Origin of the sequence: Rhizobium phaseoli (assembly GCF_001664385.1) — a bacterium.
In the GTDB taxonomy this organism is placed as follows: domain Bacteria; phylum Pseudomonadota; class Alphaproteobacteria; order Rhizobiales; family Rhizobiaceae; genus Rhizobium; species Rhizobium phaseoli.
This window is the reverse complement of the sequence record NZ_CP013536.1, coordinates 284,463-515,148: the sequence shown is the minus strand read 5'-3', so window position 1 is coordinate 515,148 and position 230,686 is coordinate 284,463. Positions and strand designations below refer to the sequence as shown.

General features: G+C 61.8%; 207 protein-coding genes and 6 pseudogenes (2 of these 213 only partly in view). 96 read left to right on the top strand and 117 right to left on the bottom strand.

The window, feature by feature from the left end:
- The 9 genes and pseudogenes from AMC88_RS29560 to AMC88_RS29520 form a co-directional block, all read right to left on the bottom strand.
- On the bottom strand, window positions 1–489 hold the 5' portion of the coding sequence (locus tag AMC88_RS29560) for an amino acid ABC transporter permease (protein ID WP_064830209.1). The gene continues 183 nt to the left of window position 1, outside the view; only the first 489 of its 672 coding nucleotides appear in the window; the start codon lies at window positions 487–489; its stop codon lies off the left edge, out of view.
- Between the two features lie 75 nt (window positions 490–564).
- Window positions 565–1,350, bottom strand: coding sequence for a transporter substrate-binding domain-containing protein (locus tag AMC88_RS29555; protein ID WP_064830208.1), 786 nt, complete (start codon window positions 1,348–1,350; stop codon window positions 565–567).
- A 4-nt stretch (window positions 1,351–1,354) separates the two neighbouring features.
- Window positions 1,355–2,104: a GntR family transcriptional regulator gene (locus AMC88_RS34635; protein ID WP_064830207.1), complete on the bottom strand. Its 750-nt coding sequence runs from the start codon at window positions 2,102–2,104 to the stop codon at window positions 1,355–1,357.
- Between the two features lie 211 nt (window positions 2,105–2,315).
- A complete protein-coding gene (locus tag AMC88_RS29545; RefSeq protein ID WP_010025547.1) occupies window positions 2,316–3,086 on the bottom strand; it encodes an amino acid ABC transporter ATP-binding protein in 771 nt (256 codons plus the stop codon).
- A gap of 12 nt (window positions 3,087–3,098) precedes the next feature.
- Entirely contained in the window at window positions 3,099–3,758 is a 660-nt protein-coding gene (locus AMC88_RS29540; RefSeq protein ID WP_037145879.1) for an amino acid ABC transporter permease, read from the bottom strand.
- A gap of 5 nt (window positions 3,759–3,763) precedes the next feature.
- On the bottom strand, window positions 3,764–4,426 hold the full coding sequence (locus AMC88_RS29535; protein ID WP_016735724.1) for an amino acid ABC transporter permease: 663 nt from the start codon (window positions 4,424–4,426) through the stop codon (window positions 3,764–3,766).
- 163 nt (window positions 4,427–4,589) lie between these two features.
- Window positions 4,590–5,429, bottom strand: a complete 840-nt coding sequence (locus AMC88_RS29530; RefSeq protein ID WP_010024938.1) for a transporter substrate-binding domain-containing protein — start codon at window positions 5,427–5,429, stop codon at window positions 4,590–4,592.
- Window positions 5,430–5,804: 375 nt separating this feature from the next.
- Window positions 5,805–6,306 (bottom strand): annotated as a pseudogene (locus AMC88_RS29525) (DUF1217 domain-containing protein); the annotation flags it as partial.
- A gap of 26 nt (window positions 6,307–6,332) precedes the next feature.
- The gene (locus AMC88_RS29520; protein ID WP_010024936.1) at window positions 6,333–6,980 is read right to left on the bottom strand and encodes a TetR/AcrR family transcriptional regulator; all 648 of its coding nucleotides are present in this window, start codon (window positions 6,978–6,980) and stop codon (window positions 6,333–6,335) included.
- Between the two features lie 399 nt (window positions 6,981–7,379).
- Between AMC88_RS29520 and AMC88_RS34375 the strand changes: the two genes are divergently transcribed.
- The 3 genes and pseudogenes from AMC88_RS34375 to AMC88_RS32825 all read left to right on the top strand — a co-directional run.
- Complete coding sequence (locus tag AMC88_RS34375) at window positions 7,380–7,595, top strand: EF-hand domain-containing protein (protein WP_225880666.1); 216 nt, start codon at window positions 7,380–7,382, stop codon at window positions 7,593–7,595.
- Window positions 7,596–7,611: 16 nt separating this feature from the next.
- The gene (locus tag AMC88_RS34370) at window positions 7,612–7,773 is read left to right on the top strand and encodes an EF-hand domain-containing protein (RefSeq protein ID WP_225880153.1); all 162 of its coding nucleotides are present in this window, start codon (window positions 7,612–7,614) and stop codon (window positions 7,771–7,773) included.
- A 208-nt stretch (window positions 7,774–7,981) separates the two neighbouring features.
- A pseudogene (locus AMC88_RS32825) lies at window positions 7,982–8,200 on the top strand (flagellar basal body protein); the annotation flags it as partial.
- On the opposite strand, the pseudogene AMC88_RS29510 reads toward AMC88_RS32825, so the two are convergent.
- Both AMC88_RS29510 and AMC88_RS29505 read right to left on the bottom strand, forming a co-directional pair.
- Window positions 8,185–8,540, bottom strand: a pseudogene (locus AMC88_RS29510) (PIN domain-containing protein). The pseudogenes AMC88_RS32825 and AMC88_RS29510 overlap by 16 nt on opposite strands.
- The gene (locus AMC88_RS29505; protein WP_010023905.1) at window positions 8,537–8,785 is read right to left on the bottom strand and encodes a type II toxin-antitoxin system VapB family antitoxin; all 249 of its coding nucleotides are present in this window, start codon (window positions 8,783–8,785) and stop codon (window positions 8,537–8,539) included. The pseudogene AMC88_RS29510 and the gene AMC88_RS29505 overlap by 4 nt, the downstream one beginning before the upstream one ends.
- Window positions 8,786–9,028: 243 nt before the next feature.
- Here AMC88_RS29505 and AMC88_RS29500 point away from each other — a divergent pair, with 243 nt between their 5' ends.
- The gene (locus AMC88_RS29500) at window positions 9,029–10,846 is read left to right on the top strand and encodes a methyl-accepting chemotaxis protein (protein WP_037146277.1); all 1,818 of its coding nucleotides are present in this window, start codon (window positions 9,029–9,031) and stop codon (window positions 10,844–10,846) included.
- 45 nt (window positions 10,847–10,891) lie between these two features.
- Here the strand turns inward: AMC88_RS29500 and doeB are convergent, their stop codons facing one another.
- The 10 genes from doeB to ehuR all read right to left on the bottom strand — a co-directional run bounded on the left by doeB (window position 10,892) and on the right by ehuR (window position 20,492).
- A complete protein-coding gene (gene doeB, locus AMC88_RS29495) occupies window positions 10,892–11,899 on the bottom strand; it encodes a N(2)-acetyl-L-2,4-diaminobutanoate deacetylase DoeB (protein WP_037145875.1) in 1,008 nt (335 codons plus the stop codon).
- A 7-nt stretch (window positions 11,900–11,906) separates the two neighbouring features.
- Window positions 11,907–13,088 carry an ectoine hydrolase DoeA gene (doeA, locus tag AMC88_RS29490; protein ID WP_064830206.1) on the bottom strand — a complete coding sequence of 394 codons (1,182 nt, stop codon included), beginning with the start codon at window positions 13,086–13,088 and terminating at the stop codon, window positions 11,907–11,909.
- 32 nt (window positions 13,089–13,120) lie between these two features.
- Window positions 13,121–14,113: an ectoine utilization protein EutC gene (gene eutC, locus AMC88_RS29485; RefSeq protein WP_037145872.1), complete on the bottom strand. Its 993-nt coding sequence runs from the start codon at window positions 14,111–14,113 to the stop codon at window positions 13,121–13,123.
- A complete protein-coding gene (eutB, locus tag AMC88_RS29480; RefSeq protein WP_064830322.1) occupies window positions 14,110–15,111 on the bottom strand; it encodes a hydroxyectoine utilization dehydratase EutB in 1,002 nt (333 codons plus the stop codon). The genes eutC and eutB overlap by 4 nt, the downstream gene beginning before the upstream one ends.
- A 4-nt stretch (window positions 15,112–15,115) precedes the next feature.
- On the bottom strand, window positions 15,116–15,895 hold the full coding sequence (eutA, locus tag AMC88_RS29475) for an ectoine utilization protein EutA (protein ID WP_064830205.1): 780 nt from the start codon (window positions 15,893–15,895) through the stop codon (window positions 15,116–15,118).
- A 1-nt stretch (window position 15,896) separates the two neighbouring features.
- Window positions 15,897–16,556 carry an ectoine/hydroxyectoine ABC transporter permease subunit EhuD gene (ehuD, locus tag AMC88_RS29470; protein ID WP_016735737.1) on the bottom strand — a complete coding sequence of 220 codons (660 nt, stop codon included), beginning with the start codon at window positions 16,554–16,556 and terminating at the stop codon, window positions 15,897–15,899.
- Between the two features lie 4 nt (window positions 16,557–16,560).
- On the bottom strand, window positions 16,561–17,220 hold the full coding sequence (ehuC, locus tag AMC88_RS29465; protein ID WP_037146273.1) for an ectoine/hydroxyectoine ABC transporter permease subunit EhuC: 660 nt from the start codon (window positions 17,218–17,220) through the stop codon (window positions 16,561–16,563).
- A gap of 75 nt (window positions 17,221–17,295) precedes the next feature.
- Window positions 17,296–18,144, bottom strand: coding sequence for an ectoine/hydroxyectoine ABC transporter substrate-binding protein EhuB (gene ehuB, locus AMC88_RS29460; RefSeq protein WP_012489906.1), 849 nt, complete (start codon window positions 18,142–18,144; stop codon window positions 17,296–17,298).
- A gap of 59 nt (window positions 18,145–18,203) precedes the next feature.
- On the bottom strand, window positions 18,204–18,989 hold the full coding sequence (gene ehuA / locus AMC88_RS29455; protein ID WP_004673709.1) for an ectoine/hydroxyectoine ABC transporter ATP-binding protein EhuA: 786 nt from the start codon (window positions 18,987–18,989) through the stop codon (window positions 18,204–18,206).
- A 117-nt stretch (window positions 18,990–19,106) separates the two neighbouring features.
- Complete coding sequence (gene ehuR, locus AMC88_RS29450) at window positions 19,107–20,492, bottom strand: MocR-like ectoine utilization transcription factor EhuR (protein WP_037145862.1); 1,386 nt, start codon at window positions 20,490–20,492, stop codon at window positions 19,107–19,109.
- Window positions 20,493–20,592: 100 nt separating this feature from the next.
- On the opposite strand from ehuR, the gene AMC88_RS29445 reads away from it, so the two are divergent.
- Complete coding sequence (locus tag AMC88_RS29445; RefSeq protein ID WP_004672121.1) at window positions 20,593–21,090, top strand: Lrp/AsnC family transcriptional regulator; 498 nt, start codon at window positions 20,593–20,595, stop codon at window positions 21,088–21,090.
- Between the two features lie 165 nt (window positions 21,091–21,255).
- Here the strand turns inward: AMC88_RS29445 and AMC88_RS29440 are convergent, their stop codons facing one another.
- From AMC88_RS29440 to AMC88_RS29400, 9 genes are all read right to left on the bottom strand, one after another.
- Entirely contained in the window at window positions 21,256–21,999 is a 744-nt protein-coding gene (locus AMC88_RS29440; RefSeq protein ID WP_064830204.1) for an amino acid ABC transporter ATP-binding protein, read from the bottom strand.
- Window positions 21,996–22,970, bottom strand: coding sequence for an amino acid ABC transporter permease (locus AMC88_RS29435; protein WP_037145859.1), 975 nt, complete (start codon window positions 22,968–22,970; stop codon window positions 21,996–21,998). The genes AMC88_RS29440 and AMC88_RS29435 overlap by 4 nt, the downstream gene beginning before the upstream one ends.
- A gap of 61 nt (window positions 22,971–23,031) precedes the next feature.
- Window positions 23,032–23,865, bottom strand: coding sequence for a transporter substrate-binding domain-containing protein (locus tag AMC88_RS29430; protein WP_037145857.1), 834 nt, complete (start codon window positions 23,863–23,865; stop codon window positions 23,032–23,034).
- Between the two features lie 143 nt (window positions 23,866–24,008).
- A complete protein-coding gene (locus tag AMC88_RS29425) occupies window positions 24,009–24,398 on the bottom strand; it encodes a carboxymuconolactone decarboxylase family protein (protein WP_010024318.1) in 390 nt (129 codons plus the stop codon).
- Window positions 24,391–25,200 carry an alpha/beta fold hydrolase gene (locus AMC88_RS29420; protein ID WP_037145855.1) on the bottom strand — a complete coding sequence of 270 codons (810 nt, stop codon included), beginning with the start codon at window positions 25,198–25,200 and terminating at the stop codon, window positions 24,391–24,393. The genes AMC88_RS29425 and AMC88_RS29420 overlap by 8 nt, the downstream gene beginning before the upstream one ends.
- A 2-nt stretch (window positions 25,201–25,202) precedes the next feature.
- Window positions 25,203–26,285, bottom strand: coding sequence for an LLM class flavin-dependent oxidoreductase (locus AMC88_RS29415; RefSeq protein ID WP_037145853.1), 1,083 nt, complete (start codon window positions 26,283–26,285; stop codon window positions 25,203–25,205).
- Window positions 26,286–26,321: 36 nt separating this feature from the next.
- A complete protein-coding gene (locus AMC88_RS29410; RefSeq protein WP_064830203.1) occupies window positions 26,322–27,836 on the bottom strand; it encodes an aldehyde dehydrogenase in 1,515 nt (504 codons plus the stop codon).
- A 1-nt stretch (window position 27,837) separates the two neighbouring features.
- Window positions 27,838–28,830, bottom strand: coding sequence for a flavin reductase (locus AMC88_RS29405; protein WP_010025269.1), 993 nt, complete (start codon window positions 28,828–28,830; stop codon window positions 27,838–27,840).
- 163 nt (window positions 28,831–28,993) lie between these two features.
- The gene (locus AMC88_RS29400) at window positions 28,994–30,796 is read right to left on the bottom strand and encodes a helix-turn-helix domain-containing protein (protein ID WP_012489912.1); all 1,803 of its coding nucleotides are present in this window, start codon (window positions 30,794–30,796) and stop codon (window positions 28,994–28,996) included.
- A gap of 337 nt (window positions 30,797–31,133) precedes the next feature.
- Here AMC88_RS29400 and AMC88_RS29395 point away from each other — a divergent pair, with 337 nt between their 5' ends.
- The 6 genes from AMC88_RS29395 (at window position 31,134) to AMC88_RS29370 (ending at window position 36,924) form a co-directional block, all read left to right on the top strand.
- Window positions 31,134–31,736 (top strand): amino acid synthesis family protein, encoded by a 603-nt coding sequence (locus AMC88_RS29395; protein ID WP_004672120.1) that lies wholly within the window; start codon window positions 31,134–31,136, stop codon window positions 31,734–31,736.
- A gap of 33 nt (window positions 31,737–31,769) precedes the next feature.
- Entirely contained in the window at window positions 31,770–32,252 is a 483-nt protein-coding gene (locus AMC88_RS29390; protein ID WP_004673713.1) for an Lrp/AsnC family transcriptional regulator, read from the top strand.
- A 230-nt stretch (window positions 32,253–32,482) separates the two neighbouring features.
- Window positions 32,483–33,979 (top strand): NAD-dependent succinate-semialdehyde dehydrogenase, encoded by a 1,497-nt coding sequence (locus AMC88_RS29385; RefSeq protein ID WP_064830202.1) that lies wholly within the window; start codon window positions 32,483–32,485, stop codon window positions 33,977–33,979.
- Between the two features lie 26 nt (window positions 33,980–34,005).
- Window positions 34,006–35,385, top strand: coding sequence for an aspartate aminotransferase family protein (locus AMC88_RS29380; protein ID WP_064830201.1), 1,380 nt, complete (start codon window positions 34,006–34,008; stop codon window positions 35,383–35,385).
- Window positions 35,386–35,399: 14 nt separating this feature from the next.
- The gene (locus AMC88_RS29375) at window positions 35,400–36,473 is read left to right on the top strand and encodes an alcohol dehydrogenase family protein (protein WP_041684086.1); all 1,074 of its coding nucleotides are present in this window, start codon (window positions 35,400–35,402) and stop codon (window positions 36,471–36,473) included.
- Window positions 36,474–36,531: 58 nt separating this feature from the next.
- Window positions 36,532–36,924, top strand: coding sequence for a DUF4112 domain-containing protein (locus tag AMC88_RS29370; protein ID WP_012489916.1), 393 nt, complete (start codon window positions 36,532–36,534; stop codon window positions 36,922–36,924).
- A gap of 67 nt (window positions 36,925–36,991) precedes the next feature.
- On the opposite strand, the gene AMC88_RS29365 is transcribed toward AMC88_RS29370, so the two are convergent.
- The 6 genes from AMC88_RS29365 to AMC88_RS29340 all read right to left on the bottom strand — a co-directional run bounded on the left by AMC88_RS29365 (window position 36,992) and on the right by AMC88_RS29340 (window position 43,161).
- Window positions 36,992–38,029, bottom strand: coding sequence for a Gfo/Idh/MocA family protein (locus AMC88_RS29365; protein ID WP_012489917.1), 1,038 nt, complete (start codon window positions 38,027–38,029; stop codon window positions 36,992–36,994).
- A gap of 99 nt (window positions 38,030–38,128) precedes the next feature.
- A complete protein-coding gene (locus AMC88_RS29360) occupies window positions 38,129–38,914 on the bottom strand; it encodes a ThuA domain-containing protein (RefSeq protein ID WP_012489918.1) in 786 nt (261 codons plus the stop codon).
- 62 nt (window positions 38,915–38,976) lie between these two features.
- Complete coding sequence (locus AMC88_RS29355) at window positions 38,977–40,002, bottom strand: ABC transporter ATP-binding protein (RefSeq protein WP_004679076.1); 1,026 nt, start codon at window positions 40,000–40,002, stop codon at window positions 38,977–38,979.
- Between the two features lie 11 nt (window positions 40,003–40,013).
- Complete coding sequence (locus tag AMC88_RS29350) at window positions 40,014–40,844, bottom strand: carbohydrate ABC transporter permease (RefSeq protein WP_012489920.1); 831 nt, start codon at window positions 40,842–40,844, stop codon at window positions 40,014–40,016.
- On the bottom strand, window positions 40,844–41,830 hold the full coding sequence (locus tag AMC88_RS29345) for a carbohydrate ABC transporter permease (RefSeq protein ID WP_064830200.1): 987 nt from the start codon (window positions 41,828–41,830) through the stop codon (window positions 40,844–40,846). Before AMC88_RS29345 ends, AMC88_RS29350 begins: the two co-directional genes overlap by 1 nt.
- A 65-nt stretch (window positions 41,831–41,895) precedes the next feature.
- On the bottom strand, window positions 41,896–43,161 hold the full coding sequence (locus tag AMC88_RS29340; protein WP_064830199.1) for an ABC transporter substrate-binding protein: 1,266 nt from the start codon (window positions 43,159–43,161) through the stop codon (window positions 41,896–41,898).
- A 238-nt stretch (window positions 43,162–43,399) separates the two neighbouring features.
- On the opposite strand from AMC88_RS29340, the gene AMC88_RS29335 reads away from it, so the two are divergent.
- Entirely contained in the window at window positions 43,400–44,413 is a 1,014-nt protein-coding gene (locus AMC88_RS29335) for a substrate-binding domain-containing protein (RefSeq protein WP_010006458.1), read from the top strand.
- A 108-nt stretch (window positions 44,414–44,521) separates the two neighbouring features.
- Here AMC88_RS29335 and repC read toward each other — a convergent pair whose 3' ends face one another.
- The 6 genes and pseudogenes from repC to AMC88_RS29310 all read right to left on the bottom strand — a co-directional run bounded on the left by repC (window position 44,522) and on the right by AMC88_RS29310 (window position 50,906).
- Window positions 44,522–45,826, bottom strand: coding sequence for a plasmid replication protein RepC (gene repC, locus AMC88_RS29330; RefSeq protein WP_037145832.1), 1,305 nt, complete (start codon window positions 45,824–45,826; stop codon window positions 44,522–44,524).
- A gap of 153 nt (window positions 45,827–45,979) precedes the next feature.
- Window positions 45,980–46,981 carry a plasmid partitioning protein RepB gene (gene repB / locus AMC88_RS29325; RefSeq protein ID WP_064830198.1) on the bottom strand — a complete coding sequence of 334 codons (1,002 nt, stop codon included), beginning with the start codon at window positions 46,979–46,981 and terminating at the stop codon, window positions 45,980–45,982.
- A 4-nt stretch (window positions 46,982–46,985) separates the two neighbouring features.
- Entirely contained in the window at window positions 46,986–48,179 is a 1,194-nt protein-coding gene (repA, locus tag AMC88_RS29320) for a plasmid partitioning protein RepA (RefSeq protein ID WP_037145828.1), read from the bottom strand.
- A 275-nt stretch (window positions 48,180–48,454) separates the two neighbouring features.
- Window positions 48,455–49,768 (bottom strand): hypothetical protein, encoded by a 1,314-nt coding sequence (locus AMC88_RS29315; RefSeq protein WP_064830197.1) that lies wholly within the window; start codon window positions 49,766–49,768, stop codon window positions 48,455–48,457.
- 98 nt (window positions 49,769–49,866) lie between these two features.
- Window positions 49,867–50,087, bottom strand: a pseudogene (locus tag AMC88_RS32820) (AbrB/MazE/SpoVT family DNA-binding domain-containing protein).
- A gap of 66 nt (window positions 50,088–50,153) precedes the next feature.
- Entirely contained in the window at window positions 50,154–50,906 is a 753-nt protein-coding gene (locus AMC88_RS29310) for an SDR family oxidoreductase (protein WP_004679097.1), read from the bottom strand.
- A 334-nt stretch (window positions 50,907–51,240) separates the two neighbouring features.
- On the opposite strand from AMC88_RS29310, the gene AMC88_RS29305 reads away from it, so the two are divergent.
- The 7 genes from AMC88_RS29305 (at window position 51,241) to AMC88_RS29275 (ending at window position 58,577) form a co-directional block, all read left to right on the top strand.
- A complete protein-coding gene (locus AMC88_RS29305) occupies window positions 51,241–54,876 on the top strand; it encodes a PAS domain-containing protein (RefSeq protein WP_064830196.1) in 3,636 nt (1,211 codons plus the stop codon).
- Window positions 54,873–55,514 (top strand): response regulator transcription factor, encoded by a 642-nt coding sequence (locus AMC88_RS29300; protein ID WP_012489926.1) that lies wholly within the window; start codon window positions 54,873–54,875, stop codon window positions 55,512–55,514. Before AMC88_RS29305 ends, AMC88_RS29300 begins: the two co-directional genes overlap by 4 nt.
- Before the next feature lie 2 nt (window positions 55,515–55,516).
- Window positions 55,517–55,894 (top strand): response regulator, encoded by a 378-nt coding sequence (locus AMC88_RS29295; protein WP_004679103.1) that lies wholly within the window; start codon window positions 55,517–55,519, stop codon window positions 55,892–55,894.
- 1 nt (window position 55,895) lies between these two features.
- Window positions 55,896–56,588 carry a response regulator transcription factor gene (locus tag AMC88_RS29290; protein ID WP_004679105.1) on the top strand — a complete coding sequence of 231 codons (693 nt, stop codon included), beginning with the start codon at window positions 55,896–55,898 and terminating at the stop codon, window positions 56,586–56,588.
- A gap of 146 nt (window positions 56,589–56,734) precedes the next feature.
- Window positions 56,735–57,127 carry an ArsR/SmtB family transcription factor gene (locus AMC88_RS29285; protein ID WP_010020497.1) on the top strand — a complete coding sequence of 131 codons (393 nt, stop codon included), beginning with the start codon at window positions 56,735–56,737 and terminating at the stop codon, window positions 57,125–57,127.
- 129 nt (window positions 57,128–57,256) lie between these two features.
- A complete protein-coding gene (locus tag AMC88_RS29280) occupies window positions 57,257–57,922 on the top strand; it encodes a nitroreductase (RefSeq protein WP_004679108.1) in 666 nt (221 codons plus the stop codon).
- An 82-nt stretch (window positions 57,923–58,004) separates the two neighbouring features.
- Complete coding sequence (locus AMC88_RS29275) at window positions 58,005–58,577, top strand: NADPH-dependent FMN reductase (protein ID WP_004679109.1); 573 nt, start codon at window positions 58,005–58,007, stop codon at window positions 58,575–58,577.
- A 126-nt stretch (window positions 58,578–58,703) separates the two neighbouring features.
- On the opposite strand, the gene AMC88_RS29270 is transcribed toward AMC88_RS29275, so the two are convergent.
- The 6 genes from AMC88_RS29270 to AMC88_RS29245 form a co-directional block, all read right to left on the bottom strand.
- A complete protein-coding gene (locus tag AMC88_RS29270) occupies window positions 58,704–59,891 on the bottom strand; it encodes a galactarate dehydratase (protein ID WP_004679111.1) in 1,188 nt (395 codons plus the stop codon).
- A 12-nt stretch (window positions 59,892–59,903) separates the two neighbouring features.
- The gene (locus tag AMC88_RS29265; RefSeq protein WP_064820274.1) at window positions 59,904–61,115 is read right to left on the bottom strand and encodes a mandelate racemase/muconate lactonizing enzyme family protein; all 1,212 of its coding nucleotides are present in this window, start codon (window positions 61,113–61,115) and stop codon (window positions 59,904–59,906) included.
- Window positions 61,112–62,833: an ABC transporter ATP-binding protein gene (locus tag AMC88_RS29260; protein WP_064820275.1), complete on the bottom strand. Its 1,722-nt coding sequence runs from the start codon at window positions 62,831–62,833 to the stop codon at window positions 61,112–61,114. The genes AMC88_RS29265 and AMC88_RS29260 overlap by 4 nt, the downstream gene beginning before the upstream one ends.
- A 7-nt stretch (window positions 62,834–62,840) precedes the next feature.
- Complete coding sequence (locus AMC88_RS29255) at window positions 62,841–63,962, bottom strand: ABC transporter permease (RefSeq protein ID WP_004679118.1); 1,122 nt, start codon at window positions 63,960–63,962, stop codon at window positions 62,841–62,843.
- A gap of 9 nt (window positions 63,963–63,971) precedes the next feature.
- Window positions 63,972–64,958, bottom strand: a complete 987-nt coding sequence (locus tag AMC88_RS29250; RefSeq protein ID WP_004679120.1) for an ABC transporter permease — start codon at window positions 64,956–64,958, stop codon at window positions 63,972–63,974.
- A 118-nt stretch (window positions 64,959–65,076) separates the two neighbouring features.
- Window positions 65,077–67,017: an ABC transporter substrate-binding protein gene (locus tag AMC88_RS29245; RefSeq protein ID WP_064830195.1), complete on the bottom strand. Its 1,941-nt coding sequence runs from the start codon at window positions 67,015–67,017 to the stop codon at window positions 65,077–65,079.
- Between the two features lie 339 nt (window positions 67,018–67,356).
- Here AMC88_RS29245 and AMC88_RS29240 point away from each other — a divergent pair, with 339 nt between their 5' ends.
- From AMC88_RS29240 to AMC88_RS29190, 11 genes are all read left to right on the top strand, one after another.
- A complete protein-coding gene (locus AMC88_RS29240) occupies window positions 67,357–68,070 on the top strand; it encodes a FadR/GntR family transcriptional regulator (protein WP_012489932.1) in 714 nt (237 codons plus the stop codon).
- Between the two features lie 20 nt (window positions 68,071–68,090).
- On the top strand, window positions 68,091–68,921 hold the full coding sequence (locus AMC88_RS29235; RefSeq protein ID WP_064820277.1) for an NAD-dependent epimerase/dehydratase family protein: 831 nt from the start codon (window positions 68,091–68,093) through the stop codon (window positions 68,919–68,921).
- Window positions 68,918–69,805, top strand: coding sequence for an SMP-30/gluconolactonase/LRE family protein (locus AMC88_RS29230; RefSeq protein ID WP_064820278.1), 888 nt, complete (start codon window positions 68,918–68,920; stop codon window positions 69,803–69,805). Before AMC88_RS29235 ends, AMC88_RS29230 begins: the two co-directional genes overlap by 4 nt.
- Before the next feature lie 23 nt (window positions 69,806–69,828).
- On the top strand, window positions 69,829–70,779 hold the full coding sequence (locus AMC88_RS29225) for a dihydrodipicolinate synthase family protein (protein ID WP_064820279.1): 951 nt from the start codon (window positions 69,829–69,831) through the stop codon (window positions 70,777–70,779).
- Window positions 70,780–70,843: 64 nt separating this feature from the next.
- Complete coding sequence (locus AMC88_RS29220; RefSeq protein ID WP_064830194.1) at window positions 70,844–72,430, top strand: ABC transporter substrate-binding protein; 1,587 nt, start codon at window positions 70,844–70,846, stop codon at window positions 72,428–72,430.
- Window positions 72,431–72,435: 5 nt separating this feature from the next.
- Complete coding sequence (locus AMC88_RS29215) at window positions 72,436–73,530, top strand: ABC transporter permease (RefSeq protein ID WP_064830193.1); 1,095 nt, start codon at window positions 72,436–72,438, stop codon at window positions 73,528–73,530.
- Window positions 73,531–73,534: 4 nt separating this feature from the next.
- On the top strand, window positions 73,535–74,470 hold the full coding sequence (locus AMC88_RS29210; RefSeq protein WP_012489938.1) for an ABC transporter permease: 936 nt from the start codon (window positions 73,535–73,537) through the stop codon (window positions 74,468–74,470).
- Window positions 74,467–75,324, top strand: a complete 858-nt coding sequence (locus AMC88_RS29205; protein WP_064830192.1) for an ABC transporter ATP-binding protein — start codon at window positions 74,467–74,469, stop codon at window positions 75,322–75,324. The genes AMC88_RS29210 and AMC88_RS29205 overlap by 4 nt, the downstream gene beginning before the upstream one ends.
- Window positions 75,321–76,064: an ABC transporter ATP-binding protein gene (locus AMC88_RS29200; RefSeq protein ID WP_012489940.1), complete on the top strand. Its 744-nt coding sequence runs from the start codon at window positions 75,321–75,323 to the stop codon at window positions 76,062–76,064. The genes AMC88_RS29205 and AMC88_RS29200 overlap by 4 nt, the downstream gene beginning before the upstream one ends.
- A gap of 243 nt (window positions 76,065–76,307) precedes the next feature.
- Window positions 76,308–77,402, top strand: a complete 1,095-nt coding sequence (locus AMC88_RS29195) for a hypothetical protein (RefSeq protein ID WP_064820282.1) — start codon at window positions 76,308–76,310, stop codon at window positions 77,400–77,402.
- 158 nt (window positions 77,403–77,560) lie between these two features.
- Window positions 77,561–78,478, top strand: coding sequence for a DMT family transporter (locus tag AMC88_RS29190; protein ID WP_064820283.1), 918 nt, complete (start codon window positions 77,561–77,563; stop codon window positions 78,476–78,478).
- On the opposite strand, the gene AMC88_RS29185 is transcribed toward AMC88_RS29190, so the two are convergent.
- Window positions 78,472–79,731 (bottom strand): DUF763 domain-containing protein, encoded by a 1,260-nt coding sequence (locus AMC88_RS29185; RefSeq protein WP_064830191.1) that lies wholly within the window; start codon window positions 79,729–79,731, stop codon window positions 78,472–78,474. The two genes, AMC88_RS29190 and AMC88_RS29185, sit on opposite strands and share 7 nt — an antisense overlap.
- A gap of 90 nt (window positions 79,732–79,821) precedes the next feature.
- Between AMC88_RS29185 and AMC88_RS29180 the strand changes: the two genes are divergently transcribed.
- Complete coding sequence (locus AMC88_RS29180) at window positions 79,822–81,333, top strand: phospholipase D-like domain-containing protein (protein WP_064830190.1); 1,512 nt, start codon at window positions 79,822–79,824, stop codon at window positions 81,331–81,333.
- Here AMC88_RS29180 and AMC88_RS29175 read toward each other — a convergent pair.
- On the bottom strand, window positions 81,280–82,242 hold the full coding sequence (locus tag AMC88_RS29175) for a lysylphosphatidylglycerol synthase domain-containing protein (RefSeq protein WP_037145785.1): 963 nt from the start codon (window positions 82,240–82,242) through the stop codon (window positions 81,280–81,282). The two genes, AMC88_RS29180 and AMC88_RS29175, sit on opposite strands and share 54 nt — an antisense overlap.
- 123 nt (window positions 82,243–82,365) lie before the next feature.
- Here AMC88_RS29175 and AMC88_RS29170 point away from each other — a divergent pair, with 123 nt between their 5' ends.
- Window positions 82,366–83,094 (top strand): endonuclease/exonuclease/phosphatase family protein, encoded by a 729-nt coding sequence (locus AMC88_RS29170; protein WP_012489946.1) that lies wholly within the window; start codon window positions 82,366–82,368, stop codon window positions 83,092–83,094.
- Window positions 83,095–83,271: 177 nt separating this feature from the next.
- Here the strand turns inward: AMC88_RS29170 and AMC88_RS29165 are convergent, their stop codons facing one another.
- The 5 genes from AMC88_RS29165 to AMC88_RS29145 all read right to left on the bottom strand — a co-directional run bounded on the left by AMC88_RS29165 (window position 83,272) and on the right by AMC88_RS29145 (window position 87,810).
- Window positions 83,272–83,523: a hypothetical protein gene (locus AMC88_RS29165; RefSeq protein ID WP_004678156.1), complete on the bottom strand. Its 252-nt coding sequence runs from the start codon at window positions 83,521–83,523 to the stop codon at window positions 83,272–83,274.
- A 79-nt stretch (window positions 83,524–83,602) separates the two neighbouring features.
- Window positions 83,603–84,103, bottom strand: a complete 501-nt coding sequence (locus AMC88_RS29160; RefSeq protein ID WP_010020595.1) for a hypothetical protein — start codon at window positions 84,101–84,103, stop codon at window positions 83,603–83,605.
- A gap of 94 nt (window positions 84,104–84,197) precedes the next feature.
- Window positions 84,198–85,334 carry an NAD(P)/FAD-dependent oxidoreductase gene (locus tag AMC88_RS29155; protein WP_064820567.1) on the bottom strand — a complete coding sequence of 379 codons (1,137 nt, stop codon included), beginning with the start codon at window positions 85,332–85,334 and terminating at the stop codon, window positions 84,198–84,200.
- 53 nt (window positions 85,335–85,387) lie between these two features.
- Complete coding sequence (locus tag AMC88_RS34575; RefSeq protein ID WP_064830321.1) at window positions 85,388–86,905, bottom strand: amino acid ABC transporter permease/ATP-binding protein; 1,518 nt, start codon at window positions 86,903–86,905, stop codon at window positions 85,388–85,390.
- 77 nt (window positions 86,906–86,982) lie between these two features.
- Window positions 86,983–87,810 carry an ABC transporter substrate-binding protein gene (locus AMC88_RS29145; RefSeq protein ID WP_064830189.1) on the bottom strand — a complete coding sequence of 276 codons (828 nt, stop codon included), beginning with the start codon at window positions 87,808–87,810 and terminating at the stop codon, window positions 86,983–86,985.
- Window positions 87,811–87,990: 180 nt separating this feature from the next.
- On the opposite strand from AMC88_RS29145, the gene AMC88_RS29140 reads away from it, so the two are divergent.
- Window positions 87,991–89,061 (top strand): LacI family DNA-binding transcriptional regulator, encoded by a 1,071-nt coding sequence (locus AMC88_RS29140; protein WP_064830188.1) that lies wholly within the window; start codon window positions 87,991–87,993, stop codon window positions 89,059–89,061.
- 87 nt (window positions 89,062–89,148) lie between these two features.
- Here AMC88_RS29140 and AMC88_RS29135 read toward each other — a convergent pair whose 3' ends face one another.
- From AMC88_RS29135 to AMC88_RS29075, 14 genes are all read right to left on the bottom strand, one after another.
- The gene (locus AMC88_RS29135; protein ID WP_010020355.1) at window positions 89,149–89,412 is read right to left on the bottom strand and encodes a hypothetical protein; all 264 of its coding nucleotides are present in this window, start codon (window positions 89,410–89,412) and stop codon (window positions 89,149–89,151) included.
- 101 nt (window positions 89,413–89,513) lie between these two features.
- Window positions 89,514–89,744 (bottom strand): hypothetical protein, encoded by a 231-nt coding sequence (locus AMC88_RS29130; RefSeq protein WP_012489954.1) that lies wholly within the window; start codon window positions 89,742–89,744, stop codon window positions 89,514–89,516.
- Between the two features lie 210 nt (window positions 89,745–89,954).
- Complete coding sequence (locus AMC88_RS29125; protein WP_016735799.1) at window positions 89,955–90,203, bottom strand: hypothetical protein; 249 nt, start codon at window positions 90,201–90,203, stop codon at window positions 89,955–89,957.
- 66 nt (window positions 90,204–90,269) lie between these two features.
- Window positions 90,270–90,677 carry a hypothetical protein gene (locus AMC88_RS29120; protein ID WP_064830187.1) on the bottom strand — a complete coding sequence of 136 codons (408 nt, stop codon included), beginning with the start codon at window positions 90,675–90,677 and terminating at the stop codon, window positions 90,270–90,272.
- A 13-nt stretch (window positions 90,678–90,690) separates the two neighbouring features.
- A complete protein-coding gene (locus AMC88_RS29115; RefSeq protein WP_064820288.1) occupies window positions 90,691–90,981 on the bottom strand; it encodes a hypothetical protein in 291 nt (96 codons plus the stop codon).
- A 216-nt stretch (window positions 90,982–91,197) separates the two neighbouring features.
- The gene (locus tag AMC88_RS33830; RefSeq protein WP_016735802.1) at window positions 91,198–91,359 is read right to left on the bottom strand and encodes a hypothetical protein; all 162 of its coding nucleotides are present in this window, start codon (window positions 91,357–91,359) and stop codon (window positions 91,198–91,200) included.
- Between the two features lie 82 nt (window positions 91,360–91,441).
- Entirely contained in the window at window positions 91,442–91,630 is a 189-nt protein-coding gene (locus tag AMC88_RS29110; RefSeq protein ID WP_004678167.1) for a hypothetical protein, read from the bottom strand.
- A gap of 9 nt (window positions 91,631–91,639) precedes the next feature.
- Window positions 91,640–91,822 carry a hypothetical protein gene (locus tag AMC88_RS29105; RefSeq protein WP_064830186.1) on the bottom strand — a complete coding sequence of 61 codons (183 nt, stop codon included), beginning with the start codon at window positions 91,820–91,822 and terminating at the stop codon, window positions 91,640–91,642.
- A gap of 11 nt (window positions 91,823–91,833) precedes the next feature.
- Window positions 91,834–92,049, bottom strand: coding sequence for a hypothetical protein (locus AMC88_RS29100; RefSeq protein WP_064830185.1), 216 nt, complete (start codon window positions 92,047–92,049; stop codon window positions 91,834–91,836).
- A gap of 94 nt (window positions 92,050–92,143) precedes the next feature.
- Window positions 92,144–92,344 carry a hypothetical protein gene (locus tag AMC88_RS29095; RefSeq protein ID WP_064830184.1) on the bottom strand — a complete coding sequence of 67 codons (201 nt, stop codon included), beginning with the start codon at window positions 92,342–92,344 and terminating at the stop codon, window positions 92,144–92,146.
- A 17-nt stretch (window positions 92,345–92,361) separates the two neighbouring features.
- Window positions 92,362–94,269 carry a 4-alpha-glucanotransferase gene (malQ, locus tag AMC88_RS29090; RefSeq protein ID WP_064830183.1) on the bottom strand — a complete coding sequence of 636 codons (1,908 nt, stop codon included), beginning with the start codon at window positions 94,267–94,269 and terminating at the stop codon, window positions 92,362–92,364.
- Between the two features lie 27 nt (window positions 94,270–94,296).
- On the bottom strand, window positions 94,297–96,054 hold the full coding sequence (treZ, locus tag AMC88_RS29085) for a malto-oligosyltrehalose trehalohydrolase (protein WP_237353208.1): 1,758 nt from the start codon (window positions 96,052–96,054) through the stop codon (window positions 94,297–94,299).
- A 200-nt stretch (window positions 96,055–96,254) separates the two neighbouring features.
- Entirely contained in the window at window positions 96,255–97,928 is a 1,674-nt protein-coding gene (locus tag AMC88_RS29080; RefSeq protein WP_064830181.1) for a response regulator, read from the bottom strand.
- Between the two features lie 10 nt (window positions 97,929–97,938).
- Complete coding sequence (locus AMC88_RS29075; protein ID WP_064830180.1) at window positions 97,939–104,241, bottom strand: HAMP domain-containing protein; 6,303 nt, start codon at window positions 104,239–104,241, stop codon at window positions 97,939–97,941.
- A 214-nt stretch (window positions 104,242–104,455) separates the two neighbouring features.
- Between AMC88_RS29075 and AMC88_RS29070 the strand changes: the two genes are divergently transcribed.
- The 6 genes from AMC88_RS29070 (at window position 104,456) to AMC88_RS29045 (ending at window position 109,054) form a co-directional block, all read left to right on the top strand.
- Window positions 104,456–104,908 carry a hypothetical protein gene (locus AMC88_RS29070; protein WP_064830179.1) on the top strand — a complete coding sequence of 151 codons (453 nt, stop codon included), beginning with the start codon at window positions 104,456–104,458 and terminating at the stop codon, window positions 104,906–104,908.
- A gap of 27 nt (window positions 104,909–104,935) precedes the next feature.
- Window positions 104,936–105,217, top strand: coding sequence for a hypothetical protein (locus tag AMC88_RS29065; RefSeq protein WP_012489966.1), 282 nt, complete (start codon window positions 104,936–104,938; stop codon window positions 105,215–105,217).
- 2 nt (window positions 105,218–105,219) lie between these two features.
- On the top strand, window positions 105,220–106,089 hold the full coding sequence (locus AMC88_RS29060) for an alpha/beta fold hydrolase (RefSeq protein ID WP_064830178.1): 870 nt from the start codon (window positions 105,220–105,222) through the stop codon (window positions 106,087–106,089).
- A 144-nt stretch (window positions 106,090–106,233) separates the two neighbouring features.
- Window positions 106,234–107,259, top strand: a complete 1,026-nt coding sequence (locus tag AMC88_RS29055) for an ABC transporter substrate-binding protein (RefSeq protein ID WP_064830177.1) — start codon at window positions 106,234–106,236, stop codon at window positions 107,257–107,259.
- The gene (locus tag AMC88_RS29050) at window positions 107,256–108,296 is read left to right on the top strand and encodes a FecCD family ABC transporter permease (RefSeq protein ID WP_064830176.1); all 1,041 of its coding nucleotides are present in this window, start codon (window positions 107,256–107,258) and stop codon (window positions 108,294–108,296) included. Before AMC88_RS29055 ends, AMC88_RS29050 begins: the two co-directional genes overlap by 4 nt.
- Window positions 108,293–109,054 (top strand): ABC transporter ATP-binding protein, encoded by a 762-nt coding sequence (locus tag AMC88_RS29045; RefSeq protein ID WP_010024952.1) that lies wholly within the window; start codon window positions 108,293–108,295, stop codon window positions 109,052–109,054. The genes AMC88_RS29050 and AMC88_RS29045 overlap by 4 nt, the downstream gene beginning before the upstream one ends.
- A gap of 24 nt (window positions 109,055–109,078) precedes the next feature.
- Here AMC88_RS29045 and AMC88_RS29040 read toward each other — a convergent pair whose 3' ends face one another.
- Entirely contained in the window at window positions 109,079–109,546 is a 468-nt protein-coding gene (locus AMC88_RS29040; protein WP_064830175.1) for an Lrp/AsnC family transcriptional regulator, read from the bottom strand.
- 151 nt (window positions 109,547–109,697) lie between these two features.
- On the opposite strand from AMC88_RS29040, the gene AMC88_RS29035 reads away from it, so the two are divergent.
- Together AMC88_RS29035 and AMC88_RS29030 are read left to right on the top strand one after the other, a co-directional pair.
- Window positions 109,698–110,876 (top strand): amino acid aminotransferase, encoded by a 1,179-nt coding sequence (locus AMC88_RS29035; protein ID WP_064830174.1) that lies wholly within the window; start codon window positions 109,698–109,700, stop codon window positions 110,874–110,876.
- Window positions 110,877–110,910: 34 nt separating this feature from the next.
- Window positions 110,911–112,539 carry a thiamine pyrophosphate-dependent enzyme gene (locus tag AMC88_RS29030; protein WP_064830173.1) on the top strand — a complete coding sequence of 543 codons (1,629 nt, stop codon included), beginning with the start codon at window positions 110,911–110,913 and terminating at the stop codon, window positions 112,537–112,539.
- Between the two features lie 7 nt (window positions 112,540–112,546).
- On the opposite strand, the gene glgB is transcribed toward AMC88_RS29030, so the two are convergent.
- Genes glgB through AMC88_RS29015 form a run of 3 tightly spaced genes read right to left on the bottom strand, consistent with a single transcriptional unit; the run spans window position 112,547 to window position 121,260 of the window.
- Window positions 112,547–114,757 (bottom strand): 1,4-alpha-glucan branching protein GlgB, encoded by a 2,211-nt coding sequence (glgB, locus tag AMC88_RS29025; RefSeq protein WP_064830172.1) that lies wholly within the window; start codon window positions 114,755–114,757, stop codon window positions 112,547–112,549.
- Window positions 114,754–118,035 (bottom strand): maltose alpha-D-glucosyltransferase, encoded by a 3,282-nt coding sequence (gene treS, locus AMC88_RS29020; RefSeq protein WP_064830171.1) that lies wholly within the window; start codon window positions 118,033–118,035, stop codon window positions 114,754–114,756. The genes glgB and treS overlap by 4 nt, the downstream gene beginning before the upstream one ends.
- Window positions 118,036–121,260 (bottom strand): alpha-1,4-glucan--maltose-1-phosphate maltosyltransferase, encoded by a 3,225-nt coding sequence (locus tag AMC88_RS29015; protein WP_064830170.1) that lies wholly within the window; start codon window positions 121,258–121,260, stop codon window positions 118,036–118,038.
- Window positions 121,261–121,533: 273 nt separating this feature from the next.
- Between AMC88_RS29015 and AMC88_RS29010 the strand changes: the two genes are divergently transcribed.
- From AMC88_RS29010 to AMC88_RS28990, 5 genes are all read left to right on the top strand, one after another.
- A complete protein-coding gene (locus AMC88_RS29010) occupies window positions 121,534–121,890 on the top strand; it encodes a hypothetical protein (protein WP_012489975.1) in 357 nt (118 codons plus the stop codon).
- A gap of 69 nt (window positions 121,891–121,959) precedes the next feature.
- On the top strand, window positions 121,960–122,214 hold the full coding sequence (locus tag AMC88_RS29005; protein ID WP_010009143.1) for a hypothetical protein: 255 nt from the start codon (window positions 121,960–121,962) through the stop codon (window positions 122,212–122,214).
- The gene (locus tag AMC88_RS29000; RefSeq protein ID WP_064830169.1) at window positions 122,211–122,654 is read left to right on the top strand and encodes a hypothetical protein; all 444 of its coding nucleotides are present in this window, start codon (window positions 122,211–122,213) and stop codon (window positions 122,652–122,654) included. Before AMC88_RS29005 ends, AMC88_RS29000 begins: the two co-directional genes overlap by 4 nt.
- A gap of 27 nt (window positions 122,655–122,681) precedes the next feature.
- Window positions 122,682–123,563, top strand: coding sequence for an MBL fold metallo-hydrolase (locus AMC88_RS28995; RefSeq protein ID WP_064830168.1), 882 nt, complete (start codon window positions 122,682–122,684; stop codon window positions 123,561–123,563).
- Window positions 123,564–123,580: 17 nt separating this feature from the next.
- A complete protein-coding gene (locus AMC88_RS28990) occupies window positions 123,581–124,354 on the top strand; it encodes a phosphotransferase enzyme family protein (RefSeq protein WP_064830320.1) in 774 nt (257 codons plus the stop codon).
- A 3-nt stretch (window positions 124,355–124,357) separates the two neighbouring features.
- Here AMC88_RS28990 and AMC88_RS28985 read toward each other — a convergent pair whose 3' ends face one another.
- Both AMC88_RS28985 and AMC88_RS28980 read right to left on the bottom strand, forming a co-directional pair.
- A complete protein-coding gene (locus tag AMC88_RS28985) occupies window positions 124,358–125,401 on the bottom strand; it encodes a magnesium and cobalt transport protein CorA (RefSeq protein ID WP_012489980.1) in 1,044 nt (347 codons plus the stop codon).
- A gap of 134 nt (window positions 125,402–125,535) precedes the next feature.
- Window positions 125,536–126,246: a DUF4272 domain-containing protein gene (locus AMC88_RS28980; RefSeq protein ID WP_064830167.1), complete on the bottom strand. Its 711-nt coding sequence runs from the start codon at window positions 126,244–126,246 to the stop codon at window positions 125,536–125,538.
- A gap of 200 nt (window positions 126,247–126,446) precedes the next feature.
- On the opposite strand from AMC88_RS28980, the gene AMC88_RS28975 reads away from it, so the two are divergent.
- Complete coding sequence (locus AMC88_RS28975) at window positions 126,447–128,330, top strand: methyl-accepting chemotaxis protein (protein WP_064830166.1); 1,884 nt, start codon at window positions 126,447–126,449, stop codon at window positions 128,328–128,330.
- Between the two features lie 64 nt (window positions 128,331–128,394).
- Here AMC88_RS28975 and AMC88_RS28970 read toward each other — a convergent pair whose 3' ends face one another.
- The 5 genes from AMC88_RS28970 to AMC88_RS28950 all read right to left on the bottom strand — a co-directional run bounded on the left by AMC88_RS28970 (window position 128,395) and on the right by AMC88_RS28950 (window position 136,462).
- Window positions 128,395–129,846: an NCS1 family nucleobase:cation symporter-1 gene (locus tag AMC88_RS28970; protein WP_064830165.1), complete on the bottom strand. Its 1,452-nt coding sequence runs from the start codon at window positions 129,844–129,846 to the stop codon at window positions 128,395–128,397.
- A 158-nt stretch (window positions 129,847–130,004) separates the two neighbouring features.
- Window positions 130,005–131,159: an alpha/beta hydrolase gene (locus AMC88_RS28965; protein ID WP_064830164.1), complete on the bottom strand. Its 1,155-nt coding sequence runs from the start codon at window positions 131,157–131,159 to the stop codon at window positions 130,005–130,007.
- 76 nt (window positions 131,160–131,235) lie between these two features.
- Window positions 131,236–134,307: an efflux RND transporter permease subunit gene (locus AMC88_RS28960; RefSeq protein WP_064830163.1), complete on the bottom strand. Its 3,072-nt coding sequence runs from the start codon at window positions 134,305–134,307 to the stop codon at window positions 131,236–131,238.
- On the bottom strand, window positions 134,304–135,392 hold the full coding sequence (locus AMC88_RS28955) for an efflux RND transporter periplasmic adaptor subunit (protein ID WP_064830162.1): 1,089 nt from the start codon (window positions 135,390–135,392) through the stop codon (window positions 134,304–134,306). The genes AMC88_RS28960 and AMC88_RS28955 overlap by 4 nt, the downstream gene beginning before the upstream one ends.
- Complete coding sequence (locus tag AMC88_RS28950; RefSeq protein ID WP_064830161.1) at window positions 135,389–136,462, bottom strand: efflux RND transporter periplasmic adaptor subunit; 1,074 nt, start codon at window positions 136,460–136,462, stop codon at window positions 135,389–135,391. Before AMC88_RS28950 ends, AMC88_RS28955 begins: the two co-directional genes overlap by 4 nt.
- A 112-nt stretch (window positions 136,463–136,574) precedes the next feature.
- Between AMC88_RS28950 and AMC88_RS28945 the strand changes: the two genes are divergently transcribed.
- Window positions 136,575–137,207: a TetR/AcrR family transcriptional regulator gene (locus AMC88_RS28945; RefSeq protein WP_012489988.1), complete on the top strand. Its 633-nt coding sequence runs from the start codon at window positions 136,575–136,577 to the stop codon at window positions 137,205–137,207.
- 176 nt (window positions 137,208–137,383) lie between these two features.
- Window positions 137,384–138,421 (top strand): LacI family DNA-binding transcriptional regulator, encoded by a 1,038-nt coding sequence (locus AMC88_RS28940; RefSeq protein WP_029531791.1) that lies wholly within the window; start codon window positions 137,384–137,386, stop codon window positions 138,419–138,421.
- A 118-nt stretch (window positions 138,422–138,539) separates the two neighbouring features.
- Here the strand turns inward: AMC88_RS28940 and AMC88_RS28935 are convergent, their stop codons facing one another.
- The gene (locus AMC88_RS28935; protein ID WP_472505051.1) at window positions 138,540–139,562 is read right to left on the bottom strand and encodes a helix-turn-helix domain-containing protein; all 1,023 of its coding nucleotides are present in this window, start codon (window positions 139,560–139,562) and stop codon (window positions 138,540–138,542) included.
- 167 nt (window positions 139,563–139,729) lie between these two features.
- On the opposite strand from AMC88_RS28935, the gene AMC88_RS28930 reads away from it, so the two are divergent.
- A complete protein-coding gene (locus tag AMC88_RS28930; protein ID WP_012489991.1) occupies window positions 139,730–140,881 on the top strand; it encodes an ROK family transcriptional regulator in 1,152 nt (383 codons plus the stop codon).
- Between the two features lie 141 nt (window positions 140,882–141,022).
- Here AMC88_RS28930 and AMC88_RS28925 read toward each other — a convergent pair whose 3' ends face one another.
- From AMC88_RS28925 to AMC88_RS28900, 6 genes are read right to left on the bottom strand one after another with little or no spacing between them, the layout of a single operon-like run.
- The gene (locus tag AMC88_RS28925) at window positions 141,023–142,069 is read right to left on the bottom strand and encodes a carbohydrate ABC transporter permease (protein ID WP_012489992.1); all 1,047 of its coding nucleotides are present in this window, start codon (window positions 142,067–142,069) and stop codon (window positions 141,023–141,025) included.
- A 13-nt stretch (window positions 142,070–142,082) separates the two neighbouring features.
- Entirely contained in the window at window positions 142,083–143,069 is a 987-nt protein-coding gene (locus tag AMC88_RS28920; protein WP_012489993.1) for a carbohydrate ABC transporter permease, read from the bottom strand.
- Window positions 143,070–143,071: 2 nt separating this feature from the next.
- Window positions 143,072–144,178, bottom strand: coding sequence for an ABC transporter ATP-binding protein (locus tag AMC88_RS28915; protein WP_012489994.1), 1,107 nt, complete (start codon window positions 144,176–144,178; stop codon window positions 143,072–143,074).
- Window positions 144,166–145,530: a polygalacturonase PglB gene (pglB, locus tag AMC88_RS28910; RefSeq protein WP_064830160.1), complete on the bottom strand. Its 1,365-nt coding sequence runs from the start codon at window positions 145,528–145,530 to the stop codon at window positions 144,166–144,168. The genes AMC88_RS28915 and pglB overlap by 13 nt, the downstream gene beginning before the upstream one ends.
- The gene (gene bglB / locus AMC88_RS28905) at window positions 145,527–146,621 is read right to left on the bottom strand and encodes a beta-galactosidase BglB (RefSeq protein ID WP_012489996.1); all 1,095 of its coding nucleotides are present in this window, start codon (window positions 146,619–146,621) and stop codon (window positions 145,527–145,529) included. The genes pglB and bglB overlap by 4 nt, the downstream gene beginning before the upstream one ends.
- Before the next feature lie 17 nt (window positions 146,622–146,638).
- Window positions 146,639–149,161 (bottom strand): hypothetical protein, encoded by a 2,523-nt coding sequence (locus tag AMC88_RS28900; protein ID WP_064829586.1) that lies wholly within the window; start codon window positions 149,159–149,161, stop codon window positions 146,639–146,641.
- Between the two features lie 192 nt (window positions 149,162–149,353).
- Here AMC88_RS28900 and AMC88_RS28895 point away from each other — a divergent pair, with 192 nt between their 5' ends.
- Window positions 149,354–150,640, top strand: coding sequence for an ABC transporter substrate-binding protein (locus tag AMC88_RS28895; RefSeq protein WP_064829587.1), 1,287 nt, complete (start codon window positions 149,354–149,356; stop codon window positions 150,638–150,640).
- Window positions 150,641–150,969: 329 nt separating this feature from the next.
- Entirely contained in the window at window positions 150,970–152,232 is a 1,263-nt protein-coding gene (locus AMC88_RS28890; protein WP_064820309.1) for a DUF3422 domain-containing protein, read from the top strand.
- 55 nt (window positions 152,233–152,287) lie between these two features.
- On the opposite strand, the gene AMC88_RS28885 is transcribed toward AMC88_RS28890, so the two are convergent.
- From AMC88_RS28885 to AMC88_RS28860, 6 genes are all read right to left on the bottom strand, one after another.
- Window positions 152,288–154,432 carry a methyl-accepting chemotaxis protein gene (locus AMC88_RS28885; RefSeq protein ID WP_064830319.1) on the bottom strand — a complete coding sequence of 715 codons (2,145 nt, stop codon included), beginning with the start codon at window positions 154,430–154,432 and terminating at the stop codon, window positions 152,288–152,290.
- 16 nt (window positions 154,433–154,448) lie between these two features.
- Complete coding sequence (locus tag AMC88_RS28880; protein WP_016735846.1) at window positions 154,449–155,378, bottom strand: substrate-binding domain-containing protein; 930 nt, start codon at window positions 155,376–155,378, stop codon at window positions 154,449–154,451.
- A gap of 199 nt (window positions 155,379–155,577) precedes the next feature.
- A complete protein-coding gene (locus AMC88_RS28875) occupies window positions 155,578–156,462 on the bottom strand; it encodes a carbohydrate ABC transporter permease (RefSeq protein WP_064829588.1) in 885 nt (294 codons plus the stop codon).
- Window positions 156,452–157,378: a carbohydrate ABC transporter permease gene (locus tag AMC88_RS28870; RefSeq protein WP_029531794.1), complete on the bottom strand. Its 927-nt coding sequence runs from the start codon at window positions 157,376–157,378 to the stop codon at window positions 156,452–156,454. The genes AMC88_RS28875 and AMC88_RS28870 overlap by 11 nt, the downstream gene beginning before the upstream one ends.
- Before the next feature lie 67 nt (window positions 157,379–157,445).
- Window positions 157,446–158,666: an ABC transporter substrate-binding protein gene (locus AMC88_RS28865; protein WP_037145720.1), complete on the bottom strand. Its 1,221-nt coding sequence runs from the start codon at window positions 158,664–158,666 to the stop codon at window positions 157,446–157,448.
- Between the two features lie 49 nt (window positions 158,667–158,715).
- Window positions 158,716–160,038, bottom strand: a complete 1,323-nt coding sequence (locus AMC88_RS28860) for an alpha-L-fucosidase (protein WP_064826428.1) — start codon at window positions 160,036–160,038, stop codon at window positions 158,716–158,718.
- A gap of 208 nt (window positions 160,039–160,246) precedes the next feature.
- On the opposite strand from AMC88_RS28860, the gene AMC88_RS28855 reads away from it, so the two are divergent.
- Window positions 160,247–161,254 (top strand): LacI family DNA-binding transcriptional regulator, encoded by a 1,008-nt coding sequence (locus AMC88_RS28855; protein WP_004677397.1) that lies wholly within the window; start codon window positions 160,247–160,249, stop codon window positions 161,252–161,254.
- Window positions 161,255–161,260: 6 nt separating this feature from the next.
- Here AMC88_RS28855 and AMC88_RS28850 read toward each other — a convergent pair whose 3' ends face one another.
- Both AMC88_RS28850 and AMC88_RS28845 read right to left on the bottom strand, forming a co-directional pair.
- On the bottom strand, window positions 161,261–161,536 hold the full coding sequence (locus AMC88_RS28850; protein WP_012490004.1) for a type II toxin-antitoxin system RelE/ParE family toxin: 276 nt from the start codon (window positions 161,534–161,536) through the stop codon (window positions 161,261–161,263).
- A complete protein-coding gene (locus AMC88_RS28845) occupies window positions 161,536–161,796 on the bottom strand; it encodes a CopG family ribbon-helix-helix protein (RefSeq protein WP_004677393.1) in 261 nt (86 codons plus the stop codon). The genes AMC88_RS28850 and AMC88_RS28845 overlap by 1 nt, the downstream gene beginning before the upstream one ends.
- A 299-nt stretch (window positions 161,797–162,095) precedes the next feature.
- Between AMC88_RS28845 and AMC88_RS28840 the strand changes: the two genes are divergently transcribed.
- The 4 genes from AMC88_RS28840 (at window position 162,096) to AMC88_RS28825 (ending at window position 165,935) form a co-directional block, all read left to right on the top strand.
- Entirely contained in the window at window positions 162,096–162,824 is a 729-nt protein-coding gene (locus tag AMC88_RS28840; RefSeq protein WP_004677391.1) for a FadR/GntR family transcriptional regulator, read from the top strand.
- 290 nt (window positions 162,825–163,114) lie between these two features.
- Complete coding sequence (locus tag AMC88_RS28835) at window positions 163,115–164,128, top strand: ABC transporter substrate-binding protein (RefSeq protein ID WP_016735851.1); 1,014 nt, start codon at window positions 163,115–163,117, stop codon at window positions 164,126–164,128.
- Between the two features lie 50 nt (window positions 164,129–164,178).
- Window positions 164,179–165,042, top strand: coding sequence for an ABC transporter ATP-binding protein (locus tag AMC88_RS28830; protein ID WP_012490007.1), 864 nt, complete (start codon window positions 164,179–164,181; stop codon window positions 165,040–165,042).
- A gap of 11 nt (window positions 165,043–165,053) precedes the next feature.
- A complete protein-coding gene (locus AMC88_RS28825) occupies window positions 165,054–165,935 on the top strand; it encodes an ABC transporter permease (protein ID WP_012490008.1) in 882 nt (293 codons plus the stop codon).
- Between the two features lie 83 nt (window positions 165,936–166,018).
- Here the strand turns inward: AMC88_RS28825 and AMC88_RS28820 are convergent, their stop codons facing one another.
- The 4 genes from AMC88_RS28820 to AMC88_RS28805 all read right to left on the bottom strand — a co-directional run bounded on the left by AMC88_RS28820 (window position 166,019) and on the right by AMC88_RS28805 (window position 170,868).
- The gene (locus tag AMC88_RS28820) at window positions 166,019–167,419 is read right to left on the bottom strand and encodes a sensor histidine kinase (protein WP_064829591.1); all 1,401 of its coding nucleotides are present in this window, start codon (window positions 167,417–167,419) and stop codon (window positions 166,019–166,021) included.
- Window positions 167,409–168,077, bottom strand: a complete 669-nt coding sequence (locus tag AMC88_RS28815; protein WP_004678873.1) for a response regulator — start codon at window positions 168,075–168,077, stop codon at window positions 167,409–167,411. Before AMC88_RS28815 ends, AMC88_RS28820 begins: the two co-directional genes overlap by 11 nt.
- 92 nt (window positions 168,078–168,169) lie before the next feature.
- The gene (locus AMC88_RS28810) at window positions 168,170–169,009 is read right to left on the bottom strand and encodes a carbohydrate-binding protein (protein ID WP_037117817.1); all 840 of its coding nucleotides are present in this window, start codon (window positions 169,007–169,009) and stop codon (window positions 168,170–168,172) included.
- Between the two features lie 65 nt (window positions 169,010–169,074).
- Window positions 169,075–170,868: a heparinase II/III domain-containing protein gene (locus AMC88_RS28805; protein ID WP_064829592.1), complete on the bottom strand. Its 1,794-nt coding sequence runs from the start codon at window positions 170,866–170,868 to the stop codon at window positions 169,075–169,077.
- Between the two features lie 213 nt (window positions 170,869–171,081).
- Here AMC88_RS28805 and AMC88_RS28800 point away from each other — a divergent pair, with 213 nt between their 5' ends.
- From AMC88_RS28800 to AMC88_RS28770, 7 genes are all read left to right on the top strand, one after another.
- Window positions 171,082–172,038 carry a carbohydrate ABC transporter permease gene (locus AMC88_RS28800; protein ID WP_064830159.1) on the top strand — a complete coding sequence of 319 codons (957 nt, stop codon included), beginning with the start codon at window positions 171,082–171,084 and terminating at the stop codon, window positions 172,036–172,038.
- Complete coding sequence (locus AMC88_RS28795; protein WP_064826433.1) at window positions 172,035–172,871, top strand: carbohydrate ABC transporter permease; 837 nt, start codon at window positions 172,035–172,037, stop codon at window positions 172,869–172,871. The genes AMC88_RS28800 and AMC88_RS28795 overlap by 4 nt, the downstream gene beginning before the upstream one ends.
- A gap of 4 nt (window positions 172,872–172,875) precedes the next feature.
- Window positions 172,876–174,048 (top strand): glycoside hydrolase family 88 protein, encoded by a 1,173-nt coding sequence (locus AMC88_RS28790; protein ID WP_064829593.1) that lies wholly within the window; start codon window positions 172,876–172,878, stop codon window positions 174,046–174,048.
- Window positions 174,049–174,063: 15 nt separating this feature from the next.
- Window positions 174,064–175,173, top strand: coding sequence for an ABC transporter ATP-binding protein (locus tag AMC88_RS28785; protein ID WP_064829594.1), 1,110 nt, complete (start codon window positions 174,064–174,066; stop codon window positions 175,171–175,173).
- A 20-nt stretch (window positions 175,174–175,193) separates the two neighbouring features.
- A complete protein-coding gene (locus tag AMC88_RS28780; RefSeq protein WP_064829595.1) occupies window positions 175,194–175,910 on the top strand; it encodes a DUF624 domain-containing protein in 717 nt (238 codons plus the stop codon).
- A 31-nt stretch (window positions 175,911–175,941) separates the two neighbouring features.
- On the top strand, window positions 175,942–177,216 hold the full coding sequence (locus tag AMC88_RS28775; RefSeq protein WP_064829596.1) for an ABC transporter substrate-binding protein: 1,275 nt from the start codon (window positions 175,942–175,944) through the stop codon (window positions 177,214–177,216).
- A gap of 72 nt (window positions 177,217–177,288) precedes the next feature.
- Window positions 177,289–179,139 carry a DUF2264 domain-containing protein gene (locus tag AMC88_RS28770; RefSeq protein ID WP_064829597.1) on the top strand — a complete coding sequence of 617 codons (1,851 nt, stop codon included), beginning with the start codon at window positions 177,289–177,291 and terminating at the stop codon, window positions 179,137–179,139.
- Window positions 179,140–179,220: 81 nt separating this feature from the next.
- On the opposite strand, the gene AMC88_RS28765 is transcribed toward AMC88_RS28770, so the two are convergent.
- Window positions 179,221–179,796, bottom strand: coding sequence for a histidine phosphatase family protein (locus AMC88_RS28765; protein WP_064829598.1), 576 nt, complete (start codon window positions 179,794–179,796; stop codon window positions 179,221–179,223).
- A 62-nt stretch (window positions 179,797–179,858) separates the two neighbouring features.
- A complete protein-coding gene (locus AMC88_RS32805) occupies window positions 179,859–182,231 on the bottom strand; it encodes a PAS-domain containing protein (protein ID WP_404817474.1) in 2,373 nt (790 codons plus the stop codon).
- A 247-nt stretch (window positions 182,232–182,478) separates the two neighbouring features.
- Between AMC88_RS32805 and AMC88_RS28755 the strand changes: the two genes are divergently transcribed.
- Window positions 182,479–183,582, top strand: coding sequence for a flavodoxin family protein (locus tag AMC88_RS28755; RefSeq protein ID WP_064830158.1), 1,104 nt, complete (start codon window positions 182,479–182,481; stop codon window positions 183,580–183,582).
- Window positions 183,583–183,637: 55 nt separating this feature from the next.
- Here the strand turns inward: AMC88_RS28755 and AMC88_RS28750 are convergent, their stop codons facing one another.
- From AMC88_RS28750 to AMC88_RS28730, 5 genes are all read right to left on the bottom strand, one after another.
- The gene (locus AMC88_RS28750; RefSeq protein WP_064829600.1) at window positions 183,638–184,057 is read right to left on the bottom strand and encodes an HD domain-containing protein; all 420 of its coding nucleotides are present in this window, start codon (window positions 184,055–184,057) and stop codon (window positions 183,638–183,640) included.
- Window positions 184,058–184,062: 5 nt separating this feature from the next.
- Complete coding sequence (locus tag AMC88_RS28745; protein ID WP_064829601.1) at window positions 184,063–184,389, bottom strand: DUF2934 domain-containing protein; 327 nt, start codon at window positions 184,387–184,389, stop codon at window positions 184,063–184,065.
- Between the two features lie 42 nt (window positions 184,390–184,431).
- Window positions 184,432–184,764: a four-helix bundle copper-binding protein gene (locus AMC88_RS28740; protein ID WP_064829602.1), complete on the bottom strand. Its 333-nt coding sequence runs from the start codon at window positions 184,762–184,764 to the stop codon at window positions 184,432–184,434.
- A 48-nt stretch (window positions 184,765–184,812) separates the two neighbouring features.
- Window positions 184,813–185,169, bottom strand: coding sequence for a hypothetical protein (locus AMC88_RS28735; protein WP_064829603.1), 357 nt, complete (start codon window positions 185,167–185,169; stop codon window positions 184,813–184,815).
- An 83-nt stretch (window positions 185,170–185,252) separates the two neighbouring features.
- Entirely contained in the window at window positions 185,253–185,543 is a 291-nt protein-coding gene (locus AMC88_RS28730) for a hypothetical protein (protein ID WP_037117840.1), read from the bottom strand.
- A 355-nt stretch (window positions 185,544–185,898) separates the two neighbouring features.
- Here AMC88_RS28730 and groES point away from each other — a divergent pair, with 355 nt between their 5' ends.
- The 4 genes from groES to ydiJ all read left to right on the top strand — a co-directional run bounded on the left by groES (window position 185,899) and on the right by ydiJ (window position 191,399).
- Entirely contained in the window at window positions 185,899–186,213 is a 315-nt protein-coding gene (groES, locus tag AMC88_RS28725; RefSeq protein WP_037145687.1) for a co-chaperone GroES, read from the top strand.
- 48 nt (window positions 186,214–186,261) lie between these two features.
- Window positions 186,262–187,890 (top strand): chaperonin GroEL, encoded by a 1,629-nt coding sequence (gene groL / locus AMC88_RS28720; protein ID WP_064826435.1) that lies wholly within the window; start codon window positions 186,262–186,264, stop codon window positions 187,888–187,890.
- 57 nt (window positions 187,891–187,947) lie between these two features.
- Window positions 187,948–188,214, top strand: a complete 267-nt coding sequence (locus AMC88_RS28715; RefSeq protein ID WP_004678907.1) for a hypothetical protein — start codon at window positions 187,948–187,950, stop codon at window positions 188,212–188,214.
- Window positions 188,215–188,333: 119 nt separating this feature from the next.
- Window positions 188,334–191,399, top strand: coding sequence for a D-2-hydroxyglutarate dehydrogenase YdiJ (gene ydiJ, locus AMC88_RS28710; RefSeq protein ID WP_037145681.1), 3,066 nt, complete (start codon window positions 188,334–188,336; stop codon window positions 191,397–191,399).
- A 37-nt stretch (window positions 191,400–191,436) separates the two neighbouring features.
- Here the strand turns inward: ydiJ and AMC88_RS28705 are convergent, their stop codons facing one another.
- Together AMC88_RS28705 and AMC88_RS28700 are read right to left on the bottom strand one after the other, a co-directional pair.
- Entirely contained in the window at window positions 191,437–192,567 is a 1,131-nt protein-coding gene (locus AMC88_RS28705) for an HPP family protein (RefSeq protein WP_037145679.1), read from the bottom strand.
- 56 nt (window positions 192,568–192,623) lie between these two features.
- The gene (locus tag AMC88_RS28700) at window positions 192,624–193,529 is read right to left on the bottom strand and encodes a LysR substrate-binding domain-containing protein (protein ID WP_037146258.1); all 906 of its coding nucleotides are present in this window, start codon (window positions 193,527–193,529) and stop codon (window positions 192,624–192,626) included.
- A gap of 258 nt (window positions 193,530–193,787) precedes the next feature.
- On the opposite strand from AMC88_RS28700, the gene AMC88_RS28695 reads away from it, so the two are divergent.
- On the top strand, window positions 193,788–194,099 hold the full coding sequence (locus tag AMC88_RS28695) for a hypothetical protein (protein WP_037145676.1): 312 nt from the start codon (window positions 193,788–193,790) through the stop codon (window positions 194,097–194,099).
- On the opposite strand, the gene AMC88_RS32800 is transcribed toward AMC88_RS28695, so the two are convergent.
- The gene (locus AMC88_RS32800) at window positions 194,092–194,349 is read right to left on the bottom strand and encodes a hypothetical protein (protein ID WP_080574769.1); all 258 of its coding nucleotides are present in this window, start codon (window positions 194,347–194,349) and stop codon (window positions 194,092–194,094) included. The genes AMC88_RS28695 and AMC88_RS32800 overlap by 8 nt on opposite strands.
- A 308-nt stretch (window positions 194,350–194,657) precedes the next feature.
- Between AMC88_RS32800 and AMC88_RS34355 the strand changes: the two are divergent.
- A pseudogene (locus tag AMC88_RS34355) lies at window positions 194,658–194,856 on the top strand (hypothetical protein).
- A gap of 1 nt (window position 194,857) precedes the next feature.
- On the opposite strand, the gene AMC88_RS28690 reads toward AMC88_RS34355, so the two are convergent.
- Window positions 194,858–195,760: a GNAT family N-acetyltransferase gene (locus AMC88_RS28690; protein WP_037145672.1), complete on the bottom strand. Its 903-nt coding sequence runs from the start codon at window positions 195,758–195,760 to the stop codon at window positions 194,858–194,860.
- A gap of 263 nt (window positions 195,761–196,023) precedes the next feature.
- Between AMC88_RS28690 and argE the strand changes: the two genes are divergently transcribed.
- The 6 genes from argE to AMC88_RS28660 all read left to right on the top strand — a co-directional run bounded on the left by argE (window position 196,024) and on the right by AMC88_RS28660 (window position 202,731).
- Complete coding sequence (gene argE / locus AMC88_RS28685; RefSeq protein WP_037145670.1) at window positions 196,024–197,148, top strand: acetylornithine deacetylase; 1,125 nt, start codon at window positions 196,024–196,026, stop codon at window positions 197,146–197,148.
- 23 nt (window positions 197,149–197,171) lie between these two features.
- Window positions 197,172–198,095: a 2-hydroxyacid dehydrogenase gene (locus AMC88_RS28680; protein WP_037145668.1), complete on the top strand. Its 924-nt coding sequence runs from the start codon at window positions 197,172–197,174 to the stop codon at window positions 198,093–198,095.
- 40 nt (window positions 198,096–198,135) lie between these two features.
- A complete protein-coding gene (locus tag AMC88_RS28675) occupies window positions 198,136–198,489 on the top strand; it encodes a cupin domain-containing protein (RefSeq protein ID WP_037145666.1) in 354 nt (117 codons plus the stop codon).
- Between the two features lie 204 nt (window positions 198,490–198,693).
- Window positions 198,694–200,157 (top strand): aldehyde dehydrogenase family protein, encoded by a 1,464-nt coding sequence (locus tag AMC88_RS28670; RefSeq protein WP_037145664.1) that lies wholly within the window; start codon window positions 198,694–198,696, stop codon window positions 200,155–200,157.
- Window positions 200,158–200,167: 10 nt separating this feature from the next.
- Window positions 200,168–201,211, top strand: coding sequence for a tartrate dehydrogenase (locus AMC88_RS28665; RefSeq protein WP_037145662.1), 1,044 nt, complete (start codon window positions 200,168–200,170; stop codon window positions 201,209–201,211).
- Window positions 201,212–201,273: 62 nt separating this feature from the next.
- The gene (locus AMC88_RS28660; protein ID WP_037145660.1) at window positions 201,274–202,731 is read left to right on the top strand and encodes an NAD-dependent succinate-semialdehyde dehydrogenase; all 1,458 of its coding nucleotides are present in this window, start codon (window positions 201,274–201,276) and stop codon (window positions 202,729–202,731) included.
- Window positions 202,732–202,814: 83 nt separating this feature from the next.
- On the opposite strand, the gene AMC88_RS28655 is transcribed toward AMC88_RS28660, so the two are convergent.
- The 4 genes from AMC88_RS28655 to AMC88_RS28640 all read right to left on the bottom strand — a co-directional run bounded on the left by AMC88_RS28655 (window position 202,815) and on the right by AMC88_RS28640 (window position 206,647).
- Window positions 202,815–204,089 (bottom strand): NAD(P)/FAD-dependent oxidoreductase, encoded by a 1,275-nt coding sequence (locus tag AMC88_RS28655; RefSeq protein ID WP_012490041.1) that lies wholly within the window; start codon window positions 204,087–204,089, stop codon window positions 202,815–202,817.
- A 13-nt stretch (window positions 204,090–204,102) separates the two neighbouring features.
- Window positions 204,103–204,771, bottom strand: a complete 669-nt coding sequence (locus AMC88_RS28650; protein ID WP_012490042.1) for a haloacid dehalogenase type II — start codon at window positions 204,769–204,771, stop codon at window positions 204,103–204,105.
- A gap of 193 nt (window positions 204,772–204,964) precedes the next feature.
- Window positions 204,965–205,633 carry a 3-oxo-tetronate 4-phosphate decarboxylase gene (gene otnC / locus AMC88_RS28645; protein ID WP_012490043.1) on the bottom strand — a complete coding sequence of 223 codons (669 nt, stop codon included), beginning with the start codon at window positions 205,631–205,633 and terminating at the stop codon, window positions 204,965–204,967.
- 15 nt (window positions 205,634–205,648) lie between these two features.
- Window positions 205,649–206,647, bottom strand: coding sequence for a LacI family DNA-binding transcriptional regulator (locus tag AMC88_RS28640; RefSeq protein ID WP_016735888.1), 999 nt, complete (start codon window positions 206,645–206,647; stop codon window positions 205,649–205,651).
- 243 nt (window positions 206,648–206,890) lie between these two features.
- Here AMC88_RS28640 and AMC88_RS28635 point away from each other — a divergent pair, with 243 nt between their 5' ends.
- The 11 genes from AMC88_RS28635 to AMC88_RS28585 all read left to right on the top strand — a co-directional run bounded on the left by AMC88_RS28635 (window position 206,891) and on the right by AMC88_RS28585 (window position 219,439).
- Window positions 206,891–208,207: an MFS transporter gene (locus tag AMC88_RS28635; protein ID WP_037117856.1), complete on the top strand. Its 1,317-nt coding sequence runs from the start codon at window positions 206,891–206,893 to the stop codon at window positions 208,205–208,207.
- 67 nt (window positions 208,208–208,274) lie between these two features.
- Window positions 208,275–209,219 carry an L-threonate dehydrogenase gene (gene ltnD / locus AMC88_RS28630; protein WP_037145658.1) on the top strand — a complete coding sequence of 315 codons (945 nt, stop codon included), beginning with the start codon at window positions 208,275–208,277 and terminating at the stop codon, window positions 209,217–209,219.
- Window positions 209,220–209,230: 11 nt separating this feature from the next.
- Window positions 209,231–210,007, top strand: a complete 777-nt coding sequence (gene otnI, locus AMC88_RS28625; RefSeq protein WP_004678967.1) for a 2-oxo-tetronate isomerase — start codon at window positions 209,231–209,233, stop codon at window positions 210,005–210,007.
- A gap of 3 nt (window positions 210,008–210,010) precedes the next feature.
- Window positions 210,011–211,291 (top strand): 3-oxo-tetronate kinase, encoded by a 1,281-nt coding sequence (otnK, locus tag AMC88_RS28620; RefSeq protein ID WP_037145654.1) that lies wholly within the window; start codon window positions 210,011–210,013, stop codon window positions 211,289–211,291.
- Between the two features lie 147 nt (window positions 211,292–211,438).
- A complete protein-coding gene (locus AMC88_RS28615; RefSeq protein ID WP_037145652.1) occupies window positions 211,439–212,275 on the top strand; it encodes a GNAT family N-acetyltransferase in 837 nt (278 codons plus the stop codon).
- An 11-nt stretch (window positions 212,276–212,286) separates the two neighbouring features.
- Window positions 212,287–213,663 (top strand): aspartate aminotransferase family protein, encoded by a 1,377-nt coding sequence (locus AMC88_RS28610; RefSeq protein ID WP_037145650.1) that lies wholly within the window; start codon window positions 212,287–212,289, stop codon window positions 213,661–213,663.
- 217 nt (window positions 213,664–213,880) lie between these two features.
- Window positions 213,881–214,234: a hypothetical protein gene (locus AMC88_RS28605; RefSeq protein WP_225884108.1), complete on the top strand. Its 354-nt coding sequence runs from the start codon at window positions 213,881–213,883 to the stop codon at window positions 214,232–214,234.
- A gap of 53 nt (window positions 214,235–214,287) precedes the next feature.
- Complete coding sequence (locus AMC88_RS28600; RefSeq protein WP_004678982.1) at window positions 214,288–215,901, top strand: ABC transporter substrate-binding protein; 1,614 nt, start codon at window positions 214,288–214,290, stop codon at window positions 215,899–215,901.
- A gap of 81 nt (window positions 215,902–215,982) precedes the next feature.
- Window positions 215,983–216,933 carry an ABC transporter permease gene (locus tag AMC88_RS28595; RefSeq protein ID WP_037145646.1) on the top strand — a complete coding sequence of 317 codons (951 nt, stop codon included), beginning with the start codon at window positions 215,983–215,985 and terminating at the stop codon, window positions 216,931–216,933.
- On the top strand, window positions 216,930–217,784 hold the full coding sequence (locus tag AMC88_RS28590; RefSeq protein WP_064830157.1) for an ABC transporter permease: 855 nt from the start codon (window positions 216,930–216,932) through the stop codon (window positions 217,782–217,784). The genes AMC88_RS28595 and AMC88_RS28590 overlap by 4 nt, the downstream gene beginning before the upstream one ends.
- The gene (locus AMC88_RS28585; protein WP_037117866.1) at window positions 217,784–219,439 is read left to right on the top strand and encodes an ABC transporter ATP-binding protein; all 1,656 of its coding nucleotides are present in this window, start codon (window positions 217,784–217,786) and stop codon (window positions 219,437–219,439) included. The genes AMC88_RS28590 and AMC88_RS28585 overlap by 1 nt, the downstream gene beginning before the upstream one ends.
- 255 nt (window positions 219,440–219,694) lie before the next feature.
- Here AMC88_RS28585 and AMC88_RS34350 read toward each other — a convergent pair whose 3' ends face one another.
- Window positions 219,695–220,396, bottom strand: a complete 702-nt coding sequence (locus tag AMC88_RS34350; RefSeq protein ID WP_037117868.1) for an aspartate/glutamate racemase family protein — start codon at window positions 220,394–220,396, stop codon at window positions 219,695–219,697.
- A 501-nt stretch (window positions 220,397–220,897) separates the two neighbouring features.
- On the opposite strand from AMC88_RS34350, the gene AMC88_RS28575 reads away from it, so the two are divergent.
- The 7 genes and pseudogenes from AMC88_RS28575 (at window position 220,898) to AMC88_RS28545 (ending at window position 228,900) form a co-directional block, all read left to right on the top strand.
- Complete coding sequence (locus tag AMC88_RS28575; protein WP_037145642.1) at window positions 220,898–222,220, top strand: NAD(P)/FAD-dependent oxidoreductase; 1,323 nt, start codon at window positions 220,898–220,900, stop codon at window positions 222,218–222,220.
- Window positions 222,221–222,277: 57 nt separating this feature from the next.
- A complete protein-coding gene (locus AMC88_RS28570) occupies window positions 222,278–223,405 on the top strand; it encodes an NAD(P)/FAD-dependent oxidoreductase (protein ID WP_064830156.1) in 1,128 nt (375 codons plus the stop codon).
- Window positions 223,386–223,688 (top strand): (2Fe-2S)-binding protein, encoded by a 303-nt coding sequence (locus tag AMC88_RS28565; protein ID WP_037145640.1) that lies wholly within the window; start codon window positions 223,386–223,388, stop codon window positions 223,686–223,688. Before AMC88_RS28570 ends, AMC88_RS28565 begins: the two co-directional genes overlap by 20 nt.
- Complete coding sequence (locus tag AMC88_RS28560; RefSeq protein WP_037145638.1) at window positions 223,685–225,166, top strand: NAD(P)/FAD-dependent oxidoreductase; 1,482 nt, start codon at window positions 223,685–223,687, stop codon at window positions 225,164–225,166. Before AMC88_RS28565 ends, AMC88_RS28560 begins: the two co-directional genes overlap by 4 nt.
- A gap of 198 nt (window positions 225,167–225,364) precedes the next feature.
- Window positions 225,365–226,360: pseudogene (locus AMC88_RS28555) on the top strand (ornithine cyclodeaminase family protein).
- Window positions 226,357–227,325: a threonine/serine dehydratase gene (locus AMC88_RS28550; protein WP_004679008.1), complete on the top strand. Its 969-nt coding sequence runs from the start codon at window positions 226,357–226,359 to the stop codon at window positions 227,323–227,325. The pseudogene AMC88_RS28555 and the gene AMC88_RS28550 overlap by 4 nt, the downstream one beginning before the upstream one ends.
- A 147-nt stretch (window positions 227,326–227,472) precedes the next feature.
- Entirely contained in the window at window positions 227,473–228,900 is a 1,428-nt protein-coding gene (locus AMC88_RS28545) for an aldehyde dehydrogenase family protein (protein ID WP_037145636.1), read from the top strand.
- A 138-nt stretch (window positions 228,901–229,038) separates the two neighbouring features.
- Here the strand turns inward: AMC88_RS28545 and AMC88_RS28540 are convergent, their stop codons facing one another.
- Entirely contained in the window at window positions 229,039–229,395 is a 357-nt protein-coding gene (locus tag AMC88_RS28540; protein WP_037145634.1) for a cupin domain-containing protein, read from the bottom strand.
- A gap of 301 nt (window positions 229,396–229,696) precedes the next feature.
- Complete coding sequence (locus AMC88_RS28535) at window positions 229,697–230,173, bottom strand: Lrp/AsnC family transcriptional regulator (protein WP_004679019.1); 477 nt, start codon at window positions 230,171–230,173, stop codon at window positions 229,697–229,699.
- 230 nt (window positions 230,174–230,403) lie between these two features.
- Here AMC88_RS28535 and AMC88_RS28530 point away from each other — a divergent pair, with 230 nt between their 5' ends.
- Window positions 230,404–230,686 carry the start of an NAD(P)/FAD-dependent oxidoreductase gene (locus AMC88_RS28530; RefSeq protein ID WP_037145632.1) on the top strand. It continues 1,043 nt past the right edge of the window, so only the first 283 of its 1,326 coding nucleotides appear in the window; it begins with the start codon at window positions 230,404–230,406; the stop codon falls past the right edge of the window.

Sequence of the window (230,686 nt, the reverse complement as noted above, 5' to 3'; positions counted from 1 at the left end):
CGACGAGCCGAGCATGACGATGACGACTTGCGACGACAGCGCCGGCCAGATTCGCTGCAGCGAAGGCACGAGAACCACATGCCGGAAGGTCTCGAAGCGGGTCATGGCGAGGCTCTCGCCCGCCTCGAACTGGCCCTTCGGCGTTGCCTGGATACCGGCACGGACAATCTCGCAGCCATAGGCGCCGAGATTGACGACCATTGCAAGGTTGGCCGCCGTCAGTTCGGAAAGATGGAGGCCGATCGACGGCAGACCGAAAAAGATGAAAAAGAGCTGGATCAGGAAGGGCGTATTGCGGATCAGCTCGACATAGGCCGCAACGACCGGCTTCAGCCAGGCCGGGCCGAGTGCCCGCACCCAGGCGCAGAAAATGCCGAGCGAAATGCCAAGCACCCCGCCGACCGCGATAAGCTCCAAGGTGATCAGGATGCCCTTGATGATGTCAGGGTAATATTGAAGCAGCCAGCCGAATTCGAAATGGTAGCTCAAGGAATGTCCCCTCTTGCGGTGACGGAGTGCATGTCTCCCGCGGCCGCAGGAGACATGCGCAAGAACCAGGTTTGCTTACAGATCGGACGGCAGATCGGCGCCGAGCCACTTCCGCGATATCGCGTTCAGCGTGCCGTCGGTTTTGGCGGCGGCGATAATGCCGTTCACCTTCTCCAGCAGGGCGGACTGTTCCTTGTTGAGGCCGATGTAGCAGGGGGAGTTCTTGATGAGGAACTTCAGCTCCGGGCGCTTGGGAGGATTCTTGGCGAGGATCGCCGCCGCCACGACATTGCCGGTGGCAATGATATCGACCTGGCCGGACAGGAACGCCGAGATCGTGCCGTTATTGTCCTCGTAACGCTTGATCGTCGCGCCGGTTGGCGCGATTTTCGTCAGCTCGAGATCCTCCACTGCGCCGCGCGTGACACCGATGCTCTTGCCTGCGAGATCTTCCGTCTTGGCGACAGCAAGATCGGCCGGTCCGAACACGCCGTTGAAGAAGGGCGCGTAGGCGACCGAGAAGTCGATCACCTTTTCGCGGTCCGGATTCTTGCCAAGGCTTGATATGACAAGATCGACCTTGTTCGTCTGCAGATAGGGGACGCGGTTGGCGCTCGTGACCGGCACGAGCTCGGCTTTGACGCCGAGCTTTTCGGCAATGAGATTGGCCATGTCGATATCATAGCCCATGGGCGCCATGTCGGTGCCGACGCTGCCGAAAGGCGGGAAATCCTGCGGGACAGCGACGCGCAGCGTCCCGCGCGCCGTAATGTCGGCGAGAGCATCGGCGTGAGACGGCGCGTTGAAGCCGAAGGTCGCGGCCAGGGTCGCGATTGCGAAGAAGACTCGTCTTGTCAGCATGGGTTCATTGCTCCTTTGAGGTTGTGGCTTTCAAGTCTGGCTGTTGGGAGACGGCGGACGCGGTCTTGGGCGGCAGCGACAGGGAATTGCGCAGATCCGAAAGCGGATCCGGGCGTGCCGTGAGATCGAGGCCCATTTCGACTTCATCAAGATGTTCGACGGAGAGCGCCGCAGCTTTGACAAAGTCGCCCGCCTGCATGGCCTCGAAAATGCGGCAATGCCCCTCGTGGGACTGCGCCGCGTGAAATTCGGACTGATAGAGCATCGAGATGAGGATGGTCCTTGCGGTCAGGTCACGCAGGATATCGACGATGATGGCGTTCCCGCTCAGTTCCGCGATGCGGATATGAAAATCGCCCATCAGATAGGTCAGGCGCTGGCGGTCGCCCGCCGCCATTGCATTCCGCTCCTCGTTCAGATGCGCGTCGAGAGCTTTGCGGCCCTCCTCCGCCAGCACGCGCATGCTGCGCAGCAAACCGGCCTCGACGATACGCCGCGCCTCATAAACCGCGATCGCATCTTCGGCGGACGGCTCGACGACAAACCAGCCTCGCCGAGGGCTGACATGCACGATACCGCGGGTCTCCAGGCGCATCATGGCTTCACGGACGCGGGTTCGGGATACGCCGAAGAGCGTTGCCAGCTGATTTTCGCCAAGCCGCGTACCGGGCCGAATCCTGGCAGACAGGATGCCGGAGACGATCGTCGCCTCGATGGACTTCTGCGTGGTCTCGGATGTGTGGCTCTCTTGCATACAAGAGAGAAAGCAAAGCGCATGCCAAAATCATGCGGCCAGGATTTTCAAGAGGGCTCGGATGCGTTGCGGGAAATTTGCCTGCAGGGAATGCAGCCTGCGCGGAATTTATGCGGGCGCCGGCCCCCTCCCCGCACCGATCTCCTGATCGTCAACCGACCGGGCAGCGGCACCGGCGCCGGAGGCGCCGAACTGCCTCGCTTGGCGTTTTTTAGTTGAAGCTCGAGGTTTTGAGGAATTCGGCCAACCGTTCGGTCTTCGGACGCACGAACATTTCCTTCGGATCGCCCTCCTCGCAGATGACGCCCTGGTTCATGAAGATGACGCGGGACGAAACCTCGTAGGCAAAACGCATCTCGTGGGTGACGAGCAGCATGGTCATGCCGTCGGCGGCAAGCCCCTTGATCACCTGCAGCACCTCGCCCACCAGTTCCGGGTCGAGCGCCGAGGTTACCTCATCGAACAGCATCAGCCGCGGCGACATGGCGATGGCGCGAGCAATTGCAACGCGCTGCTGCTGGCCGCCGGAGAGCTGACCGGGATAATGGTTGGTGCGGGCGGCGAGGCCGACGCGGTCGAGCCATTTTTCGGCGATGATGCGGGCCTCCGGCTTGGTCATCTTCTTCACTTTGATGAGGCCGAGCATGACGTTTTCGGCGGCGCTCATATGCGGGAAGAGATTGAACTGCTGGAAGGCCATGCCGGTCAGCGCGCGCTGGCGGGCAATCTCCTTTTCGCTCTTGCGCCGCCGCGTCGCACCATCGACGCGATAGCCGATCTCTTCGCCGTCGAGGCGGATCGTGCCGCCCTGGAATTCCTCAAGCATGTTGACGCAGCGCAGCAAGGTGGTCTTGCCGGAACCGGACGAACCGATGATCGAGATGACCTCGCCTTCCTGCACAGCGCAATCGACGCCTTTGAGAACCTCGTGGATGCCGTAAGTCTTGCGCAGACCCTTGATGTCGAGAATGGTCTTGGCCATCGGGAAGTCTCCTCAGGACGGCAGGGCGGTCTTGCGCTCGACATATTTGCCGAAGTGCTCGATGCCGTAGTTGACGATGAAATAGAGACCACCGGCCAGAAAATAGAACTGGAGGCTCATGAAATTGCGGGAAATGATCTCCTGCGTGCGCAGCAGAAGCTCCGCGACGCCGATGACCGAGAGCAGCGTCGACGCCTTCACCATTTCGGCCGCCGTATTCACCCATGCCGGCAGGCACTGGCGCATGGCCTGCGGCCACAGCACCGAGGTAAAGGTCTGGGTAAAGGTCAGGCCGATCGCCTTGGCGGCTTCCGTCTGCCCCTTCGGGATCGCCTGAAGCGCTCCGCGCACGATCTCGCCGACATGGGAAGAGCAGAAGATGGCAAGGGCGAGCACCCCGGCGGAAAACGGCCCGAGATCGAGACCGACCGCAGCGGAGACGTAATAGCTTGCCAGCACGAGAACGAGCACCGGCGTGCCGCGGATGATATCCGTATAGGCGCGCACGATGAGGCGTAAAATCATGCCGCCATAGACGAGCGCCAGGCCGACGAAAACGCCGATGACGGAGCCGGCGAGAATGGCCAGCAGCGAGATCGACACCGTCATGGCGATGCCGTTCATGATGACGTAGCGGGCGATCCAGAGTTGTTCGAGAAAAGTGTGGGACATCGGGACTATCTCGGCAGGGCCAGACGGCGCTCGACGAGGCGCATCAGGGCGGCGATGAGGAAACAGGTCGCGACATAGAGAGCTGATGTGACCATCCAGGTCTCTATGACACGGAAGCTCTCGACATTGATCTTGCGGGCGGCAAAGGTCAGTTCGGGCACGGCGATGGCGGCGGCGAGCGACGTGTCCTTGAAGAGCGAGATGATCGTCGACGAAAGCGATGGCAGCACGTTGCGCAGCATCAGCGGCGCAATGATGGAACTGCGGATCTGCATCCCGGTCAGGCCGATGGCGAGTCCCGCTTCGGTCAGTCCTCTCGGAATCGACAGCAGGCCGGCACGGAATACTTCGGCCAGATAGGCGCCGGAATAGAGGGAGAGAACCAGCACGAAGCTTTTCATCTTGTCGAGGCGCAAGCCCATCTGCGGCAGCGCGAAAAAGGCGAAAAGCACGAGGACGAGAATCGGCAGGTTGCGAATGACAGTGACATAAATGCGCGCCGGCACGAGCGCGAAGCGCCTCCTGGATGTCAGCGCGAAAGCGACGACAAGACCGATTGCGGCCCCGATCAGGATCGAGATCACGGCAAGGCCGAGGCTGAGCGCAAGTCCGCTTAGCAGAAAGTCGAAATTGCGCCAGACGACCGCGAAATTCAGCGTGTAACCCATGCAGGCCCTTTCAGACCGGAGCTGATGTCGAACGCGCGAGCGGTTCGGACGACATCATGCTCCAACTCCTCGATTTAGAACCGGATACCAATCTTAGGCCGACCCCGGCCTAAGATCATCCTGTTCCTGCGGAGCGGGTTTGAGATCCCGCCTCGCATGACCGTCACTTGAATTCGACGGGGAAGCCGATCTGCGGCGGCGTCAGGTCTTTGCCGAACCAGGTCTTGAAGGACTTGGCGTAGAAGTCGAATTCGACGCCGGTCATGGCTTCGTGAAGAGCAGTGTTGACGAAGTTCAGCCAGTCCTGGTCACCGCGTTTGACGGCGCAGGCATAGGTCTGCGGGTTCCAGCCGTAGCCGGCATCCTTGTAGCGGCCTGGGTTCTGCGTCATGTACCAGGCGAGCGACGACTGGTCCGTGGCGACGGCATCCGCACGCCCCGACTCCAGCGCCTGGTAGATCAGGTCGACGGATTCGTACTGGTCGACGGTCGCCTCGGGCAATGCCGCATGCACCATCGTCTCCGCATAGACGTTCTGCAGAACCGAGATGGTGGCCGAGGAACCCGCCGCCTTCAGAGCGGCATAATCGGCATACTTTCCGTCCGCCTTGAGCATCAGGCCGACGCCCTCGCGATAATAGGGAATGGTAAAGGCCACCTGCTGGGCGCGTTCCCCCGTAACGGTCATGAACTGGCAGGTAATATCGACCTTGTCGGTGGTGATGTTCGGAATGCGGGCGTCCGAGGACTGATTGACATATTCGATCTTCTCCGGATCGCCGAACAGGGCCTTGGCGATGATGTGGCCCATGTCGACATCGAAGCCCTGAAGCTTGTCGTCCGCGCTCTTGAAGTGCCAGGGTGCATTGGTGCTGCCCGTGCCGAGAACGAGATGGCCGCGGGCCAGCACTTCATCGAGCTTGCTGCCCTCGGCGAGCACAGGCGTGGACAACAAAGCGGCGGCGACCAGCGATATCACACCGGTGCGAAAGGAAATGGTCATGGCGTTCCCCTTATGGATGGTTCCCATTGTTCCAGTATAATGGACGCGTGTCTGTTTTACTGGAATAATGTATCAAGTGCCATCAAGGATGAATTGTCAATGGGTCATGCCGAAAAAACGCGCAGCAGTGCGCGTGGTGATATTTTTGGCAGTGCAGCATTTTTTTCGACCGCTTTCCGAGCGGACCACTTGCTGCGTTCTGACCGCTTGGGGTTGCCAAGATGGTCGAAGCAAAATGTGCGGCGATTATGTGGACTCCAAAGAGGTCGCCCAAGCGACTTCTGGAGAGTTCTCCCACAAGAAGTGTTCCCGATCGGTCTCGGAGTGGCGGCCGCCGAACGACGTTGGGCGGTGGTAACGGAGTAGGATCACTTTGGAAGCAATCGTCGCAGAGGCCACTGCATAAGCACTTGTCACCAGTGAAATCTGGTCTTCCGACAGGAGACCGCCGTCGACGGAGCCGTCCTCGTTGAAGTTGAAGGCCTTTGCGAGGCTGACATAGACGTCGTCGTCGAGCTGGTTGACGAAACTGTCGGCGTCGTCGAGATCGCTCGTAAGGACATCTTTCCGAAAGCTGCTCGATGTGTATTCGGTGCTGAGGCCGAACGCCGTCAGCACATAGTTCTTCAGCCGCGAACTCGACAGGAAATCGTCGACCGACGTAATCGACGCGATGTTCTCCTCGAAATAAATCGGTCTCGTCGTCGATGGTGTCCGCCTCGGTCTCGAAGGACGCCTCATAGGCGTCCAGCAGGTAGTCCCGCTGCACGTCCGACTGTGCTGTCTTGGTCTCTCCGGAAAATTTGAAGGCAGCGGCGAACTCGGCATAACGGCTGTCACTCAAGCTGTTGGCTAAGCTCGATGAATCGCTGAGGTCCAAGAGTCAGAAATGCTCTCGTTCGCTCAGGCGGCGCCGATGCCGGCGGCAAAGATCGCAATTGAGCGGCGAAGATGGGCAAGCAGCGCTGCCCGCTCGGGCCAGGCCTGAGCACGGCCCTCCGGCGGTCCCATGCCTCCGAAGATCATGTCCATCAGCATCCGGGCTCCGCTCAGCGGATCGTCCAGGGTAAGCCGGCCCTCGGCCCGGCGATCGCTCAGCCAGTCGGCCAGCTCCTGTCGGCTGGCGAGCATGCCTTCCCGTTGCAGGATGTCGACGAGCTCAGGAAATTGTGCTGCTTCACGGAAGACGAGTTGCAGGAAACCGGCGCGGTCCGCATCTCTGTCCTCGTCCATGTCGAGCATGAAGATCCGTTCAAGGCTTTCGGCGATCGAACAGTCTTCGGCGGGCCGTGGCAGATCAAGCATCAGGCGCCGATACGCCGCGACGACGGCGGCGAACAGCTCTTCTTTGCTCTCAAACAGGCGATAGAGCGTCTGTTTGGAAACGCCCGCTTCGGAGGCGACGACCGCGGTCGTGCTTCCGGCATATCCGTATTTCACAAAAACCCGGCGGGCCACTTCGACGATCTGCACGCGCTTGTCTTCGTCGGTGGAGACTTTCGGCCGGCCTCGTCTGCGCGGCTCCTCCGCGGGCTCATCGATAGCTTTCATGACCGTCTAACCCGCCCTGCCGAAGCGCACGCCGACGACCTGAGAAAGCGCACTACGATTTCTGAGGGATTTCTTCGGTTGTAGCATTAGCGATTTCGATTTAGAGAACTAATACGTTCTGTAACGCGTTGCATCCCACCTTAGCGATGGAGCGCTTATGACGACCATTTCTGCTGCAAACATCAATCTCTTCCTATTCTTATAGCAGGAGCTCGACGTCCGCATCCGAGGACATCCTTTCGTGTAATACGGTTTCAGCAAAAAAATCAACAACCACCCAGCTGTCCGACGAAGACTCGAGCAGCAGCACCGACAAGCTCTTGTCGCAGCTGATGGCCATGTCGATGAACCTTCTCCGATCAATCCGGCCCCGGCGGGGAACAGGATGGCGGTGAAGGCATGGATGTCTCACAATTGGATACCGATGGCGACGGCTATGTCAACAAGGCCGAATTCGCCGCGGCCCGGCCCTCCGATGTGATGGAGGACCAGGCTGGAACGCTGTTTGACAGTTTCGACAGCGAGGGCACCGGCTCGCTCTCGCTCGATGCGCTCGCCGAAGCCATGTCCGCCCGACAATCGGAATGTGCCGACGGACCGCCACCGCCGCGATGATGGCGAGCTGTCGTCAATGCTCTCCGATCTCGAGACGGACGGCGACGGGCTGGTGTCGTTGGAAGAGTTCATGGCCGGCAAGCCTGATGACGTCACCGAAAGCCAGGCGAGCCAGCTCTTTGCGCTGCTCGATAGCTCAGGCACCGGTTCGTTGTCCGTCCAGTCCGCCGCGAGCTGACGATCCATACGGGCTCGTCGCGTTGCAGTTCGTTTCTTCACGCATGGTGCGCCGTAACGGGCGCACGACGCCCGCGCACGGATGAGCCGCAGCGCCTATCGCCATCACGAGGCAATCCAGACACGCAAATCATCGACCGGCGCCGGCCTTCGTCCGGGTGCGCGCGATGACGCGCGCCCGCAATCCGGCCCTGGAAGCCTTTCGTCACATGGCATGTTCCCAAACCTTGAAGGTCGAGCCATGCGCATTTTTTGGAAGCATGAAAACCGCCGTCTCGGGCATGAGCGCGCAGGCAAACCGGCTGAGCACGGTTTCCGACAATATCGCCGATGCGAACACCGTCGGCTACAAGGCCGCTTCCACCTCGTCAGCAAGATCGACTTCGGTCGGCAAACAGTCTGATGAAGGACGTCAGAATTCCCAAGGGGAAATCAACTCAAGGCCTGTCCCGGCAAAGTCGCTCAGATTTCGCGTTGCCAGTCGACCGCCATTGACCCGCGCAATTGCGGCGATCATGCCGTCCGGCGCCGACATTCCGCGCCCTTGACGCGCGGCGGCCCCCATGATGTCGCCATAAGCAAGAGCAGCCTCTTCAGTCAGACCAAAAATTCGGTCCGCGAAGCGGCGCCGCCAGTCGGAGAGTGCCTTCTCGAGGCGTTCGGCTCGCTGATCTGGCCGGATCTTCTGGATACCAGCCAGGCGATGACGGCTTCGCTCGGAGATTTTCTCAAAGTTTCCGAAACGACCTTGGCATCGAGAAAAATCAAAGCTCAATGCCCTTGTGAACCTGCCTGCCTTCCCTGATGACAGCTTCAAGGTCGATGTCCGTCCCGCATTGTTGCGAAAGCCTGTTATAGAAGGACACAGCCGGCTCGCGCCCGGCTTCGCGTATTTCATAGGATTCAAGAGCCCGCTCGACAATGTCGGCTATCGAGCGATTTTCACGGCGGGCAAGCCGATGTGCAAGATCCCGCGCCTTTGCGCTCCGTACAGAAAGTTGCGGTTCAGCCATGAGATCTCCTTCACAGTCAATATAAACCCTGCCGTCTCAGCCATCAAGATGGCAGACGATGGCTTGACACCACGTCAAGGGAAAAACGACCCAATTTTGGACACTTGACAGGCCCTTAAATAGGTCGCCGGAGCAACTGAGATCTAAAAGAATTAACTATATTGCAGCGTTCTTGCGAAATAATGATCCACGTACATCAGGCATCTCGAAGAAGAGACGCCGCAAAGTTATTTGGAGACGATCTTGGCATTTACTATTGCCCGCAGTTTGGTGGCCTTCGGCGTTGCTGTTTCGACAGGTCTTTTCATGTCGATCGGGTTGCAGCAATCGGCGCTCGAGCGGCTGAAGGTCAATGGCCCGGTTTACGAGCAGGTGGTCTACGGCAAGGATCTCATTGCCGATATTCTGCCGCCGCCGCTCTTCGTTGTGGAATCCTACATGCTGTCTTTCGAGGCAAGCAAATTTCCCGAACTGGCCGAGACCAATCTTGCCAAGATCGCAAATCTTAAGGCCGCTTACGACGACCGCCGCGCCTACTGGAAATCCACCCGGCTGCCGCAATCCTTGAAGGACGAGCTTGAAAACGATGTCCTCGCCAAGGGCGATCTGTTCTGGCAGGTGATGAACCGTGAAATCATCCCAGCCCTGAACGCCAAGGACGAAAACAAGGCGCATGGAGCCATCGAGCAATTGCGCGTCGCCTTCCACGCACATCAGGATGCAGTCGAAAAGCTTGTCGCAAATTCCGACGCCTTCCTGAAGGGCGAAGAAAGCAATGCCGCCTCGGAGATTGTCACCTGGACGATCTACGCGGGCGCCGCCGGCTTCGGCTCCTTCGCCCTGCTGCTGGTTGGGCTCTATCTTCTGCGCCGCCGGGCTATCGTGCCGCTGGATGGCATGAAAGCCTATATGGGCAACCTCGCCGAAGGCGATTTCTCGACCGAAGTCCCCTACGCCAACCGCTCCGACGAAATCGGCGCCATGTCCAAGGCGGTGGCGGTGTTCCGCCGCAACGCGCTGGAGCGGCAGGACGCACAGAAGCGCGAAACGGCGCTTCGCGATCAGGAATTCCAGCGCGAGCGCAGCCAGATGGCCGAAAAAGCTGCCGAGGAGCAGCGACGGGAAACGGTGATCGAGGAGTTGACCTACGGCTTGGACCAACTCTCGCTCGGCAATCTCGATTGCCGGATCACCACAGGCTTCGCCCCGGCCTACGAAATGTTGCGGGCCAAGTTCAACAACAGTATGGATGCGCTCTGCGCCTCGATGGCGGAGATCTCCCGGACATCCAGAGAGGTCGGCAGCTCTTCCGCCGGCATCACGGACGCGGCCGACAGCCTGGCATCCCGCACCGAACAGCAGGCCGCAATGCTCGAAGAGGCGACCGCCGCGCTCGGCGAAATGAACGCCAAGGCCAAGGACGCTTCGAACCATGCCGGCAAGGCCACCGGCATGATGGCCGAGACTCGCAGCAGCGCCGAACATTCGGCCGCCGTCGTGCGCGAAGCGATTGCCGCCATGCAAAAGATCGAAGGCTCGTCCGCCCAGATCGGCGAGATCGTCAACGTCATCGACGAAATTGCCTTCCAGACCAACCTCCTGGCGCTCAATGCCGGTGTCGAGGCCGCCCGCGCCGGCGAAGCCGGCAAGGGTTTCGCCGTCGTGGCGCAGGAAGTGCGTGAGCTCGCCCTCCGCTCGGCCAACGCCGCCAAAGAGATCAGATCTCTGATTTCCACGTCGTCGTCGCAGGTTTCCACCGGCGTCGAGCTCGTCAACCGCACCGGCAAGGCGCTGATGGAAATCGAAGGCCAAGTCGAACAGGTCGCCGGCCTGATCGCCCGCATCGTTTCGGTCTCTTCCGAGCAGGCCGTGGCGATCGGGGAAATCAACGCCTCGGTCAATGCGCTCGATGAAGTCACGCAGCGTAACGCCGCCATGGCGGTGGAAACCGTCTCGGCCTGCCGCGCGCTCGGCGGCCAGACGCAGACGCTGGAAGGCGTTGTCAGCCGCTTTCAGATCGATGCGGCAACTGCCGGGTCGCGATCGCCGAAAGCGGCCTGACGCGATCGGCGATCGAAACCATCCCGGCGCGGCATGCCCGTGATATCAGCTCGTCACGATCGCCATCACCGCAACGCAGTCGCCCGATTTGACCAGCCCCGGAAAGTGCCGGGCGCAGAGAATGCCGTCCATGGCGGCGCGGATCTCGCGCGGCGCCCTACCGGTCCGCCCGGTCGGATGGATGCGAGCGATGACCGCTCCCTCTTTGACGACGTCACCGAGGTCGATGGCGGGTTCGATCAATCCACCGTCCTCCGCGAAGGAGAAGCAGCGGCCATCCGGCATGTCGAGCCAAATCGTCTGACCGCTATCGACGGCGCCGGCGACGATCCCCGCATGTCGCAGCACGTTCATCACGCCGCGTTTGGCAATCGCCGCACTCCTGGCGGTCGCGGTACCGCCGCCGCCGAGTTCGGTCGTGATGAAGATCTTGCCCATTTCCTCGGCCGCCGTGTCGTACATGCCGACCGCATCAATCTCCAGCATCTGCATCGAATAGGGTGCGGCAAACGCCGTGACGAATTCGAACGCTTTTTCCTGTTGCTGTTTGTTGGGCAGGATATGCGCCGCACAGAAGGGCAGAAAATCGAGCGTCTTGCCGCCGGAATGGAAGTCGAGGACGAGATCCGCCATCGGCAGAAGCACTCGCTGGAAATAGTCGGCGATCTTCTCGGTCACCGTCCCGTCCGGCCGACCGGGGAAACTGCGGTTCATATTGCCTCTGTCGACCGGCGACGTCCTCGTGCCGGCCAGAAACGCCGGAAAATTCATGGCCGGTACGATGATAACGGCGCCGCTTACCTCTTCAGGCTTCAGCGAACGGGCGAGATCGAACAGCGCGATCGGCCCCTCATATTCGTCGCCGTGATTGCCGCCGGTCAGTAGCGCCGTCGGTCCCTTGCCGTTCCTGGCAACCGTTATCGGGATCATCACCGATCCCCAGGCGGAGTCGTCGCGGCTGTAAGGCAGCCTGAGGAAACCGTGCTGGACGCCCTCGGCGGTGAAATCGACCGTCGCGCTGATCGGCGACGGCCGCAAACGGGTCTCTGTCATGACAGCCTCAATCCTTGACCATCAGCTTGCGCGGCACGTTGGCGAGGCACTCGACGCCGCTTTCGGTGATGAGGATGCTCTCCGTCGTCTCGAACCCCATGTCGTCGAGCCACAGGCCGGTCATGAAATGAAATGTCATGCCGGGCTTTAACTCCGTCCGGTCGCCGGGCCGCAGGCTCATGGTGCGCTCGCCCCAATCCGGCGGGTAGGAAAGGCCGATCGGATAGCCCGTGCGGTTGTCCTTGACGATGCCGTATTTCTTCAGGACCGCGAAGAAGGCGTTGGCGATATCCTCGCAGGTGTTGCCGGGCTTGGCGACGGCAAGACCGGCCTCCATGCCCTCCAGCGTCGCTTTTTCGGCATCGAGAAACGCCTGCGTCGGTTTGCCGAGGAAGACGGTGCGCGACAACGGCAGATGATAGCGGTTATAGCAGCCGGCGATTTCGAAGAAGGTGCCCTCGCCCTTCTTCAACGGCCGGTCGTCCCAGGTCAGATGCGGCGCGGATGCTTCGACACCGGACGGCAGCAGCGGCACGATCGCCGGATAATCGCCGCCGATGCCATCGACGCCGCGGGTGCCGGCATCATAGATTTCGGCGACGAGATCGCACTTGCGCATGCCGACTTCGATCTTGTCGAAGATGCGGGCATGCATCGCCTCGACGATGCGGGCGGCATTGCGCATGTATTGGATTTCGGTCTCGCTCTTGACCGCGCGCTGCCAGTTCACCAGCGCGGTCGCGTCAACGAAGCGGGCGTTCGGCAGGTGCTTCTGCAGCGCCGCGAAGGCGGCCGCCGAAAACCAGTAATTGTCCATCTCGACACCGATCGTCAGCTTGCCGAAACCGCGCTCGGTCAGAATGCCGGAGAGATAGTCCATCGGGTGGCGCTCGGTCGACTGCACGTAGTGATCGGGATAGCCGACGATGTTGTCGTGGTTCAGATAGGCGGTGAGTTTGGCGCCGTTGGCATCCTGGCCGCGGCCGAACCAGATTGGCTCGCCCTCCGGCGGCACGATCACCGCCTGATGCACGTAAAAGGACCAGCCGTCATAGCCGGTCAGCCAAGCCATATTCGACGGGTCGCTGACAATAAGCAGGTCGACACCCTTCGCTTCCATGGCGCGCCGTGTCTTTTCCAGCCGCGCGGCATATTCGCCGAGCGAAAACTTCAGATGGGGCTGGGTCATATCTCTTCCCTTCTTCTCCGGCGCCGCGCCGGTCAGCTTTCGAATGTGGTGCCGGCCTTCGCCGCGTCGGCGCGGGCAAAGGCGAGCGTGGCAATGGCGGTGTCCTGAATGCCGGTTCCCGTGAGGTCGGCGATGGTGATCTGGTCGCTGCTCATTCTGCCCGGCATTCGCCCGGCGATGATCCCGCCGAGTTCGGCGAAATCGGCATCGCCTGCGACGAGGCCCGCTTCGATCGCATGGTGCAGCTCGCCGAGCCGGCGCGTCTGCTTCAGGCTGTCGGCGACATAGAGGCCGGCGCCGGCGATGGCCGCAGGATCGATCTCGTTCTTGTGCTCGGCATCCGATCCCATGGCCGTCAGATGCTGCCCGGGTTCGAGCCAGCCGGCGTCGATGATCGGTTTTTCCGCGGGCGTGGTGGTCACGACGATATCGGCACCGGACATTGCTTGCCGCGGGTCGGATATCGCGTTGACGGGAAAGCCGAGCCTTGCCGCCAGTTCCGCAGCCACGCCCTTAGCCCTGGCCGCATCCCGCGCCCATATCCTGGCGTCACGGATCGGCCGCACCAGCCTCAGCGCTTCCAGCTGCAGCTGCGCCTGCATGCCGGCGCCGAAGATCGCCGCCACGCTGGAATTTTGCCGCGACAGATGTTTTGCCGCGACGGCGCCGGCCGCGGCGGTGCGCACGTCGGTGAGATAGCCGTTGTCGAGGAGCAGCGCCTGCACCAGGCCGGTCCGGCTCGACAGCAGCACCATCATGCCATTGGTGCTCGGCAGGCCGATCCTGGGATTGTCGAAGAAGCCGGGGCTGATCTTGATCGCGAAGCTTTCTATCCCCGGCACATAGGCGGTCTTCACATCGACTTCGCCTCGACGCTCGGGAATGTCGAGCCGCAGGATCGGCGGCATGGCGACGGCCTTGGTCGCGAGCGCTGCGAAAGCCTCTTCGACGCAGGCGACCGCATCGCGGTCGAGCACGACAATCTCTCGCAATTCCGCCTCCGTCAGAATGATCATCCGGCTCATGGGCCATCCTCCGCGCAGATTGCAGTCTCGCCGTCCATCACCCGACGATGCTCTTCCATGTCGACATTGCAGCCGGAAAGGACCGCAACGATGGGGCCGGCCGGCCTGATTTTCCCCGCCAGCAAGGCTGCGATGCCGACTGCGCCCGCCCCCTCGATAATCTCGCCCTCACAGGCATAGGCATGTCGCATGCCGGCGGCGATCTCCGCCTCCGTCAGCAGGACCACGTCATCGAGAAGGTCGCGGCACATGGCAAAGGTCACGCGGTTGTCGAGGCCGATGCCGCCGCCGAGCGAGTCGGCAAGGCTGCTCACTTCCTGGACCTGCACCGGCCGGCCGGCATCGAGGCTTGCCTTCATCGCGGCCCCCCGTTCCATCGTCAGGCCGATCACCTTCGTGTTGGGATTGACGCCCTTGACCGCGGCTGCGACGCCCGCCGCAAGGCCGCCGCCCGACAGAGGCACCAGCACCATCGCCGCTTCCGGCAAGGCGTCGATGATCTCGAGCCCCAGCGTCCCCTGCCCGGCGACGACATCGGGATGGTCGAAGGGCGGGACCATCACCAGCCCGTCCTCGCGCACCAGCCGGTCCACCTCCTGCTGCGCCTCGTCCTGCGATCGCCCGACGATACGCACCTCGGCGCCGAGACGGCGGATTTCCGAAACCTTGTTTTCCGGCACTAGCCGCGACATGCAGATCGTCGCGACCATGCCCTGCGCCTTCGCGGCATGGGCAAGTGCCCGGCCGTGATTTCCGGTCGAGGCGGCAATGACGCCGCGCGCCCTTTCCGCCGGCGACAATGACAACACTGCATTTGTCGCCCCGCGCAGCTTGAAGCTGCCCGTCGTCTGGTGATGTTCGAGCTTCAGCCAGACCGGAACACCGGCGATCGCGCCGAGCGGCGCCGACAGCACGATCGGTGTTTTCACGACATGGCTTCCGATCCGCTGCGCTGCCGCACGGATATCCTCTAGCGAAACCGGCAAGGCGCTCGCCATCATCTCAGCCTTCCCCATAGGGCCTGGCCATCAGCTGGCCGAATTCGGGCCGCGCCCGATCATCGCCGCACAGCCTCAGACAGGCCCAGGCGGTTGCGAGGTTGCTGGTCACCACCGGCTTGCCGGTCTCGGCTTCGATGCGGGCGGCGACTTGTGCGGCGCGCAGAGCAGTGCAGGAAATGAACAGCGCATCCGACTGCGGCGCCAGCGCCTCCCGCGCGAAGGCGGCGATCTCATCCGGGGCGATGCGGGCCATCTCCCGGTCGTCGCTGAGGCCAAGGCAGGTGAAACGATCGATCATGAAACCGAGATCGGCAAAATAATCCGCCATCGGCCGGCTGGTTTCGATCGTATATGGCGTCAGCACCGAAATCCGGCGAGCGCCGAAGGTCTGCAGGCCCTTCACGGCCGCCGCCGTCGGCGTCACTACGGGAACGCCGGGTTTGGACAGATGGATTGCCGTTTCGATACTGCGATCGCCGATAACGACCGAGGCGGAGGTGCAGGAATACATGACCACATCCAGCGTCTCATCCGGCAGGATCAGCCCGGCGCCCTCCGTTAACGACGGCTGCATTTTCCGAAGATTTTCCGGCGTCACCGGATTGGCATAGTGGATGCGGCTGACATAGACGCCGATACGGTCGCTGGCGACCATGCGCCGGAAGTCGACTTCGCTCGTGTGATCGGTCGCCAGGATGACAAGGCCGATGCGCTTTTCGAGCGGCCGGTCGTCCAGCCGTGGCCGCCGGTCGGCGGCAATGATTTCGATTGCTGCGGTCATCTTAGTCATCCATCCTGGCGTAGCGCTCCTCGAGCCAGCGCAAGCCCACGACCGAGACCAGGCTGATGACGAGGAAGAAGACGCCGACGAGCGTCATCGGTTCGATGTAGCGATAGTTGCTGTTGGCGATGCTCTTGGCCTGGTTCATCAGCTCGAGCACGGTGATCGCCGAAAGCAGCGGCGTCTCCTTGAACATGGCGATGAAGTAGTTGGCGAGCGCCGGGATCATCGGCGGGATGGCCTGCGGCAGGACCACGTGGATCCAGGCTTGGCGTGTCGTCAGATTGGTGGCCCTGGCCGCCTCCCATTGCCCGCGTGGCACATTCTCGATGCCGGCGCGATAGACCTCGGCGGTATAGGTCGCATAGTGAATGCCCATGCCGATGACGCCGGCGGTGAGCGGCGACAGCCGGATGCCGATATCCGGCAGCACGTAAAAGATGAAGTAGAGCTGCACCAGCAGCGGTGTACCGCGGATGAATTCCGAGACGAAGCCGACCGTCCTGGAAATGGCGGCGACCGGGGACCGTCGCGCAATCGCCAGACCGAGGCCAACGACCATGGCGACCGCAGCGCCGAGGACGGTGGCGAGAATGGTGATCTTGAACCCTTCGAGAAGGGTCGGCATGATCTGCCAGACGAAATCCCAATCCCATTCCATCCGATCAGGTCCTTATGCCGTCGACGCCGCGCGCCATCCGCCGCTCCAGCCGGCGCATCGCCGCCGAAATCGCCAGGGCCATGAGGAAGTAGAGGATGAGGATGGTCGCGAAGGGCACCAGCGTATTGCCGGTCTGCGCCCGCACCACCTGTGCCTGGAAGGTCATATCCGTCAGCGAGATCAGCGAAACGACGGCCGTGCCCTTCAGGAGCTCGATCGCATTGTTGCAGAAGGTCGGCAGCATCAGCGGCAGCGCCTGCGGCAGGATGACGTGGCGCATACGCTGATATCGTGACAGGTTGAGCGCAACACAAGCTTCCGATTGTTCGCGCCCGACGGCCTTGACGGCGCCGCGCACCACCTCCGCGCCATAGGCGCCGACATTCAGGCCGAGCGCTAGCACTCCGGCCTGCAGCGGCGTCAGGGTCAAGCCGGCAAAAGGCAGCACGAAATAGACCCAGAAGAGCTGCACGAAGATCGAGGTGCCGCGGAAGAATTCGATATAGGCCGTCGCCAGAGCCCGCACGGCAAAGAAGCGTGAAAGGCGGCCGAGGCCCGCCAGGAAGGCCATGACCAGCGCCAGCGCGGACCCCATGACCGTCAGCTGGAGCGTCACCAGGGCGCCCTCAAGGATCAGTGTCAGATAGCCGGACCATACCGACATCGGCAACTCACTTCTTTGGAGATTGTTTCGCGACAAGCCGGCCACGCCCATGGCATGGCCGGCTGCTCGCCTCGATTATTTCGCCGCGGCGCAGAGCTTGTCGCGGCTCGTCGACATGGCGGCCTTGGCCGAGAAGCCGTAGGGCTCGATGATCTTGGCGAATTCGCCCGATTCCTTCAGCTTCTTCAGCTCGACGTCGAAGGCATCGCGCAGCGCCACGTCCTGCTTGCGGAAGGCGGCGCCGTCGCAATAGACCGGCGCGTTGACGACGGGGGCGACGGTTTCGAGGTTCGGATCCTGCGCCTTGTCCATCAGATCGTGGATCGACAGGACCGGCAGCGAATAGACGTCGATGCGGCCGTCCTGCAGCATCTTGATACCGCTTTGCCCATCCGGAACGACGATGACGCGGTCACGCGGCACGCCGGCTTCCAGCGCCAGCTTTTCCTCAGTCCCGCCGCCCGGCGCGCCGATCTTGGCGTTCGGATTGTCGGCGATATCCTTGTAGCTCGTCAGCTTCAGCGGGTTGCCCTTCTTGAGAGCAAAGGCTTCGGCATCGCACAGGATCGGTTCGGAATAGGCAACGGCGTTGCAGCGTTCGGGTTTCATGAAAAGGCCCGCCGTAATTGCGTCGTGTCGGCCGGCCTGCAGGCCGGGGATCATCGCGCCGTATTCCGAGATCGAGGCGACCACTTCCTTGACGCCGAGTTTTTCGAAGATCACACGCGCCACATCGGGGGCGGCGCCCGACACCTTGCCGTCGGCGCCGACGGCGGTGAATGGCGGCTCATTGGCGATGGCGATGCGGGCAAAGCCCTGCTCCTTCAGCTGTTCGAGCTTGTCATCGGCGGCGGATGCCGGGGCGGCCGCCGTAACCAGAAGCACCGACAGGCTGACGGCGCTCAAAACATATCCTGCTTTCATCGTTCCCAACTCCTCTGGCTTTCTCTTTGAGTTTTGTTGTTCGCGGGCAATGTCTGAGGTCAGACGCGGTGCCCTGCCGCGATGATCTTGCGCAGGAAGGTCTGCGTCCGTTCCTGCGTCGGATTGCGGAAGATGTCGCCGGGCTTGCCTTCCTCGACGATCCTGCCGCGATCGAAAAACAGCACGCGGTCGGCAAAGTCGTGGGCGAAACCCATTTCGTGGGTGACGAGAAGCATCGTCATATCGGTCTCGGAGGCGAGCTTCCGCATGACATTCAGCACCTCCTCGACGAGTTCCGGGTCAAGTGCCGAGGTCACCTCGTCGAACAGCATTATCTTCGGCGACAACGCTAAGGCCCGGGCGATGGCGACACGCTGCTTCTGCCCGCCGGAAAGCTGCGCCGGGACGCTTCTCGCCTTGTCGGCAAGGCCGACCATCTCGAGAAGCTCCATCGCCCGCTTCTCGGCTTGCGGCCGCTTGATACCCTTGGTCAACATGGGTGCCAGCGTCACGTTGTCGAGGACGCATTTGTGCGGAAACAGATTGAAGTGCTGGAAGACCATGCCGATCTTTTCGCGCATACGATGCAAGTGGCGCTCATCGGCCGGCACAAGTCCGCCGCCGTTCGGCATATGATAGAGCTGTTCGCCATCGACCTCGATATGGCCGCCGCTGATCGTCTCCAGCGTCATCAGGATGCGCAGGATCGTCGTCTTGCCGGAGCCGGACGGCCCGATCAGCGCCAGCTTCTCGCCCGGCATGACATTCATCGACAGCCCGTCGAGCACGGTCAGCGGGCCGTATCTCTTGACGATGTTGTCGATGCGGATGATGGGCGCGGGCATTCATGTCTCTCCTTGTTGAGACAAGCAATGTCCTAACGATGACGGCCCAGCGAAATCATGTCAATTCGCAAAATAATATCATGACAATTATTCTGCAGAGCCCAAAGGGCAATGGCGTCAAATCGCCAGTAGCAGCTCCTCCGGATTTCCCTGCGCCAATGCGGCAACGATCCCAAGACCGGTCCGCAATTCACTTTCCGTCGTCGAGCCGAGCGATATGCGCACGGCCGGCGTCGAGCCCTGATCGGCGGTGCGGAACGATTTGCCGGGCGCGATCGCCACCCCGCGCAGCCTTGCCTGGGCGACAAACCCGTCCTCCGCATGGTGGCCGGAAAGCGGCAGCCATACATGCAGGCTTTGCGGATGCGCCCGGTAGCTGAGCCCAGCCAGCATCTCCGCCGCGATCGCGTGACGGCCGGCAAGGGCGCGGCGCTGCCAGTTGACGAGTTCCATCGCCGTGCCTTCACTGACCCAGCGGCTGGCGATCTCGGCCATGGCGGGCGTCGCCATCCAGCTGGAGACGAGATGCCGGTTGGCGACAGCGGCGACATAGCGGTCGGGGGCGACGAGATAACCGATCCGGAGGCCGGGAACCGTGATCTTGGTGAAGCTGGTGACGTAGAGCGTCCGCTCCGGCGCGAAGGCCGCCATCGGCGGCGGCCTGTTCTCGACCAGCGGACCGAGAATATCGTTCTCGATGATCGCAATGTCATGCTTGGCGGCGACAGCGGCGAGCGCCTGCCGTCGCTCGCCGCTCATCACCGCCGCCATCGGATTGATCACCGAGGGCTGCAGGAAGATCGCCCGGATCGGCCCTGTCCGGCAGGCTTCATCCAGCGCTTCCGGGATCATGCCTTGCTCGTCGATTGGCAGCCCTTCGAGGTGCAGGCCGAGATAACCGCAGAGCGGCACGAGCGTATGGTGGCTGATCGCCTCGGTCGCAATCGTCGAGCCGGGCGGCGCGACGCTCATCAGCGCCACCGTCATGCCCGAGGTCGCGCCATTCGTCAGGCTGATGTTCAGCGGCGATACCTCCAGCCCGCAACGCGCCAGCCATTCGGTGGCGACAGCGCGGTGGCGTGGAAAGACCATGTTCGGTCGGAACGACAGGGCCGAGCTGGAGGGCAGGTTTTCCGAAAGCCAGCCGAAGGCCTGGCGCAGCCTTTCCAGATGGATCTGCTCGCAGACCGGCTTGAGGATCGACAGATCAATCACCTCGCCCAGCCGCTCCGGCAGATAAGGCGGCTCCGGCTCGCGCGGCCTGGTCTGGACGAAGCTGCCGCGGCCGATCTCGCCGGAGATCAGCCCGCGGCGGCTGAGCTCGTCATAGGCGCGGCTCACCGTCTGCACCGACAGATGCAGGTCGTCCGCCAGCTTGCGGTGCGGCGGCAATTGCGCCCCGTCGGAGAGCTTGCCGTCGGTGATCGCGTTGGCGATCTGCTCGGCGAGCGAGAGGTAGGCCGGTCGGCGGAGTTGCGAAGGATCGGGGCGCCACTTTGTCATGATTTCACACTGCTGAAAATCAGTTCAATTGACAATGCCAAAATGTGCTCCCATTGTCTTTTCCCTGTGTTTGAAATGATTTCTTTCTAAAGAAAGCACCATGAAACTCGACGCCATCGACCTGCGCATTCTCGACGCCGTCCAGCGCGACGGCCGCATCACCAAGCTGGCGCTGGCCGAAAAGGCCGGGCTGTCGCCGACGCCGTGCTGGATGCGGCTGCGCAAGCTCGAAAAGGCGGGCGTGATCATCGGCTACCACGCCCGCATCGCTCCACGCCGCATCGCGCCGGTCGCCAGCGTGATGATGGAGGTGACGCTCGCCAATCATCGCCAGGCCGATTTCGAACGCTTCGAGCGCGCCGTTGCCGCAATCCCGGAGATCGTTGCCTGCTGGTCGGTCGGCGGCGGTGTCGATTATATCCTGAAGATCATGACAGCCGATATCGATGCCTATCAGCGGCTGGTCGACGGACTTCTCGACCGCGAACTCGGCATCGACCGCTACTTCACCTACATCGTCACCAAGACGGTGAAGGAGGAAACGGTGCTTCCGGTTTCTTCCTTTGCCGGATCCGGCGAGGACCAGAGCGCGTCGTAGACAATCTCTCTACCAGTCCGAATGGAAACTGGAGGCGTACCCGTCGCAGCCACATCGCGACGAGAGATCCTCATCGGCCGACGCCGCCTGAGGGTGTAGCCTGCAGCGAGGAACGCGGCACAGGATCAATAGTCGTCGGATCAGCCGTGCTTCCACCGAATGTTGCTAGTGCTTAAGGATTTGACTGAGGAACAGCTTGGTCCGCTCATGCTGCGGATTGTCGAAGAATCCTGCTGGCGCCCCCTGCTCGACGATCTGCCCTGTGTTCATGAAGATCACCCGGTCCGCAACGGCGCGCGCAAAGCCCATTTCGTGGGTGACGCAAACCATGGTCATGCCGTCCTTGGCAAGACCGGTCATGGTTTCGAGCACCTCCGAGACCATTTCCGGATCCAGCGCCGAGGTCGGCTCGTCGAACAGCATGACTGCCGGCTGCATACAGAGCGACCTGGCAATGGCGACGCGCTGCTGCTGGCCGCCCGACAGCTGGATCGGATATTTGTTGGCCTGTTCGGGGATGCGCACGCGCTCCAGAAATTTCAGCGCCGTCTTCTTCGCCTCGGCCGCCGGCACGCCCTTGATCCACATCGGCCCGACCATGCAGTTCATCAGCACCGTCATATGCGGGAAGAGGTTGAAGTGCTGGAACACCATGCCGACATTCTTCCGGACGTCGCCGACATTGCGCATCTTGTTGTGGAGAGTGATGCCGTTGACGGTGATCTCCCCCTCCTGATGCGCCTCGAGCCGGTTGAAGCAGCGGATCAGCGTTGACTTGCCGGATCCCGAAGGACCGCAGACGACGATTCGCTCGCCCTTGCTGACCGTGAGATTGATATCCTTCAGCACCTGAAAAGCGCCGTACCACTTCGAAACGTTTTTCGCTTCAATGATCTTGTCGCCGTTCATCGGACTTTGCTCCTGGCATAATGACGTTCGATACGCGCTTGGATAAGTTCGAGGCCGATCGACATGATCCAGTAGAGCATGGCGGCGGAAATCAGCATTTCCATGTGCTGGAAAGTCTTCTGGCCCAGCGTGCGGGCCAGGAACATCAGTTCCCAGACGCCGATGACGGAGACCAGCGAGCTGTCCTTCAGCATCGAGATGAACTGGTTGCCGGTCGGCGGAATGATGACGGGCAGCGCCTGCGGCAGGATGATCTTGCGCATGGTGATGCCGAAGCCGAAGCCGATCGAGCGTGAGGCCTCCCACTGGCCGCGATCGATGCTCTGAATGCCCGAACGGAAGATCTCGGTCATATAGGCGCCGTAGCAGAGCGAGAGCGCAAGAATACCGGCGGGCACTGCGTCGATGACGAAGCCCAGCTGCGGCAAGCCGAGATAGATCAGATAGACCTGCATCAGCAGTGGAAGGCCGCGGAAGAACGAGGTGTAGAAACTGGCAATCGCATAGGCGAAGCCGTTGGTGGAGAGCTTGGCGACGGCACCCAATATGGCAATTGCCGAGGCGATCACGATCGAGACGGCAGAGACGTAGATCGTCGTCACCAGGCCCTGGGTGATCATGAACGGCAGTTTTTCGGCGATGAACGGCAGGCTCAGATGGAATGTCGCAAAAAACGCCAAAAAGAGGCCGAGCAGTTCCAGCCAGACAATGGCGATCTGCACCCGCAGGGACGCAAAGCCGATCAGCACGACATTCAAAACCAACAGCAAGGCGACGACGAAAGCGATGGCGAAACGACCGTAAAAGCCGCTGGCAGCGGGATCGCCGATGACGGGACGCATCAATTCGCCCATCGTCGTACCGGTCATATTGAACATCAGCAAAAACGCCAGCGCCACGGCAAACAGCGCCGCGACGAACCACGGCTTATGGACGAGTACTTCGGATTCGACTGTATCGGGATAAAGCATTTCTTGCCCCTCGCGGCAAATCGACGGTCCGGATGTCCGGACCGTCTGGGTCAGGCGGCGGCTATTTTACGACCGTATAATCCACGCCATACCATTTTACCGAAAGCTTGCTCAGCGTGCCATCGGACTGCATGCCCTTCACGGCTTCGGCGATCTTGTCATTGAACGCCTTGTCGCCATGTTCGATGGCAACGGCGAGCGGCTCGTAGAAGACGGGGTCGCCGATCTGCTTGATCGGGTAACCGGCTTTGACGGCGTCGAGAATGCTCGGCAGCGACGAGACGACGGCATCGAGACGGGTGCCGTCGCCGAGACGCAGATCATCGAAGGCGGTGGTCGAGTTGGCGTAGGACTTCACTTCCTTCGGCTTGAACTCGTACTTAAAGGCAGGCGCACCGGCGGCATCAAGCGTCAGGTCGCCTTTCGCATAGGCTTCGAAGGTGGAGGTGGCCGTGGTCCCGACAACCTTGCCGTCAAGATCGGAGAGCTTGGTCGCCTTGCTGTCCTTGTGCGCGGCGACTGCAGCCGGCGTGTAATAATAAACGGCGGGGAAGTCGAAGATCTCGGCACGCTTTTTGGTCGGCGTCATCGAACCGACATGCATGTCCCAGCGGCCTGCCCAATTGCCGGCTGTGATGATGTCCCAGCCGGGCGTTACGAATTCGACCTTCACACCGAGACGCCTGCCGATATCCTTGGCAACGTCGATGTCGAAACCATCAAGTTCGTTCTTGTCGTTCATGAAGGATTGCGGCGCCCAGTTGGCGTCGGTCGCGACCTTCAGGTCCTTGGCCGCCATCACGCGGTCGAGCACGGCGCCGGCAGTGGCCGGAACGGCAGCCAGCACAATAGCGAGCGACGCGGCGGCTGCAGTCATCTTGGTCAGTCTGTTCATGCGATGGTTCCCTTTATTGTCATTCTTGGTTTTGGCCCGGGCTCATTCCCGTACCGTCATGCAATCTTGCAGTCGAAGAGACCTTTTCGTCTTCCGGCGATCGGAAGCAGCGGCAGACCGCTCGTTCCTTCAAACCGGGGAAGTCAGAACTCTCCTTTCTGACGCATCTCGTCGCGAATGGAGCGGGCAACCCGGAAGGCTTCTACGCCGGCGGGAATGCCGCAATAGACTGCGATTTGTACGAGAGCGGCCCGCAATTCGTCGTCCGTCAGCCCGTTGCGAATGGCGCCGCGAAAGTGGATGCCGAATTCATGCATGCGGTTAAGCGCCGCCAGCATGCCGAGATTGAGAAGGCTACGCTGCTTGAGATCGAGCCCTTCGTCGGTCCAGGCCGCGCCCCAGCAATATTCGTTGAGAACGTCCTGGAAAGGAGCGGAAAAGCTGTCGGCATTGTTCATCGCCCGGTCGACATAGTCGTCGCCGAGAACTTTGCGCCTGACGGCCTCGCCGTTCTTTCTGAGCGTCTCATCCATGGTTCGTCTCCTCGCGAGTCAAGAAGCCGCGCATCAAATTCGCAACCATTTCCGGCGCCTCGATCAGGATGGAGTGGCGCAATCCGGGCAGGATGCTGAGCGTCGAGCCCGGGATGCGCTCGTGCATGTAGCGGGCCATGCGTGGATTGGATCCGGCATCCGCCTCGCCCGTTGCAATCAGCGTGGGGCAGCGGATCTGGTCGAGGAAGCCGCCGAAATCCGTCTCCGCCAGCACCCGGTAGGCGGCGGCGTAACAGTCCGGATCATTCTCCGCATCGCGCTCACGAAGCCGCGCGATCACCGCGGGATTGTTCTCCTGAAATTCTTCGGTCAGCCAGCGCGACAGCGAGGCGTTGTGGTGGTCGGCAGGCGTCCCTGCCCGCAGTGCCGCCAGTCGCTCCAGCACTCGCGTCCGTTCCTCCGGTGTGCGGCCGGCGACCGTCGACAGCAGGATCAGCTTGCGCAGCCGCTCGAGGTGGGTCAGCGCCATACGCTGGGCGATCAGGCCACCGAGCGAGAAGCCGGCGAGATTGAAGGTCTGGAACCCAGCCTTGTCGGCCAGCGCCAGCGCCTCGTCGACGAAATCGTCGATCTCATAGCGGCCCCTGATCCGGCTCGAATGGCCATGGCCGCGCAGATCGAAGGTCAGGACCGTGAACTGGTCCTTGAGACGTTGGACGACACCCGACCAGGCCTCGAGATAGGATCCGACGCCGTGGATGCAGACGAGCGGATCGCCGCTACCGTCGATGCGGTAGTTGAGCGTCACGTCTCCGACGGTATGGCGCTGTGCCTCTCCCATGATCAGTTCGCCGCTGCCTTGCGCTTCTGTTCCTTCTCTTTCTCGCGCGCCGCGAAAAAGGGCATGATTTCCCTGATGAACAACTCCAGCGTCCGCTTCTGCAGTTCGAACGGCAGATTGAAGGTGAGACCCAGGCAATATTGATCGACGCCGGCGGCTTCGAACACCAGCAGCTTCTCGATCGCCTCGTCGGGCGTACCGAACATCAGGTTGTTGCGGATATTGTCCGGATTGTAGTTGTCCTTGCCCTTCACTGCCTCGTAGGGCACGGCCTCCGGAAAGCCTTCGCGCACCGTGCCGATATTCTGCATCAGATTTTCGAAGGCACGGCCGTAATCCATGCTGTGCTTGACGGCTGTCTCCCAGCCATCCGGCTTGTCGTAGACGCAGGTGCGGCGCTGCATCATGAAGCGGGGGCGTGGCACTTCCGGATGATCGGCTACCGCCTTGTGAAACTTGTCCGACAGAACCTGGATTTCCGCAGCCGGCGCCGAAAGCGGCGTCGAGAGGATGCTGGCGCCGTTGGCGATCGCCCAGTCGAAGGTGCCGGGATCGCGCGCCGCAACCCAAATCGGCGGATGCGGCTGTTGCAGCGGCTTCGGCACCGAGGTGGCAGTCGGGAAATTCCAGTAGTGACCATCATGGGCATAATCGCCGGCCCAGAGCTTCTTCACCGCCGGCACGATCTCCTTCATGTAGGCGACACCTTCCTGCTGAGGCATGCCGCCAGCCATCCGGTCGAACTCGTACTGGTAAGAACCACGGGCGATCCCGAATTCCAGGCGGCCGTTGGTGAGATGGTCGCAGAGCGCCGATTCACCGGCCAGCCGGATCGGGCTCCAGTAGGGCGCCACCAGAGTCGAGGTGCCGAGGCGAATCTGCTGCGTATGCTGCGCCAGCCACACCAGCGTCTGGAACGGGTTCGGCGAAATCGTGCATTCGATGGTGTGGTGCTCGGCGGTCCACAGCGCCTCGAAGCCTCCCTCGTCGGCCATGCGGGCGAGCACCAGAAGGTTGTTCTTGGCCGTCGACATCGGGACGTCGGGCGAGAAGCGTTCCATGGTCAGCGATACTGCGAATTTCATCTGCTACCCTCCCTTTCGGGTTCGTTTCTTGTGTCGTCACTTCAGGCGGATGACGAAGGGGTCCTGCATCGCCCCGGAATAATCGATGATGACGTTCTTCAACCGCGAAAACTCGTGCATCACCTCGAAGCCGCCACGCCGCCCATAGCCGCTCTCCTTGAAGCCGCCATTGGCGGACATGAAGGAGGCCGAGCGGTAGGTATTGACCCAGACGGTGCCCGCCTCGATCTGGTTGGCGAAGCGCAGCGCCCGGTCGATGTCCTTGGTCCAGATGCCGGAGGCGAGGCCGTAATGGCTATCGTTGGCGAGAGCGATCATCTCCGCCTCGTCGCGGAACGGCATGACACCGACGACAGGGCCGAAGATCTCGTCGCGCATGAAGCCCATGTCGTTCTGCGCATCGACCATGACCGTCGGCTCGTAGTACCAGCCGCCGCTCGCCAGACCTTCCTTTTGCGGGCGGCGTCCGCCAGCGGCGATCCTGGCGCCTTCCCTGACGCCGGAGGCGACATAGCCCTCGACCTTCTGCAACTGGTCGGAAAGCGCCAGCGGGCCGATATCGGTATCGTCAGAGGTCGGCAGACCGACGCGGATGCGGCCGGTGCGTGCGACCAACGCATCGATGAACTTGTCGTAGATGCCGGCCTCGACGAAGCAACGCGAACCGGCAACGCAGGTCTGTCCGGCCGCGGCGAAGACGCCGGCGACCACACCGTTGACGGCATGCTCGAGCTCGACATCACCGAAGATCACGTGCGGCGACTTTCCGCCAAGCTCCATCGAGCAGGGCACGAGGTTCTGCGCGGCGTTGCCGGCGATGCGGCGGCCGGTGGCGGTGCTGCCGGTGAAGACATATTTCGAAACGCCGGGATGGCGGGTCAGTGCCTCACCGGCGCTTTTGCCGGTGCCGGTGACGACATTGACGACACCCGCGGGGAAGCCCGCCTCGTGAATGAGTTCGGCCAGCGCCAGCGTCGAGGCGGTCGCGTGTTCCGACGGCTTGATGACGACGGTGTTGCCGATCGCCAGGCAGGGGGCCAGCGTGCCGGTCAGCAGCATGAGCGGCGAATTCCAGGGCGTGATCATCCCGACCACACCGAGCGGTTCGCGCAGATTGAGGTTCAGCGTGTCCATCCGGTTGATCGGGATCGTGTCGCCCTGCAGCTTATCGGCCATGCCGGCGAAATAGTGATAGCTGTCCGGCATCGAACGCATCTGCGCCCGGGTTTCCTTGAGCAGCTTGCCGTTGTCGCGCGTTTCGATTTCGGCAAGCGTATCGGCATTGGCCCGCACCAGTTCGGCGAGGCGGCGGACAAGCGCGCCGCGATCGGTCTGCGTCATCCGCCGCCAGGCGGAATTGCGGAAGGCGGCGTTCGCGGCGGCAACGGCAGCGTCGACATCATCAGCATCGGCTTCGGCCAGATCGTACCAGCGCTTGCCGGTGGTCGGGTCGTGGCTGGCAATGTAGTTGCCGGCCTTCGGCGCCACGAATTCGCCATTGATGAAAAGGCCCTGTCGCGAACCTTCGATGGAGCTGACTGTCGTCTTCATGTCACTGTCCTTGGTCTTGGGAGGCTTGGAGCCAGGCACGGGCTTCGCCGTCGATCATCGCGACGCGGCCGCCATCGTCAGAATCCATGTAGATGCCGAAGCGGCCCGCCTGCCGCTCGCGCACATAGCGGCGCAGCATGGAGCGCAGTTCATGGGTGGCGATGGCCTCATAGGGCAGATCGTCGATGCCGAAGAAGCGGAGATCGGCAGGCAGGTTGACGCTCCCCCCCTCGCCTGCCAGCCGAGCGCGATAGACGAGATAGCCGGGATCGCTGTCGGCAACGTCGAAGACGGAATAGAGGAAGGTCTCTTCCGGTACGAGGCGCAGCGCATCGCCGCCCTCCACCACCATTTGGCTGTCGGCCTTGCGGCGGTGTGCCGATGGCAACACCCAGCCGCCCCTCCCGTCCGAGCGCAGCAGCAGGCCGTCGCCGGCCTCGATCAAGTAGCCGATGATCATCCCATGCGAGGCGAGCCAGCCCGCGGGCAGCGGATCCTTGACGCTGGCGTAACGGCCGCGGCAGAAACCGAGCGGTGCGGTCGGGCTAGTGCCGAAGGCGCGGACCTGGCCGATCAGAACCGTATGGTCGCCAGCATCGACGGCGCTGTAGGTGGTGCAGTCGAACCATGTGAGACTGTCGGTCAAAACCGGCGCGCCGGTATGGATGTGATCGTGGGTGACCGACTGGAATTTGTCGGGAGACTTCGAGGCGAATTTGCCTGAGATATCGACCTGACCTTCATGAAGGATATTGACCGCAAAACAGCCGGCATTGGTGAAGGCCCGGTAACTGGAGGCCGCCTTCGCGACGCAGACGAGAAGCAGCGGCGGATCGAGCGACACTGATGTAAACGAATTCGCGGTCATGCCGCGCGGGGTCCCGTCCTCGTCGCGCGTGGTGATGACGGTCACACCCGTCACGAAGGTTCCGAAGGCCCGGCGCAGTGCGATCGGGTCGATCGGCACATCCGTCCTTGCCGCTGTCTCCGCCATGCCTTTGAGCCTCCTCTGCTTGTTGAAAGGAGGCTATCGCTGCCGCTTCGACCGTTCTTCCCAGGCTTCGTAGGATGGGGTGAAAAACTTCTGCCTCGATCCAGAGGAGACAAAAAGGCGCGAGGGGCAGAGCTTCGAACGAGCGTATATAAGGGGTGGAGAACTATCTTTGGGCGGTCGAGCGATTGTCGATGACGCCGTGCAGACGGATTGCCAATTCGACGGCAAAGCGCTTTTCCGGAGTCTCGACATCGACGCCGAAAAGCTCCTGAATGCGCGAGAGCCGGTAACGCAGCGTCGTAACATGCAGGCCCATCGTGTCGGCGCAGGCCTGGCTGCGGCACCCCTCCTGCAGATAGGTGGAGAGCGTTTCCATATAGGGCGTCCCGTTTTCGCGATCGTGCTCGGCGATAGCCCCGACACTTTCCTGGACAAAACTACGCACGTCGCCGGCTTCCGAGGCGGCAACCAACATTGGAAGCGGCCCGAAGTCCTGAGCTGAAATAGCACCGGTCAATCCAAAGGAACGGCCGATGCGGATCATGCGGCCGCACCGCTCCCAAGCCGCCGGGTAGCCGGGTAGCGTATCACAGCGGTTGCCTGAGACGACAACGGGCGCCTCGCCGAAATAGCGGCCGAGTTCCTCGGCGATGCGGCGGGTGAGCTTGGCCGTGCGCTCCTGACGCTTGCTCGTGTCATAGGGCATGAGGCAAACGACACCGCCGTCGATCGCGATCAGGTTGGCCTGCACCGCGGCCTGTTGCATAATGCGCGTCAGCGTGTGTTCGACATCGACGGAAGCCCCGCCGAAGGCCTTTGTCTTATCGGGGAAATCGACGACAATCATTTGCTGCGGGATGGCAAAGCTCAATCCGAGCCGCTGAGCCCGTTGCGCGACATCGCCGGCGTCCCGCCACCGGGCCTCGACGATTTCGAAGAACAGCTCGGTCTGCGTCCGGGTTTCAAACCGGAACCGGATGAAGCTGCGCATCATCTGGACGCTCAGCGCGAATTTGGCGCTGTCGAGCATCAGCAAGTCGAGATCGCTGAATTCCCGGGAGGTCGGGAAGATGATCAGCGCTCCGACCAGCTGATTGTCGACCATCAGCGCCTCGATGCGGGCGGAGATCCGGAAACGTTGTGTGCCGTCGTCGAGAAAAAGGTTGGCCGCATTCGTCGTGCCGTGTTCGATTGCATCACGCGCCGCCTTCATCAGCGGCCGGGCGAGAGTCGTGGAAGCGGCTTCCGGCCAGGAGGTCTCGTCGTATAGCGCGTTCGGCGGGCGCCCGGCGATCACCTGATTGGCGGTGAAGTCGATTACGACCGTCGGGTTCGGCAGCATCATTCCGACCATCGCCGAAAGCGGTGCGACCGACCCGTCGCTGAGTACATGTTCGAGCAGCGAGGTATGCGCCTTCAGGGCTCGCTCGAGCCGCTGCGCCGACCGCTTCTCGGCTTCAAGCCGATGTTCGCGCTCCACGGCGATTGCGCCCAGATGGATGATGGTGCCGAGGAAGGCAAGATCGTCCTCCGATACTTCGGTGATCTGTCGGGCGATGACGCTTAGGACCATCGGCCGGCCTTCCGCATCCTTGCAATTCATGGGCAAGACCAGGACGGTGCGGTAGTCACGATCGAAGGCTTCCGCCCGATAGCCGGGAAACTCGGCAGACTCGCGTGCATCGGGGATATAGACGGGCTCGTTTCGCTGCAGAGCGATTAAGGACGGGCTTGTCGCCAATTCCCATTTGTCCGGCAGCTGCCGTTCTATCAGTGTCGGATCGTAGCGTACGATGACATAGGCGTAACCATGCGCGGCATCGATGCTCATGATCGATCCCAACGCCCAGTCGGCATGACGGCAGGCGGCGGCAATCAGTTGCTGGAGAACGGCCTGGAGATCGCCGCCGCTGTTGATCTGGCTGGCGACGTCTCGCAACGACAGTACACGGGACCTCTGATCCAATCGTTTCGCCTCGTTGACATCCGTCAGCGACTATGCGCGCGCTCAGCGGACAAATCTACTTGGATTCATAGGAAGCCGCTGATTTATCTTACGGCGAAAAATAGGACACACCTTTCCCCACAATCAGCCGGCTCTATTGACGGCATGCCATGCAGAGGAAGAGCGAAGCCAATTTTTCTTAATTTGGCTCAAGGAATTGTCCGGAGCAGCAAGCCTCAGCAGTGGAGCTTGCTTTCTTTCGCAGGATCTTTCCGCAACCTCTTCCCTCGGACAAAGGAAGAAATTTTCCGGCGCCGCTGTAGCCTAGCGCAAGTTTTCATTTTCAGCGGTTTTTCACATGACCCTCGGCATCAGAAAATTCACTACCTTCCTGGAAGAGACCCTCGTCGAAGGCGGCAGGGCAGCGTCACGCCCCGTCAATATCGTCGTGGTCGCAGCCGTGATCCAAAATCCCTGGGCCGGCCGCGGCTTTGTCGAAGATCTCAGGCCAGAGATCATCCGCATTGCCGGGGAGCTCAGCCACGAAATGACCAATCGGCTTTTGCGCCAGATAGGCGCCGAGCAGATCGAGGCTTGTGGGAAAGCGGCGGCGGTCGGAATCAATGGCGAAATCGAGCATGCCTCGGCAATGATCCACACACTGCGTTTCGGCAATCCTTTCCGCGAAGCGATCGGCGGCACGAACTATCTTGAATTTGCCAACACGCGCAATGCACCGGGGGCGCTCCTTTCCCTACCGATGATGCACAAGAGCGAAAACGGCAAGCGATCGCATTTCCTCACTGCCAATTTCCAGATTGCCGATGCCCCTGGTCCCGACGAGATCATCGTGGCGATCGGCGCTTCGGATAGCGGTCGCGCCCATGCGCGCATCGCCGACCGCTTCCAGGATATCGCAGAGATGGAAGCGGACAGGGCCGGGACGCTCTCGGGCATTTGACGAGCGCCGGTGCTGATCTTGGCGGGAGGTGGGATGAAGCTCGACGCCATCGACCTGCGCATTCTCGACGCCGTCCAGCGCGACGGCCGCATCACCAAGCTGGCGCTGGCCGAAAAGGCCGGGCTGTCGCCGACGCCGTGCTGGATGCGGCTGCGCAAGCTCGAAAAGGCGGGCGTGATCATCGGCTACCACGCCCGCATCGCTCCACGCCGCATCGCGCCGGTCGCCAGCGTCATGATGGAGGTGACGCTCGCCAATCATCGCCAGGCCGATTTCGAACGCTTCGAGCGCGCCGTCGCCGCAATCCCGGAGATCGTTGCCTGTTGGTCGGTCGGCGGCGGTGTTGATTATATCCTGAAGATCATGACGGCCGATATCGATGCCTATCAGCGGCTGGTCGACGGGCTTCTCGACCGCGAACTCGGCATCGACCGCTACTTCACCTACATCGTCACCAAGACGGTGAAGGAGGAAACGGTGCTTCCGGTCTCTTCCTTTGCCGGATCAGATGAATAACGGACCGCGCGCTAGAGCACCGCGGGCCCAAAAGGACGCCCTGAGGACACTCTAACACTTTGAACTGGCGCATAATCCTTTCCGAAAATCGATTTCAGGTTTATGCGCTAGACGATCTCTCTGCCGCGCCACCGTTCTTTAGACCGTCTCTCTCTTTTCGCCTCCACCAACAGACAATCTCTCGCCCGCTCCCGTGGAAGACTTGCGTCACCGCCACGAGGAGACTGGACATGACCGCCGTTTTTGCCCGCCCCGCCTATCATGATGCGCTGTCGCGACTTTCCGACCGCCATCTCCTGCGCGATCTCGCCTATGTCGGCGGCCGCTGGATCGCCGGCAAAACCGGCGAAAGTTTCGAGGTTACCGATCCGGCCTCCTCGGCGACGCTGGCCTGGGTTGCAAGCCTTGGCACGGACGAGGCGGAGGCGGCGATCGATGCCGCGTCAGAGGCTTTTGCCGCCTGGCGTGCCATGCTGCCGCAGAATCGGGCGGCGATCCTGCGGAAGTGGCACGAAGTGATGCTCGCGGCCAAGGAGGATCTGGCACTGATCATGACGCTGGAACAGGGCAAGCCCCTTGCAGAAGCGCGCGGCGAGATCGACTACGCCGCCTCCTTCATCGAATGGTATGCCGAAGAAGGCAAGCGGTTGAATGCCGAAAGCGTCGCCAGCCATCTGCCGGACGCGGAGATGATCGTCCGGCGCGAGGCGCTCGGCGTTGTCGGTATCGTCACACCCTGGAATTTTCCCTCGGCGATGGTCACCCGCAAGGCTGCCGCAGCCCTTGCAGCCGGCTGTACGGTCGTCGCTCACCCCTCCTCCGAGACACCGCTTTCCGCGCTTGCCCTGGCCGAACTGGCCGAACGGGCCGGCATTCCTGCCGGTGTCTTCAATGTCGTTACCGGCCAAGCCGCGCCGATTGTGGGCGCTCTCTGTGAAGACATCCGTGTACGGGCATTGAGCTTTACCGGTTCGACAAGCATCGGCAAGCTTATCGTCAGCCAATGCGCCCCGACGATGAAGCGGCTGGTGATGGAACTCGGCGGCCACGCGCCGCTGATCGTCTTCGACGACGCCGACGTCGACAAGGCGGTCGAGATCGCCGTCGATGCCAAGTTCGCCACATCCGGCCAGGATTGCCTTGCCGCCAACCGCATCTTTGTCCAGCGCCCGATCGCCGATGCCTTCGCCAAGGCCTTTGCCGCCCGCGTCGCCGCGCTGAAGGTCGGCGGCGGGCTTGAGAATGGAAGCGAGATCGGGCCGCTGATGCATGAGCGCGCCGTCGTCAAGGTCGAGGAACAGGTCGCCGACGCGCTGGCGCAGGGCGCCCGGCTCGTCACCGGCGGCAGGCGCCATAAGGCCGGCCGGCTGTTCTACGAGCCGACACTTCTGACGGATGTGCCGGCAGGTGCGCTGATCATGCACGAGGAGACCTTCGGGCCCGTGGCGGCACTGACCACATTCGACACCGAAGAAGAGGTCGTTGCCCGCGCCAATGATACCGAATACGGGCTCGTCGCCTATGTCGTTACCGAGAACGGCGCCCGCCAGATGCGCCTTGGCCGGGCGCTGGAATACGGCATGGTGGCGGTCAACCGCGTAAAAATCACCGGCGGCCCCATCCCCTTCGGCGGCTGGAAACAATCGGGCCTTGGCCGCGAAGGCTCGCGTCATGGGCTCGAGGCCTTCACCGAGCTCAAATATCTCTGCATCGACACTGCCGCCTGAGCCCCATTTAAAAAAGAGGATAGAACATGCTCGAGAAAAGCAACGAACTCGCCGCCTGGGACCGCGATCATTTCTTCCATCCTTCCACCCACATGGGCATGCATGCGCGCGGCGAGACGCCGACCCGCGTCGTCGCCAGCGGCGAAGGCGTCTACATCACCGACACGAGCGGACGCAAAAGCCTCGACGCCTTTGCCGGGCTTTATTGCGTCAATGTCGGCTATGGCCGCCAGAAGATTGCCGATGCCATCGCCGAACAGGCGAAGGATCTGGCCTATTATCACGCCTATGTCGGCCACGGCACGGAAGCTTCTATTGCGCTTTCGAAGATGATCATCGACCGTGCGCCTGCTGGCATGAGCCGCGTCTATTTCGGCCTTTCGGGGTCGGATGCCAACGAGACCAACATCAAGCTCATCTGGTATTACAACAACATTCTCGGCCGGCACGACAAGAAGAAGATCATCTCGCGCTGGCGCGGTTATCACGGCTCCGGCGTCATGACCGGCAGCCTCACGGGCCTGGCACTCTTCCACAATGCCTTCGACCTGCCGCGCGCGCCGATCCTTCACACCGAAGCACCCTATTATTTCCGCCGGCCCGACCGTTCGATGAGCGAGGAGCAGTTCTCGCAATATTGCGCCGACAGGCTGGAAGAAATGATCCTCGCCGAAGGTCCCGAGACGATCGCTGCCTTCATCGGCGAGCCGATCCTCGGGACCGGCGGCATCGTGCCACCGCCGCATGGCTATTGGCAGAAGATCCAGGCGGTTCTCGATAAATACGACATCCTGCTCGTCGCCGACGAGGTCGTCACCGGCTTCGGCCGTCTCGGCACGATGTTCGGCTCGGATCACTACGGCATGAAGCCGGATCTGATCACCATTGCCAAAGGCCTGACCTCGGCCTATGCCCCGCTTTCCGGCAGCATCGTTTCGGAGAAGATGTGGCAGGTGCTGGTGCAGGGTTCCGATAAATTGGGAGCAATCGGCCACGGCTGGACCTATTCCGCCCACCCGATCTGTGCTGCCGCCGGCATTGCCAATCTCGAACTGATCGACGAACTCGGCATCGTCGAGAATGCCGGCGCGACCGGCGCCTATTTCCGCTCGGAGCTGGAGAAGGCGGTGGGCGGCCATCGCAACGTCGGCGACGTGCGCGGCGACGGCCTGATGGCGGCGGTTGAATTCGTCGAAAATAAGGACGACCGTCGCTTCTTCGATGCCGGCCGCAAGATCGGGCCGCAGGTCGCCGCCGCCCTTCTCGAACGCGGCATCATCGGCCGCGCCATGCCGCAGGGCGATATTCTCGGCTTCGCCCCGCCACTCTGCCTGACGCGCGAGGAGGCGGACGTCATCGTCAGGGCGACAGCGGACGCGATCGAAACGGTCTTCAAGAGCATCTGAGGAGAACAGCCCGCATGACGATCCCGGAAAAGATGGCCGCGGTATTGCTGACCGGCCATGGCGGATTGGACAAGCTCATCTATGACAGGGAGGTGCCCGTCCCGGCGCCGGCGGAGGGCGAAGTGCTGATCCGCGTCACCGCCTGCGGCATGAACAACACCGACGTCTGGGTGCGCCAGGGCGCTTACGGCACCGAGGACGATCCGTCCGCCGTCTCCACTTGGCGCCGGCAGGGCAACACGCTGACCTTCCCCCGCATCCAGGGCACCGATACGGTCGGCCATATCGTCGGCGTCGGCACCGGCGTCGACCCAAAACGCATCGGCCAACGCGTCATGGTCGATTTCTCGATCTACAACCGCGACGACGACAGCCTTGCCGACATCGATTACATGGGCCATGGCCGCGACGGCGGTTATGCCGAATATATGGCGCTGCCGGCCGAAAACGCCCATGTCATTGCAACCGATCTGACCGATGTCGAACTCGCCACCTTCTGCTGCGCCTATCTGACCGGTGAGCGCATGCTGGAGCGGGCGCGGCTTGCCGCCGGCGAACGCGTCCTCGTCACCGGCGCCTCCGGCGGCGTCGGCTCGGCAATCATCCAACTCGCCCGCGCCCGCCGCGCTATCCCGATCGCCGTCGCCGGTCCCGGCAAGGAGGCGGCGATGCTCGAGATCGGCGCCGAAGCGGTCGTTACCCGCGGCAAGGGCGATCTTGTCGAAGCCGTGCATTCCGCAAGCCGTGGACAACCGATCGATGTCGTCGCCGATCTCGTCGGCGGGCCGCTGTTCAACGATCTCCTGAAGATCCTGCGTCCCGAAGGCCGTTACACGACGGCCGGCGCGATCGCCGGGCCTGTCGTCCAGCTCGACCTCAGGACCATGTATCTGAAGCAGCTGGAACTGCATGGATCGAGCCAGGGAAGCCGCGCCGACTTCCGCCGGCTGGTCGGCTATATCGAAAGCCGCAAGATCCGGCCTCTCGTCGGCGGTGTTTATCCGCTGTCGGAATTTCATCGCGCCCAGACCGATTTCATGGCGAAGAACTTCGTCGGCAAATTGGTCGTGGTTCCCGACCAGAGATAGTGCGCTTCTCCGATTACGCCGCTGGCGAACCTTATCGGTGTAGCGGCGTTTCACGGCCATGGACAGCGGCAAAACGACATATCTCACCCCTGCCGAACTCGCGCGAATTCGCCGCGCTGCTGGCATAGCCCGTCTGATGGATACCGCCGTCCGATTACCGGTCGTCGGCGTGCGGATCGGCGCGGACTCGGTCCTCGGCCTTATCCCCGCTGTCGGAGACATCGCCGGATCCCTGATCGGTCTTTTCATCATCGACGAGGCAAGGCGGCTCGGCCTTCCCACCCACAAACTCGCCCGCATGGCGGTCAATCTCGGCGTCGACGCCGCCTGTGGCACGGTTCCCCTGATCGGCGATCTCTTCGATGTCTATTTCAAGTCGCATCGCCGCAACGTCGCCATCATCCTCGACCACTTCGGCGTGAGCGAAGATGAACTGAGCAGGCGAGTTTGACGAGGTTGGCCGCGCCGCGCGGTGACCTCCCGCAAGACCGCCGAGGAACCCGTCTGAACTTTTTCGTCTAAAGCTCAGTCAAAGCGCCAGCGGTCTTTACGGCGTGGTCGAGAACAAATTGCAGCTTGGCGGCGTGGCCAAAACCTGGCTCATCCGGCTGCCCCTTTTGCACGGCCTTTGCAAATCGCTGGAAATTCGTCATGACCGGTTCGACCTCGATCGTGCGCCAGATCGCCTTGTCGGCATCGGCGCCTTCACAGGTCCTGAGGGTGGAGCCTTCAGGCGTGTGCACCACCTCCAGGGCACCCTTGTCTCCATGCAGGCGCAGGCGCAGTTCGTTCAGATGGCCGGTCGCCCAGCGCGTCGCATGGATGACGCCGGCTGCACCGTTTTCGAGTTCGGCCATCATCAGGAAACTGTCGTTTGCGTCGAGCTCATATTCGCCGATTCGGTTTCCGGGGCTCTTGTCGAACACCTTGAGATGCGATGCCGCCGCCTTGACATCGCTTCCCGCGGCAAATACCGCGAAATCGAGAATGTGGATACCGACATCGCCCAGCACGCCATTGGAGCCGTGCTTCGTCGACAGTCGCCAGAGCCATTGCGATTCCTTGGTCCAGTCGCCCCAGGCCTTCGAAACCAGCCAGCTCTGCAGATAGGACGCTTCGAAGTGGCGGATCGCGCCGAGGCGCCCGTCCAGCACCATCTTGCGCGCGGCTTGCAGCGGGGCCACGTTCCGATAGGTCAGGTTGACCATCGTGACCTTGCCGGATGCCGCGGCCGCATCGGCCATTTCCTTGGCTTCGCGGTAGTTGACCGCCAGCGGCTTCTCGCAGAGGACATGCTTGCCCGCGGCAAGTAACTTCATCGTCGTGGCATAGTGCGCGCGATCCGGCGTGACATTGGTGACGGCGTCAAACTCTCCCCAGGCAAGGGCGTCATCAAGCGACGTGAACGTCAGCGGGATAGTATGCCTGAGCGCGAAGGCCCGCAGCCGAACCTCGTCCGTATCGACGGCAGCAACAATTTTGACGTCGGCGATCTCCGAAAAATGCATGGCATGGGTATTTGCCCATCCTCCGGTACCGAGAATGATCAAGCGCATTCTTTTATCCTCATCGTTATCCATCAAAGCGTGAGCGGCCGCGAGATCATCGCGGCGTCTTGCGGGGCCAAACGGGCCCTGCCCACGGCATCTCATCTATTACCGGTAACCGGCTTCGCCGGCCTGGTGCAGTTTCGGGCCGCGTTCGACGATCGGCTCCAGCGCCTTTTCTACCGGCACATTTGGAGCGTCGGTAATGGCAGTCAACGCGCCCTCGGGGTTGTAGGCCCACTTGACGCCATTGATCAGCACCTTCTGGACGGTGGCGTCGTGATAGGTCGGATAGGTCTCGTGGCCGGGGCGGAAGTAGAAGATGTTGCCGGCCCCGCGCCGCCAGGTCAGGCCCGAGCGGAACACTTCGCCGCCCTGGAACCAGGAGATGAACACCGTTTCCAGCGGCTCCGGCACCGAGAACTGCTCGCCGTACATTTCCTCGTTCTCCAGCTCGAAATGCTCACCGATGCCGGCGGCGATCGGATGGCGCGGATTGATCGTCCACAGCCGCTCGCGTTCGCCCGCCTCACGCCATTTCAGCGCGCAGGGCGTGCCCATCAGCCGTTTGAAGATCTTGGAGAAATGGCCGGAATGCAGCACCAGCAGGCCCATGCCCTCCCAGACGCGCCTGGCGACGCGCTCGACGACGTCGTCGGAGACCGCGCCGTGATCCTTGTGGCCCCACCAGGTCAGCACATCGGTCTCGGCAAGGCGGGCTTCGCTGAGACCGTGCTCCGGCTCCTGCAGCGTCGCCGTCGTCGCCGAGATGGCGGGATCGGCATTCAGCGCATTGGCGATCGTCGTATGCATGCCCTCGGGATAGATGCCCCGGACGATCGCATTGGTATTCTCGTGGATGTTTTCACCCCACACAATGGTGCGAATGGTCATGTCATTCTCTCCTTGTCATAAAAACGGATCGGGCCTTGGGGGGAACATTGATCCCTGAAAGTTCAGGCAGCCTGCATCGATTGACGTTCGAGCGCACGGCCCGACTGGTCAAAACGGTGGACGTGGCCGGCAAGCGGGGCAAGGCCAAGCGTCTGACCCGGCTCGTGACGGGAGACGCCGGCCTCCCGCACAATGAGCGGCTCACCCGCCCCGATATCCACATAGACGAAGCTATCCGAGCCGAGGATTTCCGAATGGATCACCGTGCCGCTCCAGACCGGCGCTCCGGCCGCGATGCGAATATGCTCGGCGCGCACGCCGATCGTATGGCTGCCATAAGGCTCTGCCAGTTCGCCCGACAGAAAGTTCATTTTCGGCGAGCCGATGAAGCCGGCAACGAAGAGCGAATTCGGACTTTCATACAGCTCCAGCGGCGTGCCGATCTGCTCCACGACGCCGTCCCTCAAGACGCAAATCCGATCGGCGAGCGTCATCGCCTCGACCTGATCATGCGTCACATAGATCATCGTCGTATTGTGCATGCTGCGATGAAGCTTGGCGATCTCCAGCCTCGTCGCCACGCGCAGCGCCGCATCGAGGTTGGACAGCGGCTCGTCGAAGAGAAAGACCTTCGGATCGCGGACGATCGCCCGGCCGATTGCGACGCGCTGACGCTGGCCACCGGAAAGCTGTCGCGGCAGACGCTCCAAGTAAGACGAGAGCTGCAGCATGCCGGCCGCCTGCTCCACGCGCTGGCGGCATTCATCTCTGTTGCTCCCGGAAAGCTTCATGCCGAAAGCCATATTGTCGAAGACTGTCATATGCGGGTAGAGCGCGTAGGACTGGAACACCATGGCGATCCCTCGCTTCGACGGCGCGTGCCGGTTCACCGTCTCGCTGTCGAAGGAAAGCGTCCCTGAGGTGATGTCCTCGAGGCCGGAGATGAGCCGGAGCAGCGTGGACTTGCCGCATCCCGACGGTCCGACAAACACCATGAACTCGCCGCGGCGGATGTCCATCGTCACACCCTTGATCACCTCGAAGGCGCCGAAGCTCTTGCGGATATTCTCCAGTCGGATTTCTGCCATGCCTTACTCCCTCAACCCTTGACGCCGCCGGCGGTCAGCCCCGAAATGATCCGGCGCTGGAATATCAGAACGAGCACCACGACAGGCACGGTGACGATCACCGAAGCCGCCATGATGTTGCCCCAGGGGATCTCGAACTCGCTGTTGCCCGAAAGCAGGGCGATGGCGACCGGGACGGTTCTCTGCGTATCCGACGATGTGAACGTCAGCGCAAAAAGGAACTCGTTCCACGCGGTGATGAAGGCCAGCAGCCCTGTTGTCACCAGCGCCGGCCACATCAGCGGCATGAACACCTGGGTCACGATGACCCATGGCGAGGCGCCGTCGACGATCGCCGCCTCCTCGATCTCGATCGGCAATTCGCGCATGAAGGTGGTCAGCACCCAGACGGTGAACGGCAGCGTGAAGATCATGTAGGAAAAGATCAGCGCGAAGGGCGTGTTGAAGATGCCGACCCAGCGAATGAGCTCGAAGAGGCCGGCAAGGACGGCAATCTGCGGAAACATCGACACCGAGAGGATGGTCAGCATCAACAGTGCCCGTCCGCGGAAATGTACCCGGGCCAAGGCGAAGGATGCGGTGATCGAAAGCAACAGCGACGCCGAGACCACGACGCAGGCGATCATTGCGGAATTCGCAAGACTGCGGACGAACCCGCCCTGACCCATCACCGACGTGTAGTTGCCGAAGGAGATCGAGGTCGGCCAATAGTCGACTTTGAAAAGGGCCGTTCCGGTCTTGAGGCTCGTGAGGATCGCATAGTAGAACGGAAAGACAGCGATGATGACGATGATCGTGACGAGCAGGTAGAAGAGCGTATTCTTGGTGATCGACAGCAGCATCAGCGTTCCTCCCCGCCGAGCCTGACGCGGCCAAGCCAGATATAAAGGATGGTGACGGAGGCAATGATCAGGAAAAGCACCGTCGAGGCGGTCGCGCCGTAGGCGAACTTGTCGAAGTCGAACAGGTTTTCGCGCGCCATGACCGACATCGTCTTGGTCTGCGCATTGTTGGGCGTCAGCACATAGATCAGATCGAAGATGCGCATCGCATCGAGCATCCGGAAGATCACGGCAACCATGATCGCCGGGCGGATCAGCGGCAGTGTCAGACGCCAGAAGACCTTGACCGGATTGACGCCGTCGATCTTGGCGGCCTCATAGATATCGCCCGGAACCATCTGCAGGCCGGCAAGGATCAGCAGCGCCATGAACGGCGTAGTCTTCCAGATGTCGACGATCAGCACGGCGGTGATCGCCGTCTCAGGATTGGCGGTCCAGGCAATCTTCTCACTGATGAGGCCGAAGCCGAGCAGGATGTCGTTTAGAATGCCGAACTGGTCGTTGAGCATCCAGGCCCACATCTTGGCCGACACGATCGTCGGGATCGCCCAGGGAATGAGGATTGCCGCCCGAACAACGCCACGGCCGACGAAGCGTGCGTTCAGCACCAGCGCGACGATCAGCCCGAGTATGGTCTCGAGCACCACCGAAAGGAGGGTGAACTTTGCCGTGTTCCAAACCGCTCTCCACCAGACCGGATCGGCAAGCAGCCCGCGATAGATAGTCTTTCCGCTCTTCAGCGTCACCCACGACAGATAATTGGAAAAGCCTACGAACCGCGCATTGCCGAGGTCGTTGAGCGACGCATTCGTAAAGCTGAAATAGATCGTTCTGAACAACGGCCAGCCGGCGACGATTGCCAGGATCAGCAGCGTCGGCGCCAGGAACATCCAGGCGGACCGAACACGCTCGGATCGCAGCTCCGTAGAGGCTCTGAGCCTGGAAATCCTTGGTTCAACTGCTTGCGAAACTACGATTTCAGTCATGAAACGCCTCTCCCGTTCGCTCGTTCGAAACCGGGCCGGCGGCTTCACAGCCGCCGGCCGGAATCTTACCAGGCGTCGCCCTTGAGGGTCGTGAGGTCGGCTTCGAGAAGCTCGAGGTTCTCGGCAGCCGAGCCGCTGCCTGACAGCGTGTTGTGCACCGCCGTCCAGAACTTCGAAGACACTTCGTTGTACTTTACCTTGGCGGTCGCCGAAGGACGCGGCACGGCATCCTGGAAGATGGGTTTCCAGTTCGGCATGAAGGGCTGCGCGGCGGCAACATCCTTGTCATCATAGAGGTCTGTCAGTGTGGGCAGGTTGGACAGCTCGATGGCGCGCGCCTTTTGGACGTCCTTCGACGCCAGGAATTTTACCAGCGCAATGGCTGCTTCCTGCTTTTCAGAATATTTCGAAACCGCCAGATTCCAGCCGCCAAGCGTCGAAGACGGCTTGTCGCCGGCCGCGGCGACCGGCAACGTCATGACGTCGAACTTGCCCTTCACAGCGCTGTCGGAACCATTACCAAGGGAATAGGCATAGGGCCAGTTGCGCATAAAGACGGCGTTGCCCGTCTGCCAAACGCCGCGCGATTCCTCTTCCTGATATGCGAGCACGCCTGGGGGTGAGATCGTCCCGATCCAGCCCTTGGCGCGTTCAAGCGCTGCCGCCGCCTTCTCGTTGTTGATCGAAATTGTCCCGTCTGGCTCGACAATCTGGCCGCCGCCCGACGACTTCACCCATTCCAGCGCGTTGCAGGTCAGCCCTTCATAGGAGTTGCCCTGGAAGACATACCCCCAAAGGTCCTTCTGTCCGCCCTGGCGTTCCTTATCCTGAACGTCCTTGGCGATCGCCGCCATCTCGTCCCAGGTCTTTGGCGGCAGCTTGCCGTATTTTTCAAGCAGGTCCTTCCGGTAAAACAGCGCCGGAGCATCGGTAAACAATGGCAGCGCCACGAGCCGGCCGTTGACCGTCTGCGAGGCGATGATCGACGGGAAGAATTGGCCGGCCACGTCTTTGGTGGCGTCCTTCAGATCGATGAACTGGTCAGCAAGCTGCGGCGCCCAGATGACGTCCGTCTGATAGACGTCGATGTCCTTGTTTCCGGCGGCAAGCCACAGGCGATATTGGGAGAACTGCTCGCTGCTCGACGACGGCATGGTGACGAGTTTGACCTGATTGCCGGTCTCCTTCTCGAAAATTGCCAGTTGCTTGTTGAGGAATTCAACGTTTTTTCCCGTGGTGTTGGCGGCAAACGAAATTTCAGCGGCACGGATCGGGCCAGCGAAGGCGATGGCGACGCCGAGCACCGACAAGCTTAATGCAAACTTCTTCATAATCTCCTCCCAGAAATTGAAATCGATTTGGCACGCGGACAATTGCAGAAGGTTTCGACCTCGTCAAGTCGCCACATTGGCACTTTTTAGTTGTGATTGCCACCATCCACGGCGCTATATACATCTTAGGAGGACACTATAGAGGCCAGAATAATTGAAATCGATTTCAATTATCGCCGGACCCGTTGCGCACCGCCAGCACATCGTCCATTGATTGCCGGGACAAAAGAAGACACCGATGAAACTTCGTGAATTCGCAAAGCAGCTTGGGCTTTCTCCGACGACGGTCAGCCGTGCGCTGAGCGGCTACCCCGAGGTGAGCGAAACCACCCGCGCCAGGGTTGCAAGCGAAGCGATAAGACTCGGCTATCGGCCCGATATCAACGCCGTGCGGCTAAAGACCGGAAGAGCCGGAGCGATCGGCGTGATGATGGCGCGGTCGGGAGAAATCCATTTCGCTGAATTCATGTCGGGCATGGCGCAGCGCCTGGAAACGGCCGATACGGATATCCTCATCACGCCGATCACCGCGCATAATGACGACGACGAGATGCAAGCCTACAGACGCCTGGTCGAAAGCCGCCGCGTGGATGCAGTGATCATTCACTCGCCTCGTCCTCGGGACCCGCGGATCGAGATGCTGAGTAGCCTGCGTCTGCCTTTCCTGGTTCATGGCCGGTCGGAGACGGAGCACGTTCACGCCTGGCTCGATATCGACAATGAAAATGCGGTGCGCAGGTCCACCGAACACCTGCTCGATCTCGGCCACCGCCGTATCGCGATGATCAACGGGCTCAAGGGCAAGACCTATTCGATCCATCGCGAACAGGGTTTTCGGCTCGCCCATCAGGAGCGTGGACTCATCGCCGATCCCAACATGATGGTCTGCGATAAATTTTCCGACGAGAGCGGCTTTCGCCATGCCCGCTCCTTCCTCGAGAGAGCGAATGCGCCGACCGCCATCGTCGCCGGTTCCACGATGACAGCACTCGGCGTCTACCGCGCCGTCCGCTCGCTTGGGATGATGGTGGGACAGGATATTTCCGTCATCGCCCATGACGACGTCTTCCCTTACCTGACGGCCGAAAACATGGTGCCGTCGCTCTCGACAACCCGATCCTCCATGCGAGCCGCCGGCACACGCTGCGCCGAACTAACGTTGCAGCTGATCGCCGGACGCGCCGCCGAGGAGATCCATGAATTATGGCCGGTCGAGCTGATCCTGCGAGAAAGCACTGCGCCGCCGCGCTGACTGGACCGCTCCTCTCGCCGCAACCTTTCGTCCAGCCCGACAATCGGACTGGAACCGGTGAGTTTACCGGATGAGGCAACTACACAACCGCATTGCAGCTGAAATCCATCAGCCGGCATGTCGCCTTACCCCGCCATTGGCCCGCACCAGCGCCATCAGCATCGGTCCGATCGCAAATTCGCCTCTCTCGGCCCTGCGGGTGAGATCGCGGAGATAGCCGCCGGGCGAGTTGATCTGTCCTCCCCGTTCCAGGATGCAGGCGATCACGGTCGCGGCGTTTTCCGGCCCCATGGCGGCGCAGGCTTCCTCATAGGCCGAGGGGCTGACGCCGAGCATCGAGCGGACGACGACGGCAGCCGACATCAGGTCGCGCCAATTACCCATCGCGCCGCCCGGCCCATAATCGAGAATAGCAGGGCAGGCCTGCAGGACGAGGCCGAGCGGGAAGGATTTCAGGCTGTGGCCGGCGACCGGATCGGCGGCGCCTTGCATTCTGCCAGCATATCCGGCGGAAGGTCTCGGCGGTTTCTGCCTTCCCACATCCAGCGGTTCGGCCATCCCTTCGTTGTTTGTCACCGCCGTTTCGCCCTGCTTCGTTTCGAAGCGTGGTTCAATTTCAGAGGTGGAGTCGGGGTTTGAATTCTGTTTGTGACGCTCATTTTGAGACTCATTGGCGTCTATTTTTTCTCGTTTAATGTGTCTTTCCAGCAGGTTGACCGCTTCGTCACGCAGCAGGCCCATTTCGTCAAGCAACGATACCAGCTCTTCGATGCCAGCCATACGCGGGATCCTGGCGACAAGATCGCGAAACATCATCATCATCTGCTCCCAGTCGCCGGGAACGGCTTCATCGATGGCCGTGGAGATCAGCTTGGAGATATCGCGCCGGCAGACCGTCAGGCGTTCTCTCGTCGCCCGGAGCAGTTCCCGGTCGGCAATCACCTGGGCCGCAAGGTTTTCGATTTCGACGGCGCGGGCCAGAAGCGGAGCGACACTGAAGCCGAAGGCCTCGCCGATCGCCCCTGCCCTGTCGCGGCGGGCATAGCGCTTACCGTTCGGGCTGTCCTTGCGCAGGATCAGGCCGGCCTCGACCAGGACGGCAAGATGGCGCCTCAGCGTCGCCGGCGTCATACCGCGGGCACGCAGCGACAGCTGCGCATTCGACGGAAAGACGATCAGGCCCTTCTCCTCAGAAATCTCGTCATCGGGATAGAAGGTCAAAAGCGCGTCGAGCACCGTCAGCGCCCGATCGGTTACGCCGAGCGCTGGCCGCGCCTCGCAGATCGCCCGGAACAGTTTCCACTTGCTGCGCTTCATCCCCGGCTCGATCGTCTCGGCCAGTTGCTGGCTCGCCAGCATGCCAAGCGACATCGGCCGCCGCCCAAAGGGCGTCGTCACATATCCACTCTCCATTGCCTTCACCTTCGTTCAGGCAAAAGAAAACGATCCGCCAATTTGGTGCCTAAGACGCTTGACTGTGATTCGTGGAAATGCGATTCTCGATGTGCTTAAGATCTGAGAAGGGCTTCCACGACGGCGTCGTTGGGGGCCTTTTTCTTTTGCGCGCTACGCTCCTCTGTGCTTTTTGAACTCCTGGAACAGGCTTTGCAGCCGTTCCTGGACGAATTGATCGAAGCCCGGCGCCATCTTGCCGTCGAAGACGAAGGTCGCACCCGCGGCTGTCTTCTTGATCATGACGGGAAAGCCACTGACTTCGGTTCTGGCCACCGCCGGCCTTTGCACGGCCGTCGTCTTTGTTGCCAGAACGAGCGCCCGCTGAAACCGCTCATCGCTTGACATTCTGCGCGCGTCGTCCGCGGACAACTCTGCGAGGATCTTCCCGACGTCGGCTTTCTCAAGCCGCTCGCCGAGCTCCAGCCACCGTCGGCGGCCAATATCGGGCGCCGCGCCAATGGCGTTTATGAGATCGAGGGGAACCTGCCGTATGACGATCAGCATTCTCGACAGCGCCGCCTTGTCGACGGCGAGCGCCGCCATGATCACATCGCGGCCGAAGCTGCGCTCCTCGAGCCTCGAGGCGAAGAGCGCGCGCTCGATATAAGAAAGATTGGTTCGGGCGCTGTTTTCCTGTCCCTGGCTGACGACCAGCTGACCGTCGGTGAGGTCGCGGACGACCGCGCGCACCCTGATGCCGAGCTCTTTGGTGGCGGCAAGGCGGCGATGGCCGTAAGCGACCTGGTAGCGTCCCCTGGTTTCCGGATGCGGACGGACGAGGATCGGAACCTGCTGCCCATGCTCGCGGATCTGCTCGACAAGCTGCGCGAGTTCGGCCGCATCTATCGCCAACCGGTCGCTGACGAAGGACGCGTCGATCAGGCCGGTGTCGAGTTCGACGATGGCCTGGCCGGCGGCGAGCTGCCGTTCGAGCTCGCTCGCACGCTCCATTTTTTCGGTAATGTTGCCGAGCGTCTTGGTGATGCCGCCGACCGGTGCAGCGCTACGCTCCTGCGGCACGAAGCCTGCAATCGGACGATTGTCGCGCGGTGCGACCGCTTCCACCCTTGCCGGGTTCGGGGCGGAAATCTCGATCAGGTTCTTGCGCGCCATCTATCTATTTCCTTCCCCAGGTCGAGCGAATATGCGCCTCGATCTCGCTGTTCACGAGATTGAGCGATTCCAGCGCCCGGTCGTAGGTTCCGCGAGTGAATTGAGACCGCTCGACCTCGTAAAGCGTCTGCTTGGTGACGCCGGCGTCGGCAACCGCTGTCGACTTCACCATGGCGTTGTGAAGCATTCGATTACCGAAGATCGCCCGCATGAAGCCGGTCATCTGGCTCTGCGGCCCGTCGTTCGGCTCGAAGCGCGTCACAAGATAGCGCATCCAGTCATAGCTGGTGCGCCCGCCGGCCCTTTCGACGACCGACATCAGTTCACTTGTCATCGTCAGAAACTGCGACATCGACATGACGTCGAGCATCTGCGGGTGGACCGTGATCAATACCGAGGTCGCTGCGCAGAGCGCCGACATCGTCAGGAATCCCAACTGCGGCGGGCAATCGACGACAACGACGTCGTAAAGGCTTTCGATCTCGGTCAGCACCTCGCCGATACGCGCAAAGAACATCGTCTCCGCCCTTCCGGAAGCCATCGCCTTCGGCGTCTCATGCTCGAATTCCATCAATTCGAGATTTCCCGGAATGAGATGCAGATTGGGCGTATAGGTTGCGCGCACGATATCGGCGATTGGGCGTGGTTCCTCGTATCGGATCGCCCCGTAGATCGTCTCGCCTTCGCCGACGTCGAACTCCGGCTGATGGCCGAACAAGGCGGATAAGGAGGCCTGCGGATCGAGGTCGACGGCAAGCACGCGGTAACCGCGCAACGCCATGAACTGCGCCAGATGAGCAGCCGTGGTGGTCTTGCCCGAACCGCCCTTGAAATTCATGACAGAGACGATCTGGAGCTTTTCTCCAGGCTTGCGGGCGGGCACATATTTCGGCGTTCCGTTTCGCTCGTCGAGAACGCGGCGGATCCGGTCCATGTCGGTTGCGCTGTAAAGTCGGCGTCCGTTTGCGAGCGGATCGGGCCCGTGGCCGTCGGCGGCGACCTGCCTGAGATAACCTTCGCCGATGCCGATGAAGGCTGCCGCTTCCGCCGGCGAGAAAGTGCGCATCGTCTTCTGGGAAAGCGGCGGGAAGATTTTTGCCTGATGCTGCTGAAGCTGATAGGACAACTCCTTCGCATCTGTTGCTAGAAGCGACGGGAGATGCTCTTGATCGTCTTGAAGAGCAAGACTCGGCTGCATGATCGTTTTCCCAAGTAACTGCGCAATTTTGAACGAAAGCGCTTCAGTTGCGCAGTTACTATATGCCGCGATTCGTGAGCGAATTACAAATGGTTAACCGGACCACGCCTCGACGCACACGAAACGGGTTCGGAAATCTGGCAATTCGCGGACCGATCGGCGGGTGATTCCCATCCGAGCGAGGGCTGAAGGCCACGGCTCGCGCCATCGGTCATGCACATGAAATTCATAAAATTATGGCAATGCCGCGGGCGGGACGGAAAGGCCCGGGCCGACTACTGCCCGTCGTCTTTCAGATAGTTGTTGCCGTTGATCACCAGGAGCCCGTCGGAACTCTTGTCCGGTTCGAAAATGCTCAGGCTCTCCGTCTTGCCGGTCGCGTCGGTCAGGTCGAGGCGATAGCCGCAAAGCCTATAGCGTCCGCTGGAGCCCGGCCGATCGCCCGACGCCGTCATCCCCGACTGCGATCCGCCGATTTCGTTCGTCATCGAAGCGCCGGACCAGCGGCTGCGTTCGAAAGTGCCGTTTTTATGCAGCGTCAGCCTATTGCTGGCGGCAACTGATCCCGACGACGTTGCGGTCATGCCGCTCGAAGCGAAGGTGTAGACCCATGCGCCGTCGAGCGTCGCGCCGTCCCGGAATGGCGGCACTGCGCGATAATCGTCTCCGTCGATTACCAGATCATCGCCCTTTTTCGAAAGGGGCTTCGTCTCGATCTCAATCGTGCCATAGGCCGAGGTGAGGCTGCGCATTTCGATCGATCCGGCAGAGGAGAAAAGGCCACCACCGGTGAGTTTGTAAAGGCCGCAGTCGGATGGGTTTTCCCTACAGTGCTCGACAATGCTCCGGCCACCCTTCGGCAGTTTCGTGCTGAACAGTCCCTTCGGCTCGAACATGGTGATCTCGCTATCAGAATAGAAATCCACGCCGCCGAAGACATTCGGGCGGACACCGGTATCGAGATGGGTAAAGACGCCGTCGAGCCCGCCGTCATCGCTTGCAGGAACGAGATCGAAATCCTTATCCGAAGGATCGAGCTTCACCGAGCGCACGAGAGCTTCAAAATCGGCCTCGGCGCTTTGACTTCTGTCGCCTTTGAGGTTCAAGAGCACGAGCTGCAGATAGGCCTGCCGCTTGTCGTTGGCGACGCCTACGACGATCTGGCTGATGCTGACATTCTCCTGCTGAACGCAGCAACGTTCCTCCACGCGGATATCGTGGCCATTTATGGTCACCCCGTAATGCTTGATCAGGATATCTTCCTTGGCCATCTCGGGCAGCGATGCGACGAAGCTCTTCACGCCGGCCGGAAGGGAATTGCGCCCGCCCGAGAGCGGCTTGGAGATCTGGATCAGTGCGCTGCCGCGCTTGTCGTCTTCCGTTTCGGGGAAATCCTTCTGCAGCATGAAGAGATCGCCTTTGCCGGCCTTCCTCCAACCGGAAGCAGCATCGGGCAGCGTCACCGTCAGCCCGCCAATATCTGCGGATGCGGCGAGTGCCTGCGGGCAGGATAGAAGGCAGAAGAGGACAACAAGGAGTTCCAAGACCGATTTGACCCCGCGGATCCGCTCGCTGTTCCTGTTGCCCATGTGCCCCTCCCCTGCCGTTTCGGCGACCGCCGACCGGACTTGGAGCAGGACCGGAGATTTTCAACCTTGGGCTTCATGAAGATTTTTTGAAATCTGGCTCACGCCGCAAAACGCCAGCTTAAAGATCCGGCGATATCAATTTCAGGGAGGGGAAATAAGTGCGATAGCGCCCGACACCCTGCGTCGACAGCGCGCACCAGAACCACCCGGCCATCGGCAGCGCGATGAAAATCGACCCTGCTGCCGGCAACGATGCCGAGCATGTCCCGGACCGGTTTCGGGATGGTGACCTGCCTTTGGCGGTAACGGTCGTGGCCATTCTCGCAGCTCAGTAATGCCTTCTTTTCGAAAGGTATTACCTCGCGCAGCAATTTCAAACCGGCCGTTAGGCGGCCATCGATTGGAAGAGCCAGTTGGAGAGCATCTGGCTCGCCGTGCGGGCGCCGGCACCGGGAAGCAGCACATTGCCGGTCAATTCGACGTCGAAATAGGGAACGGACGGATCGGTCATCACCGGCCGTTGGTCTTCGTTTGCGGCGAGATAAATCCGCGCGATTTCGTCCATTCCGAACTGTTCCGGGCCAGCGATCTCGACGATATCGCCGACGGGACTTCCCGCTGCCAGTTCCATCAGAAACGCCGCGACGTCACTGGCGGCGACCGGCCGCATTGCCGCGGGGGGCAAGCGAAGGACGTCGCCTTCGGCACCGATTTCGATCAAGCCGTTGATGAACTCGTAAAACTGCGTCGAGCGGAGGATCGTGTAGCCTCGGCCGGAAGCACGGATGAGATTTTCCTGCACCAGTTTCGCGCGGAAATAATCGCTTTCGACGAGGTAGGGCGTGCCGACGACCGAGAGCGCGAGATAATGCCTGACATTGGCTCCGGCCGCAGCGGCGAGCAGGTTCTTCGTCGATGTTCTGAAGAAATCGAACGCCGAACTATCGCCGAATGATGCGGCATTGGTGACATCGATGACGATTTCGTTTCCCGCCATCGCCGCTTCGAGGCCCCTGCCGGTCACCGTATCGACACCAAGCGATAACGATGCGACCGTGACATCGTGGCCTGCCCGGCGCAGTTTCGCCGTGAGTTGCGTTCCGACTAAACCGCTTGCTCCCGCTACCATGATCTTCATATCGACCCTCTCCATCTCAGCCCAATGCTCGCGGTTCAGCCGACAATGACCGGAAAGTCAGAGAGCTTCCATCGTACCGGAGGTCCGGCGTCCTAGTCCTTGGGCCTAGGTGAGCCAGCCTCCGGTATAGGGTGCGCCATCGAATAAAGCGGACTCAGGTATCCCTTTGCTCCGATATCCGGCTACCTCACGCGCAATGCATGGGTTTCCATGAGTTGCGGTTGTGGTGAGGCAGGATTACGGTTCGAACATGAGCTCGCCGGCCCCAAAATCAAAAACAACCACCGCAAATGCTGACAACCCGCCGGTTATTTCTGTCCGGCAGGAGCAGCTGATGATGAACGTCTGGTCGCATCGTCCCAGGCTTTTGCATCTGAGCTTCTTTATTGCGGCTTATGTGCTTGCCTGCGGCTTTGCTCAATCTCTGGCGATCGTGCCTGGAACCGGCATTTCCATCTGGCCGGCGAGCGGGCTGTTCATCGCGACGCTTATTCTCAGCTCCGGCTACAGCTGGCCGTGGTGGGTGCTGGGCGGCTGTCTGGCAGAGATGTTCAGCAATGTCCTGTGGTTTCATAGTCCACCGGCTGCCGCCTTTCTGATCTATGTCGGCAACGCCCTGGAAGCGCTGGTCGGGGCCTGGTTGGTGAACCGCGTCTTGAAACGGCCGGTGCGGCTGGAAAGCCTGCAGGAAGTCCTTACTTTCGTCGCGCTCGGCGCCGGGGTTGCCCCGATCGTCAGTGCGACGGTGGGAAGTGCGACGCTTGCCTGGTTCAGCATCCTGTCGCAATCCTTCATGACGGCATGGCCTCTTTGGTGGATCGGCGATGCTACCGGCGTCCTCATCGTGGCGCCGCTGGCGCTCGTCGTGCTCCACAACTGGCGCGGCAGACCGCAGCTTTCGAAAACACAATGGATGGAAGCCTGTATTCTCGGACTTATCTTCCTCGCCGTTGCCGCTCTTTCGCTGAGCGGCTACCTGCCCTTCGCCTACATCATCATGCCGCCTCTCCTGTGGGCCGCGGTCCGCTTCGAGTTCAAGGGAGCGGCAGTCTCGCTCGTGCTGCTGGCACTGATAACGGCGGTCTTCACGATAACGGGCGCCGGCCAATTTGCGGGCGATCCGGAGTCGCAGAAAAACAAGCAGATCATGCTGCAGCTTTTTCTGGCCATCTCGGCTCTTTCGGCGCTCATTGTCGCCGCCATTTCCCGTCAGCATCAATTGGCGACCCTTTCACTGCATCAAAGCTTGGAGGCATTGCGCGAACGGGAACGCGAACTCTCACAACTCGTCGACATGGTGCCGAGCCACGTCTGGCGACTGACGCCCGAGGGCGAGCCGACTTTCTTCAACAAGCGCATGGTCGACTTCCTCGGCCTTGATGTGGCGGACTCCGACAAGCCGGATATGAGCCGGCTGGAAGCGGTCGTTCTGGCCATCGTGCATCCCGACGATACAGCTGAATTCAGGACAGCGCTCAGCCATTGCCTCCTCACCGGCGAGACCTTCGCCATGCGCTATCGGCTGCGCCGGGCCGACGGCGTCTATCGCTGGATGTCGAGCCGCGCCGAACCGCTGCGGGATCAGGCCGGCAATGTCCTCCAGTGGTATGGGCTTTGCCACGACATCGACGATCAGGTCCATGCCGAAGAGGCGCTCCGGCAAAGCGAACGGCAGCTTCAGCAGATGATCGATGCCGTTCCGGTCCGCGTGTGGAGCGTCGAGCCCACCGGCGGCTCGATCTACTTCAACAAACGGTATCAGGACCATTTTCGCGCCGTCATTGCCGATTTCGACGCTGCCGGCGAGCCGAGCATCGAAGATCTGCTGCAGCAGCTGATCCATCCCGAAGATGCGCCCGACGTTCAGCGCACCTTGCGGCAGTGCTTCGAAAGCGGCGACGGTACCGCGATGCGGTTTCGCTGGCGCGAACAAGACGGCGTCTACCGCTGGGCCGAATGCAGGGTGGAGCCGCGGCGTGATGAAGACGGAAAGGTCGTGCAGTGGTACGGCGTTTCCCTTGATGTCGACGAGGAGGTGCGTGCGCTGGAGGCCCTGCGTGACCGCGAGCGCGAGCTGTCGCAGCTCGTGGACATGGTCCCGGCCCAGATCAGGCGGCTGACACCGACAGGCGAGCCTGTCTTCTTCAACAAACGCCTGATCGACTTCTTCGGCCTCGACGTCGGCGACATGGATCAGCCGGGCGTGAGCCGCCTGTCGGCCGTCATTAATACACTTGTCCATCCCGATGATGCACCAAGGCTGCTTCAGACGGTTCACCGCTCGCTCGTCAGCGGCGATCCCTTCTCGATCAAGTACCGTATGCGCCGTTTCGACGGAGCCTATCGCTGGGTCGACGGCCGCGCCGAGCCGCTGCGGGATCAGAACGGGGCCATCACCCAATGGTACGTCATCTCAGTCGATATCGACGATGAGATGCGCGCACAGGAAGCGTTGCGCGAGCGCGAGCGCGAGCTCTCGCAACTGGTGGACATGGTTCCGAGCCTGCTCTGGCGGCTTGACCAGGACGGCACGCCGACCTTCTTCAACCAGCGCCTGATCGATTTTCTCGGTCTCGACATCATCGATATGAAAATGCCGGGTCTAACCCGGCTTGCAGCTCTCATCGAAGCCGCCGTTCATCCTGACGATGCCGCCAGCCTCACCGAAGCACTCCACCACTCCCTCGCCACCGGCGAACGCTTCTCCAAGCAATATCGCCTGCGGCGCGCCGATGGCGTCTATCGCTGGGTCAGAGGCAGCGCCGAGCCCCTCAGGGACGAGAACGGGCGGATCATTCAATGGTACGGCTTGACGCATGACATTGACGATCAGCTTCGCATCGAGGAGGAGCTGCGCGAGAGGGAGCGTTCGCTCTGGCAGATCGTCGAAACGCTGCCGGCGATGATCGATTGCGCGGCCCCCGACGGAGAACCGGTATACCGCAACCCCCGGCTGCGCGACTTCCTCGGTTACAAGCTGGAAGAATTGGACGGAACAGGAAAAACCCGGCTGGACGGCACGCTCGACGCAGGCGTTCATCCCGACGACGTGGCGAGCGTCAAACTGGATTATGCCCATTCATTGCGCACCGGCGAGCCCTATGCGCGCAGGCATCGCCTGCGGCGGTTCGACGGCGAATACCGGTGGGTCGAGACACGCGCTGCGCCGATGCGCAATGCCGAAGGCGTCATCGTCCAGTGGAATGTCATCTGCCTCGATATCGACGGAGAGGTTCGGGCGGAAGAGGATCTGCGTCAGGTGCGCGAGGGCCTTGCGCGGGCGAGCCAGGTGGCGAGCCTCGCCGAGCTCTCGGCCTCGATCGCCCACGAGGTGAACCAGCCGCTCGCCGCCGTCGTCGCAAACTCGCATGCCTGCCAGCGCTGGCTGATGGCCGACCCTCCGAATATGGAGCGGGCGCAAAGGACGGTCGAGCGCATCATCCGCGACGCCAACTCGGCGGCGGATGTCGTCAGCCGTATCCGCGCCCTGTTCAAACAATCCGCCGACAGGAGAGTTCATACGGCGCTTTCAGGCGTCGTCAACGAGGCGCGCAGCCTCATGGCGGACGAAGCGGCGCGCCGTCGCGCCCGGATCGAGGTTTCGGTCGATGACAACCTTCCGCTCATCGCCGTCGATCGCACCCAGATCCAGCAGGTTCTGATCAATCTCATCCGCAACGGCATCGAGGCGATGGATGGCGTTGCCGGCGACAAGGCGATCGAGATGCGCGTGCGCCATATGGGCAATACCATCCAGACCGAAATCAGCGATCGCGGCTACGGGATGGAGTTTCCCGAGAAGATGTTCGAGCCGTTCTTCACGACCAAGGAACACGGCATGGGCATGGGTCTGGCGATCTGCCGCTCGATCGTCGAACTGCATGGCGGACGATTGTGGGCGGAGAAGAACCAACCGCACGGAGCAACGTTGATCTTTACATTGCCCATTGAAACAAAGGCGGCGTCATGACGGCGGACGACCATATCGTCTTCATCGTCGATGACGATGAACGTATCCGTGAAGCGCTCGGCGAGCTGCTGGATTCGCACGGCATGCGTGCCGTCGCCTTCGAATCGGCCGGCGATTACGTGAAGATGGACAAGCCGGATGTCCCTGCCTGCCTAATCCTCGACATCGAACTGCCCGACATCAATGGCCTCGACCTGCAGGGACAGATCGCCGACGGGGATCATCCGCCGATCGTCTTCATCACCGGACATGGCGACATCCCCTCCTCCGTGCGTGCGATCAAAAGCGGCGCCGTGGATTTCCTCACCAAACCGTTCAGCGATGCCGATCTCATGGCGGCGATCCACGCGGCGATTGCCCAGGATCGACGAAAGAGAGGCGAACGCGCCGAACTCGACATGCTGAAACGGCACTATCTCGACCTGACACCGCGCGAGCGCGAAGTGCTGCCGCTCGTGGTCAGCGGTCTTCTCAACAAGCAGGCGGCAGCCGAACTGGGGATCAGCGAAGTGACACTGCAGATCCACAGAAGGAATGTGATGCAGAAAATGGCGGCGGCGTCGCTCGCCGATCTCGTCCGGATCGCGGAGAAACTGGAAATACCGATTACCCACTCGCGCCGGGTGGGGGGGAATTGAACATGAACGAGACAAGACATGTCGTCGCCGTTGTCGATGACGATCCAAGACTGCTTGAATCGATGGGCGACCTTCTGGAATCGGCGGGTTATGTGGCCCGAGGCTTCCCGTCGGCGGGCTCGCTGCTCGTCAGCGGGTTGTCGGACCTGGATGTGCTCATCACCGATATCGGAATGCCCGGTATCGACGGCTTCGAGCTTCGCGATCTTGTCAGGAAGTCACGTCCGGAATTGCCGGTCTTCTTGATCACGGGCCGCCACGAGATCGCCGATCAGGGCCGCGCTCAGGGCACCGGCGGATTTTTCCGCAAGCCCTTCGATGCCCAGGCCCTGCTGGCGGCTATCGCCAATGCTTTACATCAATCGAGAGATGGAGGGTAACATGAGAGTTGACCAGCCGTTGCTGCGGAGATCGGCGTCGTTATCGCTGCAGTGCAGATATCAAGAGGACCAGCCGCTCGTCGTTATCGTCGATGACGACGCATCGGTACGCGAGGCGCTGTCCGAGCTGATCCTGTCTGCCGGTTTCCAGTCGGTCAGTTTTGCCTCGACCCGTGAATTGCTTGACGCCGACATATTGGAAAACCCCGGCTGCCTGATCCTCGATGTGCGCATGCCGGGAGCAAGCGGCCTTCACCTGCAGAGCCATCTGGCCGAGAACGGCATTTCCAAACCGATCATTTTTCTGACCGGGCACGGCGACATTCCGATGACCGTCCAGGCAATGAAGGCGGGCGCCGTGGATTTTCTCACCAAACCGGTGCGGGATCAAACGCTGCTCGACGCCGTCACCGCGGCCATTGCGATGGATGCCGAACGACGGGTCGAAGCCGCGATCGCCAAACGCAATATCAAGCGCCTGGAGACGTTAACGCAGCGCGAGCGCGAAGTGCTGCACGAAGTGGCGCGCGGACGCCTCAACAAACAGATCGCCTTCGATCTCGGCATCAGCGAGGTGACGGTCAAGCTGCATCGCAGCAATGTGATGCACAAGATGGAGGCTGCGTCGATCGGTGAACTGATCAGGGCCTGGGAAACGCTGCCGGCGCAAATGCGTCAGGCCGGCTCGCGTTAGCTCGGCCTGGCGCTTTCCAATGAAGACTGTCCAATTCATGCGCGCCGTATCCGATTCGCGTTGAAAAAGACGCCGCGGCGCCAGCAATGGGTTTCGGCTTCGCACCCATGCGTTATCTCTAAATTAAAGCTCAGGGATATGACTTCATGCCCGGCTTTGATTCCATAAGGAGATCACGCCTGTACACTCGATCGTCAGCCACGCCTTCGCGCGAAACCAACGCCTTCGACATCGAGGCAACCTTCTTGTCGGCCATGGGGAACGCCAAACGGCTCCACATTCTGCATCTGTTGACCGAGGGAGAAGTGTCGGTGACCGACCTGGCGGATGAAGTCGGATTGAGCCAGTCTTCGACTTCCCAGCATCTGGCAATTCTTCGAGAACACGGACTCGTGCAGACACGACGGGTTGCCCAGACGATTTATTATTCCCTTCAGTCGGGCATGGCGAGGACGATGCTCGATACGCTCGCCGATATCTTCGGATCGCGCCGTCGCTCTCCGGAAGAACGCGTCCGAGCCAGCCACCTGATCAAATGACCATGTTGCTCCTGCCGCTCAACCCCTGAACGTTTGATGTACGCCTCCTAGACCAGGGTGTGGTTACGCCTCCATTGCGAATGGAGATAATGAACCACAGCAGCAACGGAACGGTCAGGAGAGGCGATCATGGACGTCTATGAGGCAGTCACAAGCCGGCGGTCGGTGCGCGGATTCAAAGACAAGCCTGTGGCGAGGGAGATACTCGAGCGCGTGCTGTCCGCTGCTGCCTGGTCGCCGTCAGGATCGAACATCCAGCCGTGGAACACCTATGTGATGACCGGCGCATCGCTGGCCGAACTCAAGACTTCGGCCGTCGAGCGCGTGGCCCACGGCGACCCCTGGGACAAGCGGCAGTACGAGATGTACCCGGCCGCGCTGAAGTCCCCATACGGGGAGCGCCGATCCGCCTTCGGCAAGGAGCGCTACAGCGCGCTCGGCATTGCCCGCGAAGACTGGGAGGCGCGCCAGCGGGCAGCAATCGCCAACTGGAACTGCTTCGGCGCGCCCGCTGCCCTGTTCTGCTACATCGACCGTGACCTGGGCCCACCCCAATGGGCCGATGTCGGCATGTATCTGCAGACCGTCATGCTGCTGCTGCGCGCCGAAGGACTGCACAGTTGCCCGCAAATGGCATGGTCACAGGTTCGCGAGACAGTCGCGGAAGCCCTGTCACCGCCGGACGGGCTCATTCTCTTCTGCGGCATGTCGATCGGCTACGAGGACCCCGCAGTCAGTTTTGCCCGTACGGGCCGCGCGCCCCTCGCCGAGACGGTCACTTTCGTCGACAATTAATGCCTGCGCTAAAGGAACAAGAGACCTCTTCGATGCTTCCTGCGTGATAGGTCTTCTATGATCCGCGATATTGGAGAACCCCATGACCACGCATAAAGTCGGCTATCTCATCGGCAGCCTCGCCAAGGGATCGATCAATCGCAAGCTCGCCAGGGCGTTGGTACGGTTCGCCCCGCCGGAACTTGAAATGTCGGAGATATCCTTCAAGGACCTGCCGCTCTACAGTTACGACTATGACGCCGACTACCCGCCGGCCGGCAAGGCATTCAAGGCGGCCATAGCCGCTGTCGACGCCGTGCTGTTCGTCACGCCGGAGTATAATCGATCGATACCCGGCGGGCTGAAAAACGCCATCGACTGGGCGAGCCGCCCTTACGGCACCAACTCGTTCACACGCAAGCCGTCAGCGGTGATCGGCACGTCGCCGGGCGCGATAGGCACAGCAGTCGCCCAGCAGAATCTGCGCAGCGTGCTGAGCTTCTGCAACTCGCCCCAGATGAATGCCCCGGAAGCCTACATCCAGTTCACCCCGGGGCTGATCACCGATGACGGCGAGGTCACGAACGAGGCCACGGCGGATTTCCTTCGCAAATTCATGCAGGATTTCCATGTCTTCATCGCAAGGGTTCGCTCGGTGCTGCCGAGAGATGCTTAAAGCCTTTTGTATGCATGTCGTTGTCCCGGAACCGCTTCACACTTCCAGGCGACATGCATCGGAGCATAAAAGAAACTGGCCGCTTCCATGCGGCAGCAGCCAGTTCCTGATTTTCGAGCAACGTCTTCAAGCGAAGGCGTAGGAGCCGTCCGGCCGCTTCGGCACGCGCCGCTGCCAGTGGATGTAGCCTTCCTCCTCCATCGCCTTCTCGTCCATTTCGACGCCCCAGCCGGGCCGGTCGGGACGCAGTTCGAGATAACCGTCTTTCGGCAGGTAGGGGTCGACGACGTACCGGGTCTCTCCCTGGCGCTTCTCGACATCGAGGCCGCCATAAACATAGGCCTGGCCCTTCGGCAGCCGATATTCGAGGATGCGGAAATTCTGCGCCGCCGCCGAGAAATGCACGTTGACGGCAGTCGCGAGCGGCCCCATCGGGTTGTGCGGAGCAACGCCGACGAAGTAGGCTTCGGCAAGGGTGGCGATGCGGCGCATCTCGCTGATGCCGCCGACGACGCAGATATCGGGCTGGATCAGATCGGCGCCCTTGACCTGCAGCAGCCGCAGGAACTCGTTCCTGTTGTAGAGCGACTCGCCGGTTGCCAGCACGCAGTTGAGGCCCTGTTTCAGGTCACCCCAGGCCTCGATATTCTCCGGACGCAGCGGCTCCTCGAAAAACAGGGGATCGTAAGGCGCCAGCGCATTGCCGAGCTGCCTTGCGGCGATCGGCTCAAAAATCTTGGCATGGGCGTCGAAGGCGATCTCGTATTCGTCGCTGACCGTCTCGCGCAGCGAGCGGAAATAATCCGCGGACGCCTTCACGACATTGCCCCAGCGATTGGAATGCATATCGATGCGCCAGGGACTGAGCTTGAAGGCGGTGAAACCCCAACCCTCCTTCAGGCGGTCGAACTCGTCGCGGGCGGCCGGTGCATCGGGCGCGGTGTAGACCCCGGCATAGACCTTGATGCGATCGCGCACCTCGCCGCCGAGCAGCTTGTAAACCGGCACGTTCGCCGCCTTGGCCGCCAGATCCCACAGGCAGTGATCGAGCGCGGAGATTGCCGCAAGGCCGAGCGCGCCCGGCGGGAAGCGGCTTTGCTGGATCAGCAGGTTGACCAGATATTCGACGCGCGTCGGATCCTGCCCTGAGATGAATCCATAGAGGTAATCGAGCAGCGGCGGCAGCGCCTTGTCGGGGCCATGATTGTAGCACTCGCCCCAGCCGGTGAGCCCATCATCGGTATCGAGCGCGACGATTACGCGCGGACGGTCCTTGTCGCGGGTCATGAAAACCCGCATGCGGTCGATCTTCATCAGTCTATCCTTCTAGCGATTGAAATAGCTGCGGCGTGCCACGCGCGTCTGCACGTAGACATGCTCGTTGTCGGTGCCGGGATTGTAGGCGCCGGCGGCTTGCGGCACCGAAACATTGCCGGCGCTGGGGAAGCGGGCGACGAATTCCTCGTCGATATCGCAGCCCAGCCCCGGACGATCGGGAACGGCAATCAAGCCGTCGACCTGTTCAGGGTGCGGCACGATCGTTTGGCGCCGGCCGCCCCAGTCATCGTCGAGGCGCTCGAGGATTAGAGCGTTCGGGATGGCGGCTAGCAGATGCAGGGCCGCATACTCCGCCACCGGCCCGAGCGAGCCGGAATGCGGCGCCATCTGGATATGATGGGCTTCAGCCATGGCCGCGATCTTCTTCATCTGGGTAATGCCGCCGGCCCGGCCCGTATCGGGCTGAATCACGTCGACCAGTTCCCTCTCGATCAGCTCGCGTTCGCCGAAAATGGTTGCCGAACGCTCGCCCGCCGCAAGCGGAACATGGGCGGCGTCGCGGATGCGCCGGTAGCCTTCGATATTCTCGGGGGCGATCGGGTCTTCAACCCACATCAGCTCGTAGGGTTCGAGCGCGCGCACCAGCCGGCAGGCATCCGCTGGCGTCAGCCATGGCGGTCCATGCAGGTCGATGGCAATATCCATGTCGTCGCCGACGGCATCGCGCAGCGCTGCAACCTTGCGAACGGGATCGGCGACGCCACCGCACTTGATCGCCCTGATGCCACGCTCCTTGAGCGCAAGCGCCCGCTCGGGCGTATTGGCATGCGAATAGATCGGGATCCGGTCCCGCACCTTGCCGCCGAGCAGCATCCAGACAGGCACGCCGAGCGCCTTGCCCTTGATGTCCCAGAGGGCCATGTCGATGCCGGTCATAGCCCCGCCTCCGACGGTTCCGAGCATGCCGTGCCCCATCATCGCGATATGCATCTTCTGCCACAGGCGCTCGATATGTGCCGGATCCTCGCCAATGAGCAGCGGCGCAAGGTCGTGGATCGCCGTTTCGACAACGCGCGGCCAGCCTGAGCACTCGCCGATGCCAGTGATGCCTTCGTCGGTATCGATCTTCAGAAAGAGCCAGTTTCGGGTGCCGCCGAACTGCTTGGAAGTGCGATCGCCAGACCGCTGGTCGGCAGCCCAATTGGAGGGGTCGGGCTGGCCGACATGCATGAGAAACGTGCGGATTCCGGTGATTTTCATCTCTGAGAACTTCCATTCTTCAGACTGTCGGGCGCGACGTAACGGAAGCGCCTGGAATGATCGCGGTCCCGCGGATCGGGGCGCGGGATCGCCGAGATCAGCGCCTGGGTATAGGCGTGCTCGGGCGTATTGCAGACCTTCTCCGCATCGCCGATTTCGACGAGCTGGCCTTTGTACATGACGCCGACGCGGTCGCACATGTAGCGGATGACGCCGATATCATGGCTGATGAAGATGTAGGCGAGTCCGAGTTCATCCTGCAGGCGCATCAGGAGATCGAGAACCTGCGAGCGCACGGAGACGTCGAGCGCCGAGGTCGCCTCATCGGCAACGATGACACGCGGATTGAGCGTGATGGCGCGGGCAATGCCGATGCGCTGACGTTGGCCGCCGGAGAAAGCGTGCGGGTAGCGTTCGCGCGCCCGCGGATCGAGGCCGACCTGCTCCATGAGTTGGCAGACGCGCTCGTCCAGCGCCCGTCCCTTTGCGATGCCATTGACGAGCAACGGCTCGCCGATAATCTGGGAAACGGTCATGCGCGGATTGAGGGAGCCGAACGGATCCTGGAACACCATGCGCAATTCCCGCCGCGCAGCGGCAAGCGTCTGACCCTTGGCTGTTGCCAGATCGATGACGTCGCCGCCGGCGCGGCGGTAGAGGATTTCGCCGGCGGTCGGATCGAGCAGCCGCATGATCGAACGGCCCATCGTCGTCTTGCCGGATCCGCTTTCGCCGACAATGCCGAGCGTCTCGCCCGGCAGCAGCGAAATGGAGACATCGTCCAGCGCTTTCACGTCGCCGAAATTCATCGACAGATTGCGCAGTTCGAGGATGGGCGCCGCCGTCTTGTCGAGCGGTGCGCGCGCCAGCCGGATTTCGGCCTTCTGCTCCAGCTTCAACACCGAACCGATCAGCATGCGGGTATAGTCATCTTTCGGCGCATGAAAGATCTGCTCGACCGGCCCATATTCCTTCGCCACGCCGTTATGCATCACGAGCACGTCATCGGCGATCTGCGCCACGACGCCCATGTCATGCGTGATGAAGAGAACGGCCATGCCGTTCGCCTTCTGCAGGCGGGCGATCAGGTCCAGGATTTCGGCCTGGGTCGTCACGTCGAGGGCCGTGGTCGGCTCGTCGGCAATCAGAAGCTGCGGCTTGCAGGCCAGCGCCATGGCAATCATCGCACGCTGACGCATGCCGCCGGAATATTGGAAAGCATAGCGATCCAGCGCTTTTTCCGGAAAGGGAATCTCGACCTGCTTCAGCAGCGATATGGCCTCGGCCCGCGCCTCCGCCTTGCTCATCCTGGTGTGCAGACGAAGCGCCTCGACGATCTGGTTGCCGACCGTGTGGATCGGCGACAATGACGACATCGGCTCCTGGAAGATCATGGCGATGTCGCGGCCGCGGATCGCCCGGATCTGGCGCCCGCGTGGATTGAGGTTGGTCAGATCGGTCGAGCCGCCGTTCTGATCGTTCAAGAGGATCGATCCTGCCGCAATTCGGCCGGGCGCATCGACGATCTGCAGGATCGAACGGGCGGTCACCGACTTGCCGGATCCGCTCTCGCCGACGACGCAGAGCGTCTTGCCCGGTTCGATCGAGAAAGACAGATCGTTGACGGCGCGAAAAACACCGGTGCGCAACGGGAATTCCACGGTCAGGTTTTTCACCTGAAGCAGCGGCTTGCCGGCAATGGAAACGATATCGGTCATGCCGGCCTCATTTGTTGTAGGGATCGGCCGCATCGCGCAGGCCGTCGCCGAGAAGGTTGAGCGCCATCACGGCGACCACGACGGCACAGCCCGGCATGAAGAGCCAGGGTGCGGTGGCGATCGAGCGAATGTTCTGGGCTTCGCGCAGGAGCACGCCCCAGGAGATGGTGGGCGGCTGCAGACCGAGTCCCAGGAACGAGAGAGAGGTTTCGGCGAGGATCATCGCCGGCACGGCAAGCGTGATCGATGCGATGATGTGGCTGGCAAAGCTCGGCAGCATGTGACGAAAGATGATGCGCCTTTCGCGCACGCCGTCGAGTCTCGCCGCGGCGACGAATTCCTCGGTGCGCAGCGACAGGAAGCGGCCGCGGACGACGCGGGCGAGCTGCGCCCAGCCGGTCAGCGACAGGATGATCGTGATCATCATATATTGCAGCGTTGCCGGCCAGTCCTGCGGCAGGGCCGCGGCCATGGCGAGCCAGATCGGGATCGTCGGAAGAGACAGCACGAAGTCGATCACGCGCTGCATGAAGAAATCGATGCGGCCGCCATAATATCCGGAGATTCCGCCGATCACGATGCCGAGCATCAACGACAGGAAGACGCCGACAAGGCCGATCGACAGCGAAACCTGCGAACCCTGCACCGTCCGGCTGAAGACATCGCGCCCGAGCCGGTCGGCGCCGAAGAGAAGCAGCGGCGTGGTCTTGTCGGGCGAGGCGATCAGATGGATGTTGGTATTGAACAGGCCAAATACCGAATATTCGTAGCCGCGCCCGAAGAACTGCACGTCGACACGTTTCGTCGTGTCTTCCTTGAAGATAGCCGCCAGGGTTTCCGGATCGCGGGTCAGCTTCATTGGATAATAATGCGGGCCGAAGGAAAACCCGTTCTCGGTATCGATCAGATGCAATTTCTGCGGCGGATGAAAGGTCGCCCGCGCATTTTGGAGGTTCGGATCGTTAATGGCGAAGAAGCCGGGAACCAGGGCAACGATATACATCAGCACGGTAACGACGAGCGCCACCATGGCCAACCGATGCCGGCGGAAAGCCCACCAGATCAGCTGCCACTGCGATGCAACGGCGGCGCGGTCCGGCTGCAGATTTGTAACGGTGATGTCGGCCATATCAGGCTCCTATTCCAACCGGATGCGGGGATCGACCAGCGCAAGCAGGATGTCGCTGATCAGGGAGCCTATCAGCGTCAGAGCGCAGATCAGCAGAACGAAGGCGCCCGCCAGATACATGTCCTGGGCCATCAGTGCCTGCAACAGCAAGGGTGCTGCCGTCGGCAGATTGAGGACGATGGCGACGACCACCGAGCCGGAGATGAGATTGGGCAGCAGCCAGGCGATCGTCGAGATGAACGGATTGAGCGCGATCATCAGAGGATATTTCATCAGCAGCCGGAACTCCGAGAGCCCTTTTGCCCGCGCCGTCGTCACGTAGGGCTTCGGCAGTTCGTCGAGCATGTTGGCGCGCATGACGCGGATGAGGCTCGCCGTCGAGGAGACGGCAAGAATGATGACGGGAAGCCAGAGATGCGAGAAGAGATCGACCATCTTGGCGAAGCTCCACGGCGCATTCTCGTATTGCGGCGAAAACAGCCCGCCGACATCCTGGCCGAATTCGACCGCCGCGATGTACATCAGCACCAGCGCCAGCAGGAAGGAGGGAACGGCCAGACCGAAAAAGGTGAAGGCGGTGAAGAAATAGTCGCCGATCGAATATTTGCGCACGGCGGAAAAGACACCGATCGGCAGAGCGATCGCCCAGGTGGCGATCAAGGTCGAAAGCGCCAGGACGAGGGTCAGCGCCATGCGCTCCCAGATCAGGTCGGAGACCGGCTGCTGCCATTCGAAGGAGATGCCGAAATCGCCGCGCGAGAGGATGCCCCAGATCCATTTGAAATATTGGATGAGCATCGGATCGTCGAGGCCGAAGCGCTCGCGCAGCTGCGCCGCGGTGTTCTGGTCGACGATCTCGTTGGAGGCTGCCAGCGTCGCGATATAGGTGGTGACATAGTCGCCCGGCGGCAGCTGGATCAGCACGAAAGCGAGAAAACTGACGGCAAAAAGCGATGGAATCATCCATAGCAAGCGTTTGGCGATAAAGACCAGCATGAGGCGCCTCTTGCATTGAACGCCGCCCTCCGGCCCTGTCGGCGATCAGCGCCGGCAAGGCATCTTTGAAGGCGAACCGAAGAAAGCGCCGTACCGTCGGTACGGCGCTCGATCAAAATCAGCTCGTGAAGGTGAACTGCTGCGGCATCGCCGGCCCCGGATTGGGCCAGGACCAGCTGTCCGGCTGCTTCTCGGGAACATTGCGCAGATTGTTGCGTATGATGCCGAAGCCACCCACGGCAAGGCAAAGCCCGACCGTCTCGAATTCTTCCGCCGCGATATCGAAGATCTGCTTCATGATCGCGCCGCGCTTGTCGAGATCGGCGGTCGAACGCGCCTCGTCGAAGAGCTTCATACGCTTCTTCTGGCTTTCCGGCGGCTCTTCACCACGCGCACCGTTGGAGGTGTACCAGAGCGTCCACGGAATGGCGTAGCGCGAGCCCTGCGGATGGAAGGCGAAGAAATCGCGCGGATCGAGCATCGGATCGAGGCCGCCTGGCCCCGGCCACACCGCCGCGTCGTGGGCGTTGTCGTCGCCGCGGGTATAATAGAGCGCCCGCTCGATCGTGTTGACCTTCATGTCGACGCCGATCTGGGCCCAATGCGTTTTCACCAGCTCGAGCGCATCGACGAGATCGGGATAGAGCGTTGGAATGACGTCGATCGAGAAGAACACCTTCTGCCCGTCCGGCCGAACGCGCATGCCGTCGCCACCTTTCTTGTAGCCGGCCTGGTCCAGCATGGCGCCTGCCTTGTCAGGATCGTATTCGGTGAACTGGCGCGCATATTTTTCGTGATACCAGGGGTGGGTGGGGCGCGGTCCGGCCTGATAAGGCTCGCTCTGCCCGAAATAGACGATGTCGATGAGTTCCCGGCGATTGATGCCGATCGAAAGCGCCTGCCGGAACGATTTATCGGCAAACATCTTGCGCATGGCAGGATCTTTGTGGGTGATGTTGAAGTAGATCTGGCACTGCTGCGAGGCGGAAGGCACGAGCGTCAGCAGGCGGTAGTCGCCCTTCTGCATGTTCTGGGACAGCGTCGGCTTGTTGGCGAGCACGCTGATGTGGCGCTCCTGAATGTCGATCTTTCCGGAGATGACGTTCAGCATCAGCGATTCCACATCCTGCGAAATGCCGAAGTTGATCTCGTCGATATAGGGAAGCTGGTTGCCCGATGTATCCACCTGCCAGAAATAGGGATTGCGGGCCATCACGACGCGGGTCGCGCCGCCGACATAGGGCTCCTTGACGACCCAGGGATCGAGCGTCGGCTTATCGACATTGCCCCAACGCGTCGGGATCTCGATATCGCCGCAGCGGCTGCGGAAGAGCTCCGTCCAGCTGGTCACACCCGCCTTCTTCGCATCGGCCTCGATATTGGGGTTGTACTTCGGCAGGAACTGACTGCAGTAGTGCTTGGGAAACAGCGTCGGGTGCTGGCCGAGGGGCGTGGCGAGATTTTCCAGATAGAGCGCGTTCGGCGCCGCGAAGGTGAATTTCACAGTACGATCGTCGATCTTCTCGACGGTGACGGGCTTGCCGGCGACGGCAAGCTGCGCCGGCGTCGAACTGTAGAGCTCGGTGTTCTTGACGCAGTCTTCGATCGCAAAAACGATGTCATCGGCGGTGAAGGGATGGCCGTCGGACCAGCGCACGCCTTCGATCAGATGGAAGGTGAATTGCGTCGCGTCGTCACTGACCTCCCAGCTTTCGGCAAGGTTCGGCTGCACGGCGGTGAATTCCAGGTTCCAGCGCACGAGGCTCTGGTTGCCGACCATGCGCAGAATGCCGTTGTGATCCGATGAACCGCGCAGGCCGCGCCGCAGCGTACCGCCGTAGGTGCCGACCTTTTCGAACGGCGTCACCACCATCGGCTTTTTCGGCAGGCGCTCGGCGAGCGGCGGCAGTTTTCCGTCCTTGACGAGTTGCGCTAACGCCGGCGCCTCGCCTCCCGGAGCAGCGAAAGCGCGACCGGCGACGGACAGCGCTGCAACGCCGGCCATACCGCCAAGCACGGCGCGGCGGCTGACACCGCGCGACAGAATTTCATTGGGCATCGAGTTCCTCCCTGTTTGGGCCGGCGCAACTTCTGTACCGGCTGGTGCGGCGGGCTCCCAACCTGCCGTTTCGCGCCCTCCTCGGCGCTGCGGACGAAACCATAACCACGTTCCCAGATGATTACAAGAGTTGACAGATAATTACAGATTCGATAGCGATTCAGCATCACATGCCCTGCCAAGGTCCTTGCCGAGGGCAGATATGGGATGAGAAGACCGAAAATCTGTGAGATGTTGTCACCGTCACCTCACGGTCGCGACAGCATGGCAGGATTTCGGGCCACAGAGATATCCCGGCGCCAGCCGGCCGGCCTGCGCAATGGGGAGAAAAGAACGATAATGACAGTCGCTGTCGATGCCGTTTCCAACAGAGGCGCAACGCGCTTCAGCGACATCATCTACGAGAAGATCGTGGGGATGATCGCGGACGGCACGTTTCCCGTCAATGAGCGGCTGCCTTCGGAGACGAGGCTGGCTGGCGATTTCGGAGCATCGCGACCGGTCGTGCGCGAGGCGCTGGAGCGGCTCAGAACCGACGGTCTCGTCGTCTCGCGCAAGGGTTCGGGATCTTACGTCCGGCAGCGCCCGGATTCATCGATGCTGACAATGGTTCCGGTCGGCTCGCTCGCCGATGTCCAGCGGTTCTTCGAGTTCCGCGCCGGTCTGGAGGCCGAGGCAGCCGAGCTGGCAGCACGCAACTGGCAGCCGGCCGACAAGGAACGGATAACGGCCGCCCTTCTTTCGCTCGAGCAATGTCTGCGCAACGGCGAACTTGGCGCTGAGGAGGACCAGGCCCTCCATGACGCGATCGCAGCGGCGACAGGCAATCAGTTTCACATCACCGTTCGCGAATGGTTCAAGCCGCATTTCGCCATCGGCCATTCCGTGACGCGAAGCCTGAGCTTGAAACGCACGCCGGAGCAGATCCGCAGCGTCCAGGACGAGCATGCGGTGATCGTGGAGGCGATCTTCGCGCGACGGGAGACCGAAGCGCATGACGCGATGAAGAAACACATACTGAATGCGCGCGCCCGGATGTTTCAGGGGGTTTGAGCGACGATGGGAGGAAGATGATGAGACGGATCGCCATGACAGGCGCCGCGGGACGGGTCGGAACGCTGCTGCGCCCGTTTCTTCGGCAGCATGTCGAGCATCTCAGCTTGATCGACGTTCATGAACCTGCGGATCTGGCCGAGAACGAAAGCTTTATCGGCGCCGATCTGTCAAAGCTCGACGAGGCGACGGCGGCTCTGGCCGGCATCGACGGCGTCGTTCATCTCGCCGGCCTTGCCGGCGGCGTCGACATGAACGCGATCTTGCAGGCGAATGTCCTCGGTACCTACAATCTTTACGAGGCTGCGCGGATCAACAGGGTCGCGCGGGTGGTCTACGCCTCCAGCAATCACGCGACCGGCTTTTATCCGCGCGGCCAGATCATCTCTCCGCTCGATCCCATGCGACCGGACAGCCCCTACGGGCTTTCCAAATGCTGGGGCGAGTTGGTGGCGGGGCTCTATTACGACACTTCGGGCATCCGGTCTCTTTCCATCCGCATCGGCAATGCCGGCACCTATCCGAACAGCGAGCGGTCGATCGCGATCTGGATCAGCGCGCGGGATCTGGCGCAACTCGTGCGGATCGGGCTCACCCATCCTTCGATTGGCGCAACGGTCGTCTACGGCGTCTCCGATACGGACGAAAAATGGTGGGACAACGATCTGGCGGCACGGCTCGGCTATCAGCCGCAGGACCGGCCACGTGATCACGCCCACATCGAGGATGGCGCGGAGAGCGCGGTCGCCCGCGCATTCCAGGGCGGCGGGTTCTGCGAATTCAATCACGACGGCACCATTCGCATCCGCGATGGCGAGGGTCTCGCCAAAAACCCGGAGACGGTCTCGTGACGGCGCCGCGCATCAATGAACCGAAGATCCGTTCGGTGCTGCAACAGCCGCTGACGGTGGGTGAATCGCCCGTATGGGACGAAGAGACCGGCGCTCTCTGGCTTGTCGACATCCTGGCGCCCGCCGTGCTGCGGCTTTCCCCGGGAGGCACGGTCGACCGTTTTGCAATGCCGGCTGCGGTCGGCTGCCTCGGGCTCTGCCCTGACAACAGGATCGTCGTCGGTCTTCAAACGGGCGTCCATCTCTTCGATCCCGTCTCGGGCGATATCGAGTTTCTTTGCGATCCGGTCGGGCGCCACGTCAACGGCCGCCTCAACGACGGCAAGGTCGGCCCGGACGGACACTTCTGGGTCGGCTCGATCAGCGAAGCCAAGCCGCAGGTGAATGACGCCGCACTTTTTCGCGTGGGAGCCGACGGCAGCGCACGCGCCGTCGCCAGTGGTCTGACGAGTTCCAACGGCCTCGCCTGGTCGCCTGACGGCCGGCGGATGTACCACTCCGACAGCCGGCAATGTTTTCTGCAGTCCTTCGACTTCGATTGCAGGACTGGCGAGCTCGGCAAAGGACGCCGTCTCCGCAGCTTCACCGAGGAAGAGGGGCGGCCGGACGGGGCGACCACCGATCGCGACGGGTTTTACTGGAGCGCCGGCGTCTCTGCCGGCCGTCTCAACCGAATGTCGAGCGACGGAGAAATCGTCGAAATCTATCATCTGCCGGTAGCGGCACCGACCATGCCATGTTTCGGAGGGCCTGATTTCAGGACGCTCTTCGTCACCAGTCTGTCGACCGACCGGACCGGACGTTTCGAGGCTGGCACGGTCATCGCCTTCGACGTGGATGCGGAGGGGCTGCCGCCCTTCCGCTTTGGCAAACAGTCATCTTGATGGAAAGCGAGCGGGGTAGAACAATGAGAATCGCGAGCATGCGCAAGGCGCTTACAGGCGTGTCGGGGGTGCCTGTCACGGCTTATGACGGCCGGGGCGAAGTCGAACCCCGGATTACCGCGAAAGTTTATGCGCGGGTGGCTGCGGCGGGCATTCACAACATCGTCGCAGCCGGCAATACCGGGGAATTCTACGCGCTGACGCCGCAGGAGATCCGGATCGTCCACGAAGCGGCGGTCGCAGGCGTCGACGGGCAAGCGCCGGTGACGGCGGCGGTCGGCCGATCGCTGCGCGAGGCGATCGGCATGGCCAGGGATGCGGCGGCGATGGGTGCATCGGCCGTCATGTCGCACCAGCCCGTCGATCCTTTCGCGGCACCTTCGGCGCAGATCGATTATTTCTGCAACCTCGCCGATGCGTCCGCCCTGCCGCTCGTCGCCTATGTCAGGGCCGAGGGTTTCAGCGTCGCGGAGATCGTCCGCCTCGCCAATCACGGCAATATTGCCGGCATCAAATTCGCGACGACCGATCTGATGCTGCTGTCGCGCGCGATCCCCGCCGCCAATCCCAATGGCGCGCTCTTCGTCTGCGGCCTGGCGGAAAGCTGGGCGCCGACCTTCACCGCAGCCGGCGCACGCGGCTTCACGTCAGGCCTCGTCAACGTCGCGCCGAAGCTTTCGCTCGCCGTCCACGACGCGCTTGAAAAGGGCGATTTCGCCGCGGCGAGAGCAATCGTCGGCAAGCTCGAACCCTTCGAGCGGATGCGGACCAAATTCCGCAACGGCGCGAACGTGACGGTCGTGAAAGAAGCCGTCACCTATTCCGGCCTCGATGTCGGGCCGGTCCGCGCGCCGGGACTGCCGCAGCTCGATCAGCAGGACCGCGAGGAGTTGCATCGCCTGCTTCGAGGATGGGAGGCCGAGGGCGACATTCAAACACAACCGGACCGGCAGGCGGTGAAGGCTGCCGGCTAAGTTCGAAACGTTCTTCTGCATGCAACAGGCGCGGGATGGCGCCATGAGATTGGGAGGTCTTGAGATGCTGAAACAGCTACTGACGACGATCGCGATTACCGGCGCCCTGGCGGCGGCGCAGCCGAGCTTGGCGGCATCGCCGCCCAACATGCTGGTGATCGGGACGAATCTCACCGGTATCCGGACGCTCGATCCGGCCCAGAACAATGCCCGCACGGTGTCCGAGCTGATCTCCAACCTCTATGACAACCTCGTGCAGCTGTCGCCGGACGATCTGAAGACGCTGAAGCCGATGCTGGCGACGCAATGGAGCGTCTCACCTGACGGCAAGATCATCACGCTAACCCTGCGCGACGATGCGGTCTTTCAGAGCGGCAACAAAGTGACAGCCGAGGATGCGGCCTGGTCGATCCAGCGCGTTATCAAGATGGGTCAGGTCGGCTCGACCGATGTGGCGCTTTGGGGGTTCAAGGCCGATAATGTCGAGAAGCTCGTTCGCGCCAAGGACGAGCATACGCTGGAGATCGAGCTGCCGCAGGCCGTGAATACGGATCTCGTGCTCTATTCGCTGGCCGGCTCATCGATCGGCATCGTCGACAAGAAGACGGTGCTGTCGCATGAGGCGAACGGCGACTTCGGCGGCGCCTGGCTCTCGGCCAATTCCGCCGGCAGCGGTCCGTTCAGCCTGGCGCAGTGGCGGCCGAACGACGTGGCGATCTTCAATGCCCAGCCGAAATACTGGGGCGGCAAGCCGGCCATGGCCCGCGTCGTCGCCCGCCACATTCCGGAATCGGGCAATTTGAGGCTTCAGCTCGAGGCAGGCGACGTCGATGTCGGCCAGTATGTGGCAAGTGGTGATCTCGATGCGCTGGCCAGCAACAAGGACATGGTCATCGACAATGTTCCGGGTCTCGGCTTCTACTATATCGCCCTCAACCAGAAAGACCCGGATCTGCAGAAGCCGAAGGTTCGCGAGGCCTTCCAGCATGCCTTCGACTGGAAGGCGATCTCCGGCAACATCATGCGCTACACCGGCTTTCCCTGGCAGTCGATGATCCCGCGCGGCATGATCGGCGCGCCCGAGGAGGCAGCCGTTCGCTATGATTACGACCCCGCCAAGGCCAAGCAGCTGCTGGCCGAGGCGGGTTATCCCAACGGCCTGAAGAAGGTGCTCAACCCCTCGGGAGCCCCGACCCTGCCCTTCGCGGAAGCGCTGCAGGCGAGTGCGCGCGCCGCCGGCTTCGATCTCGATCTCGTGCCCGGCGAGTTCACACCCGCCTTCCGCGAGCGCAAATTCGAAGTGCTGCTCGGCAATTCCGGCGCCCGCCTGCCCGATCCCTTTGCTGTCGCCACGCAATATGCCTTCAACCCCGACAATAGCGACGAGGCACGCCTCGGCAGCTATTATCTCTGGCGCACGGGCATGAAGGTGGACGAACTCAACACGCTCATCGACCAGTCGATGCGCGAGCGCGACACGGAAAAGCGCACCGACATCTTCAAGAAGATGGACGGCATCTATGCCGGCATGGCTTCGCCGCTCGTCATCTTCTTCCAGCGAACCGACCCCTATGTCATGCGCGCCAATGTCAAAAATTATCACGGGCACACGACATGGTCGACGCGCTGGCATGACGTGACCAAGGAGTAGAGCGCGTGGCGAATGCCGATCTGACATCGAAGCGGGAAGGCCGCCAGCCGGCGGGGGGCGGGTTCGCCGAAGCGGCTCCGCACCCTCTGCTGAGCCTGCTGCGGCGGCTGGCGGGACGCGTGCTGGCCGTCGTGACGACGCTGCTCGGCCTGCTCTTCCTGACCTTCTCGATGGGCCGCCTGCTGCCTGCCGACCCGGTGCTCGCGATCACCGGGGCGGAGGTCAGCAAGGAGGTTTACGACCGCGTCTATAACGAACTCGGCCTCGGGCAGCCGATCTGGATGCAGTTCCTTTCCTATGTCGGCAAGATCGCCACCGGCGATCTCGGCATGTCGGCGACGACAGGCCAGCCGATCCTGACCGATCTGATGACGATCTTTCCTGCGACGATCGAGCTTGCCATCATCGCCATGATCATCGGAGCGATCGTCGGCATTCCCTTGGGCATCACCGCTGCGGTCCGGCGCGGGACGATCATCGACCATATCGCTCGCATCGTTGCCCTTGCCGGCCATTCCATCCCGATCTTCTGGACCGGCCTGATGGCGCTTTTCATCTTCTACGCCAAGCTGAAGCTCGTCGGCGCGTCGGGCCGGGTCGACGTCTTCTATGAAGGCCTCGTCACGCCCATGACCGGCTTTCTCTTGATCGATGCGGCGATCCAGGGCCAGTGGGACGTGTTCCACAATGCGCTCGGCCACATCATCCTGCCGGCGGCAATCCTCGGCTATTACTCGGTCGCCTATATCAGCCGCATGTCGCGAAGCTTCATGCTGGAGCAGCTGAGCCAGGAATATATCATCACCGCCCGGGCAAAGGGGCTCGGCACCCGCAAGGTCGTCTGGCGCCATGCCTTCCGCAATATCCGCGTGCAGCTGCTGACGATCCTGGCGCTGACTTTCGGCGGGCTGCTCGAAGGGGCGGTGCTGATCGAGACGGTTTTCGGCTGGCCGGGGCTCGGCCAATATCTCACCCGCGGGCTGCAGATGAACGACATGAACGTCGTGATGGGCTCGGTGCTGACGATCGGCGCCGTCTTCCTGACGATCAATATCCTGTCCGACGTCCTCTATCGCATCCTTGATCCGAGAACACGGTGACGCCATGACGATCTCCACCGAAGACGCAGACAGCACCCATGCCGGCGGCTTTCGCAATTGGCTGCACGCGCCCGAGCCTCAGGGCTGGTTCCAGTCGTCGGCGCAGCAGATCCACCAGGGCTGGCTGAAGTTCAGCCTGCATCCGCTCGGCCTCGCCGGCCTCGTCATCATCGTGCTGCTGATCGTCGTAGCAACCGCCGCTCCCCTGCTCACGAGTTACGATCCGATCGTTCAGGATATGGCAGGACGGCTTGCGCCGCCTTCGGCGGAACATTGGCTCGGCACCGACAATTTCGGCCGTGACGTCTTTTCGAGGGTGATCTACGGCGCCCGCACGACGCTCTACATCATCATGCTGGTGACGATCATCGTCGCGCCGCTCGGCCTGCTGATCGGCACCTTCTCCGGCTATTTCGGCGGCATCGTCGACGAGATCCTGATGCGCATCACCGATATCTTCCTCTCCTTCCCCGGGCTGGTGCTGGCGCTCGGTTTTGCCGCCGCTCTCGGTCCCGGCATCACCAATGCGATCATCGCCATTTCGCTGACGGCCTGGCCGCCGATTGCCCGGCTGGCGCGCGCCGAAACGCTCAGCCTTCGCAAGGCGGATTATATCGCCGCCGTGCGCCTGCAGGGCGCGACATCGATCGCGATCATCACCCGCCACATCCTGCCCATGTGCATTCCGTCGGTGATCGTGCGCGTGACGCTCAACATGGCCGGCATCATCATCACTGCTGCCGGTCTCGGCTTTCTCGGCCTCGGCGCGCAGCCGCCATGGCCGGAATGGGGTTCGATGGCCGCCAGCGGCCGCGAATTCATGCTCGACAGCCCCTGGGTGATCGCCGCGCCCGGCATCGCCATCGCGCTGGTCAGCCTCGCCTTCAATCTCGTCGGCGATGCGCTGCGCGACGTGCTCGACCCGAGAGGTTCGGAATGACGCAGCCCCTGATCGATATCCGCAACCTCGAAATCGCCTATGGCGGCGGCCACATGCGCGCAGTGCGCGGCGTGAGCTTTACGCTCGGCCAGGAAAAACTCGGCATCGTCGGCGAATCCGGATCGGGCAAATCCACCGTCGGCCGGGCAATCATGAAACTGCTGCCGCCGACAGCACAGGTCAGCGCCGAGCGCATGGCCTTCCGCGACATCGACCTTATCAAAGCGGATGAGCGGACGATGATGACAATCCGCGGGCGGCGGATCGGACTGATCCTGCAGGATCCGAAATACTCGCTGAATCCGGTCATGCGGATCGGCGAACAGATCGCCGAGACCTACCGCTTCCATCATCCCAAGGTGAGCGCGAAAAAGACCTATGGCCAAGCGCTCGATATGCTCGAAGCGGTGCAGATCCGCGATCCCGAGCGTGTCGCCCGCCTCTATCCGCATGAAATATCGGGCGGGATGGGCCAACGTGTGATGATTGCTATGATGCTGATCGCCGAACCCGAGGTTTTGATCGCCGACGAGCCGACCTCGGCGTTGGACGTAACGGTCAGGCTGGAGATCCTGGCGCTGCTCGACGAACTCGTTTCACGCCGCAATCTCGGCCTGATCTTCATCAGCCACGATCTCAACCTCATCCGCAACTTCTGCGACCGCGTCCTCATCATGTATGCCGGCCGCGTCGTGGAAGTGCTGGAGGCGCGCGATCTCGACAAGGCCAAACACCCCTATACGCAAGGGCTGCTGGCCTCGCTGCCGACGATCGAGGACCCGCCCGCCCGGCTGCCGATCCTGAAGCGCGATCCCGCCTGGATCAATGACCTGACAGCGGAGACGCCGCGATGATCCGGATCGATAATCTCACCATCCGCTTCGGACACGGTCAGCGGCCTGTCGTCAAAGACGTGAACCTCGCCATCGAGAGCGGCACGGCCTTTGGTCTCGTCGGCGAATCCGGCTGTGGCAAGTCCACCGTTCTCCGGGCGCTTTCCGGCCTCAACGCCAACTATGACGGCCGGATCGCTCTCAACGACGAGGCGCTGGAGCGGCAGCGCAGCCGGCCGTTCTATCGGCGGGTGCAGATGGTGTTTCAGGACCCTTACGGTTCGCTTCATCCGCGCAAGACCATCCGCTCGCAATTGCAGGAACCGCTGCGCAACCAGGGGCTGGACAGGAATAGCGTCGACGTGAACGCCGTGCTGCGCTCGGTCGGTCTCGATCCGGCGTTGAGCTACCGCTTTCCGCATCAGCTCTCCGGCGGGCAGCGGCAGCGTGTCGCGATCGCCCGCGCCCTGATGCTGAACCCCGACGTCCTGCTTCTCGACGAGCCGACCTCGGCGCTCGATGTGTCGGTCCAGGCCGAGATCCTCAATCTGCTGCAGGACTTGCGCAAGGAGCGCGGCCTGACCTACCTCCTCGTCAGCCACGATCTCGCCGTCGTTTCCCATATGTGCAGCCGCGTCGCCATCATGGAAGCGGGTGAGATCGTCGAAGAGGTCGATATCGAGACCCTGAGAAGAGGCGCGGTCGAACATCCCTATTCGCAACGCCTGCTGCGCGCGAGCAGGATGTACGGCAAGGGTTAGCTCCCCTCGGTCCAACACGGCCGACAGCCCCGGCAACGACCGCCTCGCACGATGATGACAGCCAGCGGTTCAGCCTTAGCACGCTCTTTCTGTGAGTATGTGCCACCCTCGCGAGACAACCAGAGTGACATTTGGCTGACGGACAATGTATCAAAACGATCATTGTCCTGAAGCCATTAGTCCGATTCGATCAAGCATTTTACCCGACCCATTCTCAGCCGTATTTCGAAAGGCAGCATCCTCGTGCCCGCTCTCGTTCTTCCAAGCCGTCCTTTATCGCTTGCACCCGATGTGATTTCCACACCGCGAGCTTATTTTTGGGCGGCGCCATTCATGTTGGCACTGACGGTGTTGATGCTCATTTGGGAAGGGCCGGGCGTCATCAGGGATTTTCAAATCAGCCAAAATCCTCTGGACCTCGAGGACGGTGATGTCCAAAATGGACGATGCACGACACGCAAGCTCTTCTTTGCCGACTGTAGCGCGCGCCTCGTCTACAGTTACGACGGACGGAACTACGACACGGAAGTCGCGGTGATGTTTGTCGATTTTCATACCGGCGATTACGAAACCGGTGTCGTGATCTCGGCCGACAATCCGGAATTGGCAACGATCAGCCTCGCTCTGGACAAACTCTGGAACCGGATCATCACCCTCGGCACATTTGTCCTGTTGCTTGGCTGCATGAGCCTTGGACCACTGTTCCAGGCTGTGCGGATATGGGGTGTCAAACGGCATCTGCGCCAGCCGGCCTTGTTGAACGCCATACCGGTCGAAATCACAGCCTTCGATCGCAAGCGCAACATTCTTTCCGTTACCTATAACGACAAGATCGCCAACGATAGGACCGGTCGATCAGCTTACACACGTATGAAAAAGGGCGAAGAGCCTTTGATAGTCGGCGACGCAAATGGCAAAGCCGTTGCGCTGGCCGTCCGGCATGGCAAGACGGCCCTGCCGGTGCTTCTGGATGATCGGCTGCAGCGTCTCGCGCTGACGGAGGCCGAACGAAATCTCGCGCTTGCCCCCTTCGCACGATCCGACGCCGACCAGGCCGCGCCGGTGTTGATCGGGCAGCCCAGGAAAACGATGTCGATCGGAGGGCGGTTACGGCTGTTTTTCGGAACCCTGCTCTTGATATTCGGCAGTTTGGTCGGTTTCTGGCTGTGGTATGTGACCAGTGCCAGCACGCCGTTTCAGTCGCCGGGGATGGACATCAACAATCTTATGCCGGCGCCATTGAACAAATGGGGATGCATTCAATTGCGCAAGCGGTTCGGCCAGGATCGTGCGCCTTTCGGGTGCGTTGCAGACGACTTTACGAGCTGGAAATACTGAAGGCTCTTCAGTGAGTCTCCCGCTTCGGTAGCTCTGACGGGCTGATCTGCCACGGCCGCCGCCCGCCGTCTGTACACAAGTGAACACTTGACATCGGCCTTGTTAAGGTCGAAGCCGCATTCGGCCGCGCATGCGGCCGTTTTGCGAGGATTCGGAGAATGAAGACCAGGACGGCCGTCGCCACTACAGGCAACCTGATCATGACGGGCGTCGTGCTGATGCTGCTCGGCGATTTGCTGTTTGCGCTCAACGATGCGATGGGCAAGTGGTTGATGACCAGCTTTGCCGTCGGCCAGGTGCTGGTCATCCGCTCGCTCGGCGCTTTCATCTTGCTCGGGCCGATGATCGCGCGGCAAGGGCCGAGAGCCTTGTTCCGTGTCGAGCAGAAAGGTCTCCAGTTCATGCGGGTGGCCATGGCGACCGGCGATGTCGCCCTGTTTTATGCCGCCGTCGCCTATCTGCCGCTCGCCGATGTCATGACCTTCTATATGGCAGGGCCGATCTATATTGCGGCACTCTCGCATTTCTTTCTCGGGGAAAAGATCGGCTGGCGCCGGTGGCTGGCCGTTCTGGTCGGCTTCGCGGGCGTCGTCATTGCGCTGCGCCCCTCGACGGCGATGCTGTCGCTTCCCTCGCTCTTCGGCCTTGCAGGCAGCTTTTCCTTCGCGCTCTCGCTGGTCATGAGCCGCTATCTGCGCTCCACCAGCGACACGACGCTGGTCACATGGCAGACGGTCGCAGCCCTTGCCACCGGTATCGGCTTAAGCATCGGTCACTGGCAGCCGGCTACACTGATCGATTGGTCCGGCATGCTGCTGCTGGGTGTCGTCGCCACCTGCGCGCACCTGCTCATCACCCGCTCGCTGAAGCTCGCACCGGCATCGCTGCTGGCGCCGCTGCAATATACGCTGCTGCTCTGGGCGATCGTGCTCGGTTACATCTTCTTCAACGATATTCCCGACATGCAGATCGTCATCGGCGCCGCCATCATCGTCTTTGCCGGTCTCTTCATCTTCCACCGGAAGAACCTGAAGGAGACGGTGCCGGCCGAAGCCGTCCCGCCCGACGGTCACTGAGACCAATCGTCAGCGGCCGGCGGCGGCTCCCAGCCGAAGACGCTGCGGCCGCCGAAATCGGCGGATTGACGGAACTCGCCGGCGATGATCTCCTTGAGGTCTGGGCCGGTCACGTAGCGTTCCATCTGCCGGGATTGTTCGTCGAGGCGCTTGAGCGCCTGCAACTCCTCTTCCCTTCCGAGTTTGCCCTTCAGCACCGCCGATTTCATTACGCCGATCGTCTCGTCATAAACCTTGAGCGGGACAGGAAAAGGGTGGCGGTCCTTGCCGCCGTGGGCGATCGAGAAGCGCGCCGGGTCGGAGAAGCGACAGGGCGCGCCGTGGACGACTTCCGCCACCATTGCCAGCGCCTTCACTGTGCGAGCGCCGACACCGGGAACGAGCAGCAGTTCCTGAAAATCAGCTGGTCCGCGATCGGCCGCCGCGGCGAGATTTCCGTGCAGGCGGCGCATATTGACATCGCTCTCGCGGACATCGTGATGAGCGGGCATGATCAGATGCGGCAGCATCAGCTGGTCGGCGGGCTCGGGCTCCGGTTGCTCGGCACGTTGCAGCGCGGCTGCCTCACGGACGATCCTGTCGGGACCGAGGGTGGCCAGCAGATCGAGCTGGCCTCGCCGTGAGCGCTCGGCGCGCCGGTCGGCGAGATTGACGATCTCGCCCTGGTTCCGTCCCTCGATCGCCGCATGCGGTGAATCGACGAAACTCTCCAGCCCTTCGGATAGCCAATGATAGCGGCGAGCCTGCCGGCGGTCGCCGTTCATGCCCTGCTGTACGACCACCCAATGACCATCGTCGGCAATGATGAAGCCGTGGAGATACAGGTCGAACCCGTCCTGAAGGGCGGCACTGTCGACCTTGGCGATCAGACGGCTGGTCGTCGCCAGCCCCTCCCCGTCGAGGCCGACGCGCTCGCCGATCGAGACGAGCTCCTGCGGCGTCTTGCGCGAGTGCTTGCCGCGTCCGCCGCAGACATGCAGGCCGAGTTCGCCAGCGCGCGGTTTCAGCCCGCGCTTCAAGGCCCCGAGAACGCTTGTGGTGATGCCGGAGGAATGCCAGTCCATACCCATGACGGCACCGAAGGACTGGAACCAGAAGGGGTGGGCGAGCCGGCGCAGAAACTCATCGCGGCCGTAATGATGAACGATCGCCTCGGTGATCAGCGTGCCGAGCCGCGTCATCCGCTCGCCGAGCCAATGCGGCACCCGTCCCCCGTGGAGGGGAAGATCCGCGCTGCCTGCTCGCTGTGACATTTCTTTTCCTTACATTTTCCATCGCCGGCGGCGATCGGGAACTCGGGAAAGTCCCGGGCGTTTGCTTTCAGTCAAAAGGCCGAGGCAACCATGACCGCGTTAGAAACCATGCTCAATCAACCCTACCTGCTTAGAACAAAAGCGCAACAGCCAAGCGGCGGTGAAAAACAGGAACTGGAAGGCTACGCCGAAAAGGTGGCCTTCCTGATCAATGGCAACCAGTATTTCGCCGAGCTGGCGCGCACGCTGCGGCAGGCACGGCGCAGTGTCTGGATCGTCGGGTGGGATTTCAATCCAGACATCCGCATGGAGCCGGAAAAATCCGACGAAACACTGGCAGATCTGCTGCATTCGCTGGCCGCGGCAAATCCAGCACTTGAAATACGCATCCTCATCTGGGCGCTCGGGCCGATCTATTCGGATAAATCCCTGCAGGTGCTCCGCAAGAAAAACTTCCCTAGGAATGCCAGGATCGATCTGCGCTTCGATCTTCAAAGCACGGTGCGCGGCTGCCACCATGAGAAACTCGTTTGCATAGACGACGCCGTCGCCTTCATCGGCGGCATGGACCTGACATCGCGGCGATGGGATACGAGACGACATCGCGCCAGGGAGGCATTGCGACGCGACCCCGAAGGCGTGTCCTACGATCCGCTGCATGACGTTCAGGCAATGGTCACCGGCGACGCGGCAAGACTGATCGGCGATATCGCACGGCGACGCTGGGAAAGCGCTACCGGCGAAAGCCACGGACCGCTTGCCGAGAGCTGCCCTTTCACATGGCCGAGTGATCTTGCCGTTTCGCTGAAGCAGATCCCCGTGAGCTTCGTGCTGACGGAGCCGGCGACCACACTGCGCGCCGGCATCAGCGATGGCATCGCCTCGACACTCGATATCATCGTCATGGCACGGCGGCAGCTTTACATCGAAGCGCAATATCTTGCCTCCTTTCGTGTCGCTGACGCCCTCGCCGCGCGGCTGCAGGAGGAAGATGGCCCCGAAATCGTCGTCATCTGCACGCGTCGTTCTCATGGGCTGATCGAAAAGCTCTTCATGGGCGGCAATCGCGACCGCGTCATCCGCCGCCTCAAGCGCACCGATCGTGCCGACCGTTTCAGGGTCTATTATCCCGTCGTGCCCGGGCCGTCAGTGCCCGGGCCGTCAGTGCCCGAAAATGACGACGGGGTGGAGGTGCTCATCCATTCCAAACTGATCATTGCCGATGACGAACTGATCCGCATCGGCTCCTCCAATCTCAACAACCGTTCGGAGGGATTGGATTCGGAGTGCGACATGCTTCTCGAGGCCGCCAACGACGAGCATCGCGGCGGAATCGCGGATTTGCGCCATCACCTGCTGGCCGAATATCTTGGAACGACCACCGAGACCTTTGCCGCAGCCTTTGCGCAGAGCGGCTCGATCATCCAGGCAATCGACGCGCTCAATGATGGCCCTCGGGGCTTGCGGGAATTTGTCGTTGATTTGTCGGGCAGTATTTCGCCGATAAGCGGCACCGCGTTCTTCGACCCGGCGCGGCCCGTCAAGCTGCTAAACCGACTGGGCCTCGGCGCGCTCTTCCGCCTCCTCGTCCGCCCCGCGTGACTGGCGGCGGAAGATTACTTCGCTGACGATGAAAAGCGCGGCGCCGAGCGCCAGCGGTAGGAAGAAATAGGCGCAGCGGAACGCAATCAGCGCACCGATCGACGCCTCCTGCGGCACGGCATAGGAGACCGTCGCCTCGAGGACGCCGAGACCGCCGGGGACATGCGTCGCGAGGATCGCGGAATTGGCCAGCACGTAAGCCGTCACCGACCTGAAGAAGGCAACGTCGCCGAAGACCGAGAGCATCTGGTGCAGGCAGGCGGATACCAGCATGAAATTGATCGTCCCGACCCCGACCTGGGCGACCGCGATCGAAAGTCGCGGCAGCTGAAGCGACCAGCGCCAGAGCCGCAGGCTGCCGCGGATGAAAAACGCCAGCCCGGCATAGATGACCGGCACGGCGAGCGCCAGCAGACCGAAAAGCCAGGTGCTCGCCGGATCGATTCGGAGCAGACGCGCGGCATCACCGGGATTGACGATCAGGGCAAGGCCGCCGAGCGTGATCAAGCCGAGGCCGACGGTGACGCCGCAGAACAGGATGATCTTCGCCACGTCCTCGGCCGTCAGGCCCCAGCGGGAATAGTAACGATAGCGGAAGGCGCCGCTGCTCAGCCCCGCAAATCCGATATTGTGGCCGAGCGAAAGGCTGATGAAGGAGGCGAGCGCGATCTTCCGGTAAGGCAGGGATTTGCCGAGCGAGCGGATCGCCAGATAGTCGAAACAGCTGAGGCACAGATAGGATGCCGCCGCAAACAGAAGTGCTGTGCAGAAGGTCGGAAAGGGTATGCTGCGGACCGATTGAACGATCTGTTCCAGGCTGTACTGGCGGAAGATCCGATAGAGAAGAAAGCCCGCGATACAAAGGGCGGCAACGAGCAGTCCATTCCAGATTGCGTTTTTCAGACTCATCGATTGTCCGTTTTTTAAGTGCGAGCGCCATGGTTCGATCATCTGGAACGATCAAAAGAGTTTTGTGTTCCCCACCGGAGAACGAGTCCTGTCTCTCGCGGGGAGACCAGCTTTAGCGGGCCGATGCCGGATAAATCGATCAAACTTCTGACCTATAACGTGCATAGCTGCATCGGCAACGACCGGAAGCTCGACCCCGGCCGCATCGCGTCGGTTATCGCCGAGGCGGGGGCCGATATCGTCGCTCTGCAGGAGGTCGATGTTCTGAGACGGAGAACCGGCGGCATCGATCAGGCTCATCTGATCGCCTCGCTGCTGAAAATGCAGGCTCATTTTCATCCGGCGCTATCGGTTGCCGAAGAGCAATATGGCGATGCGATCATCACGGCGCTGCCGACGTCTGCGGTCAAGGCCGGTCCGCTGCCCTCTATCGGCGAACAGCGCGGCGCGCTGTCGGTCGAAGTCCTGGTCGGCGACAGGAAGCTGCTGGTCGTCAACACTCATCTCGGCCTGCGCGGGCGCGAGCGCATCCGGCAGATGACGACGCTTTTGAATTCGGGCTGGCTGCGCGGCGCAATGGAGGAACCCCTTCCCTGCGTTCTCTGCGGCGATTTCAATGCCCTTCCGTCATCGGCGACGTACCGCCTTGTCGCACGGTCGTTGAAGGACGCCCAGCTTGGAGGCAAGGCTTCGCCAAGAGCGACCTTTCCCTCCCGCTACCCCCTGATGCGCCTCGACCACATCTTCGTCACCGACGACCTCGTCGTCAAAAGAGCCGCTGTCCTGCAAAATCGCCTGACGAACGTCGCCTCGGACCATCTTCCGCTCTTTGCCGAAATCAGTTTCGCCTGATCCATACGCCTTGCGCGCGGATATCGGTGGAAAAGCGATCCAGCCGTACTCTCAACGACATTGAACGAATATTTCACGATTAATATGATATGGAATATTCATTCCGTCAGCCCGTCATATGTCCGGGCGGGAAAGATATGCAATCGACTCGAGCGGAGTGGCCGCTGCTTGATGCGGTCAGTGACGGCTATAGAGCGGCGGCGTCACATCTTCGTCTGCAAGGTCGGGATAAAGCTGCCTGCGGGTGCGGGCGAGCGCCTCCGCCTCCCGGCGATTCCGTTCGAGCAGAACGGCAGTGACGTCCTTATAGGGCTCGCCGTCCGACAAGGCGACGCGGACGGTCCCGCCCTGCGAGAGGAAGTCGCAGAACGACCGCATCGAGCGAAGGCGCGTCGTGATCTCGACATAGCGGTCGTCATGTCCAGCCATGTTCATCTCCCTTCCAGACCGTAAGATGGCACGAATACTTCGGCGAGAAGATGGCGCTCGCTTCAGCCCCTTTCCGGAATCACTCTCTAGCAAGCTTCCGGTTGAGCGCGGCGGCAGCCAGGGGCAGCGCCGTGGTCACAACGGTCCCGAGCGGCAATCGCCGGACACCCCTGGTGACGACAAAGGCTGCCGCCATCGCGCCCGCCAACTTAAGCCATGGCCGGTCGCCGAGTTGGGCACGGGCGCTGGCATCGGCCCAGCGGGCATTTTCTGTCAAGACGGTTGCGGCCTGCCGCCTGATCACGTGCAGACGCGCCTGGAGGTTTTCGAGCTCCTCCCGCAACTCCCGTAGACGACCGTCCAGAGCATGCCCCTCGGAGCTCTCGACGGCTTCTCTCACATAGGCGTCGAACGGAATCTCGCGGCCAAGTGTGGCGAGATAGGCGCGGTATTCAGCCTCGCTCGCGAAGCCCTCGCGCCTGATGAGGTCGGGATTGATGTCGGCCTCGTCTTTATTTGCCAGCGGGATGCCGGCGTCGAGTCTGTCGTCCACGCCAGTGCCGGATTCGTTCTTGAACATGATGCGTCTCCCGTGTTTCCTCACGGCAGAACGCCCGATGGCGCAAATTGATCCCACCCACCGCCGATCTGGCCGCCGCGCTACTGCCAGGTTTTCATCGTCCCGGCGGGGTGAAACGTTCGGGCCGAAAATCCGCCAGCAGCGGATGGCGGCACCCGGTAGCAATCTCGTGGGCGAGCAATTCACCGGCAATCAGGCCAAGGGTCGCGCCGCTATGGCTGAAGGCGACGAAATAACCCCAGACCGACGGCAATTCGCCAAAGACCGGCTCGCCGTCGCCCGGGATCGGCTTTGGGCCGACGCCGTAATCCTCGATCTCCAGCGCCGGATTGCCTTCGAGAACCATGGAAGCTTCGTGCAGCAAACCGTCCAGCGTCGATTGCCTGACATCATAGCCGCCGTCCGGGTTGACCCTCACCTCTTCCTCGGACCAGGCGGAATCGAGCGCAAAGCCGCCATTGGGCGTCGGCCGGATGGCAACCCGCGGGGTGTTGAGCACGGCCTTCAGCGGATGGCGGATCGGCTTGGTTCTGACGAGAAGGGCGACAGGGGTCGCATCCTCGATCTGCTGGCCGGCGTCGGCCACGATTGCAGGAACGGCGGCGCCGGCAGCAAGAAGCACGGACTCGGCGACCCAATGCCTGCCGTTCGCTGCCGTCACCCCGCGCACGCGCGCCCCTTCGATATCGACCATCGCCCGTCCGGCATCAGTGACGATCTCGCCGCCGAGCGAGCGGAATTCCTGCGCGAGCGTGTCGATCAAAGCGGGAAGATCGACCCAGCCTTCCCCGGGATTGAAGATCGCGCCCTGCGGCGTGACGGCGCGCGCATCGACGCCTGGCGTCGCCCCGGCAATCTCCTCCGGCACAACCCATTGCGCGTGATAGCCGAGATCACGCTCATAATCGTAGATTTCGGAAATCTCGTTGCCGTCATCGTCAGCATCCCAGGTCAGGCCGCCGTCGAAGCGCAGCCACGGCGCATCCGGATAGCGGGCAGCCAGTGTGCGGTAGCGGTCAATGCCGGCGAGACGCAGCCGGTGATAGGCGGCGGAACGTTTCCGCGCAGAGTTCAGCCAGGCGAGCGATCGGCCGGAAGCGCCATTGGCAAGCGGACCGTCATTGACGAGAACGGTGGCGATCCCGAGCCGAGCGAGGTGAACCGATGTCGAGACCCCGAATATGCCGCCGCCGATGACGACGACCTTCGAAGGTTTGGGGGAAGCATTCATGTCGATAACCTTATCTTGCTCTTCTGTCATTCGAACGCATTCACGCGGGCGCGTCAGAGGACTTCCGCGAGGAAGCGTTGCAGCCGCTCGCTTCTGGGATTGTCGAAGATCTGTTCGGGGCATCCAGCCTCGACGATGCGGCCCTCGTCCATGAAAACGACCTGGTCGGCCACCCGGCGGGCAAATCCCATTTCATGCGTCACTACAACCATCGTCATGCCCTGGCGGCCGAGGGTCGCCATCAGGTCGAGCACACCCTTCACAAGTTCGGGGTCAAGTGCGCTCGTCACCTCGTCGAACAGGATGACCTCGGGATCCATGGCGAGAGCCCGCGCGATGGCAACGCGCTGCTGCTGCCCGCCGGATAGGCCTGCCGGCCGATGATCGCTGCGCGCAGCAAGTCCGACTTCGGCCAGGCGCGCCTCGGCGATGCGCCGCGCCTGCCGTTTCGGCATTTTCTTGATCCTCGTCAGCGACAGCATGACGTTTTCAAGCGCAGTGTGATCGGGAAACAGGTTGAAGTGCTGAAACACCATGCCGACGCGGCGTCTCAGCCTCTCCGGCCTCATGGCGAGAATGCTGTCGCCATCGAGCAGGATGTCGCCGCCTTTCGGTTCGACCAGCCTGTTCAGGCAGCGCAGCAATGTCGATTTGCCCGAGCCCGAAGGGCCGATGACGCAGGTAACACTGCCGGGAGCGATGTCGAGATCGATGCCCTTGAGGACCTCGAGTTCGCCATAAGCCATGCTCAGGCCTCGTATATCGAGCGCGCCGCCCTTGAACCGCGGCGCGTCGGCAACTGGGCCGGCGGCGGCCTGCAGCTCGCTGACCTCGACCAATCCGCTCGCCGCACCCGAACCCCGCCCCTGTTTTCCCAGCCGCAGCCTTGCGTCGATATAATTGACGAAGTGCGTCAGCGGCACGGTGATCACGAGATAGAAGACACCCGCCAACAGCAGCGGCGACAGATTGCCGGTCACAACCGCCTGATCCTGGCCGACGCGGAAAATCTCCCGCTCGGAGGCGAGCAATCCGAGGAAATAGACCAGGCTCGAATCCTTGACATTGCCGATGAACTGGTTGACCAGCGCCGGCAGCACGCGTCTGATGCCCTGCGGGATAACGATCAGCCGCATGCCTTGACCATAGCTCATGCTGAGCGCCCGGCAGGCCTCCATCTGACCGCGCTCGACGCTCTGAATACCCGAGCGGAAGATTTCGCCGATATAGGCGCCAGCGATCAGACTGAGCGCCAATATGCCGAGCGGGAATGGCGACGGGCCGAACATTTCGCGCCCGATCCGGGCAAAACCCTGGCCGATGATCAGGATCGTGACGATCGCCGGCAGCCCGCGAAAGATGTCGGTATAGACACGCGCCGGCAGCCGCAGCCAGCGAGACTGCGAGATACCCATGACGGCAAGCACCATGCCGATCACGACGCCGAGCACCGTCGAGGCAGCGGCGAGAATAAGCGTATTCTTCAGGCCGACGCTGATCATGCTCGGCAGCACGTCCACCATCGCATCCCAGTCGAGGAAGCTGCGGCGCAGATTGTCAATCCAGTTCATCGTCATCCCCATTGAAGCCCCTGCCGAGCAGGCGGCCGGCAAAGATCAACCGTCCGCCGTCGGCGGACGGTCGCGCCTCACTTCTTGGGAAGATATTGATCCGGCATCGGCGAGCCGGGAAACCACTTCTCGTAGAGTGTCTTCCAGGTGCCGTCCTGCATAGCGTCGTGAAGAGCGCCGTTCAGCGCCGTGCGGAAGGCGTCGTTCCCCTTCCGGATCACGAAGCCGGCCGGCGCATCGAAGGACGGAACGTTGACGGCGATCTTCAGCGCCGGAAAGCGGTCACCATATTGTTTAGCTGCCTCGTAATCGAGAAAATGGGCATCGATCGTGCCGTTGTTGAGTGCTGCAACCGCGGAATTGTTGTCGGGAAATTTAACGAGATCGGTGCCGCCGAAATTCTTGGCGGCGTAGATTTCCTGAAGGGTTCCCTGCACGACGCCGAGGCGTTTGCCCTTGAGTCCGGCGGCATCCTTGATGCCGGCGTCCGGCGTCAACACAGAAAGATAGCCGGCGAGATAGCCATCGGAAAAATCGACTGTCTTCTTGCGGGCTTCGGTGGTTCCGATCGCCGCAACGGCAACGTCGAAGCGCTCATTCGCGACCGACGGCAGAAGTGCGGAAAATTCCTGGCCGGTGAAGGTCACCTTGTCCTTGGGAAAACCAAGGCGGGATACGACGTTGAGAAACAACTCGATATCGAAGCCGGTGAACTGCCCGTCTGGCGTTGCAAACGTGTAGGGCTTGGCATCACCCATCGTTCCGACGCTGATGACACCAGGCTCGATGAGTTTGTAGGGATTGTCGGCGGCTGCCGCGGAGCCCATTCCTGCGGCCAGAAGGCATGCTATTAGGCCAGCACGCAACGGCGTGACGACAGCCGGAAATGATTCAAGAAACCTCATCTTCGTTCTCCACTCTGAAAGGAATGCTCTTGTCGGCATTAGGATTCACACCTCGCCGCCGCACTTGCGGCAAGTCGAAGCCGGTAAAGATACCGGTCTCTTAAAATAAGAGACCGGTCTCACGTAATATTCGATATCCGTCAATTGACCGCCCGTCAACAACTCTTGTAGTGCTGCCCCATGGAAGATTCCGCTACTCCGAAACGTTCCGTCACGGTTGCCGACGTCGCGAAGGCGGCGAAGGTCTCGAAGGCGACCGCTGCCCGCGTATTGGGCGGCTATGGCGTCGTCAGCGACAAGATCAGGGACCAGGTCGTTGCGGCCGCCGCCACGCTGGAATACCGACCGAACGAGCTCGCGCGCAGCATGAGTACCGGGAGATCAGGCATTATTGGCGTCGTGGTCGGCGATATCGAAAACGCGTTCTTCAGCCTGGCAGTGCGCGGCATCAGCGATATGGCCCGCCTGGCAGGCTTCACCGTCATCATCGCCAATTCGGGCGAACAGCTCGACGCCGAAATATCGGCCGTCGACCTACTGATCGGCAAGCGCGTCGATGGCTTGATCGTGACCCCGGCCCGCTGCGACAGAATCGATCATCTCCGGCAAGTCCGCCGCGCCGGCGTACCGCTCGTTTTATTCGACCGGAACATCCCAGAGCTCGAAGTCGATGCCGTGACTGGCGACGATCGAGAGGCAGCAATCGCCGCGACCCGCTGTATGGTCGAGCAAGGACATCGCCGGCTAGCATACGTGTCCGCTATGGAAGCCGAGGGCGGAAAGCTCGCCGATATCGGTCGCATATCGAATTCTGCCGTGCGCGAACGCGTGGAAGGCTTCGTGCAGGTCCTGACGGAGGCAGGTTTGCCAAATCCCGTTCACTATGTTCGGCTCGGCGCCACGGATCAGCCGCAAACGGACGACGTCGTCAAACGCCTGCTCTCGGATTCAGCGCCTCCAACCGCGCTCCTGGCATCGGACAGCCTCGTTGGACTGCGCGTATTCAAGTCGCTGCAGTCGCTCGGCCTCTCGATTCCGAAGGATATCTCGATGATTTCTTTCCTGGACGCCGATTGGACCAGCGTGACCGTTCCGCCGATCACCATCGTCGACCAACGCGTTTACGAGATGGGCAAACTCGCGGGGGAACGGCTGATTGCCCGTATCGAACAAATCCCTCTTACCGCCGAACGGCTGCGGATCAATACGACCCTCGTGATGCGCGGCTCGGTCGCCAGGGTTGGCCCGTGAGTTTTCCCGTCAGGGAACCCCGTATAGACGTTGAACGCGGGGGACGTCGCAAGTTCGGACGCACAAGCGCTTCACACGGGATTTGCTCTAATCAAAAAGCTCGCCATGTCCGATCTGCTCCCGCTTGCCCGGCACCTCGCTGATGACGGGATCGTCCGCAGGATCGGGATCTTTTCTGTTGGCTTCGTTCAAAAACCGCGCGGCCTCAAGGAATGCGACCGATATTTCCTCGGTGCCCCATCCGGCTTCATTGGCGGCTGCGATCATTTTTTCCAATGCGTCGCGTGCAGCGGCGGTAGCTTCTTCGAAGCGCTGCGCGGGAGCTTCGGCTTTCGGCCGTGGAAAGGTCATCGTCTTCCCTCCATAGACTGGCTAATCGAGGATGAACGCAGTTCCCGGGAAATGGATGCACGATGAGGACGATTTAGCTGCGGACGCGCTGATTTTCTCTATCAGATGACCGTGCGCAGCAGAAACGGGGAACGCTCCAGCGGACGCTGGGCGAGGATTCTCAGCATCGCCGAGCCCTGTATGCCGGTCGTGCTGCGCGAGCGGCCATCATGATAGATGACCGTCATGACCTGGCCAAGAATATCATAGCGGATCTGCGCGATCGTCCGGGTGTGAACCGGAAATACGAATTCGTCGGGCTCTGATATTTGCCCGGAGGTCTCCAAAGTCATCGCCATGCCCCAACGATAATAGCGCCTCTGCCCCTCATTTTCGCCGTTCCAGCGCACCCAGCCCGGAAATCGGAAGCGCCGAATGTCCCAACTATGCACATATTGCCTTAACGGTCGCGTGACATCGGCGTGACATGCCGATCCGTGTTAGAAAGACCATTTCGGAATAGTCACTTAGAAAAGCACCGCGGCGCTTCGAATGTCACGCAATCAGTGCAACGTCTTCGGCAATGCATGGGCGTGAACGGCCCGCGGCCAGTATTCGACGGTGAGCGCCAACGACCGGACCGCCTCGTCCATCCCGAAAACCACATCCCTCAACCGCTCGATCTCACAATCGAGCTCATACACCTCCAACTCGTCACGGTCATCTCCGTCAAGCAGCCGCCTCGCCGCTTCGATCAGGCGCTCCGCGCGTCCGACGATATTGAAAGCGCTTCGTATAATGAGGTCGAGCATCCTGTTTCTCCTACTGCTTGACAAAGCGTCTTGCAGAATCAGGATGCTGGCAATCCCGAAATCTTGTCAGATCCATCCGCGGGCCCGGTCAATATAGTCCCTGAGGTCGTGCAGGACGGATGGTTCGCGATGGCGCGGCGCCAGAACCTGGCGTGAGGCAAGGGCCAGCAGACCCACGACAGCAGCCATGAGCGCCACTGTCGAGAGCGGATATTGTTTCACAACTGTCTCGGTATGACGGATCGCCTGACTGGCGCTGTCCTTGGCCAATTGCCCTGCATCGAGGATCTGTTGCTGGAGCGTCTCCAGCTGTCTGCGCAAGGCGCTCAACTCTGCGCGCAGGTCTTCTTCAGGCTGGCGGGGGACCCCGACGGATGCGGTGTTGACATCAATGATGGCTTTCGGCACCGGCTCACCGATCTTTGCTCCGGTGGTGTCAAGCGTCGGCATCTCATTGGTCTTGCGGCGCGGCATGTCACATCTCCTCCTAGTCATCGTCAAGTGAAAAGACCGGTCGATAATGGCGCTCGGCGATCAGCAGGCTTCGGTCAGGCCGGATGACGTATATTTCCTCGACCTCTCGTCCCCATTGATCCGTGAAGCTGTGCGGGAAGGAAGACCCGATCGGCGACTTGGTGAGCTTCGTGCGAGGCTGGCCGCCATAGGTAATGCTACCCGGAATAGGCGTGAGGCCGGCCGAAGAGTAGCTGCCCACGCTGGTCGTGCAAGCAGCCAGGGCGACGGCACAAAGCAACGGCAATGCCACTCTCCGCTTCATCGAACTCCTCCTGCCGCTTCGGCGTCGAACGCTCCGCCATAGTAACAAGCATCAATGGGCATTGTTCCAGAAGCGGCCGTCCGCCAGGACGGCGCGTCGCGCCCCGGCCTAGGCGGCTGTCTGTCGTGGCGGATTTCTATGAAACATGGATTGGGATAATCCCGACCGCGCGCAACCGGTCTTGCGCTCGCGTCGGCAATGGTGCTGCCGGGACGCCTAAAGCTTATCGCTGCGACGCCTTACCACGTGTTTCAAAGCCAGCAAGTGTCTGCGTCGCTCCAGCATATAGTCGGCATAACCAACGCAGATAAACAGCAATGTCGGGCCGGCGTAGATGCCGATGAGAGCCAATGCAACAAGGATGAATGCGGTCGTCATGGTCTGTCTTCCATCATGTTGATCCCATAAAGCGGCGGCCCCCATTCTTTCGGCTGGTCAGGTTTCGCCGCTGGTCTGTCCCTCACTTCCGTTGCGGGTCATGGCTATGGTGGCGATCATGCTCGCCGCCTCCGCCCGAGACCTTGCTTTGCGTTCGCTTGTCGGGCTCCGCTGCCGGCTTCGGGATGTCGAGCGGCGCCTTGGCATTTTCATGCGAAGCGCCGGGACCGCCCTGGCGGATGGTCGCGGCGCTCTTTTTGGACGTGGACATCGATGCCTCCTAGCGATCCTGCTGGTAACCCTGATGGGTCGTGTTGACCTTGGTGTTGCCTTGCTGACTCTTCTTGTCGGGCTCTTCGCCGCCGCTTGCCATCGCAGTGTCCTCTGCCTTGGTCTTCACCGACTTACCTGCGCCCTTGCTGCTGACGTTGCCCGCTGGAATTGGTGGTAGCTTACTGCTCATCGCGCCTCTCCTCAGTCAGGGTCTCGATTGGAGCTGTGATCGGAATATTGCTCGGTCTGAACCGTCTTGCCGTCCAGGCCGCGCTCCTTGGAGTGTTGTGCCTTGTCGCGGTTCGAAAGGACCGCGTTTTCGGGAAGCTGTGCTTCTTTGAGGTCGGTCATGGCGCCGCTGCCATCCACCTTACCCTTCGCGCCAGCGCCGATATGTTTCCGGTCGGCATGTGCCATGGTTTTCTCCTTGGATGATCATGTCAAACAATCCAGATCCGCCGAGGTTCCGAGATCGACGGCAAATCGGCCGGAGGAACACGCCAGGTCGGTCCTAGCGATTGCAGAGATGCCGTCGCAACTCGTCCTTCCGGATGAAAAGGTCGGTTTTGCCGGGCTCGTGATCGGGATGCGATACTTCGACATCGAGATCATCGGAAAGCGCGAGCGCCTGCCCGGCATTCATGATGCCGAGCGGGACACGCCCTTCTTCGGTATCCACCGCGACTTCGACCAGCTGTTTCTTGGAAATCATTTCGGCAATCCTTTTTCCTATCTATTCAGAATCCGCCGGCTTCCCATTCGTTCCCTTGCCCTACGATTTTGCGGCCTTTCCTCGCGCATCGCCTCCGTTACGCGCTTGACGAGCGGGCTCGACATCATGTCCTCGAGCAAAACCGACAACTTCGGCTTCCAATTCGGATAGCTGTCGCTGGTGCCTGGAATATTGGTCGGGTTTTTCTCGTCGGTGAGATCGGCGAGGCGCACCGCGACGAGAAGTGACGGGGTTCTGGCGATGTAGCGATAGGCGCTGACGGTCAATTCCCTCAGCGCTTCCCGACTTGCCGTTGCGTCAAGACGTTGGGGCAGGCCGAGACCGGCGGCCCTGAGTGCCGCCTTCAGGCTTTTCCGCTCGCGCTTGCGGTGTTCGAGATGTTTTTCGGTGAGATCCGGCGGGACGATGCCGTGCTCGCGCCGGTCCTGAATGTCGGCGCCGCGCCACCAGCCGGCCAGGGTCTGGTGATCGTGCGTCGAAATGCAGGCCAAGGCAAGAACGGGATAGGTATCCGGCGATTTGAAGCCGTCTTCGTCCTGTTCATAGGACAGGATCCGATAAGAGAGAATGCGGGCCGACGCCAGATCGTCGGGCAGGTCTTCGGGGATCATTCCCAAGGCTTCGCCGATGACAAGGCATCGATGCTCGGCGGACGTTTCGGCCAGGATCTGCAGGAGCCTTTCCTGGGGGTAGCGCACATAGCCGCCGCCCTCCGGGCTGCTGCCGAGCGGCACCAGAAAGAGGCGCCGGAGCGCCGGGGCATGGTCGATGCGGATCGCGCCCGCATAGCGCATGGCGGCACTCACCATCCGACGGAAGGGAGAAGTTTCTCCCGATGCGATCCTAGACGGCAGATAGCCGGCAAGATGCCAGTCCTGCCCGTCAACGGCGAAGGGATCGGGTGGACTGCCGATGGTGGCCTTGGAAATATAGACCTCTGACTGGCTCCATGTCGCCGAGCCGTCGACTGCCTCGCCCACGGCAAGATCGAGATAGAGCCCGATCCGCATACCGGCCTTCAGTGCCCGCTCCGCCGCCTGCATCATCTGCCGGTGGGCGAGCCACTGCAGCCACATATGGAACCGCACATCGTCTTGATGATCGCGCTCGAATTCTGCGACGGCTGCGCTGTCGGCGCACTGAAAATCTGCGGGCCATGTCTGCCAGCCGGCGCCGGCGCCGCGCCCGGCCATGGACAGCGACAGGCATTCGAACAGTGCGTGCCGCCGCAGCTCGTCGCCGCCTTGCGACACGAAGAGGTCGAAATCGGCCGGAGCATAAGCCTTGTCGACTGGGCTCTGCCCCCGCCACCCCGGCCAGAGATCGCGCAGCGCCTGAAGCTTGACCGCAGCCACCTCAGAATAATCGACGAGATCGGTCCGGCGAAGCCTCTCCAACTTTCGGTCGAGCTCTCGACTCAAGACAAATCCGGGGACGCAGTCGACGGCGATATAGAGCGGGTTGAGATGCTGGCGGCTGGACGGTTCATAGGGACTGCAGCGGTCGGGATCAGCAAGAAAAGGCGCATGAAGCGGATTGAGTCCGATGAAATCGGCGCCGAGCGATCCTGCCAGATCCGTCATGACGACAAGATCCTCGAAGTCTCCTATGCCCCAGTTGCGCGCCGAACGAAGCTCGTAGAGCTGCAGGCTGATGCCCCAGATCCGCGTGCCGGAAAGAAACTCCGGCAGGTATGACCTCGGGATCTCCTTGAGCGTCTGCTTCGGCTCCTGCCGCGTCCCGGCCGTCTCGCGATCAACCGCAGCCGACAAGTCAACCTTCAGTGCCGAAAGTAGCTTGCGCTTGGTCCGGCCGGAGATCGCCACTTCCCGATTGTCGGGACTGGGCCTTGTCGGGATGATGCCGTGCCGGCGGGCGAGACTTTCGAGCTCCCAGGACCTCATAATTCGATCGCCTTCATTTCGGCCCCCTTACGCTTCGCCGATGCTCCAGATCACCGTCCATGGGGCAAGATCTCCATCGTCATTGCGACCGAGACGGAAGATCGTTTCGCCGTCCTCATGCCGATGGCCAAGCCTCGCGGCCTCGTCACTGAGATTGGCGGTGAGATGAAGGCGCCGGTTGCCGGCAAGCGTCCAAGCCACAGCAACCGCTGTTCCAGCCGACTGGAAAGTCGCATGTCCGGCGGCTCCTATCAGCAAGGGAATAATTCGTTGACGTCGTAGGCCGAGAAGCATCCTGTAGAAGTCGAGGGTCTCCGAGGAGGCGAGTTTCTCCCAGTCGAGCTTTGCAGCAGCGAAGGTCGACGGCGCCGTCGGGTCGAGAAGCTCGCCGGCATCGAAGCCCGGCAGGCGCGACAGCTCCTCGCGCCGGCCTTTCCGGACTTTTTCGTTCAGATCCTCGTCGAAATCGCAGAAAAACGGAAAAGGCTCGTCGGCGCCCCATTCCTCGCCCATGAACAGCATCGGGACCTCGGGCGCCAGCAGGTAGATTGATGTGATCGCCTTGACGGCATCGGCCGGGCTTACGGCCATGATGCGGTCGCCGAGCGCCCGGTTGCCGATTTGGTCGTGGTTCTGGATGAAGGACACGAAGGCAGTCGGCGGCAGGTGGCCGCTCGGCCTGCCCCGGCTCCCGCCGCGATAGGGCATATGCTCGCCCTGAAACAAGAAGCCTTCCGCCAGCGCGCGGCCAAGCTTGTCGGCATCACCGACGTAGTCGGCATAATAGCCGAAGGTCTCGCCGGTCGCAGCGATATGCAGCGCATGGTGCAAGTCGTCGTTCCACTGGGCCGTGAACAGGCTCGGTTCGCCGCTTTCATCGCGCTGCAGCAGCTCGCTGTCGTTCTCCTCGTTCTCGACGATCAGATGGACGTGCCTGTCGCCGGCGGCTGCCCGAACACGGCGGGCGAGCGCATGCAGAAGATGTTCCTTGCTGTCGTCCTTGATGGCATGGACGGCATCGAAGCGAAAACCGTCGAGCCGGAACGCGGTAATCCAGTAGATGGCGTTCTCGATGATGAATTCGCGGACCATCCCGGAGCCGTCGCCGTCGTAATTGACGCCGTGGCCCCAGGGGGTCTTGTGATGATCGGTAAAAAGCGGCGCGTAGGATGGAATATAGTTCCCGTCCGGGCCGAAGTGATTATAGACGGCGTCGAGGAAGACCGAGATGCCGCGCTCATGTGCAGCGTCCACCAGCGCCATGAGATCTTCCGGCCGGCCATAGCTGCTGTCAGGAGCATAGGGAAGCACGCCGTCATAGCCCCAGCTGTAGCGGCCAGGGAATTCAGCGAGCGGCATGATCTGCAGCGCCGTCACGCCCAGTGCCTGCAGATGGTCGAGCCGCTCGATCGCAGCCTTGAAAGTACCCTCTGGCGTGAAGCAGCCGATATGCAGTTCGTAGATGATCATTTCTTCCCAAGGCCGACCGGTCCATTCGCTGGTGTTCCAGCGATAGGAAGAAAGGTCGACCACTTCGCTCGGGCCATGCACATCCTGCGGCTGGAAGCGCGAGGCCGGATCGGGAACCTCGAGACCATCGGGCAGCACGAAACGGTAGCGCGTGCCGGCTCCGGCCTCCGCGACCAGGCAGCGATGCCAGCCATCTTCGCCCGCCTCCATCGGACGGGGATCCGCGCCTTCGATCCTCAATGACACGCTTTCATGCAGAGGAGCCCAGAGGCGGAACAGAATGCCGTCTTCGCTGAAGGCGGGGCCGAACGTCATGTTGGTCAAGGGGCATGCCTTTGATGAATGGACGGAACCTGGGTAACTTTTGCAGGAGCAAAAAGTTTCGTCTGCAAGCGGACGTGTGAAGCTGTGGTGTCAGCAGCGTGCCGGCCGAGAGGGAGTGGGATTTCCTAAACTCATCACAATCGCACGCTGCCTGCCTATCAAAGTGAAGGGCCAGCCGCTCGCTTCGTCGATCACGCCGCAGCGACCTTGTCCCGGAGCGCTTCGTCCATGGCCGCCTGAAGCTGCTCTTGGGTGAACGGCTTCGTCATCCTGAGCAACCGGCCGAGCCCCTGGTCCTCGGCAAGCTCGACATAGCCGGAAGCGAGGATCACGGGCAGGTTGGGAAAGGCTGCACGAAGGTGGCGCGCAAGCTCGGCGCCGGTCATGCCCGGCATGGCGTGATCGGTGATAACCAGATCGCACTCCTGCCCGCCGGCGAAGAATTCCAGAGCCTGGGAGGCGGAAGACGCCTCCCGCGGCAAATGTCCGAGATCCTCCAGCATCGCCACAGTTCCAGTCCTGACGAGCGCATCGTCGTCGACGACAAGAATGGCGAGCGATCGCGACACCGGCTTCACCGGTTCCGCCGCTGTCGGCACGTCCGCCGCCTGCGCCCTGGTGAAGCTCTCGGCGACGGGCAGCCAGAGTGAGACGGTGGTGCCCTTGCCTCTCGTGCTCGAAATCTGGATCGAGCCGCCCGATTGCGCTGCCAGGCCGTGCACCATCGACAGGCCGAGGCCGGTGCCCTTGCCGATCCCCTTGGTGGTGAAAAATGGCTCGGCGGCACGCAGGACCGTCGCCTCGTCCATCCCCTCGCCATCGTCCGAGACCGATATCTTGATGTAATTTCCGCCCGCAAGGCCGGTCGGCCGTGCCTCCTCCGCAGCCGCCGCGACCGTCACCGCACCGCCGCTCTCGAGGGCATCCCGTGCATTGACGAAGAGGTTGAGCAGCGCCAGCTCCAACTGATTGCTGTCGACCAAGAGCGGCGCCAGATCCGCCGGGATGCACTTTCGGATCTCGACGCGCGGTCCCACCGCCTTGGCGAGCAGATCCTCGATATTTTCAAACAGCCTGAGGAAGTCGACTGCCTGCGGCTTCAGTTCCTGGCGGCGCGCGAAGGCGAGCAGGCGCTGGGTGAGCGCCGTGCCGCGCTCGGCCGCCTGGATGGCATTCGTCACCAGGCGTTCGCTGCGCTCGTCCGCCGGCAGCCGCTTCTTCAGCAGGCTGAGGCTGCCGAGCACTGCCATGAGAAGATTGTTGAAATCGTGCGCCACGCCGCCGGTGAGGTGACCGATCGTGTCGAGCTTCTGCGCTTCGAAAAGCTGCGCCAGCGCCTCCTCACGCTCGCGCGTCCGCTGGTCGATCCGCTGCTCGAGCTCCTCGTTCAGTTGACGCAACTGGATGGCAGAAGCCTCGAGCTCGGCGGTGCGCTGGTGCACCCTGGCTTCCAGATCGGCGTTCAGCCGCTCGAGCTCCCGCGTCTTTCTGTAGAGATCGGCAAAGACCCGGACCTTGGCCCTCAGCACCTCGGGCACGATCGGGACGGAGACGTAGTCGACGGCACCGACCGCATAGCCGCGCAGCCGGTCCGGTTCGGCCAGCATGACGGCCGAGACGAAGATGATCGGCGTGTTCTGATAGCGCGGGTGTTGCCGGATCATGCTAACGAGCTCGAAACCATCCTGTTCCGGCATGCAGACATCTACCAGGATGACGGCGATTTCAGTGCGCAGCAGGTGCTCGAAGGCTTCGCGGGCCGACTGCGCCTTGATGAGGTTCTCCTCGAGCTCTTCGAGAATGACCTCGTAGCTCAGGAGTTTGGCGGGCTGGTCGTCGACGAGGAGGATGTTGACGGGGTTCATGGCCGGATCCTCAACGGTGCAGCCACATGCGCAGCGCTGACAGCAGCTGCTCGGTGTTGACGGGCTTCGCCAGGTAATCCGACGCACCCGCCTCGAGGCATTTCTCCCTGTCACCCTTCATTGCCTTGGCCGTCAGCGCCAGGATCGGCAACCGTCGGAAGCGGGGTTCCGAGCGGATCACCTGCATCGTCTCGTAGCCGTCCATCCCGGGCATCATGATGTCCATCAGCACGATCGCAACCGAGGGCTCGGTGTTGATGACGTCGATGGCTTCGCTGCCGGTCGTCGCGGTCAGAACCCGCATGCCGCGGCGCTCCAGCACGCTGCTGAGTGCGAAGATGTTGCGAGCGTCGTCGTCGACGAGCAACACGGTCTCGCCGACGAGATCCTCGTCCGAACTGTGCAATTCCTGCAACGTCGCCTGTTTGGCCGCCGGCAGATCGGCGACGACCCGGTGCAGGAACAATGCCGTCTCGTCGAGAAGCCGCTCGGGGGACTCCACACCTTTGACGACTACGCTGCGGGCCATGCTGTGGAGCGTCGCGTCCTCCTCCGCCGAGAGCTCCCGGCCGGTGAAGACGACCACCGGCACCTCGCCAATCTCGACATCGTCGCGTATCTGCTCCAGCACTTCGAAGCCCGACATATCGGGAAGAGAGAGATCGAGCACCACGCAGTCGGCGGAATTGCGCCGCAAGGCGGCAAGCGCCTCGGATCCGGAGCCGACGCTGGTGATGTCTATGTCGTCATGTCCGAGAAGCGCAGTGACGCTCAAGCGCTCCGCCTCGTCGTCCTCCACGAGCAGCAACTGCTTGCGGCGCGGCTCGGCATAGGCCTTCAGGCGCGACAGCGCCTTGCCTAGCCCTTCCGGCGTCGTCGGTTTGCTCATGAAGGCGAAAGCGCCGCGTGTAAGCCCATGCTGCCGATCCTCGTCGAGACTGATGATCTGCACCGGAATATGCCGGGTCTGCGGGTTCTGCTTGAGCTGGCTCAGCACCGTCCAGCCGAGCATATCGGGCAGGAAGATATCGAGCGAGATCGCCGACGGCTTGTATTCCTGCGCGAGCGTCAGCGCATCGCTGCCGCGCATCGCCACCAGCACCTTGAAGCCGTTGTCGCGGGCGAGATCGACGAGAACGCGGGCGTAATGCGCATCGTCCTCGACGACGAGCAGCACCGAGTCGCCGACCTCGATCCGGTGACGGTCGTCGGTGACATGTTCGGTAGGCTTCTCGGCGCGGCGGCTTGCCGCGGCCTCGGCAAATTCTACGACATTCGCCGGCGGTGGAAGCGGCCTTGGTGGAACGGCACCGGCGCCGACATAGGTCAGCGGCAGGTAAAGAACGAAGGTGCTGCCGACGCCGGGCGTGCTGCGCAGCTGGATCTCGCCACCGAGCAGGTTTGCCAGTTCACGACTGATCGCCAATCCGAGGCCGGTGCCGCCATATTTGCGGCTCGTCGAGGCATCCGCCTGCTGGAACGCCTCGAAGATGATGCGCTGCTTTTCCGGCGGAATACCGATGCCCGTATCGACAACTTCAAAGGCGATGACCGACGGCGCGTGCCGGAGCGAGGGGTGATCCGACGACCAGCCGCTCGTCGCCGATGCAACGCGCAGTGTCACGCCGCCCTGCGCGGTAAACTTGAAGGCGTTGGACAACAGGTTCTTGAGGATCTGTTGGAGCCGCTTGGAGTCGGTAATGATGCTCTTCGCAACATCGGCGCCGACCTCGACCGCAAAAGACAGGTTGCGCGTTTCCGCTTCGTGCCGGAACGGTCGCGCCATCACTTCGAGCAGGTTGTTGACGAAGATCTCCTCGGCATCGACCGAGACCGTTCCGGACTCGATCTTGGAAAGATCGAGAATATCGCTGATGAGGTTGAGCAGATCGGTGCCGGCGCCGTGGATTGTCTTGGCGAATTCGACCTGCTTGCCCGACAGATTGCCGTCGGGGTTTTCTCCGAGCTGCTGACCGAGGATGAGGATCGAATTCAAAGGCGTGCGCAGCTCGTGCGACATGTTGGCGAGGAATTCGGATTTGTATTTCGAGGTTAACGCCAGTTCGGTTGCCTTTTCCTCGAGCGCGCGTCGGGCTTGCTCGATTTCCTGGTTCTTCGCCTCGACTTCGACGTTGCGTTCCTCGAGCTGCTGCGCCTTCTGTCCGAGCTGTTCGTTGGTCTGTTGCAGTTCGCGCTGCTGCGTCTGCAGCTCGGCGGCGAGCTGCTGCGATTGCTTGAGCAGGCCTTCCGTCTGCATCGTCGCCTCGATCGAGTTGAGGACGATGCCGATCGATGTCGTCAGCTGGTCGAGGAAGGAGAGCTGCAGCTCGGTGAATTCGCCGGCCGAAGCGAGCTCGATCACCGCCTTCACCTGGCCCTCGAAATGCACCGGCAGCACGATCGCGCTTCTCGGTAGGGTGGTGAACACGCCGGAGCTGATCGGTACGACATTCTCGGGCAGATCGGTGACGAGGATGCGGCGGGCATCGCTGGCGCACTGTCCGACGAGACCCTGGCCGAAGTCGAGCCGCGGCGGATGCGCTGCCTCGCCCCCTTGCGCATAGACCGACAGCAGCGACAGGAACGGTTGGCTCTCGTCGGCATCCACCTGGTAGATGACGCCCTGATGGGCGCCGACCAGCGGCGCCAGCTCCGACAGCAGCATCTTGCCGACCAGCGTCAGGTCGCGCTGGCCCTGCAGCATGTTGGTAAAGCGCGCAAGATTGGTCTTCAGCCAGTCCTGCTCGGTGTTGCGCTCGGTGGTGAGCCGCAGGTTGTCGATCATCGTGTTGATGTTGTCCTTGAGCTCGGCCACTTCGCCGCGCGCATCGACCTTGATCGAGCGCGTCAGGTCGCCCTTGGTGACGGCGGTCGCCACTTCGGCGATGGCGCGCACCTGCGTCGTCAGGTTGGCGGCCAGCAGGTTGACGTTGCCAGTCAGATCCTTCCAGGTGCCGGCTGTGCCCGGCACATTCGCCTGGCCGCCGAGGCGGCCTTCGACGCCCACTTCGCGCGCCACCGTCGTCACCTGATCGGCGAAGGTGGCGAGCGTATTGGTCATGTTGTTGATGGTTTCGGCAAGGGCTGCCACCTCGCCCTTGGAGGCGACGGTGAGGTTCTGCTTGAGGTCGCCGTTTGCCACCGCCGTCACCACCTTGACGATGCCGCGCACCTGCTCGGTCAGGTTGGCGGCCATGACGTTGACCGTGTCCGTCAGGTCCTTCCAGGTGCCGGCGACTCCCGGCACCTGCGCCTGGCCGCCGAGCTTACCTTCGGTGCCCACTTCGCGAGCCACACGCGTCACTTCGCCGGCGAAAGCGTTGAGCTGGTCCACCATGGTGTTGATGGTATTTTTCAGTTCGAGGATTTCGCCCTTCACGTCGACGGTGATCTTGCGCGACAGGTCGCCGCGCGCCACGGCGGTCGTCACTTCGGCGATGTTGCGCACCTGGGTCGTCAGATTGGCGGCGAGCAGGTTAACGTTGTCGGTCAGGTCCTTCCAGGTGCCGGCAACGCCGGGAACGACGGCCTGGCCGCCGAGGCGGCCATCGGTGCCGACTTCGCGGGCCACACGCGTCACTTCGCCGGCAAAGGAGCGAAGCTGATCGACCATGGTATTCAGCGTGTCCTTCAACAGCAGGATTTCGCCGCGCACGTCGACGGTGATCTTGCGCGACAAGTCGCCATTGGCGATCGCGGTCGCCACCTCGGCGATGTTGCGCACCTGCGCCGTCAGGTTGCCGGCCATCGAGTTGACGCTGTCGGTCAAATCCTTCCAGGTGCCGGCGACGCCGGAGACCTGCGCCTGACCGCCAAGCTTGCCTTCGGTGCCGACTTCGCGGGCCACACGCGTCACTTCGCCGGCGAAGGCGTTGAGCTGGTCCACCATGGTGTTGATGGTGTTCTTCAGTTCCAGGATTTCCCCCTTCACGTCGACGGTGATCTTGCGCGACAGGTCGCCGCGCGCCACGGCGGTCGTCACTTCGGCAATGTTGCGAACCTGGCCGGTGAGGTTGGAGGCCATGGAATTGACGTTTTCGGTCAGATCCTTCCAGGTGCCGGCAACACCCGGCACCTGCGCCTGGCCGCCGAGCTTACCTTCGGTGCCGACTTCGCGGGCGACGCGCGTGACCTCCGAGGCGAAGCGGTTCAGCTGATCCACCATGGTGTTCAGCGTTTCCTTGAGCTCGAGGATTTCGCCCGAAACCGACACCGTGATCTTCTTCGACAGGTCGCCATTGGCGATGGCCGTGGAGACTTCCGCGATGTTGCGCACCTGCGCCGTCAGATTGCCGGCCATCGAATTGACGCTGTCGGTCAGGTCCTTCCAGGTGCCGGCGACGCCGAGCACGTTCGCCTGGCCGCCGAGACGCCCTTCCGTGCCGACTTCGCGCGCCACGCGCGTCACCTCGCCGGCAAAGCCATTCAGCTGATCGACCATCGTGTTGATGGTTTCCTTTAGCTCCAGGATTTCGCCCGAAACCGGAACAGTGATCTTCTTCGACAGGTCTCCCTGGGCGACGGCGGTCGCAACCTCGGCAATGTTTCGCACCTGGCCGGTGAGGTTGGAGGCCATGGAGTTGACGCTGTCGGTCAGATCCTTCCAGGTGCCGGCCACACCGCGCACGTTTGCCTGGCCGCCGAGCCTGCCTTCCGTGCCGACCTCGCGCGCCACGCGCGTCACTTCGCCGGCAAAACCGTTCAACTGGTCGACCATCGTGTTGATGGTTTCCTTGAGCTCGAGGATTTCGCCCGAAACCGGGACGGTGATCTTCTTCGACAGGTCGCCATTGGCGATCGCGGTCGAAACCTCAGCGATATTGCGCACCTGCGCCGTCAGGTTGCCGGCCATCGAGTTGACGTTTTCGGTCAGGTCCTTCCAGGTGCCGGCGACACCGCGCACATTGGCCTGGCCGCCGAGCCGGCCTTCCGTGCCGACTTCGCGGGCGACGCGCGTTACTTCCGAGGCAAAGGCGTTCAGCTGGTCGACCATCGTGTTGATGGTTTCCTTCAGCTCGAGGATTTCGCCCGACACCGACACGGTGATCTTCTTCGACAGGTCGCCATTGGCGATCGCGGTCGAGACTTCGGCAATGTTGCGCACCTGTGCCGTCAGGTTCGAGGCCATGGAATTGACGTTGTCGGTCAGATCCTTCCAGGTGCCGGCGACACCCGGCACCTGCGCCTGACCGCCCAGCCGGCCCTCGGTGCCGACCTCACGCGCCACGCGCGTCACCTCGCCGGCAAAACCGTTGAGCTGGTCGACCATGGTGTTGATGGTCTCCTTCAGTTCGAGGATTTCGCCCGAGACGTCGACGGTGATCTTGCGCGACAGGTCGCCGCGCGCCACCGCCGTCGTCACCTGGGCGATGTTGCGCACCTGCGCCGTCAGATTGCCGCACATGGCGTTGACGCTGTCGGTCAGATCCTTCCAGGTGCCGGCGACACCCGGCACCAGCGCCTGGCCGCCGAGCTTGCCTTCGGTGCCGACCTCGCGGGCCACACGCGTCACTTCCGAAGCGAAGGAGCGCAGCTGGTCGACCATGGTGTTGATCGCTTCCTTCAGCTGCAGGATTTCGCCACGCACGTCGACGGTGATCTTCTTGGACAGGTCGCCATTGGCAACGGCGATCGTCACTTCGGCGATGTTGCGCACCTGCGCCGTCAGGTTCGACGCCATTGAATTGACGCTTTCGGTCAGGTCCTTCCAGACGCCGGTCACCTCAGACACCTGCGCCTGGCCGCCGAGCTTGCCGTCCGTGCCGACCTCGCGAGCGACGCGCGTCACTTCCGAGGTGAAAACGCTCAGTTGCTTGATCATCGTGTTGACGATATCAGCCGAGCGCAAAAATTCCCCTTTGAGCGGCCGGCCGTCGACGTCGAGCGGAACGGTCTGCAGCAGGTCACCCTTGGCGACCGCCGTGATCGTGCGCGTCACCGCCGTCGTCGGCCACAGTAGATCGTCGATCAGGCCGTTGATCGACCCCTCCATCTCGGACCAGGACCCGTCGGAAAGGCCGAAGCTCACTCGCGTGCTCGTTCGCCCGTCGCGGCCGACGACCTGGCCGACATGTTCGAGTTGCTGGGCCATGCGCTGATTGGCGGCAATGATGTCATTGAGGGCGTCGGCGATCTTGCCGGTGACGCCGGTGAGATCAGAGCGCATTCGCACGGAGAAATCGCCGCGCCTGACCGCGACCAGGACCTCCAGGAGAGCACTGGCGTCATCGAACGCCATCGTTTTGTGGTCGCGCCCAATGACGCTGTCTGCCGCGCCGTTGTCGCGCGCGAATTCGCTGGTTTGGTTGCTCACGAAAATCCCCCTCTTCGACGACTGGTAATTTAGTGCTCAACTCGGAAAATGGTATGGGCCATCCCCGGTAGAGTTTATCACGATTTATCATTCAAAATGAACTTAATAGCTGCATAAATCCGAAGCCGCGTACGAAGCCGGCTTTGCCGTTTTTCGCGCAGGCTGGAACCGTTCCCCGCCGGCCGTCGTTTCCGTGCTGACAATGGAGAGCGACATGTCGAACGTCTCGAGGACTGGCAAGGAAGAGATCTACAACGCGACGAGCCCGACGACCTTTGGAAAATCGGTCGAAAGTCAGGCGCAGATGCAGGATGCGGCGGCGGAAGCCTCGCCCGATGTCGGCCAAGAGCTACTCAACATCTATCGGCTGGAACCGATCGCCAAGCCGGACGATCCGAGATGGGCAAACGCGCCGGGACACGGCATCGTTGTCGTCGCCGCCAGGACGCCCGGCGACGCCAGGATCGTCGCCGCGGCCCGCGAGCTCGATTTCATGGAAGTGGATGCGGCACCCGCCGAGGACGTGACGACCGCCAATGCCAGTGCCTTCCGCGATGACAAGCTTTATACTGTGATCGAGATCGATCGGAACAGGCGCGATCTCAAGCGCGGCATTCTTGACGGGACTGTATCAATCGACACGATCCGGCCTGTCGAGCCGGACTAGGCATCCAATCCTACCCTGGGGGTTCTCATGAATACTGCCAATCTGCAGCTCAAGGGCCTGATCATGGCGATGGCCTCGATTTGCGACGCGATCGTCGAAAAGGAATTGCTCACCCGCGCGGAAATCGATGCCGCGCTGTCCAATGCTCAAAAGGCGGTCGAGGAGGATGACGACCACGAGCTGTCCGGCGCCAACCTCGCGGCGATCCTGTTTCCGATCCGCGTGCTGAAGCTGGCGGGCGACGCGGGCCGGAAGGGCGAAGGCGCAACGTTCTCGGACTATGCCAAGCTCGTCGGAAAGCTCGGCTGAGCGTGTTCGAAGGCTTTTCTCTTGAGACAGTCGATGTAGGGCTGGGTTCACTTCGCGTCCGCATCGGCGGCGAGGGACCCGCCGTTCTGCTTCTCCACGGCCATCCCAGGACACATCTGACCTGGAGCAAGGTGGCGGATCTGCTTTCGCCCGATTACACGGTCGTTTGTCCCGACCTGCCCGGCTTCGGCCGCTCCTATCAGCCTCTCGACGCTGCCGACAGCAAGAATTCCTCCAAGCGAGCCAAGGCAGAAGCCCTCGTCGAACTGATGCGACGACTGGAGCACGAGAACTTCGTGGTCGTCGGCCACGACCGCGGAAGCCTGACCGCCTTTCGCATGGCAATGGACCACCCTGACCGCGTTCGGAAACTCGTCGTCGCCGACGGCATCCCTGTTATCGAGCATCTCGAACGCGCCGACTGGAAGTTTGCGAGAGACTGGTATCACTGGTTCTTCTTCGCGCAGCCGGCAAAGCCGGAGCGGGCGATTCTGGCCGATCCCCTGGCGTGGTACGACAAACTCTCGCCGGCGCTGATGGGCAGGCTGGCTTACGACGACCTCATCGAGGTCATCCATGATCCTCACGTCATCCACGGAATGATCGAGGATTATCGCGCCGGCCTCAGCGTCGATCATCTCCATGACTGCGCGGATCGCGACGCTGGCCGGAAAGTCACCTGCCCCATGCTCTGCCTCTGGTCGCTCAGCGATGACATGGAGCAGATCTATGGCGATCCCGTCGCCATCTGGCGGAACTGGGCGGATAATGTACGCGGCTTCGGCATAGACAGTGGCCACCATGTTGCCGAGGAGAATCCGGAAGCCCTGTCTGCGGCGATCCGGGAGTTTCTCGAAGCGGATGGTGCCTAGGCTTGAGCGGCGTTCCGCAGCAGGCGTCCGGCAGCAATGTCGAATGGCGGTCGATTTTTTCGATAAGTTGATCTTTTAAGTCTTGTTTCAGGGCGCATCCTGGGGCTATAGGGCGGCCAGACACTTGCGCACCGGGATTTCTAAGTGACCAGCCTCAAATCAATCGCCGCCGCTTGCGGCCTCTTCACTGTGATCGGCCTTGCCGCAACGCCGTCGTTGGCGGGTTCGACCACCTATCCCCTGACGCTCGAAAACTGCGGCGCCGAGGTCACCTTCAAGAAGGCGCCCGAGCGGGCAATCGGGCTTGGCCAGAACAGCGCGGAAATCCTGCTGCTGCTCGGCCTCCAGGACAAGATGGTCGGCACCGCCTTCTGGCCGAGCAAGGTGCTGCCGCAGCTCACTGAGGCCAATGCCAAGGTCAAGCTTTTGACTGTCGAAATGCCCACTTTCGAATCGATGCTCGCCGAAAATCCAGACTTCGTCGCCGCCGCTCTGCCGAGCCTGGTCGGACCAAACAGCAAGGTCGCCAAGCGCGAGGATTTCGACAAGGTCGGCGTCGCCACCTATCTCTCGCCCAGCACCTGCCTCAGCACCAAGGACGTCAAGGACCAGTACGGCAGCCGCGGCGAGCTGTGGAATATGGATCTTCTCTACAAGGAGATCGACGAACTGTCGCAGATCTTCGACGTCACCGACCGCGGCCAGGCGCTGATCGCCGATTTCAAGGCGCGTGAAGCCAAGCTGCGCGGAAGCGTTGCCAAGGATGGCCAGAAACTGTCCTACGTCTTCTGGTTTTCCAGCCCCAGCCCGTCGGCCGATGCCTATGTCGGCGGCAAGAACAGCGCCTCCGGCTTCATCGCCGACCTGCTCGGTGGACGCAATGCAATCGACGCGGCTGCGGAATGGCCGACCATCGGCTGGGAAGGCATCATCGCCGCCAACCCCGACGTGATCGTTGTCGCCAGCCTCGACCGCAACCGCTGGGAGCTCGACAAGCCCGAAGCCAAGATCAACTTCCTGAACACCGATCCTGCCGTCAGCCAGATCCCGGCGGTCAAGAACAAGGCGCTCGTCGTCATGGACGGTCAGGCGATGAACCCGACCATCCGCACGATCTACGGCGCCGAACAGGTGGCCGAGCAGCTGAAGGCCCTCGGTCTGCTGAAGTGACCGAGGCGGGCCGTCTCTTCCGGCAGCTGGGAACACTCACCGCACTGCTTCTGGCTTCCCTCTGCCTTATCGCTGTCGCCATCGGCGTCAGCGTCGGGATCGGCGACCTGCCGATTCCGCTCGCAACGACGTTTTCGGCCGTCACCAATCGGCTGGGCTGGACCGCGATCGAGCTCAACCGCATCCACGAGACGGTCATCTGGGATTATCGCCTGAGCCGGGCGCTGGTCGCCGCCTTCTGCGGCGCCGGGCTGGCGCTGTCGGGCGCCGTCATGCAGTCGCTGCTGCGCAACCCGCTTGCCGAACCCTATGTGCTCGGCATCTCCGCCGGCGCCTCCACCGGCGCCGTCGCGATCGTCATCCTGGGCCTCGGCGCCGGCGCGGTATCGCTGTCGGCAGGCGCCTTTGCCGGCGCCTTCGCAGCCTTCTTCTTCGTGGCGCTGCTGTCGAACGGCACGCGCGGCGGCGCGGACCGCACCATCCTTGCCGGTGTCGCCGCATCGCAGCTCTTCAACGCCTCGACCTCCTATATCGTCACCACCTCGGCCAATGCGCAGCAGGCTCGCGACGTCATGTTCTGGCTGCTCGGCAGTTTCGGCGGCGTGCGCTGGCCGGAATTCGCGCTGGTCTCGGTCGTCGTTGGCCTCGGCCTCGTCGCCTGTCTGTTCTATGCCCGCGTGCTCGACGCCTTCGCTTTCGGCGACGAAGCCGCCTCCTCGCTCGGCGTCAATGTCGGCCGCGCCCGCATGGCGCTCTTCGCGCTCACCGCGATGATGACGGCGACGATCGTCAGCATGGTCGGTTCGATCGGCTTTGTCGGCCTCGTCGTGCCGCATGTCGCGCGCTTCGTCGTCGGGCCGCTCCATATCCGCCTGCTGCCGGCCTGCGCCATCGCAGGGGCGATTTTCATAGTGCTCGCCGACATCGCCGCGCGCGCCCTCATTCCCGGCCAGATCCTGCCGATCGGCGTCGTCACGGCGCTGGTCGGCGTTCCCTTCTTCGCGATCATCCTCTACCGGTTCCAGCGCGCGTCATGAGCATCAAGGCCGACAACCTCACCTGGAAAATTGGCAGGAAGACCATCCTCGACGGCGTTACCATGGAGGCGCAGCCCGGCCGGATGCTCGGCCTGCTCGGGCCGAACGGCTCCGGCAAGACCTCGCTGCTCAGGCTTCTCGCCGGCCTCAAGCGCCCGCATTCCGGCAGCGTCACGCTCGACCGGAACGACATTGGAAAGATCGACCGCCGTTCGATCGCCCGGCGCATCGCCTTCGTCGAGCAGCATGCCACCACCAATGCCAATCTGAAGGTCGTCGACGTCGTCAAGCTCGGCCGCTTCCCGCATCGGTCGATGTTCTCCGGCTGGACGAGAGCCGACGAAGAGGCGGTCGAAGGCGCGCTCTCCCGTGCCGGCATGGCGGAAAAGCGTGACCATCGCTGGCAGGACCTGTCGGGTGGAGAAAAGCAACGCACCCATATCGCCAGGGCGCTTGCCCAGTCGCCTAGGGAATTGATCCTCGACGAACCGACAAACCATCTCGATATCCAGCACCAGATCGGCCTGATGCGGCTCGTCTCCGACCTGCCGATCACCAGCATCGTCGCGTTGCACGATCTCAACCATGCCGCCATGTTCTGCGATGCGCTGATCATCATGCAGCAGGGCAAGATCGTCGCCTCCGGCGCGCCGCAGGACGTGCTGAGCGAAAGCCTGTTGCGCGACGTCTTTTCGATCGAGGCCCGCGTCGAGTCCTCCCCCTATCATTCGCGTCCGCACATCCATTATCTCAGGTAAGGCGGCGGCAGCCGCGCGACGCACTCACGTCACGATTTGCAGCGGCAGAGCGGTTGTCTTCTTGATCGTTTTCAGGACGATGCTTGACTTGACTGAGGCCAGGTTGTCGGTGACCCGGATCATTCTTTCGAGAAATTGGCTGAGATGGTCGAGATCGCGCGTCATGACTTTCATCAGAAAATCGGCGTCCCCCGTCTGCGAATAGCACTCCAGGATCTCCGGCGCGGTCGCGATGAAGCGATGGAGCCGTTCGTTTCCACCTTCCGTATGCGCTCTGAGACTGACGAGGGTATGTGCGACGACGCTGAAGCCCAGCTTGGCCGGGTTGAGAATAGCCACGACGCTCTGGATATATTGCTCGTTGCGCAGCCTTTCGAGGCGGCGTGCGCATTGGGTCGCAGACAGATTGACCTTCTGAGACAGCTCGCTCTGCGTCGTCTCGCTGTTTTGCTGGAGAGCCGCAAGCAGTTTGATGTCGAACTGGTCAAGCATAGCCAACACTCCCATACAAGGTGAATTTCTGCGCATCATACCGATGTCGCGCAGATTATCTGCATAATTCGGTTAACGAAGGAGGATAATCGCAGAAATTCGCCACCCGACTTCCGTTAGTCTCCGATGAGAGAAAAACGGAGGTGGATCTGTGTTTGAAGAACTGAAGAGCCGGCCGGCAGATAGCCTGCTTGCACTCATCAAGGCCTTTCAGGCCGACGAGCGCAGCGGGAAGATCGACCTCGGGGTTGGCGTTTATCGCGACGGCATGGGACGCACGCCGGTCATGCGCGCCGTAAAGGCAGCGGAGCAGTTTCTCCTTGAGACCCAGGACAGCAAGAAATATCTCGGCCCGGAAGGCGATCTGCAATATGTGCGCCTGTTGCAGCCGATCATCTTCGGAAAGGCGCCGTCGTTCGCCCCACGCCTCGTCGGCATTCAAACCCCCGGCGGCAGCGGTGCTCTGCGCCTTGGCGCCGAACTCATTCAAGCGGCAAATCCATCCGCGAAGGTCCTGCTGGGAACACCGAGCTGGCCGAACCATGCGCCGATTTTCGGCGCTGCGCGCTTGGCCGTTAAGGAATATGCCTTCGTCGACCTGGTGTCGCAGCAGGTGAAATTCGACAGCGTCATCGACGCCTTGTCTGCGGCCAGTGCAGGCGATGTGGTGCTCCTTCACGGCTGCTGCCATAACCCGACCGGCATTGATTTCACCGAGGAACAGTGGCTGGAGATCACCAAGCTCGTCGTTGCGCACAAGCTGGTGCCGTTCATCGATCTTGCCTATCAAGGGCTCGGCGACGGCCTCGAACAGGATGCCGCGCCGACACGCATGATCCTCGACGCGGTCGACGAGGCGCTGATCGCCTATTCCTGTGACAAGAATTTCGGTCTCTATCGCGAGCGTGTCGGCGCGCTCTATGTCATGACCCGCACCAGCGATGAAATTGGAAAGGCCGAAAGCAACATGGCCGCCCTCGCCCGCGTCAACTGGTCGATGCCGCCCGATCATGGTGCGGCGATCGTCAGGACCGTTCTGGAAAACACCGAGCTATCGGCAATATGGCGCGCCGAACTCGCGGAAATGTGCGAGCGCGTCAACGGCAATCGGGCGGCGCTCGCAGCCGCCGCGCCGGATCTCGCTTTCATCAGCCGGCAGCGCGGCCTGTTCTCCAATCTATCCATGTCAAAAGATATCGCAGTGGCGCTGCGAGCCAGGCATGGCATCTACATGGCCGATTCCGGGCGGATGAATCTCGCGGGCATGCAGCCGGCCGACGCCGGCGCCATCGTTGCCGCACTTCGAGCCGAAGGTTGCTTGAAGCGATAGTGACATAACCGAACTCAAGTCATTGGATTTCCAAATGAGCAGGAAAGAAACGACCGGCCAGGCGATCGCCCGATCGCTTGTCGCCCATGGAATCGACACGGTCTTCGGCATTCCGGGCGCCCACATGTATGACTTCAACGATGCTCTTTACGGCGCCGGTGACAAGCTTCGCTTCATCCATACCCGGCATGAACAGGGCGCCGGCTACATGGCCTACGGCTATGCCAAATCCACCGGCCGGATTGGCGCCTATACCGTTGTCCCCGGCCCAGGCGTCCTGAATTCCGGCGCGGCGCTATGCACCGCTTACGGCGCCAATGCGCCGGTGCTTTGCATTACCGGCAACATCATGTCGCACCTGATCGGCCGAGGCAGAGGCCAGTTGCACGAGCTGCCGGATCAGCTCTCGACAATGCGCGGAATTACCAAGGTGGCGGAGCGCATCAATCACCAGTCCGAAGCCGGCCCTGTCCTATCAGGGGTCGTCGGGAAGATGCTCTCCGGCCGGCAGGGTCCGGGGGCGATCGAAGCGCCTTGGGATGTGTTTGGACAATCCGGCCCGGAAGTCGATCTTCCCACGGGCGCAAGCGCACCTCGTCCCGCAGTCAACCCGGATCAGATCGCGGCCGCAACGGCACTGATATCAGGCGCCAGGAACCCGATCATCATGGTCGGCGGCGGTGCGGCAGATGCCGGGCCCGAGATTGCTGCTCTTGCGGAACTGCTGCAGGCGCCGGTTACCTCGCATCGCTCCGGCAAAGGCATCGTCGCCGACGATCACCCGAACTATCTGAATTTCGTCGCGGCTTATGAATATTGGAAGAAGGTGGACGTCCTGATCGGCATCGGCAGCCGGCTCGAATTGCAGTTCATGCGGTGGAAGTGGCTGCCCAAGGGCCTCAAGATCATCCGCATCGATATCGATCCGACCGAAATGGTTCGTCTCAAGCCCGATGTCGGCATCGTCGCCGATGCCGAGGCCGGAACGCAGGCGCTGATCGATGCGCTGGCAGGTTCCCGCCGCGAGGATCGCACCAGCGAGTTCGCCGAACTAAACAGCGAGGCCATATCTCGCTTCTCAAGCGTGCAGCCGCAGCTCGCCTATCTCTATGCCATTCGCCAGGCTCTTCCAAGAGATGGCTTCTTCGTTGAGGAGGTCAGTCAGATGGGCTTTACCGCCCGCTTTGCCTTCCCCGTCTACCGCCCGCGTCAGTATGTGACGTGCGGCTATCAGGACAATCTGGGTTTTGGTTTCAACACCGCCCTCGGTGTTAAGGTCGCCAATCCCGATAAAGCCGTGGTTTCGGTTTCCGGCGACGGCGGTTTCATGTTCGGCGTTCAGGAACTCGCCACTGCCGTCCAGCACAAGATCGCCGTCGTCGCCGTCGTCTTCAACAATTCGGCCTATGGCAACGTGTTGCGCGACCAGAAACAGGCCTATAACGGCCGCTACCTCGGGTCCGATCTCACCAATCCGGATTTTGTCGCCCTTGGGGAGAGCTTCGGTATCCGGTCGTTCAGAGTGACGAGTCCGGGAGAATTGAAAAACAGGATCGAGGAAGCCCTTTCTCTCGACCAACCTGTTCTCATCGAGGTTCCGATCGAAAAAGCATCCGAGGCAAGCCCTTGGCCCTTCATTCATCCGGCGCCGCACGCTGAATAAACTCCTATCACGGCGACGGCCCCTTGAGAAAAACCGTCGCCAGCGGCGGCAGTGTCAGCGCCAAGGAGAACGGCCTGCCGTGGGCCGGCACGGATTCACTCGAAACCGCGCCGTTGACGAGGCCGGAGCCGCCATATTCCCGCGCATCTGTCGTGACCCGCTCGATCCACACGCCGTCCTGCGGCACGCCGATCCTGTAGCCGTAACGCGGCACCGGCGTGAAATTCGACAGGATAAGGACGGATGAAGAGCGGTCACTGGCAAAACGGAGCATGCCCAGAACGGAATTGACGGCGTCATCGGCGGTCGCCCATTCGAAGCCCTCGGGGTGAAAATCGCCGAACTGCAATGCCGGCTCGTCGCCGTAAAACGCGTTCAGATCCCTCACCAGGCGCTGAATGCCGACATGCGCAGGCCGGTCCAGTACGTCCCAGCTCACCGATGCATCGTGGTTCCATTCGCCCGGCTGGGCGACTTCGCTTCCCATGAACAACAGCTTCTTGCCGGGATGGCCCCACATGAAGGCGAGATAGCTGCGCAGATTGGCGAATTTCTGCCATTCGTCTCCCGGCATTTTCGCCAGCAGCGAGCCTTTTCCGTAAACCACCTCGTCATGGGAAATCGGCAGGATGAAACGCTCGGAATAGGCATAGATCATGCCGAAGGTCATCGTGCCGTGGTGATAGCTCCGGTAGACGGGATCCTTCTCGATATAACTCAGGCTGTCGTGCATCCAGCCCATGTTCCATTTGATATCGAAGCCGAGCCCACCCTCCTGCGGCGGCTTTGTCACACCCGGCCAGGCCGTCGATTCCTCGGCGATGGTCATGGCATGCGGGCAACGCTCGTGAACGATACTGTTGAGGTGCTTGAAGAATTCCACCGCCTCCAGATTCTCGCGCCCGCCATACCGGTTGGGGATCCATTCGCCCTCGTTGCGGCTATAGTCGCGATAGAGCATCGAGGCGACGGCATCGACGCGCAAGCCGTCGACATGGTAGCGCTCGAGCCATTCGAGCGCGCTGGCGATCAGGAAACCTTTCACCTCGTTGCGGCCGAGATTGTAGATCAGCGTGTTCCAGTCACGGTGAAAACCCTCCCGGGGATCCTCGTGCTCGTAGAGCGCGCTGCCGTCGAAGCGGGCAAGACCCCAGACATCCGTGGGAAAATGGGCCGGCACCCAATCGAGGATGACACCTATGCCGGCGCCATGACACCGGTCGACGAAATAGGCGAAATCCTCGGGCGTTCCGTATCGGCCTGTCGGGGCAAACAGCCCGAGCGGCTGGTAGCCCCAGGAGCCGCCGAACGGATGCTCCATGATCGGCAGCAATTCGATATGGGTAAATCCCATGTCCCGGACATAGGGAACCAGCCGCTGGCTGAGTTCGGCCCAATCGAGATAGCTATTGCCGTCCTGCCGGTCGCGAAGCCAGGAGCCGGCGTGCACCTCGTAGACCGAGATCGCACCATCGAGCCGCGCTTGCCGGTCGCGGCCTTTCATCCAACCGTCATCGGTCCAGCGAAACGGCGTCGACGAGGCGACGATCGAGGCGGTGGACGGGGCGGCTTCGCTGGCGCGCGCCACTGGATCGGCCTTTTGCGGCAGGCAGTTGCCATGTGCGTCGACGATCTCGAATTTATATCGTTCGCCTGGCGCCAACCGGGGAACGAACAGCTCCCAGACGCCCGCCGATTGCCTCAGCCGCATCGGATTGCGCCGCCCGTCCCAGGCGTTGAAATCGCCGACCACCGAGACGCGGCGGGCATTCGGCGCCCAGACGGCGAAACGAACGCCTGCGATACCGTCGATCGACATCGCCACCGCGCCGAGCGTCCGGCTCAGGCTGTAATGGGTGCCTTCGGATATCAGGTGGAGGTCGAGTTCTCCGAGCAGAAGACCGAAGCTATAGGGATCCTCGGTGACCTGCTCGCCATCGGGCCATTGGATCCTCAGCCTGTAGCTCATTCTCGAAGCCGTCGCGGCGGCAAACAGGCCGGAAGGATGAGCGATGCTGAAAGGCGTCACCACCCTGCCGCTGTCCGCATCGATGAGATCGACCGCGTCGGCGCCCGGCAGGTAGACGCGCACCACCGTCATGCCGCCGGCCTCGTGCGGACCAAGGATGGAGAAGGGATCGCCATGGCGTCCCTCGATCAGAGCCCAGAGCGCATCGTGTCCGATGCCTGAAAGAAGTTCCGAGCGTTCAACATTCATGCATTGACCCCCGCTAAGCGCGATACGATTTCGGTAAGGCCGGCGAGCGGGATCGGCAGCCACTTCGGCCTGTTGCGGGCTTCATAGGCGATTTCGTAGGCGGCCTTTTCGAGAAGAAAGGCGTCGAGAACCCGCCTGCGTTGTTCCGCCGGCATGGCAAGCGGCTTCGACGCGGAGACTGCCTGCCAGTAGGCATCGAGGAAGGCCGCCTCGGCACTGCGCCCGAACCGGGCGATAGCATCGCGGCGTACCTCGTTCTCATGTTCGGTGACCGCGTCATTCTCGAGCTGGGCGGTGGCGACGAGATAGCTCAGAGACCGCAGCAGCCCGGCGACATCGCGCAGCGGAACCGTTTTGGCGCGTCGCTCTGCGAGATTTTTCGCGGGCTCGCCTTCGAAGTCGATGATGACGGCATCGCCCTCGCTGACCAGAATCTGGCCGAGATGGAAATCGCCATGGGTGCGCGTCATCAGCGTGCCGCGGGCGCTTTCCGCCAGCCGCCCAGCCAGCTCGACGAGTTCGGCGCGGCGCTCTACAAGCGAAGCGGCGAGCAGATGGATCGCGGGATCGGCATCCTCCTCGCGTTCGGCAAGCTTCGACATGGCAAAGGCGACCTCGCCCGCCACGGCCCTCTTGATCGCCTCCACCTCATCGTCGCCGGCGACGACAGAGCTGAAGGCCGCATCCGCGGTTTCCCCGGCGAGCACGACATGCAATTCGCCCAGTCGCATGCCAACCATCGCGACGAAGCTGATCAGCGACCGGAAGACGTCGTCGCCAGGTTCGACCGCCGGATCGGCCAGCACCAGTTCGTCGGCAGCGCGGCGCAGATTGTTGAGCATCCAGTTCCAGGCGTCGCCCTGATTGCGGATCGCGCCCTGGACGATGATCAAGGTCGAGCGGCGCCCGCCGGAATCGGTGTGCGCGACTTCGCCGAGCAGCGGCGCCGTGTGGTCGTAGCCGGCCCGGGTCAGAAACCGCGTCATCTCCACCTCGGGGTGGATGCCGGGGAAAATGTGCCGGATCAGCTTGATCATGGCGACGTCGCCGACGATCAGCGAACTGTTGGATTGCTCGGCCGACAGCCAGTGGACTGGCATGTCGTCGGTGATCTGCAGCCGGTCGAGCCGTTCGGTGCCGAGAAATTCCAGCGTGCCGGTGCGCCCGGTGATGCGCGAGCGGTCGGCGAGCCCGCGCAGGATGCCGCGCGCCATCGGCTCGACGGCGAAACCATCCGTCAGGAAACCGACCCGCCTGCCCTGTCGAACCCGCCCGAGCGCTAGCTGCTGGGTCAGCGCCGACGGCTGGGCATCGTCCCAGGCGACCGTCAGCGGCAACTGGTAGGATTCGGTATGGTCAGGCAGCACCACCTCCAATTCGCCGAGAACGACACCGTCGACAAAGGGGATCGGCGTGGCCGAGATTAGCCTCGCCGCCTGCAGCGGCTGGTCCTTCGCCCCGAACCATCGCCGCCGGGAGAGATAGGCGGGCAGGATTTCGTTACTGAGGACGCGCATATGCGCGGGCTCGTCGACGAGATCGAGCAGGCCGCGGCGGATGACCATCGTCACCAGGTCGGGCAGTTGTTCGGGCGGCGCCGTGCGCCATGCCGGCGGATCCGCATCGGCCTGCAGCTGGAACCAGAAGAAACCATAGGGCGGCAATGTCAGGAGATAGGTGAGCTGCCCGATCGGCGGAAAGGGCGACATGCCGGTCAGCTCTATCGGCACGCGGCCCTCGAAGGCCGACAGGTCCAGCTCAACCGCCTGGGGCAGGCGCGAGAGATTGGCGACGCACATCAGCGTCTCGCCTTCATATTCCCGGAGATAAGCGAGGATCTTGCGGTTCTCGGGCGAGAGAAATCGAAGCGAGCCGCGTCCGAAAGCCGGGTGGCGGCCACGCAACGCCAGCATCTTGCGCGTCCAGTTGAGCAGCGAATGCGCATCGGTGCTCTGCGCTTCGACGTTGACGGCCTCGAAGCCGTAAAGCGGATCGGCAATCAGCGGCAGCACGAGGCGGGCCGGGTCGGTGCGGGAGAAGCCACCATTGCGGTCCGGCGACCACTGCATCGGTGTGCGCACCCCGTCCCGGTCGCCGAGATAGATATTGTCGCCCATGCCGATCTCGTCGCCATAATAGATGACGGGCGTTCCCGGCATGGAGAGAAGAAGCGCGTTCATCAGCTCGATGCGGCGGCGATCGCGCTCCATCAGCGGCGCCAGGCGCCGCCTGATGCCGAGGTTGATGCGAGCCCGCTTATCGGACGCATAGGTTTCCCAGAGATAGTCGCGCTCCGCATCCGTCACCATTTCCAGTGTCAGCTCGTCGTGATTGCGAAGGAATATCGCCCACTGGCAATTCTCCGGAATCTCGGGCGTCTGGCGCAGAATATCGGTGATCGGAAACCGATCCTCCTTGGCGATCGCCATATACATGCGCGGCATCAGCGGGAAGTGGAAGGCCATGTGGCATTCGTCGCCGTCGCCGAAATATTCGCGCGTGTCCTCCGGCCACTGATTGGCCTCGGCGAGCAGCATCACGCCGGGATGGGTCGCGTCGAGGGCGGCGCGGATGCGCTTGAGGATCCCATGGGTTTCCGGCAGGTTTTCGTTGATCGTCCCCTCGCGCTCGACGAGATAGGGGATCGCGTCGAGACGGAAACCGTCGATGCCGGTTTCCAGCCAGAAGCGCATCACCTTCAGCAGTTCCTCCATGACGAGCGGGCTGTCGAAATTCAGGTCCGGCTGGTGGGAATAGAAGCGGTGCCAGTAATAGGCGCCGGCCACCGCGTCCCATGTCCAGTTGGATTTTTCCGTATCGAGGAAGATGATGCGCGTTTCCGGGAACTTCTGATCGGTATCCGACCAGACATAGAAGTCCCGTTCGGGTGATCCCGGAGGCGCCTGTCGGGCGCGCTGGAACCAGGGATGCTGGTCGGAAGTGTGGTTGATGACGAGTTCGATGATTACGCGGATATTGCGCTGGTGGGCGGCATCGACGAAGGCGCGGAAATCCTCCATCGTTCCGTAATCCGGACTGACATTGCCGTAGTCGGCGATGTCATAGCCGTCGTCGCGGCGTGGTGAGGGAAAGAATGGCAGCAGCCAGATGGCGTTGACGCCGAGGGCCGCGATATGATCGAGCTTGGCATGCAGGCCGGCGAAATCGCCAACGCCGTCGCCATTGGCGTCGTAGAACGACTTGATATGCAGCTGGTAGATGATCGCATCCTTGTACCAGAGCAGTGGCTCGGCGTTACCGGGGTTCATCGTATCCATTCATGCCTCCGCGGCGCGAACGCGCCAGATTGCAAAGGGCAGAATGTGAGGATTGAGAGCGACGGTCTGCCTTTTGCCAGTCCATTTGAAACGATGCCCGCCAACCAGATCCTCGGCGTCGAGCGCGCCGCCATCCCCGAGTGACCACTTCCGGAGCGGCAGCTCGACGTCGCTCTGCTGAAAATTATGAGGGTCGAGGCTGATCGCAATCAGCAGGACGTTGTCGCGGGCGCGACTTGCCTTTTCGAAGAAGAGGATGTTGTCGTTCGAGGCGGGGAGCAGCGTCAGCCCGAGATGCGAATGCAGCGCAATGTTTTCGTTCCGGATGCGGTTGAGCATCCTGATTTCGGCAATGATGTTGCCCGGCCGGTCGTAGTCCCAGACGCGAATCTCGTATTTCTCGCTGTCGGCATATTCCTTGCGCTTGGCGTCGGGCCGTCCCTCGCAAAGTTCGAAACCGTTATAAACACCCCATAATCCTGAAAGGGTGGCCGCAAGTGCGGCGCGGATGAGAAATGCCGGGCGCGGCGCGTTCTGCAGAAAATCCGGATTGATGTCGTGAGTGTTGACGAAGAAATGCGGGCGGAAGAATTCCTTCGGCGCCGTCTCGGTGAGCTCCCGCATATATTCCTCGAGCTCCCACTTGGCATTGCGCCAGGTAAAATAGGTATAGGACTGGGAGAAGCCGATCTTCGCCAGCCGGTACATGACCTTCGGCTTGGTGAAGGCTTCCGAGAGAAAGACGACGTCGGGATGGCGCGCCCTGATATCGCCGATCAGCCATTCCCAGAAGGGGAAGGGCTTGGTGTGCGGATTGTCGACGCGAAACAGCTTGACGCCCTGGTCGACCCAGAGCTGGACGATGTCCCTCAGCTCCACCCATAGGGAAGGCAAGGCATCCTTCGTGTAGAAATCGACATTGACGATATCCTCGTATTTCTTCGGTGGATTCTCGGCATATTTGATCGTGCCGTCGGGACGCCAGTCGAACCAGCCGGGATGCTCCCTGAGCCAGGGATGATCCGGCGACGCTTGGATGGCGAGATCCAGCGCAATCTCCAGCCCATGCCGGCCCGCCTCGTCGACCAGCCGGCCGAAATCCTCGAAATCGCCGAGCTCGGGATGGATGGCGTCATGTCCGCCATCTTCCGAGCCGATGGCATAGGGGCTTCCGGGATCGCCGGGTGCAGCCTTAAGGCTGTTGTTGCGGCCCTTGCGGTTGGTCGAGCCGATCGGATGAATGGGCGGGAAGTAGAGCACGTCGAAGCCCATGCCGCGAATATCGGCCAGCCTCGGGATGACGTCGTCGAAGGTGCCGTGCCGGTTGGGATCGCCGCTCTGCGAACGCGGAAAGATCTGGTACCAGCTGGCGAAGGCTGCTGCCTTGCGTTCGGCATCGACGGCGCTTGCCGTTGAGCGAAGCCGGAACGGCCGCCTGTCGGCCTTGTTCATCAGTTCGGATGTCTCGGGATCGAGCAAGATCGCCGTGCGCTCGGGATCGGAAGCCTTTTCGAGACTGTCGATCAGAGCCTGCAAGCCGGCGCCGAGCGCTGCCGGCGCCTGCGCCTTCGCGGCGCGGACGAGGTTCAGCCCCTCCTGGAGCTCCAGCTTCAGGTCGAGCCTCGCATCGTTCTTCTTGGTCAGCTCGTAGCGGAAGATCGCGAACGGATTTTTCCACGCCTCGACCGCGAATTCGTAGCGCCCCATGCGCTCAAGCAGGAATTCAGCCCGCCAGCGGTCGTTTCCGACCAGCTGCATCGGCGTCTCGTTCCACTCCGCTATGGCGTCATGCGGCCGCCAGAGCAGGGCGGCTGCGAGCGGGTCGTGACCATCGGCGAATATATCCGCCTCGACGGTGACGGTCTCGCCGACCACGCGTTTGACAGGAAAGCGTCCGTCATCAACCCGCGGCATGATGTTTTCGATGGCAAGCCGCGCCGATGCCGTCGCCTGCTCAATGTCAAGAGCGGGTCTTGAGGTGATCGGCTCCGGCGCTTTGGCTTTGATCACCCGGGTCTCGCCTGCCCGCAGACGCAGGGCCGCGCCATCGGCGATGGGAAGAAAACCGGAGGCCGCTTCGCGAAGCGCCGTCACCGGTGCCGGCGCGCTTCGCCGGAGGTCTCTGTTCAGCAGGATGAAGCGCACATCGGAGGCGCTGCGAAGATCCAGCACCTCCGATTGGACAAGCGCGGAAACCGGCCCATTAGCATTTCGGATCAGGCGAAGCGACGGCGCGCGCGCATGGCCGGCCTTGCCGATCTCTGTATTGGCGAGGCGGATTTCCGAGGAGATATCGAAGGCGAGATCGTGGCGGAACTTCCGCAGGCCCGAGCCATCGCCATGGGTTGGATCGAGCGGTGTCGCCGCGCCATATTCGAAACCCATGGGAACCATCAGGCCGCCGCCGAGCGAGGCGGCAAGGCGCAGCGCCCTGACGGCGCGCCGCTCGAGGATTTCACGGCTCTCCGTCCCATGCGCGATACGCCTGGCAAACGGCGGCTCGGGAAAGGCAACCTGCCAGCCGAGCGGCTCCTGGATACGATGCTCCTCGACGAACCATCTCTCGTCGAGATCCCACCAGGCCATCGATGAAAAACATCCGGTGAAACCTGCATCGGCGATCGCGCTTCTCACCGCAAAATCGGTGCCAGGCGTCCAGGCGAAGAATTGCGCTTCCGCCTTCTCGCGCACACCTGCGAACAGCGATTTGAAAAGCGCCGGTGTTGCCCGATCAATCCCGAGCACCCGATAGCCGGCAAGACCGGCGTCGGACAGCCGCTGCAGCCGTTCGATCCATTCTGCCGAGAGCTGCGATTGCCGCTCCGCTTCCAGCATGCTCATCGGCTCGGCCGGGTCGAGCGGCGAGCGCCGGGGATCGACGGGTCGAAAGCCCGCTTGCCGATCTTGCCTTTTTCCGTCGAGCATCAGGTCCATCATCAAGCCGACACCGCTCTTGCCGGCGGCTTCCGCCAGACGCGCCACTCCATCCTCTACCGTGCTTCCGAGCTGCAGTTGAGGATCGAGACGGTCGACGTCCTGGGAGGTGAAGACGCTGCGTTCCCCGCCCCGGTCGAACAGAGGCGCTGTCAGCACATGGTCGAAACCGGTATCCGCCGCGTGGTCGAAAACCTCGCGCCATGCATCGATGCCCTGGAGAAGCAGCGGATTGACATAATAGATCCTGGGTGGGGTGCTCACCGCACCCTGCTTCGCAGATAATAACATCGGCCGCCGCCTCGAGTTTGCTTTTCAGGCAAACTTCCTTTGGCGGAGGTTGTTCCACGCAACCCGTCAATTCACGGCTGCATCGACATCGCAAACAGCATCGAATTCGAGGCTTGCTCAATCACAGTGGCAGGTCACGCGCGCCCGATCGAGCCGGCGCACGGCGATATCCGAGGGCCTTTTGATTTGCCTGTAGAGATATTGCCGCCATGCGCTAAAAGATGGCCCGACTGTTTCGCATCCAGAACCCATCGGGCGGTTGAGAGCGCATCAATGCTTCGATCAATACTCTTCACTGCCGCCCTGTCGGCTTGCGTAACATGCCTCGCCGCCTGGAGCATCGACACCGATCGCTCGACACCAGACAAGCACGGGCTGTTCGAAATCCGCGAGGAGGCCAGGCTCTTCATCGCGCAGGAGAATGCCAAAGGGCACGAGCAGTGGAGCGTGCTGGAACCCAATGCGAAGGTGCTGGTTCCCCGCTGCGCGGTGCCGCTCCAAGCGCATTGGACGCCGAAAAGCCTCGGCCGCTCGAAACCCAGTGTGGCGGTGATATGCGCAGCCGCCGTGCCGAACGAAGTGATGAGACAGTGGGATGTGCATGTACCGGTGCGGCAGAAACCGGATTGAAGCTCTTCCATCATCATTTACAATTTACGTAATTTGCGTATTTTACACATTCTGAATGGAGGAAGGAAGATGGCCACAGCAGTGAGAGTGCCCGCGACTGTATTCTCTCGCAGCTTCGCACGATATCAGGATGAGGCGATGGCTGGAACGGTCATTGAAGTCACAAGTCATGGGCGTGTCATCGGCGGCTATCTTTCCGCGAGCGAGCTTGAACACTATAGGAGCCTGAAGCGCCGAGAGCGTGAGGTTCTCGTTGTCGGAGAGTTGGACGACGAAACTATTTCGGACATCGAAAACGCTAAATATGGCGTCGCGCCGAAGTGAAGTTCCCCGAACCCGCACCTGGCCTGGTGATCAGATACTCTTTTCTCTGGAAAGAGGATTACGACGGGGGAAAATACGAAGCCTCCAAGGACAGGCTTTGCGCGATCGTTCTTGCAGCGAAGGTGAAGGACACAGCGGCAACTCAAGTTGTTGTCATACCCATTACCCACTCCGAACCCGATCCAGCCGATGCCTCGGCATCGCTCGAAATGCCTGCCGCAGTAGCAAAATCGATTGGCCTTGATGCCGGGCGGCACTGGCTGCGACTGACTCAACTGAACCGCTTTATCTGGCCCGGCTATGACTTGCGCCCACGCCCCGATGATCCCAGTCGCGTCGATTACGGGTTCATTCCCGAGGAATTCTTCAACCAAGTCAAAGCTGCGATCATCGCCGAAAATAGGAGACGGAGCCTCTCTTTCACACCAAGGGACGAGTAATATCGACGCGCTTCAGGAGCCCAAGACATGAATCCAGCGGTGGAGTTGCACTCCCATCCCGAACTCGACGAGCGGATCGTGATCGTCTGCGCCGGAGACGAAGTCGATGCCGTATTTGTCAGGACCGAGAGGTTCAACGTCCTCATCGATACGCTCGGCACGTCCGAGCTTTGCCGGACGGCTCTGGATCTTCTTGAGGAAAGGGCCGGGGCTGGTCCGCTGATCGTCGTCAATTCGCACATGGATTGGGATCATTTCTGGGGCAATGCCGCTGTTGCCGGGCGCGCTCCCATCATCGCGCATGCCACAGCACTCGACCGTCTGCGCGATCCCGCGACTAAGCAGGTCCTGATAGACAAGGTGGGCGAGGATTCGCGGTTTGGCGATGTCGAGATCATCGGTCCCGACATCACCTTCTCCGGCTCAATGACCCTTAACGGCGGCGATCTGACGCTGGAGCTCATTCATACGCCGGGGCATACACCCGACCATATCGCCGTCTGGATCCCCGAGCTGCGCATCTGCCTCGCCGTCGACGCGGTGGAATATCCGATCCCCGAGGTCTGGAGCAGAAGCGCGGCTGATCTCCAGCTGATCCGTTCCTCGCTCCAGCGGATACGCGATCTCAACGCCAGGCTGGTCATTCCGGCACATGGCAGGACGTCGTCTCCTTCGATCGTGGATGCCAATCTCGCCTATTTCGAAGCCTTGGCCGATAGCGTCGGCGCTTTGGAGGAAGACCGGCTGAGGAACGGACAGCTCGGGAGTTTGAACGGCTTTCGGCTTGAAGACTTCGTCGCCATTCCCGAGGGAATGCCTTTGGACACGCTGGCCTTCTATCGGAACTGCCACGAGACCAATCTTGGCGCCACGGTTCAGGCCCATCTCGAAACGTTGAAATCCGCATGAATGCTGGAGGCGATAATTTGAAACCGTTGGAGGGCGGACGAACCGGGCAGATCTGGCGCGACGGCGAGACCGTCATCAGACCATCCGGCACATGGACGCCGACGGTGCATCGGTTCCTGCGCCATCTCAGGAGCGGAGGCTTTGCCGGAGCGCCCGAACCGATCGGCATCACCGACGGGAACCAGGAGGTCGTGAGCTACGTCGCCGGGCGCGTTTGCGAAGACCTCGGCGATCGCTTCGTCGGTTCCGAGCGCATGCTGGTTTCGGCCGCAAGGCTTCTCGGCGATTTTCATTCGGCGTCGCAAGGATTTCTGGAGAAAGACGCCGAGGCTCAGACATGGATGCTGGCGCCGCAAGAGCCGCGCGAGATCATATGCCACGGTGATTTTGCGCCTTACAACGTTGCCGCGGCGGATGATGCTGCGGTCGGGATCATCGATTTCGACACCGCCCATCCTGCCCCGCGCCTGTGGGACCTCGCTTATGCGGTCTATCGCTGGGCGCCCTTGTCCGATCCGGCCAATCCCGCCGTGGCGTTCGGTCTCGACGACCAATTGCGCCGGGCGGACATCTTTTGCACCGCCTATGGGGCGACGGCGGAAGAACGGCGCGAGCTTCCCGAAATGATCTGCCGGCGACTTCGGGCGCTCGTGGATTTCATGCTGGCAAGCGCAGCAGCCGGAGACGAGACATTCGCCGAGGACATCGATAACGGAGACGCCCGGCTTTATCTCGGCGACATCGACTATATCTCCAGCCATCGGGAACGGCTGCTGGAGGCCCTGCGCTGACAATCAGAGCCATTTCCTCCGTCGGAAGAAGCCGAAGAGGCACAGACAGAGGAAAGCGATGACGCCGAGCACGACGAAATAACCATACTGAAATTTCAGTTCCGGCATGTCGCTGAAATTCATCCCGTAAATGCCGGCGATCGCCGTGGGAACGGCGAGGATTGCCGCCCAGGCGGCGAGTTTGCGGGCAATCGCCGTCTGCTCCGTCTGGCCGATCATCACGCTGGCCTCGAAAGCGAAGGCGAGGACCTCGCGCAGCGCGTCGATATCTTCCTGAACCCGGCGAACGTGATCGGTCACATCGCGAAACAGCGACTGCAGCGTCGGATCCATGCCGGGAAGGTCGATGTGCTCGTATCGCCGGCAGACGTCCACCAGCGGCACCACGGCGTTTCGCAGCCGCAAGAGCTTGCGGCGCAGGAGGTAAAGCCGTTCGATGTCGGACTTTCCCAGCTGTTCGCGCAGCACCAGATCTTCGAGCTTCTCGACCTCCTCCTGCACGACCTCGATGACCGGCATGTAGTTGTCGACAATGAAATCGAGGATGGAATAGAGAATATAGTTCTCGCCGTGGGCAAGCGCAGTCGGCGTCGCCTCGCATCGCTGCCGCACCGTCAGGTAGGAAGAGGACTCGCCGTGGCGCACGGAGACGACATAGCCGCGGCCGACGAACAGATGCGTTTCGCCGAAGATGATCTCGCCATCCTTCATATGGGCGGTGCGGGCGACGATGAACATCGCGTCCCCGTAAATCTCCAACTTCGGCCGCTGATGGGGCTGCGCCGCGTCCTCGATCGCCAGCGGATGGAGATTGAACTCGGCCTGCACCTGGTGCAACAGCACTTCATCCGGCTCATGCAGGCCGATCCAGACGATGGCGTTCTCCCGGCTGCGCCATTCGCCGGCTTCTTCTATCCTGATGTCGCGAATGCGCTGCCCCTGCTGGTATACGGCCGCCGCCACCACGCCCCGTCGCTCATGCCGCGGCGACGCAGAGCCGCTGCCGGCCTGCGGCGAAACACTGTCCGGATCCTTCAACTGTTCCAAATCCTGCCGTCCTCCCTCTCCAGGAATAACCCCTCCGTGGCCGACCTCCTCGCCGATCCGCGACGTGGCGATCATAATGCCATTTCACCAAACATGCATCCGCCTTGGTGGAAGCCGATTGGACGCAGGAAGCATCATGTGTCCGTGGAGATATCGTCCCAGTCCTGATCCAGGTAGCCGATCAGCCAGTTGAGGGCATAGTGGCGTTCGTAAACGACACCCTTGTCCAATCCGGCGGGCGGTTCCTCGCCCTTCAGCCGGGCGTTCACGGCAGCCCAATCATAGCGGTAGATCAAGTCGGCGGCATCGAGCAGCTCCTTTTGCGGGCGCAGCTTAGCGCGGCGCATCAGCCCGTCCGTCCCCAGCTCCCTGAGCGTGTTCGCGATGAACGGTACGTCGCAAATATGATCGGGACGTTCGAGCTCCGGCGCAATCCCGAGCGCCCATAACAGGACGTGGACGCCTTCGTAGCGCCAGGCGAAATTCACCCGGTCCTGCTCCGACGGATTGGGGTTGTCCATGAATGCCCGTTCTTTCGGAGTGAAGAAACGTGCCGCGTTGAACTGCCGGATGAGGGTCTGGCCCATGGCGTGGTCGCCGGTCTCGCCTTTCACGGCAACGATTACAAGCGCGATGACGCGCTGAGCGACAGCCTTCGTATCGCGGCGGGTGCTGTCGCTCTCCGTCTCGATGATCGGCAGATGATCGATGGTCGGCACACCTTCCGACTGAAGCTGGGCGATAGACCGCGCTTTGCGGGCTTGCGCCTCGTCGGGGGCTTGAGAAACGGCTGACTGCACCGGAAGGATCAATGCAAGAACGACTGAAAATATGCGCTTCATCATGACTGGCTCCTATCAACTCTGACGCCCATCGATAGGCATTTTCCCGTCTGAACGTGATCATGAACACGCAAGGGGCGGCAGGTTCCCGCAAAACTGGTAAACGGCCTTGTTCCCTCCCGGAACACATCGTTAAATTTTTTTCGCTACAAAGGGATCTCATCACGCCGGTGTGACGGCGGGAGCGTTCGATGGGGACTTTAATGCGTCGTCCAAACATAAAATCGAGTTTGCTGTTGATCTTCGGCGGCATAGCCCTCCTTTTCGGTCTTGTCGCTTATCTCGCCGTCGACGGTCTTCGAAATACCAACGGCTCCACCGAGGAAATCGCGACCCGATGGCTGCCGAGCGTGCGGGCCTCGCAGGCAATCAATCTCAACATGACCAATTTGCGCCTCGCCTACCGCGATCACGTCATCGCGCAGAGCGAGGCGGAGAAGAAGACACGCGAAGAGGCGATTGCCGTTGCCGAGAATGCCATTCGCAAATCGGTGGACGCCTACATTCCGCTTGCCTCGTCCGACCACGAGCGCGAGTTGATCAAGACAATCAAGGAGAGCGTTGAAGGCTACATCGCCAGCAGCTCGCAATTGCTCGCCCTTTCGCGCGCCAACAAGACCGAGGAAGCCGGGCAATACCTTGGCGCAGGGATGCGCACCTACTCGGACAAGCTGAAGGAGGCAACGACGAGCCTCGTCGAACTGGATGTCAGCGGCAGCAACAAGGCGGCCGACCTCAGCAAGGAAACCTTCGCCTCGATCGAATTCTACCTGCTTGCCGCGATCGGATTTGCGGGATTGCTCGTTCTCGGCGCCGTCGCCTTCGTGCTGAAGAGTATCGCCAATCCGATCACCGGCATCACCGTCGCGATGCGGCGCCTGGTCGAAGGGGACACCGGCTCGGAAATTCCCTTTGCCGACCGCGCCGATGAGGTCGGCTCGATGGCTGCGGCAGTAGAGATCTTCCGCCAAGCGGCGATCACGAACAAGCGGCTGGCGCTGGAAGCCGAAGAAAACCGCAACAAAGCGGAGGCCGATCGCGTTGCCGCCCAAAAGCAGGCGGAAGAAGATGCTTCGGAGCGGCTGCGTATTGCCACCTCGGGTCTTGCCGCCGGTTTGAAGCGCCTCGCCGCGGGCGACCTCGCCTTCCAGCTCAATGAGGCCTTCGCACCCGACTTCGAGGTGCTGCGCCACGACTTCAACCAGTCGGTGACGCAACTCAGTGCGACGCTGAAAGCGATTTCCGAGAGCATCGGCACGATCGACGAAGGCACGCGCGAGATCTCCTCCGGGGCGAGCGATCTCTCCAAGCGCACAGAGCAGCAGGCGGCCTCGCTCGAAGAGACGGCCGCCGCGCTGGAACAGATCACTGCTAACGTGTCGAACTCCAGCAAACGGACCGAAGAAACGCGTGCGGTAGCCACGGAGGCAAATCGCAGCGCCGGCATTTCGGCGGAAGTCGTCTCCCACGCGGAGGAGGCGATGGAACGCATCGAGACCTCGTCGCAGCAGATTTCCAACATCATCAGCGTCATCGACGAGATCGCGTTCCAAACCAACCTTCTGGCGCTGAACGCCGGCGTGGAAGCAGCACGAGCCGGCGAAGCGGGCAAGGGCTTCGCCGTCGTCGCCCAGGAAGTGCGCGAACTCGCACAGCGCTCGGCGAGTGCTGCCAAGGAAATCAAGGGCCTGATCCAGAATTCCTCGAAAGAGGTGGAGAGCGGTGTGAAACTGGTGCGCGATACCGGTCAGGCCTTGAAGACCATCGGCGGCTTCATCACGCAGATCAACCAGCACATGGATTCGATCGCCACGTCTGCGAAAGAACAGTCGATCGGCCTCAGCGAAGTCAATGTCGCGGTCAACCAGATGGACCAGACCACGCAACAGAACGCGACGATGGTGCAGCAGTCGACGGCGGCATCAGACTCGCTCGCGCAGGAAGCCCAGAAGCTTCGCGAGCTTGTCGCCCAGTTCAGGCTCGACGATACGGCCTCCGGCCAATCCGGAGCCCTTCGTTCGACGGCGAGAACCATGGCCCAGCCCGCCGGCCGCGCAGCGATCCAAGCGGTTGCCGCGCGCCGCTGAACGTAGGTCTGCAGGAATTCTGAAGCAAAAGGCGTCCGGCCGTTGCCGGGCGCCTTCTATTTGATCATGCGGCAAAGGCCGGATTGCGCCGCGCGCCCATTCTCAGCACGAAATAGATCGCTCCACCGATGGCGACGCCGAAGAACCAGCCATAAGTGCCCCACCAATCCGGCAGGATCGAGGTGAAGGTCGGCAGGATCGAGGAGAACAGCGCGCCAACCGCGAATGCGATGAAGGCATTGCCGTGCCAGCCGTTCTGGAAGCGGAACTCGCCATTCTCCCGGTAGAGCGCTTCAACGTTCAGCTGGCTCTTCCGGATGAGATAGTAATCCACCATCATGATGCCGAAGATCGGCCCCATCGTCGACCCGATGAAGTTGACGAAATGCGCCGCACCCGTCTCCCAGGGAGCGAACGGATAAAGCACAAGTGCGATCAGGGCGGCGATATATCCCCCGCGTTTGAAATTGATCTGGCGCGGGAAGACATTGGCGAAATCGAAGGCCGGCGACACGAAGTTGGCCACGACGTTGATGCCGAGCGTGGCGACTGCGAATGTCAGTGCGGCAAGCAGCGCCAGGAACCAGCTATCGAATTTCGCCGATATCATTTCCGGATGCAGCAACACCTCGCCGTAAACGGTGAACGCGGCCGTGGTCGTGACACCTGCGACGAGGCAGAAGGCCAGAAGATTGATCGGCAGGCCCCAGAGATTGCCTTTCCTGAGCGCTTTTTCACTCGTCGCATAACGAGAGAAATCGCAGAAGTTCAGGTAGAGCGCGGCAAAATAGGTGATCCAGGTGGCGGCCACGGCGGCAAGCGCCGCAATCGAGCCCGGCTCACCCGGCACGCCCGCATCCTTGGTTTTTTCGATCAGCACGTCGCGCGGAATTTCCGAACCGAAGGAGAAAGTGCCTGATTTGACAACCAGATAAACCGCCAGGATCAGCATCATGATCCACACGGCCGGGCCGGCCCAATCCTGGAACTTGCGGACCGTTTCCATACCCCGCTGAATGATCAGCAGCTGCAGCGCCCAGACGATGACGTAGCAGATGAGTTCGAGGGTCGAGTGGCCGAGCATGTGACTGTTCTGATGGAAAGCGAGCAGGCTCTCATTCCTGATCAGCAAGGCAACAATGGCACCGGATGCCGCGGCCGTCTGGGCGCCGTACCAGAAGCAGGCGACCACCGCGCGGACCAGTGCCGGAACGTTGGCGCCGAAGGTGCCGAACGAGGCCCGGGCCAGCACCGGAAAGGGTACGCCGGTGCGCACACCGGCATTGCCGACCAAACTCATCAGGATGAAGATGACCAGGGAACCGATGCCGATGGCGATGACAAAATTGACGAAGCTGCCGCACAGCAGGAACAGACTCGCCGCCAGATAATAGCCCCACAGGCTGTGGACGTCGGACGTCCAGACGTTGAAGATGCTGAATGCACCCCATTTGCGCTCGGCGGCGGGTGCAAGGTCCTCGTTATACAACGAGGGAGACGGATCTCGAATGCTCATGAATGCCCTCCCATATCCCCTGTGGCGACTCGACCACGGGAGGAAGTCTGCGCTTCATTTAGGCATCTGACAATTTAATAGTCACATTGTACACAATGCTGATGGTCGCATTGTACAGATGCCTCGAGGCCGCGCCGCGGACATACCATAGCCGCCGCCTATTGAGCGGCGGCCACCCGACCGGCCAGTCGAAACGGACTTGCGACAGCCGCGCCGGCGGCATCGAAGACGAAGGCGCCGACGTCGCCGGCGCTCGTGCGCCCGCCGCCCTCGAAGGAGGCGAGTTGAGCGCCGAACTTGGCAAGAGATGCATAGCGATCGTGCCCCAGCCCATCTGCTGCTTCGATCGACGTGATGTCGATGACCCGAAGCCTTTCCTTCATGGCGGCCTCCTCGATGACGGGATCGTTGATATCGAGACGCCCGACGCGCGGGCGTTCTCCCGCGATTAAGCTCGAAGCCACGAGCGCCCGATCATCCTTCGACACAAGAAGGGAGATCGGCATCGGCATCTGGCCGATATCCGTCAGTTGGGAGCGGAACACGTCGACGTCGATATCGGGGGCGGCGAGAACCACGGCCAGCTTGCTGACGACATCGTCGCGATGCTGCAGCTTGAGCTGCCGCACCGTTTCCATGACCAGGAATCCACCCATGCTATGCCCGAACAGGATGACGCGCTTCACCTTGCCGGAGGCCGAAAGCGAGGTGACGAGGGAATCGAGTTCGCTGCGCGAAGAAAGCGCGGCGTCACGGTCGGCGACATAACCTGCGACGGAGGCAGCCGACGGCCAGGAAAACAGGATCGGAGCGCCCTGTATCTTGGCGTCCGCAGCGATCTGGGCCGTGCGATAAAGCGCCTCTTGATAACTGTAGTTGTAGCCATGGACGAAGATGCCGATGGTGCCGTCGGGTTGCACGGAGCCCAGCGCCTGCTGCACGAAGGCGTCCTTCGCCAACTGCTTGCGCTCGACGACGGCAAATTGCCGTTCCGGGTCCGGCTTCGCCGTCGGGTAGACGATGGCGGTGTCCTTCCTGCCGGACGGAACCGAAAACGCGTAGTGCTCGTAGGTCATGGTCGCGGCCCATGTGCCGCCAAATCCACCCCGTACGCTATCGGGTGCTCTGTTGGTCGCGGTCAGGACGTTCACCCGCTCCGGAACTGTTTCGGAATGAACAGGCCCACTCAGATGTACGGGCTTCAAGACGTCAGGCGTTGGTCTGGTGGCGCAGCCCGCAAGCACTGCCAGCCCGATCGCTGCGATCATGGCCGCGCCGGCCTTTGGCAGCCGTTGAGAGTATCGTTCCCTCATCGATCCGCTCCGTTGGAAACCGAGATATGCAGCCGCCGGCGCGGCGGCTGCATTGGATGGCCGTCAAAGCCCGTCTTCATGCTTCCGCCGCGGCGTCGGCCCGAACAGTTTCGTCCCTCGGGATCCTGAACCAGGCGACGTAGAGCGCCGGCAGGAACAGCAGCGTGAGCGCGGTTCCGATGACAATGCCGCCCATCATGGCGTAAGCCATCGGGCCCCAGAAGATCTCGCGCGAGATTGGGATCAGCGCGAGGGTGGCGGCGGCCGCCGTCAGCATGATCGGCCGCATGCGATGTTCGGTCGCCTCGATCACCGCCTGCCACGCCGCGACCCCTTCGGCGCGCAGATGCTCGATCTGCACGACCAGGATGACCGAGTTGCGGATCAGGATGCCGATCAGGGCCAAAATGCCGAGGATGGCGACGAAGCCCATCGGTGCATTGCTCAGAAGGAGCGCCGCGACCACGCCGATCAGGGCCGTCGGCGCGACCGCGAAGACCAGAAACAGGCGGCTGAAGCTCTGCAGCTGGATCATCAGGATCGTCGCCATCGTAAACAGCATCAGCGGCGCTACAGCAGCGATCGGTCCCTGGGCTTCGGCGCTTGATTCGACCGCGCCGCCCACTTCCACCTTGTATCCCACGGGGAGGTTCTTCTGGAACTCTTCGACCTTCGGCTTCAGCTGGTCGACGATCGTGGCCGGCTGCGTCGAGCCGATGACGGCCGCCTTGAGCGTGATGGTCGGCTGCCGGTCGCGACGCCAGATCGTCGGCTGCTCGAGCTCGTAGCGGAAATTCGCCACCGCCGAAAGCGGCACGACCTTGCCGTTGGAGGTCGAGAGCTGCAGATTCTCAAGCGTCTGGACGGAGTCACGCTCCGATGCCCTCGCCCGGCCGATGACATTGACCAGATAGATGTCGTCGCGAATCTGCGTCGCCGTCGAGCCTTCGACAATGCCGTTGAGAGCGGTGGCGATGTCCTCGGAGGAGACGCCGAGCTGGCGCGCCTTGTCCTGCAGTACATCGACTTTCACCACGCGCGAGGGTTCGTTCCAGTCCAGCACCATGTTCGACAGCAGCGGATGCGCGCCGACGACGCCGGCGAACTGCTGGGAAATGTCGCGCACCTCCTGAATGTCGGGTCCGCTGATCCGGTACTGGACCGGCTTGCCCACGGGCGGGCCGATGTCGAGAAGCTTCACGAAGGCGTCGGTGCCGGGGAAGGTCTTGGTCAGATAGTTCTGCAGGTCCGCACGCACCTTGTCGCGCACGTCGAGGCCTTTGGTAACGATGATGGTCTGACCGAAGGTGACATCAGGCGTCTGGACGTCAAACGACAGGATGAAGCGCGGCGCGCCCTGACCGACATACGTTGTCCAATGGTCGATATCCTTGTTGTCGGCCAGCATCTCCTTTTCGAACTTGGCCATCTGCCGGTTGGTCTCGGCGATGGAGCTGTTGTGCGGCAGATTCCAGTCGATGACGAGCTCAGTCCTGTCCGAGTTCGGGAAGAATTGCTGCTGCACCAGCCCCATGCCGCCGACCGAGAGAGCGAAGACGCCGACCGTGAGCACGATGGTGGCCCAGCGCCAGCGCATGGCGAGCTTCAGAAGCCAGGAGAAGACAGCAGCGAAGCGCCCCTTCTTCTCATGATGCGACTTCATGGTTTTCGGCAGGATCGTCACGCCGAGAAGCGGCGTGAAGAGCACTGCGACGATCCACGAAACGACCAGCGAAACCGCGATGACCACAAAAAGCGTGAAGGTGAATTCGCCGGCGGCGCTACTGTTGAGACCAACCGGGATGAAGCCCGCGACCGTGACGAGCGTTCCCGTCAGCATCGGAAAAGCCGTCGATGTATAGACGTGGGTCGCCGCCTTTCTGAGATCGTCGCCCGCTTCCAGGCGCGCCACCATCATCTCGACGGCGATCATGGCGTCGTCGACGAGCAGGCCGAGCGCAATGATCAATGCGCCGAGCGATATGCGCTGCAGCGAGATTCCGGAATATTCCATGACGACGAAGGTAATGGCGAGCACCAGGGGGATGGAGATCGCCACCACCATGCCGGCGCGTAGGCCGAGACTGATGAAGCTGATGACGAGCACGATGACGATCGCTTCGAAGAGCGCCCGTGTAAAGCCCGAAACCGCTTCGTCGACCACCGCCGGCTGGTCGGAAACGCGGTGAACGTCCACCCCAATAGGAAGATCGGCGACGACCTGTTTCATCTCGGCATCGAGCGCCTCGCCGAACTGCAGGAGGTTGGCCCCCTGCTTCATGCCGATGGCGAGCCCGATCGCCGGCTGGCCGTTGAAGCGGAACAGAGCCGACGGCGGATCGACGTAGCCGCGCGTGATTGTGGCGACGTCGGTCAGCGGGAAGAAGCGGTCGTTGATGCGCAGATTGATCGACCGCAGGCTTTCTTCGGATGTGAACTGTCCGCTCACCCTGAGCGCGATGCGCTCCGGCCCGGCATCGACGAAGCCGGACTGCGTCACGGCATTTTGGGCCTGCAGGGTTTGGATGACCGACTGCTGGTCGATGCCAAGGGCTGCGATCTGGCGGGTGGAGAATTCCAGATAGATCGCCTCGTCCTGCGCGCCGATCACGTCGACCTTACCGACATCAGGCACCTTCAGAACCTCGGAGCGAGCATTTTCGACAAGATCGCGAAGCTGCCGCTGGGTCAAACCGTCGCTGGTGAAGGCATAGATGTTTCCGAAAACATCGCCGAAGCGGTCGTTGAAGAAGGGGCCGACAACACCGCTCGGGAAATCGCCTTTGATGTCGGCGATCATGTTGCGAATACGCAGCCAGGTGGACGCGACGTCCCGGGCCTTGGTCGTCGGCAGCAGTTCGACGAAAACGGTCGTCTGGCCGGCAACGGTCTGGCTCTTGGTGTAGTCGAGCGATTCCAGTTCCTGGAGTTTCTTCTCGATGCGGTCGGTCACCTGCCGCGTCACTTCCTCGGCGGAGGCGCCGGGCCACTGTGCGGTGATCACCATCGTCTTGATCGTGAAGTTCGGGTCTTCCTCGCGGCCGAGGTTCAGGTAGGAGAAGGCGCCTGCAAGAATGAAGACGATCATGAAGTACCAGACGAGCGAACGGTGTTCGAGCGCCCAGTCGGAAAGATTGAAGGACTTCACTGGTTGATCTCCTGGTCGATCCTGATGGCCTGGCCATCTTCAAGTTTATGCACGCCGGCCACGACCACCCGTTCCCCGGGTGCGAGCCCTTCGGTGACGCGGACAGTGCCGCCGTCGACGACGTCGCCCGCGATCTTGACGCGGCGCAGCGACACCTTCTTGCCGGGCACGTCGACAATCCAGACGCTCTGGTCGTCGCTGCCGGAAAGGATGGCCGAGGAAGGCAGCACGATCTCCGGCTCCGCGGCAATCGTGGCGGAGGCGGTGATGACCGAGCCGAGCCGGAACGCTTCAGGCGGATCGGTGAGCGCGATCTTGGTCCTGCTCGTGCGGGTGGCGGTCTCCGCCTCCGGCGCGATCTCACGGACGGTTCCTGAGGTGCGGATCGTCGGATCGAGCTGCAGTGTCACTTCGAAGGGCGCACCGATCTTCAGTTTCTGAGCGGCTGCCTGGGGCACGTCGACGACGGCGTCGCGTTTGTCCGGCCGGGCAATGGTCACGACCGTCTGGCCGGCCGACACGACCTGCCCGACCTCGGCCGAAGTCGCCGTTACAACACCATCGAATTCCGCCCGAAGCTGCGCATAGCCCAGCTGCTCCTTGGCCTTGTCGAGATTAGCCTGTGCTTTGGCGACGGCTGCCGCTGCCGTCCGTCTCGCCTGCTCGGCCTCTTCGAGCGAGGCTTCCGTGCCCGAGCGCGATTCCACCAGCGCGCGCTGGCGCTGCTCCGTGGTCACCGCGTTTCTAAGCTGGGCATCGCTGTTTTCCACATCGGACTGGGCGCTGCGGACAGAAAGCTCCAGCGCCACCGGATCGATAGCGGCGACGACGTCACCTTTCTTGACGATATCGCCGACATTGACATTGCGGGCAATCATTCGCCCAAGAATCCGAAAGCCGAGTTCGGTTTCGGTCGCCGGTTCAATGGTGCCGGTCAGGCTGAGGGCCGTGGCCGGCGTCTGCCTGACTGTCGTCGACAGCACCGGCCGAGGCGTTTCGTCCTTACTCTCTTCTGCCTTCGGCGCGCAGGAGGAGACCAGGGCCGTGCCCAGCATAAGTGCGACTATCTTCAGACGAATACTCACTTGGAAGCTTCCTTGACGTAAGACACGATCTCACCGGGCCTGAGGAACTTGGTGCCGTCGGTCACCACGACCTCTCCCGCCGACACGCCCGACTTCACGACGAAGCTGCCGGTTTCGTAGCCGGCTACATCGATCGTTCTGGCCGAAACCGCTGAGGATGCCGGATCGACGATCCAGACGGCCGGCTTGCCGTCCTTCGAGGTCATTGCCGACCAGGGCAGCTGGATGACGTCCTGTGCCAGGTAATTGAACCGTCCAACGACGGGAGCGCCCAGCGGAACGGGAGCATCGCTCGAGATCGCCACCTTGACCTTGATGGTGCCGGTGGCGGAATCGATTGTCGGCGAAATCTCGCGAACCTTCGCCGTGATCTTCTGCGTCGGATCCGACAACAGAGTTACGGTGCCGTCGCCGTCAATCGGACGCAGGAATGCGCTTTCCACGACCTCGAAGACGGCATCGCGATCGCCATCATGGGCAAGCGTGAAGACGACCTGAGCGGCCTGCGCCACCTGCCCGACCTCGGCGTTACGGGCGGTGATCACCCCATCGGCATCCGCTTTCAGCTCGGTGTAGGACAAGGTGTCCTGAGCGGTTTCGAAGAGTGCCTGCGCCGACTTGGTCGATGCCTGCGCCGTCAGAAGCGCCTCCTGCGCCTGATCGAGCGCGGCGCGGGTCGTCACCTGCGTCCGAAACAGGCTCTGCTGGCGGTCGAATGCAAGCTGCGCCTGAGTCTGTTGCGCCTCGGCCGACTGAAGATTGGCCGCCGCCACATCCAGGTCGGCCTTCTGCTCTTCCGGATCGATGCGTGCGAGGAGCTGCCCGGATTTCACGGTCTGACCGACCTCGACGAGCCGTTCGACGATCTTGCCGCTGACGCGGAACGACAGATCGCTTTGGACACGCGCCCGCACCTCTCCCGTGATCGCGCCCCCCTGAACCAGCGGCTCAGGCTTGGCGACGACGACACCGACCTGCCGCGGGGTCGGCTCAGCCGGCCTGCTCTCATCGCTGCAGGATCCGAGACCGATGGCGCATGCGATCGCTGTGGCGATCAGGATGGTTCTCATAATTGACCTCTTGCTCTCAACGGCAGCTCCTATATAATTGACTGACGCATTAGTCAATGAAACTTTGTGCCGCAGGGAAGAGGGTGTGCACGACAAGGGAGGCGAGGAAAAAATGGCATCTCCGAAGAAGCTCACACGCGCGGAACAGAAAGCGTTGCGACCCATCCAGATTCTGGATGCGGCTTTCGAAGAATTCGTCAGAAGCGGTTTTGCGGGCACGCGCGTGGAAGACATCGCCGACAGGGTTAACGTCACCAAAGGCACCGTCTACGTTTACTTCGAGACGAAGGAAAAGCTCTTCGAAGCGATGATCAACCACTTTTCCGTGCCATTTCAGGAGCTGCTGGCGATTACCGACGGGCTCAGTGGCAGCGCCACCGACCGGCTGACTTCCATTCTCGGCCTGCTCTATGAACAAATCGCCGAGGATCGCACGACCCGCGAGCTGACGCGGCTCGTCATTGGGGAAGGACACCGGTTTCCCGACCTCATTGACCGCCACCACGATCAATTCATCGAGCCGATCATCGCCAAGATCGACGCCCTCATCCTGGAGGGCGTGGCGTCGGGCGAGTTTCGCCCAGTTCCGGTGGAATTCTCCGACATCGTGGTCGCGCCTATCCTGACGACGACGGTGCTGCGGCTGATCTTCGACGACCGCCGCGTGCCCACTCCCAACAAGGAGGCCTTCCTGCGGACCTATTTCGACTTGCTGTTCAACGGTCTGCTCGCCAATCCTCACTGATCAGCAATAGTCTCCCGGCCCCTGCACTCGTCATTGTGCGTTTGCGGCACCGCAGCCAGCTTTCGCCGAAAGCGGAGAATTATGCTGCAACGCAGGTAGATTTTCTGAAGTCTTTATGTAAAAACATCGAGTTAGCTCTGCCTTCAAAGGCGCCACCTGAACTCGTGACGGAAAAAGTGGAACGCAAAGTCAATCTCAAAGATGTCGCGCGCGATGCCGACGTGTCGCTGAGCACGGCCTCGCACGCCTTGAACGGAACCGCGCCGCTGACGGTCGAGGTGCGCGAAAGGGTTCTGGATTCGGCAAAACGCCTCGGTTACCTCGACCGCCGGAGAAAAAAGGCGACGATCGCCACCCTGCATGTTCTGCTTCTCGCTATTCCCGACGACGCTGCGCCGGAGAGCGACCTCAACCTGGTCAGCTGGACGATCCTCAACGGTATCAGGAGGGAATGCGAGCGCCGCGGCATCAGGATCGTGCCTTTCGTCAGCACCGGCCGGCGCATCGATGGCGCACAGGTCAGGCAGATCGCGCTAGCGGAGCGCGCTGACGGGATCGTGGTCCTGAACGACGATCAGCCGGAACTTATCCGCAGCCTCGCCTCCGCCGATATGCCAGTGGTCATCGTCAACGGCGAGGACCCGACCATGCTGGTCGATACGGTGACCCCCGAAAACCGCTTCGGCGCGCGGCTCGGCATCGAGCACCTGCTGGCGCTCGGGCATCGCCGCATCCTGCACCTGACCTGGAAGGGGCGCACGACCATCCAGCGCCGGTATGACGGCTTCTCCGATGCCTATCTCGCCGCACAGCTACCGGTCCCGGAGGAGATGATCGTCGAGGCCGAGGGTTATGAGCCCAGGCATGGCGAAGCAGCCATCAACGCGCTGCTCGACCGTGATCCGATGATGAAAGGCGCCACTGCCGTCTTCTGCGCGGCCGACAATCTGGCGCTCGGCTGCCTGAAGGCATTGGCCGATCGCGACATACGCGTGCCCGAAGCAGTTTCCGTCCTCGGCTTCGACGACATTGTCCCCGGCGAGTTCAGCCGTCCGCCGCTTTCGACGGTCAGCGTCCCAACCGACAGGCTCGGCGCGGCGGCACTTGCACTCATCGAACAGCGGCTGATCGCCAACGATCCGCAGCGGCCGGCCCATCGCCTGGAACTGGGCTGCCACCTCGTCCTGCGCGGCAGCATTGCGCCTCCGCGCTAGAGCATGATGCCGAAAAGCGTGAGCGGTTTTCGGATGGCATCATGCTCTAACTCTTTAACCTAGAACCGGATTTGATTTAGGCCAACCGGGCCTAAGATCATCCTGTTCCAGGCTCCAATCAGCGCAAGCGCTCCGCCCGTAGCCGCGTATCCCGCGGGCTTTCGCCAAAAGTGCTGCGATAGATGATGGAAAATCTCCCCGCGTGAGCAAACCCCCATATCGCGCAGATTTCGCGGACGGATCGTTGGTTCGTCGGATCCCGCAGCTGCTCGCGGGCCGCCTGCAGCCGGATCGTACGGAGGTAACCTGCCGGCGACGTCCCTCGGAAGGCCTTGAAACCCGTTTGCAGCGCGCGAAGGGAAACGCCGACGTCGTCGGCGACCATCGTCATCGTAAGAGGTTCCGCGATATTGGCATGCATGTACTCGATGGCCCGTCGGACATGCCAAGGCGCGATCAGCGACACTTTCTTCCTTTCGAGACGATCGGAAAGACGGTGGCGTCCGAATCGGATCACGAGGTGAGCGAGCGTTTCGCTCATCGCCGCCGCCGCAAGGGGTGAAGACAGCAGCGGACCGCCGGCGCGCATGCCCTGTACAATCGTTTGGACCAGATTGCCGATGAGTTGGCCGGCCTGTGTCGTGAGATCCAGAATGGGCTCAAGGTCGAGCGACTCGGAGAATGGCGTCTCCACCAGCGAAGCAAGCGCCTGTTTCACGACCTTCCAGTCCAGGAAGAGAGCATCCGAGCGATGCGGAACACCCTGGATCACGCGATCGCCGGCCTCGTGGTTGTTGGCCATAAGAAGGTGACCGGCGCCGCTTTCAACCGTTCTCCTGCCGATCGATAGACGAAAGGATCCGGTGTGCGGCATGAAAAAGGTCAGATGTTGCGGGCTCTCGTCAAGCGTTCGGATGGTCCAGGGGCTCTCATACACCGAATGAAGTGTTGTGAGCGCCTCGGTCCTTCTCAGGTCCGCGGCCCAGGCAAACTTCCGTTCGTTTTTCAGCGGCTGCGCGCCGAAGACCCCATAGCCTGCCGAAAAGGCCTGCACCATCGATTCGAAGCTGGCGCCTTCATGCGTCGGCACAAAACCGTAACGCCCATGCTCCGGACAGTGGGCCATATTCTCAGGTCTCATCGAATCCATGCAACTCCCTTGAGAAATGACGCGCGATCGCGACTGGTATGACCAATCTCGATGCGGTAAGCAGGGCCGAGAACCACGGATGACCTCCTTGCCCCGCAGAAGCCAAGCGTCCCCTTCACCTGCTTCACACCTACAGTGTAAATCAATATGATCGGAAAATGAAGTACGTTGCCCTGGACCATGTAGCCGCCCATTTTCTGCGCGATATACAGCCGCCGCGGGTAGCCACCCGCAACGAACGGGACCTCCTGCGGTTGATCTGGAAGTCTCCCGGCATCGAGCGCTCCGACCTGACCGAGCCGCTCGATCTGACGCAGCAATCGTTGCACAGGATCGTCGGACGACTGCACGATCGAGGAATGCTCGTCTTTTCGCAGTCGGAAAACCGGCGGGCGGGACCGCCCAGTCCTGAGCTGACACTCCGGAAGGAGTGGTGTCTCACGCTCGGAATCTCCGTCAATGTCGGTTCGATCGGACTTTGTCTCATGGGCTTCGGCGAACCTCTGGAAAACATGGAAATGGCGCAGACGGGGTCTTCGCTATCGGAGGAGATGGACCGGATCGAAGCAGCCGTCGAAGACATTCTTGCCCGTCGCGACGCCAAGCGGCGTGACGTCCTCGGCGTCGGCCTGGCGGTCGCTGGCCACCGAATGCTGGAGACCGCCTTCAACTGTCCCTTGCCGCTCGCCCATTGGTCGCTGATCGACCTGGCGCCCTTGCTGGGCAATAAACTTGGTCTGCCGGTCTGGGCCGACAATGTCGCCAGGACTGCGGCTCTGGCGGAAGCCATTTTCGGCGTCGGTCGTGATGCCACGGATTTCGCCTATATCGCCCACCTTCATGGCTACGGCGGCGGTCTCGTTTCCGGCGGCATGCCGTTTCGCGGCAGTTTCGGCAACGCCGGCGAATTCTCCGTTCTCTTCGGGCGTCAGGATTACGACGATCGCCCCGCGCTCAACCAACTGCTCGAGCATCTTCGCTCCAAGGGACGCTCGGGCCTGACATTGCGGGATCTGAAGAACGAGAAGCTGGTGGATTGGGACGGCGTCGAGGAATGGGTCGACCGCGTCACGCCGGCCCACAACCGCGCTGTCAATGCGATCTGCGCGATCTTCGACCCGGGATTGATCGTGCTGGGCGGCGAGCTTCCACATTCGCTTGCAAGAATGCTGATCGAACGGACCGAATTCAACAACCTGCCGCGGCACGGCGCGTTGCGCGACGTTCCGAAGCTTGCGCTGGCAGAGATCATCGATGCCCCCGGCGCGATCGGCGCGGCCTTGATCCCGCTCTTCGAAACAGTTTTGTGATATTTCGCCCGCAAGGGATGCTGGTTGCGGGCATTGCCTCACACGAGATCGAAGCGGTTCTGGCGATCAAGCCTGAACCGCTCCTGTCCAAATCGGCAGGTCTCCGCATCTCGACCCCGATTGCGGACTGCCGGATCTCGCTCACTTCATTCCGGTACCGGCAATGCCCGTGGTGATGTATTTCTGCAGGAACAGGAAGACGACGGTGACGGGCAGCAGGCTGAGGAAGGTCATCGCCAGGATATAGTGCCACTGCACCGAGAACTCGCCCTGGAAGGCGTTCAGGCCGACCTGCAGGGTGAAATTCTCGCGACTGTTGAGGACGATCAGCGGCCAGAGGAAATCGTTCCAGCGCCAGAGCACAGAGAAGATCGCGAGAACCGCCAGAGCCGGCGCCGTCAGCGGCAGGATGATGCGCCAGAAGATGCAGAATTCGCTCGCCGCATCGACGCGCGCCGCCTCGATCAGTTCGTCGGGTATGGTCAGCATATATTGCCGCAGCAGAAAGACGGCGGTTGGAGAGGCGATGGTCGGCAGGATGACGCCCCAGAGATTGTCGGCAAGTCCGACCCCGACGATGACGAGATAGGCCGGCACCATGACGACGGCGAGCGGGATCATCAGGGTGGAAATGATGATGACGAACACCGTCGTGTCGCCGCGAAATTTATATTTCGACAGCGCAAAGGCCGCCATCGCGTTGACGATCAGCGTCAGAAGCGTCGCGACGACGGTGACGAACACCGAATTTTTGAGGAAGGTCAGGAAGCTGAAGCGTGTCAGCGGATCGGTGTAATTTTCGGTGGCGACGGTCAGGTGCTGGACCGGCGTGATCCCCTTCACGTCGACGCTGACCGGCCGTCCCGGATTGGCGGGATCGACCATCTGGGCCTTGAGGCCGATACGCCGGACCATCGCCATTTCCCGCGCCTGGCCGTCGATCGTGACTTGCCAGAGGCTGAGCGGCTTGTCGAAGCCGGGCACGGTCTGCTCCACCGCGGCGCGCGGAAGCAGCGTCGGCGGAAAGCGGGTGATTTCGGCCGCCGGCTTCAGCGACGAGAGGCCGGCCCAGAGCACGGGAACGAGGACGGCGAGCGTGCCGCCGATCAGCCAGACCCAGGACAGGATGTCTGTTATATCGATGCGTCCGGCCCGGCGCGTGCGCGTCATGAAGCGGATCGGATTCATAGAGCTTTTCATCTCAGGACTCCATTCGCTTGCCGAGGCGCAGCTGTATGAGGGTGAGAACCAGAAGCACCAGCCCCATCAGAACCGAGGCGGCCGAGGCGAGGCCGAAGAGGCGAAGATCGCTACTGAAGGCCATCTGGTAGATATATTGGACGATGAAGCTATTGGCCGTGCCCGGACCGCCGCCATTCGTCAAAACCCAAGCCTCGTCAAAGATCTGCACGGACTTGATCATCAGAAGGATGAACACGACGAGCAGGTTCGGCGCAAGCAGCGGCAGCGTGATCCTGAACAGCGTGCGGCGCGGCGACGCGGCGTCGATGGCGGCGGCCTCGTAAAGTTCCTTCGGGATCGCCTGGAGGCCGGCAAGCAGGATGAGGGTGTAGAAACCCATGTGAAACCAGACCGAGACCACGACGACGAAGAAGCGCGACCAGCCGACATCCAGCAGGAAAATTTCAGGAGGCACGCCGAGCATCTGGAAGAAGGCGTTCAACAGCCCGTTGCGATCGAGGAACCATTTCCAGATCAGGCCGATGACAACGGGCGACAGCAGAACGGGATAAAAGAACATCGCCCGGAAGAAACCGCGCGCGAAGATCGCCCGGTTGAGGATCAGCGCCGTGATCAGCGCCACCAGCAATGTGGCGGTGACGTTCAGTGCGACGAACCACAGCGTGTTCCACACCGCCGTCCAGAACAGCGATTCCTGGCAGGTTCCCGGCTGCAGATAGTTGCCGCAGGAAAGCAGGGCGCGGAAATTGTCGAAGCCGACGAATGGCCGTTCCGAGACGAAAAGATTGGTGCCGCCGGTGAAGGCGTAACCGACCGCGATCGCGATCGGAAGAAAGGTAAAGATGGCGAACAGAACGAGGTTCGGCGCCAGGAACAGCCAAGGCATGCGCTTGCGGCCGAAGAGGCGCTCGACCGCATTCATCGGAGCCTCGACCACCTTCATTGCCGTGTCGCCCGCCTGGGAGAGCAATGCAGCAGCAGCCATGGTCAGCGCCTCCCCTGGCCCGATCGGCGGGCAAAAGCCAGGCCGCTTTCGGGATCGAACAGGTGAACGCGTGCCGGATCGGCGTCGATCATGATCCGGTCGCCCTGAACAGGTGCGAAATGGCCGGCTTCATGGATGATGATCTGCTCCTCCTGCCCGGCAAGATTGCCGTAGACATAGGTCTCCGTACCGAGTCCCTCGTGATACTGAACGATGAACGGCAGGCCCTTTTCACTGGAGCGGGAAAAATGCGCGGGCCTTATGCCGGCAAGCACATCCTGCCCGACCGTGATGCCCGTCGGGTCGACATCGCTGACGATCCTGCCGCCGCCGCCGACATCGATGGCGATGCCGCCCTCGCCGAGGCTCGAGACCTTGCCCTTGACGATGTTCATGCGCGGCGAGCCGAGGAAGCCGGCGACGAAGAGATTGCGCGGATGATCGAAGAGTTCGAGCGGCGCACCGACCTGCTCGACGCGGCCTGCGCGCAGCACGACGATCTTGTCGGCCATGGTCATCGCTTCGACCTGATCGTGGGTCACATAGATCATGGTCGTCTTGATCTCGCGGTGGAGTTTGGTGATCTCGGCGCGGGTCTGGACGCGCAGCGCCGCATCGAGATTGGAAAGCGGCTCGTCGAAGAGGAAAATATCCGGTTCGCGCACGATCGCCCGGCCGATCGCCACGCGCTGGCGCTGGCCGCCGGAGAGCTGCTTCGGCCGTCGGTCGAGATAAGGTTCGATCGCCAGCATTCTGGCCGCTTCGGCAATGCGAGCGTCGATTTCGGCGCGCTTGAACTTGAGGTTCTCCAGGCCGAAAGCAAGATTCTTGCGCACGCTCATATGCGGATAAAGCGCATAGGACTGGAAAACCATGGCGATCTTGCGCTCGGCCGGCGAGAGCGCGCTGACATCCCGGCCGCGGATCGCAATTCCGCCCGAGGTGACCTCTTCGAGGCCGGCAATGACGCGCAACAGGGTCGACTTGCCGCAGCCCGACGGGCCGACGAAGACGACGAACTCGCCGTCCTTGATATCGAGTTCGACGTCATGCAGCACCTTAACGGAGCCATACGACTTGTTGACGGTGGAAAGTCTCAGTTCTGCCATGCCCTACTCCCATCGGGTGCCGCCGTCTCGAAGACGACGTCGTTTGCGTTCCAGCCTTGCGGCAGCGGTGTCGGTCTTGTGATCCGCACCTCGTTCATCAAGATCCCGGTGACATCAGCCACATACATGCCGGGCATTCCGCCTGGATAGTCCTGCAGGCCGATCACCCGGCCGTCCGCCCCGCGCGTCCAGGCATTGGCGCGGCCGCCGCCCTCGGCCTTCGGCGCGAGATCGGCATTGGTCGGGCGCAGGTCGTAGGACTGAGCGGTGCCGAGTTCGCCGGGCCACTGGTCTATGCCGATGCGTGCCAGCGATATGTTGTGGATGCCAGCGGACGCAGTCGAGATGATGGTGATCGCCCCCTCCATGCGCCCGGTAATGTCCTCGACAATGAGGTTTTCGATCGCACCTGCCGGGCGCTCAGTGACACGGTCGACGAGGTTGACGGTCAGCGCCTCCCCCGAGCCCCAGAAGCCATCGAGCGTTTCGCGGCACTCTACCGCAATCCTGGAAAACCTCACGTTCGAGATCCGGCCGCCGTCACGCGAAAATATGCCGAGCGCCCGGTTGGAGGATGAGACGCTGCAATCCTCAAAGACGACGTTGGTGACGTCGCCATGCGTTTCAGTGCCGATTTTCAGCGCGCAGCTGAGGCTCTGAACGGAGCAGCGGCGGATAAGAATATTCTCGCATCGCCCGATGGCGACACCGTGCGGGCCGATGCTGGTCTTCAGGCATATGCCGTCATCGGCCGTCGATATCGTGCAATCCTCGATGACGGCGCCGCGGCAGGCATCGAGCACGATGCCATCCGTGTTGGGAAGACGGCGGTCGTTTTCGATGGTGACGTTCCGGACCGCGACATCGGTGCAGTTGACGAAGTGCAGCGTCCACATCGGCGAGCGGCTGATATGGACGGCGCTGATCTCGACTTCGTCGCAGCTTTCGAAGACGACGACGCGGGGGCGGAATTCCGCCGGGATGAAGGTCCCCACCGTCTCGTCGTCGCCGATGATGAAGCTCTCGCAGCCGGCCTCGATGCGCCCCGGTCCCGTCAGGCTGATCCGCCGTGCGCCCTTGGCGACGATCATGCCGCGGTCCGACTTCTCGGCGATTACCGAAACAGTCGTATGCGCGTAAGCCTCATAGTCGGAAACAGGGCGCAGGATTGCGCCGGCGGCCAGATGCAGCTCGATGCCCGAACGGAGCTGGAGCCCCCGGCAGAGGTGGATGCCCGCCAGGAGCTTCAGGCGTCCGCCGCCGGAAGCCGAGAGATCGTCGATCGCCGCCTGCAGGCGGCTGGTATTGTCGCCGTCGAAGGCCTCAATCGCGACGAGGGAGGTGGCACTCATTGGCGTCGGCCATTCTCGATAAGGACTTCGGTCAGCAGCAGCATGGTCAGTGCCTGGCCGTAGGGCGTCGGCAGGTTCGGGATGCGCCGATAGAAATCAAGGTCATGACCCATCGGCGTGCCGTCCGAAACGCCATGCACGACACCTTCCTCGTCGATCTGAGCAAGCACGGCCTTCAGCGCACGCTCGGCATGGACCTTGTCGCTCTCGCCGAGAATGCCGGCATCGATGGCGCGCAAAATACCGTAGGCGATACCCGCCGTGGCCGAGGTTTCCAGCGGCGAGGACGGATCGTCCAGCAGCGTCGTGAACATGCCGTCCGGCCGCTGATATGCCTTCAACGAACGCACCTGGCTGACGAGAACGTTCGACAGGAAGCGCCGGTCCTTCTCGCCGAGGGTCGGCACGAGATCGAAGAGTTCCGGGATGGCGACCGTGATCCAGGCATTGCCGCGCGCCCAGAAGGCATTGGCGAAATTGTGCCGGCCGTTGAAGGTCCAGCCGTGATACCACAGACCGCTCACCGGATCGGAGAGATAGCGGGTGTGGATGACGAACTGATAGACGGCCTCGTCGATCCAGTCGTTGCGCTTGCAGAGCACCCCGGCGCGGGCGAGGAACAGGCAGGCCATGAACAGCGTGTCGTCCCACAATTCGCCGTCGTTGAGACGTTCCTTGACGACGTGCTGGAAGCCGCCGTCCTCGGTCTTCGGCAGCTCCTTGACCAGCCATTCGGCCCAGTCCTCGACGAGGGCGCGAAAGTCAGGACGGTCGACATGCTCGACGAGGATCGCCAGCGGCAGCATCGGCGCCGTGCTGTTGATCTGGCGCGGCGGCAGGCCTCGATCTATCTGGCCGCTGTACCAGACGACAAGCTCCTGCAGCGCCTTCGGGTCGTTGGCGGCAATCGCCCGGCGCAGGAAGCCATAAAGGCCGACGCCGACTTCCCAGTCCCATTCGTCGAACTGGATTCCCGAGGCGGCATCGTCGGTGACGAGACCTTCCTTGATGCCCCTGAGGCGGCTGAAGGCCGTCGCCACGCGATCGATGGTCGTCAGGAGAGCGCCGTTGTCGACAGATGCTGTGTTCATGCTGAAATCCTATATTCTCAGGAGTAAAACGGCCCGTCAGCGGCTGAGCCGGAGGCCGCGCTGTCGTGGGTGAGGATCGGCTGCGGCTGATCATGGGTGAACGGCCGTGGCTTGCCGGCTATCGAAAGACCATCGGCATAAGAAAGGGAGAGCGCCGGACCGCCCGGCGGAGTCAGGACGAGCTGCCGAAGCGCGGGATCGAAGGCAACCTTTGTCTGGCATAAACGTTCGAGGAAGGCCTTGAAGGCATCGCTATTCCCGCTTCCGACGATAGCTGCCCAGCCGCAGAGCGACCCGTAGGAGCGCGCCTCGCGGCCGGCGGTCGGCCCTTCGGTGATCAATTCCAGGCCGTTTGAGGCCCAGAGGGCGGCAAAGCCCCTGCCCGATCGGGCGATCAGCCACTTGTCTTCGACGATGAGATCGTCGAGGCCATCGCGGCCGATATAGGCATGCGTCCACGCATGCCGCGCGTCGCTTGTGTCCTCGATCAGCAGGGCGACATCGCGATGCTGGGCGACACGCGGCAGGATGCCGTTGCCGGCCCAATAGGACGGCCGTTGATTGCCCCAGGGATCGTCCTCGCCGGGATGGTTGACCCAGAGTCGCGCCATCGGATGGCCGGCCAGCCTGATGTCGAGCACGTGCTGCTGGTGACCCTTCCGGCCGGTCTTGTGATCGACCACCGTCGAAAGCTGCGCCGCCTCGTTCTTGAACAGCACGAGCTTTCCGCTCTCGAGCCCCTGGCTGTAACGCGCCTCGACGCTTCTGCCCCTGGGAAGGGCGGCAAGCTCGGTCAGATCGGCGGGCGGCTCATAGCTGCCGGCACAGAACATCGTCAGCGCCGCCACGCCGTTGTTGAGCCAGCCGGTGCCAAAGGCGACCTGGGCAAAGGGTGCAAGCTCGGTCAGCGGTCCGGCGCGCAGCTCCTTGTCGTAGGCGCGGCCCTGCGAGCCGGCCGGTACGCCGGCAAGCGTGTGAAGGGCGATCATGCGGAAGATGAGATCGATCTGGCCGCGGGCGCGATCGGCGATCCCGCGCTCCGCCCAGCGCTCCAGCGCGAGCAGACCGATGAAATCGATCGGGTAATAGGCGGCCGAATTCCATTCCGCCAGGCCGTGGGCCTCGACGCTGTCGAACCAGCGGCCGAGCCGCTCGACGGCGAGTTCTGCCTGTTGCCGTCCCGTCCGCCCGGAGGCCGAGAACACCGCGTCGGGCAGAAGAAGCCCGGCCAGCAGCTGGCTGGTATGGAAGCAGAGCACATGGTTCTCGCTCCAGAACCACATCGCGTCATTGCCCGGCTCGTCGACCCAGTAGCGATAAGAGAGAACGGAACGGCGGATGCGTTCGACGATGGCCTCGGGCATCCGGTCGCCATAGGCGCCGAGCAGCCAGAGGAGCGGCACCATGATGAAGTCCGAGCAATCCTCCCGCGCATCGATCGAGGCAAGCGTCGCGTCAACGATACGATCGAAGCTTTTCGGGTCGTGATGGCCGGTTTCCATCATCGCGATGAGGCGCCCGGCGCGATTGGCGCCAAAGCGGGCGCTGTATTCCAGCGCCTGCCCCTTGCGGGCAGAAAGCGACGTCTCCACCGGCAACGGCGAAAGGCTACTCATGAAGGCGGCATCGATGACGCGGGTGACCGAACCCGGCCCGGAGCCGATCGTCATGTGGACGCCGTGATAACCGTCCGCAATGCCGCAGACTTCCTCGGCGACCAGGCGGCTCTGCTGGGCGCGCAACGTCAGCTTCGAATGGGCGAGAACCGGCCGCTCGTGGCCATGGCCGACGACTTTGAGCTCCACGGGCAGATCGCGCGCGGGCGCGGTATCGAAGACGATCTCCAGCGGTTGATTGACGAAGACGTCTCGGGCCGGGCGCACGCCGCGCGACAGAACTTCCAGTTCGCGCACCTCGTTCTGGTCCAGCGCTACCGGCAGCAGCACCGAGAGCGGTTCGCTGTCCAGCATTTCGAGCTCGAAGAACCAGGTCGTGTCGCGCTCGGCAAGGTCTTCGGTATGGACGAGAACCTCGTTGTCGCCGGCCTCGAGCGTCAGCGCGATCTCGGTTGCGCTCTCGACGTTGCGCCTGAAGGGCTCGAAGCGCGACGCCTCCTGGCCGTTGACCCAGATGCGGACGCCGCCGCAGGTCTTGAGCGCGAGATTGAGCCTGCGCGGGGTATCCGTCCTGAACGTGCCCCTCAGCCATCGCCTGACATGGGTGGGCACATGCCAGAAGCTGGTAAACTCCACGCGGCGGTTTGAACCGGGAAGATAGAGGCTTTCAGTCGGCCAGCACGTGTCCGGCTCCAGCGCCCGCCCGACCATGGTGGACCAGAAGGCCTTGCGGCACGGCAGGTCGCCGACATCGACGAAACCGTTGATGAAGCGGTAGTTGACGCGATCTTCGGCCGGAGCCGGCTCGCCGGGAAAATAGCGCTCGATGAGGGCCGAAACGGCCCATGCCGTGATCGTCTGCCCCTCGGCCACGCCGTACGCTGGCGCCGTGTCGTCCGGCTGCTTGGTGCTTTCCGTTTTCACAGATCGCCTCCTCCGCAATCCTATGAAAATATTTTCATTAGGTTATTTGGGTGCGTGATTTTTGAAAATCGCTCAAAAACATCGCTATTCGTGTAGAAAATAGCTTGACGGAACGAATGTCAAGTATATGAGATTCCCTTAATCGATGGCTGATGCCGCGATTGATGAAAATGTTTTCATGGGAGGATGAAAATGAAAACGTATCTTTCAGGGGCTTTCGCACTGGCGCTGGCCACCGTTTCTTTCGCCTGGTCCAGCGTGGCCATGGCCGAAACCCAGACGATCACCTTTCTCTTCACCGACGACGACCAGGCTTATGTCGAGCGGATGGAAGCGCTGAGCAAGGAATTCGAGACCGCGCATCCCGACATCAAGGTGAACTTCGTCTCGTCGGGTTACGATGCCGTCGCCAAGCAGCTGCCGGTGCAGCTTGCCATCGGAGAAGGTCCTGACGTCGCCAAGATCACCGACTGGCAGCTGGCGCCCTATTACTTGGACATGCGGCCGCTGATGAAGGATCCCGACGGTTTTGCCAAGCTGCACGGCGACAGCCTGAACACCCTTCGTTTCCCCGGCGTCAACGATCCGAATTCGATCAACGGCTACGTCGCCTCGCAGACCTTCAATCTGCCCTTCGTCAACAAGACGCTGTTCGAACAGGCGAAAGAACCGCTTCCGAAGCCGACCGCCACGCTGAAGGACATCGTCGAAGCCTCGGCACGCGTCGCCAAGGCGACCGGCGCCCAGATCCCCTTCACGATGGACCGTTCGGGCCACCGCTTCTCCGGCGCGGCCTTCTCCTACGGCTCCAACTACGTGAAGGACGGCAAGTTCTCCTTCCCCGACGATGCTGCCAAGCGCTACATCACCGATCTCTACAACTGGACGAAGGACGGCTCTTTCCCGAAGGAAATGTGGGGTGCGGCCGGCGGAACCCAGTACAAGAACATGGGTGACGAGTTCGTCAACGGCAATGTCGTGACCTATCTCGCCGGCAACTGGATGGTCAATCCGTTCCAGAAGAAGATCGGCGACGCCTTCGACTGGACGGCGATCAGCGCGCCCTGCGGCGATGCCGGTTGCTATGCGATGCCCGGCGGTACCGCGATCGTCGGCTTCAAGCGCACTAAGTACCCGCAGGCCGTGGCCTCCTTCATCGAGTTCCTCGGTTCCGAAAAGGTTCAGCGTGAGATCGCCGAAAACTACGTCATCCTGACCGGCGCCGACATCAAGGATCCGCAGTACAAGCTCGACAGCCAGAATGCCAAGGACGCCATGGCCGTCTTCCTCGCGGCCCGCAACAGCGCGCCGAAGGCAGCCCGCGACCTCGAACGCCTCAAGGGCTCGTCCGCCATCTATCAGCTCATCGTCCAGCGGATGAGTCAGCTGATCGTCGGCGAACTTTCCCTCGAAGACACCTTCAAGGCGATGAGCGCGGACGTCGACAAGGTCAACGTGGCGCTCGCCGCCAACAAGTAACCGGCCGCGCCTTTCTCCCACAGATTGCGCGCTGCATCAGCCACGACCTCGCAACAGGCCGTGGCTGATCGTTTTTTAGCCCCCGTCTACGCCGCTATAATCCGCAGCGCGATGGTCGGAACGGCCCTTCCTGTCGCAAGGTCGGCCGGCGGCCTGGTGCAACTGCGCCGCGGCAGATCGGCGCGGATGGAACCGATGGTTCTTTGGCGTCGTGACACGGACTTCGCGAGACGCTATAGGCGTTTCGGCCTGCGCGGCGCGCCGGCGTCAGGCTCAACTTACTGAAGCCGGCAAACCGGCGGCAGTCCAGCCCATTGAGGTGCATCTCCATGCCACTCGGCTCTGAGCATCCGCTGCGAAGGGAACTTCACAACGAGCTCCATGCGCGCCCGTCGCTCTACTTCGATGGCGACACCGATGTCTGGCACGTCGCCATCGTCGGCGAGAGTGGCCCTCCTTCGCCGCCCGGTTCCCTGCCGGGATTGGAAGACGTCACCACGACCGGCGAGGGAAACCACGGCATCGGCCGCGTCGGCGACGGCCGGCTCAAATGGGAAGCCCATACCGAGTTCCTCACCCTCACCTTCGTCGTGCCGGCATCGGCCGAACCCGGCAGCAACCCGCCGGAAGCCTTTCGGGCCTGCTGCAGCCAGGTTGGCGGAAAGGTCATCGCCGCCGTGCGCGTGCTGGTCCGTGACGAAAAGGACGGGCGCATCCTGGAAAAGCCCAAGCTCGACTATGTCGCTTCGCGGGTCGGCGGCGGCGACGCGGAGGTGCATTCGAACTTTCGACTGACCGACAGCGGCTTCCTCGAATTCCTGTTCTTCAACCGCAACCTCAACGCCTATCGCACTGGCCGCATGGTCCGGCGTTTCCTGGAAATCGAGACATACCGGATGATGGCGCTACTGGCGTTGCCGATGGCGCGCGAGACCGTGTCGAAGCTTTCCGCCTTTGACCAGCGCCTCGATCTGCTGATCGTCCACATGCAGAGTGCCGTCAAAGTCGACAAGGCGCTGCTGTCCGAGGTGACGAGGCTCTCCTCCGATGTGCTCAACTTCTCGGCACTCGCCCGCCACCGCTTCGGCGCGACGAAAGCCTATGCCGAGATCGTGGCGAGCAGGCTGTCGGAGCTTCGAGAAGAGCGGGTCGAGCAAAGACAAAGGCTCGGCACCTTCATCGACCGGCGCTTCCAACCGGCTGTGCGCTCCGTCTATGCGGCAGAACGGCGCCTCGACGAACTGGCCGAACGCGTCAGCCTGGCCGGAGACCTCCTCAGAACCACCGTGCAGGTTCAGCTTGAAGATCAGAACGCCTCACTGCTGACCTCAATGGAAGAGCGGGCGCGCATCCAGGTGCACATCCAGCAGGCGGTCGAAGGCTTCTCCGTCATCGCCATCACCTACTATACTATCGGCCTGGCGAAGATCTGCCTCGAAAGCATCTCCGCCTTGGGTGTCGATCCGCACGTGACGAAACTCGCCGTTCTCGGAGCCATCCCGTTGGTTCTCTTCGCCGTCTGGACGGCGGTCCGCCACGTTCGCCGAAGCATCGCCGGCGCGCCGCACAATCCGGCGGCCGGAGGCCATTGACGCGACCGCCGCCCTTTGAAGGCGGCAGCGTTCTCTTGGCTGCGTTAGCAGGACGTTACGACGCCATCGCGTAGTATCGCTGGTCCGATGCCCGGCCGTTGCCCGTCTTGAAGCGGCGCAGCAGCTCGGCGAGGCTCTCGGTTTCCTGGGTCAGGCTCTGGGCGGCGGCCGTGGTTTCCTCGACCATCGCGGCGTTCTGCTGCGTGACCTTGTCCATCTGGTCGCCGGCGGCCGAGACCTCGCGCAGGCTGGTCGCCTGCTCGCGGGCGGCGATGGCGATCTCGGCGACGGTCGCGTTCATGGCCGTGACCTGCTCGACGATCTGTTCGAGCGAGAGGCCGGATTCACCCACCAGCTCGACGCCGGTCTTGACCTGTGCCGAGGAGGTGGAGATCAGTTCCTTGATCTCCCGTGCCGCATTGGCGGAACGCTGGGCGAGTTCGCGGACTTCCTGGGCCACGACGGCAAAACCCTTGCCGGCCTCGCCGGCACGCGCCGCCTCGACACCAGCGTTCAGCGCCAGCAGGTTGGTCTGGAAAGCGATCTCGTCGATGACGCTGATGATGTTACCAATCTTGGACGAGGAGTTCTGGATTTCCGTCATCGCGGCGATGGCGCGCGAGACGATCTCGCCGCCCTTTTCGGCATTGGTGCGGGCCGTGGCCACCACAGCCTGGGCGCGGCTGGCGCCCTCCGCCGTTCCGTTGACGCCGCGGGTGACATCGCCCAGCGCCGCGACGGTTTCCTCCAGCGAAGCCGCCTGCTGCTCGGTGCGGCGGGCGAGATCGTTGGAGGCGGTGGAGATTTCCGCAAGGCCGGAGCGGATGGTCGTGACCGCGCGGATGACGGAGTCGATCGCTTCTTCGAGGCTTGCGACCGAGCTGTTGAAGTGATCGCGGATCCTGACATAGCGATGGTCGACTTCACCGACGCGCACGGAGAGGTCGCCCTTCGAGAGCGCATCGAGACCGAGCGAGATCTGCCGGAAGGCATGTTCCATGACCTGCGCGTCGGCAAGCCGCTCGGCTTCCTGGCGCAGCCGCTCTTCTTCGGCGGCGAGACGCGCACGTTCGGCATTGGCCTCGGCGATCAGCTTGGCGCGGCCGGTCTCCTGGAAAACCTTCAGCGAACGCGCCATGGCGCCGAGTTCGTGGCGGTGCTCGACGCCGGTGATCGAAATCCCTTCCTCGCCGCGAGCAAGCTGTTCCATGGACTGCGCCATCCCGCGCACCGCCGAGGAAATCAGCCGGCCGACGAAATAGGAGAGCACGAGGCCGATGACGATCAGCAGGCCGCTGATGACCAGCGTCGTGCTGGTCGCGGAGGAAACCATGGCTTCAACCGAGCCGTCGAGATTCGTCTGGGCGCCGGTCACCGTCGCCTGCAAATCCTTGAACTCGCCCGATATTTTCGGCGCGAGGACACCGAGCTGCGTCTGACGGATATTGCCGGAAGCCTGCAGCACCTCCTTCATGTCGCCTAGACGGGCGGTATAGTTCTGCATGAGCTGGCCGGCGCCCATCAGGCGCTTCTTCTGCAGCTCGTCCTTCGCCGCCTTGGCGGCAGTCTCATTGAGTGTCACCGCTTCGGCAAGCGCCGCCTGGGCCGTATCATAGGCGGTAAAATCCTCGGAATGCACGAAGCGTTCAGAGAAATAGAGGCTGCGGTTCAGGGCCTCCAGCGTCGCCGCCGTCATATACAGCTGGGCGACGTCGTTCTGGCGCCAGGCACTGCGCATGACATCGTTGAGCGCGATGCTGGTCCAGGGGCCGAATTCGGTAACCTTGGAGATCAGCAGGTCGCGGCGGGCCTGAAGGGCGACGATCTGTTCGAAGGCCTTGCCATAGGCGGCAATATCCTGGCGGATCGTCGCCAGGCCCGACTGCAGGTCCTTGTTGCCGGCAAACCGCGGATCGTCGGCCTCGAAGGCCTTCACGCCGGCGCGGAAACTGTCGACGACAGCCTGCGTCGGCGTGGAGCGGAAGGCTTCGGCCGACATCTGGATCTCGTGCAGCTGCTCGCTGTAATCCGAGATGGCGAGGCTCTGGCCGGCCGTGGCGCGATAGGAAGCGAAGATGGCGGCGAGCCCGTTCATGCCCGAGATCGTGCTGACGGTCAGCAGGCTCATCAGCAGGATCAATGGCACGAAACCTGCGGTGATCTGCGCGCGAATGCCGAATTTATTCCAGAAATGCAACATCATAGGCCTCTTATGCTCACTGGCTCTTCGGCAGGTATTGGGCAATGTTCTCAGGGGTGACGAGTTCGAAGGGAACGTTGTTTTCGCGCGGCACCTTCTCCTTGTTGATGAGCTTCATGGCAGCATCGACCGCAGCCGCGCCCTGCCCGACGGCGCTCTGGAGAATGGTCACGTCGAGATCGCCAGCCACCATCGCGGCTAGCGCATCGTCGGTCGCGTCGACCCCGGCGACGACGACATCCTTCATCGGCATGCCGGCCTTCTTCATGGCGCGGATCGCGCCGAGCGCCATCTCGTCATTGTTGGCGATAACGGCGTCGAACTTGACGCCGGCCGCCAGCCATTCCTGCATCTGCTGATCGGCATAATCGCGCGACCAATAGGCCGCTTGCTGCTCGACAATCTCAAGACCTTTGCATTCCGGCGTCGCGATGACATCGGCGATGTCCTGGGTGCGGGTGCGGGCTGCCACATGGAAGACCTCGCCCATCAGCACGACGACGCGGCCCCTGCCCTTGAGGAGAGAGCATACCTGCTTCGTCTCCAGCGTACCGGAGTCTTTCTCATCGGAGGCGACAACAACCTGATTGTCCGGCAAGTCCGAGAGATTGGAGGGCGTGGTGTTGATGTAGATCAGCGGAATGCCGGCATCCGCTGCGATCTTGGTCATTTGCGGCCCGACATCGCCATCAGACAGCATCACGATAATGGCATCGACCTTGTCGGCGACGAACTGCTGAACCTGTTTCTTCTGCAGCTCATTGTCGCCATCGGCATTCGCGGTGACCAGCTTGAGGCCCGATATTGTCTTCCCGTGCGAGACGACGCCGTTCACAAGCATCTGCCTGAACTTGTCGAGATTGGTCATCGAAACCCCGATCGTCTGCGCATTGGCGACAGAGATCGATATCGCCAAGGCGATGGATGCAAGCGTGGCGGTTTTCATGAATTCCCCTGCGCGATTCGGATGTGAACGCGTTATTTCAAATTTTGGTTAAATTTTACTTTTCGACGTGAAGCGAAAGTTAAGCGCGCGGAAAAGCTCTAGCGGCGTCAGAAGCACGTTCTTAGGCGGCATTCGGTCGGACTTGAAGGACATCGAGACGAACTTGATGTGACGCCTTCAAGTCTTTGTTTAACTGAAATTATCTTCCGCCGAAGCCGGAGCTGACGGTGATGCCGCGGTAGATCACCCGCTGCAGCACGATGGCGAGCACGACGCCGGGCAGCATGGAGATCGTCGCGCCCGCCATGATGTAGTTCCAGGCCGTGCCCTGCTGCGTCTGGAACAGGGTGAGCCCGAGCGGCAGTGTCGCCTTGTCGAGACCGCTGGTGGCGATCAGCGGCCAGAGAAAGCTCTTCCACTGGGCGATGAAGGTGAAGAGCGACAGAAGGCCGATGGCCGGCATGGCAAGCGGCACGATGACGGTGACCAGGATGCGCACGCGCGAGGCCCCGTCCATCATCGCCGCCTCGTCGAGATCCTTGGGAATGCCGAGGATGAACTGGCGCAGCAGGAAGGTGCCGAAAGACGAGAAGGCGACCGGCAGGATCATGCCGTGATAGGTATTGATCCAGCCGAGCTTGCTGACGACGAGGAAGAGCGGGATGACCAGCATCACCTGCGGGATCATCAGCGTGCTGAGATAGGTGAGCAGCAGCCCCTCGCGGCCGGGAAACCTGAGCCGGGCGAAGGCGTAGGCGGAAAGGCAGGAGACCACGATCACGATCGCGGTCACGCTGCAGGCGAAGATGAATGAATTCAACAGGAAGGTGCCGAAGGGCAGCGAAACCAGCGCCTCGATGAAAGTGTCCCAATGATATTCCTCGGGCAGGATGCGGACAGGCACGGCCAGCACTTCGGTATTGGAGCGCACCGCATTCGACACCATCCAGAAGAAGGGAAAGAGAAACAGCAGCGCGACCAGCGAAAGGCCGGTATAGCTGACGAAGATGCCGATGCGCCGCAGGAGGCGGCGCCGGCCTGCAGAGACGGAATGCGGATGCCGCAAGATCGGCTCAATCGTCATAATGCACCCATTTGCGCTGCATGTGGAACTGCAGAATGGTAAGCGCCATGATCATCACGAACATCACCCAGGCCAGCGCTGAGGCATAACCCATCTGGAAGTTGGTGAAGCCCTTCTGATAGATGGCAAAGCCGAGCGTGGCGGTTGCCGACCCCGGTCCCCCGCGGGTCATCGCAAAGATTTCGTCGAAGACCTGCAGCGACGTGATGGCGGTCATGACGGTGGCGAAGAACACCGTCGGCGAGATGAGCGGCAGGCGGATGCGCCAGAAGCGCCGCCAGGGACCCGCCCCATCGATCATTGCCGCCTCGAGATAGTGCTTCGGCACCAGATCGAGCGCGGCGTTGAACATCACGACGTTGTAGCCGACATTCGCCCAGAGCGTCACGAGCACGACTGCCTGCATCGCCCAGCTGGAGCTCAGCAGGAAATTCGGCACGCCGAGGCCGAGCGACCGGATGATGCTGTCGGCGAGCCCGTCCGGCGTGAAGATCAGCAGCCACACCACGGAGGCCGCGATCGTCGGGGTGAAGGTTGGCAGGAAGAAGATCACCCGGAAGATCGCCTTGCCGCGCTTGAGGCTCGATATCCACACCGCCAGCGTCAGCGAGACGATGATGTTCACCGCCAGATATTCGACGGCAAAAAACAGCGTGTTTCTCAATATGGTGTAGAAGGCGGGATCGACGGTGAAGAGCTTGATGTAATTCTGGAAGCCGACAAAGGCCGGCGTCGAAATCAGCTGCCAGTTGGTGAAGGAGAGCGCCAGCGACGCCAGGATCGGCAGGGCCATGAAGATCATGAAGCCGAGGAAGCTCGGCAACAGGAACAGCATGGCCGTCTGCGTCTCCGGCTTGAGGAAGCGCCGGGGCTGACCGGACTGCAGGGTGATTTCGGCAACGGCGCTTTCCGACATGTCTTCCTCCATGCGCGGCAATTCCTGCCACGGCGGGCGCATGCGCATTCCTTCGGGCGCACGGGCTCTATTGCTGCGCGAGGCTCTGGATGGTCTCCATCGTCTGCTTGGCGTCGGTGCTGCCGGCGAAGGCCGGCGGGAAATACTGGTTGAACAGGTTTTCCACCGCCGCCCAGTTGTTGGTGATCACATAGGGGATGGAATGCGCCAGGGAATAGTCGATCGCCTCGCCGCCATTGGTGATGTCCTTGGCCGCCACCTTGTACCAGGAGGATTGCGAGGCCGTTCGTGCCGGCAGCGCGCGGCCCTGTTCGGCGAGATATTGCAATGCTTCCGGACTGGTCAGCACCTGGATCGCCTTCCAGGCCGCATCCTTATTCTTGCTCGTGGTGGCGATGCCGAAACCCGAGCCCGCCGTGACGGCCGTAAGCTCCCCATCTGCGCGCGGGAGTGTGGCAGAACCAACCTTGAACTTGACTTTGTCCTTCATGCCGATGATCGACCACGGGCCGTCGACATACATGGCGACATTGCCCGAATAGAACCGGCCCTGGATCACCGTGCCGGCATCGGCGCTCGACGGTACCAGCGGCGCGACCTTGTCCTTGGCGGCAAAGCCGATCACCCTGTCGGCTGCCGACATCGCGCTCGGATTGGTAAGGTCAAGCTCTCCTGAATCGTTGAGATATTTATCGCCCCAGGCCGAGGCCAGCACCGAATAGTTCTGGGGCGTGATGCCGAAGCCGTACTTGCCGTCCTTGGTCAGCTTCTTGGCGGCATCGGTGAATTCGGTGAGCGTCCAGCCCGGCTTCGGTAGCGGAATACCGGCCCCTTCGAGCGCGTCCTGATTATAATAGATGACCCATGGACCGACGTCATAGGGCAGGCCGTAGAGCTGCTTGTCGACGGACATGCCGCCGATGATCGAGGGCGTAAAGGCGCCGACATCGAACTTGTCGGCGGCGATCCGGTCATTCAGCGGCTCCAGCAGCGAATAGAAATTCGGCATGCGCAGCGACTGCATGGAAACGATGTCGGCGAGTTGGCCGGATGCCGCCAGCACCGGCAGCCGGGTCCAGTAGTCGACCCAGCCGGTCGTCGTCAGCGTTACCTTGATATCGGGATATTTGGCGGTCACCATGTCGGCCAGGTGCTGCCAGCCCTTGGTGTCAGCATCCGAGCCGGTCCACATCTGCCAGGTCAGGTTAATCTGCTCGGCCGATGCTGTTGTGGCAAAGAGGCTGCCGCCGATTGCGGCGAGCAAAAGCGTTTTCTTCAGAACCTTCATGGGTTTCTCCTCCCTCCATGACGCAATGAACACGCGGGTGCGACCGAATTCACGCCTTCAGGACGATCTCGATCACCGGGACGGTAACGTCAGGTCGCCGGACCGGCAGTTCGAGCGTAATCATGCCCTCCGGCACCATCACGCCGATATTGGAATCCACTTCCTTCGTCTGGCTGAGCCAGCGCACTTCGCTGGCGTCGTGCAGGAACTGCGCATAGGCGATCCTGTCAGCGAGGCCCTCGATATGAATGTGGCGGTAAGGCCAGTTGTAGACATGCAGATAGAGGCGGTTGCCGCGTTGGGTGTAGCGGCAGCCGGCCGGCACCGGAAATTCGGACGGACCGGCGCCGTAGATCGAACGCCCATTCACTTCCATCCAACTCTGATAGACCTCGAGCGCGGCAATGGCGCGGGCATCGAATGTGCCGCGGCCGGTGGGGCCGACATTCATCAGGAGGTTGCCGCCGAGCGCGACGGAATCGATCAGCAGCTGGATGATCTGCTCCGGGCTCTTCCAGCTGTCCTCGTCGCGGTGATAACCCCAGGAGCCGCTGAAGGTGTGGCAGGCTTCCCAGAGCACGCCCTGGCTGGCGATGGCGGGCGCCACGCGCGGCGTATATTGTTCCGGCGTCGTCACATCGGGCAGCTTGCCCGGCGGTAGGTCGAGACGGTTGTTGACGATGATGTCGGGCTGCAGCTCGCGTACCAGCTCGATCAGCCGCTCGCTCTCCCAGTCCGCGCGCCCCTTGCCGGGAAGGCCGCGATATTCGCGGCCGGGATAGCTGAAATCGAACCAGATGATATCGATGGGGCCGAAGCCGGTCAGAAGCTCGCGCACCTGTTCACGCATATAGGCGGCGTAATTGGCGATGTTGCGCCCTGAATTCAGCGCCTCGGCGTTGGGATGGTTGCGCAGGGGATGGTGGACGTCGATCGGAAAATCGGGATGGTGCCAGTCGAGCAGCGAATAGTAGAAGCCGATCTTCAGCCCCTCGGCGCGGAAAGCCTCGACCAGCGGCGTCAGCAGATCCTTGCCGCAGGGCGTGTTCGGCGCCTTGTAATCGGTGACCTTGCTATCCCACAGGCAGAAGCCTTCGTGGTGCTTGGTCGTCACCACGACATATTTCATGCCGGCGAGCCGGGCACGGCGCGCCCAGGCCTTGGGATCGTAAAGATCCGGATCGAAATTCTCGAAATAGCGCTGGTAGTGATCGTCGCTCAGCTCTTCGCGGTTCTTCAACCACTCATGCCGCGCCCCGAGAGCATAAAGGCCCCAATGGATAAACATGCCAAGGCGATCATGGCTGAACCAAGCGTGCTTGCCCGCTCCTCCCGATACAGGATTTTCCGGCTGGCGTTCCGAACTCGTCACAGGTTTCTCCTCCCTGTTTTTCCGGATCCACTTCATGTCGAACCGGTTCGGCGATTGAACATCGTCCTTGACCCGGCACCTGTCAAGCCGAAATTCGTGAATTGCACAACCGCGAGGTAAACGCACCATAATTGAGCAATCAAGCCAGATATGTTGCAACAGCAAATAAAATCTGACAGAAGAAAGCTTTAGAACCGGTTCGACAGATATGACCACCATACGCGATGTCGCGCGCCTTGCGGGAGTTTCGATCTCGACCGTCTCGCTCGCGCTCAACAGCCCGAAACGGGTCGGCGCCGAGACGCTCGACCGCATTCAGCAGGCGATAAAATCGACCGGCTACCGCATCGATCCGGTGGCCCAGACGCTGGCGCGCGGGCGCAGCTCGCTGATCGGTTTCGTGTCCGCCAATCTCGGCAACATGTTCTTCGGCGACATCCGCCGCGAGATCGAGCACCAGGCGCTCGACCACGGCTATTTCGTGCTGATCGCCGACTCCTCCGGCAGGGCCGATCTCGAACGGGCGCTGCTGGAGCGGCTGCAGGCGCAAAAGATCGCAGGCATTGCTCTGGCGGCCAACGGACGCGGCGAGGAATACGCAACCTTCCTGCGCGACTTCAAGACGCCAATCGTCATGTTCGACCAGAAGGTGGATGGCGCCGCGCGCGATTTCGTCGGCTCGGACAATCCGCTGACGACGACCATCCTGACAGAGCACCTGCTGCAACTCGGCCATCGGCGCATCGCCTTCATCTCCGGCCCGAGCGGCCTGCACACCGCCGACGAGCGCCTGAAAGGTTTTATGGACACGATGGCAGGCGCCGGCGCCGACGTCGATCCGTCACTGGTGGTCGAGGGCGGCTATACCAGGAGCGGCGGCCATACACAGGCGATGCGCCTGCTCACCCGCCGCGACCGCCCGACCGCCATCATCGGCGCCAACAACATGATGGGGCTGGCAACCCTGCAGGTGATGCAGGAAATGGGCTTCCGCTGTCCCGACGACGTCTCGCTGGCAATGGTCGACGACGTGCCCTGGAGCAACGTCATCACACCTCGCATCACCATGGTCGTGCAGGATGCGCAGAAGCTCGGCGAATTGGCCGCCCAGCGCCTGCTGGCCAGGATCGCAAGCCCCGAGGCTGCCGCCGAGCCGCCGCAGGATTTCATCCTGACGCCGAGATTTGTGCGTGGAGAGTCGACAAGGCGGCTATAAGGATTACTACCGATCCTCGCGCGTATGCCAAAGCCGCAATACATAGATTGTCGACTGCTGGATTTCATAACGCATCTCATAACGGCCAACGAGAATGCGGCGGACCTCCTGAGGATCGAACTCTTCGAGCCGCTCGCCGAGACGTGGCTGCTCAATTAGACGAGCGGGGGCTGCCGCCAGCGCCTGCACGGTTCGGGCCGCAGCTCGCCGGTCGATCGGGGAGAGAAAGTCGTATAAGCGAGCGATGTCGGAGACAGCTTTGCTCGTCCACTTGATTTCCATCACCGGAGCAACGAAATCGGCTCGTCACCGTCAAGACTATCGGCCCAGGCTTGAACAGACTGGTGATCGACAACATTGCCGCTATCCACATCGGCTAACGCCTCAAGCGTCAAACGCCGACGCTCCTCTTCCTGGTCGATCCATGCAGTCAGGGCTTGCTTGACGATCCAGCCGCGCGAACGCTCAAGGCGCGATGCAAGCTGATCGACCTTCTGCGCAAGCGGCAATGGAACATGAGCCGTGAGAACTTTGGTCTCCATCAAAAACTCCTCAACACCAATCAATCATAATCATAGCGATTAATTTTGATTATATCCAGCGCCTATACGTCATGAAGCCCGACTGAGACTTCCCAGAAAGGTGACGCGGCATCGAGAGTTGTGAGGTACAATGTCGGATTTTCATCGGCCGGTGAAGCAGCCAAAGCAAAAGCGTCGATCCTTCATCCATTGAAAGACCGCAAGATTTGTCATACATGTGTGATGAATCATAAATTTCGGAGTGCTGCTGGTTCGAACAGCGTCCGGATCGAAGCCGATGCGGGGGTCGAGGCGTGGCTATGCAAGGGAAGGATCGCAGCAGGGGCTCGGGGTCGCTGGTCGCACAGGTCGGCGAAAGCCTCCGGCAGGCGATCCTCAGAGGCCAGTACGCCGCCGGCGATAAGCTTCCGAGCGAGCACGAACTGACGGAAACGCACAGCGTCAGCCGGACCGTGGTGCGCGAGGCGGTGGCTGCCCTTCGCTCCGACGGGCTGGTCGAGGTGCGCCAGGGCGCGGGCATTTTCGTGATCGGCGCCGATCCGGCGCTGTCAGGCAGAAAGGTCGACAAGGCCCGCGTCGCCTCCGATCTGGAAGTGCTCGAAATCCGAACGCCTGTCGAAATCGAGGCGGCGGGACTTGCCGCCTTGCGCCGGTCGCCGGCGCAGGAGGAGGCGATCTTCGAGTGCCACCGGAAAATCCTCCAGCGCATCGAGACGGATCAATCCATCCGCGAGGCGGATCTCGACCTTCATGTCGCCATCGCCGAGGCGACGAACAACCCGCTGTTCAAGCACTTCCTGGAATCGCAGGGAACCGTGATCATCCCGCAGTCGCGGCTCGTTCCGGAAACGAGAACCGCCGAGCAGACCGCCTACCGAAAGCTGATCCACAGGGAACACGAAGCGATCGTCATGGCCATCTCCGACAGGGACGATCAGGCCGCGCGCAACGCCATGCGCGAGCATCTGGTCGGTAGCCAGGCCAGATACCGGAACCTGCTGAAGGATCTTCGGAGCTTTACGAGCTGAGGCGTGCCAGAAGCGCTGCCAGCACTACAGGTTTTCCGGAAATCACCAGCAGCCCACCATCTGAACATGGGCTTGGGGAGCGAAGCTGCTGGCCGGTTTACGCAGCCGCCTTTATTGTGATGGCCATTGCCCAGCGCGCTTCACCGGGATGCATAGCGGATTGTTTACCGCCGACTGCGGCTGAAAGCTAACTGAAAGCTTGGAGGTCATAGGAAAGGGCAGCATCGTGGAGGAGACACGGTCGAAGTGGCGAGACGACGATGCGGGTAAACCACCAGGAGGAGATTTCCATGCGTTCTTCACGCAGCCTTTTTCACACCGTCGCTTTTTCCGCGCTGCTGACCGCGGCATCCTTTGCTGCAACAGCTGCCCACGCAGCCGGCAAGATCACCATCATGGTCGGCGGCTACGAGAAGCAGATCTATCTGCCCGCCAAGCTCGCCGAATCTCTTGGCTATTTCAAGGATGAAGGGCTTGATGTCGAGCTCCTGAACGAAGCCGCCGGCGTCGATGCCGAAAACCAGCTGCTGGCAGGCGCCGTCCAAGGCGTCGTCGGCTTCTATGACCATTGTGTGGACCTGCAGGCCAAGGGCAAGTTCGTCGAATCCATCGTCCAGTTCAGCCAGGCGCCGGGCGAGGTCGAGATGGTTTCGAGCAAACATCCCGAGATCAAGTCGCCGGCCGATTTCAAGGGCAAGAGCCTCGGCGTCACCGGTCTCGGCTCCTCCACCAACTTCCTCACCCTCTTCATGGCCTCCAAGGCCGACCTCAAGCCCGGCGACGTCGTCACCATTCCGGTCGGCGCCGGCGGCACGTTCATCGCCGCGATGCAGCAGGATCAGATCCAGGCCGGCATGACGACGGAGCCGACGATCTCGCGCCTGATCAAGACGGGCGAAGCGAGCGTTCTCGTCGACATGCGCACGGTCGAAGCGACCCGAAAGGCGCTTGGCGGCACCTATCCGGCCGCCTCGCTCTACATGGAAACTTCCTGGGTCGAGGAACATAAGGACGAGGCACAGAAGCTCGCCAATGCCTTCGTCAAGACGCTGAAATACATCAATACGCATTCCGCCGCCGAGATCGCGGACAAGATGCCGAAGGACTTCTACGTCGGCGACAAGGATGGCTACGTCAAGGCTCTCGACGAGGGCAAGGGCATGTTCACGCCCGATGGCGTGATGCCGGAGGACGGCCCGAAGACCGTGCTTGCCGTGCTCTCGGAGTTCTCCAAGAACGTCAAGGGCAAACAGATCGACCTTTCCAAGACCTACACGACCGAGTTCGTCAAGAACGTCAAGTGAGGCCGTCGCGCCGCTTCCAGCTCCTGAGCGGAAGCGGCGTCCGTTCGATCATGGGCATTGCGTGCGCGCCCTTAAGCACGCCTTCAGGTATCACCATGCAACAGGACACCAAACAGATCCCCGCGATCGAGCTGATCAACGTCAGCCGACGTTTCGTCTCGCCGACCGGAAAGTCGCTGACTGCGCTTCGCGATTTCAACATGACGGTCGCCCGCGGCGAGTTCGTCGCCGTCGTCGGCCCGACCGGCTGCGGCAAGTCGACGACGCTCAATCTCGTGACGGGCCTCGCACGCCCGAGCGCCGGCGAAGTCCGCCTGATGGGCGGGCCGATCACCGGCATCGATCCGCGTGTCGGCTTTGCATTCCAGACCGACGCGCTCTTTCCCTGGAAAAACGTGATCGAAAACGTCATGGCCGGCCCGCTGTTCCGCGGCAAGTCCCGCGCCGAGGCGGAACAGAGCGCCCGCGATTGGCTGGCGCGCGTCGGCCTGTCGAAATTTCTGCACCATTATCCCCATCAGCTTTCCGGCGGCATGCGTAAGCGCGTCTCGCTGGCGCAGACCTTCATTAACGAACCTGAAATCCTGCTGATGGACGAGCCCTTCTCGGCGCTCGACGTGCAGACCCGCACGGTCATGCACGAAGAACTTCTGAAACTCTGGGCCGAGCGCAAAGCCTCGGTGGTGTTCGTCACCCACGACCTCGAAGAAGCAGTCGCCCTTGCCGACAAGGTCTATGTGCTGACCGCCGGCCCCGCCACGGTGAAATCGGTCTATCCGATCGACCTACCCCGCCCGCGCGTCGTGTCGGAGATCCGCTACGAGCAGAGCTTCATCGACTACTGCAAGACGATCTGGGAGGATCTCCGCGAAGAGGTCGAGACCAGCTACCGCCGCGCAAGCGAAGCGGCCTGACGGAGGATACCATGGCACACGTCACATTCGAGGCCGGCTCGGCCACCCTGTTTCGCCCGGGCACATCAGATGCCGAGATCGAAGCCTCCGCGCTGAAAGCAATACGCCGGCGCAACACGCTGGTGCGCTTCTGGCAGATCGCCATCCTGGTCTTCGTGATCGGCATGTGGGAGCTCTCCTCCAGCATGAACTGGATCGACCCGTTCTTCTATTCGAGCCCGAGCGGCGTGCTTGAGCGGCTTTACGAATGGGCGACCGAAGGTACCACCGAAGGATCGCTCTGGTATAATCTGTGGGTGACGATGGAAGAGGCGCTGATCGGCTTCTTTGCGGGCTCGATCACCGGCGTCTTCGTCGGCATCGGGCTTGGCCGCAACCGCTTCCTCTCCGACATTTTCTCCGTCTACATCAAGGCGATCAACTCGATCCCGCGCGTCGTCTTGGCCCCGATCTTCATCATGATCATGGGTCTCGGCCTGCCGTCCAAGGTGGCGCTCGCCTTCATCATGGTGTTCTTCGTCGTCTTCGCCAACGCCTTCCAGGGTGTGCGCGAAGCCGACCGCAACATGATCGCCAATGCCCGCATTCTCGGCGCTTCCGACTGGCAGGTGACGCGCACGGTGGTCATTCCCTCGGCAATGAGCTGGATCTTCGCCAGTCTTCACGTCTCCTTCGGCTTTGCTATCATCGGCGCGATCGTCGGCGAATTCGTCGGCGCCCGCTTCGGCATCGGCCAGCTGATCTCGATCGCGAAGGGTACCTTCGACGCGGCCGGCATGTTTGCGGCCATCCTGCTCGTCATGGTCGTCACGCTCGTTGCCGAATACATCATGACGCTGGTCGAGAACCGCCTGGCGAAATGGCGGCCGCAGCAGCACCTCGACACGCAGTAACCAGATCGGCCTCCCTCCCAAGGCGGATCGAAGCGAAGGCCGGGCTCGACGCCCGGCCTTCATTCGTTTGATGCGTTTCCGGTTCAAGCAAGCGGAAGCCGCACGGTCACGACGAGACCGCCGCCTACGGCATCACCCAGCGACACTGAACCTCCGGCCCCTTCGACAACCTCGCGAACGATGGCAAGCCCGAGACCACTTCCCTCGCTTTCGGTTCCGATGATTCGATAGAAGCGCTCAAATACTTGGTCGCGCTCGCTCACGGGAATGCCCGGCCCGTTGTCCTCCACGGTGACGACGGCATTGTCGCCCTCCTGCCTGATCGAGACCGTCACCCGTCCGTCCGCTTGGCTGTAGCGGATGGCGTTGTCGATGAGGTTTACCAGCATCTCGCGCAGCATCGTGCCGTCGCCCTCGACGATGACGGGTCGGTCCGCTTCGAGCCCGACGTCGATGTTGCGCCGGAGCGCCTCTTCGGCATGCGCCTCCAGGATCTCACGGGCAGCCTTGCTGAGGTCGGTCGCATCGCTGCGCGGGCGCCGGCTTCCCGGCTCGGCCCGCGACAGCGTCAGAAGCTGACTGGCGAGGCGCGAAATCTGCCGCGTGCTGGTCCGCAGCGCGGCAAGCGCCTCGTCGCGGCGGGCCGCATCCTCTTCGCGCGCCGCCACACTTGCCTGCGTCGAAATCAGCGCCAGTGGCGTTCTGAGCTGATGCGCGGCGTTCGATACGAACCGTCGCTGCGCCGCCATCTGGCTCTGGACACGCTCCATGTGGTCGTTCAGCGCATGGACGAGCGGCTGCAGCTCGCTCTGCACCATTTCGGGCGGCAGGGGATCAAGACGGTTGCGGCCGCGCTGGCGCACAGCGTCCCGCAGTCTCAGAGCCGGCGCCAGGCCCCGTTGAAGGCCGAGGATGGTCACCAGACTTGCGACGAAGACGAGCACGAACTGCTTGGAAAAGTCCGACAGCCACAATTGCCGCCGCATCGCATACTGGCTGTTGTGGGTAACGGCGACGGTCACGGAGATCGCGCCATCGCCGGAAAGGCCGACGACGGGATGGTCGAGCATCAGAACGCGCACGTCAGCGCCGTGAAAGGCGCGATCCTCGCCGGTCCGCTGGCTGGCCGGCAGCGGCAGGTCGGGAAAGCCGCTGACCAGACTGCCCCAGACAGTGATGACCTGGTAAAAGACCCGGTCGCCGAAGCCGGTATCGAACATCTCGAGCGCAGCCGGCGGCACGTCCACCTGGACATTGCCGCCTTCATCGACACGGACGGCCTCGGCGATAACGCGGGCCGAGGCCAGAAGCGTTCGATCCGTCACCAGCTTTGCCGTGGCATCCGCCGTCCAGAAACTGTCGTAAAGATTGAAACCGATCGCGCCGAGCAGGGTCAGCAGCACCCAGCAAAGCAGCTGCACGCGCAGGCTCCGGCTGAGCCGCGCGATCGTCGCGCCGATTCTGGGGCCGACGCTACTGGACATGTCTGAGGAGATAGCCGAGCCCCCGCAGTGTCGCGATCTGAACCGAACTGTTCTCGAGCTTCTTTCGCAGCCTGTGGATGTAGATTTCGATGGCGCTTGGATCCGCCTCGTCGTCGAAGCCGAAGACGCTTTCGGAAAGGGCGGTCTTCGAAACCGTGGTACCCAACTTCATGACGAGCTGCTCGAGAACGGCATATTCCCGCGGCGTCAGCTGCAGCGGCTCGCCTGCGACGAAAAATTGCCGCGTCCCACCGGAAAAAAGCAAGTCTCCAACCGTGATTTCCGAAGATGCGCGGTCCTGTCCGCGGCGCACCACCGCCCGGATCCTGGCTTCGAGCTCGGCGATTTCGAAGGGCTTGGCGAGATAGTCGTCGGCGCCGCTGTCGAGACCCGCCACGCGGCCGTCCAGGCTCGCATTCGCCGTCAGGATGATAACAGGCAGTTTGCTGCCGGATTGTCTCAGCCGCTTTAAAAGCGTCAATCCGTCGAGCTTGGGCAGCGCAAGGTCGAGGATCATCGCCGAATACTCGGCGACCTTCAGCATATGCTCGGCATCCTCACCATCATGGGCGATGTCGATGGCGTATTGCGCCTGCCGCAGGGCTTTGCCCAGCCAGGCCGCCAGATCCTTGTTGTCCTCCACCACGAGCAGTCGCATCCGATCCCCTTAGCACGTGCGGACGGGCTAGCGGAAGCGACCCGTTGCCACCGCTGACGAGCACATTCAAGCTGATCAGGAGAGGCTTATATCTAGGCCTGCTCGTCAGCCGCTGTAACGGCGACGACGTTCCGATCGCCGGCGCCCGGCGCCTCGGTTCCCCAGATTTCGATCTGCGTCAGCGCCGGAAAGGGCGAGACATCCTCGGCCTTGATCAGGCCATGCAGTTCGACCCATTCGACGATGCAAGGCTCGATCGGGAAGCCCTGCGCGGCGCCTGACTTGGCCAGCGGGAAGGAAAAGCTTTTGCCGCTCGAGAAGGTGACGCTTGCCTCTTCCCACCAGGAATCATGCGGAAAATCGGCGCGAAGGTAGAAGACAATCTCGTCTATCCGCACGGGCCTGCCAAACTCCACCGTCAGCGCCGCTTGCGGATCGCGATTGATGCCCCAGCTCGTATATGGCCAGAAGCCGTGATCGTCATTGGCCTTTTCGCCGTCGATGGCGTTCCTGGCGGCAAAGACCGCTTCGCCCCGGGTTTCGACATTGGCGCGTGCGTGCGGAAACAGCGTGCGATTGGCGTGACCATCCCAGGGGTTGAGCGCCAGATTGCGCCGATGCGCGACCTCCCCGGACCGCGCCCTGCGCACCGACAGCCGATGCATATCGCCTTTGAAGGCATTCGGCGAATATGGCCGGCGCTTGTCGCCGAACGGCACGGCAAGCGAATAGGAACACTCCTTCATATAGACCAGGCTGGGCTGAATCGCGCTGTCCAGCGCGAGGAAGACGTGTCCTGGGTCGGAGGCCTCAACGACCACCTGCTCGCCCTCGCGATAGCTTTGGCGATAGACCAGGAAAGTCTCTTCCTGCCCTGTGGAGCTTGCCAGGACGAACCCATCGGCGTCCACGATCTTCAGCGTCAATTCCATGCTCGCCCTCCTCAAAGCATGCGGCCGAAAAGCGTGAGCGATATTCGGCATCATGCTCTCACCATTTAATTTATTCGCAATTTCAGGAGCCTGCCGGCAAACGGCAGACGCAGCCTATAAAGCTTCTCGGGCCAGGCCGTTCTCAGCCTGGCGTCATTCACCTCGATCTCGTCGATTTCGATCGTACCGGCGCCGTCCACGACAATGCTGCCGAGGTCTGCGAGATCGATCCTCTGGGCGGTGACGGTCGGCGCCAGGCACGTCATCAGCGACAGCACCGCCGATCGATCTCCGTCATAAGCATCGACAATCTCCACACAGCGGCCGCGCAACAGGGAGACGGTGCGGCGATAGCTGCGCAGCTGTGCTTCCGCGGGATAGGCGCCGGATATTTCCAGAGATGCGCGCGCACTTTCCTCGCCGAATTCGACTTCGACATCCCTTGCGCCGAAGGTTTCACCGGCGGACTGCATGACACCTTCGAATGTCGGCAGGTTGTGATAGGCCGACTGCATCGTCCAGATCTCGTAGCGCTGCGGGGAGAAGGTCATGGCCGTATAGGTCTCGACGCCGACATCGATCAGCAGCGGGCGTCCGTTCTTGTAGAGCGTCACACTGCCGACATCGTTGTGATTGTGGCCCTCGCCATTGTTGCCGCCCTTGACCGCAAGCGAAAACTGCTCGTCGCGAGCGATGAACAGGCCGATGCCGGGGTAGAAAATATCACCCTGGAGCGCCGGTTTCGCTTCGGTCCGGCGGATCCGATGACCGACCAGCAACTCCTGCACGCGGTACCAGAGATTCCATTCCTCCGGCAAATGCGGGCGTTCGGCCGCCGCCCTATCGGTCGCCGCGAAGTCCGCCAGCATCGGCGAACCGACCGCTTTTCCAAACAAGTACTCGCGCGCGCTGCAGGGTTCGACGACGGCGGAGGAATCCGCGAAGTTGAAATAATGGCGACCGGCCACATGCATGTTTGCGATGTACTCGGCCATGTTGCGGATCTTCGGCTGCTGCCAGATCCCGGCAAACGCGCCCGGCGCCACGCTGTCGAGAATGGTCACGGCGCCGTGGAGGCAGAGAGCGGCGTGGCGGTAGTAAAGCACACCTTCTTCACAAGCCCCATCCTCGGCATAGTCCTTCAGGAAGGCGTCGAGGCTGGCGAGCGCCGTCTCGACGACCGCCCGGCGCGTCGCCTGATCGGTGTGCAGGGAGAAGGTCGCCAGCAGGACGTTCTGGGTAATCCAGGCCGTCCAATTGTTCATCCGCTCACTGCCCCGCCCCATCCACCAGAAATGCCGGCCGAGATAGGGCCGGAGAATGCGGCTCTCGATCTCGCGCCGCACCCGTGCCGTAACCTCCGGGCTGAGGTCGTCGAGCGCTGTGCCCAGCAGGGCGACGATCGTGGCGAGCAGCGCCGCCGTTTCGGCGGCGAAGAGATCAATGACGGGCTGCGAATTGTCGGGAAGCGGCAGCCGCGCGCCACTGCGTTCATAGGCATTGTGGGCCGGAAGCTGCCAGCCGCTCTCCTCCGCTATCAGGAAGATGCCGTCGACGATGTCAGGCAGAAACCGCCCGCCCCCCTCGACGAGTTCGCCCAGCACCAGATCGTTGAGCATCCGCCGCCGGGTGAAATAAAGTTCCTCAAAACGAGAGCGGTTGCCGGTCGCAGTATATTCCCGGTAATCGGAAGCCGTAATCAGAGGCCAGGCGCGCGCAACCGCAGCCTCGGCATCGCAAAGAACGGCATCGCGCGTCGCCGGCGGCACCGCACTCCAGCGCTCACGATCGGAACGCACCGCTCCGGGCATGAAGTCGCCCAGAATGTCAGGCAGCCCCCCTGAAATCTCGCTGAACATGTTCCTCCCTGCGCCGGAAAGCTGCGACGAGCCTCTGATCTTTATGTCCACCTATCATATGTTTTTGCCACTTGCCATAAAATTTGTATGATCTATTCATAACTTGTTTGACCACTGTCGGATATGTGTTATGTCCTTGACTGACGGGGAGCGGCGACGGAGGCGTCAGCAAGCCGTCAGGTGCAGCAAGTCCGTCGAGGAGGAGGGCGTTCCGTGTCCATATCGAATTCGGTCATTGCGACGGATGGCGCCCCGGCAACTCCACGTCGGAAGGTTGCAGTCCTCACCAAGCGGCAGCGCAAAATCCGCAGTGCGCTCGTCGCCTATTCCTTCATCGCGCCGAATTTCATCGGCTTCGCCGTCTTCACGCTCGGCCCGATCCTGTTCGCCTTCGCCCTCGCCTTCATGCATTGGGACGGCTCGAATGCGATCACCTTCGCCGGGCTCGACAATTGCTGGCGGCTGTTCGACGACAAAGCCTTCGTCGCCGCCTTCTGGAACACGATTATCTACACGGTCGCCTCGGTGCCGGCGACACTGCTCTGCGCGCTCGGCCTCGCCGTCCTCCTCAACCAGAAGATCGCCGGGCGGAATTTCTTCCGCACGGCGATGTTCTTTCCCTATGTCGCCTCGCTGGTCGCCGTCGCCGTCGTCTGGAACATGATCTTCAATCCCGAGATGGGACCGGTGAACATGATCCTCTACACGCTCGGCCTCGACCCGAAGAACATGCCGGGATGGGCGGCCGATCGCCACTGGGCGATGGTGACGGTGATCCTCTTCGGCATCTGGAAGAACATGGGCTATTACATGGTCATCTATCTGGCCGGCCTGCAGGGGATCAATGCCGAGCTCTATGAGGCTGCCGATCTCGACGGCGCCAATTCCTGGCAGAAATTCATCCATGTCACCGTGCCGCAGCTCGGACCGACGACCTTTTTCGTCACCGTCATGCTGACGATCCAGTCCTTCAAAGTGTTCGACCAGATCTTCATGATCACCCAAGGCGGACCGGGCACATCGACGCTCGTCCTCGTCTACCACATCTACAACGAGGCGTTCATTTCCTGGGATCTCGGCTATTCCAGCATGATTTCGCTGGTGCTGTTCTTCCTTGTGCTCGCGGTCACGGTCTTTCAGTTCCGCCGCCAGCGGGAGGACGAGGCATGAGGATCGCCGGACGCAAAATCACCGTCAAAACGGTCCTCCTCTATGTCATCGTCATCACGGTGACGGTGGTGATGCTGATGCCCTTCGCCTGGATGCTCTCGGCGTCGCTGAAGCTCAGCCGCGACGTCTTCGCCTTCCCGATCGAGTGGATACCGTCTCAGCCGCAATGGCATAACTACGTCGATATCTGGACGAAGATCCCGCTTGCGCTCTTCATCTACAACACCTCGAAGCTGACGATCATCGTCACGCTGCTGCAGCTTCTGACTTCAAGCTTTGCGGCCTACGCCTTCGCCAAGCTGAACTTCCCCTACAAGAACACGCTGTTCCTCGGCTATATCGCCACCATCGCCATGCCCTGGCAGGTCTATATGGTGCCGCAGTTCCTGCTGATGCGCGAGTTCGGCCTCAACAACACGCATCTGGCGCTGATCTGCCTGCAGGCCTTCACCGCCTTCGGCGTCTTCCTGATGCGGCAGTTCTACATGTCGATCCCGACCGAGCTTTGCGAGGCGGCGCGCATCGACGGCATGAACGAATATCAGATCTGGGCACGCATCATGCTGCCGCTCTCCAAGCCTGCGCTCTCGACACTGACGATCTTTACCTTCGTCAGCACCTGGAACGATTTCCTCGGACCGATGATCTATCTCACCAAGACCGAGCTGAAGACCGTCCAGATCGGCCTGCGCATGTTCATCTCGCAATATTCGGCCGAGTACGGGCTGATCATGGCGGCCTCCGTCGTCGCCCTCGTGCCCGTTCTCATCGTCTTCCTCGCTCTGCAGCGCTTCTTCGTCGAGGGCATCGCCTCGACGGGACTGAAGGGTTAAAGCCATGAATGCCGTTTCAACAGTCGCCCCGCAGCCGATCACCGATAAGGAAGTGAACGCCGCGCTCGATCTCGCCGTCGAGCAGGTCAGGCGCAACCTTCCTCAGTTCACCTATGCCGCGCAGAACCATTCGAGCGTCAACAACTTCTATCCCGCCGTCGCCAACGACCAATGGACCGCCGGTTTCTGGCCGGGCGAGCTGTGGCTCGCCTTCGAGCATAGCGGCGATCCTGTGTTCCGGCATGCTGCGCAGATCCAGGTCCAGTCCTTCCTGCATCGAATCGTCAACCGCATCGAGACCGACCATCACGACATGGGCTTTCTCTATTCGCCCTCCTGCATCGCCGCCTGGAAGCTCGTCGGCGACGAGGACGGCCGCAAGGCGGCGATGCTGGCCGCCGACCAGCTGATCGAGCGCTTCCAACCGATCGGCCAGTTCATCCAGGCCTGGGGCCGCAAGGGCAAACCAGAAGAATACCGCTACATCATCGATTGCCTGCTGAACCTGCCGCTTCTCTACTGGGCCAGCAGCGAGACGGGCGATCCGAAATACCGCGAGATCGCGCTCATTCATGCCCGCACCACGCTCGCCAACTCGGTGCGGCCCGACGATTCCACCTATCACACCTTCTACATGGACCCGGTCACCGGCGCGCCGGTGCGCGGCGCCACCAAACAGGGCTACCGGGATGACAGCGCCTGGGCACGCGGGCAGGCCTGGGGCATCGCCGGCATGGCCATCTCCTACCGCTACGAGCGGATCGAGGAGTATCGCCAGACCTTCGACCGGCTGCTCGCCTTCTATCTCAACCGGCTGCCGGCCGACATGGTGCCCTATTGGGATCTCGTCTTTTCCGATGGCGACGGCGAGCCGCGCGACAGTTCCTCGGCTTCGATCACCGCCTGCGGCCTGCTTGAGATGGCCGATCTCGTCGATGCCGAAGCCGCCGAACGCTACCGCATGCTGGCGCGGCGCATGGTGAAGAGCCTTGCCGATCACTATGCGGTCAAGGATCCCACCGTCTCCAACGGCCTGGTGCTGCACGCCACCTATTCGAAGAAATCGCCCTTCAACACCTGCCGCGGCGAGGGCGTCGATGAGTGCGTCTCCTGGGGAGATTATTATTACATGGAAGCTTTGACGCGCCTGTCGCGCCGCTGGTCTTCCTATTGGTGACGTCAGGAGAACCCGATGGCCAGCATTTCGCTTAAAGAGCTGAACAAATCCTACGGCGCGCTCACCGTCGTCCACGATATCGATCTTGAGATTGCCGACAAGGAATTCATCATCCTGGTCGGCCCCTCCGGCTGCGGCAAATCGACGACGCTCAGGATGATCGCCGGCCTCGAGGAGATCTCCGGCGGCGAGCTTCGGATCGGCGGCGACGTCATGAACGATGTCCCCTCCAAGGACCGCGACATCGCCATGGTCTTCCAGAACTATGCGCTCTACCCGCATATGACCGTCTACAAGAACATGGCCTTCGGCCTGCAGTTGCGCAAAGTCTCGCGCGATTTCATCGACAAGCAGGTGCAGGACGCCGCCAAGATCCTCGACATCACCCATCTCCTGAACCGCAAGCCGAAAGCGCTTTCGGGCGGGCAGCGCCAGCGCGTCGCGCTCGGCCGCGCCATGGTGCGCAATCCCGCCGTCTTCCTTCTCGACGAGCCGCTTTCCAATCTCGACGCCAAGCTGCGCGGCACGATGCGCAGTGAAATCACCAAGCTGCACAAGCGCCTTGATGCCACCTTCATCTACGTCACCCACGACCAGGTGGAAGCGATGACGATGGCCGACCGGATCGTCGTCATGAAGGACGGCCACATTCAGCAGGTCGACACGCCGCAGAACCTCTACGACCGCCCCGTCAACATGTTCGTCGCCGGTTTCATCGGCGCGCCGCAGATGAACATGCTGCCCTCGACCATTCAGCGCCGGGGCGACGGCTATGTCGCCGTCTTCGACGGCCGCGAGCTGCCGCTGCCTGATCATTTCGACAAGAGCCGGATCGCGCCCTATGCGGGCCGCGAACTGGTGCTCGGCATCCGCCCGGAGAATTTCCACGAACTGCCGCCGGCCGACATCCCGACCGAAAATCTCGCACCCGTGAAGGCGGTGGTGGAGCTTGCCGAACCGATGGGCTCGGAGGTGCATCTGAACATGGTGGCCGGCGGTCGCAATCTCATCGCCCGTGTGTCGCCGCGCTTCCGGCCCGATATCGGCGAGGAGGCGACGCTTATTGCCGACATGAGCAATGCGCAGCTGTTCGACAAGGAAACGGAACGCTCGATTCTTTACTGAGGCGCCTGCGGGAGACGGCCATGCAGTGGTTGCGGGACATGTGGACGAAGGAGGGACCGGGCATTCCGAAGGATGCGCCTGCGAAGACCGGCCTTAGCCTGTTCGCCGACATCCTCGCCCGCGAATGGTGGGAGATGGTGAAGCTCAACATCCTGTTCATCCTGGCTTCTCTCCCCGTCGTAACGCTGCCGGTGGCACTCGCCGCCATGGCCCGCGTCTCGGTGGCCCTCGTCGAGGATCGCAACACCTATCTCCTGCGCGACTTCACCGAAGCATTCCTGCACTATTTCTGGCGCGCCACCGCCTGGGGTCTGGTGTTGACGGGCGGGCTGGCGCTCGGCATCTATGCAATCCTCAGCTATGCAGCCGGCGCGCGTGACAACCTGGTGCTCGCGGCACCACTGGCGGTCGCGCTTGTTGCCACCGCCTTCCTTGCCGTCACCGCCTGCCATCTCATCGTGCTGATGGTCGTGCGCGACCTGCCGGCGCTGCGGCTCCTGCGCCTGGCCGCGCTCGCCGCCGTCGCCCGCCCGCTGCCGGCGCTTGCAGCGCTCGCCTTCAACGCTGCCCTGTGGCTGACGCACATCCTCTTCTATCCGGTTTCCGTGTTCATGCCGGCGACGTTCAATTTTTCACTCGGAATGTTCGCCGTCGCATTCGGCGTCCATCGGGCAGTGGTGTTGGTTCTGGACCTGCCAGAGGCAATGCGGCCGCACCGACACTTCAAAAATAACTGATCCAGAGACGATCCAGGGAAGGAGAACAGGAATGTATTTGGATAAATTCGGGAGGACGGTGAAACTTGCCGTGGCAGGTTTCACCCTGGCCGCGACGACGGCTGGCGCAGCACTGGCCCAGGACGCCGTAACGCTGAAATGGGCTTTGTGGGACTGGGACAAGACGGCCTATTACAAGCCGCTGATCGAGGCCTATCAGGCCAAGCATCCGAACGTGAAGTTCGAGCCGATGGATCTCGGCTCGCAGGACTACCAGCAGATGATCTCGACGCAGCTGACCGGCGGCTCGAAGGATATCGACATCGTCACCATCAAGGACGTGCCGGGCTATACCAATCTGGTACGCGCCGGCAACATCGCCGATCTCAGTGGCTTCGTGAAGGATCAGAAGATCGATCCGGCGCCCTACGGCGGCCTGATCGAGGAGCTGACCATCGACGGCAAGATCTATTCGCTGCCGTTCCGCTCCGACTTCTGGATCGTCTACTACAACAAGGACATCTTCGACAAGGCCGGCGTCCCCTACCCGACCAACGACATGACCTGGGCGCAGTTCGACGCGACCGCCGAGAAGCTCGCAGGCGGCATGGGCACCAACAAGACCTATGGCGCGCTGCTGCATACCTGGCGCTCAACCGTCCAGCTGCCCGGCATCCTCGACGGAAAACACACGCTGGTCGATGGCGACTATGCCTTCCTGAAACCCTGGTACGAGCGGGCGCTCACCCTGCAGAAGGACGGCGCCATCCCCTCCTATGCCTTCCTGAAGACCTCGAACACGCATTATTCGGCGCTCTTCTTCAACGGCACGATCGGCATGCTGCCGATGGGCACCTGGTTCGTCGGAACCCAGATCGCCAAGGTCAAATCCGGTGAATCGAAGAGCAAGAACTGGGGCATCGTGAAGTTCCCGCATCCCGATGGCGTGCCGGCCGGCACGACTGCCGCGCAGATCTCCGGTCTGGCGGTGAACTCCAATTCCCAACACAAGGATGCGGCGCTTGATTTCATCAAGTTCGTCACCGGCCCGGAAGGTGCGGCGGTCATCGCGGCGACCGGCACCTTCCCGGCGCTGAAGACAGCTGACGTCAGTGCCAAGATCGCCTCGACGCCCGGCTTCCCTGAGGATGAGGCCAGCAAGGAAGCGCTGATACCGGCCAAAGCCTATCTGGAGATGGCGGTCAATCCGAACGCCGCCAAGATCGAGGTGGTGCTGAACCGCGCCCATGACGCGATCATGACCGACAACACCTCCGTCGACGACGGGCTCAAGGAAATGACCGACGGCGTGAAAGCCATCAAGTGAGCACCCACGCCATCCGGCCGCGGTGAGCGTTTCACCCGCGGCCGGTTCTGTTTTAGTGATTTCGAGCAGACGATGATCTATGATCCCACCAGAGCCAATCCGCTTTCCGGCAATCCTCTGAAGACGCGCGACGATCTGGCAAAGGCCGTCATCGATCTCTTGAGCCCCCTTCTGCCCTATTTCTCCGAAGGTGGCGCCCGGGTGCGCCTCGGTGCCACAGGCGCGATCTTCGACCGGGCGGCGGCGGATCTCGAAGGTTTTGCGCGGCCGCTCTGGGGCATCGTTCCCCTTGCCGCCGGCGGCGGCCATTTTCCGCATTGGGATCTCTATCGGCGCGGGCTGGCGAACGGCGCCAACCCTGATCATCCTGAATATTGGGGCGATCTCGCCGACCGTAACCAACGGCTGGTCGAACTCGCCGCCGTTGGCTTTGCGCTGGCGCTCGTGCCCGAACACATCTGGGAGCCGTTGAGCGGCAGCGAGAAGAAGACGGTTGCCGCCTATCTTCTCCAGGCACGGAACCTGGAATTCATCGACAACAACTGGAAATTCTTCCGCGTCCTCATCGATCTCGGGCTGGAGCGCGTCGGTGTTCCGTTCGACCACGGCAAAACGGTCGCCTATCTCGATGAAGCCGAGGCTTTCGATCTCGGCGAAGGCTGGTATCGCGACGGGCCGGTACGGCGGGTCGATCATTACATTCCCTTCGCCATGCATTTCTATGGCCTGATTTATGCCGTGCTGGCGCGCGGCGACGAGGCGCGCAAGGAGCGCTTCCGCCATCGCGCCGAAATCTTCGCCCGGGATATCCGCCACTGGTTCGGCCCCGATGGCGCTGCCCTTGCCTTCGGCCGCAGCCAGACCTACCGTTTTGCCGCCGGCGGCTTCTGGGGCGCGCTTGCCTTTGCCGGCCTCGAAGCGCTGCCTTGGGCCGAGATCAAGGGCTATTACATGCGCCATATCCGCTGGTGGTCGGCGCTGCCGATCGCCGACCGCGACGGCGTTCTCTCCATCGGCTACGGCTATCCGAACCTCCTGATGAGCGAGAGCTACAACTCGCCCGGCTCGCCTTATTGGGCGCTCAAATTCTTCCTGCCGCTCGCCCTTCCCGAGGATCATCCGTTCTGGGTCGCCGAAGAAGCGCCGCAGCCGCAATTCCCGCAGCCGGTTCCCTTGAAGCCCGCAGGCATGGTCGCAATGCACACACCGGGAAATGTCGTCGTGCTCTCCTCGGGCCAGCAGCACGACAAGATGCGCGGCGCCAACGAGAAATATTCGAAATTTGTCTATTCCACCCGCTACGCCTTCAACATCGAGGCCGACGACCGCAATTTTACCGCCGCAAGCTTCGACGGCATGCTCGGCCTCTCCGACGACGGCGTGCATTTCCGCATGCGCGAGACAATGGAAGAGGCGCTGATATCCGGCGACCGGCTCTATTCGCGCTGGCGCCCCTGGAACGACGTCACCATCGAAACCTGGCTCATCCCCGCGCCCCCCTGGCACATCCGCATCCACCGCGTCGCCACGCCCCGGGCACTGAGCACCATTGAGGGCGGCTTCGCCATCGAACGCGCCGATTTCAACGCCGATCGCTCCGAACAGGGTGAAGGCCGGGCCGTCTGGTACGGCCAGACGGACGTGAGCGCGATCTTGGACCTATCGCCGAATCCCAGGGCTGGCCACATGATGAGCCCGATCCCGAATACCAACCTCATCCACGCCAAGACCCTGCTGCCGCAGTTGCGCGGTGAACTCGGCCCGGGAACCACGATGCTCGTCACTGCCGCGATGGCCCTGCCGAACGGCGCGGATTGCGTAGCGGCGCTGGACAATTCGCCGGCATGTCCCGATCTTGAGGAGTTGGAGCGGCATTTTCGCGAGAAAGGCGTGCGCGTCCCGGCCTTTGCTCTCCTGTCGTAGCTTGGTCTTGGCAAGACTTAAGCGACTAATCAGAGATAGCAAGAGCAGAAAATCCGGCCGATCCTTGGTTCAGCCCCAGGGCTATTCAACAAGTTCGGCCTGGCCATCCTGAAGCCGATAAAATCCGGTTTGCGGCACCGGCAGCTTCAGCATTTCCTCTCGGGACAATCCAAGATATATGCCTCGTATCAGTCTGCCCGTCAGCCCGTGGGATACGGCGATCGTCGTCGAGCGAAGCTGTGACAACCACTCCTTGACGCGTGCGCAAGCTGCATCGAATGTTTCTCCGTCAGGCGATCGAAAGAACCAGTTGAAAGCATCGGCACCTTCGAGCATGCCCGGATATTCCATGTCGATTTCGTAGTGGCTCATGCCATCCCAGGACCTGGTCGTGACCTCCATCAATCTTGGTTCATCGCGGCTGGCCAAGGGTATATAGCGCGCGATGCGCGCTACTGTTTCTTTGGTACGACCGAGCGGGCTGACGTGAACATCGATTTCACCGTCATGCCGCTCTAGTTCGCGGGCAAGAAGCTTGCCGGCCTGATCCGCCTGCTGCCGCCCTCTTTCAGTGAGAGGCGAATCCTTTTGTCCTTGAAACCGACCTGCCGCATTCCAGATCGTCTCTCCGTGCCGAAGGAGAAAAATTATCGTCAATCCTCTGAACCCTTCTACGGGGCGCTACTGAAATTCGCCCAATATGCGCCGCACCCGCTTGCCTAGCCCGTCGCAACGCGCTGCTCGTCCAACATTTCGGCGCCTATCGGAATCCGCAGCGTAAATGTCGTGCCGTTTCCGCGGCTGCTCGCCACGTCTATCGTTCCCCCGTGAAGCTCGACAATCTGCTTGACGAGATTGAGGCCGATGCCGGTGCCGGCAATGCCCGTGGAGCTTCTGGCGCGGAAATAACGCTGGAACATCTTCGGGAGGTCGTCGGCGTCGATGCCAATGCCTTCGTCGCGCACGGTGATGCAGACGCGTTCTCCTTCCTGCCATCCTGAAACATGGACGTTTGGAGAATCCGGCGCGTATTTCACGGCATTGGAGAAGAGGTTGCTGAAGACTTGGTCGAGCGCGGGACGATCGCCGTAGATGGTTTCGGGAAGCTCGTCCAATTTAAGCAGAAAGCGATGCGACCGCCGGATGCTTTCCTGACGGGCGCTGCAGGTTTCGATGATTTCGGCGATCGAGCAGGGCTTCGGCACGATGGTGATCCGGCCATGATCCAACCGCCCGGCAGCAAGAATGCTTTCCATCAGTTCAAGCATACGGGAAACCGAGCTGCGGATCTGGTCGGCCTTTTCGGCAAGGAATTCCGGCGTCGCCGCCTCCTTGCGCCGAATGAGCCGCTGCGCCGCACCGTCGATCACCGCGAGCGGGGTGCGGAACTCATGCGACGCCATCGAGACGAACTGGCGCTGCAATTCGTTGATCTGCTTTTCCTGTTCGAGCATGCGCTCGAGTTCTTCCGTCTGCCGCGCCAGCTCGACGGTGCGCGAGCGCACCATCTCTTCCAGCGTGTCGCGGTGCTGCAGCAATGCCTTTTCGGCACGCTTGGCCTCGGTGACGTCGACGACGGCCATCAGTGATGCCGCCTTGCCCTTGTGGTTCAAGCAAGTGGAATAGACGGTGACTTCGATGGCGCCGCCATCTGCCTTGAGGTGGCGGAAGGAGCAGGTCGTGGCGGCTGGATCCTCGGCGTCGAAGACGGCAGCCGTTGCCCGATCGGCGTCCTGCGGCGCCTGAATGTCACGCAGCGTCATTGTCAGGAACTGCTCCAGCCGGTAGCCATAGTGATCGATGGCGGCCTGATTGACATGAAGGAATTTCAGGGTTTCGCGGTCGTACACCCACATCGGCATCGGATTGCCTTCGAACAGCAGCCTGAACGACGCCTCCTGCATCTTCAGATCGGTGATATCGACGCGGATGCCGACGCTGCCCCCTTCGGAGATCCGGCGTTCCTCGATCCGGATCCATCGGTTTCCGGGCAGGCGCTGCTCGTGTTTGCTGGTGGGCTCCGCATGACGGGCCAGACGCTCCTCAAGCCATTCCTGTTCGCGCCCGACCGCCTCCGGATACTGGCCGCATTCGAGACCTGTGCGCAAGCGGTCTTCGAAGCGCATCCCTTTGACAAGCATATCGCCGCTTTCGGCGTAAAGCTGTTCGTATCGCCGGTTCCACAGGACGAAGCGGTCTTCGGCGTCGAACAGAACGAGGCCTTCGGGGACGACTTCGAAAGCGGCCAGAAGCCGGGCATGTGCCGCCCGCGCCTCCTGCTCGGCGCGTTCTGCCTGGGCGTGCGCCTCTGCAAGCGCTTTTTCCGCAAACCAGGCCTGTGTGATATCCTCATGGGTCGATACCCAGCCGCCCTCCGGCGTTCGCTGATGATAGCCGCGGATGATCTGGCCGGTTTTGAGTTCCTTGATCCAATCCTGGGGCGCGTCGCCCATATTGGTCGCTACGGCCCAGGCGAGATAGTCCGACGTGGACGTGGCGGGGACGGCGCCAACGTCCGCTCGCAGTTTCAGGATGTCTTCCAGTGACTGCCCCGGATGAATGACGGCGGGATCGAGTCCGTAAACCTCCGCATACCGATTATTCGAAAGAAGCAGCCGGGCGTCCTCGTCAAACAGGCAGACACCCTGTCCCATGCTGGCAAGCGCCGTGTCGAGTTGCTCGTTGCGCCGCCGCAGGTGCGCCTGCGCCGCGCCGAGTTCGATGTGTCGCTTGATGCGGGCAACGAGCTCGGCGGCGGAGACGAGGTTGGAGACACAATCCACCGCACCGGCGGCAAACCCCGCAATCCTGGTTTGCTCGTCCTGAGGCGAGACCACAATAATCACCGGGATATCACGCGTTACGGCGTTTCCCTTGAGACGCCGGCAGTCTTCAAGACCGCGCCCCTCCGGCGACAGGGCGTCGAGCAGAATAAGCTCCGGCAACGGCCGCTTAGCGGCGCATTCATGAAATTCATCTCGATCGAGGTGAACGCCGAGCACGATATCGTGTTGATCAAGGCAATCGCCAATTCCGGGCAGGCCCGTCAATGCACCATCCATTGCGGAGATCATGTGCAGCTCGTCGGACAAGACTACTCCCCCGTTCACGCAAGTCGACGCGACCATAAGTCGTATGAGTTAATAAGCGACTTACCGCTGGTCGGCCTGCGATCGCGGCCCGTTTCATAGTCAGGAAATGGTTAGCGGGTGGCGGCTATTTCTTGGACTCCGAAAGAGTTTCGCTCTCGACACTGAGGTTGCATCGGCCATCGATGGCATGACGGGAACCCTGTATCTGCCGGCGCGTTCAGCAAAGCAGCGGCTTCAGGAGTTCCCAATGCCAGCCAATGTTTCCACTTCGGCCTCCGGACTCGAACCGCGCAAGGGCAGCCCCAGCCCGCGGCTCGACGAGCCCGAATTCAAGCGGCGCTTCCTCAATCAGTTTCGTGATCCGGCCTACGGCAAATTGCAGGAAGAGCTTGCGAAACTCGCTTCGGCAGCCTGGGAAGCCTACGCAAATTCGAGAAAAAGCCCGAAGACCCGCAAGGCCGGCCCCGGCTTCGCCGATCCCGATTATGATCTGGCTGAAGACTGGCTGGCGGCCCGCGACGCCATCCGTGATGCGCAAAAGCGGCATGACGACCCGAACGGGCCTACCCGTCTGCTTCTCGTCAACGGCTCGACGCGCAGCGAACACACCTGCCCGGGCGAGATTTCGAAGAGCTACCGTATGGTCGATATCGCCAGGGAGGTGCTGGAGCAGCAGCGCCACGTGAAGATCGAGGTCCTCGACCTGAGCCGGCTCGCCTCGGAATACGGCAGGCAGATCCACCCGTGCAAAGCCTGCTTCTCCACTGCGGCGGCTCTCTGTCACTGGCCCTGTTCCTGTTATCCCAACTATTCGCTCGGGCAGATCCATGACTGGATGAACGAGATCTATCCGATGTGGGTCGAGGCGCACGGCATCATGATCGTCACGCCGGTGCACTGGTATCAGGCGCCGTCATCCCTGAAGCTGATGATCGACCGGCTTGTCTGTGCCGACGGCGGCAATCCGGATCCCACAAGCACGCACGGAAAACATGCCGACCAGGCAAAACAGCTGGAGATGAATGGATGGCCCTATCCCCGCCATCTCGAAGGCCGCCTGTTTTCCGTCGTCGTTCATGGCGACACGGAGGGTGCGGAAGATGTCCGCAGGAACCTCTCGGACTGGCTGAGATCGATGGATCTTATTCCAGCCGGCCCGCTTGCCGAAGTCGATCGCTATATTGGTTATTGGGAGCCCTATGCGACGAGCCACGTAAACTACGAAAAGGACCAGGCGATGCAGGAGGAAATCCGCAATGCGGGTCGAACGCTGTACGAAGCCGCGACCGCCAAGCGCCAAGGCCCCCAGATCGCTGCCGGCGCCGGCTTGCGGCAGCCGCGTCAGAAATAGCGCCGCGAACGACTCTTGCCGGCAGGACCTTGGCTGTGGCCGCAGAACGGAACACCTATTGTCCGTTCTCTATATCGCGTAGCAGATCCAGGCCGCGTTGATACTTTTCCTTGTTTTTGCCGATCTGTTCGGCCTGTCGGAGATTGTCTTCAAGGTCGGCCCGCTTGACAGGCAGAGCGAGCGGATTTGCTGCCGCACGCCTGACGAATTCCTCGTCCGGCTCGTCGGGCCGCTGGGTCAACGCGTCCACCGCCGAGATGATCGCCGGCGGGAAGCCTTCCTCTCTCAGCCTGTCGAGCGTCCAGCCGCTGCCTTTTTCTGCAACGTCGTGAAGGTAGGCGACGGTTCGCGCCTCATCGCCCGACACGAGAAGCGCGACCCGCTGACAGTGCTCGAAGAACGGTTGGCCGGTTTTGTCCGTCTGGCCGCCATGTGCGTCCATAGCGATCTGCATGGCGTGGTCGAGATGCTGCATGACGATTACGGTCCTTCGGTCTCTCTGATCTTCTGCCGCGAAGGCTTCTCCCCCGTGGTTATTTCGATATCGGGCGCAGCCGCCCCGGCAGCTTGACCACCTGCGAGGCGTGGCCGGTCGAGATCGCCGCTTTCCCCTGCGCCTTGAAGCAGCGCCGCGTCGTCCCTGTCGTCTTGATCGAGCAGGTCCTGCAGCGTCTCATGCTCGTCCTCGCCAGCCAGCTCGTCGCAGGCTTGCATCCAATGGCGCAGGTCCGCCCCTTCAGGGCGGCCTTCGGCCTCCCAGATTTCGTAGGCCCGCCGGCGTATCTGTTCGTGTTTGTCTGTGGCCATGATCTTCTCCAGTTCCGACCTGACCTCGCAAGATGCCGAAAACTAGGCCGCCATCTGCCGGCAGCTTTCAGCGCAGCTCCGGCAGGCATCGACACACGCCTGCATATCGCCCATTCGTTCGCAGTCGGCCGCGCACTCCGTGCAAATCTCGGCGCATTCACGGCAGGTATGTTTATGGTGATCGGTGCCGATCAGCATGAAATGCGCGGACGTGCGGCAAATCTCGGCGCAGGCCATCATCAGCCTGAAATGCGCAGGCTCCGTATGCTTTCCACCTGCTTCGAGACAGTGGCTCATTGCCGTGCGAAGACAAACGCCATAGCAACGCAGGCAGTTGTCGATGCATTTCTGCATTATCGGATCCATCTCATGCATGTTCTTCCTCCAATTCATCGCGTGACGACCAAATCGAGCGGCCGTGTTTCAAGGCGTGTTGATGGTGGGAAGAAAATCCTCCACCTGCTTGCGCTCATTCTTTGGAAGCGTCTCCACCCGTTCCTGCCAGAAGCGTTCGGCCGCCGGCGGATCCTCTTCCCATTGGCGAACAGTGGTGATGTTGTCGTCGATCTTGGACCGGCGCCGCCCCCCGAGGCTCAGATACTCTTTCGCAAGTTTCAGGCTTGGAGTTTCAGCGCTGGTATCGCGATCCAGTGTCGAACCCGCATTGCGCCGGGCTGCGTCCGATGCTCTTTGGCGATCGACCTCGGCCCCTTGCGTATCGAAGGAGCGCGCGTCGTCGGTTCCGCTTTCGGGTGGCGTGCTGATTTTCGAAGTGTTCATGGATCACCTGTCGATGCTGTGATCCATTAACCTTCGCCAGCCGTGAGAGTTCCGCAGGCTGGCGATTGATTTGCGCGGGGCAATCAGTGAACGGCCATGCTGACCATGCGATACGGGTGCACGGCCTCGAACTGCGAGATCATCGCCGTCGCCTCGAGCAGGACGCGCTCGGCATTCTCGGGATCGTCCCGAGCGAGTTCGTCGGCGTTGACGCGGATCGCTTCGGCCATATTGTTCGACAGCACAGCAAATTGCATATTCCCCTCTACGAGGGCCTCGCGCGCCGTATCCTCCAGCGTGCGAGCGATATCGACGAAGATTTCCTCGCGTTCCTCGATAGTGAGGTCTTTGATTATATTGGTCTTCTCTTCCATGTCACTCACTCCTAAAAGACGTGGGACGTTGATCGAGCTCATCGAGCCTCGATCGCCTGAGAGCTAGGAACGCCGATATCCGGATTCAAGCCGGAACACAGTTTTGAACTCGTCTTCCAGACGAGGGGATGACCATCGTCATTGGTTCGAACGCAGGAGCCGGTCTTCGGTTCCCCCGCGAGGTCATTAGCAGTCACCGGTCGCGAGTGCTAATTTTTCTGCGTCGCCCCTTGAAATCGAAAAACCATCGAACCAGATCAAACGCGCAAGGCGCGCGACCTTGCACCCGCCCGGACCTCGTCATCCGGTTCGGTCTGGCGAACAACGTCATCATTGTTTGTCGATGGAGAAAGACATGTCGTTCCGACCGCTTCATGACCGCATTCTCGTCCGCCGCGTCGATTCCGAGGAAAAGACCAAGGGCGGCATCATCATTCCCGACACCGCCAAGGAAAAGCCGCAGGAAGGCGAGGTCATCGCCGTCGGTCCCGGCGCCCGCAACGATGCCGGCCAGATTCAGGCGCTCGACGTCAAGGTCGGCGATCGCATTCTGTTCGGCAAGTGGTCCGGCACGGAGATCAAGATCAACGGCGAAGAGCTGCTGATCATGAAGGAAAGCGACGTGATGGGTATCATCGAAGCCCGGAGCGAAGGAAAGCAGGCCGCCTGAGCCGCTCAGGACGAGGTCAATGCTAGCTGCCTATGAAGGAGTGAGGACATGGCTGCTAAAGAAGTCAAATTCAACGTCGATGCCCGCGAAAAGCTGCTGCGCGGCGTCGACATCCTGGCCAACGCCGTCAAGGTGACCCTTGGCCCGAAAGGCCGCAACGTCGTGATCGACAAATCCTTCGGCGCGCCGCGCATCACCAAGGACGGCGTTTCGGTCGCCAAGGAAATCGAACTCGAAGACAAGTTCGAAAACATGGGCGCCCAGATGGTCCGCGAAGTCGCTTCGAAGACCAGCGACATCGCCGGCGACGGCACCACGACTGCGACGGTACTCGCCCAGGCGATCGTCAAGGAGGGCGCCAAAGCCGTTACCTCAGGGATGAACCCGATGGACCTGAAGCGCGGCATCGATCTCGCCGTCGCCGCCATCGTCGCGGAACTCAAGGCCAACGCCCGCAATATCTCCAACAATTCCGAGATCGCCCAGGTCGGTACAATCTCCGCCAATGGCGATGCTGAAATCGGCCGCTTCCTGGCGGAGGCGATGGAAAAGGTCGGGAATGACGGCGTCATCACGGTTGAAGAAGCCAAGACCGCCGAAACCGAACTCGAAGTCGTCGAAGGCATGCAGTTCGACCGCGGTTACCTCAGCCCCTACTTCGTCACCAATGCCGACAAGATGCGGGTCGAGTTCGAGGATCCCTATATCCTGATACACGAGAAGAAGCTCTCGAACCTGCAGTCGATGCTCCCGATCCTCGAAGCCGTCGTCCAGTCCGGCAAGCCGCTCCTCATCATCGCTGAAGACGTCGAAGGCGAAGCCCTTGCAACGCTCGTCGTCAACAAACTGCGCGGCGGCCTGAAGATTGCTGCCGTCAAGGCGCCTGGCTTCGGCGACCGCCGCAAGGCCATGCTCGAAGACATCGCCGTGCTCACCGCCGGCACCGTGATCTCCGAAGACCTCGGCATCAAGCTCGAGAGCGTCACGCTCGACATGCTCGGTCGGGCGAAGAAAGTGTCGGTTGAGAAGGAGAACACCACGATCGTCGACGGTTCGGGCGCCAAGTCCGACATCGAAGGCCGTATTGCGCAGATTAAGGCGCAGATCGAAGAAACCACCTCCGACTACGATCGCGAGAAGCTGCAGGAACGTCTTGCCAAGCTCGCCGGCGGCGTTGCCGTCATCCGCGTCGGCGGCTCGACGGAAGTCGAAGTGAAGGAAAAGAAGGACCGCGTCGACGACGCGCTTCACGCCACCCGCGCGGCGGTCGAGGAAGGCATCCTGCCAGGCGGCGGCGTGGCGCTGCTGCGCGCCGTCAAGGCGCTTGAAAATGTGCAGACCGCCAATTCCGAGCAGCGCGTCGGCGTCGATATTGTTCGCCGCGCACTTGAGGCGCCAGCGCGCCAGATCGCGGAGAACGCCGGCGCGGAAGGCTCGGTGGTCGTCGGCAAGCTGCGTGAAAAGACCGAGTTCTCCTATGGCTGGAACGCCCAGACGGGCGAATTTGGCGACCTCTATGCGCAGGGCGTCATCGATCCGGCCAAGGTTGTTCGCACCGCGCTTCAGGATGCGGCCTCCATCGCCGGTCTTCTCGTCACGACGGAAGCCATGGTCGCCGAGAAACCGAAGAAGGATGCCGCTCCGCCATTGCCCCCCGGTGCCGGCATGGATTTCTGACAGACGATAGATCGGCCCGCACGCCCCGCCGGGCGGGCCTCTTTCGAGGGAATGAAAATGGTTCAAACGATCGTAAACCGATCGCAGGTGCCGCTGGACTCCCGCGATCTGGCAACCTGCCAGCAGGTCTTCGACAAGCTCAGCGTCGACTATGCGGTGGCAAGGGACAGCGACGAAGCCGAACGAATGGCGAGCATCATCATCGAGCTCTACCGGCAGGGCGTGCGCGACCCCAACCACCTGCAGTCGATGGTCGAGGCGGCCCGCGGGCTCTTTGAAGCGGACGGTTCGGTCAACCGACCGGCGGCTACGTCCAGCAGTTGACACGCCGCTGACGACGCCTTCACGAGCGGCATGGGCTTGCCGCTCGCTCCGAAAATCGATTCCGATTTTTGAGCCGATGCGCTAGTGACAGGGCTCAAGCGCATTCTGAAGGTTTCGAAATGATTCCACGCCTCCAACCGAGGGATTCCATCCCTCTTCCAGCCGCGGGGTTTTTCCAACGGCTCGTCGAGGCGGGGTTTACCGGCGATATCGAGACTGGTGCGGCGAGCAGGACGGTATTTTCCACCGACAATTCCATCTATCAGGTCGAGCCGAACGGCATCCTTTTTCCGAGGAACGTCGAAGACCTGCAGGTCTTGGCGGCAGCACTGTCGGAACCGGCCTTCCGGGAGATCCGCATCGCACCGCGGGGTGGGGGCACCGGCACGAATGGTCAATCCCTGACGTCTGGCATCGTCGTGGACTGTTCGCGGCACATGAAGTCCATTCTCGACATCGATCCCGTCCGAAGGATTGCGCGTGTGCAGGCGGGCGTCGTCAAGGATGAGCTGAACCGGGCCCTGAAGCCCTACGGCCTGTTCTTCGCGCCCGAACTCTCCACCTCCAACCGCGCCACCATCGGCGGCATGATTTCCACCGACGCCTGCGGCCAGGGCTCCTGCCTCTACGGCAAGACCAGCAACCACGTCCTCGGATTGCGCATTGTCCTTATGGACGGGTCCGATTTCTGGTCGCGCCCGCTCGACGCAGAGGCGCTCGCGGGGATCGCCGCGCGCGAGGATCGTGTCGGTGATATACACAGGACGGTCGAACGGATCGCGCGGGAAAAGCACGAGCGGATCGCCGAGGTCTTTCCGAAGCTCAACCGCTACATGACCGGCTATGACCTCGCCCATGTCAGGCGCGGCGACGGATGCTTCGACCTCAATGCCGTTCTCTGCGGCTCGGAGGGAACGCTGGCGATGATCGCCGAAGCCGAGCTCAACCTTCTGCCGCTCCCGGCCCATGCGGCGTTGATCAACATCCGCTACGGGGATTTCAACACCGCCCTGGAGGACGCGCGCAACCTGGTGGCGTTGAAGGTCGCCTCGGTGGAAACGGTCGACGAGACAGTGCTTGGCCTTGCGAAGAGCGATATCGTCTGGACCGGCATCGCCCGCTTCTTTCCCGACGATCCGGGCAGTTCGGCCAGCGGCATCAACATCGCCGAAGTGCTGGCCGACGATGAAGAGGAACTCGAACGCAAGCTTTCCGCAGTAACCGCGTCGCTCGACACGGGCGCGACGACGCGCCATGCCGGCTATACGATCGCCCGGGGCCATGCCGATGTCGAAGCGATCTGGTCGATGCGCAAGCGAGCGGTCGGCCTGCTCGGAAACGTGGAGGGGCCGGTCAGACCCGTCGCCTTCGTCGAGGATACGGCCGTACCACCGGAAAACCTCGCGGCCTATATCCGCGAGTTCCGCGCGCTTCTCGATGGCGCCGGCCTTTCCTACGGCATGTTCGGCCATGTCGATGCCGGCGTGCTGCACGTGCGGCCGGCGCTCGATCTGACCGGCGACGACCATATCAGACTGGTGCGCGAGATCAGCGACGCCGTCGTGGCCCTCACCCGCAAATATGGCGGCGTGCTCTGGGGCGAGCACGGCAAGGGCGTGCGCTCGGAATATGTGCCGGAATTTTTCGGCGATCTTTATCCCAGCCTGCAGGAGATCAAGCGGGCTTTCGACCCCGACAACCGGCTCAATCCCGGCAAGATCGCAACTCCTTCTGGCGAGGCGCTGACGAAGATCGACGACCTTCCATTGCGGGGAGATACCGACCGCATCATCGGCAACGAGATCCGTTCCGCCTTCGACAACGCTGCCTATTGCAACGGCAACGGCGCCTGCTTCGATTTCGACGAGACGAGCCCGATGTGCCCGTCCTACAAGGCGACCCGCGACCGTCGCTTCTCACCCAAGGGCCGTGCCGCGCTGATGCGGGAATGGCTGAGGCTGCTTGCCGAGAAGGGCATCGACCCCCGCCAGGAGGCAAAGCGCCTGCGGCGGAGAATTCCGTTCGCCAGCCTGGCGCGGCGCGCCTTCAATTCGCTGAACCCGGCAAACCGGGACGACTTTTCTCATGAGGTGCGCGCGGCCATGGACACGTGTCTCGCCTGCAAGGCCTGCGCGGGGCAGTGTCCTGTGAAGGTCAGCGTGCCGTCCTTCCGTTCCAAATTCCTGGAACTCTATTATGGACGTTATCTCCGTCCGCTGAAGGACCCGCTGGTCGCGGCGATCGAGACCACCCTGCCCTTCGTCCGGCGCATGCGGCCGGCCTATAACCTGGTCGTGGGCACGCGCGCCGGCAGAACAATGATGCGCATGACCGGCCTGACCTCCCTGCCGCGCCTGCCGCAAATCTCGCTCGCAAAGGAAGCCGCCCGCCTCGGCGTGCCGCTTGCGACACCGCAATCGATCGAAGCCCTGTCGCCGCAGGAAAGGCAGAAAAGCGTGGTTTTCGTCGCCGACGCCTTTACCGCCTATTTCGATCCCGATGTGGCGCTCGCAGCCATCGCGCTTGCCCGGAAAATGGGACTGACGCCCTTTCTTGCAGCGTCCCACGTCAATGGCAAAGCCCTGCATGTCCATGGCTATCTCGGACGCTTCGAGGCTGCGGCCAAGCGGACCGCGCGTTATCTGCAGCGACTGGATGAAGCGGGCGTGGCGCTCGTCGGCCTCGATCCGTCCATGACCCTTGCCTTCCGCAGCGAATATAAGGGATTGCTGAAGGCGACGGTCCTGCTTCCACAGGAATGGCTCGCCGCCAACCTCGACCGTCTCACCGCCTCGCCTTCGGCCATCAAGGGCCGCTTCCGATTGATGCCCCACTGCACCGAACGCACCAATGCGCCGGCCTCCGTCGCACAATGGCAAACAGTGTTCGACAGCCTCGGCGTCGAGCTTCAGGCGGCGCAGACCGGCTGCTGCGGCATGGCCGGCACCTTCGGACACGAGGCCCGCAACCAGCAGATCGCAGAGCGCCTCTACGCGCTGAGCTGGAAACCGGAGCTCGATGCGGCCGGCGATGCCGATATCCTTATGGCGACAGGATATTCGTGCCGCTCCCAGGTGAAGGAAATCGACGGCCGGCGGCTGCCGCATCCGCTCCAGGTCATCGCCGGGATCATGTCGGAAACGGCAGATCTCCGGCATTCACACAAGACAGCTCCACCGAGCTGACGACGAAAGGCCGCCAGTAGCCGAGCCGCTCGCCAGTTCACGCCACGGCGGCGATCGCGTCGCCGTCATTCGGCAGCAGCCGCGCCACGGCGCTCAGGAGATCGGTCTGCGATATCAGGCCGAGGATCCGGTGATCATCATCGATAACGATGACGGCATGGGTCCGTCCATCCGTCAGAACGGGCAGCAGCGACAAAGCGGCATCGGATGCTCTCGCCACCGCCGGCTTGGAAAGTGCATGGGCGATCGTATCGCCGCTCGCGAACAATTCCCTGAGGCCGACGGTGCCGACCAGACGGCCCTCCGGATCCTTCACCGGCAAGGTGCGGATATTGTGCTTGAGGAGAAGCTGCCGTGCGGCATCCGGTTCCGCAGCCTCGCCGATGGCGATAACATCGCGCGACATGATATCGGCACAACTGATCTTGCCGTTTGAGCGGATGGCCGCCTGCAACTCGACCTGTTGCAGCAACCGCCCGAGATCGGCCCGATCGATGTCGAAGGTTTCATCGAGCGCTTCCAGGGCAGCGTCGACATCCTCCTCGCGAAAGCCCACCCGCACTGCAGATGGCAGATCGATTGTCTGATGGGTATTTTCCGCCGGCTTCGGTACGACATGCGGGTAGTTCCGCTTGGAGAGCTTGTGGAACAGCAGGCCAAGCGCAACGAGAATGCAGGAGTTCAGGGCGACGGGCACGAAGGGAAAGAGGAATCCCCAGCCGGCGACGACGGGACCGCCGAGCACCGCGGTCAGAGCCGCAGCCCCTCCCGGAGGATGGAGCGATCGCGTGAACGACATCGCTCCGATTGCCAGTGAAACGCCGACGCCAGTTGCGATGATCGGATCTCGAATGAAATAGGCGGCAATGATGCCCATCATGGCGGAAATCGTATTGCCGCCGATAATCGACCATGGCTGCGCCAGCGGGCTTGCCGGCACAGCAAAAAGCAGCACCGCCGAGGCGCCCATTGGCGCGACGATCAACGGAAGATGCGGTCCCTGGCCGAACAGATAGCCGCTGATGACGCCGGTAAGACCGATGCCCAGCAACGCGCCGAAACAGGCGATCAGCCGCTCTCTTAATGTCGCACCGGCCAGGATGGGCGAAAACAGGCGAAAGCGGCGAAAACGGCTCGGCGCTACCTTCGGGGAAACGGGAAATTGCATGCGAAGACCAATTATAAGCGAGGATTGTCTGGCGGGCGAAGGAGAAGACGGAGAAACTAGTTTGTCGCCAGTCGGATCTCTCTGCCCTTTTTAGCGTTGAGGACCTCGTGAAAGGCACTGAAGGCGCTGGGGCGATTATCCCGACGGTAGACCAGCAGCGTCTCGACGGGGCCGAGCTGATGGGTCTGGACAGCGGTCGGCCAGTGCATGAGCTCGAGCACGGATTTCGGCATCACACCCGCGGTGTTGCCGGTCGCAACGCTCGCCAGGATCGCGTGGTAGGAGCCGAGCTCGCTCGTCGGCAGGGCGGTCGATTTGCGCGCCCAGTTTTCGGCAATCCTGCGATAGGTGCAGCCAGGCTCCAAAGCGGCGAGCGCTCCGACACGCAGGTCGGCGGCCGATTTGATGGCGGGATGTCCTGATGGCAGCACGATCAACAGATCTTCGACAAAAACCGTCTCTTTTTCCAGCGCCTTGAGTTCGGCATCGAAATCCAGGTCATCCTCCCGCATCGTCTTCGGCGGCCGGGCGATCAAGGCGCAATCCAGCGCGTCGGCCAGAACATCGCGGGCGAGATCACGGGACGCGCCCATCGTCAGATGCAGTGACACTTCAGGCCACATCTGGTTGAACTGCGTGAGCGCCGCCGGCAGGCGGCTTGCCGCCGTGCTCTCCATCGTGCCGACCCGCAATGTTCCGGATGGGGCAAGCGGCCGCACGGCTTGGCGCGCTTCGAGCGCAAGCGCCATAAGCCGGTTGGCATAGGTGAGAAACGTCTCGCCTTCCCGCGTCAACGTCATCTTCTTGCCATCACGGCTGAAGAGGGAGGCGCCGAGATCCTCCTCCAATTGCTGGATGCGCGTCGTCACGTTCGACGGCACTCGCCCGACGGCCTTGGCCGCCTTCGTCACGCTGCAATCGCTGGCAACGGCGAGGAATATTTCGATTGACGAAAGGTCCAATGAAAAGATCTCGTTTCCGGAATTAACCTTGAGGATAGTTCTCCATATCGAAATCATCACCATGCCTCAAGTCGCAATACGACATAATTTGCCGATCGAGCGAGGCTGGGTACGGCTGCCGAAAAAAGGGTCGTGCCGCCGCGGAAATAGCCAAGCGGAGCCCGCCGCTGTCGTTATCGGATGATGATTTCGAGTTTTGCGACTGGCACGGCGTTTGCATCTCCGATTCCACCTGCAGATTGATCGGCGACGGCCCCCATGTTGCATCTTGTCTTGACCTGTCTTCTTCTAAGCATCGCCTCGGGCCTGAGCATCCGGCGTTTTCTCCTGCCATATTTCCCGAGCGGCGATCTGGCGGAGAAGTCCGCTCCCGCGACGATGGTCGCCAGCGCCGTCTTTCTGGCAACGATCGCTCTCACCATCTCCGATCAGGAACTTTGGGCGAAATCAGTTATTCTGATGCTCGGCCTTCTGCTGGCAGCGATGTTCGACGACGGCAGGCCCAAGCTGACCATTGCCGTCTCCGCGGTCAGTCTGGCGGCCTACCTCGGACTGCGTTCAATCAACTGAGCGACGACCCGCGGCGATGAAACACGTCGCCCTCTCTAGTGTCGAAATGCCGGTCGAGGCGCTGCATCCAGAGACGAAAATCATTCGTCAGCAAAGCCACATCGTACAGCCATTCCGCGCACAAGAGCTGCCAACGACCTGTTTCCTTGTCGTCGAGCAAAGCGCGAACTCTTTGTCGCAACGCTTCAAACGCCTCGCTTGGAGGATAGGGTGCAGGGCGGTGCGATGCTGGATGCAATGGATGTTCCATGAGGCATGCTCCTCGATGATCGGTGCATTTAAAATATATCGTACTACGATATAATTTCAAGATGATCTGGAACGAGCGCTTTCGAGGCTCGAAGGCGACGAGTGCACTGCGTCGGGACCGGGGCCGCAGAACGATTCACCGACCGCGGCGCATCATCTCTGTTGAAGAATGCTCCGGATGTTATTCTCATCTGTCGAACGATAATTATGCGTCCAGCTTCGGGGGAACCGGAGAGGCGTCCACGCGCCTCGACATCCGGGAAGACACCACGGACATATTCGAGGGTCACCGATGAACAGGCAACGATCATCGAGAGAGAGCCGGCAGGAAGCATCTGGACGGAGTGGTATGCCTGGCATCCCGTCCTGCCGGTCGACGACACCATCTACTGGCTCGACCGTATACCGGCGCGAATCTCCAGATAGTTTCTGGCAATATCGCTCGTTTCGGCCCGAATGCCAGCGCGCTCAGGCTCTGGCATCGCTGCCTCTCTGCCCCGGCGCTTAATTCACCCGAGCGCCTGGCTGACGAGCGCATAGGTCTTCGGCTCGTGCATCCCGCGGCCTCCCGGTACCGGAAGCCAAGGCTCGCCCAGCGACATGGTCGTCACGATATCATAAATCGGAAGACCGCAGCGGGAGAGGAAATCGGCAAATGTCCCGCCTTTTTCGCGGGTATCGAGGCGCAGGAATGCTCCCGCATGTTCAACCACATGCGGATGGACGACGGCGATCGCGTCCGCGTCATCGCCTGCCACGACCGGACCGATGACCTGACCGCGCCCGAACCTGCGGCAAAGCGAGAAGGCCTCGATCCGGCCGGCGCGGGTTAATACGACACCTTTTGAGTTGGCAAGGAGCCGAGCCAGCAGCAGCGTGCGATCGGTGCCAAAGGCCGTCCGATCGAGTGCGGCGATCGCCTGCAGGTCATCGGCTTGCACGCCTCGTATCGCTTTACCTGGCGGCAGTTCCACATCCGGCGGCAAGATCGCTTCGCCGTGGCATTGGAAGACCGACGCTTCGCGAACAAAATTCAGGGACAGATAGAGGCGCCGCGCCGCCCGCGTCGCGTTCAGCCCAAGATTGCGCCCGGCAACCTGATCTAGCGCGTGGCCCATCAGCCACTGCCCGGCGCCGTTGGCCTGCAGGCGCGGCGAGGTGATGACCATGCCGATGGTCGCGAACCGGCCGTCATAGGGAAACCACATCGCTGAGCCCAGGATGCGGCCGATTTCGTCGATCGCAGCGATGCCGTGGCCGAAATCGCGCAAGAACTGCCAGTCTTCGCGGCGATGCGGCCAGGCGACCGACATTGAAAGCGCGTGCAGCTTATCGATATCCACGCTGTTAATGTCGGCAATGCGCGTCTCGAAACTGTCGACGAACCTGGATTCGGATGTCAGTGCGCTCACTCCCGCCCTCCTGCCGCATTTTCTGGCCAAGCCCTTCAGGGAAAGCCGCCCCACGGAAAACCTTTATCGAGAATAGGACGGATCGCACGATACAATTCACTGGCGAGGCCCGCGCAAACACAACAATCGACCAAATCCGATACGCTTTCGGCAAATAAAGCCTGCGCCGGTCTCTACAGTCATTGGCAGACCCCGACCGGCCGACGGCGCCGTTGACCGCAAGAGCCCGGTTGCACCCGACATCCCGCGCCGTGAGGACGCCCATGCAGGCAATTGAAATTCTCGAAAGGCTCGTCGGCTTTCCCTCCGTCGTCGGTACGCCGAACGGCGAAATCGTCGCTTGGATCCGCCACTATCTCAAAAGTCACGGTATTGCCGCCACCGAGCTTCCCGGCCCCGAGGGTGACCGGTCGAACCTCTTCGCGACGATCGGGCCGGTCGAGGTACCGGGCTATATCCTCTCCGGCCATATGGATGTGGTCCCTGCCGCCGAGGCGGGCTGGAGCAGCGACCCGTTCCGCCTGCGGGCTGAAGCGGATCGCCTTTTCGGCCGCGGCAGCACCGACATGAAGGGCTTCCTGGCCGCCGTTCTTGCCGCCGTGCCGGCGCTCGCAGCAACGCGGCTCCGCCGGCCCATTCACCTTGCCTTTTCCTACGATGAGGAGGCCGGCTGCCACGGCGTCCCGCACATGATCGCACGCCTGCCGGAACTCTGTGCCCGCCCGCTTGGCGCGATTATCGGCGAGCCGAGCAATATGCGGGCAATCCGCGCCCACAAGGGCAAGGCCGCCGCCCGGCTGACGGTCAAGGGCCGGTCCGGCCATTCCTCCCGCCCGGACCAGGGACTGAACGCGATCCATGCCATGACCGGCGTCCTGGCTTGCGCCAATGTCGAAGCCGCCCGGCTGACACACGGCCCATTCGAAGATGTGTTCGAACCACCCTACTCATCTCTTCAGGTCGGCACGTTGAAGGGCGGCCAGGCGGTCAACATCATTCCCGACACCTGCGAGGCCGAGTTCGAGGCGAGAGCCATTTCCGGCGTCGATCCGGCCGTGCTGCTGGCGCCCCTGCAAGCGGCGGCCGAGGCCCTGCCGCAACTGGGCTTCGAGGTGGAATGGCGCGAACTCAGCGCCTATCCGGCCCTGTCGCTTGCCGCCGATGCCCCGCTTGCCCGCCTGCTGGGCGAACTGACCGGCATCGAGCCGCTCGCCGCCGTCAGCTACGGGACCGAGGCCGGCCTTTTCCAGCGCGCCGGCATCGATGCGATCATCTGCGGGCCGGGCGATATCGGCCGGGCCCACAAGCCGGACGAATTCATTCTCGCCAGCGAACTCCTGGCCTGCCAGGCAATGGTCGAAGCGCTCGCCCGCCGCTGCACGGCCTGACCTAAGATCAAGGAGCCGATGCAATGACCTTTCTCTTCAATTCCGACGCGAAGCGCGGCGCCGTATTCGCCGAAGCCTTCGCGCGCGCACTGCCCGACGTCGCCTTTTCCATGGACCCGGCACAGGTCGAACCGGAGGCTGTGCGTTACCTGATCACCTGGACCGTGCCCGACGATCTCGCGCGCTACCGAAACCTCGAAATCCTGTTCTCGATCGGCGCCGGCATTGACCAGTTCCGTATCGATGCCGTGCCTGCCCGGGTCAAGGTGGTGCGGATGGTCGAGGACGGCATCGTCAGGATGATGCAGGAATATGCGACGCTCGCCGTCCTTGCGCTCCATCGTGACCTTCCGGCCTATCTCGACCAGCAGCGACGCGGCATCTGGCAGCCGATCCAACCGGTACAGGCCGCAGAACGCCGCATCGGCGTGCTTGGACTCGGCATGCTTGGAAGCGCGGCGCTCGAACGTCTGCAACCCTTCGGCTTCCCGCTTTCCGGCTGGAGCCGCAGTCCGCGGGCGATCGCCGGCGTGCGATGCCTCAGCGGCGCTGAGGGACTCGATACGCTACTTGCAACCACCGACATTCTCGTCTGTCTGCTGCCGCTGACGGAGGAGACCCGCGGCTTTCTGAACGCGGAGCTCTTCGCCAGGCTTCCGGCCGGCGCCGCGCTCGTGCATGTCGGCCGCGGCGCGCAGCTCGATCATCAGGCGCTCGTCGACGCACTCGATGCCGGGCATCTCTCCGGCGCCGTCGTCGATGTCACCGATCCGGAGCCGCTGCCTGCGGGCCACGCCTTCTGGAACCATCCGCGCATCCTGCTGACGCCGCATATTGCCAGCGTCACCCAAGCCGAAACCGCTGCGGCGGCCGTGATCGCCAATATCAAGCGCCACCGGGCAGGCCTTGACCCGATCGGGTTGGTCGATCGCAGCCGCGGCTACTGATTCATTCCACCCAAAAATCTGCACTCGCGAAAGGAAAGCCATGTCCCTGCTCAAGACGATCGACACCAACCCATCCCAGGCGCCGCGCGAATCCGGCCCTCTTCCCGAGCGCCTGATCTCGGGCAAACCAACCTTCAAGACTTGGGCGCAGGATGTCGCCCGCGCAGAGAGTGTTCATAGCGGCGTCTGGGAGGCAACACCCGGCGAGACGCGTTCGATCAAGGGTGAGACGTTCGAGTTCTGCCACATCCTTTCCGGCCTGGTCGAACTCACGCCGGACGGCGGTGAGCCGGTGGTCTACAAGGCCGGCGACAGTTTTGTGATGAAGCCGGGTTTCGTCGGCGTGTGGAAGACGATCGAGACGGTGCGCAAGATCTACGTGACGGTATCATGACGCCGGTGCCGCGCGCCACGATCGCCTGCGGCGCAGTCGTTTCCCGACCGCAGACCGCGCGGCTTGGGCGCCGGTCACCCGCCGTAGATTTGACTGGTGGCAGTGCGCAAAACGCAATTTTCGGCCGCCGCAGCGTGATCGGTCGATGCATGCTGCTCGCCTTCCCCGGCTAGGCTTGTCCTCGGTTCATTCCGAGGACGCGCAATGACACTCAGCTTCGATCCGAACACGATCTCCCTGCCCGTCGGACATTTCATCGGCGGCCGACTGGTTCCGGCCAAAGCCGTTATCGACATGCATCGGCCGTCCGACGGCAGGGCCTATGCCGGCTGCCCGCTTGCCGACGAGGCCCTTGTCGACCACGCCGTCGAGACGGCCGGAACAGCCTTGAAGACCAGCAATTGGGGTGGCGTGCGGCCGCGCGAGCGCACCATGGCGCTGCAGCGCTGGGCCGACCTGATCGAAGCCGAGGCGGAAACCCTCGCCAGGCTCGAAGCACTCTCCTCGACCCGCCCGGTCGGCCAGCTCGTCGCCGGCGATATTGCCGTCACCGCCGAGCAGATCCGCTTCTTTGCCGAATTCGCCGACAAGGAAGGCGGCGATCTCGTCCCGACCGACGACGCGAATTTCGGCATGATCATGACGGAGCCGTACGGCGTCATTGGCGCCATCACGCCGTGGAATTTCCCTTTGTCGATGGCAGGGTGGAAGCTTGCTCCGGCGCTGGCGGCCGGCAATGCGGTGGTCTTGAAACCATCGGAAATGACACCGTTCTCGACACTCTATCTTGCCGAACTTTCGGTGCGGGCTGGCCTGCCCGCCGGTCTCGTCAACGTCGTCCTCGGCGACGGCCCGACCACCGGAACCGCCATCACCGGCCATCCGGGAATTTCCAAGATCAGCTTCACCGGCTCGACGGCGGCCGGCGCGGCGATCATGGCCAATATCGCCCGCACCGGGGTGAAGCCGATGACGCTGGAACTCGGCGGCAAGAGCCCGCAGCTGGTCTTCGCCGACGCCGATCTCGATCTCGCCGCAGGCGCCATCGCCGGCAGCATCCTGTCCAATGCCGGCCAGGCCTGCGTTTGCGGATCCCGCCTCATCGTCGAGGCGAAGGTGGCGGATGCGCTTGCAACGGCGCTGCTTACCAGGCTGGCGGCCATCCGCCCCGGCCCGACCTGGGAGGAAACGACCGATTATTCGCCGGTGATCTCCGAACGTCAGATCGCCCGTATGGATGGCATCATCCGCGCCGCGATCGACGGCGGGGCCGAGTGCCTCACGGGCGGCCGCCGCCTCGACCGCGACGGCTATTTCTACGCACCGACCCTTATTTCCGGCGTCACGGCGACATCGCCAGCGGTTCTCGAGGAAATCTTCGGACCAGTGCTGACGATTCAGACCTTCGAGGATGAGGAAGAGGCGCTGAGCTTGGCCGACCATCCGGCCTATGGGCTCGCCGCCGGCCTCTTCACCCGCGATCTCTCCCGGGCGATCCGACTTACCCGCCGCCTGCAGGCCGGCACCGTCTGGGTCAACCGCTACGGCCGCTCGCGTGACCATATCCTGCCGACCGGCGGTTACAAACAGTCGGGCATCGGCAAGGATCTCGGCCGCGAAGCCTATCATGCCAACCGCAAGAGCAAGAGCGTGCTCATCAGCCTTTAAAGGAGCTGCGATGAAGACCTACAAGATCGCCCTTCTGCCCGGAGACGGCATCGGCCGGGACGTGACCGAAGCAGCCTGGTCCGTGCTCGAAAAGACGGCCGGATCGAGCGGATTTTCTCTTGAGGGGACCCGCCTCCCCTGGTCCTGCGACTACTACCTCGAAAATGGCAGCATGATGCCTGCCGACGGCATCGAAACGCTGCGGTCTTTCGATGCCATCCTGCTCGGCGCCGTCGGATGGCCTCAAAAGGTGCCGGATTCCGTATCGCTGCACGGCCTCCTGCTGCCGATCCGCAAGGCCTTCGTGCAATATGCCAATATCCGCCCGCACCGGCTATTGCCAGGCGTGCAGGGACCGCTGCGGTCTGACGGCTTCGACATCCTCTGCATCCGTGAGAACACCGAGGGCGAATATTCCGGCGCCGGCGGCCGCATCCATCAGGGCACAGACAACGAAGTGGCGATCGAAACCGCGATCTTCACCCGCAAGGGGGTCGAACGCATCCTGCGTTTCGGCTTCGAGCAGGCACGTGCGCGACGCGGCAAGCTTGCCTCGGTGACGAAGTCGAACGCACAGAAATATTCGATGGTCTTCTGGGACGAGATCACCCACGGGCTCGCTGCGGAATATCCCGATGTCGACGTGACCAGTTACCATATCGACGCCATGGCCGCCCGCATGGTGATGGCGCCCGAAAGCCTCGATGTCGTGGTCGCCTCCAACCTGTTCGGCGACATCCTGACCGACCTTGGCGCCGCGATCCAGGGCGGGCTCGGCTTCGCCGCATCCGCCAACATCAATCCCGATCGCTCGGCGCCGTCCATGTTCGAACCCGTCCACGGGTCAGCACCCGATATCGCTCATCTCGGGATCGCCAATCCGATTGCCGCCATCTGGTCGGGTGCAATGATGCTCGAACATCTCGGAGAAACGGCCGCCGCCGGAAAGGTGATGGCCGCGATCGAAACGACGACGGCACGCGGCATCGGCGCAATTCCCGGCAAGGACAAGACCGACGCGATCACGGCATCGGTGCTTTCAGCGTTCGGCTAACGCATATCAGGCACTGGGTGCCCGCAATTGCGGAAACAAACACGTTGACGAAAGGGGAGAAAATGAACGGATTGAGAGACGGCAGCCTGCTTCGCCAGCAAGGTCTCATCGATGGCGAATGGTGCGGGGCTGCAGCCGGCCGCACGATCGAGGTGAGCGATCCGGCGACGCAGCATGTGCTGGGCACGGTGCCCGATATGGACGGAGCCGATACGCGGGCCGCAATCGCGGCGGCGGAAAAAGCCTTTGGCCCATGGCGGGCAAAAACCCATGCCGAGCGCGCCGCTTTGCTGGAAGCCTGGCACGATCTGATGCTCGACAATATCGAGGACCTGGCGCTGATCCTCACCAGGGAACAGGGCAAGCCGCTTGCGGAAGCGCGCGGTGAAATCCGTTACGGCGCCTCGTTCGTCAAATGGTTTTCCGAGGAAGCGCGCCGCATCGGCGGCACGACCATTCCCTCACCGACAGCGGATCGGCGCATTGTCGTCCTGAAGGAGCCTGTCGGCGTATCGGCGATCATCACGCCGTGGAATTTTCCCAATGCGATGATCACCCGCAAGGTGGGGCCGGCGCTCGCGGCAGGCTGTACCGTCGTGATCAAACCATCCGACCTGACCCCGTTTTCGGCGCTGGCACTTGGCGTCCTGGCGGAGCGCGCCGGCATCCCCAAGGGCGTGATCAATATCGTCACCGGCATGCCGGCCGGGATCGGCGACGAGTTGATGGCCAACCAGACCGTCCGCAAGATCTCCTTCACCGGCTCGACCCGCGTCGGGTCGTTGCTGATGCGCGGCGCGGCCGACAGCGTCAAACGGCTCAGCCTCGAACTCGGCGGCAACGCGCCGTTCATCGTCTTCGACGATGCCGATCTCGATCTTGCCGTGGAAGGCGCAATCGCCTCGAAATTCCGCAATGGCGGCCAGACCTGCGTCTGCGCCAACCGCCTTCTCGTCCAGTCCGGCGTGTACGAGGCCTTTGCGGCCAAGCTTGGCGCGCGGGTCGCGGCCATGAGGGTCGGGGCCGGTACGGATGCCGGCACGGATATCGGGCCGATGATCAACAAGGCGGCGATCGAGAAGATCAAACGTCACGTCGACGATGCGGTGGAAAAGGGAGCTAAAATCCTCGCCACTGCGGGCTCGATGCCCGCGGGCGATCAATTCGCGGCGCCTATGGTGCTTGGCGATGCGACGACCGACATGCAGCTTGCCAGTGAAGAGACATTCGGGCCGGTTGCGCCCCTCTTCCGCTTCGACACGGAGGAAGAGGCGATCCGCATTGCCAACGCCACTCCCTTCGGCCTTGCCGCCTATTTCTACACCGAGAGCCTGAAACGCTCCTGGCGTGTCGGCGAAGCGCTCGAATTCGGCATGATCGGCCTCAACACCGGCGCCATTTCCACCGAGGTCGCCCCGTTCGGCGGCGTCAAGCAATCCGGCCTTGGCCGCGAAGGCGCACAATGCGGCATCGAGGAATATCTGGAAATGAAGAGCTTTCACATCGGCGGGCTTTCCTGACCCGCGCAAAACAAAGGGCGCCGGAAATTCATCCGGCGCCCCTGCCACATCTATGTTTTGGAAAGGTCGACCGCGCGCCTCGCTTACTTGAAGCGATCCAGCGTCTTATAATAAAGCCCTACCATCGGCAGGAACCACGGCTTGCCGAAATGGCCGGGAACGGCGGGCCATTCGAGCCCTTTGACCGGATTGCGGTTTGCCTTGCCCATGATCGCGTCGGCCATGATCATGCCGAGATGGGTGGAAAGCTGGGCGCCGTGACCGGAATAGCCCATGGCGTACCACACGCCATCGACATAGCCGGCGCGCGGATAGCGGTCCTTCGTCATGTCGACCAGCCCACCCCAGCAATAGTCGATTTCGACACCGGCGAGTTGCGGGAAGATCTCGGCGAGACTGGCGCGCAGAATATCGCCGCTCTTTGCGTCCGATCGCTGATCCGACGTTGCGGAAAAGCGGGCGCGACCGCCGAAGATCAGCCGCTTGTCCGGCGACAGCCGGAAATAGTTGCCGATGTTCATCGATGTGACGCAGGTCCGATTTCCCGGCATCGTCGCGTCGATTTCGGCATCGCTCAGCGGACGGGTGGCGATCAGGAAGCTGCCGACCGAAATGATCCGACGACGGAAATAGCCGAAGAGCGACGGCGTGTAGGCGCCGGTCGCAACCAGCACGTGGTCGGCGGTGACGGTGCCCCGCGCGGTCTCAAGGCTGTGGCGGCCGCTACCCTGCCTGTGGCCGGTCACCGCAGCCTGTTCGAAAATGGTCGCGCCGTGGCGGACGGCCGCGGCGGCAAGCCCGGCGGCATAGCGGCCCATATGCATCATCGCGCTCTTCTTCGAGAGCATGGCGCCGTGAAAAGGCGACCCCACCTCGCCCTTCAGCTCGTTTGCCGTCAGAAGCGCCGTGTCCGGATCGACGTCTTTGTGCACGGCCTCAAAATTGCGGGCGATGGCTTCGAAGTGCTGCGGCTTGGAGGCAAGCTTTAGCTTCCCGGCCCGACGGAAATCGCAGTCGATCCCCTCTGCCGTGATGATCGCCTCGATCGTATCGATGGAATCGTCGAACGCCCGATAGAGCGCAACGGCCCGCTCCACGCCCAGCGCGGCCTTGGCGGACAGGAAGCTATGCGCAAGGCCGTTATTGAGATGGCCGCCATTGCGCCCCGATGCGCCCCAGCCGACACGCTCGCCCTCCAGCACGACGACCTTGACGCCGGCTGTCGCAAGCTGGCGCGCTGCGGCGAGCCCGGTGAAGCCGGCGCCGATGATGGCGACGTCGTAATGTCCTTCGACAGGACCTTGGGCCGCCTCAGCAAAAGGGCGGGCCGTGTCGTGCCAGTAGGATTGGAACTGCATCCGCTTGTCTCCGTCAGAGTCCGACGACGCCCGGCAGGCCTGAAATATGCGGGATTTCGACATACCCGTAATAGGGATTGGCCGGCTCGTGGCCGCGATTGACCCAGACCTTGTTCTTGATGCCGAGATCATGCGCCGACATCAGATCGTAGCGGAAGGAGGACGAGCAATGCAGCACGTCCTGCGGCCCGCAGCCGAGCATGTCGAACATATATTCGAAGGCTTGGAAACGCGGCTTATAGGCATTTGCCTGTTGAGCGGTATAAACCGCGTGGAAGGGCGCGCCGAGCTTTTCGACATTCGACATGATCTGAGCGTCCATGGCGTTGGACAGGATGACCAGCGGAATTTCCCGCGCGACCTTGGCAAGGCCCTCGGGTACGTCTCGATGCGGACCCCAGGTCGGAACACGCTCGTAAACCATTTGCGCGGCTTCGTCGCGAAAGGTCACGCCGTTGCGCTTGCATGCCCGCTCGAGCGAATTGTGCACCACCTCGGCATAGGGTTTCCAGGCGCCCATGATCTCGTCGAGACGATAGGCGGCGAAATTCTTGATGAACTCGACCATACGCGGCTCGTCGAGTTGCTCGCCGTAAAGGTCGCGCGCTGCTTCCGCCATCTGGAAGTTGGTCAGCGTGCCGTAGCAATCGAAGGTGATGTATTTCGGACGGAACGTGGTCATCAGCATATCCTCGAAAGATTGGAACAGGGGGACGTGTCCACAATCATAGGCACCGCCTTGCCCATGGCTTGCCTGAATCGGCGGCATCGGAAGCAGAATCTATCGTATCGAAACCGGCGTTTGGCAGAAGGTTGCGCGCTCCCGCAGACGGATCATGCCGTCAAACTCGATGGTCCACGACGCGAGGACGGGTTCAATCGTGGTCGTGGTCATGATGCGAGGGAAGATCGAGGCCGAAGGTCTTGACGAGATCGGCCACTTGCTCCGGGCTGAGGAAGCGGGGATTGAGGTTGCGCAGCAGCAGATAGAGCTTCGCCGTTTCCTCCAGTTCCTCGGTTGCGAAGACCGCCGCCTCCAGGCTGTCACCGGCAACGACGGGTCCATGATTGGCCAGAAGCACCGACGAGTATTTGCCCGCCAGCCCGCGGATCGCATCGGCCACCGCCGGATCGCCGGGGCGATAATAGGGCACCAGCGCCGTCTCGCCGGCGCGCATGAGATAGTATGGCGTCATCGGCGGCAAGGCGGCGCGCGGATCGATCTCCGGCAGCATCGTCAGCGCCACCGCATGCGTGGAATGAAGATGGACGATGGCGCGGGCGCTGCCGCGTGTGTCGTAGAGGGCGGTGTGAAGCGGGATTTCCTTGGTCGGCTTGTCACCGGATAGGAGCCGGCCTTCGGCATCGAGCCTTGAAATACGCGCCGGGTCGAGAAAGCCGAGCGAAGCGTTGGTCGGCGTGACCAGCCAGCCGCCGTCCTCCAGCCGTAACGATATGTTGCCCGACGAACCGGGTGTCAGCCCGCGCTCGAACAGCGACCGGCCGTATCGACAGATTTCCTCACGCAGGCGCGCGTCGGACATGACAGTTCCTCCAATTCATGCGGTCGCCCCCTCGATCAGTTCAAAGCCGAGATCGACGACCTGCGGCGGCGCATTGGCGACGATGAGTTGCGCGGCTATCTCACCGGTCGCCACGCGCGGCGTCCGGATGGTCGACAAGGGCTGTGGTATCGCCCGGCCGATATCGAGGCCGTTATAACCAAAAATCGCGAGCTGCGAGGGGATCGCGATCCCTTGGGCGAGACAATGAAAATAACCGCCCAGCGCCATATCGTCGTTGGAAAAATAGACGGCATCCAGATCGGTCGCTCGTGCAAGCAATCGCTCCAGTCCCAATCTGCCGTTCTCCACCGAGGATGGGCCGGCAAGAATTTCGCGGGCGATGAGCGGGGCGCCGGCGGCCTCGAGCGTTTCGCAGAAACTGGAAAAGCGCTTGCCGGCGCGGGTATCGCGCTGGAGGTCGTGACCGACATAGCCGATCCTGCGATAAGCCCGCTTGAGCAGGAAGGCAGCGCTCTCCCTTCCGGCCGCGCGGTTCGAGAAGCCGACTGCGATATCGAGGGCGTCGCCGTCCAGATCGAGCAGTTCCACGACCCGGCATCCGCTGGCGCGCAGCATTTTCGCCGTGCCGTCGGTATGCTCGTATCCTGCCAGCATCACCGCCGCCGGCCGCCAGGCGAGCATTGCGGCGGCGAGCGCTTCCTCCCTGCCCGGATCATAGTCGGTCACCGAAAAAACCGACTGATATCGGTTTTCCTCCAGAACGGCGCTGGCGCCGCGCAGCACATCGGGAAAGACGATGTTGGACAGCGAAGGAATGACGAAAGCGACGAGACGCGAACCGGTGGAGGCCAGCGTTCCGGCGATCCGGTTCGGCACATAGCCCAACCGCTCGACAGCGGCCATCACCCGCTCCCGGGTCTTGCCTGAAAACGAACCATGGTTGCGCAGCACGCGCGACACCGTGCTCTCGCCGACGCCGGCCGCTTCCGCGACCTCCGCGAGGGTGACCGTCGCCTGTTGTTTCAATTCCATCGTCAATTTTGAACCCGATATGAGCAAGCCTTCCGGCGCGAAGCGTCTGGCAACACCGTCACTAGGCGAGATTCATTTTTCACTACTTCGGGCAAGAAGCAAGATTTTTTTGGCAGCGCTGCCAATTCGCGGTTGGCAGCGCTGCCAAAATGGATTAAGAGGAATGGCAGCGCTGCCAAAAGAGGATCAGCGCGCCGCGGGAGGACCTGTCGGAGATCGCGGCAACGATCGGAGGAGAGAATCATGACGCTGCATACAGAGGCGCCAGTCGCTGGCGCATATCCCGCACAGGCGACGGAGGATCGGGCCTATGGCAAGGTATTCTGGCGCATCGTGCCGTTTTTGATGTTGTGTTACGTCGTCGCTTATCTCGACCGCGTCAATGTCGGCTTCGCCAAGCTGCAGATGTCGAGCGAGCTCGGCCTCTCGGAAGCTGCCTACGGCATCGGCGCCGGCATTTTCTTCATCGGCTATTTTCTGTTTGAAGTGCCAAGCAATGTCATCATGAATAAGGTCGGTGCGCGGGTCTGGATTGCCCGCATCATGATCACCTGGGGCATCATCTCCGCCGCCTTCATGTTCACCTCGTCGGAAACCGTGTTCTATGTCCTGCGTTTCCTGCTGGGCGTTGCCGAGGCAGGATTTTTCCCCGGCATCATTTTGTATCTGACATCCTGGTATCCGGCGCATCGCCGCGCCAAGATCATTACCACTTTCATGTCCGCTATCCCGGTATCCGCCATTTTCGGCAATCCGCTTTCAGGCTTTTTGATGGACAGCTTTCACGGAACGCACGGTCTGTCCGGCTGGCAGTGGATGTTCCTGATCGAAGCCGTTCCGGCCATTCTTTTCGGCGTCGCGACGTTCTTTTATCTTGATGATAGGATCGCTGACGCGACGTGGCTGGACGATGAGGAAAAGCGGGTGCTGACGGCCAATATCGAGGCGGAGAATAAAGCCAAGACAGCAAGCCCGCACAGCATCTCGGGCACGCTGACCGACCGTCGCGTCTGGCTGATGTGCCTGATTTATTTCTGCTTCGTGCTCGGGCAATATGGCCTGAATTTCTGGATGCCGACCATCGTGAAAGCCTCGGGCGTCAGCGGAAATCTCAACATCGGCCTCATTTCCGCCATCCCCTATATCTGCACATTCGTCGCCATGCTGGCGCTCGGACGTTCCGCCGACAGGCTGCGCGAACGGCGGTGGCACCTCGTCGTCCCGGCTCTTATCGCCGCCGGCGGCTTCGTTGCCGCAACGCTCGCGACGAGCACGACGGTGTCGATCATCTGCCTCTCGCTGGCTGCTGCGGGCGCCATCAGCTGCGCGCCGCTTTTCTGGTCGCTTCCGACCGCTTTCCTCGCCGGCACCGGCGCTGCGGCCGGCATCGCCTGGATCAATTCGGTCGGCAATCTCGCCGGGTTCCTCGGACCGTTTCTGGTCGGCTATCTGAAGGACTTCACCGGCACCAACAGCGCCGGCATGTATCTGCTGGCGGCCGCGCTCGTCATCGGTTCGCTGGCCGTGTTGACGGTCCCGGCTAAAACCGTCAATCGCTAAGCGACAGCCCCTTCGGGACGACTTCCGGAGGGGCACGGATCTTCCTCACGAGACTGGAGAACCTCTCATGACACCGCTTGCTGAAAACCCAGGTTTTGCCGTCGTCGCGGCCGTCATCGGTCTTGGCTCCATGGGACTGGGAATGGCCCGGTCGATGAAGCGCGCGGGTCTCGACGTCATTGGATATGACATAACCCCGGCAGCGGTGGACCGCTTCGTCGCCGAAGGCGGGCGCGGCGCAGCGACGCCAGCCGAGGCCGCCAAAAACGCCGACATCGTCGTTTCCGTGGTGGTCAACGGTGCTCAGACCGAGACCGTGCTGTTCGGGCCGCAGGGCGCTGCGGATACGATGAAGCCCGGCGCCGTCTTCATCTCGTCGGCGACCATGGATCCCGCCGTCGCGCGCGATCTGGCGGCGCGGACGGAGGCCCTCGGCCTGCTTTATCTCGATGCGCCGATTTCAGGCGGCGCGGCCAAGGCCGCACTTGGCGAGCTGACGATCATGGCTTCCGGCTCCGGCCGAGCCTTCGATGCGGCGCGCCCCGCTCTGAACGCCATGGCCGGCAAGGTCTACGAGCTCGGCGATGCCGCCGGAACGGGCGCCGCCTTCAAGATGATCAACCAGCTTCTCGCCGGCGTGCACATCGCAGCCGCCTGCGAGGCGATAAGCTTTGCCGCCAAGCAGGGCCTCGACCTCGACAAGGTCTATGAAGTCATCACCGCCTCGGCCGGCAATTCCTGGATGTTCGAAAATCGTATGCCGCATGTGCTGGCCGGAGATTACACCCCGCTCAGCAGCATCGAGATCTTCGTCAAGGATCTCGGCATCGTCCAGGATATGGCCCGTTCCGAGCGTTATCCGGCACCGCTCGCGGCGGCGGCTCTGCAGATGTATTTGGCGGCGGCCGGAGCCGGCATGGGCCGTGACGACGATTCCTCGCTCGCGCGCCTCTACGCGCAGCTTTCCGGCACGCAATTGCCCGGCTCCGCCAAAGAACCACAGAGCCGCTAAGGACTATCGACATGCCCGTTTTCGCCGCCAACCTGACGATGATGTTCAATGAATGGGACTTCCTCGACCGCTTCGACGCCGCAGCCGATGCGGGGTTTTCCGCCGTCGAATATCTGTTTCCCTACGAGGCCGCGCCGGAGGCCATCGCCGAACGACTTGCCCGCAACGATCTGCAGCAGGCTTTGTTCAATCTGCCGCCAGGGGATTGGGGTGCGGGCGAGCGCGGGATCGCGGCTCTTCCCGAACGGTTCGACGATCTCAAAGCGGATGTCGAGCGGGCGTTGGACTATGCGGCGGCGACGGGCGTCAAGCGATTGCACCTGATGGCGGGCATCGCCGACCCTCATGATCCAGAGGCCGCCGACTCCTTCCGGCGCTGCGTCACCTACACTGCCGGCCGGCTTGCGGAAAAAGGCATCGATCTGCTGTTGGAGCCGATCAACGGGCGCAACATGCCTGGATATTTCCTCAACGACTTCGCGATCGCCGAACGGCTGATCGCCGAATGCGGCCTGCCGAACCTGAAACTGCAATTCGACATCTATCACCGTCAGATCCTCCATGGCGACGTCACCAAGGCGTTGCGGCGCCTGCTAGAGATCACCGGCCATATCCAGATCGCCAGCGTGCCCTCCCGCAACGAGCCTGATGGAGAGGAGCTGAACTATCCCTACCTGTTCAGCGAAATCGACCGGCTGGGTTATGACGGTTTCATCGGCTGCGAATACGTCCCGCGCGGCCAGACACTGGATGGCCTTGGCTGGTTCAAACCTTTTGCACGGAGCTAGACAATGGCCATTTCACTTGGATCAATAGCAGACGACTACACCGGCGCGTCCGATCTCGCCAACACGCTGACGAAGAACGGTCTGCGGACAGTGCAGACGGTCGGCATTCCCGATCCGTCGCTCGTGCTGCCGGAGGTCGATGCGGTGGTCGTCTCCCTGAAAATTCGCTCCGTTCCGGCTTCGGAGGCCGTGACCGCCGCGACCGAAGCTGAGCGCTGGCTGCGCCAGCAGGGTGCGGGCCATGTGCTTTACAAGATCTGTTCGACCTTCGATTCCACCGATGCCGGCAATATCGGCCCCGTCACCGAGGCTTTGAGCGAGGCTGCGGGCGGCGGTGGCGTGCTGGTGACGCCAGCCTTTCCGGACACCGGGCGCACCGTCTATCTCGGCCACCTCTTCGTCGGCGGCCAGCCATTGAACGAAAGCCCGCTCAAGGACCACCCGCTGAACCCGATGCACGATGCCAATCTCGTCCGGGTTCTCGCCCGGCAATCGCGCGGCGCCGTCGGACTGATCGATCTGGCAGCCATCGCTGCCGGGCCGGCCGCCGCCAAGGCGAAGTTCGACGCCCTGCGAACGACGGGCGCGACCATGGCTATCGCCGACGCGATTTTCGAGCGGGATCTGGAAACATTGGGCGAGATCGCGCTGGAAACGCCGGTATCCACCGGTGCGTCCGGCCTCGGCCTCGGCCTTGCCCGCGCGCTCGTCCGCTCCGGCCGGATATCCGGCAGCGCGACAGGTGAAGACGTCATTCGCCCAGTCGGCGGGCTTTCGGCGATCATTGCCGGCAGCTGTTCGAAAGCGACGCTGCGCCAACTCGACATCGCCGAGCAATCGATGCCCGTGCTGCGGCTTGATCCTGAGCGGCTGCTGGCCGCCGGTCCGGATGAGATCGCCGCGGCGATTTCCTGGGCGGGAGACCGCATTTCTGCCGGCCCGGTCGTGGTCGCCGCGAGCGCGGCGCCCGAAACCGTATCCCGGCTGCAATCGCAATATGGGCGGGAGGCCTCCGGCCACGCGATCGAGACCGCCACATCGATTATCGCCGCCGAGCTGGTGGATCGAGGCGTGCGGCGCCTCGTCGTCGCAGGCGGCGAGACCTCGGGAGCCGCAGTCGACAAGCTCGCCATCCCGGCTTTTCTGATCGGCCCCGAAATTGCGCCCGGCGTGCCGGTGCTGCGGACGGTCGGCAATAGGCAGGGCGACATGCTTCTGGCGTTGAAATCAGGAAATTTCGGCGGCGAAGATTTCTTCGCCGCAGCGCTGGCGATGATGCAGTGACAAGGTTGGCGAAAGGCTCGGTCCTCCAGCATAAGATGCGGCGGCCGGTGATCGCAAAGCCATAAGATACTGCCTGAACCACGGCCTTCAGACGATCTGCCCGCCGGCGCTCCGGCAGACTGGCGGACACGACATGAAGGACGCCCCATGCAAGCAAGCCAGATCGAAATCGTCCCATTCAGCCCCGACCACCTGGCCGCCGCCGTCGCGCTCTCCAAACAGGCGGGCTGGCCACATCGGACGGAAGACTGGCAGATGGCGCTCGCCTTGAGCGACGGGATGGTCGCACTCGAAGACGACAGGGTCGTCGGCACTGTGCTCGTCACGCCATACCAGCAAGATTGCGCGACGATCAATATGGTCATCGTCGATGAAACCATGCGCGGGCGCGGCCTCGGCCGCAGGCTGATGGACGCAGCACTGCAAGTTGCAGGAGACCGGCCGCTGCGGCTGGTCGCGACGACGGCGGGCCTGCCGCTCTACCAAAAGCTTGGCTTCCATGAAACCGGAACCGTGCTGCAGCACCAAGGCCTTGCCCGAGAAATCCCTGCGCCTGCCGGCACCGAGGCCGCCACCGCCGACGACCTCCCTGCCATCATGGCGCTCGATCGCCTTGCCTTCGGCGCCGACCGCGAAAACCTGCTCTCCTATCTCGCCAAGGTCGGCGAGTTCGCCGTCATTCGCCGCGACGGCGGCGTCTCGGGCTTCGCGTGCATGCGCGCCTTCGGGCGTGGCGAAGTGATCGGACCCGTGGTTGCAACGAACATCGAGGACGCCAGGAAACTCATCGAACATCACATCGCGAGACGCCCAGGACACTTCCTCAGGGTGGATACCACCGCCGAAACAGGACTTTCCCCTTGGCTCGCCGAACAGGGCTTCGCCCATGTCGGCGGCGGCATCGCAATGCGAAATCCATCGGCCGGCCACGCCGCCGCCCCTGCTGCCACCACCTTCGCCCTTGCCAGCCAGGCGCTGGGCTGATCGGAGACCCCATGTACGCCAACTCGCTCATCGAACTCGACCGCGCCCATCTCATCCATCCTGTGGCCTCCTACCGCAGTCACGAGAAGCACGGCGTGCGCGTACTGGCCTCGGCCAAGGGCGCAACGGTCACCGACGCCTCCGGCAAACAACTGATCGACGGCTTCGCCGGCCTCTGGTGCGTCAATGCCGGTTACGGCCACGAAAGCATCGTCGAGGCAGCAGCCCGGCAGATGCGGGAGCTTCCCTATGCAACGGCCTATTTCGGCCTCGGCTCCGAGCCGGCGATCCGGCTTGCCTCAGAACTCGCCGATCGGGCGCCTGGTGATCTCAACCATGTTTATTTCACCCTCGGCGGCTCCGACGCGGTGGACAGCACGATCCGGTTCATCCGCTACTACTGGAATGCTCGGGGACGGCCCGAGCGCGATCAGTTCATTTCGGTCGAACAGGGCTATCACGGCTCCTCGACGGCCGGTGCGGGCCTGACCGCTTTGCCCGCCTTCCATGCCGGCTTCGGCCTTCCCTTCGACTGGCAGCATAAAATTCCGTCTCATTACGCCTACCGCAACCCGGTCGGCGAGGATCCGCAGGCGATTATCGAGGCCTCGCTGGCAGCGCTGAGAAGCAAGGTCGAGGCGATCGGGCCGGAGCGCGTCGCCGCCTTCTACGTCGAACCGATCCAGGGTTCGGGCGGCGTGCTCGTACCGCCGAAAGGCTGGGTGAAGGCGATGCGCGAATTTTGCCGCGAGCACGACATCCTCTTCGTGGCCGATGAGGTGATCACCGGCTTTGGCCGCACAGGGCCGCTTTTTGCCTGCAGCGAAGAGGGAGTCGTGCCGGATTTCATGACGACCGCCAAGGGTCTCACCTCCGGCTACGTCCCGATGGGCGCCGTCTTCATGGCCGACCACGTCTATGAGACGATTGCCGAGGGTGCCGGCGCCGCCGCTATCGGACACGGCTACACCTATTCGGCCCATCCCGTCAGCGCCGCCGTCGGCCTTGAAGTCCTGACGCTTTATGAAAACGGCCTGCTCGACAATGGCGTCAAGGCCGGGAGGCGGCTGATGCAGGGGTTGGAATCGCTGAGAGATCACCCGCTCGTCGGTGATGTCCGCGGCCGCGGAATGCTCGCCGCCGTCGAGCTCGTGGCCGACAAAATCAACAAGACGCCGCTGCCGGCATCCGCCGAACCCGCCCGCCGGATCTTCGATCGCGCCTGGGAAAACGGCCTCGTCATCCGCGCCTTCGGCAACGGCGTGCTCGGTTATGCGCCGCCGCTGTGCTGCACCGAAACGGAAATCGATGCGATCGTCGAGCGCACGCGTCTGACGCTGGACGAGACGCTTGAGGACCCGGATGTGCGCGGGGCGCTGCGGGTCTGAGAATAGCGCGAAACGGTTAGATTCGGTGTTTTGTGCCGCGCCAGGGCGCCTTTTCGGAGAATCCGGCGCAGCGCAAGTGACAAACTGAAACAGACGAAAGGCACGGATCACAACAAATCCGGCCTTGATACAAGAGCGGGACAACGATCCTGCCGGGAACGGAATATTCTTCTTTGAGAAGCCGCGCTCCATCGGAGCCGAACACTGGGGAATTCGCGTGAGCAAAAGTCTTCCGGAAATCAGCTACATGGGCTTCGACGAGGTCGGCTTGCTCATCGCTTCAGCCGAAACGGGACACGAGATCAACGGCGAGCGGGCGACGCTCAGCCTCTATCGCGAGGCCCACCGCTATTCAGACGATGATGACCTCTTTCCCGACGATCTCGTGCGCGCCTATCTCGCGAGCGGGACGGAGCTTGGCCTGCCCGCCGGCGGGCCGCTGCGGGAGCGGCGGCATGCCCACAAGGGCTGCGACGGCACGATCGAGCCGGCGGAATTCACCGCACCCGATCATTTCACGTCGATGGCCGCCCCGCGGAGGCCGTGGCCACTTCGCGCGCCTGACTTTTAAAACCGGATCGGCTCGCCGGCAGGCGGCCGTCACAGAAAGAAAAGGGGAATGCCATGACCGACTTAAGGACTACGAACTGGACCCGCGCCGACGACGCAGTGGTCGAATGCGCCATCAGACGCGGCGCCACCCGCCGTGAACTGCTGCAGATGCTTCTCGCTGGGGGCGTCGCCATGTCCGCTGGCGGCGTCATCGTTGGTCGCGCCACTAAAGCGATCGCCGCGTCTCCGATCACCGGAGGACATCTCAAGGCGGCAGGCTTCACGTCTTCGACCGCAGACACGCTCGACCCGGCCAAAGCATCGAATTCAACGGATTATTCACGGTGTTCCGCAGTCTATAGCCGCCTTTCCAACCTCGACAGGTCCGGCGCGGTCGAGATGGAGCTGGCGGAAAGCATCGAGAGCACCGATGGCAAGGTGTGGACTGTGAAGCTGCGCAAGGGCGTCACCTTTCACGACGGCAAACAACTTACGTCCGCAGATGTGATCTACTCGCTCAAGCGCCACCTGGATCCCAACGTCGGCTCCAAGGTCAATGCCATCGCAAAGCAAATGACGGGGTTCAAGGCGCTCGACGATCTCACTCTCGAAATAACACTCGCAGACGCCAACGCCGACCTGCCGACCATCCTGGCACTACAGCACTTCATGATCGTCGCGGAAGGGACCGCCGACTTCTCGAAGGGGAACGGCACAGGGCCTTTCGTTCTCGAAAACTTCGAACCCGGTGTGCGCTCGCTTATGCGGCGGAACGACCATTACTGGAAGTCGAAAGGACCATTTGTCGACTCATTTGAGTTCTTCGCGATCAGCGACGACAGCTCGCGCGTGAATGCCTTGCTGTCGGGAGACATCCATGTCGCGGCCGCTATCAATCCCCGCTCGGAACGGCTCGTCGAAGGCAGGCCCGGCTTCGTTCTGTCGAAATCGAGCGCCAACAGCTACACCAACCTCAACATGCGCCTCGATACGACCCCTGGTCAAAACAGCGATTTCGTCGCGGGCATGAAGCACCTGGTTAATCGTGAGCAGATCCTGAGGGCAGCCCTGCGCGGGCGCGGTGAAATCGGCAACGACCAGCCGATTTTCCCGGGCAACCCCTATCGCAACGACGACCTCAAGCCTAAGCCGTACGACCCTGAAAAGGCAAAGTTCTATTTCAACAAGGCGGGCGTTCTCGGTCAGTCGATCCCGGTGATCGCGTCCGAGGCCGCGAACTCCGCAATCGACATGGCGATGATCATTCAGGCCGCCGGCGCCGAAATCGGCATGAAGCTCGACGTCCAGCGCGTGCCCTCCGACGGCTATTGGGACAAGTATTGGCTCAAGGCCCCGATCCATTTCGGCAATATCAATTATAGGCCGACGCCCGACATCCTGTTCTCGTTGCTATATGCGTCCGGCGCACCCTGGAATGAGAGCCATTACAAATCGGATAAATTCGACAAGATGCTGATCGAGGCGCGCGGCTCGCTCGATCAGGAGAAGCGTAAAGCGATTTACAATGAGATGCAGGTGATGATTGCAGATGAGGCCGGCACCATCATTCCGGCCTACCTGACCGGGATCGACGCCATCACGGACAAGCTCAAGGGCATGGAAACGAACCCACTCGGAGGTATGATGGGTTATCGCATGGCCGAGCATGTTTGGTTTGAATCGTGATCGCCAAAGTAGTCTCGGGGCTGCCGCCACATTGCTGTGGCCCCTCTGCACTTTGGTCCCGATAACTGGAAGGAAGCGAGTGTGAACAAAGAGGTCCTATCCCTGGTGCTGAGCAGATTGCTCATCGCCGTGATCACCTTGGTCATCGTCTCGTTCGCGGTCTTTACAGCGACGACGCTCCTGCCGGGGGATACTGCTTCGATCCTTCTCGGCCAGGCTGCAACGCCGGAGGCCGTCGCCGGATTGCGCACGGCCATGCATCTCGACGACCCGGCGTTTCTGCGTTTTATCTATTGGATGGGCGGACTGCTATCGGGTGACCTGGGCACGTCCTACGCCAACAACATGCCGGTCGCCGACCTGATCGGCGGCCGGTTCGCGAACTCGATGAAGCTTGCGGGCGTCACGGCCTTGTTCGCAGTACCGATTGCATTGACGCTCGGCATCACCGCCGCCATGGTAAGGGGCTCGCTTTATGATCGAGCGGTCACCGTATTTACGATCGGCGTCATATCGGTACCGGAATTCATGATAGCGACATTGGCTGTCATGTTCTTTGCAGTCTATTTGCAATGGCTGCCCGCGATTTCACTCACCAACGAAGTCCACACTATCACCGACATAGTGCGCGTCTACGCGATGCCTGTGATCACCCTCACCTTCGGGGTGTCCGCGCAGATGATCCGCATGACGCGGGCTGCGGTGGTGGAAACACTGAATACACCCTATGCCGAAATGGCACTATTGAAGGGTGCCTCACGAAGCCGCATCGTGTTGAAACATGCGCTGCCAAACGCCCTCGGTCCGATCGTCAACGCAATTGCCCTCTCGCTTTCATACCTTCTGGGCGGAGTAATCATCGTCGAAACGATCTTCAACTATCCCGGCATCGCCAAGCTGATGGTCGACGCCGTCGCCACCCGCGATCTCCCGCTCATCCAATCCTGCGCGATGATATTCTGCGTCGGCTATCTGATCCTGATCACGACGGCCGATATCATCGCTATTCTTGCCAACCCGAGGCTACGATGATGACCACGATCGAAACACATGCGCCAAAGCGTCGGAAATTCGCCTATCGCATCAACCTGGTCGGTGTGGTCGGCTTCGCCGTCATTGCTTTCTGGGCAATCATCGCCGTCATTGCTCCCTGGATCATCCCCCATCCGGTGGGTGAGATACTCGATTTTGACTATTTCGGCCCCATGAGCCAGCAGTTCTGGCTTGGTTCAGACTATCTGGGACGTGACATGCTTTCGCGCATCCTGATGGGCGCGCGCTATACGGTCGGCATTTCGTTAGTCGCGGTTAGCATCGCGTGCTTCTCGGGCGTCGTGCTCGGCATGATCGCGGCGGTATCTGGGGGCTGGGTCGACATCTTTCTCAGTCGCTTTCTCGATGCCATGAATTCCATTCCAAGCAAGCTTTTCGGCCTCGTGGTCGTGGCGGCGGTCGGATCGTCCATTCCCGTTCTGGTGCTGACACTTGCGGTGATCTACACGCCCGGCTCCTATCGCTTCGCCCGGGCTCTCGCAGTCAACATCAATACGATGGACTTCATCACCGTGGCCCGCGCTCGCGGCGAAGGTATAACTTACTTGGTTGCGTCCGAAATCCTGCCCAATATTGTCGGGCCGGTTCTTGCCGACCTGGGCCTGCGCTTCGTCTTCATCGTGCTGCTCCTGTCGGGTCTTTCGTTCCTCGGGCTTGGCGTGCAGCCGCCCTACGCGGATTGGGGAGCCCTGGTGCGCGAGAATATCGGCGGCCTCCCGCTCGGCGCACCCGCGGTGATTTTCCCCTCGATCGCTATCGCCACGCTGACGATCAGCGTCAATCTGCTGATCGACAACCTTCCTCAAAAAATACGCGATCGGAGCGAATGATGGCCAACCTCGTCGAAATCCGTGACCTCAAGGTCGAAGCCAAGACCGACTCCGGCCGCATCGTCGAAATCATCCGTGGCGTCAGTTTCGAAGTCGCTGAAGGGGAGATCGTCGCTCTGATCGGTGAAAGTGGGTCAGGCAAGACGACCATCGCTCTAACCCTGATGGGCCATGCCCGCGCCGGCTGTCGGATCAGCGGCGGCTCCGTCGTGCTCGCCGGTCAGGACATGGCAAGCCTTCCGGAGCGAAAACGGGCCAATATCCGAGGAACCGTCGTCTCATATGTACCACAAAGTGCCGCCGCGGCCTTCAACCCGTCACAGACGATCATGGAACAGGTCATCGAGATCGCTCGCATCCATGACCTGATGCCCGCCGAAGAGGCCCGCACCCGCGCGGTAAGCCTATTCAAGGCGCTCTCGCTTCCCGATCCGGAAACGATCGGTTCCCGTTATCCACATCAGGTTTCCGGCGGTCAGTTGCAGCGCCTCTCGGCCGCGATGGCCCTGATCGGTGATCCAAAACTTGTCATCTTCGACGAGCCCACGACGGCGCTTGATGTGACCACACAGATCGAAGTGCTGCGCGCCTTTAAATCCGTAATGCACAAGGGTCGCATCGGCGGCGTGTACGTCTCGCACGATCTTGCCGTAGTGGCCCAAATTGCCGATCGCATCGTTGTCCTCAAAGGAGGCGAAGTCCAGGAGATCGGAAGCACCGAGCAAATCCTCAGCAGACCGCAGCATCCCTATACCAAGGAGTTGTTAGGCGCTTTCAAGCCGGAAGCGCGGGCCAAATCCCCTGACAAGCAGCAGAGCAAAGCGATTCTTCAGGTGCAGGACCTTATCGCAGGCTATGGACCCATCCAGGCCGATGGCACACCCCTCGTCAAAGCCCTGAAATCCGTCAGCGTCGAGGTTGAGAGCGGTTGCAATCTGGGAATTATCGGTGAGTCCGGCTGCGGCAAATCCACCCTGGCTCGAACGATTGCCGGCATCATTCCTGCGACCGCGGGCAAGATCACCTTCAATGGACAGACGCTGGCGCCAGCCGCCGGCGCCCGTACGCGAGAACAGTTGCGAGAGCTGCAGATCGTTTTCCAATACGCCGACACCGCACTCAATCCCGCCAAATCGATCAGCGATATTCTCGGGCGACCGTTGGCCTTTTATCACGGCATGACAGGTGAAAAGCGTGAGAAGCGGATCGACGAACTCCTGGATATGGTTCGCCTGCCCCGGGCCTTGAAGCACCGGCGCCCGTCAGAACTGTCCGGGGGTCAGAAGCAGCGCGTCAACTTCGCTCGCGCGCTCGCTGCCGAGCCAAAACTGATCCTGTGTGACGAGGTTACGTCGGCACTTGATACCGTAGTTGCCGCAGCCGTCATCGACCTTCTCAAGGAACTGCAGCGGGAGCTTTCCCTCTCCTACATTTTTATCAGCCACGACCTCTCCGTGGTCGAGGCGATCTGCGACGAAGTCGCGGTGATGTATGCGGGCGAAAAGATCGAGCAGCTCCCTCCCTCGGCCATGAGTAGCAGCGCGAGCCACCCCTACTCACAGCTACTGTTCTCCTCCGTCCCCAAGCTCGACCCGGCCTGGCTCGACGGCCTCAAGCAGGATCCGAAGCTGATCCGCGCCGTCGGAGGCGGATAATTGCGGGAAGGAGGCTCTCGGCGGCAGGTGCGACTTGACGATCGGCGAGTTTCAGCGCACGTGGCGCAAATATTCGTCGATGCCACATCCATTGTTCATCAGGTCGCTCCACGATTTCCTGATGTTCGCCGCTTTTGCTGGTCGCCAGTTGATCCTTGGATGAGCAGTGCGCCTCTCACCTCTGCCGCGGCGCCCCTGAACGAGGGCGAACTCAGCTCAACCATCCGTTGAGCTGCCGGAATATCGACGGGTTACCTAGCCTCTCAGGGCTTTCCCCGACGTCGCGCTCTTCAGCGCTGAGGACATATGCAGCACTCCAAGTTCGGGACTAGCTAGTATTGGCACCGGTGTGCCTTTCATCTCGCTCAGCGCATTTGCCATCGATGCTTGAGCTAGAACAACCACGTCAACGTTGCCCAACAGAGCAGCGAGGCCTTCACGTATCAGCGCATCATGCGCCGCTCTGTCTCCGTCCCGCAGTTTCTCAAACGCCCCTTCGCAGAGATGACTTGTAAGGAGAATTTCGCGACCCATTCGCTGAGCATGGCTTTCGATCAAGTGGGTCGTGGGGCTCAATGTTGTAAACAGCGTTGCGAGGACGCCAATTCGATCTCCGCATTGCAAGGCCTCAATTGCCACCCCATCATCTATACGGAAGAGAGGTACGGGGCAGAGTGGCATTGCCGCATCCACTGCAGGGCCGAGCGACGAACAAGTAACGAGGACTGCGGAAGCCCCCGCATCCACCGCCGACCAAATGTGAGTCGCAAGCCGCCGCATGGTCTGACGTGATAGCGCGCCTTCGCGGATCGTGTTCCCCAGCAAGCTCTCATCCAACATGTTGAACGGGCGCCAACCGGGCAAATGGCGGCTAACGAGTTCGTTGAACGCGGGGATGATCCCGGGGACCGTGTGGATCATGGCAAGCGCAGGGGACTCATGAGTGCCTGTAGTCATAGCTAATATCTCGGTTTTTGATTGCGCACGCTCTTTATGGTGAGACTGTAGCAGCAGGGGTGACATGCACCTGATCAGGGCATCTGTCGTGCTCGACGGCAAACCAATTCAAAAATCGCTGTCGTCAGACCACGCTCTGTAGCTTACCCGCTCGACCGTCCTAGCTGTGACTGTCGCGCCGCCGAAAACGGAATTTCCTGCCGCCCCTGCATTTGCATTCGATACATGCTGCTCGCCTCCGCTCGGTAGCTTCACATGACCTGCCCTGTCCGTCGGGAATTTCCTGCGTCCGGCAGAAGGCGTCATCGAAATGCATCCGTCCGAACGGCTAGGCTTGGGCGCTTCCCGCCCGACTCGCACGTCGTTCCGGTACCGGAACTTCACTAGGGCTATCTCGTCGAAATCGATGCGATAGCCGTCATTGCCTCAATTGCTCCCTCCGGAGGAGCAGGAAACAGTGCCGTATAGATCGGCCGCCAAAATCAGTTCAGGTCAGCCCCCATGTCTCCAATTGTCAAGCGCATACCGAACGATCAAGAGCTTCCCGCAAAGGCTGATGTTGTCGTCATTGGCGGCGGCATTATTGGTGCAACGGCAGCTTTCTTTCTCGCGGAGCGGGGACTGTCCGTAGCTCTGGTCGAAAAGGGCTATGTCGGCTGCGAGCAGTCGAGCCGCAACTGGGGTTGGTGCCGGCGGCAGAACCGGGATGCACGCGAGTTACCGCTCTCGGGCATCGCTTTGCAAGCTTGGGATGAGTTTGCGGCTAAAATCAGTGAGGACGTGGGCTTCCGCCGATGCGGTCTGCTTTACGCTACGGATAATCCGCGGCAACTGGCGGAATGGGAAGCATGGCGTGAGACCGCCCGGCAGTTCAATGTCAATACGAAGATGCTCAGCGCAAAGGAAGCGGCTGCCACGATCCCGGCAAATGGACGCCGATGGGTCGGCGGCGTGCATTCGACCGATGATGGCAAGGGCGAGCCCGACATCGCCGCGCCGACGATCGCGAACGGCGCTCGCAAATTTGGCGCGACGATCCACCAGGAGTGCGCTGCGCGAGGCCTCGATCTGGTCAATGGAGCGGTGGCGGGGGTCATCACCGAAAAGGGAACCATCCGGGCACAAGCCGTCCTTTGTGCTGGCGGTGCCTGGACGTCGATGTTTTGCCGCCAGCACGGCGTTGTGTTTCCACAGGCGAGCGTGCGCCAGACAGCGCTTCGTACGAGGCCCACGAAGGATCTGGGTGAGGCGATCTATACGCCGGACTGCGCGCTGACCCGCCGGTTGGATGGCAGTTACACGCTTGCGATCAGCGGCAGGGCAATGCTGGATATCACTCCACAAGGCATTCGCTACGCCCGCTGGTTCATGCCGATGTTCATGAAGCGTCTGAAAGCGGTGCAGTTCGGCATCGGCAAATCCTTCCTCCAAGGTCCGGAGGCATTCGGAAGCTTGAACAAGAGTAAATCGTCGGCCTTCGAGCGGATGCGCGTTCTCGACCCGCCGCCGAGCCGCCGCACGATCGCGGCCATTTTGAAACGGGTCACCAAGCAGGTTCCTGCGTTGGCGGGCGTCGAAATCGCCGACAGCTGGGGAGCCTACGTGGACTTCACGCCGGACGCGGTGCCGGTCATCTCGCCGGTCGATGGTGTGAAGGGCCTTTACCTGGCCGCGGGCGGCTCCGGGCACGGCTTCGGCCTCGGCCCGGGCATCGGCCGCCTGGCCGCCGACCTCGTTGCCAACGATGCACCCTGTGTCGACCCCACCCCCTTCCGCCTGTCGCGCCTGGTGGACGGTTCGAAAGTTAAGGTAGGTGCCATCTGAACGTGAGTGCCGGCCAGCAAGAGGCCGTTGATATACGCATGGAAGGAAGCTAGCGAAATGGATTACGACGTAATCATCATCGGCGGCGGCCTCGTGGGCGTATCGATTGCCTGGGGTCTGTCCACGTGCGGACAAAGGATTGCCGTCATCGATGAAGGCGATGTGGCAAACAGGGCGGCACGGGCGAATTTCGGTCTCGTATGGAGTTCAAGCAAGGGCCTCGGCAACGCCGCCTATTCGCAGTGGTCGCGACTCTCGACTGCAAACTGGCACCAGTTGGCGGCCGAGCTCAAGGCCGAAACCGGCGTCGACACTGGATTCGTCCAATCGGGCGGCTTCTCAATTCGGCTCACGTCTACGGAGCTGGAACGCGGGATCACATCCATGGCGAAGCTGGCCGGCCAGCCCGGAATGGAGGCGGAAGGAACCCCACCGCTCGAATATGAAATACTCGATCAGGCGGAGACGCGTCGCCGCTTGCCGCTGGTCGGCGAGACCGTGGCAGGGGCGATTTTCAGCCCGCTCGATGGACACGTCAATCCGCTGCGGCTGTTCGCAGGCTTTCATAAGGCGCTTAAGCAGCGTGGCGTTCATTATCTGCGGCATCGGCAGACGATTGCGATCAGTCATCGCGCAGGTACGTTCGAATTGGCCGGAGACGGGTGGCGACTCGGTGCCGGCAAGATCGTCCTTGCTGCCGGGATCGGCAACACCGCGCTCGCTCCGATGGTCGGGCTGAACGTTCCGCTCTCGCCCAGCCGCGGCCAGATCATTGTGACCGAGCGGCTGAAGCCTTTCCTAAGCCATGCCACCGGCCATCTGCGGCAGACAGACGAGGGATCGGTGCTGATCGGCGAAAGCAAGGAAACCACAATCGATCACCAGCGGCCGCGCGGGCCGATTACTGCGGTCCTCGCTGAGCGCGCCGTGCGCACATTCCCACTTCTAAAGGACGCCAGTGCGGTGCGGATCTGGGCCGCATTCCGAGTGGTGACGCCGGACGGCTACCCCATTTACGAGCAGTCAGAGAGGTTTCCTGGTGCGTTCGCATGTGCCTGCCATTCCGGCGTGACTCTGGCGGCCAATCATGCGCTGGTCCTGTCGCGGCAGATTTCAGCCGGCGCGCTTTCTGACGATCTTTCCGCATTTCATTCCCGGAGGTTCCATGTTCCGGCGGCTGCCTGACCGAAAGGAGAGTTCAATGTCATTCACATTCAACGGCATGCCGACCATGGCCAGACAAGGCGATAGCGTTGCCGCCGCACTGTTGGCCGCGGGGTATGGCAGCACGCGTCGCAGCCCGGTCTCCGGCGCCGCCCGTGGTCCTTACTGCATGATGGGTGTCTGCTTCGAGTGCCTCGTCAAAATCGATGGCCGGCCGAACCAGCAGGGTTGCATGACCAACGTTGCGGAGGGGATGCGGATCGAAACACAGGAGGGCGCGGCCATGCCGAGGGAGGAAGGGTGATTAGAAACATTCAGTCTGCCACCGATCTCGCGCCTGCCTATGACGTCGTCGTCGTTGGCGCCGGCCCCGCCGGCCTCTCGGCAGCCATCGAAGCCTCGATCCACGGTCTCGCGGTTTTGCTCGCCGACGAAAATGAATCCCCTGGCGGGCAGATTTATCGGTCGGTCGAGCATGCATCAGATGCCGACCTCGCCTGCATGGGGCCGGACTACGCTGCCGGGCGGAAGCTCATCGAGCGATTTCGGCAAGGAAATTTGAGCTACGCCCCCCGTGCGACTGTGTGGAGTGTCGGGCCTGCTGACGAAGAATTGGATGGCGCGCATCCGCTCGAGGTCGGGATTTCCCTCGGCGGGATTGCTCGACCGATCGCCGCCCATCGGGTGATCCTCGCAACAGGCGCGCTCGAACGCCCGTTCCCGTTCCCAGGGTGGACCATGCCGGGTGTCATGACGGCGGGAGCGGCGCAGATCTTGATGAAGTCGTCAGGTCTCGTGCCCTCCGGGCGCACCATCCTCGCCGGAACCGGGCCGCTGCTGTACTTAGTGGCAAGCCAGCTTCTCCGGGCAGGCGTAGATGTGATCGCAGTTGTCGACGCCACGCCACGCGAGAACTGGCGTACGGCTCTCGTTCATCTGCCCGCCTTTGTCACCTCACCCCATGCCCTTAAAGGCCTGAAACTTCTCTTCGATGTTCACCGGCGGGCGCGAGTCGTTCGCAGGGTGACCGCAATCGAGGCCGTTGGGCAGGGAAAATTCAGCGCTCTGCGCGCGAGCAGGGGCAAGAATTCTCTCGAGATTGAAGGCGACCTTCTCCTCCTGCACCAAGGAATCGCGCCAAACCTCAATCTCACGCTAGCGGCGGGATGCGATTACTATTGGGATGAGCATTCGGCGGTTTTCCGCCCGAGCGTCGATGCCTGCGGCGCAAGTTCCGTTCCAGGTGTTTCGATCGCCGGCGATGGTGCCGGCATCGTCGGCGCGGTTGCCTCCGCACTCCAAGGGGAGTTGGCTGGCCTCAATGCCACATTCGACTTAAACCTCATTGACCGAAATGCCTACGGAGAGCGTCGGACACGGCTCACTCGAGAGCTAGCTCGTGCCATGAGAGGCAGGACGTTCATCGAGCGTCGCTTTCGTTCTGGCGAGAAATTCCGGATTCCAGAGCACGACAGCACCATCGTCTGCCGCTGTGAAGAAATTACGGCTGGCAAGCTGCGCGAGGTTGCAGCGCTCGGCGTGCCTGGCCCGAACCAGATGAAGGCGTTCACCCGATGTGGAATGGGCCCATGTCAAGGCCGGCTGTGCGGCCTGACTGCGGTCGAACTGCTGGCAGAATGCCGTGGCGGCTCGCCCAGCGAAGCTGGTTACTATCGGCTGCGCCCGCCCATCAAACCAGTGACGCTGGGCGAGCTAGCCTCTTGGCCGCACACGGATGCAGCCATCGTCGCTGTCGCCGGATTCTTAGAAACGCGGCGCTGATGGCGCACAGGACACAATCCATGGGCGCCACCAAGGCGCGGGCCGCACTCTCTGCCAAAAGCTGAGCGCAATATAAAATAATCTGCCTGGGGCTCCGCGCATATGGCTAATAAAGCCAAAACTCGGCGATTATGATGATGGCGGAATTGGGCGGAATAGTCGAAGCGGTGGTTGAATCAAGAAATAGAGAGCTGGTGCATGAAAACGCTGCTGCTTAAAAAGGACGAGGTCAGTCGGCTGATCAGCGTGACGGAAGTCATCGCTGCCGTGGAAGAGGCGTACAAGGCCTTTAGCAGTGATCAGGTTGAACAACCTGACTATATGGGGATAGATCTCCCGTCGCCTCGGGGGGAAATCGACTTTAAGCTTGGCTACTACAAAGCCAATGAAATAATCTCCATGAAAGCCTCTTCCGGCGGGTTCATTGATAACCCGACTGCACACGGAGTGCCCAATGGCATGGCGACGATTTTCCTGTTCGACGCCAGAAGCGGTGCGTTGATTTGCGTTATGGATGGAAGTTTGATTCTTGGTCTCAGAACGGGAGCGTCTGGAGCCGTCTCCGTCAAAGCGCTGGCGAGGAAGAACGCCACGACGGTCGCATCGATCGGCACTGGCAATTAAGCGAGAATGCAAATCCGTTCGATCAACGAGATCATGAAGATAGAGGAGATCCACGCCTGGGACAGCAATTCCGACACGCTCTTCAAATACAAGACGGATATTGAAAGCGAGCTTGGCATTCCTGTCATAATGGCGAATTCCAAAAAGGAGGCCGTCGAGCAGGCCGATATCCTTGTTACCACGACCCGCGGAAAAGGCTCGCTCGTAGAGGCGGGTTGGGTCAGGCCCGGCACGCACATTGTTGCGATCGGCACGGATCAACAGGGCAAGCAGGAATTGGATCCAGAGATATTCAGGAACGCAAAGCTAGTCGTCGACTCGATGGCGCAGTGCACCGAGAAGGGCGAAACCTGGCATCCCCTGAACAAGAATATCATCACCAAAGACGACATTCATGGTGAAATCGGCGAGATATTGCTGGGAAGGAAACCTGGACGAGAAAGTGATGACGAAATCACGATCTTCGACTCCACGGGCATGGCCATACAGGACAATACGACGGCCAGCAAAATTTATCATAACGCCATAGCCAATAACGTCGGCACCTTCTTTCAGTTTTTCGAGCAATGACCATGCGCAATTTCCCCACCATTCACGACATCCGGGAAGCTCAAGAGCGGCTGAAACCGCACGTCAGACATACCCCCCTATTGCGTGCAGACAAGATCGAGAAGGTGGTTGGTTGTCAGCTCTATCTCAAGCCCGAAACCCTGCAGATTACTGGCGCGTTCAAGATCCGCGGCGCTCTGAACAAGGCTCTCTCGCTCTCCCGAGAAGAGATCGCCAACGGGATCATCGCGACCTCGTCGGGCAACCATGCCCAAGGGCTCGCTTATGCCGCCAGGATGCTGGGTGTGAAAGCGATTTTGGTCCTTCCGGTCACCACGCCCAAGATCAAAATCGAAAACACCAAGGCCCTCGGAGCCGAAGTTATTCTTTTCGACGGCGACACCGCCGCCAGATGGAAAAGGGTGTATGAAATCGCCGAAGAAAACAGATACGCGGCTGTTCACGCTTTTGAGGACCCCATAGTAATGGCCGGTCAGGGAACGATCGGTTGTGAAATATTACAGGATCTGGACGATGTGGATACCGTCATCGTTCCCGTAGGGGGCGGCGGGCTGATCTCGGGAATCGCGACCGCCATCAAGGAAACGAACCCATCCGTGCGGGTCATAGGCGCGGAACCTGCGTTGACACCTAAGTATTTCCATAGCCGGATCAACAAGGAGCGGACAACGCTTCCCTTGAAGAACACAATTGCCGATGGCTTGAGGATAAGCGTCCCGGGGCAAAACCCCTATCCCATTATCGAAAGATATGTGGACGAGATTGTTCTTGTTGACGACGAACACATCATTGCCGGGATGCGTGCCCTTGCCAAAGATGCAAAATTGATCGCTGAGCCGGCCGCCTCCATTGGAATCGGAGCCTTGTTGGCAGGCAGCATACACGTGAAGCCAGAAGAGAAAGTCTGTACGGTGCTGTCCGGCGGGAACTGGGATCTACACGACCTGGCCGAGATTTACAATTAGCGCTGTGATCCATTCAGCTTCGGTCAATGCACCACCCGGTCGCCGTTGAAGGTCTGCGATCATCCTTTGGCAAATACAAGCTGTCCGTCGTTCGGCGTATCGCGGACTGCGTTCGTCGGCAGACCAAGCAACAGATTGGAGCCATCAATGATGCATGCCCACAGGTTCTATATCGACGGTGAGTGGGTCGAACCCTGCGTCTCGAAAACACTCGAAGTCATCGATCCCTCGACGGAGCAGCCGGCGGGCACGATAGCGCTCGGCAGCGCCGCCGACGTGCAGAGGGCGGTCACGGCAGCGCGGGGGGCGTTCGCCTCCTTCTCTCAGACCTCCAAGACCGAGCGCATCGATCTGCTGAAGCGCATAGTGGATATCCTCAAGCGCCGCAATGACGAGCTCGGCGATGTCATCTCGCGGGAAATGGGCGCTCCCCTCGCCATGGCCCGGGCAGAGCAGGCCGGTATCGGAGCTACCCATTTCGAGCAAACGATCAAGGCCATCGAGACTTTTGCCTTCGACTACATGCAGGGCTCTACCCGCATCGTACACGAGCCTATCGGGGTCGTCGCGATGATCAGCCCCTGGAACTGGCCGATCAATCAGATCGCCTGCAAGGTCGCTCCAGCGCTCGCTACGGGATGCACTATGGTCCTGAAGCCATCGGAGATCGCTCCGTTCAGTGCCGTGGTCTTCGCCGAGATCATGGATGAGGCCGGCGTGCCGAAAGGCGTCTTCAACCTCGTCCAAGGCGACGGACCTACTGTCGGAACTGCACTGGCCAGCCATCCGGATGTGGATATGGTGTCCTTCACCGGCTCGACGCGGGCCGGCATTGCCGTGGCACAGGCGGCGGCACCGACCGTCAAGCGAGTGCATCAGGAACTAGGCGGCAAGTCGCCGAACATCATCCTGCCCAGCGCCGATTTCGCCGCCGCGGTCAGCGCTGGCGTACGCCGGTGCTTCGGCAATTCCGGCCAGACTTGCACCGCGCCAACGCGGATGCTGGTGCCGGCGGAGCGAATGGAGGAAGCAGGCTTGATCGCCGCGAGGGAAGCGGCTGCGCTCGTCGTCGGCCCGCCCTCGGATCCACGCACCGACCTCGGACCGGTCGCGAGCGGCGCCCAGTTCGACAAGATCCAGACGCTGATCGAACGCGGCATTGCGGAAGGAGCGGCGCTCGTCGCCGGTGGTCCTGGGCGCCCTTCGCATCTCAATTCCGGCTATTTCGTGCGCCCGACCGTGTTTGCCCGCGTCACCAATCAGATGACGATCGCACGGGAGGAGATCTTCGGCCCGGTACTGTCGATCATCGGCTATGATAGCGAAGAGGAAGCGATCGCGATCGCCAACGACAGCCCCTACGGTCTCGCGGCCTACATTCAGGGAGATCCGCAAGAAGCGCGGGCGCTCGCAGGCAGGCTGCGCGCCGGCACTGTTCGCCTCAACAGCTGCGCCTGGGACAGCGCCGCCCCTTTTGGCGGCTACAAGCAATCAGGCAACGGTCGGGAGTACGGCAAGTTCGGACTGCACGAGTTTAGCGAAACCAAGAGCATCGTCGGCTTCTTGGACGAGTGAAATGTCCAAACTTCGGTATGTCCGTTCGGGGATGTTTACGCGAGGCGCTGCAGTAACGTCGGTTCAGGTTTCTGAAGTCGCCTCATCTGGAATTCTCAGGTGCGCCATTATTCTAGTGGGCGCACCTGAGATCTGCTGTCACTCGTAAACACAGACGTAGATCTTGCGTACGGTCTCAATAGTACGCCAAACTCCAACGAACCCGGGCTTCATGACGAAGCTGTCACCACCCCGATAGGTTTTCGTCTCGCCGCCCTTCTCCTCGATTTCTACGAGGCCCGAAATAATATGGCAGAATTCGTAGGTGGTGCCTTTAATCGAATGATGCTCGCCAGGCGTCGCTTCCCAGACGCCGGTCAACACCTTCTCCCCCTTTGAAGCATCCTGGGCCCAGGTCTTGAAAAAGGGATTGCCTGAAATCAGACGCTCCGGCCCCGGGACCGCGTCCTTTGGCGTGAAATCCGGATTGGTGTCGATGGTGACCAACAGTGACATGTCATCTTCCTTCTTTGAGAGGCGGTTCTGATCTACGAGGCGAGGGTTGGACTGTTTCCGAGCGCGACAGCTGAGCAGTACGGGCTGCCGATGGCCTCGACCATCCCGGCCTGCCTCTGGGATGGGTCGTGGTGTCATCCGAGATTAAGGCGATGCGGAAGTCGGCGTTACCGAATAAGGCCTTGTTTCAGTCGTAAATTTCGAAATCTCTCCACCACCCAGCCACACCTGCGGACTGTTGCGACATCTGTCACCGAGGAGGGCAAGTGCGGATCATACATGCCGGGGCGATGCGCGCTCTCTAATGCGGAAACAAAGTGGTCAGCGGCATGTGGGCTTTGATGATCGGCGATTTCAGGACGACGAAGCTGAAATACTTGTCGATGCCGACGTCCATATCGGTGAGCCGTTCCATGATCGTCTGATATTCGTCGATGCCGGCGGTGACGAATTTCAGGAGATAATCATAGCCGCCCGAAACCAGATGGCATTCGATCACCTGGTCGACCTTCTCGATTGCCGCGAGGAAACGGGCGAAGTCGATCTGCCGATGGTTCTTCAGTGTAATCTCGGTAAACACGGTGAGCGTCTGGCCGAGCTTGCTGACATTGATCTGCGCCGAATAGCCTTCAATGTAGCCTTCGGATTGCAGCTTCTTCACCCGCATCAGGCACGGGCTCGGCGACAGATTGACCAGCTCGGCGAGTTCCACATTGGTGACGCGGCCATTCTTCTGCAGTTCGTAGAGGATTTTAATGTCGATCCGGTCGAGTTTCATCACGCGCCTTCGTCTGCTTGAGATCGCCAACGACGCAGCAGATTATGCTGCCACTTTCCGAGCTCAAGCTTAACACATACCGAGGGGGTGTCGATCAGATTAGGCGACCCGCCGAAGCACAAAAGGCTGCCCGCCTTGCCGCAAGACAGAATCTTCTGCTGTCGCCGATCAATCTCCGGCAAAGGCGGCATGTCTGATCCGCTAGACTAGGTGGAAACGGAGACCTTGCCATGCCCGCACCGCTCACGCACGTCGATACCACATCGCAGCTACCTTCTGCCGCCGATGCGGTGGTGATCGGCGGCGGCATAGTCGGCGTGTTCGCGGCCTATTATCTGGCCCGGCGCGGATTGAAGGTCGCCCTCGTCGAGAAAGGCCTTGTCGGTGCGGAGCAATCGAGCCGCAATTGGGGCTGGTGCCGGCAGCAGAACCGCGACGCCCGGGAATTGCCGATGTCGACGAAGAGCCTCGATCTGTGGGAGCGCTTCGCGACCGAGACCGGCGAGGCCACCG

Coding starts and splice junctions, on each gene's coding strand:
- AMC88_RS28835 (WP_016735851.1), top strand. CDS start 163,115: ATGCGTTCTTCACGCAGCCTTTTTCACACCGTCGCTTTTTCCGCGCTG.
- AMC88_RS28540 (WP_037145634.1), bottom strand. CDS start 229,395: ATGTCACTGTTGGTCACCATCGACACCAATCCGGATTTCACGCCAAAG.
- AMC88_RS29095 (WP_064830184.1), bottom strand. CDS start 92,344: ATGATTTCCAAGAAACAGCTGGTCGAAGTCGCGGTGGATACCGAAGAA.
- eutC (WP_037145872.1), bottom strand. CDS start 14,113: ATGAGCCGGATGATCATTCTGACGGAGGCGGAATTGCGAGAGATTGTC.
- AMC88_RS34375 (WP_225880666.1), top strand. CDS start 7,380: ATGGATGTCTCACAATTGGATACCGATGGCGACGGCTATGTCAACAAG.
- AMC88_RS28805 (WP_064829592.1), bottom strand. CDS start 170,868: ATGTTCAGCGAGATTTCAGGGGGGCTGCCTGACATTCTGGGCGACTTC.
- AMC88_RS29305 (WP_064830196.1), top strand. CDS start 51,241: ATGATGAACGTCTGGTCGCATCGTCCCAGGCTTTTGCATCTGAGCTTC.
- AMC88_RS28895 (WP_064829587.1), top strand. CDS start 149,354: ATGAAAACGTATCTTTCAGGGGCTTTCGCACTGGCGCTGGCCACCGTT.
- AMC88_RS29065 (WP_012489966.1), top strand. CDS start 104,936: ATGAATACTGCCAATCTGCAGCTCAAGGGCCTGATCATGGCGATGGCC.
- AMC88_RS28965 (WP_064830164.1), bottom strand. CDS start 131,159: ATGAGGGAACGATACTCTCAACGGCTGCCAAAGGCCGGCGCGGCCATG.
- AMC88_RS28600 (WP_004678982.1), top strand. CDS start 214,288: ATGACCGACTTAAGGACTACGAACTGGACCCGCGCCGACGACGCAGTG.
- AMC88_RS28925 (WP_012489992.1), bottom strand. CDS start 142,069: ATGAATCCGATCCGCTTCATGACGCGCACGCGCCGGGCCGGACGCATC.
- AMC88_RS28565 (WP_037145640.1), top strand. CDS start 223,386: ATGTTCCGGCGGCTGCCTGACCGAAAGGAGAGTTCAATGTCATTCACA.
- AMC88_RS29555 (WP_064830208.1), bottom strand. CDS start 1,350: ATGCTGACAAGACGAGTCTTCTTCGCAATCGCGACCCTGGCCGCGACC.
- AMC88_RS28670 (WP_037145664.1), top strand. CDS start 198,694: ATGACACTCAGCTTCGATCCGAACACGATCTCCCTGCCCGTCGGACAT.
- AMC88_RS29405 (WP_010025269.1), bottom strand. CDS start 28,830: ATGGCGGAGACAGCGGCAAGGACGGATGTGCCGATCGACCCGATCGCA.
- ehuC (WP_037146273.1), bottom strand. CDS start 17,220: ATGTCGGTATGGTCCGGCTATCTGACACTGATCCTTGAGGGCGCCCTG.
- AMC88_RS29200 (WP_012489940.1), top strand. CDS start 75,321: ATGATCCGGATCGATAATCTCACCATCCGCTTCGGACACGGTCAGCGG.
- ehuD (WP_016735737.1), bottom strand. CDS start 16,556: ATGGAATGGGATTGGGATTTCGTCTGGCAGATCATGCCGACCCTTCTC.
- AMC88_RS28680 (WP_037145668.1), top strand. CDS start 197,172: ATGACCTTTCTCTTCAATTCCGACGCGAAGCGCGGCGCCGTATTCGCC.
- AMC88_RS29440 (WP_064830204.1), bottom strand. CDS start 21,999: ATGAACGGCGACAAGATCATTGAAGCGAAAAACGTTTCGAAGTGGTAC.
- AMC88_RS28715 (WP_004678907.1), top strand. CDS start 187,948: ATGGTTCAAACGATCGTAAACCGATCGCAGGTGCCGCTGGACTCCCGC.
- AMC88_RS33830 (WP_016735802.1), bottom strand. CDS start 91,359: ATGACGACCGCATTCATCCTTGTTGCATTGGCTCTCATCGGCATCTAC.
- AMC88_RS29100 (WP_064830185.1), bottom strand. CDS start 92,049: ATGGCACATGCCGACCGGAAACATATCGGCGCTGGCGCGAAGGGTAAG.
- AMC88_RS29040 (WP_064830175.1), bottom strand. CDS start 109,546: ATGCTTGACCAGTTCGACATCAAACTGCTTGCGGCTCTCCAGCAAAAC.
- ehuB (WP_012489906.1), bottom strand. CDS start 18,144: ATGAAAGCAGGATATGTTTTGAGCGCCGTCAGCCTGTCGGTGCTTCTG.
- AMC88_RS28935 (WP_472505051.1), bottom strand. CDS start 139,562: ATGAGACCTGAGAATATGGCCCACTGTCCGGAGCATGGGCGTTACGGT.
- AMC88_RS28755 (WP_064830158.1), top strand. CDS start 182,479: ATGCCAGCCAATGTTTCCACTTCGGCCTCCGGACTCGAACCGCGCAAG.
- AMC88_RS29115 (WP_064820288.1), bottom strand. CDS start 90,981: ATGAAGCGGAGAGTGGCATTGCCGTTGCTTTGTGCCGTCGCCCTGGCT.
- AMC88_RS29180 (WP_064830190.1), top strand. CDS start 79,822: ATGACCGCGTTAGAAACCATGCTCAATCAACCCTACCTGCTTAGAACA.
- AMC88_RS28820 (WP_064829591.1), bottom strand. CDS start 167,419: ATGTCCAGTAGCGTCGGCCCCAGAATCGGCGCGACGATCGCGCGGCTC.
- AMC88_RS29245 (WP_064830195.1), bottom strand. CDS start 67,017: ATGCCCAATGAAATTCTGTCGCGCGGTGTCAGCCGCCGCGCCGTGCTT.
- AMC88_RS29420 (WP_037145855.1), bottom strand. CDS start 25,200: ATGGGAGAGGCACAGCGCCATACCGTCGGAGACGTGACGCTCAACTAC.
- AMC88_RS34635 (WP_064830207.1), bottom strand. CDS start 2,104: ATGCAAGAGAGCCACACATCCGAGACCACGCAGAAGTCCATCGAGGCG.
- AMC88_RS29160 (WP_010020595.1), bottom strand. CDS start 84,103: ATGTTCAAGAACGAATCCGGCACTGGCGTGGACGACAGACTCGACGCC.
- glgB (WP_064830172.1), bottom strand. CDS start 114,757: ATGAATGTTGAACGCTCGGAACTTCTTTCAGGCATCGGACACGATGCG.
- AMC88_RS28970 (WP_064830165.1), bottom strand. CDS start 129,846: ATGAGCATTCGAGATCCGTCTCCCTCGTTGTATAACGAGGACCTTGCA.
- AMC88_RS28930 (WP_012489991.1), top strand. CDS start 139,730: ATGAAGTACGTTGCCCTGGACCATGTAGCCGCCCATTTTCTGCGCGAT.
- AMC88_RS29280 (WP_004679108.1), top strand. CDS start 57,257: ATGGACGTCTATGAGGCAGTCACAAGCCGGCGGTCGGTGCGCGGATTC.
- AMC88_RS28550 (WP_004679008.1), top strand. CDS start 226,357: ATGACCATGCGCAATTTCCCCACCATTCACGACATCCGGGAAGCTCAA.
- AMC88_RS34575 (WP_064830321.1), bottom strand. CDS start 86,905: ATGAACTGGATTGACAATCTGCGCCGCAGCTTCCTCGACTGGGATGCG.
- AMC88_RS28695 (WP_037145676.1), top strand. CDS start 193,788: ATGTTGCATCTTGTCTTGACCTGTCTTCTTCTAAGCATCGCCTCGGGC.
- doeA (WP_064830206.1), bottom strand. CDS start 13,088: ATGACCCAGCCCCATCTGAAGTTTTCGCTCGGCGAATATGCCGCGCGG.
- AMC88_RS28705 (WP_037145679.1), bottom strand. CDS start 192,567: ATGCAATTTCCCGTTTCCCCGAAGGTAGCGCCGAGCCGTTTTCGCCGC.
- AMC88_RS28980 (WP_064830167.1), bottom strand. CDS start 126,246: ATGATGAAGCGCATATTTTCAGTCGTTCTTGCATTGATCCTTCCGGTG.
- AMC88_RS29185 (WP_064830191.1), bottom strand. CDS start 79,731: ATGTCACAGCGAGCAGGCAGCGCGGATCTTCCCCTCCACGGGGGACGG.
- AMC88_RS28655 (WP_012490041.1), bottom strand. CDS start 204,089: ATGCAGTTCCAATCCTACTGGCACGACACGGCCCGCCCTTTTGCTGAG.
- AMC88_RS28855 (WP_004677397.1), top strand. CDS start 160,247: ATGACCACCATACGCGATGTCGCGCGCCTTGCGGGAGTTTCGATCTCG.
- AMC88_RS34370 (WP_225880153.1), top strand. CDS start 7,612: ATGCTCTCCGATCTCGAGACGGACGGCGACGGGCTGGTGTCGTTGGAA.
- AMC88_RS29335 (WP_010006458.1), top strand. CDS start 43,400: ATGAAACTTCGTGAATTCGCAAAGCAGCTTGGGCTTTCTCCGACGACG.
- AMC88_RS29220 (WP_064830194.1), top strand. CDS start 70,844: ATGCTGAAACAGCTACTGACGACGATCGCGATTACCGGCGCCCTGGCG.
- ltnD (WP_037145658.1), top strand. CDS start 208,275: ATGACACCGCTTGCTGAAAACCCAGGTTTTGCCGTCGTCGCGGCCGTC.
- AMC88_RS28590 (WP_064830157.1), top strand. CDS start 216,930: ATGATGACCACGATCGAAACACATGCGCCAAAGCGTCGGAAATTCGCC.
- AMC88_RS29425 (WP_010024318.1), bottom strand. CDS start 24,398: ATGGATGAGACGCTCAGAAAGAACGGCGAGGCCGTCAGGCGCAAAGTT.
- AMC88_RS29235 (WP_064820277.1), top strand. CDS start 68,091: ATGAGACGGATCGCCATGACAGGCGCCGCGGGACGGGTCGGAACGCTG.
- AMC88_RS29295 (WP_004679103.1), top strand. CDS start 55,517: ATGAACGAGACAAGACATGTCGTCGCCGTTGTCGATGACGATCCAAGA.
- repB (WP_064830198.1), bottom strand. CDS start 46,981: ATGGCGCGCAAGAACCTGATCGAGATTTCCGCCCCGAACCCGGCAAGG.
- AMC88_RS29070 (WP_064830179.1), top strand. CDS start 104,456: ATGTCGAACGTCTCGAGGACTGGCAAGGAAGAGATCTACAACGCGACG.
- AMC88_RS29260 (WP_064820275.1), bottom strand. CDS start 62,833: ATGACCGATATCGTTTCCATTGCCGGCAAGCCGCTGCTTCAGGTGAAA.
- AMC88_RS28770 (WP_064829597.1), top strand. CDS start 177,289: ATGATCTATGATCCCACCAGAGCCAATCCGCTTTCCGGCAATCCTCTG.
- otnC (WP_012490043.1), bottom strand. CDS start 205,633: ATGTCCGACGCGCGCCTGCGTGAGGAAATCTGTCGATACGGCCGGTCG.
- AMC88_RS28640 (WP_016735888.1), bottom strand. CDS start 206,647: ATGGAATTGAAACAACAGGCGACGGTCACCCTCGCGGAGGTCGCGGAA.
- AMC88_RS28885 (WP_064830319.1), bottom strand. CDS start 154,432: ATGTTGCATTTCTGGAATAAATTCGGCATTCGCGCGCAGATCACCGCA.
- AMC88_RS28825 (WP_012490008.1), top strand. CDS start 165,054: ATGGCACACGTCACATTCGAGGCCGGCTCGGCCACCCTGTTTCGCCCG.
- AMC88_RS28665 (WP_037145662.1), top strand. CDS start 200,168: ATGAAGACCTACAAGATCGCCCTTCTGCCCGGAGACGGCATCGGCCGG.
- AMC88_RS28675 (WP_037145666.1), top strand. CDS start 198,136: ATGTCCCTGCTCAAGACGATCGACACCAACCCATCCCAGGCGCCGCGC.
- AMC88_RS29190 (WP_064820283.1), top strand. CDS start 77,561: ATGAAGACCAGGACGGCCGTCGCCACTACAGGCAACCTGATCATGACG.
- AMC88_RS29275 (WP_004679109.1), top strand. CDS start 58,005: ATGACCACGCATAAAGTCGGCTATCTCATCGGCAGCCTCGCCAAGGGA.
- AMC88_RS29380 (WP_064830201.1), top strand. CDS start 34,006: ATGCTCGAGAAAAGCAACGAACTCGCCGCCTGGGACCGCGATCATTTC.
- AMC88_RS29385 (WP_064830202.1), top strand. CDS start 32,483: ATGACCGCCGTTTTTGCCCGCCCCGCCTATCATGATGCGCTGTCGCGA.
- AMC88_RS28840 (WP_004677391.1), top strand. CDS start 162,096: ATGCAAGGGAAGGATCGCAGCAGGGGCTCGGGGTCGCTGGTCGCACAG.
- AMC88_RS28775 (WP_064829596.1), top strand. CDS start 175,942: ATGTATTTGGATAAATTCGGGAGGACGGTGAAACTTGCCGTGGCAGGT.
- AMC88_RS29125 (WP_016735799.1), bottom strand. CDS start 90,203: ATGCTCGACCTCATTATACGAAGCGCTTTCAATATCGTCGGACGCGCG.
- ehuR (WP_037145862.1), bottom strand. CDS start 20,492: ATGACAAAGTGGCGCCCCGATCCTTCGCAACTCCGCCGACCGGCCTAC.
- AMC88_RS28950 (WP_064830161.1), bottom strand. CDS start 136,462: ATGAGAACCATCCTGATCGCCACAGCGATCGCATGCGCCATCGGTCTC.
- AMC88_RS29010 (WP_012489975.1), top strand. CDS start 121,534: ATGCTTCGATCAATACTCTTCACTGCCGCCCTGTCGGCTTGCGTAACA.
- AMC88_RS29520 (WP_010024936.1), bottom strand. CDS start 6,980: ATGAAAGCTATCGATGAGCCCGCGGAGGAGCCGCGCAGACGAGGCCGG.
- AMC88_RS29210 (WP_012489938.1), top strand. CDS start 73,535: ATGACGATCTCCACCGAAGACGCAGACAGCACCCATGCCGGCGGCTTT.
- AMC88_RS29155 (WP_064820567.1), bottom strand. CDS start 85,334: ATGAATGCTTCCCCCAAACCTTCGAAGGTCGTCGTCATCGGCGGCGGC.
- treS (WP_064830171.1), bottom strand. CDS start 118,035: ATGGATACGATGAACCCCGGTAACGCCGAGCCACTGCTCTGGTACAAG.
- AMC88_RS28815 (WP_004678873.1), bottom strand. CDS start 168,077: ATGCGACTGCTCGTGGTGGAGGACAACAAGGATCTGGCGGCCTGGCTG.
- AMC88_RS29140 (WP_064830188.1), top strand. CDS start 87,991: ATGGAAGATTCCGCTACTCCGAAACGTTCCGTCACGGTTGCCGACGTC.
- otnI (WP_004678967.1), top strand. CDS start 209,231: ATGCCCGTTTTCGCCGCCAACCTGACGATGATGTTCAATGAATGGGAC.
- doeB (WP_037145875.1), bottom strand. CDS start 11,899: ATGACAGAGACCCGTTTGCGGCCGTCGCCGATCAGCGCGACGGTCGAT.
- eutB (WP_064830322.1), bottom strand. CDS start 15,111: ATGGCGAGCGCCTTGCCGGTTTCGCTAGAGGATATCCGTGCGGCAGCG.
- AMC88_RS28870 (WP_029531794.1), bottom strand. CDS start 157,378: ATGTCGGAAAGCGCCGTTGCCGAAATCACCCTGCAGTCCGGTCAGCCC.
- AMC88_RS29535 (WP_016735724.1), bottom strand. CDS start 4,426: ATGGGTTACACGCTGAATTTCGCGGTCGTCTGGCGCAATTTCGACTTT.
- ydiJ (WP_037145681.1), top strand. CDS start 188,334: ATGATTCCACGCCTCCAACCGAGGGATTCCATCCCTCTTCCAGCCGCG.
- AMC88_RS29340 (WP_064830199.1), bottom strand. CDS start 43,161: ATGAAGAAGTTTGCATTAAGCTTGTCGGTGCTCGGCGTCGCCATCGCC.
- AMC88_RS29435 (WP_037145859.1), bottom strand. CDS start 22,970: ATGCTTTATCCCGATACAGTCGAATCCGAAGTACTCGTCCATAAGCCG.
- AMC88_RS29225 (WP_064820279.1), top strand. CDS start 69,829: ATGAGAATCGCGAGCATGCGCAAGGCGCTTACAGGCGTGTCGGGGGTG.
- AMC88_RS29205 (WP_064830192.1), top strand. CDS start 74,467: ATGACGCAGCCCCTGATCGATATCCGCAACCTCGAAATCGCCTATGGC.
- AMC88_RS29360 (WP_012489918.1), bottom strand. CDS start 38,914: ATGACCATTCGCACCATTGTGTGGGGTGAAAACATCCACGAGAATACC.
- AMC88_RS29240 (WP_012489932.1), top strand. CDS start 67,357: ATGACAGTCGCTGTCGATGCCGTTTCCAACAGAGGCGCAACGCGCTTC.
- AMC88_RS29255 (WP_004679118.1), bottom strand. CDS start 63,962: ATGGCCGACATCACCGTTACAAATCTGCAGCCGGACCGCGCCGCCGTT.
- AMC88_RS29445 (WP_004672121.1), top strand. CDS start 20,593: ATGAAACTCGACGCCATCGACCTGCGCATTCTCGACGCCGTCCAGCGC.
- groL (WP_064826435.1), top strand. CDS start 186,262: ATGGCTGCTAAAGAAGTCAAATTCAACGTCGATGCCCGCGAAAAGCTG.
- AMC88_RS29395 (WP_004672120.1), top strand. CDS start 31,134: ATGACCCTCGGCATCAGAAAATTCACTACCTTCCTGGAAGAGACCCTC.
- AMC88_RS28615 (WP_037145652.1), top strand. CDS start 211,439: ATGCAAGCAAGCCAGATCGAAATCGTCCCATTCAGCCCCGACCACCTG.
- AMC88_RS29110 (WP_004678167.1), bottom strand. CDS start 91,630: ATGTCCACGTCCAAAAAGAGCGCCGCGACCATCCGCCAGGGCGGTCCC.
- groES (WP_037145687.1), top strand. CDS start 185,899: ATGTCGTTCCGACCGCTTCATGACCGCATTCTCGTCCGCCGCGTCGAT.
- AMC88_RS28920 (WP_012489993.1), bottom strand. CDS start 143,069: ATGGCTGCTGCTGCATTGCTCTCCCAGGCGGGCGACACGGCAATGAAG.
- eutA (WP_064830205.1), bottom strand. CDS start 15,895: ATGACCGCAGCAATCGAAATCATTGCCGCCGACCGGCGGCCACGGCTG.
- AMC88_RS29250 (WP_004679120.1), bottom strand. CDS start 64,958: ATGCTGGTCTTTATCGCCAAACGCTTGCTATGGATGATTCCATCGCTT.
- AMC88_RS29505 (WP_010023905.1), bottom strand. CDS start 8,785: ATGGCTGAACCGCAACTTTCTGTACGGAGCGCAAAGGCGCGGGATCTT.
- AMC88_RS28545 (WP_037145636.1), top strand. CDS start 227,473: ATGATGCATGCCCACAGGTTCTATATCGACGGTGAGTGGGTCGAACCC.
- AMC88_RS29350 (WP_012489920.1), bottom strand. CDS start 40,844: ATGCTGCTGTCGATCACCAAGAATACGCTCTTCTACCTGCTCGTCACG.
- pglB (WP_064830160.1), bottom strand. CDS start 145,530: ATGAGTGCCACCTCCCTCGTCGCGATTGAGGCCTTCGACGGCGACAAT.
- AMC88_RS28585 (WP_037117866.1), top strand. CDS start 217,784: ATGGCCAACCTCGTCGAAATCCGTGACCTCAAGGTCGAAGCCAAGACC.
- AMC88_RS28850 (WP_012490004.1), bottom strand. CDS start 161,536: ATGGAAATCAAGTGGACGAGCAAAGCTGTCTCCGACATCGCTCGCTTA.
- AMC88_RS29265 (WP_064820274.1), bottom strand. CDS start 61,115: ATGAAAATCACCGGAATCCGCACGTTTCTCATGCATGTCGGCCAGCCC.
- AMC88_RS28730 (WP_037117840.1), bottom strand. CDS start 185,543: ATGGAAGAGAAGACCAATATAATCAAAGACCTCACTATCGAGGAACGC.
- AMC88_RS29030 (WP_064830173.1), top strand. CDS start 110,911: ATGAGCAGGAAAGAAACGACCGGCCAGGCGATCGCCCGATCGCTTGTC.
- AMC88_RS29165 (WP_004678156.1), bottom strand. CDS start 83,523: ATGGCTGGACATGACGACCGCTATGTCGAGATCACGACGCGCCTTCGC.
- AMC88_RS29410 (WP_064830203.1), bottom strand. CDS start 27,836: ATGAAGACGACAGTCAGCTCCATCGAAGGTTCGCGACAGGGCCTTTTC.
- AMC88_RS29430 (WP_037145857.1), bottom strand. CDS start 23,865: ATGAACAGACTGACCAAGATGACTGCAGCCGCCGCGTCGCTCGCTATT.
- AMC88_RS28650 (WP_012490042.1), bottom strand. CDS start 204,771: ATGACCACGTTCCGTCCGAAATACATCACCTTCGATTGCTACGGCACG.
- AMC88_RS29005 (WP_010009143.1), top strand. CDS start 121,960: ATGGCCACAGCAGTGAGAGTGCCCGCGACTGTATTCTCTCGCAGCTTC.
- malQ (WP_064830183.1), bottom strand. CDS start 94,269: ATGAGGTCCTGGGAGCTCGAAAGTCTCGCCCGCCGGCACGGCATCATC.
- AMC88_RS28575 (WP_037145642.1), top strand. CDS start 220,898: ATGTCTCCAATTGTCAAGCGCATACCGAACGATCAAGAGCTTCCCGCA.
- AMC88_RS28830 (WP_012490007.1), top strand. CDS start 164,179: ATGGGCATTGCGTGCGCGCCCTTAAGCACGCCTTCAGGTATCACCATG.
- AMC88_RS28865 (WP_037145720.1), bottom strand. CDS start 158,666: ATGAAGGTTCTGAAGAAAACGCTTTTGCTCGCCGCAATCGGCGGCAGC.
- AMC88_RS28880 (WP_016735846.1), bottom strand. CDS start 155,378: ATGAAAACCGCCACGCTTGCATCCATCGCCTTGGCGATATCGATCTCT.
- AMC88_RS29015 (WP_064830170.1), bottom strand. CDS start 121,260: ATGTTATTATCTGCGAAGCAGGGTGCGGTGAGCACCCCACCCAGGATC.
- AMC88_RS29315 (WP_064830197.1), bottom strand. CDS start 49,768: ATGGGCAACAGGAACAGCGAGCGGATCCGCGGGGTCAAATCGGTCTTG.
- AMC88_RS28890 (WP_064820309.1), top strand. CDS start 150,970: ATGCCACTCGGCTCTGAGCATCCGCTGCGAAGGGAACTTCACAACGAG.
- AMC88_RS28975 (WP_064830166.1), top strand. CDS start 126,447: ATGCGTCGTCCAAACATAAAATCGAGTTTGCTGTTGATCTTCGGCGGC.
- AMC88_RS29285 (WP_010020497.1), top strand. CDS start 56,735: ATGCCCGGCTTTGATTCCATAAGGAGATCACGCCTGTACACTCGATCG.
- AMC88_RS28945 (WP_012489988.1), top strand. CDS start 136,575: ATGGCATCTCCGAAGAAGCTCACACGCGCGGAACAGAAAGCGTTGCGA.
- AMC88_RS29170 (WP_012489946.1), top strand. CDS start 82,366: ATGCCGGATAAATCGATCAAACTTCTGACCTATAACGTGCATAGCTGC.
- AMC88_RS28635 (WP_037117856.1), top strand. CDS start 206,891: ATGACGCTGCATACAGAGGCGCCAGTCGCTGGCGCATATCCCGCACAG.
- AMC88_RS29345 (WP_064830200.1), bottom strand. CDS start 41,830: ATGACTGAAATCGTAGTTTCGCAAGCAGTTGAACCAAGGATTTCCAGG.
- AMC88_RS29045 (WP_010024952.1), top strand. CDS start 108,293: ATGAGCATCAAGGCCGACAACCTCACCTGGAAAATTGGCAGGAAGACC.
- repC (WP_037145832.1), bottom strand. CDS start 45,826: ATGGAGAGTGGATATGTGACGACGCCCTTTGGGCGGCGGCCGATGTCG.
- AMC88_RS28995 (WP_064830168.1), top strand. CDS start 122,682: ATGAATCCAGCGGTGGAGTTGCACTCCCATCCCGAACTCGACGAGCGG.
- AMC88_RS29130 (WP_012489954.1), bottom strand. CDS start 89,744: ATGACTTTGGAGACCTCCGGGCAAATATCAGAGCCCGACGAATTCGTA.
- AMC88_RS28745 (WP_064829601.1), bottom strand. CDS start 184,389: ATGGCCACAGACAAACACGAACAGATACGCCGGCGGGCCTACGAAATC.
- AMC88_RS32800 (WP_080574769.1), bottom strand. CDS start 194,349: ATGGAACATCCATTGCATCCAGCATCGCACCGCCCTGCACCCTATCCT.
- AMC88_RS29105 (WP_064830186.1), bottom strand. CDS start 91,822: ATGAGCAGTAAGCTACCACCAATTCCAGCGGGCAACGTCAGCAGCAAG.
- AMC88_RS28660 (WP_037145660.1), top strand. CDS start 201,274: ATGAACGGATTGAGAGACGGCAGCCTGCTTCGCCAGCAAGGTCTCATC.
- AMC88_RS34350 (WP_037117868.1), bottom strand. CDS start 220,396: ATGACTACAGGCACTCATGAGTCCCCTGCGCTTGCCATGATCCACACG.
- AMC88_RS29545 (WP_010025547.1), bottom strand. CDS start 3,086: ATGGCCAAGACCATTCTCGACATCAAGGGTCTGCGCAAGACTTACGGC.
- AMC88_RS28740 (WP_064829602.1), bottom strand. CDS start 184,764: ATGCATGAGATGGATCCGATAATGCAGAAATGCATCGACAACTGCCTG.
- AMC88_RS28790 (WP_064829593.1), top strand. CDS start 172,876: ATGAATGCCGTTTCAACAGTCGCCCCGCAGCCGATCACCGATAAGGAA.
- AMC88_RS28875 (WP_064829588.1), bottom strand. CDS start 156,462: ATGACGATTGAGCCGATCTTGCGGCATCCGCATTCCGTCTCTGCAGGC.
- AMC88_RS28735 (WP_064829603.1), bottom strand. CDS start 185,169: ATGAACACTTCGAAAATCAGCACGCCACCCGAAAGCGGAACCGACGAC.
- AMC88_RS29415 (WP_037145853.1), bottom strand. CDS start 26,285: ATGAAATTCGCAGTATCGCTGACCATGGAACGCTTCTCGCCCGACGTC.
- AMC88_RS29145 (WP_064830189.1), bottom strand. CDS start 87,810: ATGAGGTTTCTTGAATCATTTCCGGCTGTCGTCACGCCGTTGCGTGCT.
- AMC88_RS29120 (WP_064830187.1), bottom strand. CDS start 90,677: ATGCCGCGCCGCAAGACCAATGAGATGCCGACGCTTGACACCACCGGA.
- AMC88_RS29135 (WP_010020355.1), bottom strand. CDS start 89,412: ATGACCTTTCCACGGCCGAAAGCCGAAGCTCCCGCGCAGCGCTTCGAA.
- AMC88_RS29540 (WP_037145879.1), bottom strand. CDS start 3,758: ATGTCCCACACTTTTCTCGAACAACTCTGGATCGCCCGCTACGTCATC.
- AMC88_RS28785 (WP_064829594.1), top strand. CDS start 174,064: ATGGCCAGCATTTCGCTTAAAGAGCTGAACAAATCCTACGGCGCGCTC.
- AMC88_RS29290 (WP_004679105.1), top strand. CDS start 55,896: ATGAGAGTTGACCAGCCGTTGCTGCGGAGATCGGCGTCGTTATCGCTG.
- argE (WP_037145670.1), top strand. CDS start 196,024: ATGCAGGCAATTGAAATTCTCGAAAGGCTCGTCGGCTTTCCCTCCGTC.
- AMC88_RS28610 (WP_037145650.1), top strand. CDS start 212,287: ATGTACGCCAACTCGCTCATCGAACTCGACCGCGCCCATCTCATCCAT.
- AMC88_RS28795 (WP_064826433.1), top strand. CDS start 172,035: ATGAGGATCGCCGGACGCAAAATCACCGTCAAAACGGTCCTCCTCTAT.
- AMC88_RS29365 (WP_012489917.1), bottom strand. CDS start 38,029: ATGCGCTTGATCATTCTCGGTACCGGAGGATGGGCAAATACCCATGCC.
- AMC88_RS29310 (WP_004679097.1), bottom strand. CDS start 50,906: ATGAAGATCATGGTAGCGGGAGCAAGCGGTTTAGTCGGAACGCAACTC.
- repA (WP_037145828.1), bottom strand. CDS start 48,179: ATGCAGCCGAGTCTTGCTCTTCAAGACGATCAAGAGCATCTCCCGTCG.
- AMC88_RS29375 (WP_041684086.1), top strand. CDS start 35,400: ATGACGATCCCGGAAAAGATGGCCGCGGTATTGCTGACCGGCCATGGC.
- AMC88_RS29300 (WP_012489926.1), top strand. CDS start 54,873: ATGACGGCGGACGACCATATCGTCTTCATCGTCGATGACGATGAACGT.
- AMC88_RS29390 (WP_004673713.1), top strand. CDS start 31,770: ATGAAGCTCGACGCCATCGACCTGCGCATTCTCGACGCCGTCCAGCGC.
- AMC88_RS28535 (WP_004679019.1), bottom strand. CDS start 230,173: ATGAAACTCGACCGGATCGACATTAAAATCCTCTACGAACTGCAGAAG.
- ehuA (WP_004673709.1), bottom strand. CDS start 18,989: ATGCCCGCGCCCATCATCCGCATCGACAACATCGTCAAGAGATACGGC.
- AMC88_RS28810 (WP_037117817.1), bottom strand. CDS start 169,009: ATGGAATTGACGCTGAAGATCGTGGACGCCGATGGGTTCGTCCTGGCA.
- AMC88_RS29175 (WP_037145785.1), bottom strand. CDS start 82,242: ATGAGTCTGAAAAACGCAATCTGGAATGGACTGCTCGTTGCCGCCCTT.
- AMC88_RS28570 (WP_064830156.1), top strand. CDS start 222,278: ATGGATTACGACGTAATCATCATCGGCGGCGGCCTCGTGGGCGTATCG.
- AMC88_RS28780 (WP_064829595.1), top strand. CDS start 175,194: ATGCAGTGGTTGCGGGACATGTGGACGAAGGAGGGACCGGGCATTCCG.
- AMC88_RS29370 (WP_012489916.1), top strand. CDS start 36,532: ATGGACAGCGGCAAAACGACATATCTCACCCCTGCCGAACTCGCGCGA.
- AMC88_RS28845 (WP_004677393.1), bottom strand. CDS start 161,796: ATGGAGACCAAAGTTCTCACGGCTCATGTTCCATTGCCGCTTGCGCAG.
- bglB (WP_012489996.1), bottom strand. CDS start 146,621: ATGAACACAGCATCTGTCGACAACGGCGCTCTCCTGACGACCATCGAT.
- AMC88_RS29355 (WP_004679076.1), bottom strand. CDS start 40,002: ATGGCAGAAATCCGACTGGAGAATATCCGCAAGAGCTTCGGCGCCTTC.
- AMC88_RS29530 (WP_010024938.1), bottom strand. CDS start 5,429: ATGACCATTTCCTTTCGCACCGGTGTGATATCGCTGGTCGCCGCCGCT.
- treZ (WP_237353208.1), bottom strand. CDS start 96,054: ATGACGTTCGGCCCCGCCTTCAGCGAAGACGGCATTCTGTTCCGCCTC.
- AMC88_RS28750 (WP_064829600.1), bottom strand. CDS start 184,057: ATGCAGCATCTCGACCACGCCATGCAGATCGCTATGGACGCACATGGC.
- AMC88_RS29270 (WP_004679111.1), bottom strand. CDS start 59,891: ATGAAGATCGACCGCATGCGGGTTTTCATGACCCGCGACAAGGACCGT.
- otnK (WP_037145654.1), top strand. CDS start 210,011: ATGGCCATTTCACTTGGATCAATAGCAGACGACTACACCGGCGCGTCC.
- AMC88_RS29080 (WP_064830181.1), bottom strand. CDS start 97,928: ATGAACCCCGTCAACATCCTCCTCGTCGACGACCAGCCCGCCAAACTC.
- AMC88_RS28915 (WP_012489994.1), bottom strand. CDS start 144,178: ATGGCAGAACTGAGACTTTCCACCGTCAACAAGTCGTATGGCTCCGTT.